Source organism: Agrobacterium sp. CCNWLW155, assembly GCF_036888815.1.
Lineage (GTDB): Bacteria > Pseudomonadota > Alphaproteobacteria > Rhizobiales > Rhizobiaceae > Agrobacterium > Agrobacterium radiobacter.
In genome coordinates this window covers 56,952-287,637 of record NZ_JBAKFW010000005.1, presented here as the reverse complement: position 1 = coordinate 287,637, position 230,686 = coordinate 56,952, and the positions used below count along the sequence as shown (strand labels likewise).

198 protein-coding genes and 12 pseudogenes (2 of these 210 only partly in view) are annotated in these 230,686 nt (G+C 58.6%); 105 read left to right on the top strand and 105 right to left on the bottom strand.

The genetic code is table 11. From position 1 onward, the window contains the following. The 6 genes from V6S97_RS16830 to V6S97_RS16855 form a co-directional block, all read left to right on the top strand. Positions 1-420: the final stretch of a 3'-5' exonuclease gene (locus V6S97_RS16830; protein ID WP_080864982.1), read on the top strand. The gene continues 561 nt to the left of window position 1, outside the view; only the last 420 of its 981 coding nucleotides appear in the window; its start codon lies off the left edge, out of view; its stop codon occupies positions 418-420. A 181-nt stretch (positions 421-601) separates the two neighbouring features. Beyond that, a complete protein-coding gene (locus V6S97_RS16835) occupies positions 602-1,687 on the top strand; it encodes an ABC transporter ATP-binding protein (protein ID WP_020812847.1) in 1,086 nt (361 codons plus the stop codon). Positions 1,688-1,717: 30 nt separating this feature from the next. Continuing rightward, positions 1,718-3,007, top strand: coding sequence for an ABC transporter substrate-binding protein (locus tag V6S97_RS16840; protein ID WP_111785151.1), 1,290 nt, complete (start codon positions 1,718-1,720; stop codon positions 3,005-3,007). Positions 3,008-3,244: 237 nt separating this feature from the next. Further along, complete coding sequence (locus V6S97_RS16845; RefSeq protein ID WP_020812849.1) at positions 3,245-4,156, top strand: ABC transporter permease; 912 nt, start codon at positions 3,245-3,247, stop codon at positions 4,154-4,156. Positions 4,157-4,160: 4 nt separating this feature from the next. Next, positions 4,161-4,979, top strand: coding sequence for an ABC transporter permease (locus V6S97_RS16850; protein WP_026372407.1), 819 nt, complete (start codon positions 4,161-4,163; stop codon positions 4,977-4,979). A gap of 11 nt (positions 4,980-4,990) precedes the next feature. Continuing rightward, positions 4,991-5,794 carry an aspartate/glutamate racemase family protein gene (locus tag V6S97_RS16855; RefSeq protein WP_026372406.1) on the top strand — a complete coding sequence of 268 codons (804 nt, stop codon included), beginning with the start codon at positions 4,991-4,993 and terminating at the stop codon, positions 5,792-5,794. On the opposite strand, the gene V6S97_RS16860 is transcribed toward V6S97_RS16855, so the two are convergent. Beyond that, positions 5,686-6,312, bottom strand: a complete 627-nt coding sequence (locus tag V6S97_RS16860; protein WP_112346094.1) for a hypothetical protein — start codon at positions 6,310-6,312, stop codon at positions 5,686-5,688. The two genes, V6S97_RS16855 and V6S97_RS16860, sit on opposite strands and share 109 nt — an antisense overlap. A gap of 78 nt (positions 6,313-6,390) precedes the next feature. Between V6S97_RS16860 and V6S97_RS29195 the strand changes: the two genes are divergently transcribed. The 6 genes from V6S97_RS29195 (at position 6,391) to chrA (V6S97_RS16885) (ending at position 12,752) form a co-directional block, all read left to right on the top strand. Further along, the gene (locus V6S97_RS29195) at positions 6,391-6,558 is read left to right on the top strand and encodes a hypothetical protein (RefSeq protein ID WP_162691919.1); all 168 of its coding nucleotides are present in this window, start codon (positions 6,391-6,393) and stop codon (positions 6,556-6,558) included. A gap of 594 nt (positions 6,559-7,152) precedes the next feature. Beyond that, positions 7,153-8,055 (top strand): hypothetical protein, encoded by a 903-nt coding sequence (locus V6S97_RS16865; protein WP_334427556.1) that lies wholly within the window; start codon positions 7,153-7,155, stop codon positions 8,053-8,055. Between the two features lie 50 nt (positions 8,056-8,105). Then, a complete protein-coding gene (locus tag V6S97_RS16870) occupies positions 8,106-9,974 on the top strand; it encodes a hypothetical protein (RefSeq protein ID WP_060723485.1) in 1,869 nt (622 codons plus the stop codon). Positions 9,975-10,191: 217 nt separating this feature from the next. Continuing rightward, positions 10,192-10,734, top strand: a complete 543-nt coding sequence (locus V6S97_RS16875; protein ID WP_060723484.1) for a hypothetical protein — start codon at positions 10,192-10,194, stop codon at positions 10,732-10,734. A 140-nt stretch (positions 10,735-10,874) separates the two neighbouring features. Further along, a complete protein-coding gene (locus V6S97_RS16880; protein WP_080864984.1) occupies positions 10,875-11,357 on the top strand; it encodes a hypothetical protein in 483 nt (160 codons plus the stop codon). A gap of 165 nt (positions 11,358-11,522) precedes the next feature. Then, positions 11,523-12,752: a chromate efflux transporter gene (gene chrA, locus V6S97_RS16885; RefSeq protein WP_112278175.1), complete on the top strand. Its 1,230-nt coding sequence runs from the start codon at positions 11,523-11,525 to the stop codon at positions 12,750-12,752. Positions 12,753-12,755: 3 nt separating this feature from the next. Here chrA (V6S97_RS16885) and V6S97_RS16890 read toward each other — a convergent pair whose 3' ends face one another. Continuing rightward, positions 12,756-13,637 (bottom strand): LysR substrate-binding domain-containing protein, encoded by an 882-nt coding sequence (locus V6S97_RS16890; RefSeq protein WP_080864986.1) that lies wholly within the window; start codon positions 13,635-13,637, stop codon positions 12,756-12,758. A gap of 133 nt (positions 13,638-13,770) precedes the next feature. Between V6S97_RS16890 and ampC (V6S97_RS16895) the strand changes: the two genes are divergently transcribed. From ampC (V6S97_RS16895) to V6S97_RS16905, 3 genes are all read left to right on the top strand, one after another. Further along, positions 13,771-14,928 carry a class C beta-lactamase gene (ampC, locus tag V6S97_RS16895; RefSeq protein ID WP_334427557.1) on the top strand — a complete coding sequence of 386 codons (1,158 nt, stop codon included), beginning with the start codon at positions 13,771-13,773 and terminating at the stop codon, positions 14,926-14,928. Between the two features lie 133 nt (positions 14,929-15,061). Continuing rightward, positions 15,062-16,225, top strand: a complete 1,164-nt coding sequence (locus V6S97_RS16900) for an MFS transporter (protein WP_111785144.1) — start codon at positions 15,062-15,064, stop codon at positions 16,223-16,225. A 346-nt stretch (positions 16,226-16,571) separates the two neighbouring features. Beyond that, on the top strand, positions 16,572-17,894 hold the full coding sequence (locus V6S97_RS16905; RefSeq protein WP_035213212.1) for a solute carrier family 23 protein: 1,323 nt from the start codon (positions 16,572-16,574) through the stop codon (positions 17,892-17,894). A gap of 81 nt (positions 17,895-17,975) precedes the next feature. Here the strand turns inward: V6S97_RS16905 and V6S97_RS16910 are convergent, their stop codons facing one another. The 4 genes from V6S97_RS16910 to V6S97_RS16925 form a co-directional block, all read right to left on the bottom strand. After that, entirely contained in the window at positions 17,976-18,548 is a 573-nt protein-coding gene (locus V6S97_RS16910; protein ID WP_080864989.1) for a cytochrome b, read from the bottom strand. A gap of 66 nt (positions 18,549-18,614) precedes the next feature. Continuing rightward, positions 18,615-20,153: an MFS transporter gene (locus V6S97_RS16915; RefSeq protein ID WP_080864990.1), complete on the bottom strand. Its 1,539-nt coding sequence runs from the start codon at positions 20,151-20,153 to the stop codon at positions 18,615-18,617. A gap of 164 nt (positions 20,154-20,317) precedes the next feature. Next, the gene (locus V6S97_RS16920) at positions 20,318-21,382 is read right to left on the bottom strand and encodes an ATP-binding protein (protein ID WP_080864991.1); all 1,065 of its coding nucleotides are present in this window, start codon (positions 21,380-21,382) and stop codon (positions 20,318-20,320) included. Then, a complete protein-coding gene (locus tag V6S97_RS16925; RefSeq protein WP_003508238.1) occupies positions 21,379-22,068 on the bottom strand; it encodes a response regulator in 690 nt (229 codons plus the stop codon). The genes V6S97_RS16920 and V6S97_RS16925 overlap by 4 nt, the downstream gene beginning before the upstream one ends. A 163-nt stretch (positions 22,069-22,231) precedes the next feature. Between V6S97_RS16925 and V6S97_RS16930 the strand changes: the two genes are divergently transcribed. Together V6S97_RS16930 and V6S97_RS16935 are read left to right on the top strand one after the other, a co-directional pair. Then, positions 22,232-23,398, top strand: coding sequence for an efflux RND transporter periplasmic adaptor subunit (locus V6S97_RS16930; protein WP_080864992.1), 1,167 nt, complete (start codon positions 22,232-22,234; stop codon positions 23,396-23,398). A gap of 14 nt (positions 23,399-23,412) precedes the next feature. Beyond that, entirely contained in the window at positions 23,413-26,493 is a 3,081-nt protein-coding gene (locus tag V6S97_RS16935; protein ID WP_112278176.1) for a multidrug efflux RND transporter permease subunit, read from the top strand. 43 nt (positions 26,494-26,536) lie between these two features. Here V6S97_RS16935 and V6S97_RS16940 read toward each other — a convergent pair whose 3' ends face one another. Continuing rightward, the gene (locus V6S97_RS16940; protein WP_080864994.1) at positions 26,537-27,421 is read right to left on the bottom strand and encodes an SDR family oxidoreductase; all 885 of its coding nucleotides are present in this window, start codon (positions 27,419-27,421) and stop codon (positions 26,537-26,539) included. A gap of 107 nt (positions 27,422-27,528) precedes the next feature. On the opposite strand from V6S97_RS16940, the gene V6S97_RS16945 reads away from it, so the two are divergent. Next, positions 27,529-28,347, top strand: a complete 819-nt coding sequence (locus V6S97_RS16945; protein ID WP_080864995.1) for a helix-turn-helix transcriptional regulator — start codon at positions 27,529-27,531, stop codon at positions 28,345-28,347. A gap of 15 nt (positions 28,348-28,362) precedes the next feature. On the opposite strand, the pseudogene V6S97_RS16950 reads toward V6S97_RS16945, so the two are convergent. Both V6S97_RS16950 and V6S97_RS16955 read right to left on the bottom strand, forming a co-directional pair. Next, a pseudogene (locus V6S97_RS16950) lies at positions 28,363-29,914 on the bottom strand (FAD-dependent monooxygenase). Positions 29,915-30,341: 427 nt separating this feature from the next. Then, positions 30,342-31,523 (bottom strand): citrate/2-methylcitrate synthase, encoded by a 1,182-nt coding sequence (locus tag V6S97_RS16955; protein ID WP_223565229.1) that lies wholly within the window; start codon positions 31,521-31,523, stop codon positions 30,342-30,344. Positions 31,524-31,567: 44 nt separating this feature from the next. Between V6S97_RS16955 and V6S97_RS16960 the strand changes: the two genes are divergently transcribed. Continuing rightward, on the top strand, positions 31,568-32,716 hold the full coding sequence (locus V6S97_RS16960; protein ID WP_309957621.1) for a citrate synthase/methylcitrate synthase: 1,149 nt from the start codon (positions 31,568-31,570) through the stop codon (positions 32,714-32,716). 29 nt (positions 32,717-32,745) lie between these two features. Beyond that, positions 32,746-33,319: pseudogene (locus V6S97_RS16965) on the top strand (L,D-transpeptidase); the annotation flags it as partial. 95 nt (positions 33,320-33,414) lie between these two features. Here the strand turns inward: V6S97_RS16965 and V6S97_RS16970 are convergent. Beyond that, entirely contained in the window at positions 33,415-33,933 is a 519-nt protein-coding gene (locus V6S97_RS16970; RefSeq protein WP_060726479.1) for an Lrp/AsnC family transcriptional regulator, read from the bottom strand. Positions 33,934-34,094: 161 nt separating this feature from the next. Between V6S97_RS16970 and V6S97_RS16975 the strand changes: the two genes are divergently transcribed. Further along, positions 34,095-34,661, top strand: coding sequence for a hypothetical protein (locus tag V6S97_RS16975; RefSeq protein WP_060726478.1), 567 nt, complete (start codon positions 34,095-34,097; stop codon positions 34,659-34,661). Continuing rightward, positions 34,648-35,055 (top strand): PPC domain-containing DNA-binding protein, encoded by a 408-nt coding sequence (locus tag V6S97_RS16980; RefSeq protein ID WP_060726477.1) that lies wholly within the window; start codon positions 34,648-34,650, stop codon positions 35,053-35,055. The genes V6S97_RS16975 and V6S97_RS16980 overlap by 14 nt, the downstream gene beginning before the upstream one ends. Before the next feature lie 38 nt (positions 35,056-35,093). Here the strand turns inward: V6S97_RS16980 and V6S97_RS16985 are convergent, their stop codons facing one another. The 16 genes from V6S97_RS16985 to V6S97_RS17060 all read right to left on the bottom strand — a co-directional run bounded on the left by V6S97_RS16985 (position 35,094) and on the right by V6S97_RS17060 (position 54,409). Next, entirely contained in the window at positions 35,094-35,987 is an 894-nt protein-coding gene (locus V6S97_RS16985) for a PCC domain-containing protein (RefSeq protein ID WP_080864998.1), read from the bottom strand. Next, positions 35,984-36,763: an SDR family NAD(P)-dependent oxidoreductase gene (locus V6S97_RS16990; protein ID WP_060726475.1), complete on the bottom strand. Its 780-nt coding sequence runs from the start codon at positions 36,761-36,763 to the stop codon at positions 35,984-35,986. Before V6S97_RS16990 ends, V6S97_RS16985 begins: the two co-directional genes overlap by 4 nt. Positions 36,764-36,794: 31 nt before the next feature. Beyond that, positions 36,795-38,435: an acyl-CoA synthetase gene (locus V6S97_RS16995; protein ID WP_112278177.1), complete on the bottom strand. Its 1,641-nt coding sequence runs from the start codon at positions 38,433-38,435 to the stop codon at positions 36,795-36,797. After that, positions 38,432-39,601, bottom strand: a complete 1,170-nt coding sequence (locus tag V6S97_RS17000) for an acetyl-CoA acetyltransferase (protein WP_060726473.1) — start codon at positions 39,599-39,601, stop codon at positions 38,432-38,434. The genes V6S97_RS16995 and V6S97_RS17000 overlap by 4 nt, the downstream gene beginning before the upstream one ends. Then, on the bottom strand, positions 39,598-40,461 hold the full coding sequence (locus V6S97_RS17005) for an IclR family transcriptional regulator (RefSeq protein WP_060726472.1): 864 nt from the start codon (positions 40,459-40,461) through the stop codon (positions 39,598-39,600). Before V6S97_RS17005 ends, V6S97_RS17000 begins: the two co-directional genes overlap by 4 nt. Position 40,462: 1 nt before the next feature. Continuing rightward, entirely contained in the window at positions 40,463-41,266 is an 804-nt protein-coding gene (locus V6S97_RS17010) for an SDR family NAD(P)-dependent oxidoreductase (protein WP_162266699.1), read from the bottom strand. 76 nt (positions 41,267-41,342) lie between these two features. Further along, positions 41,343-42,353 carry a TRAP transporter substrate-binding protein gene (locus V6S97_RS17015; protein WP_060726470.1) on the bottom strand — a complete coding sequence of 337 codons (1,011 nt, stop codon included), beginning with the start codon at positions 42,351-42,353 and terminating at the stop codon, positions 41,343-41,345. A gap of 65 nt (positions 42,354-42,418) precedes the next feature. Beyond that, on the bottom strand, positions 42,419-44,296 hold the full coding sequence (locus tag V6S97_RS17020) for a TRAP transporter large permease (protein ID WP_112278178.1): 1,878 nt from the start codon (positions 44,294-44,296) through the stop codon (positions 42,419-42,421). Positions 44,297-45,038: 742 nt separating this feature from the next. Continuing rightward, positions 45,039-45,848: a cyclase family protein gene (locus V6S97_RS17025; protein ID WP_003508279.1), complete on the bottom strand. Its 810-nt coding sequence runs from the start codon at positions 45,846-45,848 to the stop codon at positions 45,039-45,041. Positions 45,849-45,942: 94 nt separating this feature from the next. Beyond that, positions 45,943-47,055, bottom strand: a complete 1,113-nt coding sequence (locus V6S97_RS17030; RefSeq protein ID WP_087745440.1) for an FAD binding domain-containing protein — start codon at positions 47,053-47,055, stop codon at positions 45,943-45,945. A 110-nt stretch (positions 47,056-47,165) separates the two neighbouring features. Next, entirely contained in the window at positions 47,166-48,413 is a 1,248-nt protein-coding gene (locus tag V6S97_RS17035) for an oxalate decarboxylase family bicupin (RefSeq protein WP_112278181.1), read from the bottom strand. A gap of 1 nt (position 48,414) precedes the next feature. Then, on the bottom strand, positions 48,415-48,882 hold the full coding sequence (locus V6S97_RS17040; RefSeq protein ID WP_087745436.1) for a hypothetical protein: 468 nt from the start codon (positions 48,880-48,882) through the stop codon (positions 48,415-48,417). A gap of 311 nt (positions 48,883-49,193) precedes the next feature. Continuing rightward, complete coding sequence (locus V6S97_RS17045; RefSeq protein WP_003508307.1) at positions 49,194-49,568, bottom strand: response regulator transcription factor; 375 nt, start codon at positions 49,566-49,568, stop codon at positions 49,194-49,196. Between the two features lie 66 nt (positions 49,569-49,634). Continuing rightward, positions 49,635-50,291 (bottom strand): response regulator transcription factor, encoded by a 657-nt coding sequence (locus tag V6S97_RS17050; protein WP_003508308.1) that lies wholly within the window; start codon positions 50,289-50,291, stop codon positions 49,635-49,637. Then, entirely contained in the window at positions 50,284-51,864 is a 1,581-nt protein-coding gene (locus tag V6S97_RS17055) for a PAS domain-containing sensor histidine kinase (protein WP_111829472.1), read from the bottom strand. Before V6S97_RS17055 ends, V6S97_RS17050 begins: the two co-directional genes overlap by 8 nt. Before the next feature lie 250 nt (positions 51,865-52,114). Further along, a complete protein-coding gene (locus tag V6S97_RS17060) occupies positions 52,115-54,409 on the bottom strand; it encodes an FdhF/YdeP family oxidoreductase (protein ID WP_111829471.1) in 2,295 nt (764 codons plus the stop codon). Positions 54,410-54,824: 415 nt separating this feature from the next. Between V6S97_RS17060 and V6S97_RS17065 the strand changes: the two genes are divergently transcribed. The 4 genes from V6S97_RS17065 (at position 54,825) to V6S97_RS17080 (ending at position 56,936) form a co-directional block, all read left to right on the top strand. Then, positions 54,825-55,343: a Dps family protein gene (locus tag V6S97_RS17065; RefSeq protein ID WP_060723817.1), complete on the top strand. Its 519-nt coding sequence runs from the start codon at positions 54,825-54,827 to the stop codon at positions 55,341-55,343. A 19-nt stretch (positions 55,344-55,362) separates the two neighbouring features. Beyond that, positions 55,363-56,343 carry an alpha/beta fold hydrolase gene (locus V6S97_RS17070; RefSeq protein WP_060723818.1) on the top strand — a complete coding sequence of 327 codons (981 nt, stop codon included), beginning with the start codon at positions 55,363-55,365 and terminating at the stop codon, positions 56,341-56,343. A gap of 67 nt (positions 56,344-56,410) precedes the next feature. Beyond that, the gene (locus V6S97_RS17075; protein WP_003508313.1) at positions 56,411-56,581 is read left to right on the top strand and encodes a hypothetical protein; all 171 of its coding nucleotides are present in this window, start codon (positions 56,411-56,413) and stop codon (positions 56,579-56,581) included. A gap of 151 nt (positions 56,582-56,732) precedes the next feature. Next, a complete protein-coding gene (locus tag V6S97_RS17080) occupies positions 56,733-56,936 on the top strand; it encodes a hypothetical protein (RefSeq protein WP_003508314.1) in 204 nt (67 codons plus the stop codon). Positions 56,937-57,089: 153 nt separating this feature from the next. On the opposite strand, the gene V6S97_RS17085 is transcribed toward V6S97_RS17080, so the two are convergent. From V6S97_RS17085 to V6S97_RS17130, 10 genes are all read right to left on the bottom strand, one after another. Further along, a complete protein-coding gene (locus V6S97_RS17085) occupies positions 57,090-58,412 on the bottom strand; it encodes an epoxide hydrolase family protein (RefSeq protein WP_111829469.1) in 1,323 nt (440 codons plus the stop codon). A gap of 197 nt (positions 58,413-58,609) precedes the next feature. After that, on the bottom strand, positions 58,610-60,028 hold the full coding sequence (locus V6S97_RS17090; RefSeq protein WP_111829468.1) for an aldehyde dehydrogenase family protein: 1,419 nt from the start codon (positions 60,026-60,028) through the stop codon (positions 58,610-58,612). A 310-nt stretch (positions 60,029-60,338) separates the two neighbouring features. Next, complete coding sequence (locus tag V6S97_RS17095) at positions 60,339-60,755, bottom strand: organic hydroperoxide resistance protein (RefSeq protein WP_060726459.1); 417 nt, start codon at positions 60,753-60,755, stop codon at positions 60,339-60,341. A 149-nt stretch (positions 60,756-60,904) separates the two neighbouring features. After that, positions 60,905-62,221, bottom strand: coding sequence for an ATP-binding protein (locus tag V6S97_RS17100; RefSeq protein ID WP_080865009.1), 1,317 nt, complete (start codon positions 62,219-62,221; stop codon positions 60,905-60,907). After that, positions 62,218-62,958 carry a response regulator gene (locus tag V6S97_RS17105; RefSeq protein ID WP_080865010.1) on the bottom strand — a complete coding sequence of 247 codons (741 nt, stop codon included), beginning with the start codon at positions 62,956-62,958 and terminating at the stop codon, positions 62,218-62,220. The genes V6S97_RS17100 and V6S97_RS17105 overlap by 4 nt, the downstream gene beginning before the upstream one ends. 94 nt (positions 62,959-63,052) lie before the next feature. Then, positions 63,053-64,099, bottom strand: coding sequence for an alpha/beta fold hydrolase (locus V6S97_RS17110; protein ID WP_111834064.1), 1,047 nt, complete (start codon positions 64,097-64,099; stop codon positions 63,053-63,055). A 201-nt stretch (positions 64,100-64,300) separates the two neighbouring features. Next, positions 64,301-65,059, bottom strand: a complete 759-nt coding sequence (locus V6S97_RS17115) for an alpha/beta hydrolase (RefSeq protein ID WP_112278182.1) — start codon at positions 65,057-65,059, stop codon at positions 64,301-64,303. Between the two features lie 41 nt (positions 65,060-65,100). Then, positions 65,101-66,852: a cytochrome c biogenesis protein DipZ gene (locus V6S97_RS17120; protein WP_112354548.1), complete on the bottom strand. Its 1,752-nt coding sequence runs from the start codon at positions 66,850-66,852 to the stop codon at positions 65,101-65,103. A gap of 180 nt (positions 66,853-67,032) precedes the next feature. After that, on the bottom strand, positions 67,033-67,542 hold the full coding sequence (locus V6S97_RS17125) for a cytochrome P460 family protein (protein ID WP_334427558.1): 510 nt from the start codon (positions 67,540-67,542) through the stop codon (positions 67,033-67,035). A 129-nt stretch (positions 67,543-67,671) separates the two neighbouring features. Then, a complete protein-coding gene (locus V6S97_RS17130) occupies positions 67,672-68,109 on the bottom strand; it encodes a hypothetical protein (RefSeq protein WP_334427559.1) in 438 nt (145 codons plus the stop codon). A gap of 347 nt (positions 68,110-68,456) precedes the next feature. On the opposite strand from V6S97_RS17130, the gene V6S97_RS17135 reads away from it, so the two are divergent. Further along, positions 68,457-69,545 carry a hypothetical protein gene (locus V6S97_RS17135; RefSeq protein WP_035199154.1) on the top strand — a complete coding sequence of 363 codons (1,089 nt, stop codon included), beginning with the start codon at positions 68,457-68,459 and terminating at the stop codon, positions 69,543-69,545. A 100-nt stretch (positions 69,546-69,645) separates the two neighbouring features. Here the strand turns inward: V6S97_RS17135 and V6S97_RS17140 are convergent, their stop codons facing one another. The 11 genes and pseudogenes from V6S97_RS17140 to V6S97_RS17190 all read right to left on the bottom strand — a co-directional run bounded on the left by V6S97_RS17140 (position 69,646) and on the right by V6S97_RS17190 (position 79,364). Next, the gene (locus tag V6S97_RS17140) at positions 69,646-70,854 is read right to left on the bottom strand and encodes an MFS transporter (protein ID WP_111804160.1); all 1,209 of its coding nucleotides are present in this window, start codon (positions 70,852-70,854) and stop codon (positions 69,646-69,648) included. A gap of 372 nt (positions 70,855-71,226) precedes the next feature. Beyond that, positions 71,227-72,252, bottom strand: coding sequence for a ribosome small subunit-dependent GTPase A (rsgA, locus tag V6S97_RS17145; RefSeq protein WP_334427560.1), 1,026 nt, complete (start codon positions 72,250-72,252; stop codon positions 71,227-71,229). A 15-nt stretch (positions 72,253-72,267) separates the two neighbouring features. Further along, positions 72,268-72,441 (bottom strand): hypothetical protein, encoded by a 174-nt coding sequence (locus V6S97_RS17150; RefSeq protein ID WP_003519203.1) that lies wholly within the window; start codon positions 72,439-72,441, stop codon positions 72,268-72,270. A 432-nt stretch (positions 72,442-72,873) separates the two neighbouring features. Further along, positions 72,874-73,137 (bottom strand): annotated as a pseudogene (locus tag V6S97_RS17155) (site-specific integrase); the annotation flags it as partial. A gap of 308 nt (positions 73,138-73,445) precedes the next feature. Further along, positions 73,446-73,724: pseudogene (locus V6S97_RS17160) on the bottom strand (integrase core domain-containing protein); the annotation flags it as partial. 110 nt (positions 73,725-73,834) lie between these two features. Further along, a complete protein-coding gene (locus V6S97_RS17165; RefSeq protein WP_442886071.1) occupies positions 73,835-74,263 on the bottom strand; it encodes an IS110 family transposase in 429 nt (142 codons plus the stop codon). 103 nt (positions 74,264-74,366) lie between these two features. Further along, positions 74,367-75,116, bottom strand: coding sequence for a DUF6339 family protein (locus V6S97_RS17170; RefSeq protein ID WP_334427561.1), 750 nt, complete (start codon positions 75,114-75,116; stop codon positions 74,367-74,369). Beyond that, positions 75,116-75,949: a hypothetical protein gene (locus tag V6S97_RS17175; protein WP_334427562.1), complete on the bottom strand. Its 834-nt coding sequence runs from the start codon at positions 75,947-75,949 to the stop codon at positions 75,116-75,118. Before V6S97_RS17175 ends, V6S97_RS17170 begins: the two co-directional genes overlap by 1 nt. Continuing rightward, a complete protein-coding gene (locus tag V6S97_RS17180) occupies positions 75,946-77,871 on the bottom strand; it encodes a hypothetical protein (RefSeq protein WP_334427563.1) in 1,926 nt (641 codons plus the stop codon). Before V6S97_RS17180 ends, V6S97_RS17175 begins: the two co-directional genes overlap by 4 nt. Then, positions 77,868-78,089, bottom strand: coding sequence for a hypothetical protein (locus V6S97_RS17185; protein WP_275245390.1), 222 nt, complete (start codon positions 78,087-78,089; stop codon positions 77,868-77,870). Before V6S97_RS17185 ends, V6S97_RS17180 begins: the two co-directional genes overlap by 4 nt. Before the next feature lie 639 nt (positions 78,090-78,728). Next, positions 78,729-79,364: a hypothetical protein gene (locus V6S97_RS17190; protein WP_334427564.1), complete on the bottom strand. Its 636-nt coding sequence runs from the start codon at positions 79,362-79,364 to the stop codon at positions 78,729-78,731. An 847-nt stretch (positions 79,365-80,211) separates the two neighbouring features. Between V6S97_RS17190 and V6S97_RS17195 the strand changes: the two genes are divergently transcribed. The 4 genes from V6S97_RS17195 (at position 80,212) to V6S97_RS17210 (ending at position 82,296) form a co-directional block, all read left to right on the top strand. Then, the gene (locus V6S97_RS17195) at positions 80,212-80,604 is read left to right on the top strand and encodes a hypothetical protein (protein ID WP_334427565.1); all 393 of its coding nucleotides are present in this window, start codon (positions 80,212-80,214) and stop codon (positions 80,602-80,604) included. After that, positions 80,552-80,860 (top strand): hypothetical protein, encoded by a 309-nt coding sequence (locus V6S97_RS29190; RefSeq protein ID WP_334427579.1) that lies wholly within the window; start codon positions 80,552-80,554, stop codon positions 80,858-80,860. The genes V6S97_RS17195 and V6S97_RS29190 overlap by 53 nt, the downstream gene beginning before the upstream one ends. Positions 80,861-81,271: 411 nt before the next feature. Continuing rightward, on the top strand, positions 81,272-81,535 hold the full coding sequence (locus tag V6S97_RS17205; RefSeq protein WP_334427567.1) for a FitA-like ribbon-helix-helix domain-containing protein: 264 nt from the start codon (positions 81,272-81,274) through the stop codon (positions 81,533-81,535). Positions 81,536-81,759: 224 nt separating this feature from the next. Continuing rightward, positions 81,760-82,296: a hypothetical protein gene (locus tag V6S97_RS17210; protein ID WP_334427568.1), complete on the top strand. Its 537-nt coding sequence runs from the start codon at positions 81,760-81,762 to the stop codon at positions 82,294-82,296. Between the two features lie 537 nt (positions 82,297-82,833). Here the strand turns inward: V6S97_RS17210 and traA (V6S97_RS17215) are convergent. Further along, positions 82,834-86,625 carry a Ti-type conjugative transfer relaxase TraA gene (gene traA, locus V6S97_RS17215; RefSeq protein ID WP_334427569.1) on the bottom strand — a complete coding sequence of 1,264 codons (3,792 nt, stop codon included), beginning with the start codon at positions 86,623-86,625 and terminating at the stop codon, positions 82,834-82,836. Positions 86,626-87,003: 378 nt separating this feature from the next. Between traA (V6S97_RS17215) and V6S97_RS17220 the strand changes: the two genes are divergently transcribed. From V6S97_RS17220 to V6S97_RS17240, 5 genes are all read left to right on the top strand, one after another. Beyond that, positions 87,004-88,035, top strand: a complete 1,032-nt coding sequence (locus tag V6S97_RS17220; protein WP_334427570.1) for an IS110 family transposase — start codon at positions 87,004-87,006, stop codon at positions 88,033-88,035. Positions 88,036-88,714: 679 nt separating this feature from the next. Then, a complete protein-coding gene (locus V6S97_RS17225) occupies positions 88,715-89,641 on the top strand; it encodes a nucleotidyltransferase and HEPN domain-containing protein (RefSeq protein ID WP_112356949.1) in 927 nt (308 codons plus the stop codon). A 185-nt stretch (positions 89,642-89,826) separates the two neighbouring features. Next, entirely contained in the window at positions 89,827-90,135 is a 309-nt protein-coding gene (locus V6S97_RS17230) for a mobilization protein (protein WP_162697144.1), read from the top strand. Continuing rightward, the gene (locus V6S97_RS17235; RefSeq protein WP_334427571.1) at positions 90,132-91,796 is read left to right on the top strand and encodes a type IV secretory system conjugative DNA transfer family protein; all 1,665 of its coding nucleotides are present in this window, start codon (positions 90,132-90,134) and stop codon (positions 91,794-91,796) included. Before V6S97_RS17230 ends, V6S97_RS17235 begins: the two co-directional genes overlap by 4 nt. Before the next feature lie 416 nt (positions 91,797-92,212). Then, positions 92,213-92,581 carry a hypothetical protein gene (locus tag V6S97_RS17240; protein WP_334427572.1) on the top strand — a complete coding sequence of 123 codons (369 nt, stop codon included), beginning with the start codon at positions 92,213-92,215 and terminating at the stop codon, positions 92,579-92,581. Here V6S97_RS17240 and V6S97_RS17245 read toward each other — a convergent pair. Further along, positions 92,547-93,017 (bottom strand): annotated as a pseudogene (locus V6S97_RS17245) (GSU2403 family nucleotidyltransferase fold protein); the annotation flags it as partial. The gene V6S97_RS17240 and the pseudogene V6S97_RS17245 overlap by 35 nt on opposite strands. Before the next feature lie 312 nt (positions 93,018-93,329). Here V6S97_RS17245 and V6S97_RS17250 point away from each other — a divergent pair. The 4 genes from V6S97_RS17250 to V6S97_RS17265 all read left to right on the top strand — a co-directional run bounded on the left by V6S97_RS17250 (position 93,330) and on the right by V6S97_RS17265 (position 96,619). Next, positions 93,330-93,584: a hypothetical protein gene (locus tag V6S97_RS17250; protein ID WP_334427573.1), complete on the top strand. Its 255-nt coding sequence runs from the start codon at positions 93,330-93,332 to the stop codon at positions 93,582-93,584. Positions 93,585-93,697: 113 nt separating this feature from the next. Then, positions 93,698-94,939 carry a DNA (cytosine-5-)-methyltransferase gene (gene dcm, locus V6S97_RS17255; RefSeq protein ID WP_334427574.1) on the top strand — a complete coding sequence of 414 codons (1,242 nt, stop codon included), beginning with the start codon at positions 93,698-93,700 and terminating at the stop codon, positions 94,937-94,939. Next, the gene (locus tag V6S97_RS17260) at positions 94,939-95,415 is read left to right on the top strand and encodes a very short patch repair endonuclease (RefSeq protein ID WP_112593434.1); all 477 of its coding nucleotides are present in this window, start codon (positions 94,939-94,941) and stop codon (positions 95,413-95,415) included. Before dcm (V6S97_RS17255) ends, V6S97_RS17260 begins: the two co-directional genes overlap by 1 nt. Further along, a complete protein-coding gene (locus V6S97_RS17265) occupies positions 95,393-96,619 on the top strand; it encodes a type II restriction endonuclease (protein WP_334427575.1) in 1,227 nt (408 codons plus the stop codon). Before V6S97_RS17260 ends, V6S97_RS17265 begins: the two co-directional genes overlap by 23 nt. A 105-nt stretch (positions 96,620-96,724) precedes the next feature. Here V6S97_RS17265 and V6S97_RS17270 read toward each other — a convergent pair. After that, a pseudogene (locus V6S97_RS17270) lies at positions 96,725-97,069 on the bottom strand (transposase); the annotation flags it as partial. 403 nt (positions 97,070-97,472) lie between these two features. Next, positions 97,473-97,790 carry a hypothetical protein gene (locus V6S97_RS17275; RefSeq protein ID WP_334427576.1) on the bottom strand — a complete coding sequence of 106 codons (318 nt, stop codon included), beginning with the start codon at positions 97,788-97,790 and terminating at the stop codon, positions 97,473-97,475. Positions 97,791-98,688: 898 nt separating this feature from the next. Here V6S97_RS17275 and V6S97_RS17280 point away from each other — a divergent pair. The 4 genes from V6S97_RS17280 (at position 98,689) to V6S97_RS17295 (ending at position 102,896) form a co-directional block, all read left to right on the top strand. Next, positions 98,689-99,791, top strand: a protein-coding gene (locus V6S97_RS17280; protein WP_111797508.1) for an IS3 family transposase whose coding sequence is annotated in 2 segments (ribosomal slippage) — positions 98,689-98,950 and positions 98,950-99,791 — 1,104 coding nt in all. Because the reading frame shifts where the segments join, the coding sequence is not laid out codon by codon here. A gap of 262 nt (positions 99,792-100,053) precedes the next feature. Then, entirely contained in the window at positions 100,054-100,305 is a 252-nt protein-coding gene (locus tag V6S97_RS17285; protein WP_334427577.1) for a hypothetical protein, read from the top strand. Next, a complete protein-coding gene (locus tag V6S97_RS17290; protein WP_334427578.1) occupies positions 100,302-101,681 on the top strand; it encodes a hypothetical protein in 1,380 nt (459 codons plus the stop codon). The genes V6S97_RS17285 and V6S97_RS17290 overlap by 4 nt, the downstream gene beginning before the upstream one ends. 25 nt (positions 101,682-101,706) lie before the next feature. Next, positions 101,707-102,896, top strand: a protein-coding gene (locus V6S97_RS17295) for an IS3 family transposase (RefSeq protein ID WP_111817720.1) whose coding sequence is annotated in 2 segments (ribosomal slippage) — positions 101,707-101,968 and positions 101,968-102,896 — 1,191 coding nt in all. Because the reading frame shifts where the segments join, the coding sequence is not laid out codon by codon here. Between the two features lie 1,968 nt (positions 102,897-104,864). On the opposite strand, the gene V6S97_RS17300 is transcribed toward V6S97_RS17295, so the two are convergent. The 4 genes from V6S97_RS17300 to V6S97_RS17315 all read right to left on the bottom strand — a co-directional run bounded on the left by V6S97_RS17300 (position 104,865) and on the right by V6S97_RS17315 (position 109,072). Beyond that, positions 104,865-106,054, bottom strand: a protein-coding gene (locus V6S97_RS17300; RefSeq protein WP_111817720.1) for an IS3 family transposase whose coding sequence is annotated in 2 segments (ribosomal slippage) — positions 104,865-105,793 and positions 105,793-106,054 — 1,191 coding nt in all. Because the reading frame shifts where the segments join, the coding sequence is not laid out codon by codon here. A 25-nt stretch (positions 106,055-106,079) separates the two neighbouring features. Beyond that, the gene (locus V6S97_RS17305; RefSeq protein WP_334427578.1) at positions 106,080-107,459 is read right to left on the bottom strand and encodes a hypothetical protein; all 1,380 of its coding nucleotides are present in this window, start codon (positions 107,457-107,459) and stop codon (positions 106,080-106,082) included. Beyond that, on the bottom strand, positions 107,456-107,707 hold the full coding sequence (locus tag V6S97_RS17310; RefSeq protein ID WP_334427577.1) for a hypothetical protein: 252 nt from the start codon (positions 107,705-107,707) through the stop codon (positions 107,456-107,458). Before V6S97_RS17310 ends, V6S97_RS17305 begins: the two co-directional genes overlap by 4 nt. A gap of 262 nt (positions 107,708-107,969) precedes the next feature. Further along, a protein-coding gene (locus tag V6S97_RS17315) for an IS3 family transposase (protein ID WP_111797508.1) occupies positions 107,970-109,072 on the bottom strand; the annotation gives its coding sequence in 2 pieces (ribosomal slippage) (positions 107,970-108,811 and positions 108,811-109,072; 1,104 coding nt in all). Between the two features lie 898 nt (positions 109,073-109,970). Here V6S97_RS17315 and V6S97_RS17320 point away from each other — a divergent pair. After that, a complete protein-coding gene (locus V6S97_RS17320; protein ID WP_334427576.1) occupies positions 109,971-110,288 on the top strand; it encodes a hypothetical protein in 318 nt (105 codons plus the stop codon). A gap of 403 nt (positions 110,289-110,691) precedes the next feature. Then, positions 110,692-111,036, top strand: a pseudogene (locus V6S97_RS17325) (transposase); the annotation flags it as partial. A 105-nt stretch (positions 111,037-111,141) separates the two neighbouring features. Here the strand turns inward: V6S97_RS17325 and V6S97_RS17330 are convergent. The 4 genes from V6S97_RS17330 to V6S97_RS17345 form a co-directional block, all read right to left on the bottom strand. Beyond that, complete coding sequence (locus V6S97_RS17330; protein WP_334427575.1) at positions 111,142-112,368, bottom strand: type II restriction endonuclease; 1,227 nt, start codon at positions 112,366-112,368, stop codon at positions 111,142-111,144. Beyond that, a complete protein-coding gene (locus V6S97_RS17335; RefSeq protein WP_112593434.1) occupies positions 112,346-112,822 on the bottom strand; it encodes a very short patch repair endonuclease in 477 nt (158 codons plus the stop codon). The genes V6S97_RS17330 and V6S97_RS17335 overlap by 23 nt, the downstream gene beginning before the upstream one ends. Then, on the bottom strand, positions 112,822-114,063 hold the full coding sequence (gene dcm, locus V6S97_RS17340; RefSeq protein WP_334427574.1) for a DNA (cytosine-5-)-methyltransferase: 1,242 nt from the start codon (positions 114,061-114,063) through the stop codon (positions 112,822-112,824). Before dcm (V6S97_RS17340) ends, V6S97_RS17335 begins: the two co-directional genes overlap by 1 nt. A 113-nt stretch (positions 114,064-114,176) precedes the next feature. Then, positions 114,177-114,431, bottom strand: coding sequence for a hypothetical protein (locus tag V6S97_RS17345; RefSeq protein WP_334427573.1), 255 nt, complete (start codon positions 114,429-114,431; stop codon positions 114,177-114,179). 312 nt (positions 114,432-114,743) lie between these two features. Between V6S97_RS17345 and V6S97_RS17350 the strand changes: the two are divergent. Beyond that, positions 114,744-115,214 (top strand): annotated as a pseudogene (locus V6S97_RS17350) (GSU2403 family nucleotidyltransferase fold protein); the annotation flags it as partial. Here the strand turns inward: V6S97_RS17350 and V6S97_RS17355 are convergent. From V6S97_RS17355 to V6S97_RS17375, 5 genes are all read right to left on the bottom strand, one after another. Then, positions 115,180-115,548 carry a hypothetical protein gene (locus V6S97_RS17355; RefSeq protein ID WP_334427572.1) on the bottom strand — a complete coding sequence of 123 codons (369 nt, stop codon included), beginning with the start codon at positions 115,546-115,548 and terminating at the stop codon, positions 115,180-115,182. The pseudogene V6S97_RS17350 and the gene V6S97_RS17355 sit on opposite strands and share 35 nt — an antisense overlap. Before the next feature lie 416 nt (positions 115,549-115,964). After that, the gene (locus tag V6S97_RS17360; RefSeq protein ID WP_334427571.1) at positions 115,965-117,629 is read right to left on the bottom strand and encodes a type IV secretory system conjugative DNA transfer family protein; all 1,665 of its coding nucleotides are present in this window, start codon (positions 117,627-117,629) and stop codon (positions 115,965-115,967) included. After that, the gene (locus tag V6S97_RS17365) at positions 117,626-117,934 is read right to left on the bottom strand and encodes a mobilization protein (RefSeq protein WP_162697144.1); all 309 of its coding nucleotides are present in this window, start codon (positions 117,932-117,934) and stop codon (positions 117,626-117,628) included. The genes V6S97_RS17360 and V6S97_RS17365 overlap by 4 nt, the downstream gene beginning before the upstream one ends. A gap of 185 nt (positions 117,935-118,119) precedes the next feature. Then, the gene (locus V6S97_RS17370; protein ID WP_112356949.1) at positions 118,120-119,046 is read right to left on the bottom strand and encodes a nucleotidyltransferase and HEPN domain-containing protein; all 927 of its coding nucleotides are present in this window, start codon (positions 119,044-119,046) and stop codon (positions 118,120-118,122) included. 679 nt (positions 119,047-119,725) lie between these two features. Continuing rightward, on the bottom strand, positions 119,726-120,757 hold the full coding sequence (locus V6S97_RS17375) for an IS110 family transposase (RefSeq protein ID WP_334427570.1): 1,032 nt from the start codon (positions 120,755-120,757) through the stop codon (positions 119,726-119,728). A gap of 378 nt (positions 120,758-121,135) precedes the next feature. Between V6S97_RS17375 and traA (V6S97_RS17380) the strand changes: the two genes are divergently transcribed. Continuing rightward, positions 121,136-124,927, top strand: coding sequence for a Ti-type conjugative transfer relaxase TraA (gene traA, locus V6S97_RS17380; RefSeq protein ID WP_334427569.1), 3,792 nt, complete (start codon positions 121,136-121,138; stop codon positions 124,925-124,927). A gap of 537 nt (positions 124,928-125,464) precedes the next feature. Here the strand turns inward: traA (V6S97_RS17380) and V6S97_RS17385 are convergent. From V6S97_RS17385 to V6S97_RS17400, 4 genes are all read right to left on the bottom strand, one after another. Continuing rightward, on the bottom strand, positions 125,465-126,001 hold the full coding sequence (locus V6S97_RS17385) for a hypothetical protein (protein ID WP_334427568.1): 537 nt from the start codon (positions 125,999-126,001) through the stop codon (positions 125,465-125,467). 224 nt (positions 126,002-126,225) lie between these two features. Further along, positions 126,226-126,489: a FitA-like ribbon-helix-helix domain-containing protein gene (locus V6S97_RS17390; protein WP_334427567.1), complete on the bottom strand. Its 264-nt coding sequence runs from the start codon at positions 126,487-126,489 to the stop codon at positions 126,226-126,228. A gap of 411 nt (positions 126,490-126,900) precedes the next feature. Beyond that, positions 126,901-127,071 carry a hypothetical protein gene (locus V6S97_RS29185; RefSeq protein WP_334427566.1) on the bottom strand — a complete coding sequence of 57 codons (171 nt, stop codon included), beginning with the start codon at positions 127,069-127,071 and terminating at the stop codon, positions 126,901-126,903. A gap of 85 nt (positions 127,072-127,156) precedes the next feature. Then, complete coding sequence (locus tag V6S97_RS17400; protein WP_334427565.1) at positions 127,157-127,549, bottom strand: hypothetical protein; 393 nt, start codon at positions 127,547-127,549, stop codon at positions 127,157-127,159. A gap of 847 nt (positions 127,550-128,396) precedes the next feature. Between V6S97_RS17400 and V6S97_RS17405 the strand changes: the two genes are divergently transcribed. The 11 genes and pseudogenes from V6S97_RS17405 to V6S97_RS17455 all read left to right on the top strand — a co-directional run bounded on the left by V6S97_RS17405 (position 128,397) and on the right by V6S97_RS17455 (position 138,115). After that, the gene (locus tag V6S97_RS17405) at positions 128,397-129,032 is read left to right on the top strand and encodes a hypothetical protein (protein WP_334427564.1); all 636 of its coding nucleotides are present in this window, start codon (positions 128,397-128,399) and stop codon (positions 129,030-129,032) included. Between the two features lie 639 nt (positions 129,033-129,671). After that, entirely contained in the window at positions 129,672-129,893 is a 222-nt protein-coding gene (locus V6S97_RS17410) for a hypothetical protein (RefSeq protein ID WP_275245390.1), read from the top strand. After that, positions 129,890-131,815, top strand: a complete 1,926-nt coding sequence (locus V6S97_RS17415) for a hypothetical protein (RefSeq protein ID WP_334427563.1) — start codon at positions 129,890-129,892, stop codon at positions 131,813-131,815. The genes V6S97_RS17410 and V6S97_RS17415 overlap by 4 nt, the downstream gene beginning before the upstream one ends. Next, positions 131,812-132,645: a hypothetical protein gene (locus V6S97_RS17420; protein ID WP_334427562.1), complete on the top strand. Its 834-nt coding sequence runs from the start codon at positions 131,812-131,814 to the stop codon at positions 132,643-132,645. The genes V6S97_RS17415 and V6S97_RS17420 overlap by 4 nt, the downstream gene beginning before the upstream one ends. Continuing rightward, the gene (locus tag V6S97_RS17425) at positions 132,645-133,394 is read left to right on the top strand and encodes a DUF6339 family protein (protein ID WP_334427561.1); all 750 of its coding nucleotides are present in this window, start codon (positions 132,645-132,647) and stop codon (positions 133,392-133,394) included. The genes V6S97_RS17420 and V6S97_RS17425 overlap by 1 nt, the downstream gene beginning before the upstream one ends. A gap of 103 nt (positions 133,395-133,497) precedes the next feature. Then, positions 133,498-133,926: an IS110 family transposase gene (locus V6S97_RS17430; RefSeq protein ID WP_442886071.1), complete on the top strand. Its 429-nt coding sequence runs from the start codon at positions 133,498-133,500 to the stop codon at positions 133,924-133,926. 110 nt (positions 133,927-134,036) lie between these two features. Beyond that, positions 134,037-134,315, top strand: a pseudogene (locus tag V6S97_RS17435) (integrase core domain-containing protein); the annotation flags it as partial. A gap of 308 nt (positions 134,316-134,623) precedes the next feature. Continuing rightward, positions 134,624-134,887, top strand: a pseudogene (locus V6S97_RS17440) (site-specific integrase); the annotation flags it as partial. Positions 134,888-135,319: 432 nt separating this feature from the next. Further along, complete coding sequence (locus tag V6S97_RS17445; RefSeq protein ID WP_003519203.1) at positions 135,320-135,493, top strand: hypothetical protein; 174 nt, start codon at positions 135,320-135,322, stop codon at positions 135,491-135,493. Positions 135,494-135,508: 15 nt separating this feature from the next. Continuing rightward, positions 135,509-136,534 carry a ribosome small subunit-dependent GTPase A gene (gene rsgA / locus V6S97_RS17450; protein WP_334427560.1) on the top strand — a complete coding sequence of 342 codons (1,026 nt, stop codon included), beginning with the start codon at positions 135,509-135,511 and terminating at the stop codon, positions 136,532-136,534. A 372-nt stretch (positions 136,535-136,906) separates the two neighbouring features. Then, a complete protein-coding gene (locus tag V6S97_RS17455; RefSeq protein ID WP_111804160.1) occupies positions 136,907-138,115 on the top strand; it encodes an MFS transporter in 1,209 nt (402 codons plus the stop codon). 100 nt (positions 138,116-138,215) lie between these two features. Here the strand turns inward: V6S97_RS17455 and V6S97_RS17460 are convergent, their stop codons facing one another. After that, a complete protein-coding gene (locus V6S97_RS17460) occupies positions 138,216-139,304 on the bottom strand; it encodes a hypothetical protein (RefSeq protein ID WP_035199154.1) in 1,089 nt (362 codons plus the stop codon). Positions 139,305-139,651: 347 nt separating this feature from the next. On the opposite strand from V6S97_RS17460, the gene V6S97_RS17465 reads away from it, so the two are divergent. The 10 genes from V6S97_RS17465 to V6S97_RS17510 all read left to right on the top strand — a co-directional run bounded on the left by V6S97_RS17465 (position 139,652) and on the right by V6S97_RS17510 (position 150,671). Then, a complete protein-coding gene (locus tag V6S97_RS17465; RefSeq protein WP_334427559.1) occupies positions 139,652-140,089 on the top strand; it encodes a hypothetical protein in 438 nt (145 codons plus the stop codon). A gap of 129 nt (positions 140,090-140,218) precedes the next feature. Next, positions 140,219-140,728 (top strand): cytochrome P460 family protein, encoded by a 510-nt coding sequence (locus V6S97_RS17470; RefSeq protein ID WP_334427558.1) that lies wholly within the window; start codon positions 140,219-140,221, stop codon positions 140,726-140,728. Positions 140,729-140,908: 180 nt separating this feature from the next. Continuing rightward, positions 140,909-142,660, top strand: a complete 1,752-nt coding sequence (locus V6S97_RS17475; RefSeq protein WP_112354548.1) for a cytochrome c biogenesis protein DipZ — start codon at positions 140,909-140,911, stop codon at positions 142,658-142,660. Between the two features lie 41 nt (positions 142,661-142,701). Next, a complete protein-coding gene (locus V6S97_RS17480; RefSeq protein ID WP_112278182.1) occupies positions 142,702-143,460 on the top strand; it encodes an alpha/beta hydrolase in 759 nt (252 codons plus the stop codon). 201 nt (positions 143,461-143,661) lie between these two features. Continuing rightward, positions 143,662-144,708, top strand: coding sequence for an alpha/beta fold hydrolase (locus V6S97_RS17485; RefSeq protein ID WP_111834064.1), 1,047 nt, complete (start codon positions 143,662-143,664; stop codon positions 144,706-144,708). Between the two features lie 94 nt (positions 144,709-144,802). After that, the gene (locus tag V6S97_RS17490; protein ID WP_080865010.1) at positions 144,803-145,543 is read left to right on the top strand and encodes a response regulator; all 741 of its coding nucleotides are present in this window, start codon (positions 144,803-144,805) and stop codon (positions 145,541-145,543) included. Beyond that, complete coding sequence (locus tag V6S97_RS17495; protein WP_080865009.1) at positions 145,540-146,856, top strand: ATP-binding protein; 1,317 nt, start codon at positions 145,540-145,542, stop codon at positions 146,854-146,856. Before V6S97_RS17490 ends, V6S97_RS17495 begins: the two co-directional genes overlap by 4 nt. A 149-nt stretch (positions 146,857-147,005) precedes the next feature. Further along, positions 147,006-147,422 carry an organic hydroperoxide resistance protein gene (locus V6S97_RS17500; RefSeq protein ID WP_060726459.1) on the top strand — a complete coding sequence of 139 codons (417 nt, stop codon included), beginning with the start codon at positions 147,006-147,008 and terminating at the stop codon, positions 147,420-147,422. Between the two features lie 310 nt (positions 147,423-147,732). Continuing rightward, positions 147,733-149,151 carry an aldehyde dehydrogenase family protein gene (locus V6S97_RS17505; RefSeq protein ID WP_111829468.1) on the top strand — a complete coding sequence of 473 codons (1,419 nt, stop codon included), beginning with the start codon at positions 147,733-147,735 and terminating at the stop codon, positions 149,149-149,151. Positions 149,152-149,348: 197 nt separating this feature from the next. After that, a complete protein-coding gene (locus V6S97_RS17510) occupies positions 149,349-150,671 on the top strand; it encodes an epoxide hydrolase family protein (RefSeq protein ID WP_111829469.1) in 1,323 nt (440 codons plus the stop codon). A gap of 153 nt (positions 150,672-150,824) precedes the next feature. On the opposite strand, the gene V6S97_RS17515 is transcribed toward V6S97_RS17510, so the two are convergent. The 4 genes from V6S97_RS17515 to V6S97_RS17530 form a co-directional block, all read right to left on the bottom strand. Next, on the bottom strand, positions 150,825-151,028 hold the full coding sequence (locus V6S97_RS17515; RefSeq protein ID WP_003508314.1) for a hypothetical protein: 204 nt from the start codon (positions 151,026-151,028) through the stop codon (positions 150,825-150,827). A gap of 151 nt (positions 151,029-151,179) precedes the next feature. Further along, positions 151,180-151,350, bottom strand: a complete 171-nt coding sequence (locus tag V6S97_RS17520; protein ID WP_003508313.1) for a hypothetical protein — start codon at positions 151,348-151,350, stop codon at positions 151,180-151,182. A gap of 67 nt (positions 151,351-151,417) precedes the next feature. After that, positions 151,418-152,398 carry an alpha/beta fold hydrolase gene (locus V6S97_RS17525; RefSeq protein ID WP_060723818.1) on the bottom strand — a complete coding sequence of 327 codons (981 nt, stop codon included), beginning with the start codon at positions 152,396-152,398 and terminating at the stop codon, positions 151,418-151,420. Positions 152,399-152,417: 19 nt separating this feature from the next. After that, complete coding sequence (locus V6S97_RS17530) at positions 152,418-152,936, bottom strand: Dps family protein (RefSeq protein WP_060723817.1); 519 nt, start codon at positions 152,934-152,936, stop codon at positions 152,418-152,420. 415 nt (positions 152,937-153,351) lie between these two features. On the opposite strand from V6S97_RS17530, the gene V6S97_RS17535 reads away from it, so the two are divergent. From V6S97_RS17535 to V6S97_RS17610, 16 genes are all read left to right on the top strand, one after another. After that, positions 153,352-155,646, top strand: coding sequence for an FdhF/YdeP family oxidoreductase (locus tag V6S97_RS17535; RefSeq protein WP_111829471.1), 2,295 nt, complete (start codon positions 153,352-153,354; stop codon positions 155,644-155,646). A 250-nt stretch (positions 155,647-155,896) separates the two neighbouring features. After that, positions 155,897-157,477: a PAS domain-containing sensor histidine kinase gene (locus tag V6S97_RS17540; protein WP_111829472.1), complete on the top strand. Its 1,581-nt coding sequence runs from the start codon at positions 155,897-155,899 to the stop codon at positions 157,475-157,477. Continuing rightward, positions 157,470-158,126, top strand: coding sequence for a response regulator transcription factor (locus V6S97_RS17545; protein WP_003508308.1), 657 nt, complete (start codon positions 157,470-157,472; stop codon positions 158,124-158,126). Before V6S97_RS17540 ends, V6S97_RS17545 begins: the two co-directional genes overlap by 8 nt. Before the next feature lie 66 nt (positions 158,127-158,192). After that, complete coding sequence (locus V6S97_RS17550) at positions 158,193-158,567, top strand: response regulator transcription factor (RefSeq protein WP_003508307.1); 375 nt, start codon at positions 158,193-158,195, stop codon at positions 158,565-158,567. Between the two features lie 311 nt (positions 158,568-158,878). After that, on the top strand, positions 158,879-159,346 hold the full coding sequence (locus V6S97_RS17555) for a hypothetical protein (protein WP_087745436.1): 468 nt from the start codon (positions 158,879-158,881) through the stop codon (positions 159,344-159,346). Between the two features lies 1 nt (position 159,347). After that, complete coding sequence (locus V6S97_RS17560) at positions 159,348-160,595, top strand: oxalate decarboxylase family bicupin (protein ID WP_112278181.1); 1,248 nt, start codon at positions 159,348-159,350, stop codon at positions 160,593-160,595. A 110-nt stretch (positions 160,596-160,705) separates the two neighbouring features. Beyond that, a complete protein-coding gene (locus V6S97_RS17565) occupies positions 160,706-161,818 on the top strand; it encodes an FAD binding domain-containing protein (protein ID WP_087745440.1) in 1,113 nt (370 codons plus the stop codon). 94 nt (positions 161,819-161,912) lie between these two features. After that, positions 161,913-162,722: a cyclase family protein gene (locus tag V6S97_RS17570; protein ID WP_003508279.1), complete on the top strand. Its 810-nt coding sequence runs from the start codon at positions 161,913-161,915 to the stop codon at positions 162,720-162,722. A 742-nt stretch (positions 162,723-163,464) separates the two neighbouring features. Continuing rightward, positions 163,465-165,342, top strand: coding sequence for a TRAP transporter large permease (locus tag V6S97_RS17575; protein ID WP_112278178.1), 1,878 nt, complete (start codon positions 163,465-163,467; stop codon positions 165,340-165,342). Positions 165,343-165,407: 65 nt separating this feature from the next. Then, entirely contained in the window at positions 165,408-166,418 is a 1,011-nt protein-coding gene (locus tag V6S97_RS17580) for a TRAP transporter substrate-binding protein (protein ID WP_060726470.1), read from the top strand. A gap of 76 nt (positions 166,419-166,494) precedes the next feature. Continuing rightward, positions 166,495-167,298: an SDR family NAD(P)-dependent oxidoreductase gene (locus V6S97_RS17585; RefSeq protein WP_162266699.1), complete on the top strand. Its 804-nt coding sequence runs from the start codon at positions 166,495-166,497 to the stop codon at positions 167,296-167,298. A 1-nt stretch (position 167,299) separates the two neighbouring features. Then, a complete protein-coding gene (locus tag V6S97_RS17590) occupies positions 167,300-168,163 on the top strand; it encodes an IclR family transcriptional regulator (protein WP_060726472.1) in 864 nt (287 codons plus the stop codon). Continuing rightward, on the top strand, positions 168,160-169,329 hold the full coding sequence (locus V6S97_RS17595) for an acetyl-CoA acetyltransferase (RefSeq protein ID WP_060726473.1): 1,170 nt from the start codon (positions 168,160-168,162) through the stop codon (positions 169,327-169,329). Before V6S97_RS17590 ends, V6S97_RS17595 begins: the two co-directional genes overlap by 4 nt. Next, positions 169,326-170,966, top strand: coding sequence for an acyl-CoA synthetase (locus tag V6S97_RS17600; protein ID WP_112278177.1), 1,641 nt, complete (start codon positions 169,326-169,328; stop codon positions 170,964-170,966). The genes V6S97_RS17595 and V6S97_RS17600 overlap by 4 nt, the downstream gene beginning before the upstream one ends. A gap of 31 nt (positions 170,967-170,997) precedes the next feature. Continuing rightward, positions 170,998-171,777, top strand: a complete 780-nt coding sequence (locus tag V6S97_RS17605) for an SDR family NAD(P)-dependent oxidoreductase (RefSeq protein ID WP_060726475.1) — start codon at positions 170,998-171,000, stop codon at positions 171,775-171,777. Beyond that, positions 171,774-172,667 (top strand): PCC domain-containing protein, encoded by an 894-nt coding sequence (locus tag V6S97_RS17610; protein WP_080864998.1) that lies wholly within the window; start codon positions 171,774-171,776, stop codon positions 172,665-172,667. The genes V6S97_RS17605 and V6S97_RS17610 overlap by 4 nt, the downstream gene beginning before the upstream one ends. A 38-nt stretch (positions 172,668-172,705) precedes the next feature. Here V6S97_RS17610 and V6S97_RS17615 read toward each other — a convergent pair whose 3' ends face one another. Both V6S97_RS17615 and V6S97_RS17620 read right to left on the bottom strand, forming a co-directional pair. Then, positions 172,706-173,113 (bottom strand): PPC domain-containing DNA-binding protein, encoded by a 408-nt coding sequence (locus V6S97_RS17615; RefSeq protein WP_060726477.1) that lies wholly within the window; start codon positions 173,111-173,113, stop codon positions 172,706-172,708. Beyond that, complete coding sequence (locus V6S97_RS17620; protein WP_060726478.1) at positions 173,100-173,666, bottom strand: hypothetical protein; 567 nt, start codon at positions 173,664-173,666, stop codon at positions 173,100-173,102. The genes V6S97_RS17615 and V6S97_RS17620 overlap by 14 nt, the downstream gene beginning before the upstream one ends. Before the next feature lie 161 nt (positions 173,667-173,827). Between V6S97_RS17620 and V6S97_RS17625 the strand changes: the two genes are divergently transcribed. Then, the gene (locus tag V6S97_RS17625) at positions 173,828-174,346 is read left to right on the top strand and encodes an Lrp/AsnC family transcriptional regulator (protein WP_060726479.1); all 519 of its coding nucleotides are present in this window, start codon (positions 173,828-173,830) and stop codon (positions 174,344-174,346) included. Between the two features lie 95 nt (positions 174,347-174,441). Here V6S97_RS17625 and V6S97_RS17630 read toward each other — a convergent pair. Continuing rightward, a pseudogene (locus tag V6S97_RS17630) lies at positions 174,442-175,015 on the bottom strand (L,D-transpeptidase); the annotation flags it as partial. A 29-nt stretch (positions 175,016-175,044) separates the two neighbouring features. Further along, a complete protein-coding gene (locus V6S97_RS17635; RefSeq protein ID WP_309957621.1) occupies positions 175,045-176,193 on the bottom strand; it encodes a citrate synthase/methylcitrate synthase in 1,149 nt (382 codons plus the stop codon). 44 nt (positions 176,194-176,237) lie between these two features. Between V6S97_RS17635 and V6S97_RS17640 the strand changes: the two genes are divergently transcribed. Then, positions 176,238-177,419: a citrate/2-methylcitrate synthase gene (locus V6S97_RS17640; RefSeq protein WP_223565229.1), complete on the top strand. Its 1,182-nt coding sequence runs from the start codon at positions 176,238-176,240 to the stop codon at positions 177,417-177,419. Positions 177,420-177,846: 427 nt separating this feature from the next. Further along, a pseudogene (locus tag V6S97_RS17645) lies at positions 177,847-179,398 on the top strand (FAD-dependent monooxygenase). Positions 179,399-179,413: 15 nt separating this feature from the next. Here V6S97_RS17645 and V6S97_RS17650 read toward each other — a convergent pair. Beyond that, complete coding sequence (locus V6S97_RS17650; RefSeq protein ID WP_080864995.1) at positions 179,414-180,232, bottom strand: helix-turn-helix transcriptional regulator; 819 nt, start codon at positions 180,230-180,232, stop codon at positions 179,414-179,416. Positions 180,233-180,339: 107 nt separating this feature from the next. Here V6S97_RS17650 and V6S97_RS17655 point away from each other — a divergent pair, with 107 nt between their 5' ends. Further along, positions 180,340-181,224, top strand: a complete 885-nt coding sequence (locus V6S97_RS17655) for an SDR family oxidoreductase (protein WP_080864994.1) — start codon at positions 180,340-180,342, stop codon at positions 181,222-181,224. A 43-nt stretch (positions 181,225-181,267) separates the two neighbouring features. On the opposite strand, the gene V6S97_RS17660 is transcribed toward V6S97_RS17655, so the two are convergent. Further along, on the bottom strand, positions 181,268-184,348 hold the full coding sequence (locus V6S97_RS17660; RefSeq protein WP_112278176.1) for a multidrug efflux RND transporter permease subunit: 3,081 nt from the start codon (positions 184,346-184,348) through the stop codon (positions 181,268-181,270). A gap of 14 nt (positions 184,349-184,362) precedes the next feature. Continuing rightward, complete coding sequence (locus V6S97_RS17665) at positions 184,363-185,529, bottom strand: efflux RND transporter periplasmic adaptor subunit (RefSeq protein WP_080864992.1); 1,167 nt, start codon at positions 185,527-185,529, stop codon at positions 184,363-184,365. A gap of 163 nt (positions 185,530-185,692) precedes the next feature. On the opposite strand from V6S97_RS17665, the gene V6S97_RS17670 reads away from it, so the two are divergent. The 4 genes from V6S97_RS17670 to V6S97_RS17685 all read left to right on the top strand — a co-directional run bounded on the left by V6S97_RS17670 (position 185,693) and on the right by V6S97_RS17685 (position 189,785). After that, entirely contained in the window at positions 185,693-186,382 is a 690-nt protein-coding gene (locus tag V6S97_RS17670) for a response regulator (RefSeq protein WP_003508238.1), read from the top strand. Next, complete coding sequence (locus tag V6S97_RS17675; protein WP_080864991.1) at positions 186,379-187,443, top strand: ATP-binding protein; 1,065 nt, start codon at positions 186,379-186,381, stop codon at positions 187,441-187,443. Before V6S97_RS17670 ends, V6S97_RS17675 begins: the two co-directional genes overlap by 4 nt. Before the next feature lie 164 nt (positions 187,444-187,607). Continuing rightward, the gene (locus tag V6S97_RS17680; protein WP_080864990.1) at positions 187,608-189,146 is read left to right on the top strand and encodes an MFS transporter; all 1,539 of its coding nucleotides are present in this window, start codon (positions 187,608-187,610) and stop codon (positions 189,144-189,146) included. A 66-nt stretch (positions 189,147-189,212) separates the two neighbouring features. Next, positions 189,213-189,785: a cytochrome b gene (locus V6S97_RS17685; protein ID WP_080864989.1), complete on the top strand. Its 573-nt coding sequence runs from the start codon at positions 189,213-189,215 to the stop codon at positions 189,783-189,785. 81 nt (positions 189,786-189,866) lie between these two features. On the opposite strand, the gene V6S97_RS17690 is transcribed toward V6S97_RS17685, so the two are convergent. The 3 genes from V6S97_RS17690 to ampC (V6S97_RS17700) form a co-directional block, all read right to left on the bottom strand. Then, the gene (locus V6S97_RS17690; RefSeq protein ID WP_035213212.1) at positions 189,867-191,189 is read right to left on the bottom strand and encodes a solute carrier family 23 protein; all 1,323 of its coding nucleotides are present in this window, start codon (positions 191,187-191,189) and stop codon (positions 189,867-189,869) included. 346 nt (positions 191,190-191,535) lie between these two features. Beyond that, positions 191,536-192,699 (bottom strand): MFS transporter, encoded by a 1,164-nt coding sequence (locus tag V6S97_RS17695; RefSeq protein ID WP_111785144.1) that lies wholly within the window; start codon positions 192,697-192,699, stop codon positions 191,536-191,538. A 133-nt stretch (positions 192,700-192,832) separates the two neighbouring features. Next, positions 192,833-193,990, bottom strand: coding sequence for a class C beta-lactamase (gene ampC, locus V6S97_RS17700; RefSeq protein WP_334427557.1), 1,158 nt, complete (start codon positions 193,988-193,990; stop codon positions 192,833-192,835). A 133-nt stretch (positions 193,991-194,123) separates the two neighbouring features. Between ampC (V6S97_RS17700) and V6S97_RS17705 the strand changes: the two genes are divergently transcribed. Continuing rightward, positions 194,124-195,005 carry a LysR substrate-binding domain-containing protein gene (locus V6S97_RS17705; RefSeq protein WP_080864986.1) on the top strand — a complete coding sequence of 294 codons (882 nt, stop codon included), beginning with the start codon at positions 194,124-194,126 and terminating at the stop codon, positions 195,003-195,005. 3 nt (positions 195,006-195,008) lie between these two features. Here the strand turns inward: V6S97_RS17705 and chrA (V6S97_RS17710) are convergent, their stop codons facing one another. From chrA (V6S97_RS17710) to V6S97_RS17730, 5 genes are all read right to left on the bottom strand, one after another. After that, positions 195,009-196,238 carry a chromate efflux transporter gene (chrA, locus tag V6S97_RS17710; RefSeq protein ID WP_112278175.1) on the bottom strand — a complete coding sequence of 410 codons (1,230 nt, stop codon included), beginning with the start codon at positions 196,236-196,238 and terminating at the stop codon, positions 195,009-195,011. 165 nt (positions 196,239-196,403) lie between these two features. Beyond that, on the bottom strand, positions 196,404-196,886 hold the full coding sequence (locus V6S97_RS17715; protein WP_080864984.1) for a hypothetical protein: 483 nt from the start codon (positions 196,884-196,886) through the stop codon (positions 196,404-196,406). Between the two features lie 140 nt (positions 196,887-197,026). Then, a complete protein-coding gene (locus tag V6S97_RS17720; RefSeq protein WP_060723484.1) occupies positions 197,027-197,569 on the bottom strand; it encodes a hypothetical protein in 543 nt (180 codons plus the stop codon). Positions 197,570-197,786: 217 nt separating this feature from the next. Further along, complete coding sequence (locus tag V6S97_RS17725) at positions 197,787-199,655, bottom strand: hypothetical protein (protein WP_060723485.1); 1,869 nt, start codon at positions 199,653-199,655, stop codon at positions 197,787-197,789. Between the two features lie 50 nt (positions 199,656-199,705). Continuing rightward, complete coding sequence (locus V6S97_RS17730) at positions 199,706-200,608, bottom strand: hypothetical protein (RefSeq protein WP_334427556.1); 903 nt, start codon at positions 200,606-200,608, stop codon at positions 199,706-199,708. A gap of 573 nt (positions 200,609-201,181) precedes the next feature. Here V6S97_RS17730 and V6S97_RS17740 point away from each other — a divergent pair. Then, positions 201,182-202,075: a hypothetical protein gene (locus V6S97_RS17740; RefSeq protein ID WP_139786288.1), complete on the top strand. Its 894-nt coding sequence runs from the start codon at positions 201,182-201,184 to the stop codon at positions 202,073-202,075. Here the strand turns inward: V6S97_RS17740 and V6S97_RS17745 are convergent. The 6 genes from V6S97_RS17745 to V6S97_RS17770 all read right to left on the bottom strand — a co-directional run bounded on the left by V6S97_RS17745 (position 201,967) and on the right by V6S97_RS17770 (position 208,321). Beyond that, positions 201,967-202,770 carry an aspartate/glutamate racemase family protein gene (locus V6S97_RS17745; protein ID WP_026372406.1) on the bottom strand — a complete coding sequence of 268 codons (804 nt, stop codon included), beginning with the start codon at positions 202,768-202,770 and terminating at the stop codon, positions 201,967-201,969. The genes V6S97_RS17740 and V6S97_RS17745 overlap by 109 nt on opposite strands. An 11-nt stretch (positions 202,771-202,781) precedes the next feature. Next, positions 202,782-203,600 (bottom strand): ABC transporter permease, encoded by an 819-nt coding sequence (locus tag V6S97_RS17750; RefSeq protein ID WP_026372407.1) that lies wholly within the window; start codon positions 203,598-203,600, stop codon positions 202,782-202,784. A 4-nt stretch (positions 203,601-203,604) separates the two neighbouring features. Next, entirely contained in the window at positions 203,605-204,516 is a 912-nt protein-coding gene (locus tag V6S97_RS17755; RefSeq protein ID WP_020812849.1) for an ABC transporter permease, read from the bottom strand. Positions 204,517-204,753: 237 nt separating this feature from the next. Then, positions 204,754-206,043: an ABC transporter substrate-binding protein gene (locus V6S97_RS17760; protein ID WP_111785151.1), complete on the bottom strand. Its 1,290-nt coding sequence runs from the start codon at positions 206,041-206,043 to the stop codon at positions 204,754-204,756. A 30-nt stretch (positions 206,044-206,073) separates the two neighbouring features. Then, positions 206,074-207,159 (bottom strand): ABC transporter ATP-binding protein, encoded by a 1,086-nt coding sequence (locus tag V6S97_RS17765; protein ID WP_020812847.1) that lies wholly within the window; start codon positions 207,157-207,159, stop codon positions 206,074-206,076. Positions 207,160-207,340: 181 nt separating this feature from the next. Beyond that, entirely contained in the window at positions 207,341-208,321 is a 981-nt protein-coding gene (locus V6S97_RS17770; protein ID WP_080864982.1) for a 3'-5' exonuclease, read from the bottom strand. A gap of 190 nt (positions 208,322-208,511) precedes the next feature. Here V6S97_RS17770 and V6S97_RS17775 point away from each other — a divergent pair, with 190 nt between their 5' ends. Beyond that, the gene (locus tag V6S97_RS17775; RefSeq protein ID WP_080864981.1) at positions 208,512-209,414 is read left to right on the top strand and encodes a hypothetical protein; all 903 of its coding nucleotides are present in this window, start codon (positions 208,512-208,514) and stop codon (positions 209,412-209,414) included. A 36-nt stretch (positions 209,415-209,450) separates the two neighbouring features. On the opposite strand, the gene V6S97_RS17780 is transcribed toward V6S97_RS17775, so the two are convergent. From V6S97_RS17780 to V6S97_RS17790, 3 genes are all read right to left on the bottom strand, one after another. Further along, entirely contained in the window at positions 209,451-209,864 is a 414-nt protein-coding gene (locus tag V6S97_RS17780) for a hypothetical protein (protein WP_162691920.1), read from the bottom strand. A 168-nt stretch (positions 209,865-210,032) separates the two neighbouring features. Continuing rightward, on the bottom strand, positions 210,033-210,926 hold the full coding sequence (locus V6S97_RS17785; protein WP_112278173.1) for a lytic transglycosylase domain-containing protein: 894 nt from the start codon (positions 210,924-210,926) through the stop codon (positions 210,033-210,035). A 283-nt stretch (positions 210,927-211,209) separates the two neighbouring features. Then, positions 211,210-212,994: a methyl-accepting chemotaxis protein gene (locus tag V6S97_RS17790; RefSeq protein WP_080864977.1), complete on the bottom strand. Its 1,785-nt coding sequence runs from the start codon at positions 212,992-212,994 to the stop codon at positions 211,210-211,212. 490 nt (positions 212,995-213,484) lie between these two features. Here V6S97_RS17790 and V6S97_RS17795 point away from each other — a divergent pair, with 490 nt between their 5' ends. The 5 genes from V6S97_RS17795 to V6S97_RS17815 all read left to right on the top strand — a co-directional run bounded on the left by V6S97_RS17795 (position 213,485) and on the right by V6S97_RS17815 (position 218,568). Continuing rightward, positions 213,485-213,958, top strand: a complete 474-nt coding sequence (locus V6S97_RS17795; RefSeq protein ID WP_031234446.1) for a VOC family protein — start codon at positions 213,485-213,487, stop codon at positions 213,956-213,958. 248 nt (positions 213,959-214,206) lie between these two features. Next, positions 214,207-215,550: an extracellular solute-binding protein gene (locus V6S97_RS17800; protein WP_334427555.1), complete on the top strand. Its 1,344-nt coding sequence runs from the start codon at positions 214,207-214,209 to the stop codon at positions 215,548-215,550. Between the two features lie 81 nt (positions 215,551-215,631). Continuing rightward, the gene (locus tag V6S97_RS17805; protein ID WP_003508200.1) at positions 215,632-216,522 is read left to right on the top strand and encodes a carbohydrate ABC transporter permease; all 891 of its coding nucleotides are present in this window, start codon (positions 215,632-215,634) and stop codon (positions 216,520-216,522) included. A 7-nt stretch (positions 216,523-216,529) separates the two neighbouring features. Beyond that, positions 216,530-217,414: an ABC transporter permease subunit gene (locus V6S97_RS17810; protein WP_003508199.1), complete on the top strand. Its 885-nt coding sequence runs from the start codon at positions 216,530-216,532 to the stop codon at positions 217,412-217,414. Positions 217,415-217,446: 32 nt separating this feature from the next. Continuing rightward, entirely contained in the window at positions 217,447-218,568 is a 1,122-nt protein-coding gene (locus V6S97_RS17815; protein ID WP_020812839.1) for a sn-glycerol-3-phosphate import ATP-binding protein UgpC, read from the top strand. A 248-nt stretch (positions 218,569-218,816) separates the two neighbouring features. Here V6S97_RS17815 and V6S97_RS17820 read toward each other — a convergent pair whose 3' ends face one another. After that, positions 218,817-219,017: a hypothetical protein gene (locus V6S97_RS17820; protein ID WP_060726495.1), complete on the bottom strand. Its 201-nt coding sequence runs from the start codon at positions 219,015-219,017 to the stop codon at positions 218,817-218,819. Between V6S97_RS17820 and V6S97_RS17825 the strand changes: the two genes are divergently transcribed. The 4 genes from V6S97_RS17825 to V6S97_RS17840 all read left to right on the top strand — a co-directional run bounded on the left by V6S97_RS17825 (position 218,994) and on the right by V6S97_RS17840 (position 223,061). Then, positions 218,994-220,322, top strand: coding sequence for an LLM class flavin-dependent oxidoreductase (locus V6S97_RS17825; RefSeq protein ID WP_020812837.1), 1,329 nt, complete (start codon positions 218,994-218,996; stop codon positions 220,320-220,322). The genes V6S97_RS17820 and V6S97_RS17825 overlap by 24 nt on opposite strands. A 149-nt stretch (positions 220,323-220,471) precedes the next feature. Next, positions 220,472-221,467 carry an aliphatic sulfonate ABC transporter substrate-binding protein gene (locus V6S97_RS17830; RefSeq protein WP_112278171.1) on the top strand — a complete coding sequence of 332 codons (996 nt, stop codon included), beginning with the start codon at positions 220,472-220,474 and terminating at the stop codon, positions 221,465-221,467. Next, on the top strand, positions 221,464-222,333 hold the full coding sequence (locus V6S97_RS17835) for an ABC transporter permease (protein WP_112294025.1): 870 nt from the start codon (positions 221,464-221,466) through the stop codon (positions 222,331-222,333). The genes V6S97_RS17830 and V6S97_RS17835 overlap by 4 nt, the downstream gene beginning before the upstream one ends. Beyond that, positions 222,330-223,061 (top strand): ABC transporter ATP-binding protein, encoded by a 732-nt coding sequence (locus tag V6S97_RS17840; RefSeq protein ID WP_112278169.1) that lies wholly within the window; start codon positions 222,330-222,332, stop codon positions 223,059-223,061. The genes V6S97_RS17835 and V6S97_RS17840 overlap by 4 nt, the downstream gene beginning before the upstream one ends. A 12-nt stretch (positions 223,062-223,073) precedes the next feature. Here the strand turns inward: V6S97_RS17840 and V6S97_RS17845 are convergent, their stop codons facing one another. The 7 genes from V6S97_RS17845 to V6S97_RS17875 all read right to left on the bottom strand — a co-directional run. Beyond that, positions 223,074-223,901, bottom strand: coding sequence for a carbohydrate ABC transporter permease (locus V6S97_RS17845; protein WP_003508186.1), 828 nt, complete (start codon positions 223,899-223,901; stop codon positions 223,074-223,076). Then, a complete protein-coding gene (locus V6S97_RS17850; RefSeq protein WP_162687303.1) occupies positions 223,898-224,782 on the bottom strand; it encodes a carbohydrate ABC transporter permease in 885 nt (294 codons plus the stop codon). Before V6S97_RS17850 ends, V6S97_RS17845 begins: the two co-directional genes overlap by 4 nt. Before the next feature lie 66 nt (positions 224,783-224,848). Continuing rightward, complete coding sequence (locus tag V6S97_RS17855; RefSeq protein WP_080864974.1) at positions 224,849-226,123, bottom strand: extracellular solute-binding protein; 1,275 nt, start codon at positions 226,121-226,123, stop codon at positions 224,849-224,851. Positions 226,124-226,198: 75 nt separating this feature from the next. After that, positions 226,199-227,272 (bottom strand): ABC transporter ATP-binding protein, encoded by a 1,074-nt coding sequence (locus V6S97_RS17860; RefSeq protein WP_334427554.1) that lies wholly within the window; start codon positions 227,270-227,272, stop codon positions 226,199-226,201. Between the two features lie 7 nt (positions 227,273-227,279). Next, positions 227,280-228,791 (bottom strand): arabinosylfuranosidase ArfA, encoded by a 1,512-nt coding sequence (arfA, locus tag V6S97_RS17865; protein ID WP_112294024.1) that lies wholly within the window; start codon positions 228,789-228,791, stop codon positions 227,280-227,282. Positions 228,792-228,912: 121 nt separating this feature from the next. Then, positions 228,913-229,842 carry an ArsR/SmtB family transcription factor gene (locus V6S97_RS17870; protein ID WP_020812829.1) on the bottom strand — a complete coding sequence of 310 codons (930 nt, stop codon included), beginning with the start codon at positions 229,840-229,842 and terminating at the stop codon, positions 228,913-228,915. A gap of 180 nt (positions 229,843-230,022) precedes the next feature. Beyond that, on the bottom strand, positions 230,023-230,686 hold the 3' portion of the coding sequence (locus tag V6S97_RS17875) for an ABC transporter substrate-binding protein (protein ID WP_026372429.1). 629 nt of this gene lie beyond the right edge of the window; the window shows 664 of its 1,293 coding nt (coding positions 630-1,293); its start codon lies off the right edge, out of view — the gene reads right to left on this strand; its stop codon occupies positions 230,023-230,025.

Genomic DNA, 230,686 nt, shown 5'->3' with positions numbered 1-230,686 from the left:
GAAATAGACTGGCGGGTGCGTGGTTTCGAGGGCAACAAGCTTGGCTATCTGATCGGACAGTCAGGCTATTTCCACGACGGCCATCGCGCGGTGGACGATTGTTTCGCCCTGCTGGAAGTGCTGGAGCAGACACGCCCCGGCCAAAGCAGCACGCCCTTTGCCGAGCTCCGTGAGGCGAGCCAGCGGTCAAGGGTGCGCCTCTACGCGGAAAACAGCCCCTTCGACATGAAGGATCATCTGAAAAAGCGGGGTTATCGCTGGTCCGACGGTTCCGATGGCCGGCCGAAATCCTGGTGGGTGGAACTGCCTGAAGAAAAGCTCGATGAGGAGCTGCATTTCCTGCGGACCGAAATCTACCGCTGGGATGCCGACCCGACAGTCAAATATCTCACCGCTTTCGACAGGTTCAAGGCCGGCTGAAACGCGAGATATTTCGGGCTTCAGATTGCATACAATTTCTGCAATGAATCGAAAACAATCGATGTAAAATTGAGCAGGTCCGCACACGGGTTTCGGGTGCGCAGAAAAATATCATTTTACATCAATGGCTAAGCCGATTGGCACGCCTCCTGCATGACAAAGACGTCGCAGGAGAGTGTTTATGAGCAAAGCCGCAGCAATCGACATCGCTTCCGTATCCAAGATTTACGGCAACACCACCGCCGTGCATGCGATAAGCCTCAAGATACCGGCCGGGAGCTATTGCTGCCTGCTCGGCCCGTCGGGCTGCGGCAAGACCTCGACGCTCAGGATGATCGCCGGCCACGAGAGCATCTCCAGCGGTGATATCAGGCTCGGCAATACGGTCGTCACTGATCTGCCGCCGGCCAGACGCGGCACGGCGATGATGTTCCAGTCCTACGCGCTGTTTCCACATCTCGATCTCGTCGACAATGTCGCCTTCAGCCTCAAGATGAAGGGTGTGGACAAGGAAGCTCGCCGGGCGAAGGCGCTTGAGATGCTGCAGCTGATGCAGCTTGAGCCCTATGCCAACAGGCGTCCGGCCCAGCTTTCCGGTGGGCAGCAGCAGCGCGTGGCGCTGGCGCGTGCGCTCATCACCGATCCCGAGGCGCTGCTGCTGGACGAGCCGCTTTCGGCGCTCGATCCGTTCCTCAAAATCCGCATGCGCGCCGAATTGAAGAAGCTGCAGACCTCGCTCGGTATCACCTTCGTCCACGTCACTCACAGCCAGGAAGAGGCCATGGCGCTGGCCGATATCATCGTCGTCATGAATGACGGCCGTATCGAACAGTCAGCCACCCCGCGCGAGGTGTTCGAGCGTCCCGCCACCGCCTTCGTTGCCCGTTTCATGGGCGACCACAACGTTATTTCCGGGCGTTATCGGGAAAAATCGGATGATCTCGTCACGCTCGAAGTGGTGGGCGGCGGCACTTTCACAGCAAGCGGCGTCGCCCCCGATGACGGCGCAGTCGACATCGCCGTGCGCACCGACCGCGTCCGCGTCGGTGAAGCAGACCAGCCGGGGCTCGGTTTCACCGGCATCGTCTCGAATGTCGAATATCGCGGCGCGAGCGTGAAGATCGCCGTGACCGGCGCGGGCATCGAGGATTTCAACGTCATCCTGAGCGATGCCGCCTTCTTCGAAAATCCGGTCAGGACCGGTGACGCCATACCGCTTTCATGGAATGCGGCCGATGCCATCGTGCTCGGCCGGGTAGAGAAGTGACCCCAAAAATAACCAGAGGAGAACTTTGAAATGACAGATACTACCAACAGCAAAATGGGCCTGTCCCGCCGCGGCCTCCTGAAGGCGGGCGCTGCCGCCACGGGCGCCGCGATCGGCTCCGGCCTCATCACCGGCTTCCCGACCATCTGGGCGCAGAACCCCATCACCATCCGCCAGTTCGGCACGGGTGTGTCGAACCTCAACGCCATTGCCGAAAAGTGCAAGGCCGATCTCGGCATCACGCTCGAGATGACGGCGACGGATTCGGATGCGGCCGCCCAGCGCGCCGTCACCCAGCCGAACTCCTACGATATCGCCGATATCGAATACTGGATCCTGAAGAAGGTCTATCCCGCCGGCGTCATCCAGCCGATGGAAATCAAGAAGCTCAAATATTACGACAAGATCGTGCCGCTGTTCAAAAACGGCAAGCTGAAGCCGGACAGCGTCGTGGCGCAGGGCACGGCCCCGCACACGGTTGGTTTCGTCGAAAAGCCCGGCGACAAGAAGTTCGCCAAGGGTGAGACCGATTATTTCACCATGGTCCCGACCATCTACAATGCCGATACGCTCGGCATCCGCCCCGATCTCGTCGGCCGCGATATCACCAGCTGGGCCGATATCATGGACCCCAAGTTCAAGGGCAAGGCCTCGATCCTCAACATCCCCTCCATCGGCATCATGGATGCGGCCATGATCATGGAAGCCATGGGCAACATCAAATATGCCGACAAGGGCAACATGACCAAGGAGGAGATCGACAAGACCATCGACTTCCTCATCAAGGCGAAGAAGGACGGCCAGTTCCGCGCCTTCTGGAAGAGCTTCGATGAAAGCGTCAACCTCATGTCATCAGGCGAAGTCATCATCCAGTCCATGTGGTCGCCTGCGGTTGCTGCGGTCCGCTCCAAGGGCATCGCCTGCAAATACCAGCCGCTGAAGGAGGGTTATCGCTCCTGGGGTGGCGGCCTCGGCCTCGCCAAGCATCTATCCGGCGCGAAACTCGATGCGGCCTATGAATATATCAACTGGTACACCTCGGGCTGGGTCGGCGCTTACCTCAACCGCCAGGGCTATTATTCCGCCGCCATGGAAACGGCTAAGGAGCACATGTCCGCCGACGAGTGGGGTTACTGGGTCGAAGGCAAGCCAGCGCAGGGCGACATCATCGCGCCCGACGGCAAGGTCATGGAAAAGGCCGGCGCGGTGCGCGATGGCGGCTCTTTCGAGGAGCGCATGGGCAAGGTTGCGTGCTGGAACTCCGTCATGGACGAAGACCGCTACATGGTCCGCCGCTGGAACGAATTCATCGCGGCCTGATGTATGCAGACGGAACTGGCGGCGGCTTATCGTCGCCGGTCCTGAAATCGGCAGGCGCACAAACCTCTCGTCCGTCATCCTCGGGCTTGACCCGAGGATCTAACGATCCACCACCTCAGACGTGGTTGGATCCTCGGGTCAAGCCCGAGGATGACGTCGAGAGTGTGGAGGGCTTGTCACGTGCTGGCTGGCGGCATTGCCGCCGGTGCTTCCGCAAATTCAGGGAAAGGCTTCATGATGGTGACGGTCAGGCTCATCGGCGTCAGCGACAAAAAGGACAGGCCGCCCCGTAGCTTCGCGCTGCCGCAAAAGCTTGTGTCCTATGTGCAGGCCGCCCCGCTTCTGCTGATCCTCGGCTTTTTCTTGGCTTTGCCGATCCTCATGATCGCCGTCGTCAGTTTCTGGGATTACGATTTTGCCCAGATGTATCCCGACTTCGTGACCTTCAATTATCTGGAAACGCTCGGCTCGTGGGTCACCTGGCAGACCTATCTCAACACCCTGAAATATGCCGCCGTGGTCTGGGCCATCACGCTGTTCTGCGGTTTCTGGGTGGCCTATTTCCTCGCTTTCCATATCCGCACCACCACGATGCAGATGGTGCTGTTTCTCGTCTGCACCGTGCCCTTCCTGACGTCGAACATCATTCGCATGATTTCCTGGATCCCGGTTCTGGGACGAAACGGTCTCGTCAACAGTGCGCTGGTCGGCACCGGCGTCATTCCCGAGCCGATCGAATGGCTGCTTTATTCGGACTTCGCCGTGGTGCTGGCCATGGTGCATCTCTATACGCTGTTCATGGTCACGCCGATCTTCAACACGCTGATGCGCATCGACAAATCGCTGATCGAAGCGGCGCGTGATGCCGGTGCGACGGGCTGGCAGACGCTCAGCAACGTCATCATTCCCCTTGCCAAGCCCGGCATGGCCATCGGCAGCATCTTTGTCGTCACACTGGTCATGGCCGATTTCTCCACGGTTCAGGTCATGTCCGGCGGCCAGAGCGCGTCGGTGGCGCTGATGATGAAGAACCAGATGTCGCTGCTGCAATATCCTGCCGCCGCCGCCAATGCCGTCATCCTGCTCATCCTCGTTCTTCTGATGGTCGCGGGCATCCTGCGCATCGTCGATATCCGCAAGGAGCTATAGTCCCATGCATCAGGAAAAACGCGGCCGCGAATTCTATATCCTCGCCTTCTTTTTCGCCCTCTTCGTGCTGTTTCTTTACGGCCCGTTGTCGGCCATCCTCATCCTCGCCTTTCAGGGGCCGAATGGCGGCCTGACTTTCCCATTGAACGGCGTTTCGCTGCACTGGTTCGGCAATCTCTTCGAACAGCAGGCGGTCGGCGATTTCGGCGGCTCCTTCCGCCGCTCCTTCGGCCTCGGGCTGATGGTCATGGCCGTCACGGTGCTCGTGTCGCTGCTGGCGGGCCTTGCCTTCCGGCGCAGGTTCATCGGCGCGACGCCGCTATTCTACCTGTCGGTCGCAAGCCTCGTCGTGCCATCGATCATCATTTCGCTCGGAATTGGTGTTCTTTTCCAGCAGCTTGGACTGGAACCCTCATGGTATACATCAGCTTTCGGGGCGCATCTCACCTGGACGCTGCCCTTCGGCGTACTCATCATGCTCGCCGTCTTCAACCGCTTTTCGCCGTCCTATGAAGAAGCCGCCCGCGATCTCGGCGCGTCTTCCTGGCAGACCTTCGCCCATGTGGTGCTGCCGATGATCGCGCCGAGCCTGATCGGCGTCGGCCTGTTCGGCTTCACGCTTTCTTATGACGAATTCGCCCGTACATTGATGACATCAGGCACCTACAACACGCTGCCGCTGGAAATCTACGGCATGACCACCAATGTCACGACGCCGGTGCTTTATGCGCTCGGTGCTGTTACAACCCTGTTTTCCTTCCTGGTGATTGCGGCCACGCTTGGCCTGATCGTTACGCTCAATCGCCGCCATTCACGCGGATAAAGAAACGTAAAATGCGCATTCTCGTCATCAATCCCAATACCACGCAATCCATGACCGCGACCATTGCCGACGCCGCGAGGCGGATAGCCGGCCGCGATACGGAAATACTGGCCGTCACCTCGTCCATGGGCCCCGTCTCCATCGAAGGTTATTACGACGAGGTTTTCGCCGTGCCCGGCCTCCTGCTGGAGCTTGCAAAGGCCCCGGCGCTGGGAGCCGACGCGGCGGTCATCGCCTGTTTCGACGATACCGGGCTCGATGCGGCCCGCGCGCTCGCCGATATTCCCGTTATCGGCATCTGCGAGGCGGCGGTCTCCGCCACCGCCTTCATCGCGCAGAAATTCACCATCGTCACAACGATGGAACGCTCACGGCTGCCTCTGGAACATCTCGTCCACCGTTACGGCATGTCCGCCCGCTGCAACGTGCGCGCTGCCGATATTCCTGTCCTGTCGCTGGAAGATCCCGGCTCGAACGCCCGCGAAAGGCTGCGGGAGGAAATCTCGCTGGCGCTGAAAGAGGACAGGGCGGAGGCGATCGTGCTCGGTTGCGCCGGCATGGCCGACCTTGCCGCCGAACTGCGCGATGAATTCGGTGTACCGGTTGTCGATGGCGTCGCGGCGGCCGTCAAACAGGCGGAATCGCTGGTGTCGATGGGGTTATCAACCGCCAAGCGCGGCGCTTATGCCACGCCGCTCACCAAGCCCTATCGCGGATTGCTGGAGGCATTTCGGCCGGACAGGCTCTCCGGGCCATCGGCAGACGGCGGAGACGTTTTCGCCGCCTCCGTCCATAAAACGACGAAGGCGAGCTGATAGGCCAGATCGCGCTGGACGTTCTGCAATGCCGGATCGCTCAGAACTATTCTTGATCCGTTTCTCATCAGCATGTTGAACCGCTCGGCCCTGGCAAGCATGGCCGTAACGTGAGCGCGGCTGATCCCGTACGCACGGGCGGCCGCCTTGCGGGAGAACACGCAACCCGTCGCATCGCACGCCTCTGTTTTCGCGGCCGACAGTAAGTCCAACAGGATGGGGAAACCGGGCGCATGCCCAAGGAACATCCGCATCTCCTCCGAAACAAAAGACAAATCCTGCGCGTGCCGCAGTGACCAGCTCACACCGTCGATAACGGCGTCTGTTCCGACAGCCTTTTCGCCTGATGCCTCCATTGCCGGGGAGATTTCCCATGGCGAAGCCGCGGTGAGATAGGCCGTGGCGAGCGTCTCGATTGCCGTAATGAGCCAGCCGCTCAGGCGCCATGGCCGCTCGCGGTTATCCCCGCTTGGCGGGTGCCGCTGCGCGGTATTTTCCAGTTCCAGCCAGTCGATCAATGCGCGTGTCCTGCGGCTGGATGCCCAGCCAGGTGGAACGACAACTGCCTGAACCGCCGCCAGCGTAAATTGCCCGCCATGAACAGATCCGAGGCCGACGGCGCACATGACGGTGGCGAAAGCGCCGAAGTCTCCAAACGCGCGGACGAGGCGCTGCTCCTGTTTGAAGACGGCCGATATGTGGGTGCAAAGATAGGTGACAGCATCATCAAAGGCGGCATCGTTCAGGATGCGGTTCGCAAGTAAGTCCAGCCTCTCTCGAAGCACGTCCGGCTGAGGCCGGACGAAGTCCCTTTTGGGGTGGGTCTTTGAAGCTGGAGCGCCTGCTTTTCCGGATACCTTTCTCCCGTGGTTTTTTGCTCTTCGCTACTTTATGGCGAATTCGAAAACGTGAGTTCTGCTCGCTGACGACGGCTGCTTGGGGCAGACGTAACAGCCGAAAGGTTCCGCTCCGGAAGATGCGTGCATTTTGTTGCACTCCCCCGAGGCTCTGTTGCGCGGTATTAAAAAATACTCTCATAAATTGAATGTTAAGGGGCGCGTTAAAATGTGTTCCCTTTTGAGACGGTTTGCGAGGGTGACGCTGACAATAAAGTTATCTACTGTTTTTATTGCATAATTTAATGAAGCCATGGATGCGAAATCTTTCGTCCATTTGCCATGAATACAATCTTTGATGGTTGCTTTTTAGGCATTGACGACATCGCGAAAGATGCATCCGAAACCACATGACACCCGAATGTTACTGCCATGTCTCGGGCGCGGTCGGCAGCGATGCCGGGCGGCGCGTAGAGCCCGTCATGCCTTTTATTCATCCCCGATTCTTCAGAGGAGGTTGAAATGATTCAACTTAAAAATGTTGTTTTTGTTGGCCTTGCGGCCATCGCGATGCAATTCGATATCCCGTCCGTGGGCCAGCCGGCCCTTGCGAACGCGGCAACCCTCACCGCCGAGCAGACGGCGGCTTTCCAGTCAAAACTGGAACAGGCGGAAGCGAGCCGCGAACTGCTCGGCCGCCGATCCGTGTGCCTGATGGAACATCTGGCGGCGCAACAGCAGCTCAGCGCCGACCGCGAGAAGGCGCTGGGGCAGGCCATGTACCTGCAGATCGAGCTGGAGCGGCAGGTGGTGCAGTCCGAAACCAGCGTGAAGGGCTATGAGGAGCTGGTTCAGTCCGAGAGCGAGAACGTCAGGGCGCGTCAGGCCACCTTCGAAAAAGCCCGGAAGGAAATGGACGAGCAGGCCAAGCGAGTAAAAATATGCAGCGGCGTACTCTTCTTCCTGCCGGGAATTTGCCAGGCGGGTGACGCGGCGGTCAAGGCGCTGGGCTGGATGAATGATGCGGAGAGGGAATACCGCACCGCGCAGCCACGGCTGGACAATGCCCGGGCGGCTCTTGAAGGCGTTCGCAACCAGCTCGAAAACAATCGCCGCCAGCTTGCGGCGGCACAGCAGAGCCACGCGGAGAACGAGAAAGCGGTGAAAACTCTGGAGGAGCAGATCACCAGGCTCAAAGCGACGATCTCCACCATCAACGTCAAGGTTCAGGACTTCAACATTCAGGTCGGCAACTTCACCAGCGCTCTGAAGGAAGCGAGCGAGGTCAATCCTGACGACGCGAAGATACGTCAGGTTACGCGGCTCTCCACCGAGATCGACAGCCTGACCAAAGACGTGCCGCAGTTCATTTCCTCCACCGAGGCCGGACTGCCGGACGACGCGAAGAAGCAGTGCGGATCGTGAACGATCAATCCCATGACTCTCCGTAACCACCCATCAACAGGAGCATGAAAATGAACAATGTCGTGACTTTCGAAAGCCGGACCGCCCAGATCAACAGCGCAATCGACGCCGGCGTCGATGCGATCGTTTCGCAACCGAATTTCAGCCTTCCCAAGTCGGATACGGCGCTTGTCCGGTCCTATGTCGATAAGATCCAGGGAACCTATGATGTCGAGCGCGCCAAGCGCGACACCGACAATGCGATTGATCTGCTTTACATCGCCTACAACACAACACCGCAGGAAAACGGCGATATTCGCGTCCGCATCAGCGCTATCATGAACAGGCTGATCACGTCGCAGCAGAAAAGCGAAATAGTCATGAAGAACGCGATGGAGGCGGCCACCCGCATCGGCCTGTCCATCGCCGATCTTTTCCCGGACTGGCTCGATGTCAGGGAAGAAAACGATCAGGCCGAAATAAAGGCATTCGTCTCCAACGATCTGATAAAGCTCGCAACGGGCATCCGGGACAGGGCGCTCAGCGTTCGAGACGAGCTTCTTGCCCTTGCTGCGACCTATGACGCCATCATCAGGGACACGGCCCAAACCACGGATATGAGCGAAACAGCCTTGAGCAAACGCCTCGCTGATAAAGCGGTGATGGAACGGGAAATCCGGGAGGCGGACGCACGACGGGAACAGCTTGAATCGCTTGTCAACGATCTCAAGGAACAGGTTGCGGCATTCGAAAAGAAGGCTCGGGAATATGAGCAGCGGGCCAATACGGCCGAGCAGCGTGCTTTTGTCATGTCGATCGTCCGGGTCGGCGCGCAGATGATTTCAAGCGCGATTCCCGCCATTGCCATGGTGGCAGGCGGTCCCGCCTCCATGCTGGCCTCGTCGGTTGGCGGCGCGCTTTCAGGACAATCCAAGGCCGGACAGGATACGGACGGGCAGGGGCAGGGCGGCGGCTCCCGCACCCCGTCAGGCGGCGGAAGCAAGGCCGATGCGGCCGCCAAGCAGAGCGAGCTTTCCGAAAAGAAAGCCGAGCTTCGCAAGAGCGAGGAAAAACGCGACGCTCTGAAGGGAGATGTCAAGTCGCTCGAGGACGCCAAGGCAAAGCTTGCGGACGACGCGGAAAGCGCCGACCCCAAATCGAGCAAGGCCATCGAGCTTGCCGAACTCGATAAACGTCTGGCTGCACGCGCCGCGGAACTCAAGGCGCAGGAAGAAAAGATCGCCGCTCAGCAAACGGTTATTTCCAGCCTGCAGGCCTCGCTCGATGCTTTGGACAAGGGGCTGGGCAAGCTTTCCGAAGAGCAGCAGCAGCAGGCGGCCAGCCTGCGCGAAATCCAGATGCAGATGATCGACAAGGCGGAGGCCTATGAGAAGGAGCGCCGTACCCAGGCGGCCGAGCTCATCAGGATCAACGCCCTCCTGAAGGGAAAGCAGGCAGAGGATGACAAGATCAAGCTTGCGGTGCAATCGCTCAATGTCAGCATTTCGGCGCTGAAACGCATGAAGGAAATCGTTGAAGAAATAGCCTTCTTCTTCAAGGGCTTCGCCGATTTCATGCAAGCGGTTGCAGATGATGCCCAGCATCAGATCACCGGCATTGAAAATGTCGCCGGGCAGGAGACGCTGCGAAAGAACCGCTTCGCGCAGCTCATCCGTTCTGTCGACGAGTTCTTCGTCAGGCAAACCGCCCAGTGGCACGCGGTGGTGATCGTCTCCGACCGCTTCAACCGCAGCTTTGCCGAAGGATGGTCGAAGCTGAACAAGTTGCAGGGCGGATATATCGACAGTGCCAATCTGCCGGCCTATCTGGCAGGTGTCGCGGAGAAGCTCTCGGCCATCGTCGCCGAACGCGAGGCCGCTGCGGACGCAAAAATCGCGTCGCTGCAGGCCTATCGTCAGGATCTGAGCAAGACCGCCTGATCCCCTGAGACCCTGCCGTTCCCTTTCCGGCCCGGCAGGAAGCGCATCCATGGTCTCAGCCGGAATCGTCCCCCTTGGCATGGATCATGGGCATGTCCTGCCGGCGCATATGCCGGCAGGACGGCCGCCGGAACTTCGACATTCACCAAATCAACGACGGGCACCGGGCCGCCATCGAAGCGCCCCATGCCGCGTCATTTTCAGAAAGGAGAAGACCATGCCGACAGTCAATAACCCTCCCGTTTTGGTGCCTCAGGACACCGCCGCCTGGTGCTTTGCCGCCGTCGAGCAGATGGTGCGGGCCTATCGCGGGCTTCCTGCGGCCACGCAATACGACATTGCGAGACGCAATACCGCAGCGCTCGCGACCGTCGATCCGCAGGTTCAGGAACGCTGGGAGCTGGCGCAAGTTCTGGATCAATCCGCCGGCATCCTTGAACTGGGTGGGGCAAATCCGAACAGCAATATCGTCAAGCTGGTGTCCAGCCAGTGGAACGCCTTCGATCACACCACGACCGGCGGCCATTTCGTCAACGGTCTGACGGCCGATATCGTCAGGAGCGAGATCGATAACAACCGCGTCTTCGTGATCGGAACCGAATACCATTATTACCTCGTCTACGGCTACACTGTGAACGGCAAGGATCTCGAACTGCATATTCTCGACCCATGGCCGGCCGGGCGGGGCGGGGCCAGAACGCGCCTCGGCCTGCAGGAATTTTTGGGCATGCCGGCCCGCGTCGCCATCACCTTCGGTTAGGCCGGCAAGCCGAACACTGACCACATTCCCATCGATTGCCGGAGATATCCCGGCACCCAATCAACACAGAATCCCACCATGCGATCCCGCACGTCAACGTCCGGAAACAGGTGGCTCATGTCCAAAAAAAGGAGACAAACATGCCAATTCTCAGCAATTTCGTGGTCAAGCATATCCGGCCCTTTGGTGAAGCGGGCTATGATGCTTTCGGCAATGCGCAGACCATCGAATTCCTGTCGAGCCTCGGGCTCAGCACGGGGGATATCACCAATATCTTCGCGGCATGGCGTCTGGCGGCCCTCGCCGATCCCGTCGGCGAGAGCAATCTTCTCGTTGCAGCGGCAAATGCGCTGGCGCAGGCGCGATGGGAAAACCTCTATGAGACCCAGATGAGCACGGTGCTGTTCCTCGATGATGTCCAGCTTGAATCCCTCAGCCATATCGAGCCCGGTCCGAACCGCAACTTTTCGTGGCGGTCGCCGACCCCCATCGCCGCCGCGGTGACCATTCACAACGGCAGCAACAGGCATCACATCATCTGGGAGGCAACAGGTTTTTCCGGCGGCACGGATGAAAATGGCTGGATTTCGCACTTCACCGATTTATTGCCGACCGAGCGATAGGCCCTTCGTCGGATAATCGCCAAACGACGCCGGAAAGTTCTCGCAACTTTCCGGCGTCCCTGCCGCCAGCCCCTTCATATCCCTGTCATAATGGTGTCTGATACCGAAACCGTCTTGAGGCCGATATGTGTTGACGAATAGCCGTTGCACGCAGGGAGTTCTTTCGTGAAATCGTCAACACGAACCATAGAGACCGAAGTGCGCAGCCAGAGACACGGCACGCCCGGCGAGGTTTTTGCGGCCTTCCTGAAGCTCGGCGTCACCTCTTTCGGCGGCCCCATCGCCCATCTCGGTTATTTTCGCGATGAGCTGGTCGTGCGGCGCAAATGGATCGATGAGGCCGGTTACGCCGATCTTGTGGCGCTGTGCCAGTTTCTGCCCGGCCCGGCCTCCAGCCAGGTGGGGTTTGCGCTCGGGCTGCTGCGCGCAGGCCCGGTCGGTGCGCTCGCGGCCTGGACGGCATTCACATTGCCATCCGCCATTCTCCTCCTTCTCTTCGCCATGGTCGCCGCCTCCATCGATGGGCCGGTCGGCACCGGCCTCCTGCATGGGCTGAAAATCGTCGCCGTCGCCGTCGTCGCGCAGGCGGTCTGGGGCATGGCGAAAAGCCTCGCGCCGGATCGTGAACGCGCCAGCATCGCGCTGGCCGGCATCGTCTGCGTGGTGTTTGTCGCCGGCGCCTTCGGGCAGGTTCTGGCGCTTGCCATTGGCGCCGTTGCCGGGCTTGTCTTCTGTCGTTCGGATGCCGCGGGGCAGGCCACCCATCTCGCCTTCCGGGTGCCCAAAAGCGTCGGATACGTAGCGCTTGCCGCCTTCGCCCTGCTTCTCGCCCTCCTGCCGCTGCTTGCGGCGGCGGCAGCTTCACAGGGCCTCTCCTTGTTCGACGCCTTTTATCGCGCAGGCGCGCTCGTCTTCGGCGGCGGCCATGTGGTGCTCCCGCTGCTGCAATCCGAAGTCGTCGCCACAGGCTGGGTTACGGAAGATGCCTTTATCGCGGGTTATGGCGCAACCCAGGCCGTGCCCGGCCCGCTCTTCACCTTCGCCGCCTATCTCGGTGCGGTGGTGGGGCCGCAGCCCAACGGTGTTGCGGGCGCGGCGATCGCCCTTGTTGCGATCTTCCTTCCCGGCATGCTGCTGCTCGTCGGCGCGCTGCCCTTCTGGGAAGGGTTCCGCAAGCACCTTCTGGCGCAGGCTGCCATGCGTGGCGCAAATGCCGCCGTCGTCGGCATTCTCGGCGCAGCGCTTTATGATCCGGTCTGGACAAGCGCCATCTTCACCCCGAAGGATTTCGCCCTGGCGCTGACAGGCTTCATCCTGTTGACGATCTGGAAAACGCCGCCATGGGCCGTGGTGGTCCTCTGCGCGGTCGGCGGCGTTCTACTTGCCTTGATATAGTCGTCATACTGCGGTGCCCATGGTCTCGAACATCCAGTCGGAGAAGGCCTGCATGGCGGGTGTGGGCGGTTTCGATTGCAGCCGGGTCAGCCAATAGCTTCCGAGCGAAATGGTAACCGGAAAAGGCTGGATGATTGCACCGGAGGCGAGATGCCGCGAAAACATCGATGGCGGCGCCAGCGCCACGCCGAGCCCCTGCAGGGCGGCTTCCATCATGCCCAGAGACGTGTCGAAAACAATGCCTGCATTCACCTGTGCTGCAGGCGTTACGCCGGCGGCCGCAAACCAGTTGCTCCATTCATCGGCCCTGTAGCTGCGCAGCAGCGTCGCTTCCATCAGATCGGCGGGCGTTTTCAGCGTCTCCGCCAGTTTCGGGGTGCAGAGTGGGGAAAGAGGCGCCTCGAATAGTCGAAAGGCATCCGTGCCGTGCCAGGAGCCCTGGCCGAAACGGATGGCGAAATCCAGCCCTTCCGCCGCCATATCGACGCGGTTGTTATTGGTGGAAACCCGCACATCGATGAAGGGATGCTGCTTTTGAAACGCCTGCAGCCGTGGCAGCAGCCAGCCCACGGCAAAGGTTCCCACGACACCCAGAAACAGCAGCTCGCGCACCTGTCCGGCCTCGATCCGGTCGAGCGTCGTCGCCATCTGGTCGAAGGAGCTGGTCACCGTCGGCAGCAGGGCCTCACCTTCGGCGGTAATTTTCAGCCCGCGTGGAAGCCGCTGAAACAGCGCAACCCCCAGCCGCTTTTCCAGCCCCTTCACCTGCTGGCTCACGGCCGCCTGCGTCACGCACAGTTCGATGGCCGCGCGGGTGAAGCTCAGGTGCCGGGCGGATGCTTCAAAGGCCCGCAAGCCGTTCAGGGGAAGAAATTGCCGAACCATTCAAGACCTAGATTTTCTTGTGTCTCTTCCGAGATATCATGATTTGTTCGTGCAATGTAGGGCGGTTAAACGTTTTTCGCTGGGGATGGCGAACAAGCCGAAAATCCACTCAAGGTTTTGGAGAATGCGAAAGATGAAACTTAATCGCAGACATATCGCACTGGCTGCGTTGCTCTCGACGAGCCTGTTCACGCAGGCCTTTGCCGCCGATGAAACGAGGCTGAAAGCGATAGCGGATGCCGCGATCAAGCCGGTCATGGAGAAGAACGGCATCCCCGGTCTTGCCGTTGGTATCAGCGTTGATGGTCAGAGCCACATCTTCACCTATGGCGTCATGTCCGAAAGCACGAATGAGCCCGTGACCCCGCAGACGCTGTTCGAACTCGGCTCCATCTCCAAGACATTCACCGTCACGCTCAGCACCTATGCCGAGATAAACGGCCAGCTCTCGCTTTCCGGCAAGGTTGAAGATTATCTTCCCTCCATGAAGGGCAAGCCTTTCGGCAATGTCGGGCTGATGCATCTCGGCACCCACACCGCCGGCGGCTTTCCGATTCAGGTGCCCGACAACATCAAGACGGAACAGCAGTTGCTGGCCTATCTGAAGGCCTGGAAACCCTCCTACAAGCCTGGAACGCACCGAACCTACGCCAATCCCAGCATCGGAATGCTGGGATACATTACCGCAAAAGCCATGGGCCAGAGCTTTGATGTCGTCATGCAGGACACGTTGTTCCCCGCGCTCGGTCTGAAGAACACCTTCACCGTAGTGCCCAAGGCAAAGATGGTCGACTACGCACAAGGTTATAAGCGAACCGGCGAACCGGCCCGCATGACGCCCGCCATTCTTTCATCCGAGGCCTACGGCGTCAGATCGACAGCGCAGGACATGATCCGCTTCGTCAACGCCAATATGGGTCTGGAAAAGCTGGATGGAAAAATCCAGCAGGCGCTCACCAACACCCATACGGGATATTTCAGCGTCGACGCCATGACGCAGGATATGGTCTGGGAGCAATATGCCCATCCAACGCCGCTGAAGACGCTGCGAGAGCTGAACTCCGGCGCCTTGCTCAAGACCGTTCCGGTCTCCGAAATCTCGCCGCCCATGAAGCCGCGTCAGGATGTCTTCATCAACAAGACCGGCTCCACCAATGGTTTCGGCGCCTATGTGGCGTTCATCCCCAGCCAGAAATTGGGCATCGTCATTCTGGCCAATAAAAACTATCCCAACGAGGAACGTGTCTCCACGGCCTATGAGATCCTGACGGCGCTTGAAAAGGCGGAATAGGAAGCGGCATTTCGGTGCTCCTCATTGCGGCGCGGGAACTCGTTACCCTCGCGCCATTCGCACCGGTCACCCCGGAGGCGGGTGGTGCCCGCGCCGTCATCAGGCCATCACGCTTCGGTTCTAAGGGTGGACGATGCACTCTCGTTACGTCCTCCTTCTCATTGCTCTTACCCAGATAACCGGCTGGGGTGCGGTTGGCATCCTGCCCGTCCTGGCCGGCCCGGTCGCGGCAGAATTTGCGACCTCCCTGCCATCGGTTTTTGTGGGAACCTCTGTCATGTTCGCGGCAATGGGGCTTGCCGCGCCTTGGGTGGGTCGCGCGTTCCGGCGGTTCGGTACGCGGCGTGTCATGGCGACCGGTGCCGGCATCATGGGATTGGGCCTGTTCCTGCTCGCCCTGTCTGTGAACCTCACCATGTTCTGGATGAGCTGGGCGTTGACGGGACTTGCCGGCGCGATGTTCCTCACAACGTCTGCTTATGCCTATATTGCCGAATATGCAGCGGACAGGGCGCGCAGCCTGATTGGAACGCTGATGCTGGTGACCGGACTGGCCGGCAGTATCTTCTGGCCGATCACCACGTTCCTCGATCACGGGCTGGGATGGCGCGGCGCTGTCTCCATTTACGCCGGTATCATGCTCATGGTTGTCTGCCCGCTGGTGTTTTTTGGCCTGCCGGTCACCGATGGAGCGGCTCAGCCCACGGCGAGACCGGGCAGCGAGAGAAGAGGGCGGGTTTTTATCTTTCTGGTCACCGCCATCGCCTTGAACAGCTTTGTCACCTTCGGCATCGATGCTCTTGGCATACAGCTTTTGCAGGCGATGGGAATGGAGCTTGCCGGCGCCGTTGCGGTCGCCTCCCTGCTCGGTGTTTTCAAGGTTGGAGGGCGCGTCATTGATCTCGCGGGTGGACAAAAATGGGATGGGCTGTCCACGGCGGTCATATCGGGGGTGATGATCCCCATGGGCCTCACCGCAATCTGGCTCGGAGGGGCGGGATTTCTGTCTGTGGGCGGTTATCTTGTGTTGTTCGGTATCGGCAGTGGCGCCTTTGCCGTCGCGCGGGCGACCATGCCGCTGGTGTTTTTCGAAAAGTCTGATTACGCGGCTGCAATGGCCACCATCGCCCTGCCGATGAACCTGATCAACGCCCTGGCTCCGCCGGTGCTGGCGGCGTTGATGGGCAGTATCGGCCCACACGCGGTGTTTGCCGTGCTCGGTATCATGAGCACAGCGGCATTGGCGGTCCTGCTGCGGTTGAACGGTATGAGGGCGAAGCCAGCCCCGGCTGAATAATCATTTGGGACGGTGTCGCGAATGTCGCGTCGCGGTCCCCAAAAGGAGACCTCGGGTCAAAACGACGGGATGCTACGGCACGAGGAAAGCCAGGGCAGGCAAGGTGGTGCGGCTTCAACCTTCACGATTACACTTCGCCGCCAATCTGCCTCAAAAATGCATCCCGGTGGAAACAATCCATTCCCGATGACAGCGACATCTAATCGCGCTAACGGAGAAAAGATGCGCCGGCTGCCGATTCGATCTCGGTTACACGCGCAAATCATAAAAGCAAATCTCTGCGCGGCTACGAACTGAAACGGGAAAGCCCGGGAAGCGCGTGCCGGCTGTTTCCTGGGGGGACGACATGAGCGATACCGGTGGTTATTTTCCGCGCTGGCGATTGAAAACCGAAGGGCGCATCCTGCCCGATGAGCGGCTGCCTGCGGGACAGACAGCGGTGCTCGGTCTTCAGCATGTCGTGGCGATGTTCGGTTCCACGGTTCTTGCGCCGCTGATCATGGGGTTCGATCCGAATGTCTCGATCCTGTTTTCGGGTATCTCGACGCTCATTTTCTTCATTGCCGTCGGCGGTCGTGTGCCGAGCTATCTCGGCTCCTCCTTTGCCTTCATCGGGCCCGTGCTTGTGGCAACGGGTGCAGCCGCGGGTGCGGCAAGTCCTGATATCGCGCTGGCACTCGGCGGCATCATCGCCGCCGGTGTGCTCTATGCGCTGATCGGCGTCATCGTCATGATCGCTGGCCATAACTGGATCGAAAAGTTGATGCCGCCGGTTCTGACCGGCGCGATCGTTGCAGCAATCGGTCTCGTTCTCGCCCCCATTGCGATCGCAAGCGCTTCCGGCTCCGGCCCCGGCAATCCCGATGGCGACCAGCTGTCGCGCTGGATTGCGATCCTGACTGTCACATCGGTCGGTGCGATTGCTGTCTATGCCCCCGGCATGGCGCGCCGTTTGCCCATTCTTCTCGGCGGCGCGATTGCCTATCTCGCTTATCTCGTGCTCGCCAACGGCTTCGGCTTTGGCAAGTCTGTCGACTTCTCGGGCGTGGCGGCTGCACCGTGGTTCGGATTGCCGACATTCACCGCACCGGTGTTTTCAGGATCCGCGATTGCCCTGATCGCGCCGGTCGTCGTCATTCTGGTGGCAGAAAATCTCGGACATATCAAGGCGATAGGCGCGATGACCGGGCAGAACCTTGATCGTTATCTCGGCCGCGCCTTTATCGGCGACGGCATTGCGACGATGTTTTCAGGCGCCTTCGGCGGAACCGGCATGACGACCTATGCCGAAAACATGGGCGTCATGGCGATAACCCGCATTTTCTCGACGCTCGTCTTCATCGTGGCTGCACTGGTCGCCATCATTCTCGGCTTCTCGCCGAAATTCGGTGCGCTCATTCAGACTATACCGGGGCCGGTCATCGGCGGCCTTTCCGTCGTGGTCTTCGGCCTCATCGCGGCGACCGCCGGGCGTATCTGGGTTGAAAACAAGGTCGATTTTTCCGAACCGCGCAACCTCATCACCGTGGGTATCGCGCTGGTATTGGGCGCGGGCAACTTCAAGCTTAATGTCGCCGGCTTCACGCTTGATGGTATCGGCACGGCAACAATCGGGGCGATTGCCTTTTACCACCTGCTGGGCCTTGGCAGGCCGGCGTCGGGCAAGTGATTGCCTGCCGCCTGAACATCCACCATCTAAAGAGGCAGCATCGGTTTTCCGATGCTGCCGGAATTTATCGGTCAAGCCCCGTCACAACATGCGCGGAAGCACATCGGTCGGGCCGCGCCTGTCCATGAGCCTGTGTTTGAGAGCACCCAGCACATGAAGGCCGATCAGGATCAGAATTGCGTAAGCGCCGTATCGATGCAGCGTTTGGAAAATCACGAAGGCGCTGTCGTTTTTGGGAAGCAGCTCCGGCAGATGTGAAATTACGAAAAACGGTACCCCGTCGCTCTCAGAAAAACTGCTGGACAGCGAATATCCGAGCAGCGGCACAAGGAAAGTCAACAGGATCAGGAGCTTGTGTACCGCATGGGAGAGAATTCTCTCCCATGGCGCCAGAGCCGCTGGCGCTGAAGGCATGATCTGCCTGTAGCGCCAGCGAAGCGCCAGATGAACGAGGGCAAGCAGCCAGACCAGAACACCGAACTGTTTATGGTTGGGATAAAAGATCGAGGCGGTGGCCATGTCGCTTTCCGGCAATCGCGTCATGTACCAGCCGGATGCGATAAGCCCGATGATGAGCGCCGCCCTTACCCAATGCAGACAGCGTATCGGCAGGGGATATTTTACGGCTCGGCTCTCATTGATGATGTGTGACATCGCAATATCTCCGTGATCGAGGTCCATTCGGCCCGATTGATTTTGGCGAATGATGAAAAGACGGGCTCAGTGGCCCGCCTTCACATTTTTCAGGGCAAAGAAGACCGCTGCCGAAAGCAGTCCGATCAAGGTTCCCGCTGCGGTCAGCAGAACCGCATGCGCCTGTGAAAAGGCGCTCTTGCCGGCGGTTACCAGCGCTGCCGCGAGGTCTTGCGGCAATTTTCCAGCCAACACGTAGGTATCGCCGATCGAGTGGCTTGCCGCGTCGGCCAGTTGTGGCGGAATGCCGGCCGGCAGCACCAGCGCCCCCATGTAGATCGCCGATAGCGCCACGCCAAAGAAAGTGATGCCGAGGCCCGCGCCGAGTTCGTAACCCGTTGCCTCCAGGGAGCCGGCAGCGCCCGCCTTTTCAGCCTCAACTGCGCCCATGATGGCAATCGACGAGGCGGTCAGGCCGATGCTGAGGGATAGGCCGAGCAACGTCAGGCATGCCGGCACGGCGAGGCCAGGATCATGGAAATCGGACTGCGCCAGCGTCACAAGGCAGGCGGCGGCAACAAGAAGCGAGGCGCTCGCAACCGCCCGAAGGCCGAGACGGTTCGACAGGAAGCCGGCAACCGGGCCGCCAACGGCCGCCGCGACCATGATGGGCAGCATGAAGAGGCCGGCCTGCAGCGGCGACTTGCCGAGAACGAACTGCAGCTCCTGCGCAAGCGTAAGCTCGACGCCCGCAAGCGCTCCGGCGGTGACGACGGCCATGCCGACACCCGTGACGATGGCCGGGCGGGAAAAGAGCGTCACGTCAAGCATCGGCTCTGCGACGGAGAGCTGGTTACGAACGAAGATTGCAAGGGCAGTCGCGCCGATCAGAAGGGCCAGTCCGACGATTGCGAGCGGCTCTTTACCGCTGAAACCGGTTTTGGCGGCAAAGACCAGTCCGATGATCCCCACGATCAAAAGCAGGGCCTGGCTTATCTGCCATTTGCCCGGAGAGAGGATTTCCTTTTCCGGGAGGATGAAGGCGATGATCGGCATGATCACAAGCACCACGGGAACATTGATGAGGAAGACCGATCCCCACCAGAAATGCTCGAGAAGGGCGCCGCCCACCAGCGGGCCGACCGCCGCACCCGCTGCGCCGACCGTTCCCCAAAGGCCGAGCGCCATGGCGCGCTCGCCCGGATCTTCGAATGTGCGCCTGATGATGCCAAGCACGCAGGGCATGATCATCGACGCGCCAAATGCAAGCAGGATGCGTCCGGCGATCAACATCGACGGCGTGAGCGAAAACGCCGCCACGACGGAGGCGAGGCCAAAAACGAACAGGCCCGTCAGCAGCATTTTCCTGTGGCCGATTCTGTCGGCGAGGGTGCCCATCGGCACCAGCAAACCGGCCATGAGCAGCGAATAGATATCGATGATCCACAGGACCTGTGTGGTCGATGCCTGCAGCGCAAGCGTCAGCGACGGCACGGCGATATGCAGGATCGTCATGTCGAGAACGACAGGCAGAAATGCCAGCATGACCGCAATGAGAATGATCCACCGGTGCGCATGAAGCGGCGAGGGCGGGGGGACGTGGTTCGGGTCGAAAGACACCGTCATTGTTTTCACCATCAAAATGCCAGATCGCGGCAGTGAGACGCCGCTGTTGCGGCGGCGACTACTTCCGCAGCCTGAACGCTACCGGCTGCGCTTTGTGGTTTCATGGAGGAAGTGTGGAGAATATGTGGAGATGGGCGGCAGCCGGCAGCGGGCGCTGGTTGCGGTCAGGACACCGGCTGACCGAGTGAAATTTCGAACATGGCGCCGCCTTTTTCAGATGGCGCATAACGTATCTTGCCGCCGTGAGCCTCCACGATTGCGCGAACGACGGAAAGGCCGAGCCCGTTGCCGCTCTCTTCCGTCAAGCCGGTCTGGCTACCCCTTCGAAACGGTTCGAAGGCGCAAGGAGCGATATCACCGTCAAGCCCGGGCCCTTCGTCCGTGACCCGCAAGACCGTTACACGGTTTTCAACGCCAAGGCTTATGTCGATCGCGCCGCCCAGGGCGTAACGGCGCGCATTGGTGATGAGCGCAAGGAGGGCCTGTCGAATGCGCATGGTATCGGCCCGCACCACCATATCGGAGAGGTGAAGCCGAAGCTCGAAACCTTCCTGCCTCAATTCCTGTTCCAGCACGGCGGCAAGCTGCTCTATTTCTTCCTTCAGCCGCACGGGTTCGATACGCAGCTCTAGATAGCCGCTATCGGCAAGTGTGACGGTGCGCAGATCCTCGACAAGCCGGGCAAGGGAATCCACCTGCAGCACGAGACCCTGAAGTGACGTCTCATCCGGTTCGAACACACCGTCGATCATGCCGCGCAGTTGACCTTTGAGGATAGTGAGCGGCGTGCGCAACTCGTGGGCAATGGTTGCATTCCAGAGCTTCATATCCGCTGCCATATCCTCCAGACGCTGGGCCATGGCGTTGAAGTCCTCGACGAGATGGGCTGTCTCTCCCAAAGAATGATCACCCGGCAAGGCGCGCGCCGAAAGATCGCCGTCCTTGATGCGTCTCGCGCTGTGGGCGAGGGATTCGAGCGGCTGCAGAATGCGCCGGGTCAAGCGGACGGAGGCGATGGCGGCAACGATGAGGGCGATGAAGATCAGGACGGAGAGGATGATGAAATCAACGCCCGTCAGCCAGTTGTCCTCGCTTTCAGACCAGGGATAAAAATAGAAGATGATGCTGAAGGCGATGTAAGTGCCGAAAAAGACCACCAGACCGGCAATTACCGTCATTGATGACATGGCCAGCAATATTTGGCGGCTGAGGCCTTTTTTCAGCATCATGGCTCGACCGCCAGACGATAACCGACACCTCGAATGCTGGCCAGCATGCCTTCGCCACCGGCCTGCTCGAGTTTCTTGCGCAGTTTGCTCAAGTGGCTGTCTATCGTGCGGTCCAGCGCATCCGAACCGGGCAGGCAGGCATCGACCAGCTCGCCGCGTGTAAAGGCCTTGGTCGGCGTGCGCGCAAGATGCGCCAGCAGCCTGAATTCGGTCAATGTCAGCGACAGGCGAATGGTGGCATCGTCTTTTTCGATCTTTGCCTCGTAGCTGTCGAGATCGATGGTCAGGTTGCCGACCCGAACGACGGCGCCCGCCTGCCTGAGCCCCGCGCGCCGCAGCACCGCCTTTGCCCGTGCGACAACTTCGATGGGATTGAACGGCTTGACGATGTAGTCATCCGCCCCGATGCGCAGCCCCTGAAGACGATCGACATCCTTGTCCAGTGCTGTGACCATGATGACGGGCGTATGGCCGCGCCTTTGTATCTCCGCCAGAACCTCCCAGCCATCCAGCCGCGGCATGGAGACATCCGCCAGCACGATATCTGGTTTCAGGGCGCGATGAAGTTCCAGCGCCACCTTGCCGTCACGGGCATGCACGGTGCGGAAACCTTCGCGGGTAAAATAGGCTTCGAGAATGCCGGCGATCTTCATGTCGTCTTCAGCGATCAAAACTAGTTCTGCCATCGTCTTCAAACTCCTTGATACATCCATGCCACCGAACGGCCACGCCGTCGAGTATTGGGTGCCGGCCTCCACAAAGCCGCAACAAAACCTCCACAAAGCGCAAATGCACAGAGCCTAGATAGCCGCCATCGAGCTCGTTGTTTAAAATGGATGGTGGATACTCATGCGACGCGGATCATACTTCTGGAAACTTGGCGCGCTGTGCCTGCCGATCTTTCTTCTCTGTGCCTGCAGTGATAACGGAACGGGTGACGGCGGTGCCGCCGAAACGCCGCCGCCCGCACGCGTCAGCGTCATGACCGTTCAGCCGGAACCCGTGACGGTCTACGACGAACTGCCCGGCAGGGTGTCGGCCTACCGCACGGCGGAGATCCGGGCGCAGGTGAGTGGCATCATCCAGAAGAAGCTCTTCACGGAAGGTGCCTTCGTGGAAGCCGGCACACCGCTTTTCCAGATCGATCCCGCACCTTTTTCAGCCGATGTAGACGCTGCAACCGCCGTGCTGGCGCGGGCGGAGGCGGAACTTCTGAACGCACAGGTTAAATACGAGCGCGCCAGATCGCTGTCTTCGCGCGAGATCACCAGTGCGGAATCCTTCAATAACGCCACCGCCGCCCTTGCGCAGGCGAAGGCGAATGTCGCGGAAGCGGGCGCCATTCTCGCCCGGCGAAAGCTGGAGCTTTCCTATGCGACGCTGCGCAGCCCGATCAGTGGGGTCATTGGCCAGTCCTTCATGAGCGAAGGCGGACTTGCCTCATCCTCGGCAACTGCACCATTGGCGGTCATTCAGCAGATCGATCTGGTCTATGTGGATGTTCGCCAGTCCGCGATGAGCCTGGAGGCCCTGCGTGACACGGCTTCCGGGGCAGGGACCGAAAATCCGGACGAGCTTCCGGTGAAGATCATCACCATCGCCGGCAAGCCGTTCGGCCACGATGGAAAGGTCCTGTTCTCCGACATCTCCGTCGACAGCGCCACGGGCAGCCTCGGCATTCGCATCCTCGTTCCAAACCCGGAGGAACAGCTGCTTCCGGGCATGTATATCCGGGCGATGGTTCCGCGCGCCATATACGGCGCTGCGATCCGCGTGCCGCAGGAAGCAATCATCCGCGATCCGGCCGGACGGCCGCAGATCGTTGTTGTCGGCGCAGACAAGACCGGTGCGCGCCGCGCGGTGGAACTGGGGCCGCTGGCCGACGGTCGATACATCGTCACGGGAGGCCTTGCCGCCGGAGAAACCATCGTCGTTCTGGGGCAGGATCGCGTCCAGGGTGGACAGCCGCTTGAAAGGTCGCCCTTTTCCCCTGCCGCCCCAGAGACCCGAACCTAAGGAGCGGACAGATCATGCCGCAGTTTTTCATCAACAGGCCTGTTTTCGCCTGGGTCATTGCCATTCTGATCGTGATCGCGGGGGTGATGTCCATCCCGCAACTGCCCGTCTCACGGTTTCCCGTCATCGCTCCGCCCAGCGTTTCGATCTACGCCACCTATACCGGCGCCACGCCGCAGACGATCAATGACAGCGTGACGAGCCTGATCGAACGCGAACTTTCGAGCGCGAAAAACATCCTCTATTTCGATTCATCGGCCGATTCCTCGGGTTCGGCCACCATTACCGTCACCTTCAAACCGGGCACCAATCCCGAGCTTGCGCAGGTGGATGTTCAAAACCGGCTGAAGGCCGTGGAACCGCGCCTGCCGGAACAGGTCCGCCGCGCCGGACTGACTGTGGAATCGGCATCGTCAGGATTTCTGATGATCGTTTCGCTGAAATCGAAGGACGGCTCGCTCGACGCTCTCGCTCTCGACGATTATCTCGTCCGCAACATTGCGCCGGAACTGAAACGTGTCGGCGGTGTCGGTCGCGTGCAATCCTTCGGGTCCGAAGCGGCGATGCGCATCTGGCTCGACCCCGTCCGCCTTGTGGCCCATTCCATCTCGATGGCCGAGGCGACACAGGCCATACAGTCGCAGAATATTCAGGTCGCCCCCGGCCGTCTGGGTGAAACGCCAACCGTGCCGGGCCAGAAGGTCAGCGTGCCGCTCAGCGTAAGCGGTCAATTGCAGACGCCCGATGAATTCGCGCAGATCATTCTGCGTTCTAACCCAGATGGCTCCAGGCTGACACTGGGAGACGTAGCGACAATCGAAGTCGGATCACAGACATCGAGCTTCTCCATCCTCGATGGCGGCAAACCTGCGACGGCCGCTGCCATTCAGATGACGCCCGGCGCCAATGCGGTGAGCACCTCGACCGGTGTGAGGGAGCGTCTGGCGGAGCTTTCCACGACCATGCCGGAGGGAATGGAATTCGCCATCTCCTATGATACGGCACCCTTCGTGAAGGTTTCGATAGAGAAGGTAGTCCAGACGCTCGCCGAGGCCATGGTCCTGGTTTTCCTGATCATGCTGCTGTTTCTCCAGAACCTGCGTTACACGCTTATTCCCGCCATCGTTGCGCCGATCGCGCTTCTCGGCACATTCGCGGTCATGCTGGCGATCGGCTATTCGATCAATGCCCTGACCATGTTCGGCATGGTTCTGGCAATCGGCATCATTGTCGATGACGCCATCGTGGTCGTTGAAAATGTCGAGCGCCTGATGGCTCAGGAGGGCCTGTCGCCGCTTGAAGCGACGCGCAAGGCGATGACGGAAATATCCGGCGCGGTCATCGGCATCACGCTGGTCCTGACCGCCGTCTTCCTGCCGATGGGCATGGCCTCCGGTTCGGTTGGAGCGATCTACCGGCAATTTACCGTCTCGATGGCCGTATCGATCCTGTTCTCGGCATTTCTGGCCCTCAGCCTCACGCCCGCTCTGTGCGCGACCCTGCTGAAGCCGGTCGGTCACGATCACCATCAGAAGAAAGGTTTCTTCGGCTGGTTCAACCGCGCCTTTGAGCGCCTGACCGCGCGTTATGCCGGCTGGGTCGCCATCCTTGTGCGCAAGATCGGGCGTACCATGGTGGTTTACCTCGCTATCATCGGCGCGGTTGCCTATGGATATGGCACGCTCTCGACGGCCTTTGTGCCGGATGAGGACCAGGGTTCCTTCATGACATCCTTCACCCTGCCGGCGGAGGCCACGGCCGAGCGCACCCGCGTCGTCGTCGACCTCTTCGAAAATCACGTCAAGACCCGGCCTGACATCGCCAATAATCTGACGGTGATGGGTTTTGGTTTCTCGGGCTCAGGCCCGAACACGGCGATGTCCTTCACCACGCTCAAGGAATGGGGCGAGCGCAAGACAGGCGTGGACGACGAAGTCGGCGCTGCGACGAGCGCGATGACGGCCGCCGACGAGGGGCAGATATTCAGCCTCAAGCCGCCCGCAATCGATGAGCTCGGCACGACATCGGGCTTTGCGTTGCGGCTGCAGGACCGCGCCAACCACGGGGCGAATGCGCTCGGCGAGGCTGCGGCCCAACTGACCCGGCTTGCGGCGGAGAGCAAGCTCGTGACCGATGTCCGCATCGATGGTCTTCCCAGCGGCCCGAGCGTCACCGTGAACGTGGACCGGCAGAAAGCGAGCGCGCTCGGCGTGTCCTACTCGACCATCGCCGATACGCTCGGCGGGGCCATTGGTTCGACCTATGTCAATGATTTCCCGCGCGATGGACGCCTGCAGCAGGTGATCGTGCAGGCCAGGGCCGCAAGCCGCATGCAGGTGGATGACGTGCTCAACCTCCACGTCCGCAACGATGCCGGCAAGATGGTTCGCCTTTCGGAAATCGTCACGCCGCAATGGTCGACAATGCCGCTGCAGTTCACCCGCTATAACGGCTATCCCTCGACCAGCATTTCCGGCTCCGCCGCATTGGGCGTATCCAGCGGTAAGGCGATGGAAGAAATGGAACGGCTCGCAGCCAAATTGCCCAAGGGCTTTGCGGTTGAGTGGACCGGTCAATCGTTGCAGGAACGCCAGTCCGGTGCGCAGGCGCCCATGCTGATGGCGTTTTCGTTCCTCATCGTTTTCCTTGTTCTTGCAGCACTTTACGAAAGCTGGACGGTGCCGCTTTCCGTCATGCTCGTCGTGCCGCTCGGCATTATCGGCGCTGTCATTGCGGTGCATCTGCGCGGGCTGGAGAACGACGTGTTCTTCAAGGTCGGCCTGATCACGCTCATCGGGCTTTCGGCAAAAAATGCCGTGCTGATCGTGGAATTTGCCCGAAAACGCCAGCAGGAGGGGCAGACGCTTACTGATGCCGTCATTGCGGCATCACGCCTGCGTCTGCGGCCGATCGTGATGACATCGCTCGCCTTCACGCTCGGCATCGTGCCGCTTGTCATCGCCAAGGGCGCGAGTTCGGAGACGCAGAACGCCATCGGCACCGGCCTTTTCGGCGGCATGATTTCGGCGACCGTGCTGGCGGTGCTCTTCGTTCCCGTCTTTTACGTCGTCGTGGCCCGTCTGCGCCGCAACTGATGCTGGAGGCAGGCGTCCGCCTCAGCGGACGCCTGCCTCCAGATTAGTAGTCCATGGCTCTGAGATCATCGAGCAGGTTCGGCCCTTTCGGCTCCCAGCCGAGCTTCTTCCGTGTCAGGGCGCTGGAGGCCCTGAGATCCATCGAAGCGAACAGGGCAAACCAGCCGAAATGGCCGGCGGCCTCATCTTTGCCTATGGAAACGAGTGGCAGCCCCAGCCCCTCGGCAACGATCCCGGCAATATCGCGCACGACAACGCCTTCTTCCGCCACGGCATTATATCGAGCACCCCGTTCACCCCGAACGAGCGCCATCACGTATAGCTTTGCCACATCGTCCACATGACCGGCGGACCAGCGATTGCCACCGTCTTCGACATAAGCGACGACGCCTTTGTCGCGCGACATCTCGATATAGGGCGAGATGAGACCCTGCTTCACCGTGTCATGCACCTGCGGAAGCCTGATGACGCCGAGATTGACGCCCGCCTGCAATAGCTCCTGGCCCGCCAGTTCGGAGGCGATGCGCGGGTTGAAATGATGCGTGTCGAACACATTCTCCCGTGCAGGTTCGCCATTGCCGGGATCACCCATGCCGACCCCTGAGGTGATGAGCATCGGCCGTTCGGAGCCAGCCAATACAGAGCCCAGCGCCGCGATCACCCGGCGATCCTTTTCGCAATTGGCGGCAAAATTCGCAAAATCATGATCGAAAGCCGTATGGATGACGGCATCGGCAGTTTCCGCACCCGCGGCAAGCCCTGCCGCATCTTCCAGCGTGGCAATATGGGCGGAAGCGCCTGCGGCCTGCAACGCTCTTGCGCCGGCCTCCGAGCGGGTGAGACCGGTCACCTCATGGCCACTCGCCAGCAGTTCGCGAAGAATCCGGGAGCCGATGAACCCGGTGGCACCTGTCAGAAAAACACGCATATAAATCTCCCGCGTTGACGGGAGAGGTGATCTCATGAAGAATTGTCCTGTTAAAGTAGTGACCTTATCATGGTATAACTCTCAACAGGCTGCGGCGGGGAAATGCAATGACGGACAATGCACTCAGCACCTTCCTGCGCGATCGTCGCCTGCGGCTTGATCCTGCAACGTTCGGTTTTGCCGTCGGCCGCCGCCGCACACCGGGTCTGCGCCGGGAAGAGGTCGCCCAGCGCGCCAACATAAGTCCGACCTGGTATACCTGGCTGGAACAGGGTCGTGGCGGTTCGCCCTCGGCGGATGTGCTGGATCGCATCGCCAAGGGATTGATGCTGACCGATCCCGAGCGCGATCACCTGCATATACTGGCCTTCGGACATCCGCCCGAGCAGCGTTACCGTCAACCCGAGACCATAACGCCCCGGCTACAGGGCGTGCTAGACGCCATGCCCTTCAGCCCCGCCATCATCAGGACGGCGACATGGGATGTTCTGGCATGGAACCGGGCCGCCGCCCTCATCCTGACGGATTACAGCAAACTGGCGAGGGAGAACCGCAACATTCTGCGTCTGATCTTCTCCGATGAACGGGTGCGCACCGCCCAGGAGGACTGGCGCAATGTCGCCCGTTATGTCGTCGGCGCGTTCCGGGCGGATGCTGCGCGCGCCGGTGCTGGGGCCGGCATCCAGCAACTGGTCGATGAGCTCTCTGCTGCCAGCCCCGAATTCAAGGCCATGTGGGATGACAATGAGGTCACAAGCATGCATGAGGGCCTCAAGCGCCTCCACCACCCGGTTCTCGGAACGATCGAACTGGAGTTTTCAAGCTTTGCGGTGGAGGGACGCTCGGATCTCAACATGATGGTCTATAATCCCGCCAATCCCGAAATGACCGAACGGTTTCGCTCGCTGATCTCAAAATCCGCTTGATCCCATCACGCCGTCCTATCCACAATCGGGGCGCTCCAGTTCCAGAACCGAGACGCCCAGCCAGCGAACGATACTCTCTTCAAGTTCCGCCTCGTCGGGGGTGGCGTCACAGGCCCATGCGACAATGCCATCGGGGCGTACCAGCAAGGCACTCAGTCCCATTCGATCTTCGGCATCCACCGCAACGTAGTCTAGCCGATCAGACCAGCGTTCCGCGACATTGCCGAGCATTGGGCGCGCATCGAAATCGAGTAGCACCGCATGGCAGCTCCGCAGGTGCTCATTCAGTCTTGTGCCGTCAAGGAGCGCGAAATCCGGCGCGCTGCGGCCGACAAGGGCTTGGGGAGAGCCAAGATCGTAGCGGATACCGATGCCCCAGACGCGCTCGGCGAAATAGGTTGCGCCATCGCGCGTGGCGGCGAGATCGCGGATGATGCCTTCCAGCGCCCGCGAGCTTCGGCTGGGCCGCATCAGCGCCACCTGCGCACGCGACCAGTCCAGAACCTGCGAGGCTATGGGTTGCCGCTCGCTGGCATAGCTGTCGAGCAGGTCCGGCGATGCGTCGCCGCGAATGACCGCAGCGAGTTTCCAGCCAAGGTTCATCGCGTCACCAAGGCCGAGATTGAGCCCCTGGCCGCCCAGTGGCGAGTGAATGTGGGCGGCATCGCCCGCCAGCAGCACGTGTTTCCGGCGATATTCCACCGCCATGAAGGCACGGTCGGTCCATGTGGTGGCCAGATCAAGCCTTGTTACCGAAACATCCGTGCCCGAGACCCTGCGCAGCACCGCTTCGACATGTTCACGCGTGATCGGTGCGGAACGATGAAAGGCGCCACCGTCGAAATCGGCCATGGCGATCGTACCTGTTGGCGTGAACATGTACATGCCAGCAGCGGTATAGTGGCGGCCGGGCTTCAGCGCCCCGGCATCGGCCAGTTCGACCTGCGCGGAATAGCCGGTGAATTCGGGTTCAGTGCCGGCAAAAACGATCCCTGCCACCTTACGCACTATGCTGCGAGCGCCATCGGCGCCGACAAGCCAGCGGCCCCGAAACACCGCGCCGCCCGCGTGAACGGCGATCCTCCTCGGATTGCTTGAAGCCTTCCACGGCAAACCCACGCCGTATCTCGACGCCCAGAGCCTCGGCCCGCGCCGCCAGAACGGTCTCTATACTCGCCATATCGGTGGCAAGGTTGCTGGCCGAACCGGCAAGGCGATAAGGCCAGCGTTGCGCGTCGATCTGGTCGTGAAAAAACTGGATGCCCGCGAAATGCCCGGCGGGCCGCCGCTGCCCTTTCATCCAGTGCGCCGTCCCAGGCGTATCACGGCCGGCCTCCCGCTCTTTGATCGCCTCGAGCAGACCGCGTCGATCAAGGCTTTCGATCGTCGGCACCGTCAGGCCGCGCAGGCCGAAGGGAGGCCGTTTCAGGGGTGAATCCGGATATGGCGATGCTTCGAGAACCAGCACCGAGCAACCGGCCCGCCTTAACTCGCAGGCGAGAAACAGGCCGACCGGGCCAGCGCCGACGATCAGGACGTCATGAAAACAAATAGAGGGTATATGCACGGTCGGACTCCTTCAGTCGATGTTCGACCGGAGCGTTTCTCCAATCCGAGACCCACACGGACGAACAGATGGATGCACGATGCATCCTTCGTTCGTCGCGGGGATCTCCGACCAGAGGCCAAAGACCAGAGCTTCCGTTACCAGAAGGACTTGGGCTTACCAAACCAAGTCTGCCTTTTCCGACGTGGCCAAAATAGCGCAAGGACTGGCGGTATGCAACGGATGCCGTTTTCGAGGCCAGTGAGGGCCATGCCAACGCTCTGGGGGCACTGCGACCTTGCCTAGTTTCAGGAGACCCTCCCGGTCTGGAAACGACCGTTTTAGCCTCGAGGCCAATCGGTTCATGCCTGTGGGCGGGCCAGAGCTCAAAATCATTATTCGCTTAAGCTTGACGTGAATGCTGCGGATGCTCCAACACCTCAATTGCCTATTGCCCCACATAGCGGGCGCGGGGTCGGATGAGTTTGTCATCCGATTTCTGTTCCAGGGCATGAGCTATCCAGCCGGCAGTCCGTGCGACGGCGAAAAGCACCAGGGCCGAGCCGCGCGGCAGCCCTAGACTGCGTCGCAGGCTCACCAGTGCTACATCGCAGTTCGGCAACTGACCGGTAGTATCGTTCATCACCTGCAGAAGCTCATCTCGCTGCGCGTCCGGCGGGAGATGGGGCAGGAGGCCGGCTGCTCGCGGATCGCCGTCCGGGTAAAGTGGATGGTGAAAGCCCGGAATAGCTTCACCGCGTCGAAGCCGTTCATCAATCACCCGTTCTACATCGCTACACCGCTCCAGTTCATCGAACAGAAGTTCGACAAGACTAGTCATGCCGCCATGCATAGGTCCGCTCAACGCCGAAAGCCCCGCATTCAGACACGCGCCGAGCGAAGCGCCTGTAGAGGCGACGACGCGCGCAGCGAATGCGGAAGCATTCAACTCATGATCGGCCTGAAGCACCAGGGCGCGACGGATGATATCCGCGCCTGCCGCATCCTTCTTCCAGGCATCCGCGAGAAGCAGGTGAACCGGCTGCGTACCGGGCTGGCTGAGGCTGCAGGCGCTGGCGACAGCCCGCAGCAGAGCGGCGGCGCCGGACCAGAGACGATTGTTTTCGCGCCTCCAAGTGGTAAGGCGGCCTGCTTCAACAAGAGGGAGAAGCGTTTGGCACCGCTCCGTCAAGGGCAGGGTGCTGACGTAGTTAAAGATTGGCTGTGGCCATGGAGCCGGGGCGGCCTTCACGTCATCGAAAGGGTTACCCTCACCGCAGTCCCATAGCAGACAAGCCACTTCCTCCAGGGTCGCCGTTTGTGAAAGCACAAGCGCGTCCTGGCCGCGATAGCGCAGGTGTCCTTCTGTTATCTCCGTAATCGAGGATTCGAGAACAGGCAGCCCCCAGTCAAGCGCGGTAGCGGCAACCTGTCCGGGACGTCGCCCGACGGTTTTCCTCTTCTTCAGCGTCTCAATGTCATGGGTGCTGTAGAGCTTGCGACGCGGGTCATCCTCAGCAGCGTTCGTCTGGATCAAACCCCGGCTGACATAGGCGTAGAGCGTTGCGCGGCTGATACCGAGCTCGGAAGCCGCGCGATCGGCGCTCATGTATTTGTCGTAAGGCTGCATTCCATATCTCATATTGATTAAAACAATCAATATTGACCATATATATGCAATTCAACATCCTCAAGCGCATTCGTATTCAGATTGAGGAAAATTCAATGTCAGCGATAGCAGCTTTGAGTAACGACAAGACCGTGATCGGCCTTGATGACGTCGTCGCAGCCGAAACTGTACTCAGCCATGTGGATGGGACGGCTGGTGAACTGATTATCCGCGGCCACCACCTTGCAAGCTTGGCAGACTGGTCTTTTGAGCAGGTTCTGGAGCTTCTATGGGCCGAGCAAATCCCCCAGCCGGCGACGGCGCAGGATATTCGTTCTCAGCTTGGTTCGGCCAGGCAGCGGGCACTTGAACTGATTCATCCCCTTCCTGACCTGTCGCGCCTTTCTTCCGTAGAGGCCTTGCGTCTTTTGCTTTCCGCGTTGCCGGATGATGAAACAACCGCACACCATATCATGGCCGTTGCGGCGGTACCGGTCTTTGCCGCGGCAATCATCCGAGACAGGCAAGGGCTAACGCCGATCGCGCCCGATACCACACTCAGCCATTCGGCGGATTTTCTTCGAATGATTTCCGGTGATCACCCTTCGCCAGAGAAGGTACGCGCGCTCGATACTTATCTAACGACGGTTTCCGATCATGGGTTGAACGCCTCGACCTTTACGGCTCGCATCATTGCGTCGACAGAGGCCGGAATGTTCTCATCAGTGGTTGGTGCGCTATGTGCCTTAAAGGGGCCTCTTCATGGCGGGGCGCCGGGTCCGGTGCTTGACATGTTGGATGCGATTGGCGCGGAGGCTGACATTCAACTGTGGCTGGAGGATGCGCTTGCGCGCGGGGAGCGCCTTATGGGCTTTGGCCATCGGATCTATCGTGTCCGTGACCCTCGCGCCGACGTTCTGAAAGGCGCGGTGTCGGTTCTCAAGGACGGATCCAGCCGCATTGCCTTCGCCGGCAAAGTGGAGGCGGCGGCGCTAGCGCTCCTCCAGGAAAAAAAACCTCTTCGGCCGTTACAGACAAACGTCGAATTCTACACGGCGCTGGTACTGGAGGTGTTGGGTTTTCCACGCGACAGCTTTACCAATGTCTTTGCTGCCGGTCGCATGGCAGGATGGACGGCGCATGTGCTGGAGCAGGAACGGACTGGGCGCCTCATTCGTCCGCAGTCCCGCTATATAGGTCCTTCGCCTGAATAGGGTTTCTTTGCCAACGCTTCGTGGGGCACTCGTCGTTGGACGCCCGTTACGCGGCATTTGAGGGTGATGGACATGCCGTCGCCGGCATTCCCTATCGGCATATTTATCCAAAATTTTGTCGCCAGCGCGTCGCCAATCCGACGGGTGAAGCAGCCGGAACGGTCGCCATCGATACCCCAAACCGCTTCCTTTATCTGGTCGAGCCCGATGGCGCAGCCACGCGTTATGGTGTCGGCATTGGCCGGGATGGATTTGCGTGGCAACGGCGGGGGTATCATCCATTGGCGCCAGCCATGGCCGAGATGGAAGCCGCCAGCCAAAATGAAAGCCCGCCAGCCGGAGCTTGAAAAATACTCGATTGCCAATGGAGGCATGGACCCCGGCGTGCAAAACCCGCTCGGCGCAAGAGCCTTGGATATCTTCCAGAATGGGAAGGATACGCTTTACCGCATGCACGGCAATCCGGAATGGAAGTCCATCGATAAAGCGGTTTCTTCGGGCTGCGTGCGTCTCTTGAATCACGACATTGTCGATCTTTATGACCGCGTCCCTTACCACGCGCCGATTGTCGTGCATCACACGCCACTCGTCGGCACGGCGTGATAAGACTTATGAGGCCAGATGGCTCGGCAGTGCGCCTTTACGAACTCAAGGCACAGGCACCCGCAGACCCGGCAAAAGAATGGGAATGCATTCCGCTATCTTGCCGGCACGCGGCCAATGCCCGCCGCTTCGATTAAAGGAGGTTCGGGATCGGGTACGACCGATAATGTGTGTTTGAGACATTTGAGTGCGAAACAGGATCGGGAGTGGCGCACGCCCTCAATCTTATAGAGTTTCCGCCGCAGAAACTGTTCGTAGCCTGCAGTTCCCGCCACCGCCACCTTGATGAGATAATCATATTCACCTGTTGTCAGATAGGCTTCCAACACCTCCGGAAGAGCGGCCATCGCATCCCCGAAACGTTCCAGAACCTCGTCGTCGTGGCGCTCCAGCATCACCTCGATGATGACGGTTTCGGTCAGTCCGAGTTTGGCTTGATCGAGAATGGCGGTGTAGCCGCGAATGACCCCTTCGTCCTCCAGCCGCTTGACGCGCTGCCAGCAGGGGCTGGGCGAGAGCCCTACCTTTTCCGAAAGCTCCGAATTGCTCAACCTGCCGTTCTCCAGGAGGGTACGCAATATTTTGCGGTCAATTCTGTCTAGCGGCTTCGTCATGCCGGCCTCCCCCAACTACGTTGCAAAAAAATCTGCCGTCGATGCGACAGCCTGCGAAAGAAGTGTTTTCCGACGCGCCGTTTGGTGGTGTCATTCGGAAGCACCTTCGGCTGATATTTGAGTACCGTACTGCAAGGTACAGGCAGCAGGGAGGAGCAGGCGTGGCATCGATAGAGCAGCAACATTTTCCAAGGCCGAGAACGCTCATCCATCCCGGCATTTCCGCGCCGGTGCGCATCAACAGCCTTCGCTCGCCATCTGCGCGCCATGTGCGGCTGTTCCTCGCGCCGGGGCGTAGCCTTTACGATGGCATCGTGCGGCCGCTTTTCGAAAATGGCATTGAGAATGCCTCGCTCACCATTCTCGGCGGCTATTTTGACATATTGTCCTATTGCGTAGCCCCGCCCGACCCTTCCGGCAGGGCGGTCATTGCCTATACGAAGCCCATCAACGCCGGTGCTGCCTGGCTTGTCTTCGGCAATGCCACGCTGGGGCGCAGCATGAAGGGAGAGCCGATCGTCCATTGCCATGCCGCTATGCGCACCGCGGCGGGTGTGGTCAAAGGCGGCCATTTGCTGACTGAATCCTGTATTGTCGGCGAAAGCGGCGTTGCCGCCCTGGTGACCTCACTCGACAGTTTCGTGCTGCAGCAGTCCTTCGACCCTGAAACCAATATTCCCCTTCTTCAACCAAAGAACCGTACGGAGCGCGCCGATGAACACGCCTAACACTGTCGAATCTGGCTCCATGGGCCGTGTGGCCTATGCCCGCATCGCGCCCAATGAAGACCTTGTGCTCGGCGTCGAGAAACTGTGTCTTGCCGAAGGTTTTCGAAATGCCTTCGTGCGCGGTGCGCTGGGTAGTCTGGTCGATGCGTGCCTCGGCACGCGCAGCGGCGCGTTCTTGCAGATACGCGGTCCCGCCGTTGAAATCGTCTCCATCGCCGGTGAAGTGCGCGCCCAGCCCGATGGCTCTTTGCGTGCCGCGTTGACCGGCGTCGTCGCCGATACCGAAGGTTCGGTTTATGGCGGTCCCTTCATCGCCGGAGCCAACCCGGTTTGCATGACGTTTGAAGTGACTCTGGAAGAATGGTTGCCTGCGGAAAAACCGCAGGCGGCGTGATTTGCGGTGATGCTGGCCGTTGAGTTGCGCAGCGCAACTCATGCGGCGTGCCCCTGTCTTTCGGTCAGAAGTAGCTCGAAAGTGACGCAGACCGGGTTCTTGCCGCGCACCAGCCGCCCGCCGCTGATATGTGTGGTGAGGTCCACCATCGCAATATCCAGCTTTGCTTGTCGGTCTCCCGACGCGGCCGGGCCGATACGGCCCTTGTTTATGAGGATTTCGCTCGCGTAGGCGTTGAGGCTTGTTCCGTCTTCATAATCCGCACCGACCAGGCTGCCAATTCCATTGACTTCGGCTTCTCGCAGGCCAAACTGGGTAGAGACCTCTTCAAGTGCCGTGCATATATCGGTATTGGGGCGCACTGTGCATAAAAGCGCCCGAAGACCCGAACCCTTTTGGTGGCGCTGTTGCGCGATGGGTGTAAAAAGGGGGAAGTTGGTTTCCTCATCCTTTTGCACATCGAGGATCGCTCCATCTAGCGCCAGAGCTTCAAGCGTTGTTTCTACAGCAAATTCGGTCTCGAAAGGCAGCAGATGCCCCATGGAGACAACGCCGTCGGCACTCTTCCATGAACCATGGCAATGCAGAAACGGCGCACTATCGCGCCGGCCCATATGAAGGCCGGCATTGATGATTGTGCCACCCGGCATGGAAAAGGTTTCGCTATACCATGCGGCATGTGCGTCATCCGGTGCGGCTGCCGGCATGACATATTGCAACCGTTTCATCGGTACGTTCTTCAGTCTGACGTAACCACCTTCGAACCCCAACTCCGCAAAGGCATCGGCAATCGCTTCGTTGGCGCTTACGCCGGACCGGACCGTCAGAGTAACAGGATAGGCGTGGCAGCCGACGGCGCGAAAACGTTCGGGCGTTACCGGTCCGGGATGGACGATGCGACGGGGGAGCTCTTGCGTGCCTGTCTCCGTCATACCGCGAGCCCGGCGGTAATGAAGCCGCCATCCACGGCAAGCACCTGTCCGTTGATGTAGCTTGCGTCATCTGACACGAGGAAAGCCACGGCAGAGGCGATCTCGTCCGTCCTGCCATAGCGATGCATGGGAACGCGGCTATGCCATTGGTTGCGGACATTTTCCGTATGAACCGCCTGGGTCAGCGGGGTATCGACCGGACCGGGAGCAATCGCATTGACGCGAATGCCCGATTGTCCCAGCTCGTTTGCCATCACCATCGTCAGAAGATTGACGCCGCCTTTCGAAGCGCCATAGGCGCTACGGCCACGATTTCCGCACATGCCGGAAACAGAGCTGATATTGACGATCGAGCCGGCAATATCGCGGTCCAGCCAATAACGTGCGGCAGTGCGCGCTACCGCGAAGCTGCCGACGAGATTGACGTCAACGATACGGCGAAATTCTTCGACGCTGGTGTCGACGGACAGTTTGTCGATACCGATGCCGGCGCTGTTGACGACGGCCACCAGATCAACCGCATGATCGGCGCCGCCTGCCGTCAGGGCGGCGAAAGCCTTCTCTATCGATGCCTCGTTCGCAACGTTGCAGACGATGCCGCGCGAGAGATCGATACCGAGCTTTTCGCAGGCTATATCCAGCGCCTCGCGCTTGAGATCCAGCAACCATGGCTGCCAGCCGCGCGCCATCAGGAGCTGCGCGGTGGAAAAGCCGATGCCGGATGCACCGCCGGTGATCGCGACGGCCCCTTTTGTCCCTGTTTTCTCTTGTGTCATACCGTCTCCTCCCGATTGAATGTCACGCCTGTCAGGCTGTCCGCTTTTCTTCGAAAGCCGGCATCTGACCGCGTTTCTCCAGTTCCTCGCGGATCATTTTCTTGGTGATCTTGCCGTAGGCGGATTTCGGCATGGCATCCCAGAACACCACTGATTTCGGCAGCTTGTAGCGGGCCATCTTGCCTTCCAGATAGGCCTTCAGATCGATGGCGGCGATATCCGCGCCCTCGCGGGCCACGCACACGGCCACACCGACCTCGCCCCACACCGCGTCCGGCACACCCAGAACCGCAGTCTCGCTGATGTCAGGATGCATGAGGATTTTTTCCTCGATTTCACGCGGATAGATGTTCGAGCCGCCGGAAATATACATGTCGGAGGCGCGCCCGGTGATGTAGAGGAAGCCGTTCTCATCGCGATGACCAAGGTCGCCCGTGCGGAACCAGCCATTGCGGAAGGCTTTGGCATTTGCCTCGGGATTATCGTAGTAGCCGGCGAAAACGGCGGGACCGATTACACAAATTTCGCCGGTTTCGCCTGCGTCAACTTCCTCGCCCGCATCGTTCTGGATCTGCACTTCCATGCCGGTGCGGTCGAAGCCGCAGGTGCCGATGCGCGTTTCCGGACCGTCCTCGGCGTTATGAAAAGAAGGCGGCAGCACGGTGATGTTACCGGTGACTTCACCCAGGCCGAAATATTGCACCAGCACCGGGCCGAGCTTTGCAAGCGCGCGCTTCTGGTCCGCGCGATACATCGGCGCGCCGGCATAGATGACATAGCGCAGTGAGGAGTGATCGAAACGATCCACAGAGGGGTCTTCGACGAGCATTTTAAGGATGGTCGGTACAGTGAAGGCGTTGGTGATACGCCATTTTTCGATCAGCGCCCAGACGGCGGGCACATCGAGCTTTTCCGCCGCCGGAAGCACGGTTTTCGCGCCATGCGCCACCTGCACCAGCTGGTGAATGCCCGCACCGTGTGAAAGCGGGGCAACGACGATGGAGGCGTCGTCGGATCCGGTGCCGGGCATCAGATCGCAGAGATGGTTGGTGATGACGAACGCCATCTGGCCATGGGTAAGCACTGCAGCCTTGGGCCGGCCGGTGGTGCCTGAGGTGAAGAAGAACCAACACGGGTCATCCCGATCCACTGCCTGGCTTTTGACTTTGTGCCCCATATGACGGGCCACGATGGCATCGTAATCCTCACCGAACTCAGCCGTGCCGATGGCAATGCTGAAATCGATCGTGCTTGCCTCGTGGCTGGCTTTTGCATGATCGGGAAAAGGGCTGGCGCAAATCATGCCGCGCGCCCCGCTGGCCTTCGCCAGATAGGCAACTTCATCGGGCGATTGACGGTAATTGGTCGGCACCCACACCGCACCCACGCGGAAGCATGCGAACATAGATTCGAACATCTGGTTGTTGTTGGAGGACTGCACCAGAATGCGGTCCCCCTTTCTGACGCCGAATTCAGTCTCCAGCGCATGGGCCATTGCGTCGACGCGGGCTTCCATTTGAGCCCAGCTCCAAGTCTTTTCACCCCAGACGAAACCGATATGGTCCGGGTTGCGGCGTGCCGCCTGCGTCAGGAAATGCGAGAGGTTCATCACCCGCGTGGTGGACGGCGCAACCCCGCCCGCGGGATGCTGTACGGCACTTTGCATCGTCATTTCACACGCTCCATGATCGAGACGTAATTGGCAACCGCCGTGCCACCCATGTTGAACACGCCAGCCAGCGAGGCATTGGGAATTTGCATGTCGCCTGCCTCGCCCATCAATTGCATCGCCGCCATGACATGCATGGAAACGCCGGTCGCCCCGACGGGATGACCTTTCGATTTCAATCCACCCGATGGGTTGATTGGCAGGCGTCCGGTCTTCAGGGCCGTTCCATCCTGGACAACGCGATATCCTTCACCGGGCTTCGCAAGCCCCATGGCCTCATATTCGATAAGTTCAGCGATGGTGAAGCAGTCGTGCGTTTCAACGAAAGAGAGGTCGTCGAGCGTTGCTCCGGCAAGTTCCAGCGAGCCGGCCCAGGCGCGGCGCGCGCCTTCGAAGGCCAACGGATCGCGACGGCTCAATGCCATGATGTCGTTGACATGCTTGCGGCCCCGGAAACCGATGGCTCGGTTGAGTGTGGCTGCCGTTTCCTCGTCGGCCAAAATGATCGCGGCAGCGCCATCAGAAATCAGCGAGCAGTCGGTGCGGCGCAGCGGGCCTGCGACGTAGGGGTTCTTGTCCGAAACCGTATTGCAGAAATCGAAGCCGAAATCCTTGCGCATATGGGCATAGGGATTGACCGCGCCATTGGCGTGGTTCTTTGCGGCAATCATCGCCAGCTCTTCCGAGCGGTCGCCATAACGTTGAAAATATGCCTGTGCGATGCGGCCGAACTGGCCGGCAAACCCGCCGGGAATATTGGCCTCCTCCGCACGGTAACAGGCGGAAAGCAGGATTTCGCCCACCTCTGCGGTCGGCAGCGCCGTCATTTTTTCGGCGCCGACAACGAGTGCGATGCGGCCGCGCCCGGCTTCGATGAAGTCCATGGCGCTGTAGAGGGCGGCCGATCCTGTTGAGCAGGCATTCTCGAAACGCACTGCCGGCGTATAGGCGAGGCGCTCATCGCCCATCGCTACCAGGGCGCCCTGAAAATCCTGTTTCGAGAAGCCATTGTTCATCACGCCGACGAAAATGCCGTCGATATCGCTGACATCGACGCCAGCATGGTCTATGGTCGGCGCCACGACCGAAGCCATCAGTTGCTCGGTATTTTCAAGGGCCGACTTGCCGAAAGGCGAATGCGCCCAGCCGACGATCTGCGCTTTGCTCATTTGCTCGTTCTCCTCGTTTGCCGTTTCGTGTCGCCTTCACCGCGCGTGCGGGCGCGGCTGGCCATCATTTCTGCAATGCGTGTCTCGATGCGGGTTACTTCCTCGCGCAGCAGCGCTGCCAGTTCCGGCTGGCGCTCCGGCCGCATGCGGCTGTCCACAGCGGCAATGCTCAGCGCTCCCGCCACAGCGCCATCAGGCGCGCGGATGGCAACGCCAATACCCCAGGAATTAGAAAGGATCAGGCCGGGGTTGAGCGAATAGCCATTGGCTCTCGTCAACTCGACATCACGGCGCAGGCCCTCAAGCGTTATGCCGGGATAATTAGCGGCAATCAGCCCGCTATTGGCCGCAATGATACTTTCCACCTCGGCGTCTGGCAGCGCCGCCAGCATGGCGAGCGAACCCGCACCAATACCCAAGGGGTGTTCGAAACCGGCCTGAAGTGCATGGGTGCGCACCGGCCAGGTGCCTTCTTCGCGGTAAAGGCACAGGGCAAATGTATCTCGGCGCACGGAAAGGAAGCTCGAATCCTCCGAGCGGCGGGAAATGCGCGTCAGGCCGTCCTGCGCCATTTGAAGAAGGCCAAACCGGCGCGATGACAGGCTGCCCAGCACATAGGTTTCTTCGCCGAGGTAATAACGCCGCGTTTCCTCATCCTGCTCCACAAGCCCGGCGCGGATCAGAGCCAGCAGCAGGCGGCGGGCCGTGGGTTTGTTCAGTCCGCTTTCTGTCACGATGACCGAAAGCGCCACGCCGCGTTCCGCGTGCCTCCCGACCATGGAGAGCAGCGCCAGAGCCCGGTCCACCGCACGCGCGCCCGTCAGATCTTTTTCAACCGGGATCGTTGTTGTTGCTGCCATCTCAGGAAAACGCCCCCACCGCACAGCTTTGCCCGCCATCGACCGGCAAACAGACGCCAGTGATGAACTTAGCCTCATCAGATGCGAGAAAAACGGCGGCGCGGGCAATATCGAAGGCATCGCCCATGCGACCCACCGGGACAGCCGCATTGCGCGCCGCCACCATCTCCTCGACAGACGCATATTGATTGCTGATCTGCTTGTAGATCAGTGGGGTGTCGATCATTCCCGGAAGAATGCAATTGGCGCGAATGCCCTGCCGAGCATATTGCATGGCCAGCGCCACAGTCGCCTGATTTACAGCTGCCTTCATGGCGTAATAGGCAAAATAGGGATAGCCGGTCCAGCGAATGGAGGCGAGCGACGAGATATTGATAATGGCCCCGCCGCCCTGCGCCAACATCACCGGCAACACAGCCTTGGAGGTGCGATAAACGGAGCCGATATTGAGATCGACCGAGGCGCGAAAGCTTTCCTCATCCAGCTCAACCGGCCCGCCCATATGGGTCACGCCGACATTATTGTGCAGAATATCGATGCCACCAAAGGCCTCGCAGGTGCGGTCAACGGTGGCCGATACGGACTGTAGTTCCGTGACATCGGCGGCAACCGCAATAGCCTCCAAGCCTTCGCCGCGAATGATCTCAGCCGTCTCTTCGGCTGCGTCAGCGGAGAGGTCGACACAGGCTACGCGCGCGCCTTCGCGGGCAAATTGCACGGCCGCAGCCTTGCCGTTGCCAAAACCCGGCCCCGATGATCCTGCGCCAAACACAAGCGCGCGTTTTCCCGTCAGGCGACCTGTCAAAGCAGTCTCCATTCCAATCGTCAGACATAGTCGGGTTGGCCCCGCTACGGGCGGGGCCAGTTACTCAACGGACCGGTCAGGTCAGGCTTGCACCAACGGCCTTTTCAAGAATGGCCCAGGCTTCATCGCCGTATTTGCCTTTCCACTCGGAATAGAAGCCTGCCTCTTTCAGCGCGGCGCGGAAAAGTGTCGCATCCGTGTCGTTGAAGGTCATGCCCTTGGAAATCAGATCTTCCTTGACCGAGGCATTGAGCTTCGCCACATCGGCGCGTTCATCCTTGCCCGACTGGTTGAGGTTTTTGGCGACGATGGCGCGCAGGTCATCCGGCAAACGCTCCCAGGCGCGCTTGTTGGCCAGGAACCAGAACCCGTCCCACATGTGATTGGTGACCGAGCAGAATTTCTGCACTTCGAACAGCTTTGCGGTGGAAATGATCGCCAGCGGATTTTCCTGGCCATCGACCACGCCGGTCTGCAGTGCAGTATAGACCTCGGCGAAATTGATCGAGGCAGGGGCAGACTTGAACGCCTTGAACATAGAGGTCCAGAGCGGGCTCACTGGCACGCGGATCTTGAAGCTTTCGAGATCGGCCGGCGTGGCGATGGGCTTGGAAGCGCTGGTGATCTGGCGGAAGCCGTTATCCCAGATGGTGTCCATGGCAACGAGGTTCTGCTTGGCAATTTCGCCGCGTACATATTTGCCGAGGTCGCCATCCATGGCCGCCCATACGGAATCATAGTTCGGGAACGCGAAACCGATGCCGCTGATGGAGGCGTTCGGCACCAGCGTGGACAGGATCAGCGGCGACAGCGTGAAGAATTCAACGCCTCCCGAGCGCACCTGGCTCAGCACGTCCGTATCCGCGCCCAACTGGCTGCTGGGGAAGATATTGATCATCACCTGACCGTCGGTTTCCTTGGCGATCCGGTCAGCGGCCTCCTTGGCGCGAATGTTCATCGGGTGCGCGGCAGGCAGATTGTTGGCATATTTATAATTGTACTGGGCAGCGCGGGCGCGCGACACGAAGGCTGTGGCCAGAACGGCGGAACCGGCGCCGGCGAGTATGGTACGTCTGTTGATATTCATTGCTTTCTCCTCCCAAAATAAAGCATGCATCATTCATCGGCGTGGCGGGTGGACCCGCCACGGTCTTAGAGCAGAATGGTCGAAAAGCCGGGGATTGCGGCAATCAGCAGCAGGCCGATGACCATGGCCGCAAGATAGGGCCAGATGGCGCCCATGGCTTCATCCGGCGAGACGTTGCCGATCTTGCAGGCGATATAGAAGCCGATGCCGATGGGCGGCGCCATAAGGCCGATATTCATGGCAACCACCACGACCATGGAATAATGGATGTCATTGATGCCAAGCGTGCGGGCGATCGGGAACATGATCGGCGCGAGCAGAACGATCGCCGGCAGTCCTTCCAGGACGCAGCCAAGGATCATGAAGATCAGGATCGACACGACCATATAGGTCATCCAGCCGCCCGGAAGATCGGTAATCATCGCGGTCAGCTGGAAAGCAAAGCCGCTCTGTGTCAGCCCCCAGGCCATGGCCGATGCACAGCCGAGGATCAGCAGGATCGCCCCGGAAAGGGCCGCCGTCTCCACCAGCATGGAATAGAGCTTCTTGAGGCTGATGCCGCCATAAAGCACCGCGCCGATGATCATGGCGTAGAGCACGGCGATAGTGGACACTTCGGTTGCCGTGGCGACACCGCCGCCCACCAGGCTGCGGATGAGGAAGGGCAGAACGAGCGCCGGGGCGGCAATCAGGGCTGCCTTGCCCACCAGCGGCCAGGGGGTGCGCTTTGCACCTTCCATGTTTTCATGCCGCGCCTTCCAGCGGGCCAGAACGGCCAGCACCAGAAGCAGCACCATGGCAATCATGAAACCGGAGGTGAAGAGACCGGCAATCGACACACCGGCCGCCGACCCCAGGACGATCAGCACGATGGAGGGCGGAACCGTATCGGCCATGGCGGCACCGGTGGCCAGAAGCGCGATCATTTCCTTGGGCTTGTGGCCACGGCGCTTCATTTCCGGAAAAAGCGCCGGTGCAACGGTTGCCATATCGGAAACCTTGGAGCCGGAAATGCCGGAGACGAGAAACAGCGAACCGAGCAGCACATAGGACATGCCCGCCCTGATATGGCCGAACATCGAGGACAGAAGCTCGACAATCGCCCTGCCCATGCCGGTGGCATCGAGCACGCAGCCCAGCAGCACGAAGACCGGCACTGACAGCAGAATGATGCCGGACATGCCCTCGTCCATGCGCCCGATCATCACAATGGTCGGGACCCAGGTGGTGAAGGTCAGATAGGCGAGGGTTCCAAGGCCGAAGCAGAAGGCAATCGGCACGCCCAGCACCAGAAATACCGCAACGAACAGGCCGAGGAAGATCGCCAGATTAAAATTGCCGAGGGATTCCAGCATCGGCGATGCCAGATAGAGCAGGCCGGAGGCAACCGCGACGGTTACAAGGGCCGTGATGATATCGCGCAGCTTTTCCCGCCGGAAAAGATTGTTGAGTACCAGAAGCAGCATGAGACAGGCGCCGACCGGCAGCGCCGCAGCGCGAAACGACATCGGAATATTCAGCGCCGCTGACGTGACCACCCATTCCTCGATGGCGTATTCCATGGCGGGCTTGATGATTGCTGCAAGAAATGTCGCCACCAGCACCAGCGCCAGCGAATTGATATAGCCCAGAACACGTTGCGGGAACATGTTGAGAAACAGCGTCAGGCGCAGATGTTCACTGCGATCGATGGAAATCGCCGCGCCCAGCATGGCAAACCACAGGAAGCACAAGGACGCCGTTTCATCGATCCAGACAATCGGCAGATGCAGGGCATAACGTGACGTCACGCCCAGCAGAAGCAGGCCGATCATCACCGCCAGCAGCACGGCCGCCACGGCCTCGATGGGGCGCATGAACCACGAGCCCGTTACCGGTCCGGTGTGCAACAGTTCGCCATCGAGTACAAATACGTCGTCATTCGCGTCTGCGGTCATGGTCATCGGGGCCTCCTCTCCCACAGAACAACCTTCGCAATAAGATGTCAGCAAAACAGGATGTCCATGCCACGACCGCGACATCAGGATAGCTGTTGTTGCCAGACTGGCCAGACCCCTCCAAAAGTCTGAATGTATCGGTATATTGCCTCCACAATATGGACCACTACAAAACCATGTATCCGGGATACACAGGAATATTTGTGAAATCAACAGTAAATAGACGGATTTGTGCAGTTTATTTGCGCATCTACAAGGTCCATATAGTGGATCATACTTTGTGTTGACCTTCATTCGCTGGTAATGACCATGCAGCACGGCACCTCATGCAAAGGCCAGCCAATGCAGATCGTGTCAGCCCGACCGGGGCAGGCCGCCATACATGCGGGGTGCCTGCGTCGCGCCACGGAGAGCCGGAAGACATTTCTGCTTAGCCTTGAACTGGCTGGGATGGGGAAGGGCCTTGACGTGACGACCACTGGTCGAACTGGGAAAAATGACGGTGGTGCGGCTGAGCACTCTCTAACCGGCAATCCGGGCGTTGATTATCTCTTGAAACTCTCCCGTGCGGAGGTTTTGCGGCAAGGGGATATGTTCTCAGCGATGCCGCCGCCCGGCATTCTTCCTGTCAGGCGCGGGGCGATGTTTCGCCCCGCCTTTTCCCGAACAACCGCGGCGGATTCGGAGCGGCTTTATCTGATGCAGCAGGTGAGCCGCTGGTGCATCCGGGCCGCCCGCCATGCTGCTTTCAGACCAGGGCCAGAATCCGGGCCGGACCGCCGGTTCCACCACGATGTGCCGGCGCGCCGACGACGACGGTTGCGCCCTTGACCGGCAAAGCCTCTAGGTTGTTGAGGCCTTCGATACCGTAGCGCCCGGCCGGAAGCCAGGAATTGTGAACGGCGAAATCGGCAGAGTTGCCCGGATCCAGCGAAAGCGTGTCGACGCCGATCGCGACCGTGTCGCGCTTGAGCAGAAGGTCGGTTGCCGACTTGCCGAAACCGGGAAAGGCGAATTTTCCGGCGTCGTCGGTGCGGAATGAAGGGCTCTTCACTCTGGTTGCCCAGCCGGAGCGCAGGGCGACGATCGCGCCTGCCGGGATATCGCCATTTGCAGATATCCAGCGCTCGATGTCTTCAGCCTCGATGGTGGAATTGGCATCCTCTTTTGCGCGGTCGGTGATGTCGATGATGACCAGCGGCGCGACAAGTTTCTGCGGCTCCAGCTGATCGACGCTCGCGCCGTCGGCGCTGAAGTGGAACGGTGCATCGATATGTGTGCCAGTATGTTCGTAGATGGTGAGCTTGTGGAGCTGATAACCGTCCTTGGTGATATCAGCTGCCCATTCGTATTCTATGCCCGGTTTGCCGTCGAAGGTGGGAAATGCGGAATCATAGGTGTGGGTGAGATCGATGACCCGTCCGGGTGTTTGCGCAAGCACCGGAGCCGCGAGGCTGCCTGCCGCCACCGCCGTTACACCGGCCACGGCGCCCTTGAACAGCAGGCGTCGTGACAGCATGTTCTTTTTCACGTTCTCGATCACGCAATGGTTGCACATTCCTCAGTCCCTCCATTGAGAAATCCCTGATCGCAAGCGTAGCGCAAAGATGGGGTGAAGCAAGACAGGACCGTCCCTGATTTTTGACCCGTGTTCAGATGGCGGTTTCGGCAAGCCGCCGCCCATAGGCTGCAATTGCCTTGCCCACCGGCAGGCGGCTTCTCTGATATCGTGAAAGGGCGGTGGGCAGATCGTCCGTTTGCCGCAGGGCGTCGCGCAGCGCCATTGCGTCACCCGCGGCCTTGGAAACGCCCATCGCGGTGTGAGGGCGAACCACAAAGGCGGCATCTCCGACCAGCGCCATGCGCGGCGACACCATCTGTTCAGCCTTATAGTCGAAAATGCCCTGGATCGATGGGTTTTCCTCCGCTTCCACCGCAAGCGCCAATTGTGGCGGCAGAAGGGAGGACGCGTCCCTGCGCAGTTGCTCGCGGCGCTGCTCAGTCAGTTCGCCACGGGGTAGCGAATATTCGAAATGCCTGCCGTCGCGGCCGGTGAAGGTTCGGCCAAGCTCATCAGCTGGTGTAGGACGATACCACACCCAGTTGTAACGGCGCTGTCCCTGTTGTGTCTCACCAAGTGGCCCCGGCACGAGGTAACCCAGAACATGAATTCCGGGTGTGATGTAAAAAGCGAAGCGGTCGAGCAGCAGGGACGCATCGGCCGGTAATCTGGTTTCGGGTATCAGCCCGCGCCAGGCGACATAACCCGCAAAGGCGTTTTCCGAATGGCGATTGACCGCCTTGCGGATTGCCGAACCCAAGCCATCCGCGCCGATCACCAGATCAGCGCGCTCTTCCGTGCCGTCGGCGAAGGACAGCATCACTCCATCAGGGCCTTCCCTAACCGCGTCGACATGGTGTCCCAGACGATAGGTATCGGCGAGGAGGCGGGAGGACACGCGCTCAAAGAGATAGTCCCATGAAATCTGCATCTGCGGCGTCTTCTGGCGCTGGGCCACGCGGCCGCCAGCATCGAGGTAGATGCGCTCCTTCGCAACCACACCGACATGGGTGACGTCTTCGCAGCCGATCTGGTCCAGAACCTCGAACAGGTCCTGCTGCGGCACCAGTCCTGCACCACGCCCGCCGAGGCCGGACGAGGAGCGCTCGTAGACTTTCACATCGTGCCCGTCCTGCTGCAGCAATATCGCCGTGAAAAGACCGGCAAGCGAGCCGCCGGCGATGCAGATTGTCAATGGTTTCATGGCCGTTCCTGTCTTTCGATATTGGTTTTGCGGCGTCGCGCCTTGTCTCAGTGAGAAAAGACCGGCGGATCGGACATGCCGAAACGCCGGTCAATGGGCGGACAGGATGTTCAGCCCGGCATGATCGCCGGCTGGTTTGCGGGAAATTTTGCCACATCCTCGATGCTGAAGTTGAGGTGCTGGGCCACCAGCGCCGGTGGGGTATGCGTCAGCCAGGAGGACAGGCTGACCTCCTGGTATTCGGCGGTCTTGAAGACCGCGACGAATTGCAGGTCGGTCTTCCCGGTATTTTCGATGATGTGGCCCTGGCTTCTTTTCACGTAACCGATATCGCCGGCGCGGAAATCGGCGGTCTGGCTGCGCGGCCCCGCGTCGAACACGGTCATTCGGCCTTCACCCTTGATCCAGTATTGCCATTCGTCCGCATTGGGATGCCAGTGCATTTCGCGCACACCGCCGGGCTTGATCGTTTCGATGGCGGCGGCGATAGTTTTGGACACGGTAAAGGCGCTGCTATCCGCAAGGCGAATGACCCCGGCAGCATTTTCCTTCAGTGGTTTTGATGCAGCGAGTTTGTAGGTGAACGGGAATGGGGGAAGTCCCGCGCTGGCAACGGCTTCCTGATCCCTGGAGAGCGGTCCCGGCTCCTTGCCCTGGAAAATCCAGAGGTTCTGCAGCGGAATGTTCCGGAACACGTCCTGCGCGACGCCGAAATTCTTGGCCAGCAGTTCGGGTGAGGTATGCGCCAGCCAGTCCGTCAGAAGCAGGGTGCCATATTCGGACTGGTCGCCTTCGTCGAACACGATGACGAATTCGCACCCTTCAGGGCCAAGTCCCTGCAGCGAATGGGGGTAGCCGGCCGGAAAATACCAGAGATCACCGGCCTCGACATCCTGCACATAGGCGCGGCCCTGCGTATCGAGCACCGTGATGCGGCAACGGCCATTGGTCATGATCGCCCATTCTGCGGCACGGTGCCAGTGCATCTCACGAACGCCGCCCGGTCCGAGCCGCATGTTGACGCCGGACACGGCATCCGAAATCGCGAAGTCCGATTTGGTCACCTGACGTGCCCATCCGCCGTTCTGGATACGCTTGGCGGCGTTGTTGAACGAGCCCCAGAAGAGCTGCATGTCGCCCACATCGGTCGCCGGCGGGCTCTGGAAGGATGGAAACTGATCGTTGATCGCAGGGTTCTTCGGGCCGGGATCGCTGAGACCCGCGGCATTGGCGTTGATTGCTCCCTCGGCGGGCTGGTCGGGATTGCCGAAAGAGGCTGCCCCGGCCGTGCTGGCGGCAAGGGCGGTGCCGCCGACGGCGCCGATTGCGAGGACTGCGCGTCTGGTCAATGTTTCCATTTCAGAACTCCTTGTTCATGGCGAGTTGGGACGAGGTGTCGATGGAGCGGGTCTGTGATGCGAGCTGGAGCACGGCGATGCGGTCGATCAGCTCGGCATTGAAGAGGCGGTGCTGCAGCTGGCAGAAGGCCTTGGGATCGAGCGCGTCGTGCCGGTCCGTTTTCTGGGCGGCGCGGGTGGCGACGCAGGATGTCTTGTCCAGTGCCGGAACAGCCTGTGCGCCTTTGGACGTTTCACTGAGCGTCGGCGCGGGAGCGGAAAGTCCGCCCAGCCTGTCGATCGCCTGTGGTGTGAGGGTGCGGAAGGCGCTGGCTGATGCGACGTCTTCGGAGGCCGCAAGCGCCGGTTCGCCATTCCTGATCAGGAAAGCATTGCCACCGAGCACGGCAACCGTACCCAGTGCCAACACCGCTGCGACTTTGAGACGACGGGGTCTCTGCTCGTCCGCATTCTTGCTGATGGAGGTCATGCCCTGCTCCTAAAAAGGGTGATGGTGTCGTCAGGAACGTTCGGAGGGGAAGCGCTTGACTGGAGCAAAGGCTACGGCGGAGAAGCGGAGCCGGCATCTATACAGAGGTCTAGTTCGTATAGCGGAAGGTGTTGGCGGCGGGATAAGCGCCCAGAGGCATCCGCTCAATGGCAATGCCTGCCCGGACGCCAGGCGTCGGAGCATGAAATAGCGACGGATTTCACTTGGAAGAGATGCAAGCAGAGCGATGGAAGGCTTGTCTGCGAGCGGATATAGGCTGGCTCGCCCGCTCGGTGGCGAAGCGTCAACCGTCAGGACGGCCGGGCGAGAACGGATTCCAGGCATCCGATCAGACTGACGATATTGACCGGCTTGCCGAGAAAGGCCAAAGCGCCGCCGTTCAAGGCCGCATTCCGGGTGCGCTCATCCTGATAGGAGGTGACGAAGATCATCGGCGGGTGGTTGCCGCGCCTGTTCAGCTCGCTCTGCAACTCGATGCCGGAAAGACCGGGCATTTTGACATCCACGACGATGCAGTCGATGTCCGCCTGCTGCTTCGATTCCAGGAATTGTTCGGCAGAAACAAACAGGCGGCATTCGTAACCGAAGGACATGATGAGATCATCCATGGCTTCGCGAATGGCGGGATCGTCGTCGACGACGGCAATGACGGGAACGGGGGGCAATGAAAGCGACCTTTTCTGTTTTTCTTTCTTTCTCTATGCGCCCATGCCGCTCTCAAAGATACCATACTAAGATACAGGTGGCCTGAGCTTCTCGCCGATCAGCTCCGCTTTCCGCACGAGGTCGGCAACCGATCTCGCTTCCATTTTGCGCATGACATTGCCCCGGTGCAGTTTCACGGTGACTTCGCTGATGCCGAGCTCGTAGGCGATCTGCTTGTTCATCAGGCCGCGGACAACGGCGCCCATGACCTCGCGTTCCCTTGGCGTCAGCTGTTCGGCAAGTGAGGTGACGGCCTCGTTCTGGGCGCTTTCGCGTCGTCTCGACGCATCCCGCTCCATCGCGGCCGCGACGGCGTCCAGAATGTCCTGTTCCTTGAAGGGCTTGGTCAGAAAATCGACAGCGCCGGCCTTCATCGCCCGCACGCTCATCGGGATATCGCCGAAGCCGGTCATGAAAATGATCGGCATCCGGTTGCCGACGCGTTCCAGCTGCATCTGGAAATCAAGACCGCTTATGCCCGGAAGCCGCACATCAAGCAGCAGGCAGCCGGGCCGGTTCAGATTGGCTTTTTCAAGAAAGGCGGCGGCGCTGTCGAAAGCTTCGGCATCGAACTTCATGGAGCGGAAAAGATCGGTGAGCGCCTCGCGCATCGACACATCGTCGTCGACGATGAACACGATGGGTGACGGCGGCTCCTTTGTCGTCTTGCGTGGCTCAGGCATGTTCCATCTCCTGGCTGATCGGCATGGAAATGGTAAAGACCGCCCCGCCGAGAGGATGATTGTCGCCGGTAAGCCTGCCGCCCCGTGCTTCCAGTGTCGTGCGGCAGATGGAAAGCCCCATGCCCATTCCCGTCTCCTTGGTCGTGAAAAACGGCGAAAACAGCTTTTCCTTCATCTGCACCGGGAAACCCGGCCCATTGTCGTGAACCGCAATATGAATATTGTCCCCGTCTTCGCGTTCCTTCCGCACCGTGATGGTGCGATTGCCGGTGCCCGCCTCGTCCATGGCCTGAATGGCATTGGTGAGAAGGTTGATCAGGACCTGCTGCAATTCGATCCTGACGGCTGTTATCGGTGGTGTGGCCGTTTTTTCCACGTGCACCGTGGTTCCGCTGCGTTCCAGCTCATGTTCGAGAAGACTTAGCGTTTCATCGATGAACTCATCGAGGTCGAAGGTTTCCATCTTGCCGCTCGTATGGGCGAGCAGGCTGCGCGTGTTCTGGATGATTTCACTGGCGCGCTGCCCGTCGCGGATCATGCGTTCGGCCGAGCGGCGGGCGGCGGCAATATCCGGCGGATCGCGATCGAGCCACCGCAGCAATGTCTGCGCATTGACGATGATGGCGCCAAGCGGCTGGTTCAGTTCGTGGGAGAGCGATGCGGACATGGCTCCGACGGCTGCCGCCTTCGAGGCTTTTGTCAGCTCCGCCTGTGCCTCGGCCAGCGCCTTCAGCGCCATTTCGCGCTGGGTGATATCCACCATGCTGACCACCACACGGTTGAAGGAGGCCGCCTCCGCGGGGAAACTGATTGAAAGAAGCACCAGCTTGTCTTCGCCGGTGTCGGTGCGCACCACCACCTTGTCTTCGAAGACACGCCGATTGTCGATGATCGCCTGCAGGACATCGACGAACTTGCCGGACGAAGAAACGACCGACTGCTGGAGGGTGCCGCGGATAGAGGAATCGTAACCCAGCATTTCCTTTCCGGCTTCATTTGACGCAACAACCGTGATGAGATCGATGCATTGCTGCGTAAAACCCGGGTTAGCGCGCGCATGGGCCCGTATGTCGGTGATACCCCGCTGCTTGAGGCCCATCAGCAGGGCGTGAAGCTTCGAATAGTCGCGTTCCCAGAGTGCGACGCGCGTGCGGTCGAAAATGGAGCGATAACGCTCCTCGCTTTCCTTCAGCGCCGCATTGACGGATAGCATTGCCAGCCGGGCGGTCTCCGTTTTCAAAAGCAGCATGGTCGTGACGGCAAGTGCCGCAAGGGCGACGACCAACCGAAGGGCCGACTGGAAATCCGCATCCTGCGCGTGGGTCGTTGCATAGGACAGGAGGGAAAGAATTGCACAGGCACAGGAGATCGCGATCAGTCCCGACCAGCTTACAGTCTGCGCGGCCAAAAGGACCGTGATGACATAGAGCACCGCGATCGCGCCTTCTATGTCGGTATAGGTATCGACGTAAAATACCGCGGCCGCCAGTGCCAGCGCCCCAAGGCCAAAGGCCAGATGGTGGGCTCGGCCTTCCGGCTCGCGCGCGCGAAACATCCTTGACGCAATCGACATTGTTCCCCCGATGCGATTTTTGCCGACAATACGGTTTTTTCAGCACAACCTGACCTATACATAGGTCTTGGTTGCCACCGTCGTCGAAACATCAGGATAGCGGTAAAACGGCACGGCGCTATATCGAAAAATCCGCATATATGGCCGGTCATCCACAGGCCATGCCTGATGGCCCGAGGTGAGGTCCAACCCAAACGGTGGGGAGAAGAGCGCGCAACGACCGCTGCGTTGCGCGCCGGGCCTTCGGTCGTCAGGCGGCTGCCGGGCTCACCGTGATCGGGACACCCTTGTAGGAAGGCGTTCCGGAAAGGCGGTCATAATGGCCGAGCGCCACCACCGCATTCATTTCCGGATAATAGCCTGCGGCCGACCCCTTCGGGATATTGTATTCGACGGCGGTGAAACCCTGAACGAGGTGTCGGTCTTTATTTTCTGGGCCGATGCCGTGAATATCGATGCGATCACCATCCTTCAGGCCGCGCTCCGCAAGGTCGTGCCGGTTCATGAAGATGATGTCCCTTCGGCCGAAGACGCCGCGATAACGGTCATCCATGCCATAGATCGTCGTATTGTACTGATCGTGGCTGCGGATCGTGGTCAGCACGAGGGCTTCCGGATTGGAGATGAGCGGATCTTCTTCAAGCCCCGTGGCGACAAGGAAATTGGCCTTGCCACTTTGCGTGTTCCAGCGGCGGAACGAGGCCGCGACATCAAGGCGAAAGCCGCCTTTTATCCGAACCCGGCTGTTGAAATCCCTGAAATCGGGAAAGACCTCTTCGATCTTGTCGCGGACGCGGTCGTAATCGGCAATCAGCCAATCCCAGTCTATTCCATGGCGGCTGCCGATTGTCGCCCTGGCGATGCCCGCGATGATGGCCGGCTCCGACCTGACCAGCTCCCCGGGCGGGTTCAGGAAACCGCGAGAGGCATGCACCATCGACATCGAATCCTCGACTGTCACGGCCTGCGGGCCCGAGGACTGGGTATCCAGATCGGTGCGTCCAAGGCAGGGCAGGATCAGCGATATCTTCGCTGTCAGAAGGTGCGAGCGGTTGAGTTTTGTTGCGATGTGAACGGCAAGATCGAGGTTGCGCATGCCCTTGAAGGTCGCGCCGGTATCCGACATGGCGACGGCGAGGTTTCCGCCAAGACAGATCAGTGCCCGGGACTCGCCGGCGATGATCGCCTCGACGGCCTCTATGGCATTGTGGCCTTTTTCCGCAGGGGGACGAAAACCGAATGCGCGCTCCATGCCGTCCAGCAGCGCCTTGTTCGGGATTTCGGTGATGCCGACGGTGCGGTCGCCCTGTACGTTGGAGTGGCCGCGAATGGGCGCTATTCCCGCACCTGGGCGGCCCATATTACCGCGCAGCAGCAGGAGATTTGCGATCTGCTGCACGTTGCCCGTGCCCTTGGCGTGCTGCGTGATGCCCATGCCGTAACAGATGATGACATTGGAGGCGTTCACATAAATCCGGGCAGCGCTTTCAAGCGCCTCCTTCGTCAGCCCGCTGACGGAGCAGATGGTGTCCCAGGAGGTAGCGTCGATGTCGGCGCGCAGTGCGTCGAGACCGTCGGTGTGTTCTTCGATGAAGGTTCGGTCGAGCACACCGGCACCACCCGCCTTCTGGTTTTCCGCATCCAGTTCGAACACCGCTTTCATGATGCCCTTGAGGGCTGCGAGATCGCCGCCGGTGCGCAGTTGATGGTAGGCGGAGGCGATGGGCGTCGAAGAGAGCGTCGCCATTTCTATCGGGTCCTGTGGCGCGGCGAAGCGTTCCAGCGCCCGTTCCTTCAGCGGATTGAAGACCACGATCGGCACGCCGCGTTTTGCGGCATTATGCAGCGTCGTCATCATGCGCGGATGGTTGGTGCCGGGATTGTGGCCGAAGCTGAAGATCGCATCGGCATGATCGAAATCCTCCAGCGTCACCGTGCCTTTGCCGACGCCGATGGATTTCGGAAGGCCGACGCTGGTGGCCTCGTGGCACATGTTGGAACAATCAGGGAAATTGTTCGTCCCATAGGCGCGCACGAAAAGCTGATAGAGAAAGGCGGCCTCGTTGGACGCCCGGCCGGATGTATAAAATTCCGCCTTGTCGGGGTCGTCGAGCTTGTTGAGTTCCTGCGCGATCAGATTGAAGGCGTCGTCCCATGCGATTGGCTCATAGCGATCGCTTTCGGCATTGTAATGCAGGGGAAGGGTCAGCCGGCCGGCATCCTCCAGCTTGTGATCCGTCCATTGCCACAGTTCGGAAACCGTATGCTGGGCGAAAAATTCGGGTCCGGATCGTTTCGCCGTCGATTCCCAGGTGATGGCCTTGGCGCCGTTTTCGCAGAACTCAAAGGATGAGGTGTGTTTGGGGTCGGGCCAGGCGCAGCCGGGACAGTCGAAACCTTCGGGCTGATTGGCCTTGAGCAGCGTCATCGTGCCCTGCGCGACGATCTGCTGGTGCGCGAGCGTTTTCGCAACGGCTTTCAATGCATCCCAGCCGCCGGCTGGGTGATCGTATTTTTCAATACCTTCGGGCCGTTCTTCCGCCATGTTGGAATTCCTTCGATTTTGCAGATTGACGATTGTCGTGCCCGCTGAGGCTAACGCAACGGCGAAAGAGTAAACATAATACTCAGGCATAGGTTGCCTGCAGGTCCGAGGCCGAAACGAAAAAAAGGCCGCCTCCTGCGGCGGGGGCGGCCTTGGCGGATCGGGAGGAGATCCGCAGCTCCGGGGGAGGGGGACACCGGAGACGATGGCTTCTGCGAGCCAATCGCCCTGGGGCGGGGCGACAGGTGAAAACTATCCCGGGTTCGAAATTGCCGAAACTACACTTAGGTATCGGGTGGACTGGACCAGCAGCCGATTTCTCCCGAGCCATCCTTCTTTCTATCCTCGGTGCCGATCAGACAGCCGCAACAGGGGCGCTCAACAACGGGCGGTCGATTGCAAAAGGAGAACGATCATGGACACGACCACAGCCGCCAAAAACCGCAAGCTTCCACTCGCAACGCCGACCGACCTTGGCGCTGAAGCGAGCCGCGACATCGCCGCTGCGCTGACCGCGCTGCTGGCGGATGTCTTCACGCTCTACATCAAGACCAAGAATTTCCACTGGCATGTTTCCGGTCCGCATTTCCGTGATTATCACACGCTGCTGGACGAACAGGGCGCCCAGATCTTTGCGATGACCGACGACATTGCCGAAAGGGCGCGCAAGATCGGCGGCACGACCATCCGCTCCATCGGCCATATCGGCCGCCTCCAGCGTCTCCTTGATAATGACGCCGACTTCGTCACGCCGGAGGATATGCTTGCCGAACTGCGTGAGGACAACAAGCAGCTTACCGCCATCCTGCGGCAAACGCACAGCCTCACCTCCGACCTCAACGACCACGCCACCACCAGCCTGATCGAAAACTGGATCGACGAGACCGAGCGCCGCACCTGGTTCCTGTTTGAAACCACCCGCCGCGCCCGCTGAAACCAGGCAGGAAACCGAAATGACCGACAATCCTATCGAGCTCGCAATTTCCAGACGGCATGTTCTGCTGGCCGGCGCCGCTCTTTCCACCGCGATGGCCATGCCATCAACAGCCTTTTCAAAATCCATCCCATCCCGCAACGAAGGAGCATTTCCAATGACCGGATCATTCGTAAAGACCAAGGACGGCGTCGATATCTATTTCAAGGACTGGGGTCCGAAGGATGCCCAGCCGATCGTCTTCCATCACGGCTGGCCTTTGTCCTCCGACGACTGGGACGCGCAGATGCTGTTCTTCGCCCAGAACGGTTACCGCGTCGTGGCCCATGACCGTCGCGGCCACGGCCGTTCCCAGCAGGTGAGCGACGGCCACGACATGGATCATTATGCCGCCGATGCATCCGCCGTTGCCGAACATCTCGATCTCAGGAATGCGGTTCACATTGGCCACTCGACCGGCGGCGGAGAGGTCGCGCGTTACGTCGCCAAATTCGGCGAACCGCAGGGCCGCGTTGCCAAGGCCGTGCTCGTCTCCGCCGTTCCGCCGCTGATGCTGAAGACGCCTTCCAATCCCGGCGGCCTGCCGATCGAAGTCTTCGACAGCTTCCGCAAGGGCGTGGCCGAAAACCGCGCGCAGTTCTTCCTCGACGTGCCGACCGGTCCGTTCTACGGCTTCAACCGTCCGGATGCCAAAGTCTATCCCGGTGTCATCCAGAACTGGTGGCGTCAGGGCATGATGGGTAGCGCCAAGGCCCATTATGACGGCGTCAAGGCCTTCTCGGAAACCGATCAGACGGAAGACCTGAAGGCGATCACGGTGCCGACGCTCGTTCTCCACGGCGATGACGACCAGGTCGTGCCGATCGCAGATTCTGCCGAATTGTCGGTCAAACTGCTGAAGAATGGTACGCTGAAGGTGTATAAGGGGTATCCGCACGGCATGCTGACCACCCATGCCGATGTCATCAATCCGGATCTGCTGGCCTTTGTGAAGAGCTGATCACCGGAAACGGCCGCCGCCGGAAAAAGCGGATGGCGGCCAATTTCTCGCGCGGAAGGAGATTCCGATGCCGTTCAAACCATCTTATGAAGACCTTGCCCTTCGTGACGGCATCGCAAGCCTGCCCGAGATGGAGGATATTCAGCTGGAGCTTCCTCTGTCCCCGCAGGCCGAGGCGGAAAACCGGATCGACGCGAACCCGGAGCCGTCGAGCGACGAAACGAAATTTCAGGACTGATCGATGCGATCGCCGTCCTCGACGGTAGCTTATTGTATCAGCAACCAGTCTGACTACATCGAGGTACCGTTTTCGGTTTCGGTGGAAAACTCTCGACACAACGCTTCTCCATCAAGTGACGCAATATCGTTATTCATGATGGAGATCCGAGATGACCAACGCAGTGTCGCTTCTGTCGATCCGCAGGGTTTTGAATGAGTTCTGCGCAGAGAACCGCCTGCCGATCGGCTGCTCGATAGCCGTTGACGCCGCAAAATACCTGATCAGGATCGCCTCCACGGACGCCGTGTCCGGATCAATGCTGCGATCTGCGCTGGATCAGTGGATGGCGGAACGTGTCGCGGTTGCGGCCTGAAATCTTCTGGCCTCAGATAAGGAAAAAGCCGTTCCTCGATTGGTGTCGAGCGACGGCTTTTTTGGTGCAGAAACGCCCAAGCGTTAAATCGGACAGCAACACGAGGATGTGGTGAAGCGCGGTCCGGGAACCGCGCTTCCAGAATGACGTCTCTCAGCGCAGCTTTCTGAAAGCGTCACGAAGCTCTCTTGAGAAAATCCCGGGCTGCTCCCAGGCGGCGAAATGTCCGCCATGATCGACCTGATGATAATAGGTCAGCGATGGATAGGCCTGCCTGCTCCAGCTCTCCGGAGCCTGATAGATTTCCTTTGGGAAAACGGTGATGCCGACGGGGATCTTGATGTCCCTGGTCTTCTGGGCGTCCGCGCTGAAGTTGTTGTTGTTGTTTTCCCAATAGAAACGCGCGCCGGACGCGCCGCTGTTGGTCAACCAGTAGAGCGTGATGTCGTTGAGCATTTCATCCCTGGAAAGCACGCTTTCGGGCTCGCCATTGCTGTCGCTCCATTGCGCGAATTTCTCGTAGATGAAGGATGCAAGACCGACAGGTGAATCCGACAAGGAATAGCCGATCGTCTGCGGTCTTGTGACCATCATTGCGCCATAGGCAGCGTTCCTGCCGAAAAACTCTTTGAGCGAGTCATAGGCATTTCGTTCCTGCGCAGACAGGTCCGCAGGGGCCGGATCACCGCTGTTGATGGCTTTCATGAGCGTAGCGGGAACGGTGGCCGGCATATTGAGATGGATGCCGAGCAGACCCTTTGGCGCCTGCCGGGCAAGCGCATCGGAAATGACCGAACCATGATCGCCGCCTTGGGAAACATAGCGCGCGTAGCCGAGGCGCTTCACAAGGGTGTCCCAGGCGCGCGCAACACGGTCCGGTCCCCAGCCCAGATCGGTCGGATGGCCTGAAAAACCATAGCCGGGGATGGAGGGAATGATCACGTCGAACGCGTCTTCGGCTTTGCCGCCATAAGCGGTCGGGTCCGTCAACGGGCCGATGACTTTTGTGAACTCGAAGATTGAACCCGGCCAGCCGTGGGTGAGGATGACAGGCAAGGCGTTGGGATGGCGTGAGCGGACATGAATGAAGTGGATGTCGACGCCGTCGATCGTGGTGATGAACTGCGGCAAGGCGTTGAGTTCTTTCTCGGCATTTCGCCAGTCATAGTCGCTGCCCCAATATCGGACGAGATCCTGAACCCGCGCCAGCTGGATGCCCTGGGAAATATCGCCAACGGTTTCCTTATCCGGCCAGCGCGCATTCCTGATCCTCGCCTTGAGGTCGTCAATCTGCGACTGATCGACATGAACCTGGAACGGCCGAATGCTGTCGTCGGCAGAGGTGGTTTCGGATTGGGGTGGTTTGACAGTCTCAACTGCCAAGGCAGGGGTGAAGGCCATCAACACGGCCATTGCAGACCCAAGGACAATCGCCGTGTTGTGTCCGTCTTTTGCAGGGTGAAGGACGTCGGTCATATTTCTCTCCATATCGGTTTGTTCCGCGACCATTTCGCGTCCGAAACAGGTAGATGTTGATCGTATCCCGGCTGTTTTTTTCGACCTGCTGTTGCGTCACCAAACGTCGGTTTTCGCACGGCTGACACTTCTGGATACAAAGTCGGCCTGAAGCAGAACGGAGAGTGCGCCGGGACCGGCGCTGCAGACTTCTCGCGTTACGGGGTTAGAACGGCTCGCGGTTCGAGCATGCCGTCGAGACCGAAGGCACCAATCTCCCTGCCGATACCGGATTGCTTGAAACCGCCGAAGGGCGCGCGAGGATCATGCGGGGCGCCGTTGATGACGACGCGGCCGGCCATTAGCCTTGCGGCGATGTGTTCGGCACGTCTGAGATCGGATCCAAGCACATAGGCCTGCAATCCGTAGTCGCTATCATTGGCGATTTCGACGGCCTCATCTTCGTCCTCATAGGCGAGAAGACACAGGACGGGACCAAAGATTTCTTCGCGGGCGATGCGCATTTCGTTCGTGACATCTGCGAAGATTGTCGGGCGGGCGAACCATCCTTTTTCAATCCCGGCCGGTCGTCCGGTTCCGCCTGTCAGCAGGGTTGCTCCTTCTTCGACACCAAGCCGGATGTAAGTCTGAGTCCTCTCCCACTGGGCAAGGCTGGCGAGAGGGCCTACCCGAACCTCCGGATCACGGGGATCGCCAACTTTGAATTTTTCAGCCGCCATCCTCAACCGCTCGGCAATCTCGGGGAGACGGGACCGCGGAGCCAGGATGCGGGTACCCGCGACGCAGGCCTGGCCGCTGTTTGCAAAGCCCGACATCAGGGCGACAGGTATGGCCTTGTCGAGGTCGGCATCCGGCAGGATAATGGTGGGTGCTTTTCCTCCCAGCTCCAGAACCACTCTTTTCATGCCGTCGATAGCCGCGCGTTGAATGATCTTTGCAGCTTGGGTGGAACCGGTGAAACTGATGGTCGCAACGTCGGGATCCTGCGTCAGCGCCGCACCGACCACCGGACCCGTGCCGTTGACAATGTTGAAAACCCCTGCCGGCAGGCCGGCCTGATGCAGCCTTCTCACCAGAATATCCGTCTGAAACGCACTCTGTTCGGCCGGCTTGATGACAAGGGACGAGCCGGAACCGATTGCATGCGCAAGCTTGGTGGCGATAAAACCGAAATTGCTGTTCCAGGGCGTGATGGCGGCGAGAACGCCGCGCGGCTGCATCGTGACCGTGCTTTTGCCCACGACCCGGTCAAAGTCGTAGTTCGCCACGGTCTCAGCCATAACATCAAAAATCGACGCTGCGTTTTGAACGGAGAAAGCCGTGAAATAAGCGGGCGCGCCGTATTCTTCGGTCATGATCTGCGTGAGCTCATCCGGTCGCTCTGCGATCGTATCGCGCAGGCTGCGCAGCATATCGATACGCTGCGCCTTGGTGGATGTTGCCATGGCGGGAAAAGCGCGTTTCGCGGCTGCCACTGCGGCCCTTGCATCATCGGCGTTGCCAAGCCGGACATCGCCGATTTTTTCTTCCGTTGCCGGATTGAAAAGGTCCAGCCGTTCATTGCCGTCTGGCACCATAAATTTACCGTCGACATAGATGTGTTCAATTGATCGCATTGATCTGGCCTCGTTTAAGATGGTTGGAAATCCGGCTCGTCTGGCCGCCGCGGAACGCGCTGGAGGCGCGCCGCATGGGTCGCAAGCAGGCTTCCTTGAGTTGATCAGAGGGATGGCAGGAAGAAGTTGAAACGCGAAAACGGCTGCGGCGGGCGCCGAGCCGTTCCCTTGTGGTCACATCGATGAAACTGCGCCCAGAAGTCCTGCAAGCGGCGAGGGCTCGTCGGATGTAGCATCATATACGCACGGTGCTGCGAATATCGCCGCAAACACGATGGCGACGACAAACGCACGGGCGGAAACAATCGGCTTAAGCGAGCTTGAGCGTAACATCGATGTTCCCCCTGGTTGCCTTCGAATAGGGGCAGATCTGGTGGGCATCCTCGATGATGGCCTGTGCTACGGGACGATCGATCCCGGGTAGGCTTACCGACAGGCGAGCCTGCAGGAAGAACTCGCCGCCCGTCGTGCCGAGGTCGACTTCCGCATCGACGGCGGTGTCGGCGGGAAGCCGGAGCTGGCGTTTCGCCGCCGCCTTTGTCATGGCGCCGATAAAACATGCCGACCAGCCGGCTGCAAAAAGCTGTTCGGGATTTGTGCCCGGCTTTCCGCTGCCCGGAGGCGAGAGCTTGATGCCCAGCGCGCCATCATCGCTTTGCGCCGATCCGTCACGCCCGCCGGTCGTGTGGGTCTTGCCGGTATAAAGAACAGTCTCGATCTTGGTCATGGGAGGCTCCTTTCATTTGCCGCTGCTGCGGCGTTTCGTGATAGGAGCTTTGTGATGGATCAGCGTATCCGGCATGTTTCCGGAAACTGCGAAACTGTATCGAAAAGTATCGGCGCTTTGTCACCGGTTATCGTCGACCCGCATCCCTGTCAGGGAAAGGCCACCTCGGCCGCAAGCCCGCCGCCCTGCCTGTTATAGAGGCGAACCGAGCCGCCGATCGTTCCGGCGAGCTGCTGCGCGATCGCCAGTCCGAGACCTGTTCCGCCTGTGTCGCGGTTTCTCGATGTTTCAATCCGGAAGAAGGGCTGCATGGCATTTTGCAGCATCTCGTCGGGGATGCCCGGCCCCCGATCGAGCACCGTGATGACCACGGTGCCTTCACCACGCCGGTCCACTTTAATTTCGGCGCTGCCGGCGAATTTGAGGGCGTTATCTATGAAGTTCGTCAGGATTCTTCGCAATGCATGTGGCTTTGTCGACGCGGTGCCGCGCACCATGCCGGCAACTGTTACGGCTTTTCCGGTATCCTGATAGTCGTAGGCGATGCTGTCGATGAAAGAAGCCAGATCGATACGGGAGGATTTCTCGCCATTGCCGTGAGCGCTGCGTGCGTAAGCGATCCCATCCTGCACCAGGCGTTCGATTTCACGCAGGTCACTGACCAGCTTTTCCTTTTCCGGCGTATCGTCTGCCATGTCGGCGCGCAACCGCATCCGGGTGATGGGCGTCTGCAGGTCGTGTGAGATCGCCGCAAGAATCTGGACGCGCTCCTCGAGATATTGCGCGACGCGATCGCGCATGGCGTTGAACGCGCGGGCGGCGTGGGCAACTTCGCTTGGGCCGCTCTCACTCATCGGCAACCCCTTTTCCCCCGGATCCAGCGCTTCGGCTGCCGCAGCAAGCGCGCTGAGCGGTCTGGTAGTCTGTCGCACTGCAAACCAGGTGCAGAGGAGGAGAAGCGCCATTTGCGCGGCGAAGACATATGGCAGCCACTCCGCCAGGGGCATCACGCCGCGCGGTGTCACGTCGATTGTCAACGGCGAGCCGTCCGATAACGTCAGATGCGCCTGAAGCCGCTTGCCGTCGCCGGGAATGGATTCGACCCTGACGGGAAAACGGTGTCCCGCGGCCTCCTCGATCCTCTGCGCAATTTCAGCGCCGCGGCCGGTCATGTCGGAAACGCCGGGAAGACCGGGGCCGAGGACGAGTTGATAATTGCTGCGGCTCAGGCGATGGACCCATTGCGCCCGCTCTTCCGCAGGCAGGCGGTCGATGATGGCGATCGATACCGCCAGATCCTGCTCCAGAGTGCCGAGCATGACCGCCTTTGCCGACATGTATCGCTCGGCAAAGAGGATGCTGAACGACAGGCTGTAGGCGATGGCGAGACCGGCAAACAGGATGAGGAAAAGTCTGGACCGCAGTGAGCGCGGCCACCAGCCGGTGAGCAGGCGCGAGCCGTTCATATTCTCGGCTCCGAAATCTCCACGGGCACCGCAAAGACATAGCCTTCCGCCCGCACGGTCTTGATGTAGACGGGTTCGCGCGCGTCATCCCCAAGCCTTTGGCGCACGCGGCTCACGAGAAGATCGATCGACCGGTCGAAAAGTTCGGCATCGCGTCCCTGGGTGAGATTTAACAGCTGGTCCCGGTTGAGGACGCGCTGGGGATGATCGATGAAGACCCTGAGAAGCCGGTATTCAGCCCCGCTCAAGGCAACGGTCGTGCCCTCCCTGTCGAGCAGGTGACGGCCCACCGTGTCGAGGCGCCAGTCACCAAAGGTCAGGAGCTGCCCGGCCTCGCTGATCTGCAGATTGGGAGGCAGCATCCGCGTGCGGCGCAGGATGGCTTTGATCCGCGCCAGAAGCTCGCGGGCAGCGAAGGGCTTCGACAGATAGTCGTCGGCGCCCATTTCGAGCCCGATAATGCGATCCATCTCGTCATCGCGGGCGGTCAGCATCAAGACCGGCGTGGCTTTGTGTTTCCCCGCCCGCAACTCACGGCATAGGACCAGCCCGTCATCGCCTGGCATCATCACGTCGAGCACGATGAGATCGACGGTATTGCCGTCGAGAAAACTTCTCATCTGCCGTCCATCGGCCGCCACGCTCGTGCGCAGGCCGTTCTTCTTCAGGTAGCTGGAGACCAGCTCCCGGATTTCCCTGTCGTCGTCCACGACGAGAATATGGTCGATATGTTCCATTGGATGCCTTCGTCGTCCGGACGGTTCGAGTGGCCCGCTACCGCGTCCCCTGCGTCACATGCAGTAAGACAACGGTTCGCGGGCTTCGGCAAGTTTAAAGCTTTGCGACGTCCAGAACAGCCCTGGCAAAAGCCTCGGGCGCTTCCTGCGGCAGGTTATGGCCGATGCCGCCGCTGATGTTGCGATGCTGGTACTTGCCGGAAAACTTCGATGCGTAGGCGGAAGGATCCGGATGCGGCGCGCCGTTGGCGTCGCCTTCCAGCGTTATCGTCGGCACGGTGATGACGGGAAGTTTCGCAAGCTGGCGCTCGTAATTATCGTACTTGGCTTCCCCGTCTGCCAGTGCAAGCCGCCAGCGGTAGTTATGGATGGTGATGGCCACATGGTCGGGATTGTCGAATGCGGGGGCCGAACGATTGAAGGTCTCGTCGCTGAATTTCCAAGTCGGAGATGCCGTCTGCCAGATCAGGCGCACGAAGTCGCGGGTGTTGGCGGCATAGCCCGCACGGCCGCGTTCCGTCGCGAAATAGAACTGATACCACCAGGAGAGTTCCGCCTTGGGCGGAAGCGGCTTCCTGTTGATCTCCTGGCTGCCGATAAGATAGCCGCTGACCGATACGAGCCCGGTGCAACGTTCGGGCCAGAGTGCGGCCATGATGTCGGCGGTGCGAGCGCCCCAGTCATAACCGGCCACGACGGCCTGCTTGACGCCGAGAGCGTCGAGAAAGGCGATCATGTCGACCGCAAGCGCCGCCTGCTGTCCGTTGCGTGCGGTGTCGTCCGAGAGAAAACGGGTCGTGCCATATCCGCGCAGATAGGGGATGAGTACCCGATATCCAGCCGATGCAAGGATGGGTGCGACATCGACATAGCTGTAGATGTCATAAGGCCATCCGTGCAGCAGCAGCACGACCGGGCCGTCTGCGGGGCCGGCTTCTGCATAACCGACGCTGAGTACACCCGCTTCAACCTGCTTCAGGGCGCCAAAGGAGGTGGCTCCCTCGTGTCCGGTTGACGGCTGAGGCGAAGGCGCTTCGCCCTTGGCATGAGCAAGGCCTGCGGCCCCGAATTCGACGGCGGCAACCGTCATTGCGGCAATGCCGAAGAAGCGGCGGCGCTGGAAATTGATCTCGGAATTCATTGCTGTCTCTCCTGTCCATGTTGGATGCGGGCAGGTAACGCGGTGCGTGTATCCTCGATGTGTCCCAAGGGGGACGAATGTGAATGGTTTTGTAGCAGGGGGCATTCCCGATACAGACTGATACATTCGGTCAGCCCTCTGGACGCAATCAGCCGCCCCGGCGTCTGGGGCGGCTGTGTTGGACTTCGAGGCGGGCGCGGTTTATTTCGCGGATTGTCGGGCGGCCTGTTCGATGACGTCTGCGACCTTTTCGGGCTGGGAGGCGAAGACCGCATGGCTTGCCGCAATCTCGGTCACCGCACTGCCGGCGCGCTTGGCCATGTCGCGCTCGAGATCGGGGTTGATCGAGCGGTCCTGCGTTGCGACAATCGACCAGCTTTTCTTGGTTTTCCAGGCGGGCTCGCCGCCTTTGGCGGCAAAGGCGGCCTTGGCGGCGAAGACCTGACTTCTTGCCATGAAGGCCGCGTCCTCACGCGGCAGATCGCCGGCGAAATCTTGTCCAAAGACGGCGGGATCGAGATAAAGGAACGCGCCATCCTTCGTCGGCTTGATGCCGTTGCCGGCCGGCGGTTTCGAGCCGGCGAGGTCGAGAAGGCTCTCTCCCTTCTCCGGCTGGAAGGCGGCGACATAGACCAGCCCGGCCACATCTGGCCGGTTACCCGCTTCCGAGATCACCATCCCGCTGTAGCTGTGCCCGACAAGCAGGCTCGGCCCCTGCTGGAGATCGAGAACACGGTTGGTGGCCGCCACGTCATCGGCAAGAGAGGTGATGGGCTCCTGCACGATCGTGACGTTGAAACCACGGCTTTCAAGGATGTCTGTCGCCCTGCGCCAGGCCGAACCATCGGCCAGCGCGCCATGGACGATGACGATATTCTTCACCTCTGCCGCCTGTGCGGCAAAAGCGATCAGTGCGGTTGCGACGGCAAACGCGAATTTTGGCATGAGACGATGGCGCATCATATTTCTCCTTTGGTTTTGATGGGGGGCGAAAATCTAGGTCAGCCGAAAGTGAAGGCATAGGCCTGCGCGCCGGGGTCGAGGAAGCGGATGGCAAAGGTTCTCGCTTCGACGGCGCCGGACTGGCGGACGAGCTGGTAAAGACGGGTTGAGGTGACGACGCCATTGCCCTCGGCATCCGTGTCGGCGCCATGATCCGCACCCGGCGGATGCCCGTCGATGGTGACCTGGAAACGAACCGGTTTTCCGGCTGCATCCGGCCCAAGGACCAGGTGCAGGTCACGGGCGCTGAAGCGATAGGTGATGCCACCATCAGCCGCATCAAGTGTGGCCGCCTCCGCGCCAACCGTCCAGGTGCCGGAAAGTCCCCATTCGTTGAGGGAAGGCGTCTTGACGGAATAGTCGCGCGGCATGTCTGCACGCATCGCCTCGTTGGATGCGAAGCTTCGAGCCTGCCGGTAGCCTATATAGGTTTCGCCCGAGCGCATGTGCCCGATATCCGCACCGGCTTCGGCTCCTGTCGCCTCCGGGCTCACCGGTGCGCTGGCGGAGGCGCTGCTGCCGGCCTCGCGCAGCAGGTCCTGGATCGCCTCTTCGGTCTGCCGGTAATTGCCCTCGCCGAAATGGTGGTAGCGAATCTGGCCCTTGGCATCGATCAGGTAATGCGCCGGCCAATAGCTGTTATCAAAGGCGCGCCAGATCCTGTAGTCATTGTCGATTGCCACCGGGTAATCGATCTTGAAGCCGGCGACGGCCTGTCTGACATTGTCGATCTTCTTTTCAAAGGCGAATTCGGGGGCGTGGACACCGATGACGACGAGGCCCTGGTCCCGGTATTTGTCCGCCCAGGCCCGCACATAGGGAATGGTGCGGATGCAGTTGATGCAGGAATAGGTCCAGAAGTCGATGAGGACGACCTTGCCACGCAATTGTTCACGCGTGAGGGGTGGAGAATTGAGCCACTCGACGGCGCCGTCGAGGGATGGAGCCTTGCCCTCAACCGGCAGCTCCGACCGGGCCGTAGCAGCGCTGGCACCCGCCGCCGTTGCCGCTTCAGGCGCTTTGGTGGTGCGGAGCCGATCGAGCACCTGCTGTTCGAAGGATGCCGTACTCGCATAGGAAATCTGCGACAGGAAACCCGTATCCAGACCGAGCGCGATGACCGTGACGCCGGCAAGCACCGCCGCGCCAAGCACTTGGCGGATCCGCTCGCTGAAACCCAGAGACCGCTTCATACCCGCAAATACCCTGCCGCCGACGAGAATGGCGACGGCAAGGGAGGTCGCAGCCCCGGCGGCATAGGCGGCAAGCAGCAGGCTCGTTTCCAGATTGGCCCCCTTCAGGGCTGCCCCGGTCAGGACAAGCCCGAGGATTGGTCCCGCGCAGGGTGCCCATAAAAGACCGGTGGCAATGCCGAGTATCAGGGAGCCCGCAATCGTCGGTACTGACCCGGGCTTGCCGGCGGCATTGGCGAGCCGGTTACCGAGTTCAACGACCGGGCGGGTGATGATGCTGGCCGCGCGGGGCGAAATCAGGCCGACACCAAAGATCGCAAGCAGCGCAAGCGCCACGAGCCGGCCATATTCATTGGCGCTGATTGCCCAGCTCCCGCCAACAGCGGCAAGCGTCGCGACGGCGCAAAAGGTTGCCGCCATTCCCGTAAGCAGGGGCAACGTGCTGCGCAGGAACGGTTGCCCCGCCCGCGCAAAAACGAAGGGAAGGATGGGCAGGATACAGGGGCTGAGAATTGTCAGCGCCCCTCCGAGATAGGCAATGACCAGAAACGTCATCATCGTGTCCTTTCAGGCAGGAGTTCGCGGCTCCGGGCGGCGAAGGCGACCCGGCGATGGCGCCAATTTCCCGGCCTCACGTATCCCTGATGTGTCGGGGCTTCGGTGAAATTGTAATCGAGTGTAGAGGCCGCCTTTCCGCGAACAGTCGCGAAGGCGAAGTCGCCCGAGCCCCGGCATCGGTTACGGTGCATATCGCGTGAAGACGAAATCATGGTCCTTGACGTTGCCCTCGTGGCAGGAGAGGCACGTCTCATGCTGGGCGGCATCCACCGGCTTGCCGTTGACAAACCGCCCGAAGCCCCAGCCGTGGCTGGCGGCATATTTCCCGGAGTCTTTCACCATCACCTGCACTGTGGTCGCCGCGCCCGAAACCGTGGCCGGCGGAAACTCCGTGGATTGCTGCCGCTTATAGGCGAGCTTCACCAGTATCGAGCCGTCGGGAAAGGGCAGGGTTCCGCTCTTGTAGGCGTCGACGGCGATATCGTTTGCCAGAACAGCGCGAAGCTCGTCCAGCGGCGGCGCTTCCTGCGCGGGCGCGATGAACTTCCAGTCACGATATCCTTCAGGAAGCGTGACACCATAGATGGGAGAAGCGAGCTCCGGCGGCGTGTCCGCTGAGCTCGAATAAACGGTTCCAAAACCTGCTGCCGCACCCGATAGGGCGACGGCGAAGAAAATCTGCCTCTTCATGGGAAATCCTGCCTGATCCGAAATAGATCAGGCAATGATCTGCCCTGCAGGTATCCGGCATGTTTCCTGAAACCCGCATTTATGTATCAGATCGTAGCGCTGCGCAGTGCCCCCGAAGGCATGTCACGCTCAAAGGCCGGCGAGCACGCTCACGTCATCGTCTTTCGGAGCCTCCATCGCGACCCTTATTGCCTTCTGGATCTCGTCCTCTATTGCCTTCCTTTCGTCGGGCGGCATGGCGGCAAGGTCGCCTTCGGACAATCCCCGCGCCTCCAGATATTGGGCCCGGATTTTCTCGCCAAGGCTCATATTTGCCCAGCGGCTAAGCTCGTCCTCATCGGAGCCTGTTCCGCCGCCTTCAAGCGGCGTCTCTTCTATTCCGCCCTCTTGCCCCCGGAGCGACCAGAGTGCGTTGGCAAGATTGGAGGAGAGCGAAGACGCGGCACCCCCTCCGATCAACGATGCCGACCGCTCGGGTGTGGGATCGGGCACGGCCTGGGAAACGTCCTGTGGCCGTGGGCGTATGTAAAGCGAGGCGGTGGAGCCAATTCGATCGATTGCAGACATGGTATATCTCCTTCCGCCGCAATCTGGTTCGGGTGGCTTGTGTCTGGCTGGTCATGCTGCTTGCCTGCGTTCAGCGACCTCTTTTTGGCGACCAAGAGCACATTTCTTTCGTCACCTCGCCGGCGGAATTGCGCAAAATCATTCCGAAGCAACGACAAGTCGTGAAACTTTTTGGAGCGCGGCGAGTTTGGTGAGGGAGCAATCAGCTCGCATGTCTCACTGCATATAATCGCCGCTACGCGGAGGATTGATCGTCCATTCGGAGGAGATCGCATGAATTCCATCATCTATCTAGTCGGCCTCGTCGTCGTCGTCCTGTTCATCCTCTCATTGTTGGGGCTACGCTGATGGTTGATCCAACGGGTATCGAAACGAATCCAAACCGCAGCTATGTGGATTGGCCAGCGATTTTCGCCGGTGCAGTCATTTCCTCGGGCGCCATGGCCATTCTCACCGCATTTGCGGGCGGCCTGGGCCTGAGTTCAATCTCGGCGGACAATGGTGGCGAGGTCAGCACAGTCTGGCTCATCATAACCGCGCTCTTCGTCATCATTTCCATGGTCGGCTCCTACATGCTGGGTGGCTATATTGCCGGCCGCATGCGCAGGCCTGCCGGCGCTGCCGACAGGAACGAACTGACCGTCCGCGATGGTGTAAATGGCCTGGTCGTATGGGGTCTCGGCACGGTCGTCTCGGCGTTTCTAGCGCTCGGCGTGCTGTCCGGTGGTGCCAAGGCTGTCGGCAGCGTGGCGCAGACCGCGGTTGAGGCAACGGGTTCCGCAGTCGGTGGCGCCGTTCAGGGTGCTGGCCAACTGGCGGGTGGCATCATTTCCGGCGCTGGCAGCGCAGCAGGTGGTCTGGCGCAAGGCGCCGGTCAGGCTGCAGCACCCAGCATCGAACAAATGCTTCCGCAGGGCCTGAAAGCCAATCCAATCGACTATTTCACGGATAGTCTTTTGAGGACCGATGCGCCCGCTGCCCCTCTGACGGGTGACCAGAGCGCCGGCGACTATCAGCGTCAGATCAGCGGCATCCTCGGCAATCTGCTTGCAACCGGTGAGATATCTGATGCCGATAAGACATGGCTTGCCAACCAGGTCGCTGCCCGCACAAACATCAGCCAGACGGATGCGCAAACGCGCGTAAACCAGACGGTTGAACGCGTGCAGGCCGTCAGGGCGGAAGCGCAGAAGAAGGTCGATGAAGCACAGAAGCAGGTCGAAACCCTGAAGGCTGAGGCGCAGAAGGCGTTGGACGATGCCAAGGCCAAAGCTGCGGATGCTGCAGAAAAAGCGCGCGTCGCAGGCATTCTGACCGCGTTCCTGCTGGCCGCTTCCGCACTCGTTTCTGCTGCCGCTGCTTATATCGGTGCAGTACATGGTGGCCGACACAGAGACGAAGGCCGTATCTGGGGTGGTCTTTCCTACCGCAAGTAACCAGAGCGACGGCAAGAAAAATCGTCTTTTCACAAATGTCCCGCCCGGACCAAATTCCGGGCGGGACTTTCGTTTTAGGTATCCGCCGTTACGGACAGGGTCAATCGCGACGCTGCAGCAAGGCAAGTGCGACCGTGGATGCCGCCAGGATCGCGGTCAGCGCCAGCGGCGCAGTGGCACCGTAGGAATCCACGATATAGCCGCCGACAACAGCCCCGATACTGATAGCCACCTGGAAAGAAACAACCATCAGGCTGCCTGCCGCTTCCAGAGCATCGGGTGCGCCGCGGGAAAGGTTGGTCGGCAGCACCACGGGCGCCATGCCAAAGGCAAGACCCCAAAGCGCGACGAGCGCGAATGCGGCGCTGCTATGAACACCCCATAGGACGAGGGCGATTGTTGCAAATGCCATCAGGGCGGCGGTAACGATGAGCGCGAGGCGGATACTGTTGTCCGCCATGCGGCCACCCAGCACATTGCCGATCACGGAAGCAACGCCAAAGCCGAGCAGGGCAAGAGCAATCGGCGTGGTCTCAAGCAGCGTCACTTGTTCGAGGAAGGGACGTACATAAACCGAACCGGCAAAATGCCCCGTCATCAGCAACAGGATGGCAAGCATCCCCAGTTGAACGCTACGCCGCCGCGTCAGGCGGAAAACATCTGAAAGACTGTTGCTTGTACTTGCCGGCAGCGAGGGCAGGCTGAATATTTGTAGCAGCATTGCAATGACGGCAAGCCCTGCCGTCATCGACATGGCAATGCGCCATCCCACCCAGTCGCTGATCAAGGCGCCCATGGAGGGAGCCGCAATGGTGGCGAGTGAAACGCCGAGTGTGACGATAGCCATGCCGCGCCCGGTCGAATTCGCGCCAACGAGCCGCGCCACGACAGCAACCGAAAGTGCCCAGAAACCGCTGAGCGCGATACCCAGTCCGGCCCGGCCGACCAGCAATAGCCAGAAATCGGCAGCAACTGATGCCAGAATGTTGGAGCCGATCGCCAGCGCACTAAGCCCAACAAGCACGGTCTTGCGATTCAGTTTGCCGATGAGAACATTGCTCAGCAACGCGGTCACAGCACCTACTGAGGCCGTCGCGGTGACAACCTGTCCCGCCGTACCCTCGGTAATACCGAGATCGCGCGCCATGGGCGTCAACAATCCCGCTGGCAGAAACTCGGCCGATACCAGCGCAAAGCTGGTGGCCGCCATCGAAAGAACCGCAAACCAGGTTGCGGCGGTCCATGCGGGTTCCTCTGCGGCCTCCAGGCCAATTGTTGACCCATCAAATTCTGATGTCGTGTCCGTCATGGTGTCTCTCCTTGCGTTGGGAGAGTTTTAGACGATTTTTTTCGGATGATATGTATCTAAAAATCCGAAATTCATACCAATTCCTCCGAAAATTGTGCGTTGCACAAAGTTGGGTGTGCTCGCGCGCAGTCGAGTGCTTCAGATAGCAACCGTTCATGCGAACGGTCGCGACAGCATCCAAGATATTGTCAACAAGACCGGAAAAGCGATCGTGTCGCTGGGTTTTCACGAAATCCCGCATCCCCAGTTTTTAAAATGGCATCGCGAAAATTCGTTTAAGCACTAGAGCGAGTGGTAGATCGTAAAGGGGAATGCCTATGTCACACTCGCAGGCTCAAGATCTGATCAGACTTACGCCGCTGGATTGAACGTCTACGGTCGAAGCAGATAATGCTTCTTCTTGTTTTGCTTGTTGCCGCGCGGTCCGCTCACCACTGGAGTCCGGTCGGCATTTTCAGCGTGCAAACCTCGCCACCTTTCTAGCCGATCGGCACCAAGCTCGCCGCGTGCGACAGCGCCTTGAACGGCGCATCCTGGTTCATGAGCATGGGTACAGTCGCGAAACCGGCACAACGGCGCCAGCTCGGTAATCTCGGCAAACAGCGTATCTATTCCGTTGGTAACGTCGCTGACATAGAGCTTCCTTATACCCGGCGTGTCTATGACCCATCCGCCGCCTGAAACCGCATGCAGGGATCGCGCCGTCGTGGTGTGCCGACCCTGCGCATCATATTCACGAATAGTGCCGGTTTTCTGCTTCGTGTCAGATCCGGTCAGCGTATTTACAAGCGTTGACTTTCCAACGCCGGAGGACCCTACCAGCGCGATGGTCTGACCTTTACCCAACCATGGCCTCAACAAGGCGACAGCATCGGCCGAGCGTCCATTAAGCGCTATGACTGGCAGGTTGCGTTGCAGTGCCTCCGCCTGTGATTGAAACCGGCCGACGTCTTCCGCAGTATCAGCTTTGGTCAGCACGATGACCGGTTCGCTTCCGGCTTGATCCGCCATTATCAGATAACGTTCGAGACGTGCGGAATCGAAATCTGCATTGCACGATGTAACTACCAGTAGGGTGTCAACATTGGCGGCAATAAGTTGCATGCCACGTCCGCCTTCCGGCCTTCGCTGGAACAGGCTTTTTCGGTCGAGACGTTTGGCAAACATGCCCGTCAGCGGGTCGGCAAGTATCCAGTCTCCGACTGCGAAGTCGGCCGTATTGCTATTGCCCGGGAGCTCCAGGCGAACGGGCCCCGTCATATCGATTGCCTCGATGCGCGAGCGGTGGACAGACGATATACGCCTGGACGCGAGGCCAGCGTCGCCGTCTTTGAGTTGATCCGCAAAAAATGCAGACCAGCCGAGCTGCTCCAGTGTCGAAGGAAGCGGGACAGTCATCAGCCGTGTTCTCGCCTACTGGTGCGGCTCGCGTTTCGGCAAGAACTTAGCGTGAGCAATAGCCTCGCCGGAATAGGGAAAATCGTCTCCGAGTTGACGATTGCCGTCGAATACCTTGAAGATCGGACCGTCGACTTCAACGATTTTGTAGCCATTTACGTACTCGAATTTCGGCGTCTTCCAGCCCATCAGAAGTCCTTTAGTTGATTATCATCTCTGGTCTCGAGATGGCGTCGGGCAACGTTACCGGTTTTCACTGGCATTTGCGCTAATTTTCTATTTGGCTGCGTATCACTCAATCGGAAGCGCTGGCTGACGGTTGGCTTGCCAAAGTGTGCAGCGATGCGCAGTCGTCGAAATTTCTCACCGGACTTGCCTTCGGTGCACTCGCGGGAAAGAATCGATGATCCGACACTGCTGCCGGTGACCCGCGTTCGCAAGTCGCTCGCGGCATCTTGTCTCCCAATCACCCACTACGGCGATCGCTCAATCTGCAACATTCGCGCACTCTGGAAGCCGGTGTTGATAACCCTTGCCGCGCGTCTGTCCGGTTGAAAAGAAGGAGATGCCTTAATCGAAGGCGAGGGCGGGATAACCCACGATGCCCTTGCGAGTAAGCCGCATTTCGAGTGCGGTGCATTCGACCACGGAGCCGCGCTTCAAAGGCGAAACTTCGCGCTGGTATCGTTCGAGAAGCTGTCCGAGCGTAGTGCTTTAAAGGATTTTCGTGTCAGCGGCTGCACCGAACCTGTCGACCTGTGCTTCGAGGTCGCGCGCCCACTTTTCAGCTTCGAGCTCCGTGTCGAAAGATTTGCACCGGGGCTTCAAGCCGCGACGGCGCACCTGCGCTCGCCAACGTCCTCTGAGTTTTTTGATTGTCGCCATGGTGATCTCCAACATTCATTGTCGATCATGCGTAGGATGCCCCGGAGAGGGGGCCAAGGATTATCCCGGCGCAGCAATCACACGCATTAACTGCAATCAAAAATCATAGGCGATTTATAATTGAGCGCCTTGCACGCGCGGCGTCAGTATAGTTTGATATGCATGGGTAAAGGGTATTGCGTATGCGTGGATTACTTCGCTTTGTTAGCGCCAGCGTTATTTTGGTGGCAACTTTTTCCGGAGCATTTAGAGGTGGCTCGGTTTATCTGAACAGTTTCGGGCGTTTCGCTAAGTGGATTCCGCCTCGATTATGCCGCCACCATCATTGGTGCCAGCGCGTTGAAGTAGGCATGATCCGACGTCTGCCGGTCAAGGGATGAATGTGGGCGTCGGCTATTGTAAAAGGTCAGATAGCGGCCGATGCCAGCGCGGGCCTCGGACACTGTTTTATAGGCGTGGAGGTAGACTTCCTCGTATTTGATCGAACGCCAGAGCCGCTCGACGAAGACGTTGTCCCGCCACGCACCTTTGCCATCCATCGAGATGGCGATTTCCGCCTTCTTCAGAACCGCCGTGAAGTCCATCGCCCAGACCTGATTGGGTCTGGTAACCGAAAGCTTGCGCAGGAGGGCGCGATCGTCTCGTCATGGTAACTCCCGTTCCTGGCATCTAAGCCGAAGTCAGGCAGGAATTCCACTTATCCCCGCTGTGCAGATTTCCCGAGCCAGCTCTGGCGCACGAAGCACTGGTGCGTTCGAAACGCCACCGCTCGGGCTTGATGTTCAGCGCTTTTGACCTCGACATAATGCATGTTCGGTCGTTGTGCAGCCTCCGCGATCGCCGCTGCATCGGCCGCATCGTTCTTTTGTCGTTTGACGAACGGCTTCACATAGATCGGCGGAATTAGCCGCACATTATGGCCACGGCCTTTAGCAACGCGGCCCCAAAAATGGCTGGTGGCACAAGCCTCCATCGCGACAACGCATGGCAACTGCTCGTTCAAAAGCTGCAATAGTCGAGCTCGCGAGAGAACCCGGTTCAATAGAATCGCCCCGCCGCGATCCGTTCCACAGACTTGGGAGCTCCGCTTCGCGAGGTCGATCGCAAGGATACGCACCTGTGTCATCTGCTTTCCCTCCGTGAGCGCCACCATGGCGCTAGGCAGGCATCATACGCCTATGCCGGCCAGAGGGGGCATCCACCCCATCAGTTCAGACCGCCGTGTTCGATTAAGACGATGCTTCCCGACGTGCGAACTTGACGCATTCTGCAACGAACACATCGATTTCCGAGGTTGTCAAGGCTTCGAACACGATCCCTCCACCGAGACGGTTAATGGCCTTCATGAAATGTCTGAAGTTCCGTTCCGCTTCGGTGACCCAAGCCTCTGATAGCATTGCACGCAAAACACCGCCTGCGATATTCTGGCGACTGGTCATCCAAATTCGCTCGACGAAGTTGCTCCGAATGTCGGCCGACTTCATTATGAGCGACAACGCCTTGGAAATGTCATTCGGCATGCAAGTCTTTGCGATTTGGTAGTTCCACCAAAGTCTGGAGAGAGCATGATCATCGCGAATGCCTGTTTGTGTGGGAGCGAAGAAGTGATCGCGAATTCGAGATACGAACTTGTCGTCCTCGTTCCCTGTAAGCCAGCGTGCTCGGCAGTATTCAATAGCTTCGATGTGGGAGAGGCGTGCCCACACACGCTCCTCGTTCGCCATTGCGGGGCTTAGTCCAGCAATTGCTTCGCCGACGACGACGGAGTTGGGAAGATCAACACTTACGATGTTCATAGGGGTGGCTAAGTTGAGGCCTGCCAGCTTGTCGGCGTCGAACTCAACTCCCAATGGAATATCCCAACCCGGATCTCCTGCGAGGTCTTCAAAACCCAAAGAGCGATAGCGTTCAAGGTTTTGCTCGATCTCGCCTCGAAGACTTCCCAATAATTTATCTGAGAGATACCTAAGCGGGGCCATTATTGAACGCTTTCCATGAGCGAGATCGTTTTTCTCAAGGGGCCGCGTAGCAGTTGCTGTGCCAGCTCGAGTGGTGAGATGCTGGGGTCGGAAGGGTCCTTGCCCAAGTCAACGCACCTGGCTTTGAAGATACGATACCATTTACGGCCCTCTACATCTGTCTCTCCGGCCTGGAGGCGAAAGATCACCTCCATGATTGCAGGTAGGTATATCGTATTCAGGATCATATCCTTGCCGCGGTTGATATCGCGGATCGCCGCAATTTCCTTGTAAGTCTTATCTCGCGCGAGGATGGTGATGCGGTCTTGGTCGTGATCTACGGACACGGTGTTCTCTGCCACGTCTTCATTGCGAGCGAGTTCGAAGATGCTGTCGAACGGCTTGTACTTTTTCTGATCCATCGAGAAACGAAACTCGGGCCCGAGTGCAATGACTGCTCCCTTCGCTACGGGTACACTCTCACCGAACTCGGGATGAATGAGTGGACTTGCTAAGCCTGCGATCTCCCGAATGGTCCACACCACGGGTCGAATGATTACGCTTCCGAACAGCCGCGCCGCATCGAAATATTTCTCACTTTCGCCGAGCGGGGCTACCTGTAAATGGTTGAAGTAGGTTCGTCTGCAAACCAAAAAGTAACCCGCAGAGGCTGCCTGTGTTTTGATGAGGTCCGTCAGGAGATCGTTGGCTATTTGGAGACTGGAGACAAGTCGAAGTTCTCCGCTGGCGGTGATGTTCTGCTCAAATTTGCAGGAAAACTCTCCGCTCACGTAGTCTTCTGAATAGTCACTGAGGACCGGGTGGGGATAACGCATGTAGTGGTTGAGCTTCATATCTCACCGACCTCCTCATCACTGTGAATGCGGAAAGCATTAAATTCAATGGGGCCAGCGTAAGCGGTCTCAAGTTCCACTTCGATCGTTACCCGCTCGCCTTTTTTGCATGGCAGGATGATATCTCCGCCATCAACGGTGCCAGATTTTGCACTCTGAATCGCAAGCCGCTCAGGATTGCTAAGGCCGGATGCTTCAATGCTGATGCTAATATCTCCTTCGACAGGAGACGTGAAAATCAGCGTCCTGCGTTTTGGGTTTGCACGATCACTAAGCAGGTTTCTCTCCCGTTGGAGATCGATTGGCTCTGCTACCTTTGCCTTTCGTTTCACTGGCCCGGGATCAGGAGTGGGGTTCGGATTGGGTTCGGGGTCAGGGTCAGGGTCCCTATCCGGCGCAGGTCCGGGGCCATCGTCATCTTCCCCACGAGGCTGTTTGACCCTCTTCTTGGGCTTGGGCTGGGCTACTTTGACCGGCGTCGGCTTGAGCGCGCGTGGATCAGTTTCAGTCCCTAGTTCATCCTCGACATGGGACTCTTCTGAGGCGAAAAACTCGTTGAGTTCTTCGAGTTCCATCGAAGAGGTGGGTTGTGTTTTGGCCAGCTCCTTCAGCGTCTCGCGGACTTGGCTAGCGAGCTGTTCAAATGCCTTCTGTCCTTGCTGACGCATCGACGGGTCTGTAATGCGTTCGGCCGACAAGTCATTGTGGCTAGGATTTTCAAGCCTTTTAAACCACTGTCCTTCTTCGGAGCCGTCCGGTTCTATCACCAATGCGAACTCCCGATAGAGCGGGAAGCGCTTGAATGGTTCTCCGAAGTTAGCGAAGTTATCAGTGATGAACATTCCATTTCGGATAATGCCAATCGTGTATCCGAGCTTCTCTCTCAGAAGAATGCGGAGATTGACCTTCCCAAGGCCTTTCACGTCGAGAGTTCGAAGGATCGTTTTCTCGTCGACAAGGCAGCCGTAAAGCGTTCGAGCGGTCTCAAAGGCTGCTCTAGCCTTCAATTGATCCACCGCCTCAACGACCTTGTTGTCGCCAAAAAGTGCTTCGATGGTGTTTCGATTGATCTTCAGGAAGCCGTCATCAATCTCAAATTCCATCTCTTGCCGCTGAATAGCCGCGAAGAAGTTGATGAGGAGAGCTGCGACCATCTCGTACCGCCAGTCAATCCGGTTCTCGCGGACGCACAGCGAATAGATCGAGGTTCCTTGTTCTTTTCGGAGTAGCCAATCAGGAATGTCGGAGGGATTGTCGAGGGGCATAAAGCCCTTCTTCTTACCCCAATATCCCTTTCGGCGACGTTCCTCACCATCCGCACCAGTATGCGAAATGAAGAGGGTTTTCCCCATGCAGAGCACGTGGCTGCCTTGGTCGTCGGAGTACCGTGTCGAATAGAATGCAGTCTGAATATCGGATAGAGCAGAGATCGCGCTCTTGCCGATACCGAACGAGCCGCCGGAATTGACGCCGTCCTTTACACTCATTCCGTCGGCTTTCGCGAGCGTATGGAAGGGCTTCCCTTCTTCACACGGCCCGCGGACCCCTTTTGTGTTGAAATCAGCGACCCGCATCACGCGGACTTCTGGAGCGTCTAGCGCTTTAACCGCCTGCTTGAAGAACCCGGTATCTTTCTCGCTGCTCACCTTTGAGGCCTTATCCAAGCAAAGCTTGGCCGCACTCCGATAGCTCGCGATCGAAGGTATGTCTTCTGACTTTAGCAGAAGCTCGTCGAAGGTAAGTTTGACCGGCGCAGTGGCGACATCGCGGGCATCTCGGCTGTTCTGTCCCGTCTCGCGAGCTACTGCAGCAAACGGTTTGTCCCTAAAGGTTTCGATCCCTGCATCGCCCAGCCCCTCAGCCTCCCCGGCACTATTTGGAAGAAACTCAAGTCCGATCGTATCGTCATCATTGAAACTCATAGGCGAAATTCTCCCCCACCACTCTCGCCATCCTTTGTAAATCGGCTTTTTGCAGAATCCAGTGCTTTTTGAAGCGCATTGAAAATCTTTCGAACGTCCGCTTCCGAAAATTCATAGGCAGAACGGTTCGAAAGATTGCCTAGAAGCTGAATATCCTTGAGCGCTTTGTTCACCCGAGCTTCGGCAAGTTCTACAAATTTTTCTCTTTTATTACGCATAAAGTGCCTCCTGTCTTCGAAAAAGATGGGTGCATGTCGTCAATATGTCAAGCTTGGTGATAACATTTCAAAAATATTTGTAAAATGTTTGCTGTCAGCGAGGTGATGGACCGTCGTAAACGCTCGAAAATGTCAGCGTCGGACGCTGGATCACAGGTGCGAACGGTAGCGCAGATGCGCTTTCCACGACAGGCTATGAGACGATAATGGGTAAGATTGGAAGGCTCATTCGTGTAGTCGTGAGCTTGCTGGTGCTGGGAGAACGCGCGCGCACCATGATGGTGACTGACGAAATGACTGCTCGTCCAGCTAGTGTCTGTGGCGCGAGAGGATGCAGTAGCTGCACCGGTGGAAGAGGACTAGGTCCTTCCTTTTTGCAATTGTCGCGTGGCGAGCATATGCATGGTGTGTCCGTGGGGCCAGAAGATAAGGAAACTAGCGTCCCTACTTGTGATATGCAGCGCAGCTCAACAGGCGGGTCTCTGCGGATGCTGCCTTCGCCGTTTTTCTCCGCTTGTTCGACGAGAAGCCGCATAGTGTGAGGCGGCATTCCCTGTTACTTGCGGTGACCTTACGTCCATGCCAGAGCTCCCGAATATTTCGTTTTGCTAATCACTATCCAGTTTCGAACTGGGTCACTCAATTCAAATAGTAGACCTGCGTGCGCTCGGGTTCGCTCGCCTTTAGGCCGTCGAGCTGGCAGCTAAAGACGGCTGCATACTGGCGGACCGAGAACCCATCTTCCGCCCCTTCGACGACTAACGAAATGGTGGAGACCGGATATTCCTTGTTTGAAATACGATCGAGGTTCCACGCAGTTGCATCGAAATCGTATTTGTCGAGAACGGCGCTCGGGAAACCACCAACGGGCATTCCGATACCTGCGAAGCGATCAAGATCGGAGGGAGAGTAATACGGATAATTGGTTGCGAACACGCTCTTCGAGCGCATGGTCATCAGCTGATCTTTGCAGGATTCGATAACCTTCCGAAGGGTTTCCTTGTCCGCCGTCCTGATCTCCTCGCGCTTAGCATCTGCAATCCGCTGTTGCTCGGCTTCCAGCGCCGCCCATCGAGCAGCCTGTTCGTCCATCTGCTTTTTCTCGGCCGTGATCTGACGGTCTTGGATCGCGCCGTATAGCTTTATCCCGCCGTAACCGAGGCCACAAATGATGATAAGGCTGATGATCAAGCCCAGCGCGCCCGGTCCCTTCTCCGGCTCCTTCGATTGCTTTTCCTTGTACGCCACGAATTGATCAACGCTATCGTCATGCACGGGTATGTTCTCGCTCTGGTAGTGTTCCTTTCTCTCTATTGGTGTTCGAAGTTTCCAGCAAGAGATCGCGCTCGAAGTTGCTGACGTCCGAGCATTATTTACGGTTGTTTCACTTAATGAGCTACTTCACAAGTAACCCGATGGGTCCTTATGTTGGCGGGGTAATATCTTATCAGAGGGATAGCGAACCATGACCACAAGCCTTGTTCTGCCTCCCGATCAAGCCCGCCTTCTGAAGCAAGTCGCAGCCGCCCGCATGGTGCGGGGTACGATGCCAACGGCGTCGGTATCGGAAGTCAGCTGTCGATCCGCGCCCGCGGCATGATCGCAGCGGCGCTACGACTGCACTTGGTGGGTCTCGTGAACACCGTCAGATCACCAAGCAGCGCCTGACCATTTGCCGTCGTGACATCGCGAAGCTGATCGCTGCTGCGATCGACGAGGGTGTTAGGGGCGAACGGGAGCGGATTTCGCTGATGTTCCGATAGATGTCCGCCCGACTTCCCCGCACACCTAACTAAGGACAACGGAACGATTATAAGGATATCAGGGGCGGTTAAATACCGTCCCTTTTTTGTTTGGATGCCCGAGCATGACGCTGACTATGGACATCGAGTATTTTGTCGCGGGGAGAAAGAGGCAGGGGCTCACGCAGGAGCAGCTTGCCGAGAAAATATGGGTCGGCCTGCCACAGTGAGCAAATGGGAGCGGAAGGCGCGTAAATTACCGCCCTACATCGCCTTCCTGATGGCCTGCCCCTTGAAGGGCATCGAGCCCGTCAGCAAGGAAGCCATGATCAAGGTGGACGACTGACCTTTCCGAAAACAGCTTACCAATGGGATTCCTTGTGGCTCTCGCACTCATAGACCCATTCGCTCAACCGTATAAAGGCGGATCGACCCAGATCAACACCGCGCTCGAAGCCGCAAAGCACATAACCGCAAACGGAACGGATAACGGGCTGGGCGATTATATCTACAACTGCCTCGACGCCAACGCCATCTACAGGGCGTGGGTCAACGCCATGCCAGATAAGAAGCCCGCGGCCATCGCCACCTATCAGAAAAACTATGACAAAAGAGACGACGCCGCCGTAAGCAGTGACATCATCTCATCTGGCGACACCCTTGATGCTGGCCAGATACTTTTCCATGGCGGCCTTTGGACCGGGAGGAACCGGGAAGACCGTGATATCTCGACCGCTCTCCACTACCTTCAATCCGAACGTCGCGTTCGCTAACGCACTTTGGAAGGCCAAGGCATACGACGCCGGACGGCTCGATCTCATCGTGCTGACGACGAAGACCGCAACCACGAAAGCGTTTGTGTTCAATCTACGAGGCGAATTCAGCCATGAGCGCGAGGTGCTACTGCCCGCCGCCACTTACCTGACCTTCGTTCGCGAGACATGCCTGCGGACGGCCTTCAACGCTACAAAGGTTCGTTCTCCAGACAAGACGATCCCTGTCTGCGTCGCTGAAGTCGAAGTGTCCTGACCTAGAAGGGGAGGGGCAGCTGATTTCAATCATGGAAGAGCAGAAACCCACCGCTGTCCTGAAATGACGTACCCAAGATCGCGAGTGGAGCCCGCCGTTTCAGAAATCAAACAGATGTTGCAGCAGAATACTGCGATTTCTCGGCAACTTGGCGACTTTAGTTATACCGTCGTTCAGTCGATTTTCTTTCGGTGCGCATCATTCCGATTAGCCAGCAAAACCAAGTTACGGCGGCGTCTGCGACTGTGCATGAATTGTGTTGCAAATGTTTATCTAATTCCAGGGGCGGGGTCGACGGTTCGACTTCATTCAAAGCGTAAGAACGCGCACGACAATCTTCGTAGTACGACTTGAAAATGCTATCATTTCTGTGGTGGATATCATAGTGGAAATGTTGATAGGATCGGATAAATGGCGGCGTTGACCATACGAAACCTCTCTGATGAAACTCATCGGACGTTACGCGCAAGAGCAGCTTATCACGGTCGTAGTACCGAGGCCGAAATTCGTGACATCCTCGAAGCCGCTGTTCGTCCATCTGGACGCGTGAAACTCGGCTCGCTTCTCGCGGCCATTGGACGTGAAGCCGGAATGTCAAACAGTGACGTCGAAGCGCTGCAACAACAGCCCGACAAGACTCCGGCAGTACCGATGACTTTCGAATGGTCTTGCTAGACACTGATGTAATATCTGAGCCTTGGAAGACAGCTCCTGACGCTGCTGTGCTCACTTGTCTAGAGGCTGCCTAAGCCTTTAAAATTACAGGTCGCGGATTCGCCCCTTGGGATCTCGAAATTTGGCTCTGCGGCTCGCATTACATAAAAATATCCATTTATTTCCAATGATAAAGCAACGTCTCAATGGCATACCGCCCAGCGTATTTGGCTCGGGGGCAAAAAATGAATTTCGTTTCATGGTTCTATCGCAAGCGGCGTGTAACGCTCGATATTTGGCAAAGGTTTGCATCTGGTTGCGGAACGTTCGTGCTTTTGCTCTTCGCGGCCTCGGCCGCTGATTATGCATTTTCGCAACAGGGATATTGGTACGGTCTGTTTCTCTCTCATGTGGGGATCAGTTTCGTTCTACTGACACTCGCATACAATAGCTTTCAGTCATCGATCGGTGTTCTCGATTCTCGATTCGATGAACGACGTCCGGAGGGCTATGCTAGTGACATCCTGCCTGCGGTGGCGCCGTATGGAAAGCTCGTCGCGGTTGGTGTGATTGCCTGGCTGTTGGAGGATAACCGTGTGGCAATCGTTTTGATGTCTTACGCTGGAGCAGTCATCCTGCTGGGCTTCGTCTTGCTCTCAGTATTTCGATACTGCGGACATAAAGCTCCTGATTTTGTACGGTTCATGTGCTTTTTATCTCTTAGCTTTCTCGGGTATGGTGCAGTTATTTCCGCTCTGAAAATTGCTGCAGGGCCGAGTTAGCAGACGCAAAGTCAGAGAGCGAAGAAGTTCTGAAGGATCTGCGAAATTCGTCGGGACTTTTGGTCCAATCATTCCCTCGGTTTAGGAACATTTGCTTTGGGCCTGCATCTGGGGCCCTTTTGGCGGAGCGACAAGTATCACTGGCAGTCAAATCGGTTTGATCAGAAAAAGTATCCATCCGGTCCGGAGGGTTTCTCAAAATATTGAATATTTACGTCGCGTTGCTGGAGCGCGTTTTGCCGGACCACGGTAATTTTCCCAGGGCGCGCCAGCGGCGTGATGTCGAGGCTTTTGCCGCTAATTCAAGGCTATTGAGGGTAAGCGTTCATTTTCTTGGGCATTGAGGCGGGCGGGTTTGGTGCAGCGGATTCGAATTGGATGCCGATCAGGCCGCTACGGATTCGTGAAAGCTGAAGGGCAGCAGATCCGAGATGTCGGCGTTGTTTGCCCGCTGTTGCGTTTCTGTCGGAACAAGGCGCAGGAAGGCCAAAGGTGCGATACCGTAAGGCCGACAAGTCAGCGATCGTGCGTACCCTACTATCTGCTCAATCCAAGCCCCTGAGACCGGTTCAGCTGCCGTCTGAGTGCGTGGTCATGGCTAAGCTCGGCCATGCGCGTTCGGTTCACGATACGGGCTGTCATCTGAATGTGCTCGGCCTGCTTTGCGAGCTCCGGGCGTGCCGCAAGCTCCTCGGCGAACCTGCGAGGATCGGAACTGCCAAACCGCCGCGTGAGTGCTTCGGCCACCAGCTTTGCCTCATCGAGCGCGGCCTGGCCCTCAGCTGACGATCGCAGCTCCGCGATAAACTGGCTCCGCTTCGCGACCGGCATCTTCTCCACCTCAACAATGATTTCGGCGCTGCGCGGCGTGAGGGCAGGGACCTCGATGACATCACGCTGTTCGCGCTGCCATTGTTCGCTCGCGCGTTCTTCGCCAAGCCGGCGCTCCCATGCCTCGGAGACATAGCCGATATGGGCAGAGAGAGATCTGGCGTATTGTAGTGCCTCTTTCCGCTCCTTGTTGTTTCCGAACAGACCCGACTTGCCGCGCAGCTCCCCGAACCGCTCGGGTTGCTCGGCCATGGCCTTTGCCATGATTTTTCCGTTGCCTTCCTTCTCGGTCATCGCAGTGCGCAGTCTTGCGGCGACCTCGGCCGGATCACGGAACACGTGCCGCGCGACGGACTCCACCGTATCGAATCTCTGGTCGATGACAGACATCGCTTTTTCTCGGGCCACCTCTTCGATGCTGCGGTGGTGACGCTTGATCGCTGGCACAAGTGGAGTGGGCTTACCGGGTTCCAGCGGCGAGAGCTGGCTGACATTTTCTGTGGGGGCAGGGACGGTGCCGTCTTGCGACATGAGCTCGGACCACCGAATGCGGCGATATCCTTTATTCTCATCTCCCCGATCGTCGCGCCGACCGTCATCGATTGTTCGGGCGAACTGATTGCAAGGATCTTCGCGGTGAACAGGGCCGGCCCGATCGCCGGCACGTTCCTCGTAAACCTGCTCACGCTCTGATGGCCGGTCCTGTTGCTCCCGTTGCAGATGGGCCGCACGGGACAAGACCTCTTGACGCTCATCTTTGGCGGAAGCAAGTTCAATCTCGCTTCTGACCTCAAACTCTTGTCCGATCCATTGGTCGCTGGTGATCCATGGGTCGCTTGCGATCCCGCGCCGCTCGGCAAAGTCGCTGATATAATCCAGCGTGGCTTCCTTCGCGCCGGAACGCGACAGGCGGCTTGTCAGCTGCTGGTACGCCAACGCGTCACCCTTGACGACACGCCAGGCATTGCGCTCGGCCTGCGTGCCATCCGGAAGCGTGACAGGCGTGGCGCCTTCATGCCGGAGGCCAATCCTGTCCCCGATCTCTGGCGATGCATCTCGCATGGCCCGCTTGAGATCGACGCCCCACACCGTGCGCTGATCGCCCTTGTCGTTCTCCAGCGTCACAAAATAGTTTTCTCGCGCCTGGCGATGATGCTCGTAGGGTGCAACGCCGTGATCAACCAGCCGGCCCGCCTTGGCGAACTCCTTGATGTCGGCATAGAGCTGCACGCTGTCGCGATGCCTGGTCATGGCAACATAGGTCAGATGCCGGTCCATGGTGCTCGACGCCAGCACAAAAGCGCGATCGACCGTCGCCCCCTGATTTTTATGGATCGTTGTCGCATAGCCGTGGTCGATCGCCTGATAGCTGTCCGTGGGAACGCTGACACTGTCGCCACCTCGACCATCGAGCCGGGCGATGATCTTGCCCGGCTCCACATGCTCGACCGTGCCAAGCATGCCGTTTTTGACGCGGAGGTCGCGGTTGTTTTCGAGGAAGATGATCCGGTCACCGGGGCCGAAGGCGCGTTTGCCGTTATTGGTCTGGAACACGCGTTCTCCAACATCCCCACCACCTACACGGTCCTCACCATTCCCACGCCCCGCACTGGTGCCCAGCCCGGGGCTGCGCTCCAGCTTTTGTCTGTTCTGAAACTCGGAGCGGATGGCGGCATTGAGGGCGCGCACATCGGCGCGGCGATGCGCCATGGCAACCCGGGTGCCATCGGCACGCCGCTCACTGTCGGCGACATAATCACGCACGATCTGCGCCGTCGCCGCGTCGCGGCTTTCCGCAAAGTGGATGGCGCCGTGATCGCGATAGGCGGCCAGCCCCTCGGCTGTCTTGTGGGTCGCAAAGGCAACCGATGCCTGTCTCTGCCAATCATGGCGCTGGCGGCGAATATTTGAAAGTTCGACATGGCCAATCTGCTCGGCAATCGCCCTGAAGGGTGCACCAGCCCCGATGGCCTGGAGCTGCTCATGGTCGCCGACAAGAACGATCTTTGCGCCGCGCTCTTCCGCTTCTCCGATGAACCGGGCAAGCTGCCGGCTCCCGACCATGCCGGCCTCGTCAATGACAAACACGTCACTGCGACCGATCAGATCCCGGCCATGGTCCCAGCTGTAAGACCATGACGCCAGAGTGCGGCTCTCTATGCCGGAACTTTCCTCAAGGCCTTCGGCTGCCTTTCCGCTAAGCGCTGCACCATGGACCTGATAGCCTTGAGCCTCCCAGGCCTTACGAGCGGCTGCCAGCATGGTGGACTTTCCAGCGCCGGCAAACCCGACCACAGCGGCGATGCGTTCTGGACCTGTAATATGCGCAATCGCGTGACGCTGTTCGCCCGACAATCCCGCTGAGGGATCCCTCGCAGCCGACGGTCCGCTGGAGCTTTTGCGAATGGCGTTATCCTGCCTCTCCATGGCTCGATCGACATGGCGACGATCGACGCCATGGGAATGCGCCTGATGCAACCGTTCCGCCGATCGCGCCATGCGCAGTTCCAGATCGATCATGTCCCGCGTCGAATAGCGCGCTTTGGACACTTCGCCTGTCTCGGCATCGATGCGCTCAGCCTGAAGCTCCACGAGCGCTGGTGATGCCATGACAGCCGCAAAGGCGTTCTGGAATGTCTGGGCGTCATCATTGATGTAGCGATGCAAGGTTTTGGCAATGTCGTGGCGATCGAACACGCTCTTCTCATGGCTGATCAGCGTCAGAACCTGTTCCGGTTTTTGGCGGATCAGCGCGGCATTTTGCCGTGCTGCCTCGTCATCCAGCCGCCCGCGCTCGACGGCCATTCCTTGCTGGCGCATCTGCGACGCATGCACGCCCATATGCTCGGTCGGCGACAACTCAAGGCCGCGCTGCGCATGCGAGCGATGATCGATGCGAACATCCAGGCCTTCGCGTTGAAGCTGACGGTTGGCAATGCCTTCCCATGCCTGCCGGATATCGCGAAGCTGCATGTCGGTCGTCGCCATGCCATTTGCCAACAGCCGTGCGTTCTTGTGCTCAAGACAGGTCTTCTCGCCAAGGCCGGCTATGCCAACCTGTCGCGTCGTCATCAGAACATGCGCATGGTGGTTCCTGATATCACCATGCTCGCTTGGCGAATGGATTGCAAAATCCACGGCCGCGCCATAGCGGTTTGCCAGATCCTGGGCAAAGGCGCGTGCAGCCTTCAGTCGCCCCTCTGGTGAAAGCTCATGCGGAAGCGCGATTTCGAATTCGCGGGCGACGCGGGCGTCCTTTCGCTTTTCTGCAAACTCGGCAGCATTCCACAACGCCGAACGATCCAAAGCCCAATTGGCAGAAAGACCGTCCGGCAGCACGATCTCACTATGCTCGACACCCTCTTTCCGGGTGAAGTCATGCACAAGGCCATCGCGTTGATTGACGAGAAGAACAGCACAACGGTAGGCGGCAGATGCCACAGCGCTGCGACCGGATGAGCGCGAGACAGGTTTGGTGCTGAGATGATAAATCGCCAAACGAAATCTCCGATACGCAAACGGGGAGACCAAACGCCCAAACGCGCCGCAAGTCGTAAGTGCGCCCTTGTCTGTTTACCGGTGGCGACGCTAGCAACATCGAACAGCGATTTCGACTACTAAAAGTAGTGGTCGAATGGAGGCAATTTCTTGTTTTTGAGCAGGGAAGCGAACGCATCAATCAGGGGAGGTGATTTTCTCCCACCGAAAAATGGGACATTCGGTCAGGTCGATGTCAGGGGGACATCGAGACTTTGATCAGCGGGCTCTCCGAGGCCTGAACGAACACCGAAGACGGCGTCATGTGCTCACATCATCAATTTGAAATCGAGCGATGATATCGTGGCATCGATCCCCAAGGTTTCAAGGGAGCGGCCGATGCAGGACGTGGCGACGGTAGGGCTTGATATAGCCAAGCAGGTTTTCCAGGCGCATGGAGCAGATGCGAGCGGAGAAACCCTTTTCAACACGAAGATCAAACGTGAGAACGTTCTGGAGTTTTTCAGCAAGCTCAAACCATGCCTGATCGGAATGGAGTCCTGCGCTACAAGTTATTACTGGGCGCGCCAGTTACTAGAATTTGGGCATGACGTTCGGTTGATACATACCAGTTACGTGAAGCCCTTCGTGAAACGGGGCAAAACCGACGCCAATGATGCGGAGGCGATCAATGTTGCGCTTACGCAAAAGACAATGCGCTTCGTTCCAGTCAAAACCCTGAACCAACAAGCGGCAATTACGATTTTTCGAACTCGCAGCCTTTTTGTTTCACAACGGACTCAACTCGTAAACGCGCTGCGGGGGCACCTAGCGGAGGCCGGCCTGATAGCGGCGAAGGGCATTCAAAATTATTCCAAATTAGTCAAACTTATGGAAAGTGCAGCAGATACCGTCCTGCCGACAGTTATGAAAAAGGCTCTCACCGACATTTGCGACCAGATACATCGATTGAATGATTTGGTCACGAAACTAGACAAAGAGATTGAGCGACGTGTCCAACACGATGAGAACGCGTGTAGGCTTCTGACGATACCTGGTGTTGGCCCGAAAACTGCAATGTGCGTTATTGCGACAATTCCTGATATCCATCGGTTTCCATCTGGCCGCCATTTCTCTTCATGGCTGGGTCTTACTCCTCGCACGCATTCAAGCGGAGGTCGTTCGGTTCTGAGCCGCATTACGAAAATGGGGAATAGCGAACTCCGAACGATGCTTTATCTCGGGGGCACAGTGATCATGATGCGAGACAAGAAAACTCCAATCGGTCGTTGGGCCAGTCGATTGCGCGCGAGACGACCGTACAAAGTTGCCGTTATCGCTGTGGCAAATCGTATAGCGCGCATCATTTGGGCTCTTTTGACAAATGGGGGAGTTTACGATCCGACATACGGCCGAGAAGCCTCAGCGTGACGCAGCGATAATCTTGGGCGTTTGAATAGGTGGTGGTCGGCGGTAAGCTAACGGGTAGCGCACTAGAGAGCGAATTGTCCGAATGACTAGATGTACCTGGAGTACGGGACCGCTATAGGCATTTGCTCTGCGTTTCGCAAAATGGCGACCTTGAGAGGTTATGCCGTCAAGACTCATGCAGCGCTTCCAATTGCCTTGCCCTCGATCATCCATCTAGCGGGTCGCTTCCAATTAGGGGGCGGCCCGCACTCCTGTCTGGATGGTGATGGCCGCCTCCATGACCGTGCCTCTCTTGACGTGACTGTGTTACCAAAATTGCGTCGAAGTGAGCGGCAGTGCAGGCGGGCATCTGGCTGCAGCGATTGGACAGGGTGCGTCGTTAACGGTCCTTCGTAACCTCTACGCTCCACTCAGTCGGCCACGGTATAGCGCCCGTAGCGCCTGCGATTGGGAAAAAACCGGGAAGCCGATATACAACCTAGGATAAAGTACCATTGAATGTTCGCTATTGAGGAATGAAGGTATTGCAATACCATCTGCATAAATCAGAGCCGGTTGCCTAAAGATCGAATGTGCATCGTCCGAGAAGACAGGCATTCGTTTGGTGGCTACCAAAAATCGGAGTTTCAAAGGCCGCTGGAATGGCCCATACAGGACACCGTCGATAAGCGGAGCAGACATGAAGACCAGCCTTGAACATTTGCCGGAACGAAAGCAACGCGAGCTCGCGCGCGTCGTCGGAATTATTCAGGAAGAGTTTGCTGATCTGGTGGAGCGCTCGAAGTCTGACGCCAAGAGGGATGGGCGGATTTTCAAAATCATTCTGTTCGGTTCTTACGCGCGTGGCACCTGGGTGGATGAACCGCATACGTCGAAAGGCTATCGCTCGGATTTCGACATCCTTGTCATCGTCAGCAACAAGGAACTTGCCGACCCCAAATACTGGGACAAGGCGACAGACCGCCTGATGTGGGACAAGGAAATCGAGACGCCCGTGGGGCTTATCGTGCATGGCGCTCGCGAAATCAGCAATTTTTTGCAGGACGGCCAGTACTTCTTCGTCGACCTCGCCCGCGAAGGTATTGTTCTTTACGAATTCGACGACCGGCCGCTGGCTGAAGCGAAACCGCTCAGCCCTTCCGATGCACTTAGGGTTGCCGAGGAGCATTTCAGCAGACATTTTCCTGATGCACAAACTTTCATTAAGTTGGCTGGCTATGCCCTGAAGGATAACAATGCCAACATTGCCGCCTTCCAACTGCATCAGGCAGTCGAGACGGCTTACAACTGCTATCTCCTGACGCTGACAAATTATTCGCCTGCGTCGCACAACCTCAAATTCCTGCGTGGACTTTCCGAAGGTCGCGATCACCGTTTGATCGACATCTGGCCGCGCGACCGTCAGCGATTTACCACATGGTACAACATCCTGAATGAGGCCTACGTCAAGGCACGCTATTCGAAGCGTTTCGAGGTTTCCGAAGAGGCGCTCACCTGGCTTCAGGAGCGGACGGCGGAACTTCATAAGATGGTGGAGAGGCTTTGCCGCGAGCACATCGAAAAGCTCGAACAGGCCGCGGGACAAGCCGCAAATTCCAGCGACTGAGCTTCACCGGTGGCAGACCAATCCTGAGCTCAGGCACCAGCCACCGCAGCGTCATGAACCACAGGGTCCAACCTCCTCTTACAATCGCTATGTCGATCTCCTCATAGACACTGGTCTGTCTTTCAGGAACGAAGCCGTGCTCAACAGCGGCAGTTCCGGTGCGACCGCAATCGAAAGGAACAATCGTGGCAAGGAAAACCATCGAACAGCGTCTGGCTGAACTGGATGCGCAACGGTCCGCGCTCAAGGCGCGTCTCTCGAAAACCGAGCGCAACAACGATACGCGCCGCAAGGTCCTGATCGGGTCGCTCGTTCTGCATCACCTGCAGACCTCGGATGATCAGGAGTTCAGCAAACAACTCGGTACATGGCTGCGTCGCGAACTACCAGGCTTTTTGACACGCGACAATGACAAGGCGCTGTTTGACGATCTGATCGAACCAGGACTGCCGGACAAGGGAGAGGGTGGCGACAGCGCGGAAGGGTATCCATGAACCGGTTGCGACTTTCTCGGGACGCATTCAAGAACATGATGCGAGCCGCCGCGCGTGATCCGCTTTGGGCGCTTCTGGCTTTGATCGCCATGCCCTTCCGGATCTGGAAACGGCTTCTTGGATTTTTGTTCATCCTGTTCAACGTCACGTTCGTGATCGGCATGGGTGGCGGTCATTTCCTCGAGCAAATGGGTTTCGAGCGGGGCTCGCCTGTCTACATCATCCCAGGTCTCTTAACCCTGCTGGCGCTGGCCGTTATCACCTTCTGGTTCATTACCACTCCACTGATTTTGCATTTCGGGGAGAATGACGATGATACCCATGGCTCCGCCCGCTTTGCGACAGACAAGGAAATAGCCGCTCTCACCTCATCCGGCTCCGGCCTCCTGATCGGTCGTGATACGAAAACGGCCAAGCCTCTGCGCTATGATGGCCCGGCCCATCTCCTGACGATGGCGCCGACCCGTACCGGCAAGGGCGTGGGCACTATCATCCCGAACCTGCTGACCGCCGACCGTTCCGTGATCTGCGTCGATCCGAAAGGTGAGAATGCAAGAATCACCGGTCGTGCGCGCCAGAAATTCGGGCCGGTTCATGTGCTCGATCCTTTCGGGGTCACTGGCAGACCCACGGCAGCCTTCAATCCCCTGGCCATGCTTGATCCCCAAAACCTCGATGTCGCGGAAGATGCCAGTGCCCTTGCCGACGCTCTCGTGTTCGACGAACCGGGAATGGCGGGAGAGGCGCATTGGAACGAGGAGGCAAAAGCACTGATTGCCGGATTACTGCTCCAGATCGTTGCAGCGGAGCCTTTGAGTGGAAGGCACCTCGCGACACTTCGAGAGTATCTTACCCTTGCTCCAGACCAGTTTGCAGCACTGCTCAAGCGGATGCAGGACAGCGATGCGGCGGGAGGTCTTGTCGCGCGCGCCGCAAACCGACACCTCGGAAAACCCGATCGCGAAGCTGCAGGCGTTCTGTCGGCAGCCCAGCGCCATACGCATTTTCTTGATTCACCGCGCATGACGGCCGTCCTCAGTCGCTCGGATTTCCGGTTTGCCGATCTCAAGCGCAGCAATGTGACGGTGTTCCTCGTCCTTCCCCCTGATCGCCTCTCGACCTATTCGCGCTGGCTGCGACTGCTTGTCTCACAAAGCCTGCTCGAAATGGCCCGCGATCCGACAAAGCCGGCGACACCGGTTCTCTATCTGCTCGATGAGTTCGCATCCCTTGGGCATTTGGCACCAGTCGAGCGCGCGATGGGTCTGATGGCGGGTTATGGTGTCCAGCTTTGGCCCATCCTCCAGGACATCCATCAGCTGCGTGCCACATACGGTCATCGCGCCGGAACTTTCCTGTCAAATGCCGGCGTGCTGCAGGTCTTCGGCGTCAACGATCATGACAGCGCCCGCCTCATCTCTGATCTGCACGGACAGGAGACGGTCGTGTTCCAGACCATGGCGAGAGCGCTCGATTCCGATAAGACCGGGATCTCCTACAGCCAACAGCGTACCGGCCGGCCGCTGCTCACCCCTGATGAGGTGCGCAATCTGCCGGCGCACGGACAATTGCTGTTTCTGGCCGGACAACGACCAATATTTGCTGAAAAGCTTGCCTATTTTGCCGATCCGGAATTCAGGGATATGTTCGACCCAGTTTAACGGGAATGGTGGTAAATGGCAGTTCGGCAACCCATCAAATCCTTGTATGCGCGGCCCTCCGGCTATCTTGATTGTGAACGCAATTTGCGCGCAATTCACTGGCCACGCAGTTCGCGAACGCAAGTTAGGCGGCCATATCAAAGTCCGACCGCTTAATGCTGTTCGGCAGAAAATCGAGAGCGTCGAGGCTGATGGAGAGAGTTTCACTTTTGCCAAGCCTGTCTTCGTAGTGACACGAGACGTGCACCGTATTCGGTGCGCGCCTTACAGCTCGACGCAGTCTTTGTGAGCATTTTCGACCAAAGACGTTCGAGACAGTTTTCCTAATGCGCTCACCGAATGGTTTAGAAATACGCGGTAAAGTTTGGCCGTGTTGGCATTGAAAATTTGTATGTGAGATTGCTTTGGGAGCGAATATGCGGAGCGTCGTTTTATCGTCTATTGCTCTGGGCGTGGCCATTAGCGGATCGCCGGTCCAAGCGCAGACGCGAATTCCATATGAGAAAGCACCTTACAACGACACTGTAATCCAATGCGGCGCGTTGTTCGCCCTCCTTGCCGACGGCTACGAAGAGGCAGGCGAAAAAGGTAAATCCGTCGATTACCAACAGAAATTCGCTAAGCAGTTGAAGGTTTCTGAGGAAGAATTTGAAAGCGTAGGGCGACCTAAACTAGAAGCAAAACAAATTTACCAAGAACGTCGCGGCATTCTCGCTACCATGATGGAAAAGGATACCCAAATGATGGCGGGTCCTGCGAGAAGTCCGCATCGCCTGTTTGCATAGAGGTACCAGGGAGACGAACGCCAAGGAGGCCTGAGTAACAGCTGAAAGCCACAGAACCGACGAGGAGTGCACTCAGACGGAATAGGCCCGCGTCAGCGAGTACTTTGGTCACTTCACCAGCGAAGCGATCCGGCGCGGACATGCCACCGCTTCGCAGCAACATGCCGATGAGCTTGCGCCGCTCCCGGATGTCGTCTTTAACTTGCCTATGGGCTTTCACCCGAGCCGTAATGTCGACGTCAGCCTGCGGGCCGACATAGCGTCTCTTGTCCTTACCCTTGGGAGTAGGGAGATCAAAATACCAGTAATTGCGGCCCTTGACCGGAACGGAAACAAACCGACCTTCGAGGGGAAAGTCTGCCTGAAACTGAGCATCGAACATCCGCTGCGCGAGTTCAGCGAACGCCGTTCTGTAAACGAGGTCAATCTGTTTCATCGCCCGATCCCGTTATAATTAATTTGCAAAAACAATATAACTATGCTGCCAGATTTCGATGGAGCGAGGCTAGGTCGGTTCGGTTTCAATCGAAAGAGTGGACAATGGTGCGCGTCGGCTCCATCGTATTTAGGCCGTCGAGGCGGCAACTTTGGACGGCCGCAAATTGACGAACTGAAAAGCCGTCGTCCTCTGCTTCTACCACAAACCAAACATTAGAAAGGTCAATCGATAGATCTGGCGCCGACGCATGTTTTCTCTCGAAAGAGGAGCGCACCGCGCATCTGCTCGAGCTGGTAAAGGTCGTTTGCGATGAACATATCGAAAAGCTGGAATGTAACGTTCGAATGGGCGGGAGTGAAAGCAGCCAATGACAGCCAGGTGTCGAAGCCGGTTCTGATCGTGCCCTTGCGGCGCGCCGCCTTGGCACTTTACGAGTCAAATCAGAAAGAGGCCGCGCGGGATCTGGCTGCGTTTCTCGCCTCACAGGAAGTCCTCGATCAAGCCCTCGAAGAGCTGGTCAACCAACATTTCGATCTGACCGATTGGACGATCGACGCCGCCTGATCAACGGGCCTCCCATTAAGGCGGAACAAACTTGTTAATGTTCTCTTTATGTTCTATTGGTAGAATCGTGCCGAAATGTCAGAAAGACTCCCAGCGAATGCGAGGTGATACCAATGACAAGTTTTTCCGTTCTGCGTCAAAAAGCCGGTCTGAGCGTGCCCGAAGCAGCCGAACTTTTGGGCTACAACGAACGCCAGGTTTACCGCTGGGATTCCGGTGAGAACGTACCGCGGAAGGTCATCACCGATAAGCTCGAGTCCGTGCGGCAGGAGCGCTGCCTTGCGCCGTCGGAACACTCGTTCACATTCATCGACCTGTTTGCGGGTATCGGCGGCCTGCGCCGCGGATTCGACGCTATCGGCGGCAAGTGCGTATTCACGTGCGAATGGGACAAGCACTCCCAAGCGACATACCGTGCAAATTACCCTGACGACGAGCATGAGATCTGGGACGACATCCGCGACCTGAAAGCGGAAGATGTCCCTGACCACGACGTCCTCCTCGCTGGTTTCCCGTGTCAGCCGTTTTCGTTGGCAGGCGTGTCGAAGAAGAATGCTCTTGGCCGTGCGCACGGGTTCGCCTGCGAGACGCAGGGTACGCTGTTCTTCGACATCCAGCGCATACTCGAGGTCAAGCAACCGAAGGCGTTCCTGCTAGAGAACGTGAAGAATCTGGTCAATCATGACAAGGGGCGAACCTTCGCGATTATCAGGGACGTCCTCGAAAACCAGCTCGGTTACACCATCAAGTGCAAGATCCTAGATGCGAAGTCGTGGCTTCCGCAACACCGCGAACGCATATTCATTGTCGGCTTCCGGCAGGATCAGGGCTTCAACTTCGAGGACCTGCAGATCCCTGACGTCCTGAAGGGGCCGACCCTCAAGACGATCCTCCATCCGGAAAACGGCGAGGAAGCTCCTGAGAAGCCGTTCACGGACGGCAACATCGGTCGCGTATCCGATAAATACACGCTGACCGACAAGCTTTGGGCATACCTTCAAGCCTATGCCGCCAAGCACAAAGCAGCCGGCAATGGCTTCGGCTTCGGTCTGTTCACTCCGGACGGCATCGCCCGTACACTGTCCGCTCGTTATCATAAGGACGGCTCCGAGATCCTGATTAGCCGTGGCGATGGCCGGAACCCGCGCCGCCTTACACCGCGCGAGTGCGCACGCCTCATGGGCTTTGATGCTCCCGGCGAAAGCGACTTCCGGATCCCCGTCTCCGATACGCAGGCCTACCGTCAGTTTGGTAATTCGGTTGCCGTGCCGGCCGTTAAGGCCGTGGCCGAGCTCATGAAGCCGTACATCCTGGATTATCAAGAGGTCGAGGAAGTCATTCTCAAGCGCGCCTGATGACGGACGTGGTTTCGCCCGAGAAGCGCAGCGAGATGATGGCTGGCATCAAGGGCAAGAACACGAGGCCGGAAATCGCCATCCGGAAAGCCTTGTTCGCGCTCGGCCTGCGGTATCGCATCCACGACAAACGGCTGCCCGGAAAGCCCGACCTTGTTTTTCCCGGGCGAAAGGCTGTCATCTTCATCGAGGGGTGCTTCTGGCACCAGCACGACTGCCACCTCTTCAAGATGCCATCGTCCAGGCAGGACTTCTGGCAAGCAAAGATCGAGGGCAACAGGCAGCGTGACGTCCGCGTCCGCAGCGAACTGCAAGGTCTGGGGTGGCGACATCTAACTGTGTGGGAATGCGCCTTAAAAGGGAAAACGAGATTGCCATTTCCCGCGGTCGTGGACAGGATCCGAGCGTGGCTCGAATCAACCGAGTCGACGGGGGAAATCGAGGGGATACGGGATGGCGATAGCCGACCTGAGTGATTGGATGGCGGAGTTCGGAAAGCCGGGCTACCTATGGTACGCGAAGCGTCTTTCTGGCAATGACACGTTGGCGAATAAGAGTCACCAGGCCGGGCCGTACATTCCGAAGCCCGTGCTCTTTGAGGTGCTTCCAAGCATCAATCGCCCCGAAGTCGAGAGGCCTGACGCCTTCTTCGAGTTGTACCTCGACTCTCACCCGGAGGTCAGGACCATCAGAGCGATCTGGTATAACGGCAAGTTTCACGGCGGCACGAGAAACGAAACCAGACTGACAGGCTTCGGGGGCGCCCAGTCCGCGCTTCTCGACCCAGACAGCACCGGAGCGCTTGCGGTGTTCGCTTTCAAAGTGGAGAGTGAGACGTCGCCGGCGGAATGCCATGTCTGGGTTTGCGGTGGCGAAGGAACGGAAGCTGACTTCGTCGAAGAGCGTTTGGGTCCGGTGGAACCTAAGATTCCAGTGATCTGGCGGCCGGGCATTTCGGATCCGCAAGCAGATCTATTTACGGCAATCCCGAGCCGAGCGACGTGCTGGTTGCAGCCGGACGAGATACCGGAAGGGTGGCTAACTGCGTTTCCGACCGGTCGAGAAATTATCGAGAAAACTATCGGCCTACGGCCGGCGAGCGGCATGCCAGTGGATGTCAGACTGATGCTGCGCCGCGCCTGCGAGTTCGAGATATTCAAGTCGATCGAGGAGGCATCCTGGTTGCCGAAGATCAAGGAGGGCTTCCACTCGATCGATGGGTTCCTGGGCATGGCGAACACGATCTTGCAAAGCCGCAAGTCCCGGGCAGGGAAGTCCCTGGAATATCACACGGTGGCTCTCTTCGAGGAGGAAGGTCTCGCCCCTGGGACCGCGTTCGTCCACAACCCTCTGATCGAGGTCAACAAACGCCCGGATTTCCTGTTTCCTAGCGTAGCGGCGTACCAGGACAACTCCTTTCCCGCGAACCGACTGCGGATGTTGGCGGCGAAGACGACTTGCAAGGATCGTTGGAGACAGATCATCAATGAGGCCGATCGCATACAGACCAAGCATCTACTGACGCTGCAGGAGGGGGTTTCCGAAGCCCAGTTCACCGAGATGGTCGAGGCTGGTGTTCGTCTTGTGGTGCCCTCTGGTATCCATGCGTCATACCCGGAAGCCGTCCGGCCTCATCTAATCACACTTGAAGAGTTCATCGGCGACGTCCGGACAGCATGAGGAACAACCGTGGCGAGAATATCTGAAGCCGTCCTTTCTGACGCCGATTGTTGGTTTCCATGCGGAACTGAGCCTAACGGCGGTGCGGATAAAAATTGGACTGCTTTATAAGTTCAGGCCGAGGCTATAACGATACTCGACCGGGCTGAGTGATCCGAGCGATATTTTGATACGCTTCTCATTGTACCGACGGATGTAGGCATCCACTTCGGCGACGAACTGTTCGATCGTGATGGCTTTCCAGTCACGTGGATAGAAGAACTCGGTTATAAGCCGGCCGAAGAACCCTTCGCAAGCGGCGTTGTCTTGCGAGCAGCCTTTTCGGGGCATCGAACGAACCAGCTGCGCATTGCTGATCCTGTTGAGCCAGCCGGGCCAGCGATAATGCGCTCCCCGATCAGAATGGATGATCGGCCGTTGTTCGCCGTCGCTCACGGTCCCAATGGCTGCCTGGCGCTTGTGACACCCCGGGCAGGATACTTTTGAGGCCTCTGATCTGTCTGGGTATACCTGCGGCGTGTGTCGGAAAAAGGTGTTTTGACGCTAAAAATCTGGATCGATCTCCGCTCTACGAGGCGATAGCGACCTGGGACCCGATCGGAAAGGCGCAACGAACGGTTGGCGCACTGTCGTTAAAGCCATGGGCGGAGGCTTACAGAATAAGCATATCCTTGCGAGCTAATTGACAAAGTGAGTGGAAATCTCGATTGATCTCCACGTTTCATGGGAACGAGCAACATTTTTCTAGGTCAAATACTTTCCCGAATATTGGCTACTCGTATTCTATTTATTTCATCAAGCATGCCGCTTCCAGCTATCTGGAGCGGCTTTTGATAGAGGCAAGCCAACGTTCTCATTGAGAAAAATCTAATGTAGAACAATTGGCGGGGATGTTCTCACATAGTTCGCCCGTTGTTCCGCGACAGTTGCGAAGGACATCCTCCGAGCCCTTCAGCGTCTTCGCGAACCCGATATACGCAGATAGCTCGCTCGTAGGCAGATTACAGCGGGCCTTGAGAAAGGCCTTCCCTTCCGCGGCAGGTACGCATGCTGTCAGCTTCTCGAGCTCCGCGGCCATCGCCAGAACGCGGTCGGTCAACTGCTGCTGTAGCTTCGGCATCCGCTTGAGTGCCGCGGAAAGCGCCTGTGCCTTGCGATCTATGTCTGCCACTAAAGTGTCCCCGTTTGGGACATCCATGCGACATCGCGTCTTTCAAAGACGGTGATTGGATCAATAAAATGCGAGTAATCTCAAAGGATTCGGGCACCTTTGTAAGTTTACGCGATCCTAACTTGTTGGAAGTTATCAGCGTCGCCGGATACAGGCTGAAACGCGATTCTCAACATCGGACTTGCGGTCCAATCGTCTTACGATTCATCACTTTGCACCACTCCCGTCTGACTTGATTGAGGGCTAGTCTTCGGGGCAGGCCAAAATATTCTTCCTTTGTTGGAAACTACAGCGGCTAGGCACGTTAGAAACCTTGCGGAGTTGTACTTTCATGCTTATGAAAGCGGAGGATGCGCAGGGGGAAGGATTCTGGAGCCGTGGCGGAAGTTGTTTGCTTATGCAAGTCGGTGGTTCCATCAAATCGGAAGGATTGTCCTGCCTGCGGACGTGATTGCGGCTTTCCAAATGTGAGACTTGCTTCAAGCGTCGAGGAGGCTGCGGCCTTATCAAAACGGGTTCACGATGCAGAGACTTCTGCGTCCGCCAGGCAGTGCTTGGATCAGCTCACGGAGTTTGGACAAAGTGTGGACTCCTCTCGTGCAGTAATTGCTCGCAATCTCCACGTCGTAGACGACTTGGTAAAGAGCGACAGAAATCATTACACTAGCTATTTGTCGCAAATTCATGCTGGGTCGAGAGACCCGGAAGAGAATGAGTGGGACAAGGTTCGCACACAATATGAGAGTGCGCTTTACCCAAATTTCCAAAACGACATAATCTTTGCTTGCTTGACGCTTTCGCAATCGGGCATGTCTGGATGCTCTGATCCCCAAAAACTGGACCGTTTATAACTGGAGTTTTCCGCGTTAATTTCCCGGCTGGGAAAAGGAGCGGAAGCATGAAGGCATCGAAGTTCTCGGACGCCCAGAAGGCGTTCATTTTGAAGCAGGGCGATGATGGCGTGCCGGTAGCAGAGATCTGCCGGAAGGCGGGGATCAGCCAGGCGACCTATTTCAATTGGCGCAAGAAGTATGCGGGCCTGCTGCCCGACGAGATGCGCCGACTGAAAGCTCTGGAAGATGAGAATTCCAGGCTCAAGAAGATCGTCGCTGATCTGACACTGGACCGCGAGATGTTGCAGGATGTCATCCGCCGAAAGCTCTGAGGCCTGTCCGGCAGCGCAAGCTGATCGACGGGATGCTGGTGGATTGGGACATCTCAATCCGACGGGCCTGCAAGGTCCTGAGGTTCGACACGTCGACCTACCATTACAAATCCCGCCGCACCGGACAGGCCCCACTCGAACGACGCATCAAGGAGATTTGCGAGACGCGAGTGCGGTATGGCTATCGGCGTGTCCATGTCCACCTGCTGCGCGATGGATGGAAGATCAACATGAAGAAGACACGCAGGATTTACAGCGAGTTAGGTCTTCAGCTGCGCAACAAGCATCCCAAGCGCCGGGTGAAGGCCAAGCTTCGGGACGATCGCCAGGAAGCTGTCGGTCCGAACGATGTCTGGGCGATGGACTTCGTTCACGACCAGCTCGCGACTGGCAAGAAGCTGCGTATCCTAACCGTGGTCGATACGCACTCGCGTTACTGCCCAGCCGCCGACGCCCGCTTCACCTATCGAGGCGAAGACGTGGTCCAGACCTTGGAAGGCATCTGCAGGAAGACCGGCTATCCGAAGACGATAAGGGTGGATAACGGCAGTGAGTTCATCTCTCGTGATCTCGACCTGTGGGCCTATGCCAACAACGTCACGCTGGACTTCTCACGGCCTGGCAAACCGACCGACAACGGCTTCATCGAGGCGTTCAACAGCAAGCTCAGAGCGGAATGCCTGAACGCTCATTGGTTCCTGACCCTTGCGGATTCGCGCGAAAAGTTGGAGACTTGGCGTCGATACTATAACGAGGAACGTCCTCACTCGGCGATCGGATATAACGTCCCGATTGACCTGCATAATCCCGGTGGCACAACCAGCCAGCCATCGTGATCAAAGCCGGAAAACTCTAACTCCCGGCGATCCAAAGTTTGGTCCCAGAGCAAAAGCCGGAAAACTCTAACTCCCGGCGATCCAAAGTTTGGTCCCAGAGCATGGATACGGTGGTTTCTCAATCATACTTCGTGACGATATGGTCGCCCACCGAGCCTCGCTGTTCGAAGAGAACCCTCACAATTTTATCGAACGCCACAAGATTTTGATGAATAGGCCATTTCCTGCGGGTTACAGAGCATCTTGGAATTCTAGGTCAGACTTGGCAAAAGCCAAGCTCCACTCTGACATCGACCAGAATACAACTGTATCCGACCATCCTTCGATTCTTCAGAAGGACCAAGGCGGCACGGGCGACGGAGACTTTATCGAGGTTCACATCTATGGTACGCTGAACCGTCGCGCGATAGAGAAGGTTGTTGGTCTGAAACCCAAGACCTTAGAAGATCGGGCAATTTGGCGACGAGTTAAGCGAGAGCTAGAATCTCTCGGCGCGGAGGCGGTAGAGCTATGATCAATGCGCTTGTGTCTGGTAGCGCAGCTCGTGCGGTATTCATCCAGGGTCCGAAAGTCCAATATATCGACGCCGAGAACCCTGCTGTCTTCAAGCAAACTACCCTTTCAGCTATTCCCCGGCTTTTTGAGGGTGCGCACGACATCGTGCGGATGAAAATCCGCAAGTACACCGAATGCTTCGACGTGCTTTTGGACGCCTATAGAAAAGATCGTGCGTTGAGAATGCTTCAGATCGTCTTAGAAGATGACGACCTAGAGGACTTTGAGGAGGCGACCGGGCTTCTTGAAAAAATGCTCGCGGATGGCAAGGTGGCGGACCATGTTCGGAACGTTGCGCACGCTGTTCCATACCCGAATTTCCCGCGCATTGGTCCGTCTAAATTCGAGCAGGCTCCTCTCACACAGAAGCTATATGCAGATCTTCAGGGACATCAGTCGGCGATACTTTCTGTCAGGGAAGCCTTCGACGGTATGAAGTTTTCATCAGAAGATTTGAAGTGCGCTTATGAGAAAAACGCGATTGCGGCGGGAATTTTCGCGCGGATGGTAGATCTTGCTACCGGGCAAGCAACGACTAGCGATGTGACTTTTGAGTGTATTCGTGCTTTTGGAAGCCTGCCAGACGTCAGGGAGATCAGCACGCGCTGGGTCACTCGTGTGGGCGGGAAAGCCGATCGGAAGTTGCCAAAGCTCAAACTGTCGGAACCGGAAGCCGAGGACGATGGCTTCCTTCTTGACGATGATACGCGTTTCATCGCCGACCGTAGAGCCCAGTTTGAGGCGGTTAGTGCCCAGATAAAATCAATTGTCGAGCGCCTCGATAGTCGCGACGTTGATGTAGCCAGGCGGTATGCAGATCAGCTTGTCGATTGGCAGCTTCAAAACAGTTCAAGCGAGTACGCTGTAAAATCTCTGTCGAACCTAGCCACCGAAGCTCGTCACAGGAAATTACATGACATCGAGTTGGAATGGGGAGAGAGAGCACGGGACGTCCGTCCTGGCGACGCCTGGGCTAGAGCACTACTTGGCGACACCTATCTTTCGATGTACCGCTTGAACGACGCGGAGGAAGAGTTCAAAGCGGCTTCGAGCTTTGGGGAAGAGGCATACGGAAGAATAGGTCTTGCTCGCGTTGCGAAACAGAGCGGAGATCTTGACAGGGCACTGACATTATTCACCGAAGCGAAACGGCACTCCAATCATTCGGATTATACGATCGCCGCCTGGTTTGGGTATTGCACGACACTTCGCGAAATGTGGAAACCAGAAGAGACCCTTCAGGCCTTTGAACGCGCAAAACTGGAGTTTCCAGAAGAGATAACTTTCCATGTTGGGTATGACCTGCCACTGAGAATTTCCTCCAGATTGGATTAGAGTCCGGCCCATCGAGGACGGACTTATGAAGAAGCAGAGATTTACGGAAGAGCAGATTATTGGGGTGCTGAAGGAGCAAGAGGCTGGCGTTAAGGCGGCTGATCTTTGCCGCAAGCACGGGATTTCCGAGGCGACCTTTTATAATTGGAAGGCCAAATATGGCGGCATGGAAGTGTCAGAGGCCAAACGTTTGAAGGCGCTTGAGGACGAGAATGCCAAGTTGAAGAAGCTGCTCGCCGAGCAGATGCTGGATACAGCCGCACTCCGCGAGCTTCTCTCAAAAAAGTGGTAGGGCCTGCCGCCAAGCGTGAAGCTGTCACGCATCTGAAGGCCGTCATGGGTCTTTCGGAACGGCGGGCCTGCCAGATCATATCTGCGGACCGAAAGACGATCCGTTATCGATCCTCTCGACCGCCGGAGGTCGAGTTGCGAGCGAAGCTGCGCGATCTGGCCAATGAGCGCCGCCGGTTCGGCTATCGTCGATTGTTCATCTTGCTTCGACGAGACGGAGAGCCGTCCGGTGTCAATCGCATCTACCGGCTCTATCGCGAGGAAGGTCTTTCCGTGCGCAAGCGGAAAGCCAGGCGGCGTGCCGTCGGCACGCGTGCCCCGATCCTCGTCGAAGCAAAGGCGAATGCTCGCTGGTCACTGGATTTCGTCCACGATCAATTCGCCTGCGGCAGGCGCTTCCGCATCCTCAATGTAGTCGACGATGTCACACGCGAATGCCTGGCGACGATCCCGGACACATCGATATCAGGTCGCCGTGTCGCGCGGGAGTTGACGACGCTCATCGAGCGACGAGGCAAGCCTGGCATGATTGTCTCAGACAACGGGACCGAACTGACCTCGAATGCCATCCTTGCCTGGTCGAAGGATCACAAGGTCGAGTGGCATTACATCGCGCCGGGTAGGCCAATGCAAAACGGTTATGTTGAGAGTTTCAACGGCCGGATGCGCGACGAGTTGCTCAACGAGAGCCTGTTCTTTGGTCTCGACCATGCCCGCAGCGCCATTGCGGAATGGGCTAACGATTACAACAATTTCCGGCCGCACTCATCACTCGGATACCAAACCCCGGCGGACTATGCCGGGATCATCGCCGCAACCGGCTCCAACGCTACGCAATATGAAAGCTTCGCGTTTCCGCCGGTTGCTCCCACCACGCCATTTGGCTTATCAAAAACAGCCGAGGCTCTAATCGCAGCCGGATGAAACTTCAGTGGCAGGTCACCCCCCGTTTTTCCAATGATGTGACGCCTTTTCTCCTTGCCTCCCTTGTCTTTAAGGGGTTGGAAGAGGTTTTTGCTTTCCTGTTGATCCCCGCTCGTTTTTCTTAACCTATACTGCCCTTGTTCTGTGACGAACCGGGCGACATTCCGGCTTTGATACGGAGACAGCGCCGGTTGTGAGAGAAAGACGTCACTCTCATTTTTCAGGGTCTGACAGGGAAAGTCCTCTGGCAATGACCGGAGGAGAGATGGAATCGGGTTTGTGGTGGACCTTTCTATTTCTCCGAAACGCATTCCCTGAAGGACACGCTCTGACAGGCATAAACCGCTGATGGGGGCACTGATAAGTGTCTTTATTTTCCACAGGCGGCAATTTTCAGTGCCCCGTTGCAATGCCCATCGAGCTGAAAGGCTGATGGTAAAATAGATGAAGCTCACAACACGGTCGCAACTGCGTCGCGTGATAGGAAAGGTGTGTCCAATGGGTCTTTATGAGATGTACGTCCTTGCTGCTCGTCCAGATACCGCCCTGGGGAGGAGGAGGTGGGCACGATCTCTTTATGCCAGGGCAAAGATTCGAAATCGGCAGCTCAAGAAGCAATATTTACACAACCAGAAGGAGAATTCCGATTCGTCGGCAGATGTGAAGAGGGTAGACCATCCTCGATCTGGGCGGCCTCTGTAAACATATATTTATATAATAGCCAACGCAAAGTATATAAAATATATGTTGCGATAAATTATATATGTGCGACTGAAAGCGGATGAGAATCCGGGAGCAAAATTGGCTTTTACGGACCTGCAATTTGCGGATTGCGGGCCGACTACGTGTAAATATATGAATTTTATGTTGAATTTGCTGTCTTGACTGGAGAATTGTTATGCGTGGAAACTATATGAGTGAGACGGAATTGATTGGAATGAAGAGTCCAGATTTGAACGGCGATCGATCACAATAACAATATCATGATATTGTTATTGTGATCGATCGCCGTTCAAATCTGGACTCTTCATTCCAATCAATTCCGTCTCACTCATATAGTTTCCACGCATAACAATTCTCCAGTCAAGACAGCAAATTCAACATAAAATTCATATATTTACACGTAGTCGGCCCGCAATCCGCAAATTGCAGGTCCGTAAAAGCCAATTTTGCTCCCGGATTCTCATCCGCTTTCAGTCGCACATATATAATTTATCGCAACATATATTTTATATACTTTGCGTTGGCTATTATATAAATATATGTTTACAGAGGCCGCCCAGATCGAGGATGGTCTACCCTCTTCACATCTGCCGACGAATCGGAATTCTCCTTCTGGTTGTGTAAATATTGCTTCTTGAGCTGCCGATTTCGAATCTTTGCCCTGGCATAAAGAGATCGTGCCCACCTCCTCCTCCCCAGGGCGGTATCTGGACGAGCAGCAAGGACGTACATCTCATAAAGACCCATTGGACACACCTTTCCTATCACGCGACGCAGTTGCGACCGTGTTGTGAGCTTCATCTATTTTACCATCAGCCTTTCAGCTCGATGGGCATTGCAACGGGGCACTGAAAATTGCCGCCTGTGGAAAATAAAGACACTTATCAGTGCCCCCATCAGCGGTTTATGCCTGTCAGAGCGTGTCCTTCAGGGAATGCGTTTCGGAGAAATAGAAAGGTCCACCACAAACCCGATTCCATCTCTCCTCCGGTCATTGCCAGAGGACTTTCCCTGTCAGACCCTGAAAAATGAGAGTGACGTCTTTCTCTCACAACCGGCGCTGTCTCCGTATCAAAGCCGGAATGTCGCCCGGTTCGTCACAGAACAAGGGCAGTATAGGTTAAGAAAAACGAGCGGGGATCAACAGGAAAGCAAAAACCTCTTCCAACCCCTTAAAGACAAGGGAGGCAAGGAGAAAAGGCGTCACATCATTGGAAAAACGGGGGGTGACCTGCCACTGAAGTTTCATCCGGCTGCGATTAGAGCCTCGGCTGTTTTTGATAAGCCAAATGGCGTGGTGGGAGCAACCGGCGGAAACGCGAAGCTTTCATATTGCGTAGCGTTGGAGCCGGTTGCGGCGATGATCCCGGCATAGTCCGCCGGGGTTTGGTATCCGAGTGATGAGTGCGGCCGGAAATTGTTGTAATCGTTAGCCCATTCCGCAATGGCGCTGCGGGCATGGTCGAGACCAAAGAACAGGCTCTCGTTGAGCAACTCGTCGCGCATCCGGCCGTTGAAACTCTCAACATAACCGTTTTGCATTGGCCTACCCGGCGCGATGTAATGCCACTCGACCTTGTGATCCTTCGACCAGGCAAGGATGGCATTCGAGGTCAGTTCGGTCCCGTTGTCTGAGACAATCATGCCAGGCTTGCCTCGTCGCTCGATGAGCGTCGTCAACTCCCGCGCGACACGGCGACCTGATATCGATGTGTCCGGGATCGTCGCCAGGCATTCGCGTGTGACATCGTCGACTACATTGAGGATGCGGAAGCGCCTGCCGCAGGCGAATTGATCGTGGACGAAATCCAGTGACCAGCGAGCATTCGCCTTTGCTTCGACGAGGATCGGGGCACGCGTGCCGACGGCACGCCGCCTGGCTTTCCGCTTGCGCACGGAAAGACCTTCCTCGCGATAGAGCCGGTAGATGCGATTGACACCGGACGGCTCTCCGTCTCGTCGAAGCAAGATGAACAATCGACGATAGCCGAACCGGCGGCGCTCATTGGCCAGATCGCGCAGCTTCGCTCGCAACTCGACCTCCGGCGGTCGAGAGGATCGATAACGGATCGTCTTTCGGTCCGCAGATATGATCTGGCAGGCCCGCCGTTCCGAAAGACCCATGACGGCCTTCAGATGCGTGACAGCTTCACGCTTGGCGGCAGGCCCTACCACTTTTTTGAGAGAAGCTCGCGGAGTGCGGCTGTATCCAGCATCTGCTCGGCGAGCAGCTTCTTCAACTTGGCATTCTCGTCCTCAAGCGCCTTCAAACGTTTGGCCTCTGACACTTCCATGCCGCCATATTTGGCCTTCCAATTATAAAAGGTCGCCTCGGAAATCCCGTGCTTGCGGCAAAGATCAGCCGCCTTAACGCCAGCCTCTTGCTCCTTCAGCACCCCAATAATCTGCTCTTCCGTAAATCTCTGCTTCTTCATAAGTCCGTCCTCGATGGGCCGGACTCTAATCCAATCTGGAGGAAATTCTCAGTGGCAGGTCATACCCAACATGGAAAGTTATCTCTTCTGGAAACTCCAGTTTTGCGCGTTCAAAGGCCTGAAGGGTCTCTTCTGGTTTCCACATTTCGCGAAGTGTCGTGCAATACCCAAACCAGGCGGCGATCGTATAATCCGAATGATTGGAGTGCCGTTTCGCTTCGGTGAATAATGTCAGTGCCCTGTCAAGATCTCCGCTCTGTTTCGCAACGCGAGCAAGACCTATTCTTCCGTATGCCTCTTCCCCAAAGCTCGAAGCCGCTTTGAACTCTTCCTCCGCGTCGTTCAAGCGGTACATCGAAAGATAGGTGTCGCCAAGTAGTGCTCTAGCCCAGGCGTCGCCAGGACGGACGTCCCGTGCTCTCTCTCCCCATTCCAACTCGATGTCATGTAATTTCCTGTGACGAGCTTCGGTGGCTAGGTTCGACAGAGATTTTACAGCGTACTCGCTTGAACTGTTTTGAAGCTGCCAATCGACAAGCTGATCTGCATACCGCCTGGCTACATCAACGTCGCGACTATCGAGGCGCTCGACAATTGATTTTATCTGGGCACTAACCGCCTCAAACTGGGCTCTACGGTCGGCGATGAAACGCGTATCATCGTCAAGAAGGAAGCCATCGTCCTCGGCTTCCGGTTCCGACAGTTTGAGCTTTGGCAACTTCCGATCGGCTTTCCCGCCCACACGAGTGACCCAGCGCGTGCTGATCTCCCTGACGTCTGGCAGGCTTCCAAAAGCACGAATACACTCAAAAGTCACATCGCTAGTCGTTGCTTGCCCGGTAGCAAGATCTACCATCCGCGCGAAAATTCCCGCCGCAATCGCGTTTTTCTCATAAGCGCACTTCAAATCTTCTGATGAAAACTTCATACCGTCGAAGGCTTCCCTGACAGAAAGTATCGCCGACTGATGTCCCTGAAGATCTGCATATAGCTTCTGTGTGAGAGGAGCCTGCTCGAATTTAGACGGACCAATGCGCGGGAAATTCGGGTATGGAACAGCGTGCGCAACGTTCCGAACATGGTCCGCCACCTTGCCATCCGCGAGCATTTTTTCAAGAAGCCCGGTCGCCTCCTCAAAGTCCTCTAGGTCGTCATCTTCTAAGACGATCTGAAGCATTCTCAACGCACGATCTTTTCTATAGGCGTCCAAAAGCACGTCGAAGCATTCGGTGTACTTGCGGATTTTCATCCGCACGATGTCGTGCGCACCCTCAAAAAGCCGGGGAATAGCTGAAAGGGTAGTTTGCTTGAAGACAGCAGGGTTCTCGGCGTCGATATATTGGACTTTCGGACCCTGGATGAATACCGCACGAGCTGCGCTACCAGACACAAGCGCATTGATCATAGCTCTACCGCCTCCGCGCCGAGAGATTCTAGCTCTCGCTTAACTCGTCGCCAAATTGCCCGATCTTCTAAGGTCTTGGGTTTCAGACCAACAACCTTCTCTATCGCGCGACGGTTCAGCGTACCATAGATGTGAACCTCGATAAAGTCTCCGTCGCCCGTGCCGCCTTGGTCCTTCTGAAGAATCGAAGGATGGTCGGATACAGTTGTATTCTGGTCGATGTCAGAGTGGAGCTTGGCTTTTGCCAAGTCTGACCTAGAATTCCAAGATGCTCTGTAACCCGCAGGAAATGGCCTATTCATCAAAATCTTGTGGCGTTCGATAAAATTGTGAGGGTTCTCTTCGAACAGCGAGGCTCGGTGGGCGACCATATCGTCACGAAGTATGATTGAGAAACCACCGTATCCATGCTCTGGGACCAAACTTTGGATCGCCGGGAGTTAGAGTTTTCCGGCTTTTGCTCTGGGACCAAACTTTGGATCGCCGGGAGTTAGAGTTTTCCGGCTTTGATCACGATGGCTGGCTGGTTGTGCCACCGGGATTATGCAGGTCAATCGGGACGTTATATCCGATCGCCGAGTGAGGACGTTCCTCGTTATAGTATCGACGCCAAGTCTCCAACTTTTCGCGCGAATCCGCAAGGGTCAGGAACCAATGAGCGTTCAGGCATTCCGCTCTGAGCTTGCTGTTGAACGCCTCGATGAAGCCGTTGTCGGTCGGTTTGCCAGGCCGTGAGAAGTCCAGCGTGACGTTGTTGGCATAGGCCCACAGGTCGAGATCACGAGAGATGAACTCACTGCCGTTATCCACCCTTATCGTCTTCGGATAGCCGGTCTTCCTGCAGATGCCTTCCAAGGTCTGGACCACGTCTTCGCCTCGATAGGTGAAGCGGGCGTCGGCGGCTGGGCAGTAACGCGAGTGCGTATCGACCACGGTTAGGATACGCAGCTTCTTGCCAGTCGCGAGCTGGTCGTGAACGAAGTCCATCGCCCAGACATCGTTCGGACCGACAGCTTCCTGGCGATCGTCCCGAAGCTTGGCCTTCACCCGGCGCTTGGGATGCTTGTTGCGCAGCTGAAGACCTAACTCGCTGTAAATCCTGCGTGTCTTCTTCATGTTGATCTTCCATCCATCGCGCAGCAGGTGGACATGGACACGCCGATAGCCATACCGCACTCGCGTCTCGCAAATCTCCTTGATGCGTCGTTCGAGTGGGGCCTGTCCGGTGCGGCGGGATTTGTAATGGTAGGTCGACGTGTCGAACCTCAGGACCTTGCAGGCCCGTCGGATTGAGATGTCCCAATCCACCAGCATCCCGTCGATCAGCTTGCGCTGCCGGACAGGCCTCAGAGCTTTCGGCGGATGACATCCTGCAACATCTCGCGGTCCAGTGTCAGATCAGCGACGATCTTCTTGAGCCTGGAATTCTCATCTTCCAGAGCTTTCAGTCGGCGCATCTCGTCGGGCAGCAGGCCCGCATACTTCTTGCGCCAATTGAAATAGGTCGCCTGGCTGATCCCCGCCTTCCGGCAGATCTCTGCTACCGGCACGCCATCATCGCCCTGCTTCAAAATGAACGCCTTCTGGGCGTCCGAGAACTTCGATGCCTTCATGCTTCCGCTCCTTTTCCCAGCCGGGAAATTAACGCGGAAAACTCCAGTTATAAACGGTCCAGTTTTTGGGGATCAGAGCATCCAGACATGCCCGATTGCGAAAGCGTCAAGCAAGCAAAGATTATGTCGTTTTGGAAATTTGGGTAAAGCGCACTCTCATATTGTGTGCGAACCTTGTCCCACTCATTCTCTTCCGGGTCTCTCGACCCAGCATGAATTTGCGACAAATAGCTAGTGTAATGATTTCTGTCGCTCTTTACCAAGTCGTCTACGACGTGGAGATTGCGAGCAATTACTGCACGAGAGGAGTCCACACTTTGTCCAAACTCCGTGAGCTGATCCAAGCACTGCCTGGCGGACGCAGAAGTCTCTGCATCGTGAACCCGTTTTGATAAGGCCGCAGCCTCCTCGACGCTTGAAGCAAGTCTCACATTTGGAAAGCCGCAATCACGTCCGCAGGCAGGACAATCCTTCCGATTTGATGGAACCACCGACTTGCATAAGCAAACAACTTCCGCCACGGCTCCAGAATCCTTCCCCCTGCGCATCCTCCGCTTTCATAAGCATGAAAGTACAACTCCGCAAGGTTTCTAACGTGCCTAGCCGCTGTAGTTTCCAACAAAGGAAGAATATTTTGGCCTGCCCCGAAGACTAGCCCTCAATCAAGTCAGACGGGAGTGGTGCAAAGTGATGAATCGTAAGACGATTGGACCGCAAGTCCGATGTTGAGAATCGCGTTTCAGCCTGTATCCGGCGACGCTGATAACTTCCAACAAGTTAGGATCGCGTAAACTTACAAAGGTGCCCGAATCCTTTGAGATTACTCGCATTTTATTGATCCAATCACCGTCTTTGAAAGACGCGATGTCGCATGGATGTCCCAAACGGGGACACTTTAGTGGCAGACATAGATCGCAAGGCACAGGCGCTTTCCGCGGCACTCAAGCGGATGCCGAAGCTACAGCAGCAGTTGACCGACCGCGTTCTGGCGATGGCCGCGGAGCTCGAGAAGCTGACAGCATGCGTACCTGCCGCGGAAGGGAAGGCCTTTCTCAAGGCCCGCTGTAATCTGCCTACGAGCGAGCTATCTGCGTATATCGGGTTCGCGAAGACGCTGAAGGGCTCGGAGGATGTCCTTCGCAACTGTCGCGGAACAACGGGCGAACTATGTGAGAACATCCCCGCCAATTGTTCTACATTAGATTTTTCTCAATGAGAACGTTGGCTTGCCTCTATCAAAAGCCGCTCCAGATAGCTGGAAGCGGCATGCTTGATGAAATAAATAGAATACGAGTAGCCAATATTCGGGAAAGTATTTGACCTAGAAAAATGTTGCTCGTTCCCATGAAACGTGGAGATCAATCGAGATTTCCACTCACTTTGTCAATTAGCTCGCAAGGATATGCTTATTCTGTAAGCCTCCGCCCATGGCTTTAACGACAGTGCGCCAACCGTTCGTTGCGCCTTTCCGATCGGGTCCCAGGTCGCTATCGCCTCGTAGAGCGGAGATCGATCCAGATTTTTAGCGTCAAAACACCTTTTTCCGACACACGCCGCAGGTATACCCAGACAGATCAGAGGCCTCAAAAGTATCCTGCCCGGGGTGTCACAAGCGCCAGGCAGCCATTGGGACCGTGAGCGACGGCGAACAACGGCCGATCATCCATTCTGATCGGGGAGCGCATTATCGCTGGCCCGGCTGGCTCAACAGGATCAGCAATGCGCAGCTGGTTCGTTCGATGCCCCGAAAAGGCTGCTCGCAAGACAACGCCGCTTGCGAAGGGTTCTTCGGCCGGCTTATAACCGAGTTCTTCTATCCACGTGACTGGAAAGCCATCACGATCGAACAGTTCGTCGCCGAAGTGGATGCCTACATCCGTCGGTACAATGAGAAGCGTATCAAAATATCGCTCGGATCACTCAGCCCGGTCGAGTATCGTTATAGCCTCGGCCTGAACTTATAAAGCAGTCCAATTTTTATCCGCACCGCCGTTAGGCTCAGTTCCGCATGGAAACCAACAATCGGCGTCAGAAAGGACGGCTTCAGATATTCTCGCCACGGTTGTTCCTCATGCTGTCCGGACGTCGCCGATGAACTCTTCAAGTGTGATTAGATGAGGCCGGACGGCTTCCGGGTATGACGCATGGATACCAGAGGGCACCACAAGACGAACACCAGCCTCGACCATCTCGGTGAACTGGGCTTCGGAAACCCCCTCCTGCAGCGTCAGTAGATGCTTGGTCTGTATGCGATCGGCCTCATTGATGATCTGTCTCCAACGATCCTTGCAAGTCGTCTTCGCCGCCAACATCCGCAGTCGGTTCGCGGGAAAGGAGTTGTCCTGGTACGCCGCTACGCTAGGAAACAGGAAATCCGGGCGTTTGTTGACCTCGATCAGAGGGTTGTGGACGAACGCGGTCCCAGGGGCGAGACCTTCCTCCTCGAAGAGAGCCACCGTGTGATATTCCAGGGACTTCCCTGCCCGGGACTTGCGGCTTTGCAAGATCGTGTTCGCCATGCCCAGGAACCCATCGATCGAGTGGAAGCCCTCCTTGATCTTCGGCAACCAGGATGCCTCCTCGATCGACTTGAATATCTCGAACTCGCAGGCGCGGCGCAGCATCAGTCTGACATCCACTGGCATGCCGCTCGCCGGCCGTAGGCCGATAGTTTTCTCGATAATTTCTCGACCGGTCGGAAACGCAGTTAGCCACCCTTCCGGTATCTCGTCCGGCTGCAACCAGCACGTCGCTCGGCTCGGGATTGCCGTAAATAGATCTGCTTGCGGATCCGAAATGCCCGGCCGCCAGATCACTGGAATCTTAGGTTCCACCGGACCCAAACGCTCTTCGACGAAGTCAGCTTCCGTTCCTTCGCCACCGCAAACCCAGACATGGCATTCCGCCGGCGACGTCTCACTCTCCACTTTGAAAGCGAACACCGCAAGCGCTCCGGTGCTGTCTGGGTCGAGAAGCGCGGACTGGGCGCCCCCGAAGCCTGTCAGTCTGGTTTCGTTTCTCGTGCCGCCGTGAAACTTGCCGTTATACCAGATCGCTCTGATGGTCCTGACCTCCGGGTGAGAGTCGAGGTACAACTCGAAGAAGGCGTCAGGCCTCTCGACTTCGGGGCGATTGATGCTTGGAAGCACCTCAAAGAGCACGGGCTTCGGAATGTACGGCCCGGCCTGGTGACTCTTATTCGCCAACGTGTCATTGCCAGAAAGACGCTTCGCGTACCATAGGTAGCCCGGCTTTCCGAACTCCGCCATCCAATCACTCAGGTCGGCTATCGCCATCCCGTATCCCCTCGATTTCCCCCGTCGACTCGGTTGATTCGAGCCACGCTCGGATCCTGTCCACGACCGCGGGAAATGGCAATCTCGTTTTCCCTTTTAAGGCGCATTCCCACACAGTTAGATGTCGCCACCCCAGACCTTGCAGTTCGCTGCGGACGCGGACGTCACGCTGCCTGTTGCCCTCGATCTTTGCTTGCCAGAAGTCCTGCCTGGACGATGGCATCTTGAAGAGGTGGCAGTCGTGCTGGTGCCAGAAGCACCCCTCGATGAAGATGACAGCCTTTCGCCCGGGAAAAACAAGGTCGGGCTTTCCGGGCAGCCGTTTGTCGTGGATGCGATACCGCAGGCCGAGCGCGAACAAGGCTTTCCGGATGGCGATTTCCGGCCTCGTGTTCTTGCCCTTGATGCCAGCCATCATCTCGCTGCGCTTCTCGGGCGAAACCACGTCCGTCATCAGGCGCGCTTGAGAATGACTTCCTCGACCTCTTGATAATCCAGGATGTACGGCTTCATGAGCTCGGCCACGGCCTTAACGGCCGGCACGGCAACCGAATTACCAAACTGACGGTAGGCCTGCGTATCGGAGACGGGGATCCGGAAGTCGCTTTCGCCGGGAGCATCAAAGCCCATGAGGCGTGCGCACTCGCGCGGTGTAAGGCGGCGCGGGTTCCGGCCATCGCCACGGCTAATCAGGATCTCGGAGCCGTCCTTATGATAACGAGCGGACAGTGTACGGGCGATGCCGTCCGGAGTGAACAGACCGAAGCCGAAGCCATTGCCGGCTGCTTTGTGCTTGGCGGCATAGGCTTGAAGGTATGCCCAAAGCTTGTCGGTCAGCGTGTATTTATCGGATACGCGACCGATGTTGCCGTCCGTGAACGGCTTCTCAGGAGCTTCCTCGCCGTTTTCCGGATGGAGGATCGTCTTGAGGGTCGGCCCCTTCAGGACGTCAGGGATCTGCAGGTCCTCGAAGTTGAAGCCCTGATCCTGCCGGAAGCCGACAATGAATATGCGTTCGCGGTGTTGCGGAAGCCACGACTTCGCATCTAGGATCTTGCACTTGATGGTGTAACCGAGCTGGTTTTCGAGGACGTCCCTGATAATCGCGAAGGTTCGCCCCTTGTCATGATTGACCAGATTCTTCACGTTCTCTAGCAGGAACGCCTTCGGTTGCTTGACCTCGAGTATGCGCTGGATGTCGAAGAACAGCGTACCCTGCGTCTCGCAGGCGAACCCGTGCGCACGGCCAAGAGCATTCTTCTTCGACACGCCTGCCAACGAAAACGGCTGACACGGGAAACCAGCGAGGAGGACGTCGTGGTCAGGGACATCTTCCGCTTTCAGGTCGCGGATGTCGTCCCAGATCTCATGCTCGTCGTCAGGGTAATTTGCACGGTATGTCGCTTGGGAGTGCTTGTCCCATTCGCACGTGAATACGCACTTGCCGCCGATAGCGTCGAATCCGCGGCGCAGGCCGCCGATACCCGCAAACAGGTCGATGAATGTGAACGAGTGTTCCGACGGCGCAAGGCAGCGCTCCTGCCGCACGGACTCGAGCTTATCGGTGATGACCTTCCGCGGTACGTTCTCACCGGAATCCCAGCGGTAAACCTGGCGTTCGTTGTAGCCCAAAAGTTCGGCTGCTTCGGGCACGCTCAGACCGGCTTTTTGACGCAGAACGGAAAAACTTGTCATTGGTATCACCTCGCATTCGCTGGGAGTCTTTCTGACATTTCGGCACGATTCTACCAATAGAACATAAAGAGAACATTAACAAGTTTGTTCCGCCTTAATGGGAGGCCCGTTGATCAGGCGGCGTCGATCGTCCAATCGGTCAGATCGAAATGTTGGTTGACCAGCTCTTCGAGGGCTTGATCGAGGACTTCCTGTGAGGCGAGAAACGCAGCCAGATCCCGCGCGGCCTCTTTCTGATTTGACTCGTAAAGTGCCAAGGCGGCGCGCCGCAAGGGCACGATCAGAACCGGCTTCGACACCTGGCTGTCATTGGCTGCTTTCACTCCCGCCCATTCGAACGTTACATTCCAGCTTTTCGATATGTTCATCGCAAACGACCTTTACCAGCTCGAGCAGATGCGCGGTGCGCTCCTCTTTCGAGAGAAAACATGCGTCGGCGCCAGATCTATCGATTGACCTTTCTAATGTTTGGTTTGTGGTAGAAGCAGAGGACGACGGCTTTTCAGTTCGTCAATTTGCGGCCGTCCAAAGTTGCCGCCTCGACGGCCTAAATACGATGGAGCCGACGCGCACCATTGTCCACTCTTTCGATTGAAACCGAACCGACCTAGCCTCGCTCCATCGAAATCTGGCAGCATAGTTATATTGTTTTTGCAAATTAATTATAACGGGATCGGGCGATGAAACAGATTGACCTCGTTTACAGAACGGCGTTCGCTGAACTCGCGCAGCGGATGTTCGATGCTCAGTTTCAGGCAGACTTTCCCCTCGAAGGTCGGTTTGTTTCCGTTCCGGTCAAGGGCCGCAATTACTGGTATTTTGATCTCCCTACTCCCAAGGGTAAGGACAAGAGACGCTATGTCGGCCCGCAGGCTGACGTCGACATTACGGCTCGGGTGAAAGCCCATAGGCAAGTTAAAGACGACATCCGGGAGCGGCGCAAGCTCATCGGCATGTTGCTGCGAAGCGGTGGCATGTCCGCGCCGGATCGCTTCGCTGGTGAAGTGACCAAAGTACTCGCTGACGCGGGCCTATTCCGTCTGAGTGCACTCCTCGTCGGTTCTGTGGCTTTCAGCTGTTACTCAGGCCTCCTTGGCGTTCGTCTCCCTGGTACCTCTATGCAAACAGGCGATGCGGACTTCTCGCAGGACCCGCCATCATTTGGGTATCCTTTTCCATCATGGTAGCGAGAATGCCGCGACGTTCTTGGTAAATTTGTTTTGCTTCTAGTTTAGGTCGCCCTACGCTTTCAAATTCTTCCTCAGAAACCTTCAACTGCTTAGCGAATTTCTGTTGGTAATCGACGGATTTACCTTTTTCGCCTGCCTCTTCGTAGCCGTCGGCAAGGAGGGCGAACAACGCGCCGCATTGGATTACAGTGTCGTTGTAAGGTGCTTTCTCATATGGAATTCGCGTCTGCGCTTGGACCGGCGATCCGCTAATGGCCACGCCCAGAGCAATAGACGATAAAACGACGCTCCGCATATTCGCTCCCAAAGCAATCTCACATACAAATTTTCAATGCCAACACGGCCAAACTTTACCGCGTATTTCTAAACCATTCGGTGAGCGCATTAGGAAAACTGTCTCGAACGTCTTTGGTCGAAAATGCTCACAAAGACTGCGTCGAGCTGTAAGGCGCGCACCGAATACGGTGCACGTCTCGTGTCACTACGAAGACAGGCTTGGCAAAAGTGAAACTCTCTCCATCAGCCTCGACGCTCTCGATTTTCTGCCGAACAGCATTAAGCGGTCGGACTTTGATATGGCCGCCTAACTTGCGTTCGCGAACTGCGTGGCCAGTGAATTGCGCGCAAATTGCGTTCACAATCAAGATAGCCGGAGGGCCGCGCATACAAGGATTTGATGGGTTGCCGAACTGCCATTTACCACCATTCCCGTTAAACTGGGTCGAACATATCCCTGAATTCCGGATCGGCAAAATAGGCAAGCTTTTCAGCAAATATTGGTCGTTGTCCGGCCAGAAACAGCAATTGTCCGTGCGCCGGCAGATTGCGCACCTCATCAGGGGTGAGCAGCGGCCGGCCGGTACGCTGTTGGCTGTAGGAGATCCCGGTCTTATCGGAATCGAGCGCTCTCGCCATGGTCTGGAACACGACCGTCTCCTGTCCGTGCAGATCAGAGATGAGGCGGGCGCTGTCATGATCGTTGACGCCGAAGACCTGCAGCACGCCGGCATTTGACAGGAAAGTTCCGGCGCGATGACCGTATGTGGCACGCAGCTGATGGATGTCCTGGAGGATGGGCCAAAGCTGGACACCATAACCCGCCATCAGACCCATCGCGCGCTCGACTGGTGCCAAATGCCCAAGGGATGCGAACTCATCGAGCAGATAGAGAACCGGTGTCGCCGGCTTTGTCGGATCGCGGGCCATTTCGAGCAGGCTTTGTGAGACAAGCAGTCGCAGCCAGCGCGAATAGGTCGAGAGGCGATCAGGGGGAAGGACGAGGAACACCGTCACATTGCTGCGCTTGAGATCGGCAAACCGGAAATCCGAGCGACTGAGGACGGCCGTCATGCGCGGTGAATCAAGAAAATGCGTATGGCGCTGGGCTGCCGACAGAACGCCTGCAGCTTCGCGATCGGGTTTTCCGAGGTGTCGGTTTGCGGCGCGCGCGACAAGACCTCCCGCCGCATCGCTGTCCTGCATCCGCTTGAGCAGTGCTGCAAACTGGTCTGGAGCAAGGGTAAGATACTCTCGAAGTGTCGCGAGGTGCCTTCCACTCAAAGGCTCCGCTGCAACGATCTGGAGCAGTAATCCGGCAATCAGTGCTTTTGCCTCCTCGTTCCAATGCGCCTCTCCCGCCATTCCCGGTTCGTCGAACACGAGAGCGTCGGCAAGGGCACTGGCATCTTCCGCGACATCGAGGTTTTGGGGATCAAGCATGGCCAGGGGATTGAAGGCTGCCGTGGGTCTGCCAGTGACCCCGAAAGGATCGAGCACATGAACCGGCCCGAATTTCTGGCGCGCACGACCGGTGATTCTTGCATTCTCACCTTTCGGATCGACGCAGATCACGGAACGGTCGGCGGTCAGCAGGTTCGGGATGATAGTGCCCACGCCCTTGCCGGTACGGGTCGGCGCCATCGTCAGGAGATGGGCCGGGCCATCATAGCGCAGAGGCTTGGCCGTTTTCGTATCACGACCGATCAGGAGGCCGGAGCCGGATGAGGTGAGAGCGGCTATTTCCTTGTCTGTCGCAAAGCGGGCGGAGCCATGGGTATCATCGTCATTCTCCCCGAAATGCAAAATCAGTGGAGTGGTAATGAACCAGAAGGTGATAACGGCCAGCGCCAGCAGGGTTAAGAGACCTGGGATGATGTAGACAGGCGAGCCCCGCTCGAAACCCATTTGCTCGAGGAAATGACCGCCACCCATGCCGATCACGAACGTGACGTTGAACAGGATGAACAAAAATCCAAGAAGCCGTTTCCAGATCCGGAAGGGCATGGCGATCAAAGCCAGAAGCGCCCAAAGCGGATCACGCGCGGCGGCTCGCATCATGTTCTTGAATGCGTCCCGAGAAAGTCGCAACCGGTTCATGGATACCCTTCCGCGCTGTCGCCACCCTCTCCCTTGTCCGGCAGTCCTGGTTCGATCAGATCGTCAAACAGCGCCTTGTCATTGTCGCGTGTCAAAAAGCCTGGTAGTTCGCGACGCAGCCATGTACCGAGTTGTTTGCTGAACTCCTGATCATCCGAGGTCTGCAGGTGATGCAGAACGAGCGACCCGATCAGGACCTTGCGGCGCGTATCGTTGTTGCGCTCGGTTTTCGAGAGACGCGCCTTGAGCGCGGACCGTTGCGCATCCAGTTCAGCCAGACGCTGTTCGATGGTTTTCCTTGCCACGATTGTTCCTTTCGATTGCGGTCGCACCGGAACTGCCGCTGTTGAGCACGGCTTCGTTCCTGAAAGACAGACCAGTGTCTATGAGGAGATCGACATAGCGATTGTAAGAGGAGGTTGGACCCTGTGGTTCATGACGCTGCGGTGGCTGGTGCCTGAGCTCAGGATTGGTCTGCCACCGGTGAAGCTCAGTCGCTGGAATTTGCGGCTTGTCCCGCGGCCTGTTCGAGCTTTTCGATGTGCTCGCGGCAAAGCCTCTCCACCATCTTATGAAGTTCCGCCGTCCGCTCCTGAAGCCAGGTGAGCGCCTCTTCGGAAACCTCGAAACGCTTCGAATAGCGTGCCTTGACGTAGGCCTCATTCAGGATGTTGTACCATGTGGTAAATCGCTGACGGTCGCGCGGCCAGATGTCGATCAAACGGTGATCGCGACCTTCGGAAAGTCCACGCAGGAATTTGAGGTTGTGCGACGCAGGCGAATAATTTGTCAGCGTCAGGAGATAGCAGTTGTAAGCCGTCTCGACTGCCTGATGCAGTTGGAAGGCGGCAATGTTGGCATTGTTATCCTTCAGGGCATAGCCAGCCAACTTAATGAAAGTTTGTGCATCAGGAAAATGTCTGCTGAAATGCTCCTCGGCAACCCTAAGTGCATCGGAAGGGCTGAGCGGTTTCGCTTCAGCCAGCGGCCGGTCGTCGAATTCGTAAAGAACAATACCTTCGCGGGCGAGGTCGACGAAGAAGTACTGGCCGTCCTGCAAAAAATTGCTGATTTCGCGAGCGCCATGCACGATAAGCCCCACGGGCGTCTCGATTTCCTTGTCCCACATCAGGCGGTCTGTCGCCTTGTCCCAGTATTTGGGGTCGGCAAGTTCCTTGTTGCTGACGATGACAAGGATGTCGAAATCCGAGCGATAGCCTTTCGACGTATGCGGTTCATCCACCCAGGTGCCACGCGCGTAAGAACCGAACAGAATGATTTTGAAAATCCGCCCATCCCTCTTGGCGTCAGACTTCGAGCGCTCCACCAGATCAGCAAACTCTTCCTGAATAATTCCGACGACGCGCGCGAGCTCGCGTTGCTTTCGTTCCGGCAAATGTTCAAGGCTGGTCTTCATGTCTGCTCCGCTTATCGACGGTGTCCTGTATGGGCCATTCCAGCGGCCTTTGAAACTCCGATTTTTGGTAGCCACCAAACGAATGCCTGTCTTCTCGGACGATGCACATTCGATCTTTAGGCAACCGGCTCTGATTTATGCAGATGGTATTGCAATACCTTCATTCCTCAATAGCGAACATTCAATGGTACTTTATCCTAGGTTGTATATCGGCTTCCCGGTTTTTTCCCAATCGCAGGCGCTACGGGCGCTATACCGTGGCCGACTGAGTGGAGCGTAGAGGTTACGAAGGACCGTTAACGACGCACCCTGTCCAATCGCTGCAGCCAGATGCCCGCCTGCACTGCCGCTCACTTCGACGCAATTTTGGTAACACAGTCACGTCAAGAGAGGCACGGTCATGGAGGCGGCCATCACCATCCAGACAGGAGTGCGGGCCGCCCCCTAATTGGAAGCGACCCGCTAGATGGATGATCGAGGGCAAGGCAATTGGAAGCGCTGCATGAGTCTTGACGGCATAACCTCTCAAGGTCGCCATTTTGCGAAACGCAGAGCAAATGCCTATAGCGGTCCCGTACTCCAGGTACATCTAGTCATTCGGACAATTCGCTCTCTAGTGCGCTACCCGTTAGCTTACCGCCGACCACCACCTATTCAAACGCCCAAGATTATCGCTGCGTCACGCTGAGGCTTCTCGGCCGTATGTCGGATCGTAAACTCCCCCATTTGTCAAAAGAGCCCAAATGATGCGCGCTATACGATTTGCCACAGCGATAACGGCAACTTTGTACGGTCGTCTCGCGCGCAATCGACTGGCCCAACGACCGATTGGAGTTTTCTTGTCTCGCATCATGATCACTGTGCCCCCGAGATAAAGCATCGTTCGGAGTTCGCTATTCCCCATTTTCGTAATGCGGCTCAGAACCGAACGACCTCCGCTTGAATGCGTGCGAGGAGTAAGACCCAGCCATGAAGAGAAATGGCGGCCAGATGGAAACCGATGGATATCAGGAATTGTCGCAATAACGCACATTGCAGTTTTCGGGCCAACACCAGGTATCGTCAGAAGCCTACACGCGTTCTCATCGTGTTGGACACGTCGCTCAATCTCTTTGTCTAGTTTCGTGACCAAATCATTCAATCGATGTATCTGGTCGCAAATGTCGGTGAGAGCCTTTTTCATAACTGTCGGCAGGACGGTATCTGCTGCACTTTCCATAAGTTTGACTAATTTGGAATAATTTTGAATGCCCTTCGCCGCTATCAGGCCGGCCTCCGCTAGGTGCCCCCGCAGCGCGTTTACGAGTTGAGTCCGTTGTGAAACAAAAAGGCTGCGAGTTCGAAAAATCGTAATTGCCGCTTGTTGGTTCAGGGTTTTGACTGGAACGAAGCGCATTGTCTTTTGCGTAAGCGCAACATTGATCGCCTCCGCATCATTGGCGTCGGTTTTGCCCCGTTTCACGAAGGGCTTCACGTAACTGGTATGTATCAACCGAACGTCATGCCCAAATTCTAGTAACTGGCGCGCCCAGTAATAACTTGTAGCGCAGGACTCCATTCCGATCAGGCATGGTTTGAGCTTGCTGAAAAACTCCAGAACGTTCTCACGTTTGATCTTCGTGTTGAAAAGGGTTTCTCCGCTCGCATCTGCTCCATGCGCCTGGAAAACCTGCTTGGCTATATCAAGCCCTACCGTCGCCACGTCCTGCATCGGCCGCTCCCTTGAAACCTTGGGGATCGATGCCACGATATCATCGCTCGATTTCAAATTGATGATGTGAGCACATGACGCCGTCTTCGGTGTTCGTTCAGGCCTCGGAGAGCCCGCTGATCAAAGTCTCGATGTCCCCCTGACATCGACCTGACCGAATGTCCCATTTTTCGGTGGGAGAAAATCACCTCCCCTGATTGATGCGTTCGCTTCCCTGCTCAAAAACAAGAAATTGCCTCCATTCGACCACTACTTTTAGTAGTCGAAATCGCTGTTCGATGTTGCTAGCGTCGCCACCGGTAAACAGACAAGGGCGCACTTACGACTTGCGGCGCGTTTGGGCGTTTGGTCTCCCCGTTTGCGTATCGGAGATTTCGTTTGGCGATTTATCATCTCAGCACCAAACCTGTCTCGCGCTCATCCGGTCGCAGCGCTGTGGCATCTGCCGCCTACCGTTGTGCTGTTCTTCTCGTCAATCAACGCGATGGCCTTGTGCATGACTTCACCCGGAAAGAGGGTGTCGAGCATAGTGAGATCGTGCTGCCGGACGGTCTTTCTGCCAATTGGGCTTTGGATCGTTCGGCGTTGTGGAATGCTGCCGAGTTTGCAGAAAAGCGAAAGGACGCCCGCGTCGCCCGCGAATTCGAAATCGCGCTTCCGCATGAGCTTTCACCAGAGGGGCGACTGAAGGCTGCACGCGCCTTTGCCCAGGATCTGGCAAACCGCTATGGCGCGGCCGTGGATTTTGCAATCCATTCGCCAAGCGAGCATGGTGATATCAGGAACCACCATGCGCATGTTCTGATGACGACGCGACAGGTTGGCATAGCCGGCCTTGGCGAGAAGACCTGTCTTGAGCACAAGAACGCACGGCTGTTGGCAAATGGCATGGCGACGACCGACATGCAGCTTCGCGATATCCGGCAGGCATGGGAAGGCATTGCCAACCGTCAGCTTCAACGCGAAGGCCTGGATGTTCGCATCGATCATCGCTCGCATGCGCAGCGCGGCCTTGAGTTGTCGCCGACCGAGCATATGGGCGTGCATGCGTCGCAGATGCGCCAGCAAGGAATGGCCGTCGAGCGCGGGCGGCTGGATGACGAGGCAGCACGGCAAAATGCCGCGCTGATCCGCCAAAAACCGGAACAGGTTCTGACGCTGATCAGCCATGAGAAGAGCGTGTTCGATCGCCACGACATTGCCAAAACCTTGCATCGCTACATCAATGATGACGCCCAGACATTCCAGAACGCCTTTGCGGCTGTCATGGCATCACCAGCGCTCGTGGAGCTTCAGGCTGAGCGCATCGATGCCGAGACAGGCGAAGTGTCCAAAGCGCGCTATTCGACGCGGGACATGATCGATCTGGAACTGCGCATGGCGCGATCGGCGGAACGGTTGCATCAGGCGCATTCCCATGGCGTCGATCGTCGCCATGTCGATCGAGCCATGGAGAGGCAGGATAACGCCATTCGCAAAAGCTCCAGCGGACCGTCGGCTGCGAGGGATCCCTCAGCGGGATTGTCGGGCGAACAGCGTCACGCGATTGCGCATATTACAGGTCCAGAACGCATCGCCGCTGTGGTCGGGTTTGCCGGCGCTGGAAAGTCCACCATGCTGGCAGCCGCTCGTAAGGCCTGGGAGGCTCAAGGCTATCAGGTCCATGGTGCAGCGCTTAGCGGAAAGGCAGCCGAAGGCCTTGAGGAAAGTTCCGGCATAGAGAGCCGCACTCTGGCGTCATGGTCTTACAGCTGGGACCATGGCCGGGATCTGATCGGTCGCAGTGACGTGTTTGTCATTGACGAGGCCGGCATGGTCGGGAGCCGGCAGCTTGCCCGGTTCATCGGAGAAGCGGAAGAGCGCGGCGCAAAGATCGTTCTTGTCGGCGACCATGAGCAGCTCCAGGCCATCGGGGCTGGTGCACCCTTCAGGGCGATTGCCGAGCAGATTGGCCATGTCGAACTTTCAAATATTCGCCGCCAGCGCCATGATTGGCAGAGACAGGCATCGGTTGCCTTTGCGACCCACAAGACAGCCGAGGGGCTGGCCGCCTATCGCGATCACGGCGCCATCCACTTTGCGGAAAGCCGCGACGCGGCGACGGCGCAGATCGTGCGTGATTATGTCGCCGACAGTGAGCGGCGTGCCGATGGCACCCGGGTTGCCATGGCGCATCGCCGCGCCGATGTGCGCGCCCTCAATGCCGCCATCCGCTCCGAGTTTCAGAACAGACAAAAGCTGGAGCGCAGCCCCGGGCTGGGCACCAGTGCGGGGCGTGGGAATGGTGAGGACCGTGTAGGTGGTGGGGATGTTGGAGAACGCGTGTTCCAGACCAATAACGGCAAACGCGCCTTCGGCCCCGGTGACCGGATCATCTTCCTCGAAAACAACCGCGACCTCCGCGTCAAAAACGGCATGCTTGGCACGGTCGAGCATGTGGAGCCGGGCAAGATCATCGCCCGGCTCGATGGTCGAGGTGGCGACAGTGTCAGCGTTCCCACGGACAGCTATCAGGCGATCGACCACGGCTATGCGACAACGATCCATAAAAATCAGGGGGCGACGGTCGATCGCGCTTTTGTGCTGGCGTCGAGCACCATGGACCGGCATCTGACCTATGTTGCCATGACCAGGCATCGCGACAGCGTGCAGCTCTATGCCGACATCAAGGAGTTCGCCAAGGCGGGCCGGCTGGTTGATCACGGCGTTGCACCCTACGAGCATCATCGCCAGGCGCGAGAAAACTATTTTGTGACGCTGGAGAACGACAAGGGCGATCAGCGCACGGTGTGGGGCGTCGATCTCAAGCGGGCCATGCGAGATGCATCGCCAGAGATCGGGGACAGGATTGGCCTCCGGCATGAAGGCGCCACGCCTGTCACGCTTCCGGATGGCACGCAGGCCGAGCGCAATGCCTGGCGTGTCGTCAAGGGTGACGCGTTGGCGTACCAGCAGCTGACAAGCCGCCTGTCGCGTTCCGGCGCGAAGGAAGCCACGCTGGATTATATCAGCGACTTTGCCGAGCGGCGCGGGATCGCAAGCGACCCATGGATCACCAGCGACCAATGGATCGGACAAGAGTTTGAGGTCAGAAGCGAGATTGAACTTGCTTCCGCCAAAGATGAGCGTCAAGAGGTCTTGTCCCGTGCGGCCCATCTGCAACGGGAGCAACAGGACCGGCCATCAGAGCGTGAGCAGGTTTACGAGGAACGTGCCGGCGATCGGGCCGGCCCTGTTCACCGCGAAGATCCTTGCAATCAGTTCGCCCGAACAATCGATGACGGTCGGCGCGACGATCGGGGAGATGAGAATAAAGGATATCGCCGCATTCGGTGGTCCGAGCTCATGTCGCAAGACGGCACCGTCCCTGCCCCCACAGAAAATGTCAGCCAGCTCTCGCCGCTGGAACCCGGTAAGCCCACTCCACTTGTGCCAGCGATCAAGCGTCACCACCGCAGCATCGAAGAGGTGGCCCGAGAAAAAGCGATGTCTGTCATCGACCAGAGATTCGATACGGTGGAGTCCGTCGCGCGGCACGTGTTCCGTGATCCGGCCGAGGTCGCCGCAAGACTGCGCACTGCGATGACCGAGAAGGAAGGCAACGGAAAAATCATGGCAAAGGCCATGGCCGAGCAACCCGAGCGGTTCGGGGAGCTGCGCGGCAAGTCGGGTCTGTTCGGAAACAACAAGGAGCGGAAAGAGGCACTACAATACGCCAGATCTCTCTCTGCCCATATCGGCTATGTCTCCGAGGCATGGGAGCGCCGGCTTGGCGAAGAACGCGCGAGCGAACAATGGCAGCGCGAACAGCGTGATGTCATCGAGGTCCCTGCCCTCACGCCGCGCAGCGCCGAAATCATTGTTGAGGTGGAGAAGATGCCGGTCGCGAAGCGGAGCCAGTTTATCGCGGAGCTGCGATCGTCAGCTGAGGGCCAGGCCGCGCTCGATGAGGCAAAGCTGGTGGCCGAAGCACTCACGCGGCGGTTTGGCAGTTCCGATCCTCGCAGGTTCGCCGAGGAGCTTGCGGCACGCCCGGAGCTCGCAAAGCAGGCCGAGCACATTCAGATGACAGCCCGTATCGTGAACCGAACGCGCATGGCCGAGCTTAGCCATGACCACGCACTCAGACGGCAGCTGAACCGGTCTCAGGGGCTTGGATTGAGCAGATAGTAGGGTACGCACGATCGCTGACTTGTCGGCCTTACGGTATCGCACCTTTGGCCTTCCTGCGCCTTGTTCCGACAGAAACGCAACAGCGGGCAAACAACGCCGACATCTCGGATCTGCTGCCCTTCAGCTTTCACGAATCCGTAGCGGCCTGATCGGCATCCAATTCGAATCCGCTGCACCAAACCCGCCCGCCTCAATGCCCAAGAAAATGAACGCTTACCCTCAATAGCCTTGAATTAGCGGCAAAAGCCTCGACATCACGCCGCTGGCGCGCCCTGGGAAAATTACCGTGGTCCGGCAAAACGCGCTCCAGCAACGCGACGTAAATATTCAATATTTTGAGAAACCCTCCGGACCGGATGGATACTTTTTCTGATCAAACCGATTTGACTGCCAGTGATACTTGTCGCTCCGCCAAAAGGGCCCCAGATGCAGGCCCAAAGCAAATGTTCCTAAACCGAGGGAATGATTGGACCAAAAGTCCCGACGAATTTCGCAGATCCTTCAGAACTTCTTCGCTCTCTGACTTTGCGTCTGCTAACTCGGCCCTGCAGCAATTTTCAGAGCGGAAATAACTGCACCATACCCGAGAAAGCTAAGAGATAAAAAGCACATGAACCGTACAAAATCAGGAGCTTTATGTCCGCAGTATCGAAATACTGAGAGCAAGACGAAGCCCAGCAGGATGACTGCTCCAGCGTAAGACATCAAAACGATTGCCACACGGTTATCCTCCAACAGCCAGGCAATCACACCAACCGCGACGAGCTTTCCATACGGCGCCACCGCAGGCAGGATGTCACTAGCATAGCCCTCCGGACGTCGTTCATCGAATCGAGAATCGAGAACACCGATCGATGACTGAAAGCTATTGTATGCGAGTGTCAGTAGAACGAAACTGATCCCCACATGAGAGAGAAACAGACCGTACCAATATCCCTGTTGCGAAAATGCATAATCAGCGGCCGAGGCCGCGAAGAGCAAAAGCACGAACGTTCCGCAACCAGATGCAAACCTTTGCCAAATATCGAGCGTTACACGCCGCTTGCGATAGAACCATGAAACGAAATTCATTTTTTGCCCCCGAGCCAAATACGCTGGGCGGTATGCCATTGAGACGTTGCTTTATCATTGGAAATAAATGGATATTTTTATGTAATGCGAGCCGCAGAGCCAAATTTCGAGATCCCAAGGGGCGAATCCGCGACCTGTAATTTTAAAGGCTTAGGCAGCCTCTAGACAAGTGAGCACAGCAGCGTCAGGAGCTGTCTTCCAAGGCTCAGATATTACATCAGTGTCTAGCAAGACCATTCGAAAGTCATCGGTACTGCCGGAGTCTTGTCGGGCTGTTGTTGCAGCGCTTCGACGTCACTGTTTGACATTCCGGCTTCACGTCCAATGGCCGCGAGAAGCGAGCCGAGTTTCACGCGTCCAGATGGACGAACAGCGGCTTCGAGGATGTCACGAATTTCGGCCTCGGTACTACGACCGTGATAAGCTGCTCTTGCGCGTAACGTCCGATGAGTTTCATCAGAGAGGTTTCGTATGGTCAACGCCGCCATTTATCCGATCCTATCAACATTTCCACTATGATATCCACCACAGAAATGATAGCATTTTCAAGTCGTACTACGAAGATTGTCGTGCGCGTTCTTACGCTTTGAATGAAGTCGAACCGTCGACCCCGCCCCTGGAATTAGATAAACATTTGCAACACAATTCATGCACAGTCGCAGACGCCGCCGTAACTTGGTTTTGCTGGCTAATCGGAATGATGCGCACCGAAAGAAAATCGACTGAACGACGGTATAACTAAAGTCGCCAAGTTGCCGAGAAATCGCAGTATTCTGCTGCAACATCTGTTTGATTTCTGAAACGGCGGGCTCCACTCGCGATCTTGGGTACGTCATTTCAGGACAGCGGTGGGTTTCTGCTCTTCCATGATTGAAATCAGCTGCCCCTCCCCTTCTAGGTCAGGACACTTCGACTTCAGCGACGCAGACAGGGATCGTCTTGTCTGGAGAACGAACCTTTGTAGCGTTGAAGGCCGTCCGCAGGCATGTCTCGCGAACGAAGGTCAGGTAAGTGGCGGCGGGCAGTAGCACCTCGCGCTCATGGCTGAATTCGCCTCGTAGATTGAACACAAACGCTTTCGTGGTTGCGGTCTTCGTCGTCAGCACGATGAGATCGAGCCGTCCGGCGTCGTATGCCTTGGCCTTCCAAAGTGCGTTAGCGAACGCGACGTTCGGATTGAAGGTAGTGGAGAGCGGTCGAGATATCACGGTCTTCCCGGTTCCTCCCGGTCCAAAGGCCGCCATGGAAAAGTATCTGGCCAGCATCAAGGGTGTCGCCAGATGAGATGATGTCACTGCTTACGGCGGCGTCGTCTCTTTTGTCATAGTTTTTCTGATAGGTGGCGATGGCCGCGGGCTTCTTATCTGGCATGGCGTTGACCCACGCCCTGTAGATGGCGTTGGCGTCGAGGCAGTTGTAGATATAATCGCCCAGCCCGTTATCCGTTCCGTTTGCGGTTATGTGCTTTGCGGCTTCGAGCGCGGTGTTGATCTGGGTCGATCCGCCTTTATACGGTTGAGCGAATGGGTCTATGAGTGCGAGAGCCACAAGGAATCCCATTGGTAAGCTGTTTTCGGAAAGGTCAGTCGTCCACCTTGATCATGGCTTCCTTGCTGACGGGCTCGATGCCCTTCAAGGGGCAGGCCATCAGGAAGGCGATGTAGGGCGGTAATTTACGCGCCTTCCGCTCCCATTTGCTCACTGTGGCAGGCCGACCCATATTTTCTCGGCAAGCTGCTCCTGCGTGAGCCCCTGCCTCTTTCTCCCCGCGACAAAATACTCGATGTCCATAGTCAGCGTCATGCTCGGGCATCCAAACAAAAAAGGGACGGTATTTAACCGCCCCTGATATCCTTATAATCGTTCCGTTGTCCTTAGTTAGGTGTGCGGGGAAGTCGGGCGGACATCTATCGGAACATCAGCGAAATCCGCTCCCGTTCGCCCCTAACACCCTCGTCGATCGCAGCAGCGATCAGCTTCGCGATGTCACGACGGCAAATGGTCAGGCGCTGCTTGGTGATCTGACGGTGTTCACGAGACCCACCAAGTGCAGTCGTAGCGCCGCTGCGATCATGCCGCGGGCGCGGATCGACAGCTGACTTCCGATACCGACGCCGTTGGCATCGTACCCCGCACCATGCGGGCGGCTGCGACTTGCTTCAGAAGGCGGGCTTGATCGGGAGGCAGAACAAGGCTTGTGGTCATGGTTCGCTATCCCTCTGATAAGATATTACCCCGCCAACATAAGGACCCATCGGGTTACTTGTGAAGTAGCTCATTAAGTGAAACAACCGTAAATAATGCTCGGACGTCAGCAACTTCGAGCGCGATCTCTTGCTGGAAACTTCGAACACCAATAGAGAGAAAGGAACACTACCAGAGCGAGAACATACCCGTGCATGACGATAGCGTTGATCAATTCGTGGCGTACAAGGAAAAGCAATCGAAGGAGCCGGAGAAGGGACCGGGCGCGCTGGGCTTGATCATCAGCCTTATCATCATTTGTGGCCTCGGTTACGGCGGGATAAAGCTATACGGCGCGATCCAAGACCGTCAGATCACGGCCGAGAAAAAGCAGATGGACGAACAGGCTGCTCGATGGGCGGCGCTGGAAGCCGAGCAACAGCGGATTGCAGATGCTAAGCGCGAGGAGATCAGGACGGCGGACAAGGAAACCCTTCGGAAGGTTATCGAATCCTGCAAAGATCAGCTGATGACCATGCGCTCGAAGAGCGTGTTCGCAACCAATTATCCGTATTACTCTCCCTCCGATCTTGATCGCTTCGCAGGTATCGGAATGCCCGTTGGTGGTTTCCCGAGCGCCGTTCTCGACAAATACGATTTCGATGCAACTGCGTGGAACCTCGATCGTATTTCAAACAAGGAATATCCGGTCTCCACCATTTCGTTAGTCGTCGAAGGGGCGGAAGATGGGTTCTCGGTCCGCCAGTATGCAGCCGTCTTTAGCTGCCAGCTCGACGGCCTAAAGGCGAGCGAACCCGAGCGCACGCAGGTCTACTATTTGAATTGAGTGACCCAGTTCGAAACTGGATAGTGATTAGCAAAACGAAATATTCGGGAGCTCTGGCATGGACGTAAGGTCACCGCAAGTAACAGGGAATGCCGCCTCACACTATGCGGCTTCTCGTCGAACAAGCGGAGAAAAACGGCGAAGGCAGCATCCGCAGAGACCCGCCTGTTGAGCTGCGCTGCATATCACAAGTAGGGACGCTAGTTTCCTTATCTTCTGGCCCCACGGACACACCATGCATATGCTCGCCACGCGACAATTGCAAAAAGGAAGGACCTAGTCCTCTTCCACCGGTGCAGCTACTGCATCCTCTCGCGCCACAGACACTAGCTGGACGAGCAGTCATTTCGTCAGTCACCATCATGGTGCGCGCGCGTTCTCCCAGCACCAGCAAGCTCACGACTACACGAATGAGCCTTCCAATCTTACCCATTATCGTCTCATAGCCTGTCGTGGAAAGCGCATCTGCGCTACCGTTCGCACCTGTGATCCAGCGTCCGACGCTGACATTTTCGAGCGTTTACGACGGTCCATCACCTCGCTGACAGCAAACATTTTACAAATATTTTTGAAATGTTATCACCAAGCTTGACATATTGACGACATGCACCCATCTTTTTCGAAGACAGGAGGCACTTTATGCGTAATAAAAGAGAAAAATTTGTAGAACTTGCCGAAGCTCGGGTGAACAAAGCGCTCAAGGATATTCAGCTTCTAGGCAATCTTTCGAACCGTTCTGCCTATGAATTTTCGGAAGCGGACGTTCGAAAGATTTTCAATGCGCTTCAAAAAGCACTGGATTCTGCAAAAAGCCGATTTACAAAGGATGGCGAGAGTGGTGGGGGAGAATTTCGCCTATGAGTTTCAATGATGACGATACGATCGGACTTGAGTTTCTTCCAAATAGTGCCGGGGAGGCTGAGGGGCTGGGCGATGCAGGGATCGAAACCTTTAGGGACAAACCGTTTGCTGCAGTAGCTCGCGAGACGGGACAGAACAGCCGAGATGCCCGCGATGTCGCCACTGCGCCGGTCAAACTTACCTTCGACGAGCTTCTGCTAAAGTCAGAAGACATACCTTCGATCGCGAGCTATCGGAGTGCGGCCAAGCTTTGCTTGGATAAGGCCTCAAAGGTGAGCAGCGAGAAAGATACCGGGTTCTTCAAGCAGGCGGTTAAAGCGCTAGACGCTCCAGAAGTCCGCGTGATGCGGGTCGCTGATTTCAACACAAAAGGGGTCCGCGGGCCGTGTGAAGAAGGGAAGCCCTTCCATACGCTCGCGAAAGCCGACGGAATGAGTGTAAAGGACGGCGTCAATTCCGGCGGCTCGTTCGGTATCGGCAAGAGCGCGATCTCTGCTCTATCCGATATTCAGACTGCATTCTATTCGACACGGTACTCCGACGACCAAGGCAGCCACGTGCTCTGCATGGGGAAAACCCTCTTCATTTCGCATACTGGTGCGGATGGTGAGGAACGTCGCCGAAAGGGATATTGGGGTAAGAAGAAGGGCTTTATGCCCCTCGACAATCCCTCCGACATTCCTGATTGGCTACTCCGAAAAGAACAAGGAACCTCGATCTATTCGCTGTGCGTCCGCGAGAACCGGATTGACTGGCGGTACGAGATGGTCGCAGCTCTCCTCATCAACTTCTTCGCGGCTATTCAGCGGCAAGAGATGGAATTTGAGATTGATGACGGCTTCCTGAAGATCAATCGAAACACCATCGAAGCACTTTTTGGCGACAACAAGGTCGTTGAGGCGGTGGATCAATTGAAGGCTAGAGCAGCCTTTGAGACCGCTCGAACGCTTTACGGCTGCCTTGTCGACGAGAAAACGATCCTTCGAACTCTCGACGTGAAAGGCCTTGGGAAGGTCAATCTCCGCATTCTTCTGAGAGAGAAGCTCGGATACACGATTGGCATTATCCGAAATGGAATGTTCATCACTGATAACTTCGCTAACTTCGGAGAACCATTCAAGCGCTTCCCGCTCTATCGGGAGTTCGCATTGGTGATAGAACCGGACGGCTCCGAAGAAGGACAGTGGTTTAAAAGGCTTGAAAATCCTAGCCACAATGACTTGTCGGCCGAACGCATTACAGACCCGTCGATGCGTCAGCAAGGACAGAAGGCATTTGAACAGCTCGCTAGCCAAGTCCGCGAGACGCTGAAGGAGCTGGCCAAAACACAACCCACCTCTTCGATGGAACTCGAAGAACTCAACGAGTTTTTCGCCTCAGAAGAGTCCCATGTCGAGGATGAACTAGGGACTGAAACTGATCCACGCGCGCTCAAGCCGACGCCGGTCAAAGTAGCCCAGCCCAAGCCCAAGAAGAGGGTCAAACAGCCTCGTGGGGAAGATGACGATGGCCCCGGACCTGCGCCGGATAGGGACCCTGACCCTGACCCCGAACCCAATCCGAACCCCACTCCTGATCCCGGGCCAGTGAAACGAAAGGCAAAGGTAGCAGAGCCAATCGATCTCCAACGGGAGAGAAACCTGCTTAGTGATCGTGCAAACCCAAAACGCAGGACGCTGATTTTCACGTCTCCTGTCGAAGGAGATATTAGCATCAGCATTGAAGCATCCGGCCTTAGCAATCCTGAGCGGCTTGCGATTCAGAGTGCAAAATCTGGCACCGTTGATGGCGGAGATATCATCCTGCCATGCAAAAAAGGCGAGCGGGTAACGATCGAAGTGGAACTTGAGACCGCTTACGCTGGCCCCATTGAATTTAATGCTTTCCGCATTCACAGTGATGAGGAGGTCGGTGAGATATGAAGCTCAACCACTACATGCGTTATCCCCACCCGGTCCTCAGTGACTATTCAGAAGACTACGTGAGCGGAGAGTTTTCCTGCAAATTTGAGCAGAACATCACCGCCAGCGGAGAACTTCGACTTGTCTCCAGTCTCCAAATAGCCAACGATCTCCTGACGGACCTCATCAAAACACAGGCAGCCTCTGCGGGTTACTTTTTGGTTTGCAGACGAACCTACTTCAACCATTTACAGGTAGCCCCGCTCGGCGAAAGTGAGAAATATTTCGATGCGGCGCGGCTGTTCGGAAGCGTAATCATTCGACCCGTGGTGTGGACCATTCGGGAGATCGCAGGCTTAGCAAGTCCACTCATTCATCCCGAGTTCGGTGAGAGTGTACCCGTAGCGAAGGGAGCAGTCATTGCACTCGGGCCCGAGTTTCGTTTCTCGATGGATCAGAAAAAGTACAAGCCGTTCGACAGCATCTTCGAACTCGCTCGCAATGAAGACGTGGCAGAGAACACCGTGTCCGTAGATCACGACCAAGACCGCATCACCATCCTCGCGCGAGATAAGACTTACAAGGAAATTGCGGCGATCCGCGATATCAACCGCGGCAAGGATATGATCCTGAATACGATATACCTACCTGCAATCATGGAGGTGATCTTTCGCCTCCAGGCCGGAGAGACAGATGTAGAGGGCCGTAAATGGTATCGTATCTTCAAAGCCAGGTGCGTTGACTTGGGCAAGGACCCTTCCGACCCCAGCATCTCACCACTCGAGCTGGCACAGCAACTGCTACGCGGCCCCTTGAGAAAAACGATCTCGCTCATGGAAAGCGTTCAATAATGGCCCCGCTTAGGTATCTCTCAGATAAATTATTGGGAAGTCTTCGAGGCGAGATCGAGCAAAACCTTGAACGCTATCGCTCTTTGGGTTTTGAAGACCTCGCAGGAGATCCGGGTTGGGATATTCCATTGGGAGTTGAGTTCGACGCCGACAAGCTGGCAGGCCTCAACTTAGCCACCCCTATGAACATCGTAAGTGTTGATCTTCCCAACTCCGTCGTCGTCGGCGAAGCAATTGCTGGACTAAGCCCCGCAATGGCGAACGAGGAGCGTGTGTGGGCACGCCTCTCCCACATCGAAGCTATTGAATACTGCCGAGCACGCTGGCTTACAGGGAACGAGGACGACAAGTTCGTATCTCGAATTCGCGATCACTTCTTCGCTCCCACACAAACAGGCATTCGCGATGATCATGCTCTCTCCAGACTTTGGTGGAACTACCAAATCGCAAAGACTTGCATGCCGAATGACATTTCCAAGGCGTTGTCGCTCATAATGAAGTCGGCCGACATTCGGAGCAACTTCGTCGAGCGAATTTGGATGACCAGTCGCCAGAATATCGCAGGCGGTGTTTTGCGTGCAATGCTATCAGAGGCTTGGGTCACCGAAGCGGAACGGAACTTCAGACATTTCATGAAGGCCATTAACCGTCTCGGTGGAGGGATCGTGTTCGAAGCCTTGACAACCTCGGAAATCGATGTGTTCGTTGCAGAATGCGTCAAGTTCGCACGTCGGGAAGCATCGTCTTAATCGAACACGGCGGTCTGAACTGATGGGGTGGATGCCCCCTCTGGCCGGCATAGGCGTATGATGCCTGCCTAGCGCCATGGTGGCGCTCACGGAGGGAAAGCAGATGACACAGGTGCGTATCCTTGCGATCGACCTCGCGAAGCGGAGCTCCCAAGTCTGTGGAACGGATCGCGGCGGGGCGATTCTATTGAACCGGGTTCTCTCGCGAGCTCGACTATTGCAGCTTTTGAACGAGCAGTTGCCATGCGTTGTCGCGATGGAGGCTTGTGCCACCAGCCATTTTTGGGGCCGCGTTGCTAAAGGCCGTGGCCATAATGTGCGGCTAATTCCGCCGATCTATGTGAAGCCGTTCGTCAAACGACAAAAGAACGATGCGGCCGATGCAGCGGCGATCGCGGAGGCTGCACAACGACCGAACATGCATTATGTCGAGGTCAAAAGCGCTGAACATCAAGCCCGAGCGGTGGCGTTTCGAACGCACCAGTGCTTCGTGCGCCAGAGCTGGCTCGGGAAATCTGCACAGCGGGGATAAGTGGAATTCCTGCCTGACTTCGGCTTAGATGCCAGGAACGGGAGTTACCATGACGAGACGATCGCGCCCTCCTGCGCAAGCTTTCGGTTACCAGACCCAATCAGGTCTGGGCGATGGACTTCACGGCGGTTCTGAAGAAGGCGGAAATCGCCATCTCGATGGATGGCAAAGGTGCGTGGCGGGACAACGTCTTCGTCGAGCGGCTCTGGCGTTCGATCAAATACGAGGAAGTCTACCTCCACGCCTATAAAACAGTGTCCGAGGCCCGCGCTGGCATCGGCCGCTATCTGACCTTTTACAATAGCCGACGCCCACATTCATCCCTTGACCGGCAGACGTCGGATCATGCCTACTTCAACGCGCTGGCACCAATGATGGTGGCGGCATAATCGAGGCGGAATCCACTTAGCGAAACGCCCGAAACTGTTCAGATAAACCGAGCCACCTCTAAATGCTCCGGAAAAAGTTGCCACCAAAATAACGCTGGCGCTAACAAAGCGAAGTAATCCACGCATACGCAATACCCTTTACCCATGCATATCAAACTATACTGACGCCGCGCGTGCAAGGCGCTCAATTATAAATCGCCTATGATTTTTGATTGCAGTTAATGCGTGTGATTGCTGCGCCGGGATAATCCTTGGCCCCCTCTCCGGGGCATCCTACGCATGATCGACAATGAATGTTGGAGATCACCATGGCGACAATCAAAAAACTCAGAGGACGTTGGCGAGCGCAGGTGCGCCGTCGCGGCTTGAAGCCCCGGTGCAAATCTTTCGACACGGAGCTCGAAGCTGAAAAGTGGGCGCGCGACCTCGAAGCACAGGTCGACAGGTTCGGTGCAGCCGCTGACACGAAAATCCTTTAAAGCACTACGCTCGGACAGCTTCTCGAACGATACCAGCGCGAAGTTTCGCCTTTGAAGCGCGGCTCCGTGGTCGAATGCACCGCACTCGAAATGCGGCTTACTCGCAAGGGCATCGTGGGTTATCCCGCCCTCGCCTTCGATTAAGGCATCTCCTTCTTTTCAACCGGACAGACGCGCGGCAAGGGTTATCAACACCGGCTTCCAGAGTGCGCGAATGTTGCAGATTGAGCGATCGCCGTAGTGGGTGATTGGGAGACAAGATGCCGCGAGCGACTTGCGAACGCGGGTCACCGGCAGCAGTGTCGGATCATCGATTCTTTCCCGCGAGTGCACCGAAGGCAAGTCCGGTGAGAAATTTCGACGACTGCGCATCGCTGCACACTTTGGCAAGCCAACCGTCAGCCAGCGCTTCCGATTGAGTGATACGCAGCCAAATAGAAAATTAGCGCAAATGCCAGTGAAAACCGGTAACGTTGCCCGACGCCATCTCGAGACCAGAGATGATAATCAACTAAAGGACTTCTGATGGGCTGGAAGACGCCGAAATTCGAGTACGTAAATGGCTACAAAATCGTTGAAGTCGACGGTCCGATCTTCAAGGTATTCGACGGCAATCGTCAACTCGGAGACGATTTTCCCTATTCCGGCGAGGCTATTGCTCACGCTAAGTTCTTGCCGAAACGCGAGCCGCACCAGTAGGCGAGAACACGGCTGATGACTGTCCCGCTTCCTTCGACACTGGAGCAGCTCGGCTGGTCTGCATTTTTTGCGGATCAACTCAAAGACGGCGACGCTGGCCTCGCGTCCAGGCGTATATCGTCTGTCCACCGCTCGCGCATCGAGGCAATCGATATGACGGGGCCCGTTCGCCTGGAGCTCCCGGGCAATAGCAATACGGCCGACTTCGCAGTCGGAGACTGGATACTTGCCGACCCGCTGACGGGCATGTTTGCCAAACGTCTCGACCGAAAAAGCCTGTTCCAGCGAAGGCCGGAAGGCGGACGTGGCATGCAACTTATTGCCGCCAATGTTGACACCCTACTGGTAGTTACATCGTGCAATGCAGATTTCGATTCCGCACGTCTCGAACGTTATCTGATAATGGCGGATCAAGCCGGAAGCGAACCGGTCATCGTGCTGACCAAAGCTGATACTGCGGAAGACGTCGGCCGGTTTCAATCACAGGCGGAGGCACTGCAACGCAACCTGCCAGTCATAGCGCTTAATGGACGCTCGGCCGATGCTGTCGCCTTGTTGAGGCCATGGTTGGGTAAAGGTCAGACCATCGCGCTGGTAGGGTCCTCCGGCGTTGGAAAGTCAACGCTTGTAAATACGCTGACCGGATCTGACACGAAGCAGAAAACCGGCACTATTCGTGAATATGATGCGCAGGGTCGGCACACCACGACGGCGCGATCCCTGCATGCGGTTTCAGGCGGCGGATGGGTCATAGACACGCCGGGTATAAGGAAGCTCTATGTCAGCGACGTTACCAACGGAATAGATACGCTGTTTGCCGAGATTACCGAGCTGGCGCCGTTGTGCCGGTTTCGCGACTGTACCCATGCTCATGAACCAGGATGCGCCGTTCAAGGCGCTGTCGCACGCGGCGAGCTTGGTGCCGATCGGCTAGAAAGGTGGCGAGGTTTGCACGCTGAAAATGCCGACCGGACTCCAGTGGTGAGCGGACCGCGCGGCAACAAGCAAAACAAGAAGAAGCATTATCTGCTTCGACCGTAGACGTTCAATCCAGCGGCGTAAGTCTGATCAGATCTTGAGCCTGCGAGTGTGACATAGGCATTCCCCTTTACGATCTACCACTCGCTCTAGTGCTTAAACGAATTTTCGCGATGCCATTTTAAAAACTGGGGATGCGGGATTTCGTGAAAACCCAGCGACACGATCGCTTTTCCGGTCTTGTTGACAATATCTTGGATGCTGTCGCGACCGTTCGCATGAACGGTTGCTATCTGAAGCACTCGACTGCGCGCGAGCACACCCAACTTTGTGCAACGCACAATTTTCGGAGGAATTGGTATGAATTTCGGATTTTTAGATACATATCATCCGAAAAAAATCGTCTAAAACTCTCCCAACGCAAGGAGAGACACCATGACGGACACGACATCAGAATTTGATGGGTCAACAATTGGCCTGGAGGCCGCAGAGGAACCCGCATGGACCGCCGCAACCTGGTTTGCGGTTCTTTCGATGGCGGCCACCAGCTTTGCGCTGGTATCGGCCGAGTTTCTGCCAGCGGGATTGTTGACGCCCATGGCGCGCGATCTCGGTATTACCGAGGGTACGGCGGGACAGGTTGTCACCGCGACGGCCTCAGTAGGTGCTGTGACCGCGTTGCTGAGCAATGTTCTCATCGGCAAACTGAATCGCAAGACCGTGCTTGTTGGGCTTAGTGCGCTGGCGATCGGCTCCAACATTCTGGCATCAGTTGCTGCCGATTTCTGGCTATTGCTGGTCGGCCGGGCCGGACTGGGTATCGCGCTCAGCGGTTTCTGGGCACTTTCGGTTGCTGTCGTGGCGCGGCTCGTTGGCGCGAATTCGACCGGGCGCGGCATGGCTATCGTCACACTCGGCGTTTCACTCGCCACCATTGCGGCTCCCTCCATGGGCGCCTTGATCAGCGACTGGGTGGGATGGCGCATTGCCATGTCGATGACGGCAGGGCTTGCCGTCATTGCAATGCTGCTACAAATATTCAGCCTGCCCTCGCTGCCGGCAAGTACAAGCAACAGTCTTTCAGATGTTTTCCGCCTGACGCGGCGGCGTAGCGTTCAACTGGGGATGCTTGCCATCCTGTTGCTGATGACGGGGCATTTTGCCGGTTCGGTTTATGTACGTCCCTTCCTCGAACAAGTGACGCTGCTTGAGACCACGCCGATTGCTCTTGCCCTGCTCGGCTTTGGCGTTGCTTCCGTGATCGGCAATGTGCTGGGTGGCCGCATGGCGGACAACAGTATCCGCCTCGCGCTCATCGTTACCGCCGCCCTGATGGCATTTGCAACAATCGCCCTCGTCCTATGGGGTGTTCATAGCAGCGCCGCATTCGCGCTCGTCGCGCTTTGGGGTCTTGCCTTTGGCATGGCGCCCGTGGTGCTGCCGACCAACCTTTCCCGCGGCGCACCCGATGCTCTGGAAGCGGCAGGCAGCCTGATGGTTGTTTCTTTCCAGGTGGCTATCAGTATCGGGGCTGTTGTCGGCGGCTATATCGTGGATTCCTACGGTGCCACTGCGCCGCTGGCGCTGACCGCGATCCTGGCGGCATCCACGGTCGCACTTGCCTTGCTGCAGCGTCGCGATTGACCCTGTCCGTAACGGCGGATACCTAAAACGAAAGTCCCGCCCGGAATTTGGTCCGGGCGGGACATTTGTGAAAAGACGATTTTTCTTGCCGTCGCTCTGGTTACTTGCGGTAGGAAAGACCACCCCAGATACGGCCTTCGTCTCTGTGTCGGCCACCATGTACTGCACCGATATAAGCAGCGGCAGCAGAAACGAGTGCGGAAGCGGCCAGCAGGAACGCGGTCAGAATGCCTGCGACGCGCGCTTTTTCTGCAGCATCCGCAGCTTTGGCCTTGGCATCGTCCAACGCCTTCTGCGCCTCAGCCTTCAGGGTTTCGACCTGCTTCTGTGCTTCATCGACCTTCTTCTGCGCTTCCGCCCTGACGGCCTGCACGCGTTCAACCGTCTGGTTTACGCGCGTTTGCGCATCCGTCTGGCTGATGTTTGTGCGGGCAGCGACCTGGTTGGCAAGCCATGTCTTATCGGCATCAGATATCTCACCGGTTGCAAGCAGATTGCCGAGGATGCCGCTGATCTGACGCTGATAGTCGCCGGCGCTCTGGTCACCCGTCAGAGGGGCAGCGGGCGCATCGGTCCTCAAAAGACTATCCGTGAAATAGTCGATTGGATTGGCTTTCAGGCCCTGCGGAAGCATTTGTTCGATGCTGGGTGCTGCAGCCTGACCGGCGCCTTGCGCCAGACCACCTGCTGCGCTGCCAGCGCCGGAAATGATGCCACCCGCCAGTTGGCCAGCACCCTGAACGGCGCCACCGACTGCGGAACCCGTTGCCTCAACCGCGGTCTGCGCCACGCTGCCGACAGCCTTGGCACCACCGGACAGCACGCCGAGCGCTAGAAACGCCGAGACGACCGTGCCGAGACCCCATACGACCAGGCCATTTACACCATCGCGGACGGTCAGTTCGTTCCTGTCGGCAGCGCCGGCAGGCCTGCGCATGCGGCCGGCAATATAGCCACCCAGCATGTAGGAGCCGACCATGGAAATGATGACGAAGAGCGCGGTTATGATGAGCCAGACTGTGCTGACCTCGCCACCATTGTCCGCCGAGATTGAACTCAGGCCCAGGCCGCCCGCAAATGCGGTGAGAATGGCCATGGCGCCCGAGGAAATGACTGCACCGGCGAAAATCGCTGGCCAATCCACATAGCTGCGGTTTGGATTCGTTTCGATACCCGTTGGATCAACCATCAGCGTAGCCCCAACAATGAGAGGATGAACAGGACGACGACGACGAGGCCGACTAGATAGATGATGGAATTCATGCGATCTCCTCCGAATGGACGATCAATCCTCCGCGTAGCGGCGATTATATGCAGTGAGACATGCGAGCTGATTGCTCCCTCACCAAACTCGCCGCGCTCCAAAAAGTTTCACGACTTGTCGTTGCTTCGGAATGATTTTGCGCAATTCCGCCGGCGAGGTGACGAAAGAAATGTGCTCTTGGTCGCCAAAAAGAGGTCGCTGAACGCAGGCAAGCAGCATGACCAGCCAGACACAAGCCACCCGAACCAGATTGCGGCGGAAGGAGATATACCATGTCTGCAATCGATCGAATTGGCTCCACCGCCTCGCTTTACATACGCCCACGGCCACAGGACGTTTCCCAGGCCGTGCCCGATCCCACACCCGAGCGGTCGGCATCGTTGATCGGAGGGGGTGCCGCGTCTTCGCTCTCCTCCAATCTTGCCAACGCACTCTGGTCGCTCCGGGGGCAAGAGGGCGGAATAGAAGAGACGCCGCTTGAAGGCGGCGGAACAGGCTCCGATGAGGACGAGCTTAGCCGCTGGGCAAATATGAGCCTTGGCGAGAAAATCCGGGCCCAATATCTGGAGGCGCGGGGATTGTCCGAAGGCGACCTTGCCGCCATGCCGCCCGACGAAAGGAAGGCAATAGAGGACGAGATCCAGAAGGCAATAAGGGTCGCGATGGAGGCTCCGAAAGACGATGACGTGAGCGTGCTCGCCGGCCTTTGAGCGTGACATGCCTTCGGGGGCACTGCGCAGCGCTACGATCTGATACATAAATGCGGGTTTCAGGAAACATGCCGGATACCTGCAGGGCAGATCATTGCCTGATCTATTTCGGATCAGGCAGGATTTCCCATGAAGAGGCAGATTTTCTTCGCCGTCGCCCTATCGGGTGCGGCAGCAGGTTTTGGAACCGTTTATTCGAGCTCAGCGGACACGCCGCCGGAGCTCGCTTCTCCCATCTATGGTGTCACGCTTCCTGAAGGATATCGTGACTGGAAGTTCATCGCGCCCGCGCAGGAAGCGCCGCCGCTGGACGAGCTTCGCGCTGTTCTGGCAAACGATATCGCCGTCGACGCCTACAAGAGCGGAACCCTGCCCTTTCCCGACGGCTCGATACTGGTGAAGCTCGCCTATAAGCGGCAGCAATCCACGGAGTTTCCGCCGGCCACGGTTTCGGGCGCGGCGACCACAGTGCAGGTGATGGTGAAAGACTCCGGGAAATATGCCGCCAGCCACGGCTGGGGCTTCGGGCGGTTTGTCAACGGCAAGCCGGTGGATGCCGCCCAGCATGAGACGTGCCTCTCCTGCCACGAGGGCAACGTCAAGGACCATGATTTCGTCTTCACGCGATATGCACCGTAACCGATGCCGGGGCTCGGGCGACTTCGCCTTCGCGACTGTTCGCGGAAAGGCGGCCTCTACACTCGATTACAATTTCACCGAAGCCCCGACACATCAGGGATACGTGAGGCCGGGAAATTGGCGCCATCGCCGGGTCGCCTTCGCCGCCCGGAGCCGCGAACTCCTGCCTGAAAGGACACGATGATGACGTTTCTGGTCATTGCCTATCTCGGAGGGGCGCTGACAATTCTCAGCCCCTGTATCCTGCCCATCCTTCCCTTCGTTTTTGCGCGGGCGGGGCAACCGTTCCTGCGCAGCACGTTGCCCCTGCTTACGGGAATGGCGGCAACCTTTTGCGCCGTCGCGACGCTTGCCGCTGTTGGCGGGAGCTGGGCAATCAGCGCCAATGAATATGGCCGGCTCGTGGCGCTTGCGCTGCTTGCGATCTTTGGTGTCGGCCTGATTTCGCCCCGCGCGGCCAGCATCATCACCCGCCCGGTCGTTGAACTCGGTAACCGGCTCGCCAATGCCGCCGGCAAGCCCGGGTCAGTACCGACGATTGCGGGCTCCCTGATACTCGGCATTGCCACCGGTCTTTTATGGGCACCCTGCGCGGGACCAATCCTCGGGCTTGTCCTGACCGGGGCAGCCCTGAAGGGGGCCAATCTGGAAACGAGCCTGCTGCTTGCCGCCTATGCCGCCGGGGCTGCGACCTCCCTTGCCGTCGCCATTCTCGTCGGCGGCAGGGTATTTGCGGGTATGAAGCGGTCTCTGGGTTTCAGCGAGCGGATCCGCCAAGTGCTTGGCGCGGCGGTGCTTGCCGGCGTCACGGTCATCGCGCTCGGTCTGGATACGGGTTTCCTGTCGCAGATTTCCTATGCGAGTACGGCATCCTTCGAACAGCAGGTGCTCGATCGGCTCCGCACCACCAAAGCGCCTGAAGCGGCAACGGCGGCGGGTGCCAGCGCTGCTACGGCCCGGTCGGAGCTGCCGGTTGAGGGCAAGGCTCCATCCCTCGACGGCGCCGTCGAGTGGCTCAATTCTCCACCCCTCACGCGTGAACAATTGCGTGGCAAGGTCGTCCTCATCGACTTCTGGACCTATTCCTGCATCAACTGCATCCGCACCATTCCCTATGTGCGGGCCTGGGCGGACAAATACCGGGACCAGGGCCTCGTCGTCATCGGTGTCCACGCCCCCGAATTCGCCTTTGAAAAGAAGATCGACAATGTCAGACAGGCCGTCGCCGGCTTCAAGATCGATTACCCGGTGGCAATCGACAATGACTACAGGATCTGGCGCGCCTTTGATAACAGCTATTGGCCGGCGCATTACCTGATCGATGCCAAGGGCCAGATTCGCTACCACCATTTCGGCGAGGGCAATTACCGGCAGACCGAAGAGGCGATCCAGGACCTGCTGCGCGAGGCCGGCAGCAGCGCCTCCGCCAGCGCACCGGTGAGCCCGGAGGCGACAGGAGCCGAAGCCGGTGCGGATATCGGGCACATGCGCTCGGGCGAAACCTATATAGGCTACCGGCAGGCTCGAAGCTTCGCATCCAACGAGGCGATGCGTGCAGACATGCCGCGCGACTATTCCGTCAAGACGCCTTCCCTCAACGAATGGGGACTTTCCGGCACCTGGACGGTTGGCGCGGAGGCGGCCACACTTGATGCGGCTGATGGTGGCATCACCTATCGCTTCAGCGCCCGTGACCTGCACCTGGTCCTTGGGCCGGATGCAGCCGGAAAACCGGTTCGTTTCCAGGTCACCATCGACGGGCATCCGCCGGGTGCGGATCATGGCGCCGACACGGATGCCGAGGGCAATGGCGTCGTCACCTCAACCCGTCTTTACCAGCTCGTCCGCCAGTCCGGCGCCGTCGAAGCGAGAACCTTTGCCATCCGCTTCCTCGACCCCGGCGCGCAGGCCTATGCCTTCACTTTCGGCTGACCTAGATTTTCGCCCCCCATCAAAACCAAAGGAGAAATATGATGCGCCATCGTCTCATGCCAAAATTCGCGTTTGCCGTCGCAACCGCACTGATCGCTTTTGCCGCACAGGCGGCAGAGGTGAAGAATATCGTCATCGTCCATGGCGCGCTGGCCGATGGTTCGGCCTGGCGCAGGGCGACAGACATCCTTGAAAGCCGTGGTTTCAACGTCACGATCGTGCAGGAGCCCATCACCTCTCTTGCCGATGACGTGGCGGCCACCAACCGTGTTCTCGATCTCCAGCAGGGGCCGAGCCTGCTTGTCGGGCACAGCTACAGCGGGATGGTGATCTCGGAAGCGGGTAACCGGCCAGATGTGGCCGGGCTGGTCTATGTCGCCGCCTTCCAGCCGGAGAAGGGAGAGAGCCTTCTCGACCTCGCCGGCTCGAAACCGCCGGCCGGCAACGGCATCAAGCCGACGAAGGATGGCGCGTTCCTTTATCTCGATCCCGCCGTCTTTGGACAAGATTTCGCCGGCGATCTGCCGCGTGAGGACGCGGCCTTCATGGCAAGAAGTCAGGTCTTCGCCGCCAAGGCCGCCTTTGCCGCCAAAGGCGGCGAGCCCGCCTGGAAAACCAAGAAAAGCTGGTCGATTGTCGCAACGCAGGACCGCTCGATCAACCCCGATCTCGAGCGCGACATGGCCAAGCGCGCCGGCAGTGCGGTGACCGAGATTGCGGCAAGCCATGCGGTCTTCGCCTCCCAGCCCGAAAAGGTCGCAGACGTCATCGAACAGGCCGCCCGACAATCCGCGAAATAAACCGCGCCCGCCTCGAAGTCCAACACAGCCGCCCCAGACGCCGGGGCGGCTGATTGCGTCCAGAGGGCTGACCGAATGTATCAGTCTGTATCGGGAATGCCCCCTGCTACAAAACCATTCACATTCGTCCCCCTTGGGACACATCGAGGATACACGCACCGCGTTACCTGCCCGCATCCAACATGGACAGGAGAGACAGCAATGAATTCCGAGATCAATTTCCAGCGCCGCCGCTTCTTCGGCATTGCCGCAATGACGGTTGCCGCCGTCGAATTCGGGGCCGCAGGCCTTGCTCATGCCAAGGGCGAAGCGCCTTCGCCTCAGCCGTCAACCGGACACGAGGGAGCCACCTCCTTTGGCGCCCTGAAGCAGGTTGAAGCGGGTGTACTCAGCGTCGGTTATGCAGAAGCCGGCCCCGCAGACGGCCCGGTCGTGCTGCTGCTGCACGGATGGCCTTATGACATCTACAGCTATGTCGATGTCGCACCCATCCTTGCATCGGCTGGATATCGGGTACTCATCCCCTATCTGCGCGGATATGGCACGACCCGTTTTCTCTCGGACGACACCGCACGCAACGGACAGCAGGCGGCGCTTGCGGTCGACATGATCGCCTTTCTCGACGCTCTCGGCGTCAAGCAGGCCGTCGTGGCCGGTTATGACTGGGGCGCTCGCACCGCCGACATCATGGCCGCACTCTGGCCCGAACGTTGCACCGGGCTCGTATCGGTCAGCGGCTATCTTATCGGCAGCCAGGAGATCAACAGGAAGCCGCTTCCGCCCAAGGCGGAACTCTCCTGGTGGTATCAGTTCTATTTCGCGACGGAACGCGGCCGTGCGGGCTATGCCGCCAACACCCGCGACTTCGTGCGCCTGATCTGGCAGACGGCATCTCCGACTTGGAAATTCAGCGACGAGACCTTCAATCGTTCGGCCCCCGCATTCGACAATCCCGACCATGTGGCCATCACCATCCATAACTACCGCTGGCGGCTTGCACTGGCAGACGGGGAAGCCAAGTACGATAATTACGAGCGCCAGCTTGCGAAACTTCCCGTCATCACCGTGCCGACGATAACGCTGGAAGGCGACGCCAACGGCGCGCCGCATCCGGATCCTTCCGCCTACGCATCGAAGTTTTCCGGCAAGTACCAGCATCGCAACATCAGCGGCGGCATCGGCCATAACCTGCCGCAGGAAGCGCCCGAGGCTTTTGCCAGGGCTGTTCTGGACGTCGCAAAGCTTTAAACTTGCCGAAGCCCGCGAACCGTTGTCTTACTGCATGTGACGCAGGGGACGCGGTAGCGGGCCACTCGAACCGTCCGGACGACGAAGGCATCCAATGGAACATATCGACCATATTCTCGTCGTGGACGACGACAGGGAAATCCGGGAGCTGGTCTCCAGCTACCTGAAGAAGAACGGCCTGCGCACGAGCGTGGCGGCCGATGGACGGCAGATGAGAAGTTTTCTCGACGGCAATACCGTCGATCTCATCGTGCTCGACGTGATGATGCCAGGCGATGACGGGCTGGTCCTATGCCGTGAGTTGCGGGCGGGGAAACACAAAGCCACGCCGGTCTTGATGCTGACCGCCCGCGATGACGAGATGGATCGCATTATCGGGCTCGAAATGGGCGCCGACGACTATCTGTCGAAGCCCTTCGCTGCCCGCGAGCTTCTGGCGCGGATCAAAGCCATCCTGCGCCGCACGCGGATGCTGCCTCCCAATCTGCAGATCAGCGAGGCCGGGCAGCTCCTGACCTTTGGTGACTGGCGCCTCGACACGGTGGGCCGTCACCTGCTCGACAGGGAGGGCACGACCGTTGCCTTGAGCGGGGCTGAATACCGGCTTCTCAGGGTCTTCATCGATCATCCCCAGCGCGTCCTCAACCGGGACCAGCTGTTAAATCTCACCCAGGGACGCGATGCCGAACTTTTCGACCGGTCGATCGATCTTCTCGTGAGCCGCGTGCGCCAAAGGCTTGGGGATGACGCGCGCGAACCCGTCTACATCAAGACCGTGCGGGCGGAAGGCTATGTCTTTGCGGTGCCCGTGGAGATTTCGGAGCCGAGAATATGAACGGCTCGCGCCTGCTCACCGGCTGGTGGCCGCGCTCACTGCGGTCCAGACTTTTCCTCATCCTGTTTGCCGGTCTCGCCATCGCCTACAGCCTGTCGTTCAGCATCCTCTTTGCCGAGCGATACATGTCGGCAAAGGCGGTCATGCTCGGCACTCTGGAGCAGGATCTGGCGGTATCGATCGCCATCATCGACCGCCTGCCTGCGGAAGAGCGGGCGCAATGGGTCCATCGCCTGAGCCGCAGCAATTATCAACTCGTCCTCGGCCCCGGTCTTCCCGGCGTTTCCGACATGACCGGCCGCGGCGCTGAAATTGCGCAGAGGATCGAGGAGGCCGCGGGACACCGTTTTCCCGTCAGGGTCGAATCCATTCCCGGCGACGGCAAGCGGCTTCAGGCGCATCTGACGTTATCGGACGGCTCGCCGTTGACAATCGACGTGACACCGCGCGGCGTGATGCCCCTGGCGGAGTGGCTGCCATATGTCTTCGCCGCGCAAATGGCGCTTCTCCTCCTCTGCACCTGGTTTGCAGTGCGACAGACTACCAGACCGCTCAGCGCGCTTGCTGCGGCAGCCGAAGCGCTGGATCCGGGGGAAAAGGGGTTGCCGATGAGTGAGAGCGGCCCAAGCGAAGTTGCCCACGCCGCCCGCGCGTTCAACGCCATGCGCGATCGCGTCGCGCAATATCTCGAGGAGCGCGTCCAGATTCTTGCGGCGATCTCACACGACCTGCAGACGCCCATCACCCGGATGCGGTTGCGCGCCGACATGGCAGACGATACGCCGGAAAAGGAAAAGCTGGTCAGTGACCTGCGTGAAATCGAACGCCTGGTGCAGGATGGGATCGCTTACGCACGCAGCGCTCACGGCAATGGCGAGAAATCCTCCCGTATCGATCTGGCTTCTTTCATCGACAGCATCGCCTACGACTATCAGGATACCGGAAAAGCCGTAACAGTTGCCGGCATGGTGCGCGGCACCGCGTCGACAAAGCCACATGCATTGCGAAGAATCCTGACGAACTTCATAGATAACGCCCTCAAATTCGCCGGCAGCGCCGAAATTAAAGTGGACCGGCGTGGTGAAGGCACCGTGGTCATCACGGTGCTCGATCGGGGGCCGGGCATCCCCGACGAGATGCTGCAAAATGCCATGCAGCCCTTCTTCCGGATTGAAACATCGAGAAACCGCGACACAGGCGGAACAGGTCTCGGACTGGCGATCGCGCAGCAGCTCGCCGGAACGATCGGCGGCTCGGTTCGCCTCTATAACAGGCAGGGCGGCGGGCTTGCGGCCGAGGTGGCCTTTCCCTGACAGGGATGCGGGTCGACGATAACCGGTGACAAAGCGCCGATACTTTTCGATACAGTTTCGCAGTTTCCGGAAACATGCCGGATACGCTGATCCATCACAAAGCTCCTATCACGAAACGCCGCAGCAGCGGCAAATGAAAGGAGCCTCCCATGACCAAGATCGAGACTGTTCTTTATACCGGCAAGACCCACACGACCGGCGGGCGTGACGGATCGGCGCAAAGCGATGATGGCGCGCTGGGCATCAAGCTCTCGCCTCCGGGCAGCGGAAAGCCGGGCACAAATCCCGAACAGCTTTTTGCAGCCGGCTGGTCGGCATGTTTTATCGGCGCCATGACAAAGGCGGCGGCGAAACGCCAGCTCCGGCTTCCCGCCGACACCGCCGTCGATGCGGAAGTCGACCTCGGCACGACGGGCGGCGAGTTCTTCCTGCAGGCTCGCCTGTCGGTAAGCCTACCCGGGATCGATCGTCCCGTAGCACAGGCCATCATCGAGGATGCCCACCAGATCTGCCCCTATTCGAAGGCAACCAGGGGGAACATCGATGTTACGCTCAAGCTCGCTTAAGCCGATTGTTTCCGCCCGTGCGTTTGTCGTCGCCATCGTGTTTGCGGCGATATTCGCAGCACCGTGCGTATATGATGCTACATCCGACGAGCCCTCGCCGCTTGCAGGACTTCTGGGCGCAGTTTCATCGATGTGACCACAAGGGAACGGCTCGGCGCCCGCCGCAGCCGTTTTCGCGTTTCAACTTCTTCCTGCCATCCCTCTGATCAACTCAAGGAAGCCTGCTTGCGACCCATGCGGCGCGCCTCCAGCGCGTTCCGCGGCGGCCAGACGAGCCGGATTTCCAACCATCTTAAACGAGGCCAGATCAATGCGATCAATTGAACACATCTATGTCGACGGTAAATTTATGGTGCCAGACGGCAATGAACGGCTGGACCTTTTCAATCCGGCAACGGAAGAAAAAATCGGCGATGTCCGGCTTGGCAACGCCGATGATGCAAGGGCCGCAGTGGCAGCCGCGAAACGCGCTTTTCCCGCCATGGCAACATCCACCAAGGCGCAGCGTATCGATATGCTGCGCAGCCTGCGCGATACGATCGCAGAGCGACCGGATGAGCTCACGCAGATCATGACCGAAGAATACGGCGCGCCCGCTTATTTCACGGCTTTCTCCGTTCAAAACGCAGCGTCGATTTTTGATGTTATGGCTGAGACCGTGGCGAACTACGACTTTGACCGGGTCGTGGGCAAAAGCACGGTCACGATGCAGCCGCGCGGCGTTCTCGCCGCCATCACGCCCTGGAACAGCAATTTCGGTTTTATCGCCACCAAGCTTGCGCATGCAATCGGTTCCGGCTCGTCCCTTGTCATCAAGCCGGCCGAACAGAGTGCGTTTCAGACGGATATTCTGGTGAGAAGGCTGCATCAGGCCGGCCTGCCGGCAGGGGTTTTCAACATTGTCAACGGCACGGGTCCGGTGGTCGGTGCGGCGCTGACGCAGGATCCCGACGTTGCGACCATCAGTTTCACCGGTTCCACCCAAGCTGCAAAGATCATTCAACGCGCGGCTATCGACGGCATGAAAAGAGTGGTTCTGGAGCTGGGAGGAAAAGCACCCACCATTATCCTGCCGGATGCCGACCTCGACAAGGCCATACCTGTCGCCCTGATGTCGGGCTTTGCAAACAGCGGCCAGGCCTGCGTCGCGGGTACCCGCATCCTGGCTCCGCGGTCCCGTCTCCCCGAGATTGCCGAGCGGTTGAGGATGGCGGCTGAAAAATTCAAAGTTGGCGATCCCCGTGATCCGGAGGTTCGGGTAGGCCCTCTCGCCAGCCTTGCCCAGTGGGAGAGGACTCAGACTTACATCCGGCTTGGTGTCGAAGAAGGAGCAACCCTGCTGACAGGCGGAACCGGACGACCGGCCGGGATTGAAAAAGGATGGTTCGCCCGCCCGACAATCTTCGCAGATGTCACGAACGAAATGCGCATCGCCCGCGAAGAAATCTTTGGTCCCGTCCTGTGTCTTCTCGCCTATGAGGACGAAGATGAGGCCGTCGAAATCGCCAATGATAGCGACTACGGATTGCAGGCCTATGTGCTTGGATCCGATCTCAGACGTGCCGAACACATCGCCGCAAGGCTAATGGCCGGCCGCGTCGTCATCAACGGCGCCCCGCATGATCCTCGCGCGCCCTTCGGCGGTTTCAAGCAATCCGGTATCGGCAGGGAGATTGGTGCCTTCGGTCTCGACGGCATGCTCGAACCGCGAGCCGTTCTAACCCCGTAACGCGAGAAGTCTGCAGCGCCGGTCCCGGCGCACTCTCCGTTCTGCTTCAGGCCGACTTTGTATCCAGAAGTGTCAGCCGTGCGAAAACCGACGTTTGGTGACGCAACAGCAGGTCGAAAAAAACAGCCGGGATACGATCAACATCTACCTGTTTCGGACGCGAAATGGTCGCGGAACAAACCGATATGGAGAGAAATATGACCGACGTCCTTCACCCTGCAAAAGACGGACACAACACGGCGATTGTCCTTGGGTCTGCAATGGCCGTGTTGATGGCCTTCACCCCTGCCTTGGCAGTTGAGACTGTCAAACCACCCCAATCCGAAACCACCTCTGCCGACGACAGCATTCGGCCGTTCCAGGTTCATGTCGATCAGTCGCAGATTGACGACCTCAAGGCGAGGATCAGGAATGCGCGCTGGCCGGATAAGGAAACCGTTGGCGATATTTCCCAGGGCATCCAGCTGGCGCGGGTTCAGGATCTCGTCCGATATTGGGGCAGCGACTATGACTGGCGAAATGCCGAGAAAGAACTCAACGCCTTGCCGCAGTTCATCACCACGATCGACGGCGTCGACATCCACTTCATTCATGTCCGCTCACGCCATCCCAACGCCTTGCCTGTCATCCTCACCCACGGCTGGCCGGGTTCAATCTTCGAGTTCACAAAAGTCATCGGCCCGTTGACGGACCCGACCGCTTATGGCGGCAAAGCCGAAGACGCGTTCGACGTGATCATTCCCTCCATCCCCGGCTATGGTTTTTCAGGCCATCCGACCGATCTGGGCTGGGGACCGGACCGTGTTGCGCGCGCCTGGGACACCCTTGTGAAGCGCCTCGGCTACGCGCGCTATGTTTCCCAAGGCGGCGATCATGGTTCGGTCATTTCCGATGCGCTTGCCCGGCAGGCGCCAAAGGGTCTGCTCGGCATCCATCTCAATATGCCGGCCACCGTTCCCGCTACGCTCATGAAAGCCATCAACAGCGGTGATCCGGCCCCTGCGGACCTGTCTGCGCAGGAACGAAATGCCTATGACTCGCTCAAAGAGTTTTTCGGCAGGAACGCTGCCTATGGCGCAATGATGGTCACAAGACCGCAGACGATCGGCTATTCCTTGTCGGATTCACCTGTCGGTCTTGCATCCTTCATCTACGAGAAATTCGCGCAATGGAGCGACAGCAATGGCGAGCCCGAAAGCGTGCTTTCCAGGGATGAAATGCTCAACGACATCACGCTCTACTGGTTGACCAACAGCGGCGCGTCCGGCGCGCGTTTCTATTGGGAAAACAACAACAACAACTTCAGCGCGGACGCCCAGAAGACCAGGGACATCAAGATCCCCGTCGGCATCACCGTTTTCCCAAAGGAAATCTATCAGGCTCCGGAGAGCTGGAGCAGGCAGGCCTATCCATCGCTGACCTATTATCATCAGGTCGATCATGGCGGACATTTCGCCGCCTGGGAGCAGCCCGGGATTTTCTCAAGAGAGCTTCGTGACGCTTTCAGAAAGCTGCGCTGAGAGACGTCATTCTGGAAGCGCGGTTCCCGGACCGCGCTTCACCACATCCTCGTGTTGCTGTCCGATTTAACGCTTGGGCGTTTCTGCACCAAAAAAGCCGTCGCTCGACACCAATCGAGGAACGGCTTTTTCCTTATCTGAGGCCAGAAGATTTCAGGCCGCAACCGCGACACGTTCCGCCATCCACTGATCCAGCGCAGATCGCAGCATTGATCCGGACACGGCGTCCGTGGAGGCGATCCTGATCAGGTATTTTGCGGCGTCAACGGCTATCGAGCAGCCGATCGGCAGGCGGTTCTCTGCGCAGAACTCATTCAAAACCCTGCGGATCGACAGAAGCGACACTGCGTTGGTCATCTCGGATCTCCATCATGAATAACGATATTGCGTCACTTGATGGAGAAGCGTTGTGTCGAGAGTTTTCCACCGAAACCGAAAACGGTACCTCGATGTAGTCAGACTGGTTGCTGATACAATAAGCTACCGTCGAGGACGGCGATCGCATCGATCAGTCCTGAAATTTCGTTTCGTCGCTCGACGGCTCCGGGTTCGCGTCGATCCGGTTTTCCGCCTCGGCCTGCGGGGACAGAGGAAGCTCCAGCTGAATATCCTCCATCTCGGGCAGGCTTGCGATGCCGTCACGAAGGGCAAGGTCTTCATAAGATGGTTTGAACGGCATCGGAATCTCCTTCCGCGCGAGAAATTGGCCGCCATCCGCTTTTTCCGGCGGCGGCCGTTTCCGGTGATCAGCTCTTCACAAAGGCCAGCAGATCCGGATTGATGACATCGGCATGGGTGGTCAGCATGCCGTGCGGATACCCCTTATACACCTTCAGCGTACCATTCTTCAGCAGTTTGACCGACAATTCGGCAGAATCTGCGATCGGCACGACCTGGTCGTCATCGCCGTGGAGAACGAGCGTCGGCACCGTGATCGCCTTCAGGTCTTCCGTCTGATCGGTTTCCGAGAAGGCCTTGACGCCGTCATAATGGGCCTTGGCGCTACCCATCATGCCCTGACGCCACCAGTTCTGGATGACACCGGGATAGACTTTGGCATCCGGACGGTTGAAGCCGTAGAACGGACCGGTCGGCACGTCGAGGAAGAACTGCGCGCGGTTTTCGGCCACGCCCTTGCGGAAGCTGTCGAAGACTTCGATCGGCAGGCCGCCGGGATTGGAAGGCGTCTTCAGCATCAGCGGCGGAACGGCGGAGACGAGCACGGCCTTGGCAACGCGGCCCTGCGGTTCGCCGAATTTGGCGACGTAACGCGCGACCTCTCCGCCGCCGGTCGAGTGGCCAATGTGAACCGCATTCCTGAGATCGAGATGTTCGGCAACGGCGGATGCATCGGCGGCATAATGATCCATGTCGTGGCCGTCGCTCACCTGCTGGGAACGGCCGTGGCCGCGACGGTCATGGGCCACGACGCGGTAACCGTTCTGGGCGAAGAACAGCATCTGCGCGTCCCAGTCGTCGGAGGACAAAGGCCAGCCGTGATGGAAGACGATCGGCTGGGCATCCTTCGGACCCCAGTCCTTGAAATAGATATCGACGCCGTCCTTGGTCTTTACGAATGATCCGGTCATTGGAAATGCTCCTTCGTTGCGGGATGGGATGGATTTTGAAAAGGCTGTTGATGGCATGGCCATCGCGGTGGAAAGAGCGGCGCCGGCCAGCAGAACATGCCGTCTGGAAATTGCGAGCTCGATAGGATTGTCGGTCATTTCGGTTTCCTGCCTGGTTTCAGCGGGCGCGGCGGGTGGTTTCAAACAGGAACCAGGTGCGGCGCTCGGTCTCGTCGATCCAGTTTTCGATCAGGCTGGTGGTGGCGTGGTCGTTGAGGTCGGAGGTGAGGCTGTGCGTTTGCCGCAGGATGGCGGTAAGCTGCTTGTTGTCCTCACGCAGTTCGGCAAGCATATCCTCCGGCGTGACGAAGTCGGCGTCATTATCAAGGAGACGCTGGAGGCGGCCGATATGGCCGATGGAGCGGATGGTCGTGCCGCCGATCTTGCGCGCCCTTTCGGCAATGTCGTCGGTCATCGCAAAGATCTGGGCGCCCTGTTCGTCCAGCAGCGTGTGATAATCACGGAAATGCGGACCGGAAACATGCCAGTGGAAATTCTTGGTCTTGATGTAGAGCGTGAAGACATCCGCCAGCAGCGCGGTCAGCGCAGCGGCGATGTCGCGGCTCGCTTCAGCGCCAAGGTCGGTCGGCGTTGCGAGTGGAAGCTTGCGGTTTTTGGCGGCTGTGGTCGTGTCCATGATCGTTCTCCTTTTGCAATCGACCGCCCGTTGTTGAGCGCCCCTGTTGCGGCTGTCTGATCGGCACCGAGGATAGAAAGAAGGATGGCTCGGGAGAAATCGGCTGCTGGTCCAGTCCACCCGATACCTAAGTGTAGTTTCGGCAATTTCGAACCCGGGATAGTTTTCACCTGTCGCCCCGCCCCAGGGCGATTGGCTCGCAGAAGCCATCGTCTCCGGTGTCCCCCTCCCCCGGAGCTGCGGATCTCCTCCCGATCCGCCAAGGCCGCCCCCGCCGCAGGAGGCGGCCTTTTTTTCGTTTCGGCCTCGGACCTGCAGGCAACCTATGCCTGAGTATTATGTTTACTCTTTCGCCGTTGCGTTAGCCTCAGCGGGCACGACAATCGTCAATCTGCAAAATCGAAGGAATTCCAACATGGCGGAAGAACGGCCCGAAGGTATTGAAAAATACGATCACCCAGCCGGCGGCTGGGATGCATTGAAAGCCGTTGCGAAAACGCTCGCGCACCAGCAGATCGTCGCGCAGGGCACGATGACGCTGCTCAAGGCCAATCAGCCCGAAGGTTTCGACTGTCCCGGCTGCGCCTGGCCCGACCCCAAACACACCTCATCCTTTGAGTTCTGCGAAAACGGCGCCAAGGCCATCACCTGGGAATCGACGGCGAAACGATCCGGACCCGAATTTTTCGCCCAGCATACGGTTTCCGAACTGTGGCAATGGACGGATCACAAGCTGGAGGATGCCGGCCGGCTGACCCTTCCCCTGCATTACAATGCCGAAAGCGATCGCTATGAGCCAATCGCATGGGACGACGCCTTCAATCTGATCGCGCAGGAACTCAACAAGCTCGACGACCCCGACAAGGCGGAATTTTATACATCCGGCCGGGCGTCCAACGAGGCCGCCTTTCTCTATCAGCTTTTCGTGCGCGCCTATGGGACGAACAATTTCCCTGATTGTTCCAACATGTGCCACGAGGCCACCAGCGTCGGCCTTCCGAAATCCATCGGCGTCGGCAAAGGCACGGTGACGCTGGAGGATTTCGATCATGCCGATGCGATCTTCAGCTTCGGCCACAATCCCGGCACCAACCATCCGCGCATGATGACGACGCTGCATAATGCCGCAAAACGCGGCGTGCCGATCGTGGTCTTCAATCCGCTGAAGGAACGGGCGCTGGAACGCTTCGCCGCGCCACAGGACCCGATAGAAATGGCGACGCTCTCTTCGACGCCCATCGCCTCCGCCTACCATCAACTGCGCACCGGCGGCGATCTCGCAGCCCTCAAGGGCATCATGAAAGCGGTGTTCGAACTGGATGCGGAAAACCAGAAGGCGGGTGGTGCCGGTGTGCTCGACCGAACCTTCATCGAAGAACACACCGACGGTCTCGACGCACTGCGCGCCGACATCGACGCTACCTCCTGGGACACCATCTGCTCCGTCAGCGGGCTGACGAAGGAGGCGCTTGAAAGCGCTGCCCGGATTTATGTGAACGCCTCCAATGTCATCATCTGTTACGGCATGGGCATCACGCAGCACGCCAAGGGCACGGGCAACGTGCAGCAGATCGCAAATCTCCTGCTGCTGCGCGGTAATATGGGCCGCCCAGGTGCGGGAATAGCGCCCATTCGCGGCCACTCCAACGTACAGGGCGACCGCACCGTCGGCATCACCGAAATCCCGAACAAGGCGCTGCTGGACGGCATGGAGCGCGCATTCGGTTTTCGTCCCCCTGCGGAAAAAGGCCACAATGCCATAGAGGCCGTCGAGGCGATCATCGCCGGCGAGTCCCGGGCACTGATCTGTCTTGGCGGAAACCTCGCCGTCGCCATGTCGGATACCGGCGCGACCTTCAAGGGCATGCGCAACCTCGATCTTGCCGTTCACATCGCAACAAAACTCAACCGCTCGCACCTTCTGACAGCGAAGATATCGCTGATCCTGCCCTGCCTTGGACGCACCGATCTGGATACCCAGTCCTCGGGCCCGCAGGCCGTGACAGTCGAGGATTCGATGTCGATGGTGCATGCCTCTCGCGGTTTCCTGAACCCGCCCGGGGAGCTGGTCAGGTCGGAGCCGGCCATCATCGCGGGCATCGCCAGGGCGACAATCGGCAGCCGCCATGGAATAGACTGGGATTGGCTGATTGCCGATTACGACCGCGTCCGCGACAAGATCGAAGAGGTCTTTCCCGATTTCAGGGATTTCAACAGCCGGGTTCGGATAAAAGGCGGCTTTCGCCTTGATGTCGCGGCCTCGTTCCGCCGCTGGAACACGCAAAGTGGCAAGGCCAATTTCCTTGTCGCCACGGGGCTTGAAGAAGATCCGCTCATCTCCAATCCGGAAGCCCTCGTGCTGACCACGATCCGCAGCCACGATCAGTACAATACGACGATCTATGGCATGGATGACCGTTATCGCGGCGTCTTCGGCCGAAGGGACATCATCTTCATGAACCGGCACGACCTTGCGGAGCGCGGCCTGAAGGATGGTGATCGCATCGATATTCACGGCATCGGCCCAGAAAATAAAGACCGACACCTCGTTCAGGGTTTCACCGCCGTCGAATACAATATCCCGAAGGGGTCGGCCGCAGGCTATTATCCGGAAATGAATGCGGTGGTGGCGCTCGGCCATTATGACCGCCTTTCCGGAACGCCTTCCTACAAGGGTGTCCCGATCACGGTGAGCCCGGCAGCCGCCTGACGACCGAAGGCCCGGCGCGCAACGCAGCGGTCGTTGCGCGCTCTTCTCCCCACCGTTTGGGTTGGACCTCACCTCGGGCCATCAGGCATGGCCTGTGGATGACCGGCCATATATGCGGATTTTTCGATATAGCGCCGTGCCGTTTTACCGCTATCCTGATGTTTCGACGACGGTGGCAACCAAGACCTATGTATAGGTCAGGTTGTGCTGAAAAAACCGTATTGTCGGCAAAAATCGCATCGGGGGAACAATGTCGATTGCGTCAAGGATGTTTCGCGCGCGCGAGCCGGAAGGCCGAGCCCACCATCTGGCCTTTGGCCTTGGGGCGCTGGCACTGGCGGCCGCGGTATTTTACGTCGATACCTATACCGACATAGAAGGCGCGATCGCGGTGCTCTATGTCATCACGGTCCTTTTGGCCGCGCAGACTGTAAGCTGGTCGGGACTGATCGCGATCTCCTGTGCCTGTGCAATTCTTTCCCTCCTGTCCTATGCAACGACCCACGCGCAGGATGCGGATTTCCAGTCGGCCCTTCGGTTGGTCGTCGCCCTTGCGGCACTTGCCGTCACGACCATGCTGCTTTTGAAAACGGAGACCGCCCGGCTGGCAATGCTATCCGTCAATGCGGCGCTGAAGGAAAGCGAGGAGCGTTATCGCTCCATTTTCGACCGCACGCGCGTCGCACTCTGGGAACGCGACTATTCGAAGCTTCACGCCCTGCTGATGGGCCTCAAGCAGCGGGGTATCACCGACATACGGGCCCATGCGCGCGCTAACCCGGGTTTTACGCAGCAATGCATCGATCTCATCACGGTTGTTGCGTCAAATGAAGCCGGAAAGGAAATGCTGGGTTACGATTCCTCTATCCGCGGCACCCTCCAGCAGTCGGTCGTTTCTTCGTCCGGCAAGTTCGTCGATGTCCTGCAGGCGATCATCGACAATCGGCGTGTCTTCGAAGACAAGGTGGTGGTGCGCACCGACACCGGCGAAGACAAGCTGGTGCTTCTTTCAATCAGTTTCCCCGCGGAGGCGGCCTCCTTCAACCGTGTGGTGGTCAGCATGGTGGATATCACCCAGCGCGAAATGGCGCTGAAGGCGCTGGCCGAGGCACAGGCGGAGCTGACAAAAGCCTCGAAGGCGGCAGCCGTCGGAGCCATGTCCGCATCGCTCTCCCACGAACTGAACCAGCCGCTTGGCGCCATCATCGTCAATGCGCAGACATTGCTGCGGTGGCTCGATCGCGATCCGCCGGATATTGCCGCCGCCCGCCGCTCGGCCGAACGCATGATCCGCGACGGGCAGCGCGCCAGTGAAATCATCCAGAACACGCGCAGCCTGCTCGCCCATACGAGCGGCAAGATGGAAACCTTCGACCTCGATGAGTTCATCGATGAAACGCTAAGTCTTCTCGAACATGAGCTGGAACGCAGCGGAACCACGGTGCACGTGGAAAAAACGGCCACACCACCGATAACAGCCGTCAGGATCGAATTGCAGCAGGTCCTGATCAACCTTCTCACCAATGCCATTCAGGCCATGGACGAGGCGGGCACCGGCAATCGCACCATCACGGTGCGGAAGGAACGCGAAGACGGGGACAATATTCATATTGCGGTTCACGACAATGGGCCGGGTTTCCCGGTGCAGATGAAGGAAAAGCTGTTTTCGCCGTTTTTCACGACCAAGGAGACGGGAATGGGCATGGGGCTTTCCATCTGCCGCACGACACTGGAAGCACGGGGCGGCAGGCTTACCGGCGACAATCATCCTCTCGGCGGGGCGGTCTTTACCATTTCCATGCCGATCAGCCAGGAGATGGAACATGCCTGAGCCACGCAAGACGACAAAGGAGCCGCCGTCACCCATCGTGTTCATCGTCGACGACGATGTGTCGATGCGCGAGGCGCTCACCGATCTTTTCCGCTCCATGAAGTTCGATGCCGAAGCTTTCGACAGCGCCGCCGCCTTTCTTGAAAAAGCCAATCTGAACCGGCCCGGCTGCCTGCTGCTTGATGTGCGGCTTCCGGGCATAAGCGGTCTTGATTTCCAGATGCAGCTGGAACGCGTCGGCAACCGGATGCCGATCATTTTCATGACCGGCTTCGGCGATATCCCGATGAGCGTGCGGGCGATGAAGGCCGGCGCTGTCGATTTTCTGACCAAGCCCTTCAAGGAACAGGACATTCTGGACGCCGTCGCGGCCGCGATGGAGCGGGATGCGTCGAGACGACGCGAAAGCGCCCAGAACGAGGCCGTCACCTCACTTGCCGAACAGCTGACGCCAAGGGAACGCGAGGTCATGGGCGCCGTTGTCCGCGGCCTGATGAACAAGCAGATCGCCTACGAGCTCGGCATCAGCGAAGTCACCGTGAAACTGCACCGGGGCAATGTCATGCGCAAAATGGAAGCGAGATCGGTTGCCGACCTCGTGCGGAAAGCGGAGCTGATCGGCGAGAAGCTCAGGCCACCTGTATCTTAGTATGGTATCTTTGAGAGCGGCATGGGCGCATAGAGAAAGAAAGAAAAACAGAAAAGGTCGCTTTCATTGCCCCCCGTTCCCGTCATTGCCGTCGTCGACGACGATCCCGCCATTCGCGAAGCCATGGATGATCTCATCATGTCCTTCGGTTACGAATGCCGCCTGTTTGTTTCTGCCGAACAATTCCTGGAATCGAAGCAGCAGGCGGACATCGACTGCATCGTCGTGGATGTCAAAATGCCCGGTCTTTCCGGCATCGAGTTGCAGAGCGAGCTGAACAGGCGCGGCAACCACCCGCCGATGATCTTCGTCACCTCCTATCAGGATGAGCGCACCCGGAATGCGGCCTTGAACGGCGGCGCTTTGGCCTTTCTCGGCAAGCCGGTCAATATCGTCAGTCTGATCGGATGCCTGGAATCCGTTCTCGCCCGGCCGTCCTGACGGTTGACGCTTCGCCACCGAGCGGGCGAGCCAGCCTATATCCGCTCGCAGACAAGCCTTCCATCGCTCTGCTTGCATCTCTTCCAAGTGAAATCCGTCGCTATTTCATGCTCCGACGCCTGGCGTCCGGGCAGGCATTGCCATTGAGCGGATGCCTCTGGGCGCTTATCCCGCCGCCAACACCTTCCGCTATACGAACTAGACCTCTGTATAGATGCCGGCTCCGCTTCTCCGCCGTAGCCTTTGCTCCAGTCAAGCGCTTCCCCTCCGAACGTTCCTGACGACACCATCACCCTTTTTAGGAGCAGGGCATGACCTCCATCAGCAAGAATGCGGACGAGCAGAGACCCCGTCGTCTCAAAGTCGCAGCGGTGTTGGCACTGGGTACGGTTGCCGTGCTCGGTGGCAATGCTTTCCTGATCAGGAATGGCGAACCGGCGCTTGCGGCCTCCGAAGACGTCGCATCAGCCAGCGCCTTCCGCACCCTCACACCACAGGCGATCGACAGGCTGGGCGGACTTTCCGCTCCCGCGCCGACGCTCAGTGAAACGTCCAAAGGCGCACAGGCTGTTCCGGCACTGGACAAGACATCCTGCGTCGCCACCCGCGCCGCCCAGAAAACGGACCGGCACGACGCGCTCGATCCCAAGGCCTTCTGCCAGCTGCAGCACCGCCTCTTCAATGCCGAGCTGATCGACCGCATCGCCGTGCTCCAGCTCGCATCACAGACCCGCTCCATCGACACCTCGTCCCAACTCGCCATGAACAAGGAGTTCTGAAATGGAAACATTGACCAGACGCGCAGTCCTCGCAATCGGCGCCGTCGGCGGCACCGCCCTTGCCGCCAGCACGGCCGGGGCAGCCTCTTTCGGCAATCCCGACCAGCCCGCCGAGGGAGCAATCAACGCCAATGCCGCGGGTCTCAGCGATCCCGGCCCGAAGAACCCTGCGATCAACGATCAGTTTCCATCCTTCCAGAGCCCGCCGGCGACCGATGTGGGCGACATGCAGCTCTTCTGGGGCTCGTTCAACAACGCCGCCAAGCGTATCCAGAACGGCGGATGGGCACGTCAGGTGACCAAATCGGACTTCGCGATTTCGGATGCCGTGTCCGGCGTCAACATGCGGCTCGGACCGGGCGGCGTTCGTGAGATGCACTGGCACCGTGCCGCAGAATGGGCGATCATGACCAATGGCCGTTGCCGCATCACGGTGCTCGATACGCAGGGCCGCGCCTATGTGCAGGATGTCGAGGCCGGTGATCTCTGGTATTTTCCGGCCGGCTACCCCCATTCGCTGCAGGGACTTGGCCCTGAAGGGTGCGAATTCGTCATCGTGTTCGACGAAGGCGACCAGTCCGAATATGGCACCCTGCTTCTGACGGACTGGCTGGCGCATACCTCACCCGAACTGCTGGCCAAGAATTTCGGCGTCGCGCAGGACGTGTTCCGGAACATTCCGCTGCAGAACCTCTGGATTTTCCAGGGCAAGGAGCCGGGACCGCTCTCCAGGGATCAGGAAGCCGTTGCCAGCGCGGGACTTCCCCCATTCCCGTTCACCTACAAACTCGCTGCATCAAAACCACTGAAGGAAAATGCTGCCGGGGTCATTCGCCTTGCGGATAGCAGCGCCTTTACCGTGTCCAAAACTATCGCCGCCGCCATCGAAACGATCAAGCCCGGCGGTGTGCGCGAAATGCACTGGCATCCCAATGCGGACGAATGGCAATACTGGATCAAGGGTGAAGGCCGAATGACCGTGTTCGACGCGGGGCCGCGCAGCCAGACCGCCGATTTCCGCGCCGGCGATATCGGTTACGTGAAAAGAAGCCAGGGCCACATCATCGAAAATACCGGGAAGACCGACCTGCAATTCGTCGCGGTCTTCAAGACCGCCGAATACCAGGAGGTCAGCCTGTCCTCCTGGCTGACGCATACCCCACCGGCGCTGGTGGCCCAGCACCTCAACTTCAGCATCGAGGATGTGGCAAAATTTCCCGCAAACCAGCCGGCGATCATGCCGGGCTGAACATCCTGTCCGCCCATTGACCGGCGTTTCGGCATGTCCGATCCGCCGGTCTTTTCTCACTGAGACAAGGCGCGACGCCGCAAAACCAATATCGAAAGACAGGAACGGCCATGAAACCATTGACAATCTGCATCGCCGGCGGCTCGCTTGCCGGTCTTTTCACGGCGATATTGCTGCAGCAGGACGGGCACGATGTGAAAGTCTACGAGCGCTCCTCGTCCGGCCTCGGCGGGCGTGGTGCAGGACTGGTGCCGCAGCAGGACCTGTTCGAGGTTCTGGACCAGATCGGCTGCGAAGACGTCACCCATGTCGGTGTGGTTGCGAAGGAGCGCATCTACCTCGATGCTGGCGGCCGCGTGGCCCAGCGCCAGAAGACGCCGCAGATGCAGATTTCATGGGACTATCTCTTTGAGCGCGTGTCCTCCCGCCTCCTCGCCGATACCTATCGTCTGGGACACCATGTCGACGCGGTTAGGGAAGGCCCTGATGGAGTGATGCTGTCCTTCGCCGACGGCACGGAAGAGCGCGCTGATCTGGTGATCGGCGCGGATGGCTTGGGTTCGGCAATCCGCAAGGCGGTCAATCGCCATTCGGAAAACGCCTTTGCGGGTTATGTCGCCTGGCGCGGGCTGATACCCGAAACCAGATTACCGGCCGATGCGTCCCTGCTGCTCGACCGCTTCGCTTTTTACATCACACCCGGAATTCATGTTCTGGGTTACCTCGTGCCGGGGCCACTTGGTGAGACACAACAGGGACAGCGCCGTTACAACTGGGTGTGGTATCGTCCTACACCAGCTGATGAGCTTGGCCGAACCTTCACCGGCCGCGACGGCAGGCATTTCGAATATTCGCTACCCCGTGGCGAACTGACTGAGCAGCGCCGCGAGCAACTGCGCAGGGACGCGTCCTCCCTTCTGCCGCCACAATTGGCGCTTGCGGTGGAAGCGGAGGAAAACCCATCGATCCAGGGCATTTTCGACTATAAGGCTGAACAGATGGTGTCGCCGCGCATGGCGCTGGTCGGAGATGCCGCCTTTGTGGTTCGCCCTCACACCGCGATGGGCGTTTCCAAGGCCGCGGGTGACGCAATGGCGCTGCGCGACGCCCTGCGGCAAACGGACGATCTGCCCACCGCCCTTTCACGATATCAGAGAAGCCGCCTGCCGGTGGGCAAGGCAATTGCAGCCTATGGGCGGCGGCTTGCCGAAACCGCCATCTGAACACGGGTCAAAAATCAGGGACGGTCCTGTCTTGCTTCACCCCATCTTTGCGCTACGCTTGCGATCAGGGATTTCTCAATGGAGGGACTGAGGAATGTGCAACCATTGCGTGATCGAGAACGTGAAAAAGAACATGCTGTCACGACGCCTGCTGTTCAAGGGCGCCGTGGCCGGTGTAACGGCGGTGGCGGCAGGCAGCCTCGCGGCTCCGGTGCTTGCGCAAACACCCGGACGGGTCATCGATCTCACCCACACCTATGATTCCGCATTTCCCACCTTCGACGGCAAACCGGGCATAGAATACGAATGGGCAGCTGATATCACCAAGGACGGTTATCAGCTCCACAAGCTCACCATCTACGAACATACTGGCACACATATCGATGCACCGTTCCACTTCAGCGCCGACGGCGCGAGCGTCGATCAGCTGGAGCCGCAGAAACTTGTCGCGCCGCTGGTCATCATCGACATCACCGACCGCGCAAAAGAGGATGCCAATTCCACCATCGAGGCTGAAGACATCGAGCGCTGGATATCTGCAAATGGCGATATCCCGGCAGGCGCGATCGTCGCCCTGCGCTCCGGCTGGGCAACCAGAGTGAAGAGCCCTTCATTCCGCACCGACGACGCCGGAAAATTCGCCTTTCCCGGTTTCGGCAAGTCGGCAACCGACCTTCTGCTCAAGCGCGACACGGTCGCGATCGGCGTCGACACGCTTTCGCTGGATCCGGGCAACTCTGCCGATTTCGCCGTTCACAATTCCTGGCTTCCGGCCGGGCGCTACGGTATCGAAGGCCTCAACAACCTAGAGGCTTTGCCGGTCAAGGGCGCAACCGTCGTCGTCGGCGCGCCGGCACATCGTGGTGGAACCGGCGGTCCGGCCCGGATTCTGGCCCTGGTCTGAAAGCAGCATGGCGGGCGGCCCGGATGCACCAGCGGCTCACCTGCTGCATCAGATAAAGCCGCTCCGAATCCGCCGCGGTTGTTCGGGAAAAGGCGGGGCGAAACATCGCCCCGCGCCTGACAGGAAGAATGCCGGGCGGCGGCATCGCTGAGAACATATCCCCTTGCCGCAAAACCTCCGCACGGGAGAGTTTCAAGAGATAATCAACGCCCGGATTGCCGGTTAGAGAGTGCTCAGCCGCACCACCGTCATTTTTCCCAGTTCGACCAGTGGTCGTCACGTCAAGGCCCTTCCCCATCCCAGCCAGTTCAAGGCTAAGCAGAAATGTCTTCCGGCTCTCCGTGGCGCGACGCAGGCACCCCGCATGTATGGCGGCCTGCCCCGGTCGGGCTGACACGATCTGCATTGGCTGGCCTTTGCATGAGGTGCCGTGCTGCATGGTCATTACCAGCGAATGAAGGTCAACACAAAGTATGATCCACTATATGGACCTTGTAGATGCGCAAATAAACTGCACAAATCCGTCTATTTACTGTTGATTTCACAAATATTCCTGTGTATCCCGGATACATGGTTTTGTAGTGGTCCATATTGTGGAGGCAATATACCGATACATTCAGACTTTTGGAGGGGTCTGGCCAGTCTGGCAACAACAGCTATCCTGATGTCGCGGTCGTGGCATGGACATCCTGTTTTGCTGACATCTTATTGCGAAGGTTGTTCTGTGGGAGAGGAGGCCCCGATGACCATGACCGCAGACGCGAATGACGACGTATTTGTACTCGATGGCGAACTGTTGCACACCGGACCGGTAACGGGCTCGTGGTTCATGCGCCCCATCGAGGCCGTGGCGGCCGTGCTGCTGGCGGTGATGATCGGCCTGCTTCTGCTGGGCGTGACGTCACGTTATGCCCTGCATCTGCCGATTGTCTGGATCGATGAAACGGCGTCCTTGTGCTTCCTGTGGTTTGCCATGCTGGGCGCGGCGATTTCCATCGATCGCAGTGAACATCTGCGCCTGACGCTGTTTCTCAACATGTTCCCGCAACGTGTTCTGGGCTATATCAATTCGCTGGCGCTGGTGCTGGTGGCGACATTTCTTGCAGCAATCATCAAGCCCGCCATGGAATACGCCATCGAGGAATGGGTGGTCACGTCAGCGGCGCTGAATATTCCGATGTCGTTTCGCGCTGCGGCGCTGCCGGTCGGCGCCTGTCTCATGCTGCTTCTGGTACTCAACAATCTTTTCCGGCGGGAAAAGCTGCGCGATATCATCACGGCCCTTGTAACCGTCGCGGTTGCCTCCGGCCTGCTCTATCTGGCATCGCCGATGCTGGAATCCCTCGGCAATTTTAATCTGGCGATCTTCCTCGGCCTGTTCGTTGCGGTATTTCTGGTGCTGGGCGTGCCGATTGCCTTCTGCTTCGGCCTTGGAACCCTCGCCTATCTGACCTTCACCACCTGGGTCCCGACCATTGTGATGATCGGGCGCATGGACGAGGGCATGTCCGGCATCATTCTGCTGTCAGTGCCGGTCTTCGTGCTGCTGGGCTGCGTGCTCGATGCCACCGGCATGGGCAGGGCGATTGTCGAGCTTCTGTCCTCGATGTTCGGCCATATCAGGGCGGGCATGTCCTATGTGCTGCTCGGTTCGCTGTTTCTCGTCTCCGGCATTTCCGGCTCCAAGGTTTCCGATATGGCAACCGTTGCACCGGCGCTTTTTCCGGAAATGAAGCGCCGTGGCCACAAGCCCAAGGAAATGATCGCGCTTCTGGCCACCGGTGCCGCCATGGCCGATACGGTTCCGCCCTCCATCGTGCTGATCGTCCTGGGGTCGGCGGCCGGTGTGTCGATTGCCGGTCTCTTCACCTCCGGTTTCATGATTGCCATGGTGCTGCTTCTGGTGCTGGCCGTTCTGGCCCGCTGGAAGGCGCGGCATGAAAACATGGAAGGTGCAAAGCGCACCCCCTGGCCGCTGGTGGGCAAGGCAGCCCTGATTGCCGCCCCGGCGCTCGTTCTGCCCTTCCTCATCCGCAGCCTGGTGGGCGGCGGTGTCGCCACGGCAACCGAAGTGTCCACTATCGCCGTGCTCTACGCCATGATCATCGGCGCGGTGCTTTATGGCGGCATCAGCCTCAAGAAGCTCTATTCCATGCTGGTGGAGACGGCGGCCCTTTCCGGGGCGATCCTGCTGATCCTCGGCTGTGCATCGGCCATGGCCTGGGGGCTGACACAGAGCGGCTTTGCTTTCCAGCTGACCGCGATGATTACCGATCTTCCGGGCGGCTGGATGACCTATATGGTCGTGTCGATCCTGATCTTCATGATCCTTGGCTGCGTCCTGGAAGGACTGCCGGCGATCGTTCTGCTCGCGCCGATCATGTTCCCGATCGCCCGCACGCTTGGCATCAATGACATCCATTATTCCATGGTCGTGGTGGTTGCCATGAATATCGGCCTTATGGCGCCGCCCATCGGCATCGGCTTCTATATCGCCTGCAAGATCGGCAACGTCTCGCCGGATGAAGCCATGGGCGCCATCTGGCCCTATCTTGCGGCCATGGTCATCGGCCTGCTGCTGATTGCCGCAATCCCCGGCTTTTCGACCATTCTGCTCTAAGACCGTGGCGGGTCCACCCGCCACGCCGATGAATGATGCATGCTTTATTTTGGGAGGAGAAAGCAATGAATATCAACAGACGTACCATACTCGCCGGCGCCGGTTCCGCCGTTCTGGCCACAGCCTTCGTGTCGCGCGCCCGCGCTGCCCAGTACAATTATAAATATGCCAACAATCTGCCTGCCGCGCACCCGATGAACATTCGCGCCAAGGAGGCCGCTGACCGGATCGCCAAGGAAACCGACGGTCAGGTGATGATCAATATCTTCCCCAGCAGCCAGTTGGGCGCGGATACGGACGTGCTGAGCCAGGTGCGCTCGGGAGGCGTTGAATTCTTCACGCTGTCGCCGCTGATCCTGTCCACGCTGGTGCCGAACGCCTCCATCAGCGGCATCGGTTTCGCGTTCCCGAACTATGATTCCGTATGGGCGGCCATGGATGGCGACCTCGGCAAATATGTACGCGGCGAAATTGCCAAGCAGAACCTCGTTGCCATGGACACCATCTGGGATAACGGCTTCCGCCAGATCACCAGCGCTTCCAAGCCCATCGCCACGCCGGCCGATCTCGAAAGCTTCAAGATCCGCGTGCCAGTGAGCCCGCTCTGGACCTCTATGTTCAAGGCGTTCAAGTCTGCCCCTGCCTCGATCAATTTCGCCGAGGTCTATACTGCACTGCAGACCGGCGTGGTCGATGGCCAGGAAAATCCGCTGGCGATCATTTCCACCGCAAAGCTGTTCGAAGTGCAGAAATTCTGCTCGGTCACCAATCACATGTGGGACGGGTTCTGGTTCCTGGCCAACAAGCGCGCCTGGGAGCGTTTGCCGGATGACCTGCGCGCCATCGTCGCCAAAAACCTCAACCAGTCGGGCAAGGATGAACGCGCCGATGTGGCGAAGCTCAATGCCTCGGTCAAGGAAGATCTGATTTCCAAGGGCATGACCTTCAACGACACGGATGCGACACTTTTCCGCGCCGCGCTGAAAGAGGCAGGCTTCTATTCCGAGTGGAAAGGCAAATACGGCGATGAAGCCTGGGCCATTCTTGAAAAGGCCGTTGGTGCAAGCCTGACCTGACCGGTCCGTTGAGTAACTGGCCCCGCCCGTAGCGGGGCCAACCCGACTATGTCTGACGATTGGAATGGAGACTGCTTTGACAGGTCGCCTGACGGGAAAACGCGCGCTTGTGTTTGGCGCAGGATCATCGGGGCCGGGTTTTGGCAACGGCAAGGCTGCGGCCGTGCAATTTGCCCGCGAAGGCGCGCGCGTAGCCTGTGTCGACCTCTCCGCTGACGCAGCCGAAGAGACGGCTGAGATCATTCGCGGCGAAGGCTTGGAGGCTATTGCGGTTGCCGCCGATGTCACGGAACTACAGTCCGTATCGGCCACCGTTGACCGCACCTGCGAGGCCTTTGGTGGCATCGATATTCTGCACAATAATGTCGGCGTGACCCATATGGGCGGGCCGGTTGAGCTGGATGAGGAAAGCTTTCGCGCCTCGGTCGATCTCAATATCGGCTCCGTTTATCGCACCTCCAAGGCTGTGTTGCCGGTGATGTTGGCGCAGGGCGGCGGGGCCATTATCAATATCTCGTCGCTCGCCTCCATTCGCTGGACCGGCTATCCCTATTTTGCCTATTACGCCATGAAGGCAGCTGTAAATCAGGCGACTGTGGCGCTGGCCATGCAATATGCTCGGCAGGGCATTCGCGCCAATTGCATTCTTCCGGGAATGATCGACACCCCACTGATCTACAAGCAGATCAGCAATCAATATGCGTCTGTCGAGGAGATGGTGGCGGCGCGCAATGCGGCTGTCCCGGTGGGTCGCATGGGCGATGCCTTCGATATTGCCCGCGCCGCCGTTTTTCTCGCATCTGATGAGGCTAAGTTCATCACTGGCGTCTGTTTGCCGGTCGATGGCGGGCAAAGCTGTGCGGTGGGGGCGTTTTCCTGAGATGGCAGCAACAACAACGATCCCGGTTGAAAAAGATCTGACGGGCGCGCGTGCGGTGGACCGGGCTCTGGCGCTGCTCTCCATGGTCGGGAGGCACGCGGAACGCGGCGTGGCGCTTTCGGTCATCGTGACAGAAAGCGGACTGAACAAACCCACGGCCCGCCGCCTGCTGCTGGCTCTGATCCGCGCCGGGCTTGTGGAGCAGGATGAGGAAACGCGGCGTTATTACCTCGGCGAAGAAACCTATGTGCTGGGCAGCCTGTCATCGCGCCGGTTTGGCCTTCTTCAAATGGCGCAGGACGGCCTGACGCGCATTTCCCGCCGCTCGGAGGATTCGAGCTTCCTTTCCGTGCGCCGAGATACATTTGCCCTGTGCCTTTACCGCGAAGAAGGCACCTGGCCGGTGCGCACCCATGCACTTCAGGCCGGTTTCGAACACCCCTTGGGTATTGGTGCGGGTTCGCTCGCCATGCTGGCGGCGCTGCCAGACGCCGAGGTGGAAAGTATCATTGCGGCCAATAGCGGGCTGATTGCCGCTAATTATCCCGGCATAACGCTTGAGGGCCTGCGCCGTGATGTCGAGTTGACGAGAGCCAATGGCTATTCGCTCAACCCCGGCCTGATCCTTTCTAATTCCTGGGGTATTGGCGTTGCCATCCGCGCGCCTGATGGCGCTGTGGCGGGAGCGCTGAGCATTGCCGCTGTGGACAGCCGCATGCGGCCGGAGCGCCAGCCGGAACTGGCAGCGCTGCTGCGCGAGGAAGTAACCCGCATCGAGACACGCATTGCAGAAATGATGGCCAGCCGCGCCCGCACGCGCGGTGAAGGCGACACGAAACGGCAAACGAGGAGAACGAGCAAATGAGCAAAGCGCAGATCGTCGGCTGGGCGCATTCGCCTTTCGGCAAGTCGGCCCTTGAAAATACCGAGCAACTGATGGCTTCGGTCGTGGCGCCGACCATAGACCATGCTGGCGTCGATGTCAGCGATATCGACGGCATTTTCGTCGGCGTGATGAACAATGGCTTCTCGAAACAGGATTTTCAGGGCGCCCTGGTAGCGATGGGCGATGAGCGCCTCGCCTATACGCCGGCAGTGCGTTTCGAGAATGCCTGCTCAACAGGATCGGCCGCCCTCTACAGCGCCATGGACTTCATCGAAGCCGGGCGCGGCCGCATCGCACTCGTTGTCGGCGCCGAAAAAATGACGGCGCTGCCGACCGCAGAGGTGGGCGAAATCCTGCTTTCCGCCTGTTACCGTGCGGAGGAGGCCAATATTCCCGGCGGGTTTGCCGGCCAGTTCGGCCGCATCGCACAGGCATATTTTCAACGTTATGGCGACCGCTCGGAAGAGCTGGCGATGATTGCCGCAAAGAACCACGCCAATGGCGCGGTCAATCCCTATGCCCATATGCGCAAGGATTTCGGCTTCGATTTCTGCAATACGGTTTCGGACAAGAACCCCTACGTCGCAGGCCCGCTGCGCCGCACCGACTGCTCGCTGATTTCTGATGGCGCTGCCGCGATCATTTTGGCCGACGAGGAAACGGCAGCCACACTCAACCGAGCCATCGGTTTCCGGGGCCGCAAGCATGTCAACGACATCATGGCATTGAGCCGTCGCGATCCGTTGGCCTTCGAAGGCGCGCGCCGCGCCTGGGCCGGCTCGCTGGAACTTGCCGGAGCAACGCTCGACGACCTCTCTTTCGTTGAAACGCACGACTGCTTCACCATCGCTGAACTTATCGAATATGAGGCCATGGGGCTTGCGAAGCCCGGTGAAGGATATCGCGTTGTCCAGGATGGAACGGCCCTGAAGACCGGACGCCTGCCAATCAACCCATCGGGTGGATTGAAATCGAAAGGTCATCCCGTCGGGGCGACCGGCGTTTCCATGCATGTCATGGCGGCGATGCAATTGATGGGCGAGGCAGGCGACATGCAAATTCCCAATGCCTCGCTGGCTGGCGTGTTCAACATGGGTGGCACGGCGGTTGCCAATTACGTCTCGATCATGGAGCGTGTGAAATGACGATGCAAAGTGCCGTACAGCATCCCGCGGGCGGGGTTGCGCCGTCCACCACGCGGGTGATGAACCTCTCGCATTTCCTGACGCAGGCGGCACGCCGCAACCCGGACCATATCGGTTTCGTCTGGGGTGAAAAGACTTGGAGCTGGGCTCAAATGGAAGCCCGCGTCGACGCAATGGCCCATGCGCTGGAGACTGAATTCGGCGTCAGAAAGGGGGACCGCATTCTGGTGCAGTCCTCCAACAACAACCAGATGTTCGAATCTATGTTCGCATGCTTCCGCGTGGGTGCGGTGTGGGTGCCGACCAATTACCGTCAATCGCCCGATGAAGTTGCCTATCTGGCGAAGGCCAGCGGGGCGCGCGGCATGATTTGCGCCAGCCCTTTTCCCGATCATGCAAAAGCCAGCCACGAGGCAAGCACGATCGATTTCAGCATTGCCATCGGCACGGCTGAGTTCGGTGAGGATTACGATGCCATCGTGGCCCGTCATATGGGGCACAAAGTCAAAAGCCAGGCAGTGGATCGGGATGACCCGTGTTGGTTCTTCTTCACCTCAGGCACCACCGGCCGGCCCAAGGCTGCAGTGCTTACCCATGGCCAGATGGCGTTCGTCATCACCAACCATCTCTGCGATCTGATGCCCGGCACCGGATCCGACGACGCCTCCATCGTCGTTGCCCCGCTTTCACACGGTGCGGGCATTCACCAGCTGGTGCAGGTGGCGCATGGCGCGAAAACCGTGCTTCCGGCGGCGGAAAAGCTCGATGTGCCCGCCGTCTGGGCGCTGATCGAAAAATGGCGTATCACCAACGCCTTCACTGTACCGACCATCCTTAAAATGCTCGTCGAAGACCCCTCTGTGGATCGTTTCGATCACTCCTCACTGCGCTATGTCATCTATGCCGGCGCGCCGATGTATCGCGCGGACCAGAAGCGCGCGCTTGCAAAGCTCGGCCCGGTGCTGGTGCAATATTTCGGCCTGGGTGAAGTCACCGGTAACATCACCGTGCTGCCGCCTTCTTTTCATAACGCCGAGGACGGTCCGGAAACGCGCATCGGCACCTGCGGCTTCGACCGCACCGGCATGGAAGTGCAGATCCAGAACGATGCGGGCGAGGAAGTTGACGCAGGCGAAACCGGCGAAATTTGTGTAATCGGTCCCGCCGTTTTCGCCGGCTACTACGATAATCCCGAGGCAAATGCCAAAGCCTTCCGCAATGGCTGGTTCCGCACGGGCGACCTTGGTCATCGCGATGAGAACGGCTTCCTCTACATCACCGGGCGCGCCTCCGACATGTATATTTCCGGCGGCTCGAACATCTATCCGCGTGAAATCGAGGAAAAAATCCTCATGCATCCTGACATCAGCGAGACTGCGGTTCTGGGTGTGCCGGACGCGGTGTGGGGCGAGGTCGGTGTGGCCGTGTGCGTGGCCCGCGAGGGCGCGGATATCGCCGCCATCGATCTGAAGGCCTATCTGGAAGGCAAGATGGCCCGCTACAAGCTGCCGAAATCAGTGGTGTTCTGGGATGCCATGCCGAAATCCGCCTACGGCAAGATCACCAAGAAAATGATCCGCGAGGAACTGGAGAAACGCGGTCAGATGCCGGCTTTCGAAGAAAAGCGGACAGCCTGACAGGCGTGACATTCAATCGGGAGGAGACGGTATGACACAAGAGAAAACAGGGACAAAAGGGGCCGTCGCGATCACCGGCGGTGCATCCGGCATCGGCTTTTCCACCGCGCAGCTCCTGATGGCGCGCGGCTGGCAGCCATGGTTGCTGGATCTCAAGCGCGAGGCGCTGGATATAGCCTGCGAAAAGCTCGGTATCGATCTCTCGCGCGGCATCGTCTGCAACGTTGCGAACGAGGCATCGATAGAGAAGGCTTTCGCCGCCCTGACGGCAGGCGGCGCCGATCATGCGGTTGATCTGGTGGCCGTCGTCAACAGCGCCGGCATCGGTATCGACAAACTGTCCGTCGACACCAGCGTCGAAGAATTTCGCCGTATCGTTGACGTCAATCTCGTCGGCAGCTTCGCGGTAGCGCGCACTGCCGCACGTTATTGGCTGGACCGCGATATTGCCGGCTCGATCGTCAATATCAGCTCTGTTTCCGGCATGTGCGGAAATCGTGGCCGTAGCGCCTATGGCGCTTCGAAAGGCGGCGTCAATCTTCTGACGATGGTGATGGCAAACGAGCTGGGACAATCGGGCATTCGCGTCAATGCGATTGCTCCCGGTCCGGTCGATACCCCGCTGACCCAGGCGGTTCATACGGAAAATGTCCGCAACCAATGGCATAGCCGCGTTCCCATGCATCGCTATGGCAGGACGGACGAGATCGCCTCTGCCGTGGCTTTCCTCGTGTCAGATGACGCAAGCTACATCAACGGACAGGTGCTTGCCGTGGATGGCGGCTTCATTACCGCCGGGCTCGCGGTATGACGGAGACAGGCACGCAAGAGCTCCCCCGTCGCATCGTCCATCCCGGACCGGTAACGCCCGAACGTTTTCGCGCCGTCGGCTGCCACGCCTATCCTGTTACTCTGACGGTCCGGTCCGGCGTAAGCGCCAACGAAGCGATTGCCGATGCCTTTGCGGAGTTGGGGTTCGAAGGTGGTTACGTCAGACTGAAGAACGTACCGATGAAACGGTTGCAATATGTCATGCCGGCAGCCGCACCGGATGACGCACATGCCGCATGGTATAGCGAAACCTTTTCCATGCCGGGTGGCACAATCATCAATGCCGGCCTTCATATGGGCCGGCGCGATAGTGCGCCGTTTCTGCATTGCCATGGTTCATGGAAGAGTGCCGACGGCGTTGTCTCCATGGGGCATCTGCTGCCTTTCGAGACCGAATTTGCTGTAGAAACAACGCTTGAAGCTCTGGCGCTAGATGGAGCGATCCTCGATGTGCAAAAGGATGAGGAAACCAACTTCCCCCTTTTTACACCCATCGCGCAACAGCGCCACCAAAAGGGTTCGGGTCTTCGGGCGCTTTTATGCACAGTGCGCCCCAATACCGATATATGCACGGCACTTGAAGAGGTCTCTACCCAGTTTGGCCTGCGAGAAGCCGAAGTCAATGGAATTGGCAGCCTGGTCGGTGCGGATTATGAAGACGGAACAAGCCTCAACGCCTACGCGAGCGAAATCCTCATAAACAAGGGCCGTATCGGCCCGGCCGCGTCGGGAGACCGACAAGCAAAGCTGGATATTGCGATGGTGGACCTCACCACACATATCAGCGGCGGGCGGCTGGTGCGCGGCAAGAACCCGGTCTGCGTCACTTTCGAGCTACTTCTGACCGAAAGACAGGGGCACGCCGCATGAGTTGCGCTGCGCAACTCAACGGCCAGCATCACCGCAAATCACGCCGCCTGCGGTTTTTCCGCAGGCAACCATTCTTCCAGAGTCACTTCAAACGTCATGCAAACCGGGTTGGCTCCGGCGATGAAGGGACCGCCATAAACCGAACCTTCGGTATCGGCGACGACGCCGGTCAACGCGGCACGCAAAGAGCCATCGGGCTGGGCGCGCACTTCACCGGCGATGGAGACGATTTCAACGGCGGGACCGCGTATCTGCAAGAACGCGCCGCTGCGCGTGCCGAGGCACGCATCGACCAGACTACCCAGCGCACCGCGCACGAAGGCATTTCGAAAACCTTCGGCAAGACACAGTTTCTCGACGCCGAGCACAAGGTCTTCATTGGGCGCGATGCGGGCATAGGCCACACGGCCCATGGAGCCAGATTCGACAGTGTTAGGCGTGTTCATCGGCGCGCTCCGTACGGTTCTTTGGTTGAAGAAGGGGAATATTGGTTTCAGGGTCGAAGGACTGCTGCAGCACGAAACTGTCGAGTGAGGTCACCAGGGCGGCAACGCCGCTTTCGCCGACAATACAGGATTCAGTCAGCAAATGGCCGCCTTTGACCACACCCGCCGCGGTGCGCATAGCGGCATGGCAATGGACGATCGGCTCTCCCTTCATGCTGCGCCCCAGCGTGGCATTGCCGAAGACAAGCCAGGCAGCACCGGCGTTGATGGGCTTCGTATAGGCAATGACCGCCCTGCCGGAAGGGTCGGGCGGGGCTACGCAATAGGACAATATGTCAAAATAGCCGCCGAGAATGGTGAGCGAGGCATTCTCAATGCCATTTTCGAAAAGCGGCCGCACGATGCCATCGTAAAGGCTACGCCCCGGCGCGAGGAACAGCCGCACATGGCGCGCAGATGGCGAGCGAAGGCTGTTGATGCGCACCGGCGCGGAAATGCCGGGATGGATGAGCGTTCTCGGCCTTGGAAAATGTTGCTGCTCTATCGATGCCACGCCTGCTCCTCCCTGCTGCCTGTACCTTGCAGTACGGTACTCAAATATCAGCCGAAGGTGCTTCCGAATGACACCACCAAACGGCGCGTCGGAAAACACTTCTTTCGCAGGCTGTCGCATCGACGGCAGATTTTTTTGCAACGTAGTTGGGGGAGGCCGGCATGACGAAGCCGCTAGACAGAATTGACCGCAAAATATTGCGTACCCTCCTGGAGAACGGCAGGTTGAGCAATTCGGAGCTTTCGGAAAAGGTAGGGCTCTCGCCCAGCCCCTGCTGGCAGCGCGTCAAGCGGCTGGAGGACGAAGGGGTCATTCGCGGCTACACCGCCATTCTCGATCAAGCCAAACTCGGACTGACCGAAACCGTCATCATCGAGGTGATGCTGGAGCGCCACGACGACGAGGTTCTGGAACGTTTCGGGGATGCGATGGCCGCTCTTCCGGAGGTGTTGGAAGCCTATCTGACAACAGGTGAATATGATTATCTCATCAAGGTGGCGGTGGCGGGAACTGCAGGCTACGAACAGTTTCTGCGGCGGAAACTCTATAAGATTGAGGGCGTGCGCCACTCCCGATCCTGTTTCGCACTCAAATGTCTCAAACACACATTATCGGTCGTACCCGATCCCGAACCTCCTTTAATCGAAGCGGCGGGCATTGGCCGCGTGCCGGCAAGATAGCGGAATGCATTCCCATTCTTTTGCCGGGTCTGCGGGTGCCTGTGCCTTGAGTTCGTAAAGGCGCACTGCCGAGCCATCTGGCCTCATAAGTCTTATCACGCCGTGCCGACGAGTGGCGTGTGATGCACGACAATCGGCGCGTGGTAAGGGACGCGGTCATAAAGATCGACAATGTCGTGATTCAAGAGACGCACGCAGCCCGAAGAAACCGCTTTATCGATGGACTTCCATTCCGGATTGCCGTGCATGCGGTAAAGCGTATCCTTCCCATTCTGGAAGATATCCAAGGCTCTTGCGCCGAGCGGGTTTTGCACGCCGGGGTCCATGCCTCCATTGGCAATCGAGTATTTTTCAAGCTCCGGCTGGCGGGCTTTCATTTTGGCTGGCGGCTTCCATCTCGGCCATGGCTGGCGCCAATGGATGATACCCCCGCCGTTGCCACGCAAATCCATCCCGGCCAATGCCGACACCATAACGCGTGGCTGCGCCATCGGGCTCGACCAGATAAAGGAAGCGGTTTGGGGTATCGATGGCGACCGTTCCGGCTGCTTCACCCGTCGGATTGGCGACGCGCTGGCGACAAAATTTTGGATAAATATGCCGATAGGGAATGCCGGCGACGGCATGTCCATCACCCTCAAATGCCGCGTAACGGGCGTCCAACGACGAGTGCCCCACGAAGCGTTGGCAAAGAAACCCTATTCAGGCGAAGGACCTATATAGCGGGACTGCGGACGAATGAGGCGCCCAGTCCGTTCCTGCTCCAGCACATGCGCCGTCCATCCTGCCATGCGACCGGCAGCAAAGACATTGGTAAAGCTGTCGCGTGGAAAACCCAACACCTCCAGTACCAGCGCCGTGTAGAATTCGACGTTTGTCTGTAACGGCCGAAGAGGTTTTTTTTCCTGGAGGAGCGCTAGCGCCGCCGCCTCCACTTTGCCGGCGAAGGCAATGCGGCTGGATCCGTCCTTGAGAACCGACACCGCGCCTTTCAGAACGTCGGCGCGAGGGTCACGGACACGATAGATCCGATGGCCAAAGCCCATAAGGCGCTCCCCGCGCGCAAGCGCATCCTCCAGCCACAGTTGAATGTCAGCCTCCGCGCCAATCGCATCCAACATGTCAAGCACCGGACCCGGCGCCCCGCCATGAAGAGGCCCCTTTAAGGCACATAGCGCACCAACCACTGATGAGAACATTCCGGCCTCTGTCGACGCAATGATGCGAGCCGTAAAGGTCGAGGCGTTCAACCCATGATCGGAAACCGTCGTTAGATAAGTATCGAGCGCGCGTACCTTCTCTGGCGAAGGGTGATCACCGGAAATCATTCGAAGAAAATCCGCCGAATGGCTGAGTGTGGTATCGGGCGCGATCGGCGTTAGCCCTTGCCTGTCTCGGATGATTGCCGCGGCAAAGACCGGTACCGCCGCAACGGCCATGATATGGTGTGCGGTTGTTTCATCATCCGGCAACGCGGAAAGCAAAAGACGCAAGGCCTCTACGGAAGAAAGGCGCGACAGGTCAGGAAGGGGATGAATCAGTTCAAGTGCCCGCTGCCTGGCCGAACCAAGCTGAGAACGAATATCCTGCGCCGTCGCCGGCTGGGGGATTTGCTCGGCCCATAGAAGCTCCAGAACCTGCTCAAAAGACCAGTCTGCCAAGCTTGCAAGGTGGTGGCCGCGGATAATCAGTTCACCAGCCGTCCCATCCACATGGCTGAGTACAGTTTCGGCTGCGACGACGTCATCAAGGCCGATCACGGTCTTGTCGTTACTCAAAGCTGCTATCGCTGACATTGAATTTTCCTCAATCTGAATACGAATGCGCTTGAGGATGTTGAATTGCATATATATGGTCAATATTGATTGTTTTAATCAATATGAGATATGGAATGCAGCCTTACGACAAATACATGAGCGCCGATCGCGCGGCTTCCGAGCTCGGTATCAGCCGCGCAACGCTCTACGCCTATGTCAGCCGGGGTTTGATCCAGACGAACGCTGCTGAGGATGACCCGCGTCGCAAGCTCTACAGCACCCATGACATTGAGACGCTGAAGAAGAGGAAAACCGTCGGGCGACGTCCCGGACAGGTTGCCGCTACCGCGCTTGACTGGGGGCTGCCTGTTCTCGAATCCTCGATTACGGAGATAACAGAAGGACACCTGCGCTATCGCGGCCAGGACGCGCTTGTGCTTTCACAAACGGCGACCCTGGAGGAAGTGGCTTGTCTGCTATGGGACTGCGGTGAGGGTAACCCTTTCGATGACGTGAAGGCCGCCCCGGCTCCATGGCCACAGCCAATCTTTAACTACGTCAGCACCCTGCCCTTGACGGAGCGGTGCCAAACGCTTCTCCCTCTTGTTGAAGCAGGCCGCCTTACCACTTGGAGGCGCGAAAACAATCGTCTCTGGTCCGGCGCCGCCGCTCTGCTGCGGGCTGTCGCCAGCGCCTGCAGCCTCAGCCAGCCCGGTACGCAGCCGGTTCACCTGCTTCTCGCGGATGCCTGGAAGAAGGATGCGGCAGGCGCGGATATCATCCGTCGCGCCCTGGTGCTTCAGGCCGATCATGAGTTGAATGCTTCCGCATTCGCTGCGCGCGTCGTCGCCTCTACAGGCGCTTCGCTCGGCGCGTGTCTGAATGCGGGGCTTTCGGCGTTGAGCGGACCTATGCATGGCGGCATGACTAGTCTTGTCGAACTTCTGTTCGATGAACTGGAGCGGTGTAGCGATGTAGAACGGGTGATTGATGAACGGCTTCGACGCGGTGAAGCTATTCCGGGCTTTCACCATCCACTTTACCCGGACGGCGATCCGCGAGCAGCCGGCCTCCTGCCCCATCTCCCGCCGGACGCGCAGCGAGATGAGCTTCTGCAGGTGATGAACGATACTACCGGTCAGTTGCCGAACTGCGATGTAGCACTGGTGAGCCTGCGACGCAGTCTAGGGCTGCCGCGCGGCTCGGCCCTGGTGCTTTTCGCCGTCGCACGGACTGCCGGCTGGATAGCTCATGCCCTGGAACAGAAATCGGATGACAAACTCATCCGACCCCGCGCCCGCTATGTGGGGCAATAGGCAATTGAGGTGTTGGAGCATCCGCAGCATTCACGTCAAGCTTAAGCGAATAATGATTTTGAGCTCTGGCCCGCCCACAGGCATGAACCGATTGGCCTCGAGGCTAAAACGGTCGTTTCCAGACCGGGAGGGTCTCCTGAAACTAGGCAAGGTCGCAGTGCCCCCAGAGCGTTGGCATGGCCCTCACTGGCCTCGAAAACGGCATCCGTTGCATACCGCCAGTCCTTGCGCTATTTTGGCCACGTCGGAAAAGGCAGACTTGGTTTGGTAAGCCCAAGTCCTTCTGGTAACGGAAGCTCTGGTCTTTGGCCTCTGGTCGGAGATCCCCGCGACGAACGAAGGATGCATCGTGCATCCATCTGTTCGTCCGTGTGGGTCTCGGATTGGAGAAACGCTCCGGTCGAACATCGACTGAAGGAGTCCGACCGTGCATATACCCTCTATTTGTTTTCATGACGTCCTGATCGTCGGCGCTGGCCCGGTCGGCCTGTTTCTCGCCTGCGAGTTAAGGCGGGCCGGTTGCTCGGTGCTGGTTCTCGAAGCATCGCCATATCCGGATTCACCCCTGAAACGGCCTCCCTTCGGCCTGCGCGGCCTGACGGTGCCGACGATCGAAAGCCTTGATCGACGCGGTCTGCTCGAGGCGATCAAAGAGCGGGAGGCCGGCCGTGATACGCCTGGGACGGCGCACTGGATGAAAGGGCAGCGGCGGCCCGCCGGGCATTTCGCGGGCATCCAGTTTTTTCACGACCAGATCGACGCGCAACGCTGGCCTTATCGCCTTGCCGGTTCGGCCAGCAACCTTGCCACCGATATGGCGAGTATAGAGACCGTTCTGGCGGCGCGGGCCGAGGCTCTGGGCGTCGAGATACGGCGTGGGTTTGCCGTGGAAGGCTTCAAGCAATCCGAGGAGGATCGCCGTTCACGCGGGCGGCGCGGTGTTTCGGGGCCGCTGGCTTGTCGGCGCCGATGGCGCTCGCAGCATAGTGCGTAAGGTGGCAGGGATCGTTTTTGCCGGCACTGAACCCGAATTCACCGGCTATTCCGCGCAGGTCGAACTGGCCGATGCCGGGGCGCTGAAGCCCGGCCGCCACTATACCGCTGCTGGCATGTACATGTTCACGCCAACAGGTACGATCGCCATGGCCGATTTCGACGGTGGCGCCTTTCATCGTTCCGCACCGATCACGCGTGAACATGTCGAAGCGGTGCTGCGCAGGGTCTCGGGCACGGATGTTTCGGTAACAAGGCTTGATCTGGCCACCACATGGACCGACCGTGCCTTCATGGCGGTGGAATATCGCCGGAAACACGTGCTGCTGGCGGGCGATGCCGCCCACATTCACTCGCCACTGGGCGGCCAGGGGCTCAATCTCGGCCTTGGTGACGCGATGAACCTTGGCTGGAAACTCGCTGCGGTCATTCGCGGCGACGCATCGCCGGACCTGCTCGACAGCTATGCCAGCGAGCGGCAACCCATAGCCTCGCAGGTTCTGGACTGGTCGCGTGCGCAGGTGGCGCTGATGCGGCCCAGCCGAAGCTCGCGGGCGCTGGAAGGCATCATCCGCGATCTCGCCGCCACGCGCGATGGCGCAACCTATTTCGCCGAGCGCGTCTGGGGCATCGGTATCCGCTACGATCTTGGCTCTCCCCAAGCCCTTGTCGGCCGCAGCGCGCCGGATTTCGCGCTCCTTGACGGCACAAGACTGAATGAGCACCTGCGGAGCTGCCATGCGGTGCTACTCGATTTCGATGCGCGCCCAATGCTCGGCAATGTCGCGGAACGCTGGTCTGATCGGCTAGACTACGTTGCGGTGGATGCCGAAGATCGAATGGGACTGAGTGCCTTGCTGGTACGCCCCGATGGCATTGTCGCATGGGCCTGTGACGCCACCCCCGACGAGGCGGAACTTGAAGAGAGTATCGTTCGCTGGCTGGGCGTCTCGGTTCTGGAACTGGAGCGCCCCGATTGTGGATAGGACGGCGTGATGGGATCAAGCGGATTTTGAGATCAGCGAGCGAAACCGTTCGGTCATTTCGGGATTGGCGGGATTATAGACCATCATGTTGAGATCCGAGCGTCCCTCCACCGCAAAGCTTGAAAACTCCAGTTCGATCGTTCCGAGAACCGGGTGGTGGAGGCGCTTGAGGCCCTCATGCATGCTTGTGACCTCATTGTCATCCCACATGGCCTTGAATTCGGGGCTGGCAGCAGAGAGCTCATCGACCAGTTGCTGGATGCCGGCCCCAGCACCGGCGCGCGCAGCATCCGCCCGGAACGCGCCGACGACATAACGGGCGACATTGCGCCAGTCCTCCTGGGCGGTGCGCACCCGTTCATCGGAGAAGATCAGACGCAGAATGTTGCGGTTCTCCCTCGCCAGTTTGCTGTAATCCGTCAGGATGAGGGCGGCGGCCCGGTTCCATGCCAGAACATCCCATGTCGCCGTCCTGATGATGGCGGGGCTGAAGGGCATGGCGTCTAGCACGCCCTGTAGCCGGGGCGTTATGGTCTCGGGTTGACGGTAACGCTGCTCGGGCGGATGTCCGAAGGCCAGTATATGCAGGTGATCGCGCTCGGGATCGGTCAGCATCAATCCCTTGGCGATGCGATCCAGCACATCCGCCGAGGGCGAACCGCCACGACCCTGTTCCAGCCAGGTATACCAGGTCGGACTTATGTTGGCGCGCTGGGCGACCTCTTCCCGGCGCAGACCCGGTGTGCGGCGGCGGCCGACGGCAAAACCGAACGTTGCAGGATCAAGCCGCAGGCGACGATCGCGCAGGAAGGTGCTGAGTGCATTGTCCGTCATTGCATTTCCCCGCCGCAGCCTGTTGAGAGTTATACCATGATAAGGTCACTACTTTAACAGGACAATTCTTCATGAGATCACCTCTCCCGTCAACGCGGGAGATTTATATGCGTGTTTTTCTGACAGGTGCCACCGGGTTCATCGGCTCCCGGATTCTTCGCGAACTGCTGGCGAGTGGCCATGAGGTGACCGGTCTCACCCGCTCGGAGGCCGGCGCAAGAGCGTTGCAGGCCGCAGGCGCTTCCGCCCATATTGCCACGCTGGAAGATGCGGCAGGGCTTGCCGCGGGTGCGGAAACTGCCGATGCCGTCATCCATACGGCTTTCGATCATGATTTTGCGAATTTTGCCGCCAATTGCGAAAAGGATCGCCGGGTGATCGCGGCGCTGGGCTCTGTATTGGCTGGCTCCGAACGGCCGATGCTCATCACCTCAGGGGTCGGCATGGGTGATCCCGGCAATGGCGAACCTGCACGGGAGAATGTGTTCGACACGCATCATTTCAACCCGCGCATCGCCTCCGAACTGGCGGGCCAGGAGCTATTGCAGGCGGGCGTCAATCTCGGCGTCATCAGGCTTCCGCAGGTGCATGACACGGTGAAGCAGGGTCTCATCTCGCCCTATATCGAGATGTCGCGCGACAAAGGCGTCGTCGCTTATGTCGAAGACGGTGGCAATCGCTGGTCCGCCGGTCATGTGGACGATGTGGCAAAGCTATACGTGATGGCGCTCGTTCGGGGTGAACGGGGTGCTCGATATAATGCCGTGGCGGAAGAAGGCGTTGTCGTGCGCGATATTGCCGGGATCGTTGCCGAGGGGCTGGGGCTGCCACTCGTTTCCATAGGCAAAGATGAGGCCGCCGGCCATTTCGGCTGGTTTGCCCTGTTCGCTTCGATGGATCTCAGGGCCTCCAGCGCCCTGACACGGAAGAAGCTCGGCTGGGAGCCGAAAGGGCCGAACCTGCTCGATGATCTCAGAGCCATGGACTACTAATCTGGAGGCAGGCGTCCGCTGAGGCGGACGCCTGCCTCCAGCATCAGTTGCGGCGCAGACGGGCCACGACGACGTAAAAGACGGGAACGAAGAGCACCGCCAGCACGGTCGCCGAAATCATGCCGCCGAAAAGGCCGGTGCCGATGGCGTTCTGCGTCTCCGAACTCGCGCCCTTGGCGATGACAAGCGGCACGATGCCGAGCGTGAAGGCGAGCGATGTCATCACGATCGGCCGCAGACGCAGGCGTGATGCCGCAATGACGGCATCAGTAAGCGTCTGCCCCTCCTGCTGGCGTTTTCGGGCAAATTCCACGATCAGCACGGCATTTTTTGCCGAAAGCCCGATGAGCGTGATCAGGCCGACCTTGAAGAACACGTCGTTCTCCAGCCCGCGCAGATGCACCGCAATGACAGCGCCGATAATGCCGAGCGGCACGACGAGCATGACGGAAAGCGGCACCGTCCAGCTTTCGTAAAGTGCTGCAAGAACAAGGAAAACGATGAGGAACGAAAACGCCATCAGCATGGGCGCCTGCGCACCGGACTGGCGTTCCTGCAACGATTGACCGGTCCACTCAACCGCAAAGCCCTTGGGCAATTTGGCTGCGAGCCGTTCCATTTCTTCCATCGCCTTACCGCTGGATACGCCCAATGCGGCGGAGCCGGAAATGCTGGTCGAGGGATAGCCGTTATAGCGGGTGAACTGCAGCGGCATTGTCGACCATTGCGGCGTGACGATTTCCGAAAGGCGAACCATCTTGCCGGCATCGTTGCGGACGTGGAGGTTGAGCACGTCATCCACCTGCATGCGGCTTGCGGCCCTGGCCTGCACGATCACCTGCTGCAGGCGTCCATCGCGCGGGAAATCATTGACATAGGTCGAACCAATGGCCCCGCCGAGCGTATCGGCGATGGTCGAGTAGGACACGCCGAGCGCGCTCGCTTTCTGCCGGTCCACGTTCACGGTGACGCTCGGGCCGCTGGGAAGACCATCGATGCGGACATCGGTCACGAGCTTGCTCTCCGCCGCAAGCCGGGTCAGTTGGGCCGCAGCCTCGCCGAGCGCATTCGCCCCGTGGTTGGCGCGGTCCTGCAGCCGCAACGCAAAGCCCGATGTCGTGCCGAGCTCATCGATTGCGGGCGGCTTGAGGCTGAATATCTGCCCCTCGTCGGCGGCCGTCATCGCGCTCGTCGCAGCGCCGACTTCGTCGTCCACGCCTGTCTTGCGCTCGCCCCATTCCTTGAGCGTGGTGAAGGACATCGCCGTGTTCGGGCCTGAGCCCGAGAAACCAAAACCCATCACCGTCAGATTATTGGCGATGTCAGGCCGGGTCTTGACGTGATTTTCGAAGAGGTCGACGACGACGCGGGTGCGCTCGGCCGTGGCCTCCGCCGGCAGGGTGAAGGATGTCATGAAGGAACCCTGGTCCTCATCCGGCACAAAGGCCGTCGAGAGCGTGCCATATCCATAGGCAACCGCGCCGATGATAGCGAGGTAAACCACCATGGTACGCCCGATCTTGCGCACAAGGATGGCGACCCAGCCGGCATAACGCGCGGTCAGGCGCTCAAAGGCGCGGTTGAACCAGCCGAAGAAACCTTTCTTCTGATGGTGATCGTGACCGACCGGCTTCAGCAGGGTCGCGCACAGAGCGGGCGTGAGGCTGAGGGCCAGAAATGCCGAGAACAGGATCGATACGGCCATCGAGACGGTAAATTGCCGGTAGATCGCTCCAACCGAACCGGAGGCCATGCCCATCGGCAGGAAGACGGCGGTCAGGACCAGCGTGATGCCGATGACCGCGCCGGATATTTCCGTCATCGCCTTGCGCGTCGCTTCAAGCGGCGACAGGCCCTCCTGAGCCATCAGGCGCTCGACATTTTCAACGACCACGATGGCGTCATCGACAATGATGCCGATTGCCAGAACCATGCCGAACATGGTCAGGGCATTGATCGAATAGCCGATCGCCAGCATGACCGCGAATGTGCCGAGAAGCGCGATCGGCGCAACGATGGCGGGAATAAGCGTGTAACGCAGGTTCTGGAGAAACAGCAGCATGATCAGGAAAACCAGGACCATGGCCTCGGCGAGCGTCTGGACTACCTTCTCTATCGAAACCTTCACGAAGGGTGCCGTATCATAGGAGATGGCGAATTCCATTCCCTCCGGCATGGTCGTGGAAAGCTCCGCCAGACGCTCCCTCACACCGGTCGAGGTGCTCACCGCATTGGCGCCGGGCGTCATCTGAATGGCAGCGGCCGTCGCAGGTTTGCCGCCATCGAGGATGGAGAAGCTCGATGTCTGTGATCCGACTTCGATTGTCGCTACGTCTCCCAGTGTCAGCCTGGAGCCATCTGGGTTAGAACGCAGAATGATCTGCGCGAATTCATCGGGCGTCTGCAATTGACCGCTTACGCTGAGCGGCACGCTGACCTTCTGGCCCGGCACGGTTGGCGTTTCACCCAGACGGCCGGGGGCGACCTGAATATTCTGCGACTGTATGGCCTGTGTCGCCTCGGCCATCGAGATGGAATGGGCCACAAGGCGGACGGGGTCGAGCCAGATGCGCATCGCCGCTTCGGACCCGAAGGATTGCACGCGACCGACACCGCCGACACGTTTCAGTTCCGGCGCAATGTTGCGGACGAGATAATCGTCGAGAGCGAGAGCGTCGAGCGAGCCGTCCTTCGATTTCAGCGAAACGATCATCAGAAATCCTGACGATGCCGATTCCACAGTCAGTCCGGCGCGGCGGACCTGTTCCGGCAGGCGCGGTTCCACGGCCTTCAGCCGGTTTTGAACATCCACCTGCGCAAGCTCGGGATTGGTGCCCGGTTTGAAGGTGACGGTAATGGTGGCCGAACCCGAGGAATCGGCCGATGAATCGAAATAGAGGATGTTTTTCGCGCTCGAAAGTTCGCGTTCGATCAGGCTCGTCACGCTGTCATTGATCGTCTGCGGCGTGGCGCCGGTATAGGTGGCGTAGATCGAAACGCTGGGCGGAGCGATGACGGGAAACCGTGAGACGGGCAGTTGCGGGATGGACATCACCCCCGCGATCACGATCAGAATGGCAATGACCCAGGCGAAAACAGGCCTGTTGATGAAAAACTGCGGCATGATCTGTCCGCTCCTTAGGTTCGGGTCTCTGGGGCGGCAGGGGAAAAGGGCGACCTTTCAAGCGGCTGTCCACCCTGGACGCGATCCTGCCCCAGAACGACGATGGTTTCTCCGGCGGCAAGGCCTCCCGTGACGATGTATCGACCGTCGGCCAGCGGCCCCAGTTCCACCGCGCGGCGCGCACCGGTCTTGTCTGCGCCGACAACAACGATCTGCGGCCGTCCGGCCGGATCGCGGATGATTGCTTCCTGCGGCACGCGGATCGCAGCGCCGTATATGGCGCGCGGAACCATCGCCCGGATATACATGCCCGGAAGCAGCTGTTCCTCCGGGTTTGGAACGAGGATGCGAATGCCGAGGCTGCCCGTGGCGCTGTCGACGGAGATGTCGGAGAACAGGACCTTTCCATCGTGGCCGAACGGCTTGCCGGCGATGGTGATGATCTTCACCGGAAGCTCGTCCGGATTTTCGGTCCCTGCCCCGGAAGCCGTGTCACGCAGGGCCTCCAGGCTCATCGCGGACTGGCGAACATCCACATAGACCAGATCGATCTGCTGAATGACCGCCAATGGTGCAGTTGCCGAGGATGAGGCAAGTCCGCCTTCGCTCATGAAGGACTGGCCAATGACCCCACTGATCGGGCTGCGCAGCGTCGCATAGGAAAGCTCCAGCTTTCGCCGGGCGAGAATGGCGCCCGCTTCCGCGACATTCGCCTTCGCCTGCGCAAGGGCGGCGGTGGCGTTATTGAAGGATTCCGCACTGGTGATCTCGCGCGAAGACAGCGATCTGGCGCGCTCGTATTTAACCTGTGCGTTCAGAAGTTCCGCCTCCGCCCGCGCCAGCACGGCGGTTGCAGCGTCTACATCGGCTGAAAAAGGTGCGGGATCGATCTGGAAAAGCGGTGTGCCGGCTTCCACGAAGGCACCTTCCGTGAAGAGCTTCTTCTGGATGATGCCACTCACCTGCGCCCGGATCTCCGCCGTGCGGTAGGCCGACACCCTGCCGGGCAGTTCGTCGTAGACCGTCACGGGTTCCGGCTGAACGGTCATGACGCTGACGCGTGCGGGCGGCGGCGTTTCGGCGGCACCGCCGTCACCCGTTCCGTTATCACTGCAGGCACAGAGAAGAAAGATCGGCAGGCACAGCGCGCCAAGTTTCCAGAAGTATGATCCGCGTCGCATGAGTATCCACCATCCATTTTAAACAACGAGCTCGATGGCGGCTATCTAGGCTCTGTGCATTTGCGCTTTGTGGAGGTTTTGTTGCGGCTTTGTGGAGGCCGGCACCCAATACTCGACGGCGTGGCCGTTCGGTGGCATGGATGTATCAAGGAGTTTGAAGACGATGGCAGAACTAGTTTTGATCGCTGAAGACGACATGAAGATCGCCGGCATTCTCGAAGCCTATTTTACCCGCGAAGGTTTCCGCACCGTGCATGCCCGTGACGGCAAGGTGGCGCTGGAACTTCATCGCGCCCTGAAACCAGATATCGTGCTGGCGGATGTCTCCATGCCGCGGCTGGATGGCTGGGAGGTTCTGGCGGAGATACAAAGGCGCGGCCATACGCCCGTCATCATGGTCACAGCACTGGACAAGGATGTCGATCGTCTTCAGGGGCTGCGCATCGGGGCGGATGACTACATCGTCAAGCCGTTCAATCCCATCGAAGTTGTCGCACGGGCAAAGGCGGTGCTGCGGCGCGCGGGGCTCAGGCAGGCGGGCGCCGTCGTTCGGGTCGGCAACCTGACCATCGATCTCGACAGCTACGAGGCAAAGATCGAAAAAGACGATGCCACCATTCGCCTGTCGCTGACATTGACCGAATTCAGGCTGCTGGCGCATCTTGCGCGCACGCCGACCAAGGCCTTTACACGCGGCGAGCTGGTCGATGCCTGCCTGCCCGGTTCGGATGCGCTGGACCGCACGATAGACAGCCACTTGAGCAAACTGCGCAAGAAACTCGAGCAGGCCGGTGGCGAAGGCATGCTGGCCAGCATTCGAGGTGTCGGTTATCGTCTGGCGGTCGAGCCATGATGCTGAAAAAAGGCCTCAGCCGCCAAATATTGCTGGCCATGTCATCAATGACGGTAATTGCCGGTCTGGTGGTCTTTTTCGGCACTTACATCGCCTTCAGCATCATCTTCTATTTTTATCCCTGGTCTGAAAGCGAGGACAACTGGCTGACGGGCGTTGATTTCATCATCCTCTCCGTCCTGATCTTCATCGCCCTCATCGTTGCCGCCATCGCCTCCGTCCGCTTGACCCGGCGCATTCTGCAGCCGCTCGAATCCCTCGCCCACAGCGCGAGACGCATCAAGGACGGCGATCTTTCGGCGCGCGCCTTGCCGGGTGATCATTCTTTGGGAGAGACAGCCCATCTCGTCGAGGACTTCAACGCCATGGCCCAGCGTCTGGAGGATATGGCAGCGGATATGAAGCTCTGGAATGCAACCATTGCCCACGAGTTGCGCACGCCGCTCACTATCCTCAAAGGTCAACTGCGCGGCATGATCGACGGTGTGTTCGAACCGGATGAGACGTCACTTCAGGGTCTCGTGCTGCAGGTGGATTCCCTTGCCCGGCTTGTCGAGGATCTGCGCACCGTCACACTTGCCGATAGCGGCTATCTAGAGCTGCGTATCGAACCCGTGCGGCTGAAGGAAGAAATAGAGCAGCTTGCCGCCGTGCTGGAACAGGAATTGAGGCAGGAAGGTTTCGAGCTTCGGCTTCACCTCTCCGATATGGTGGTGCGGGCCGATACCATGCGCATTCGACAGGCCCTCCTTGCGCTCATCACCAATGCGCGCCGTTACGCCCTGGGCGGCGCGATCGACATAAGCCTTGGCGTTGAAAACCGTGTAACGGTCTTGCGGGTCACGGACGAAGGGCCCGGGCTTGACGGTGATATCGCTCCTTGCGCCTTCGAACCGTTTCGAAGGGGTAGCCAGACCGGCTTGACGGAAGAGAGCGGCAACGGGCTCGGCCTTTCCGTCGTTCGCGCAATCGTGGAGGCTCACGGCGGCAAGATACGTTATGCGCCATCTGAAAAAGGCGGCGCCATGTTCGAAATTTCACTCGGTCAGCCGGTGTCCTGACCGCAACCAGCGCCCGCTGCCGGCTGCCGCCCATCTCCACATATTCTCCACACTTCCTCCATGAAACCACAAAGCGCAGCCGGTAGCGTTCAGGCTGCGGAAGTAGTCGCCGCCGCAACAGCGGCGTCTCACTGCCGCGATCTGGCATTTTGATGGTGAAAACAATGACGGTGTCTTTCGACCCGAACCACGTCCCCCCGCCCTCGCCGCTTCATGCGCACCGGTGGATCATTCTCATTGCGGTCATGCTGGCATTTCTGCCTGTCGTTCTCGACATGACGATCCTGCATATCGCCGTGCCGTCGCTGACGCTTGCGCTGCAGGCATCGACCACACAGGTCCTGTGGATCATCGATATCTATTCGCTGCTCATGGCCGGTTTGCTGGTGCCGATGGGCACCCTCGCCGACAGAATCGGCCACAGGAAAATGCTGCTGACGGGCCTGTTCGTTTTTGGCCTCGCCTCCGTCGTGGCGGCGTTTTCGCTCACGCCGTCGATGTTGATCGCCGGACGCATCCTGCTTGCATTTGGCGCGTCGATGATCATGCCCTGCGTGCTTGGCATCATCAGGCGCACATTCGAAGATCCGGGCGAGCGCGCCATGGCGCTCGGCCTTTGGGGAACGGTCGGCGCAGCGGGTGCGGCGGTCGGCCCGCTGGTGGGCGGCGCCCTTCTCGAGCATTTCTGGTGGGGATCGGTCTTCCTCATCAATGTTCCCGTGGTGCTTGTGATCATGCCGATCATCGCCTTCATCCTCCCGGAAAAGGAAATCCTCTCTCCGGGCAAATGGCAGATAAGCCAGGCCCTGCTTTTGATCGTGGGGATCATCGGACTGGTCTTTGCCGCCAAAACCGGTTTCAGCGGTAAAGAGCCGCTCGCAATCGTCGGACTGGCCCTTCTGATCGGCGCGACTGCCCTTGCAATCTTCGTTCGTAACCAGCTCTCCGTCGCAGAGCCGATGCTTGACGTGACGCTCTTTTCCCGCCCGGCCATCGTCACGGGTGTCGGCATGGCCGTCGTCACCGCCGGAGCGCTTGCGGGCGTCGAGCTTACGCTTGCGCAGGAGCTGCAGTTCGTTCTCGGCAAGTCGCCGCTGCAGGCCGGCCTCTTCATGCTGCCCATCATGGTCGCGGCGGCCGTTGGCGGCCCGGTTGCCGGCTTCCTGTCGAACCGTCTCGGCCTTCGGGCGGTTGCGAGCGCCTCGCTTCTTGTTGCCGCCGCCTGCCTTGTGACGCTGGCGCAGTCCGATTTCCATGATCCTGGCCTCGCCGTGCCGGCATGCCTGACGTTGCTCGGCCTATCCCTCAGCATCGGCCTGACCGCCTCGTCGATTGCCATCATGGGCGCAGTTGAGGCTGAAAAGGCGGGCGCTGCCGGCTCCCTGGAGGCAACGGGTTACGAACTCGGCGCGGGCCTCGGCATCACTTTCTTTGGCGTGGCGCTATCGGCGATCTACATGGGGGCGCTGGTGCTGCCGGCCGGCATTCCGCCACAACTGGCCGACGCGGCAAGCCACTCGATCGGCGATACCTACGTGTTGGCTGGAAAATTGCCGCAAGACCTCGCGGCAGCGCTGGTAACCGCCGGCAAGAGCGCCTTTTCACAGGCGCATGCGGTTCTGCTGACCGCAGCGGGAACCTTGATCGGACTGCTTTCGGCAGCGGTCTTCTTTGCCCTGAAAAATGTGAAGGCGGGCCACTGAGCCCGTCTTTTCATCATTCGCCAAAATCAATCGGGCCGAATGGACCTCGATCACGGAGATATTGCGATGTCACACATCATCAATGAGAGCCGAGCCGTAAAATATCCCCTGCCGATACGCTGTCTGCATTGGGTAAGGGCGGCGCTCATCATCGGGCTTATCGCATCCGGCTGGTACATGACGCGATTGCCGGAAAGCGACATGGCCACCGCCTCGATCTTTTATCCCAACCATAAACAGTTCGGTGTTCTGGTCTGGCTGCTTGCCCTCGTTCATCTGGCGCTTCGCTGGCGCTACAGGCAGATCATGCCTTCAGCGCCAGCGGCTCTGGCGCCATGGGAGAGAATTCTCTCCCATGCGGTACACAAGCTCCTGATCCTGTTGACTTTCCTTGTGCCGCTGCTCGGATATTCGCTGTCCAGCAGTTTTTCTGAGAGCGACGGGGTACCGTTTTTCGTAATTTCACATCTGCCGGAGCTGCTTCCCAAAAACGACAGCGCCTTCGTGATTTTCCAAACGCTGCATCGATACGGCGCTTACGCAATTCTGATCCTGATCGGCCTTCATGTGCTGGGTGCTCTCAAACACAGGCTCATGGACAGGCGCGGCCCGACCGATGTGCTTCCGCGCATGTTGTGACGGGGCTTGACCGATAAATTCCGGCAGCATCGGAAAACCGATGCTGCCTCTTTAGATGGTGGATGTTCAGGCGGCAGGCAATCACTTGCCCGACGCCGGCCTGCCAAGGCCCAGCAGGTGGTAAAAGGCAATCGCCCCGATTGTTGCCGTGCCGATACCATCAAGCGTGAAGCCGGCGACATTAAGCTTGAAGTTGCCCGCGCCCAATACCAGCGCGATACCCACGGTGATGAGGTTGCGCGGTTCGGAAAAATCGACCTTGTTTTCAACCCAGATACGCCCGGCGGTCGCCGCGATGAGGCCGAAGACCACGACGGAAAGGCCGCCGATGACCGGCCCCGGTATAGTCTGAATGAGCGCACCGAATTTCGGCGAGAAGCCGAGAATGATGGCGACCAGTGCAGCCACGATGAAGACGAGCGTCGAGAAAATGCGGGTTATCGCCATGACGCCCATGTTTTCGGCATAGGTCGTCATGCCGGTTCCGCCGAAGGCGCCTGAAAACATCGTCGCAATGCCGTCGCCGATAAAGGCGCGGCCGAGATAACGATCAAGGTTCTGCCCGGTCATCGCGCCTATCGCCTTGATATGTCCGAGATTTTCTGCCACCAGAATGACGACGACCGGCGCGATCAGGGCAATCGCGGATCCTGAAAACACCGGTGCGGTGAATGTCGGCAATCCGAACCACGGTGCAGCCGCCACGCCCGAGAAGTCGACAGACTTGCCAAAGCCGAAGCCGTTGGCGAGCACGAGATAAGCGAGATAGGCAATCGCGCCGCCGAGAAGAATGGGCAAACGGCGCGCCATGCCGGGGGCATAGACAGCAATCGCACCGACCGATGTGACAGTCAGGATCGCAATCCAGCGCGACAGCTGGTCGCCATCGGGATTGCCGGGGCCGGAGCCGGAAGCGCTTGCGATCGCAATGGGGGCGAGAACGAGACCGATTGCTGCAACGATCGCGCCGGTCAGAACCGGCGGCATCAACTTTTCGATCCAGTTATGGCCAGCGATCATGACGATGACGCCGATCAGCGCATAGAGCACACCGGCGGCGATGATGCCGCCGAGTGCCAGCGCGATATCAGGACTTGCCGCACCCGCGGCTGCACCCGTTGCCACAAGCACGGGCCCGATGAAGGCAAAGGAGGAGCCGAGATAGCTCGGCACACGACCGCCGACGGCAATGAAGAAAATGAGCGTCGAGATACCCGAAAACAGGATCGAGACATTCGGATCGAACCCCATGATCAGCGGCGCAAGAACCGTGGAACCGAACATCGCCACGACATGCTGAAGACCGAGCACCGCTGTCTGTCCCGCAGGCAGCCGCTCATCGGGCAGGATGCGCCCTTCGGTTTTCAATCGCCAGCGCGGAAAATAACCACCGGTATCGCTCATGTCGTCCCCCCAGGAAACAGCCGGCACGCGCTTCCCGGGCTTTCCCGTTTCAGTTCGTAGCCGCGCAGAGATTTGCTTTTATGATTTGCGCGTGTAACCGAGATCGAATCGGCAGCCGGCGCATCTTTTCTCCGTTAGCGCGATTAGATGTCGCTGTCATCGGGAATGGATTGTTTCCACCGGGATGCATTTTTGAGGCAGATTGGCGGCGAAGTGTAATCGTGAAGGTTGAAGCCGCACCACCTTGCCTGCCCTGGCTTTCCTCGTGCCGTAGCATCCCGTCGTTTTGACCCGAGGTCTCCTTTTGGGGACCGCGACGCGACATTCGCGACACCGTCCCAAATGATTATTCAGCCGGGGCTGGCTTCGCCCTCATACCGTTCAACCGCAGCAGGACCGCCAATGCCGCTGTGCTCATGATACCGAGCACGGCAAACACCGCGTGTGGGCCGATACTGCCCATCAACGCCGCCAGCACCGGCGGAGCCAGGGCGTTGATCAGGTTCATCGGCAGGGCGATGGTGGCCATTGCAGCCGCGTAATCAGACTTTTCGAAAAACACCAGCGGCATGGTCGCCCGCGCGACGGCAAAGGCGCCACTGCCGATACCGAACAACACAAGATAACCGCCCACAGACAGAAATCCCGCCCCTCCGAGCCAGATTGCGGTGAGGCCCATGGGGATCATCACCCCCGATATGACCGCCGTGGACAGCCCATCCCATTTTTGTCCACCCGCGAGATCAATGACGCGCCCTCCAACCTTGAAAACACCGAGCAGGGAGGCGACCGCAACGGCGCCGGCAAGCTCCATTCCCATCGCCTGCAAAAGCTGTATGCCAAGAGCATCGATGCCGAAGGTGACAAAGCTGTTCAAGGCGATGGCGGTGACCAGAAAGATAAAAACCCGCCCTCTTCTCTCGCTGCCCGGTCTCGCCGTGGGCTGAGCCGCTCCATCGGTGACCGGCAGGCCAAAAAACACCAGCGGGCAGACAACCATGAGCATGATACCGGCGTAAATGGAGACAGCGCCGCGCCATCCCAGCCCGTGATCGAGGAACGTGGTGATCGGCCAGAAGATACTGCCGGCCAGTCCGGTCACCAGCATCAGCGTTCCAATCAGGCTGCGCGCCCTGTCCGCTGCATATTCGGCAATATAGGCATAAGCAGACGTTGTGAGGAACATCGCGCCGGCAAGTCCCGTCAACGCCCAGCTCATCCAGAACATGGTGAGGTTCACAGACAGGGCGAGCAGGAACAGGCCCAATCCCATGATGCCGGCACCGGTCGCCATGACACGCCGCGTACCGAACCGCCGGAACGCGCGACCCACCCAAGGCGCGGCAAGCCCCATTGCCGCGAACATGACAGAGGTTCCCACAAAAACCGATGGCAGGGAGGTCGCAAATTCTGCCGCGACCGGGCCGGCCAGGACGGGCAGGATGCCAACCGCACCCCAGCCGGTTATCTGGGTAAGAGCAATGAGAAGGAGGACGTAACGAGAGTGCATCGTCCACCCTTAGAACCGAAGCGTGATGGCCTGATGACGGCGCGGGCACCACCCGCCTCCGGGGTGACCGGTGCGAATGGCGCGAGGGTAACGAGTTCCCGCGCCGCAATGAGGAGCACCGAAATGCCGCTTCCTATTCCGCCTTTTCAAGCGCCGTCAGGATCTCATAGGCCGTGGAGACACGTTCCTCGTTGGGATAGTTTTTATTGGCCAGAATGACGATGCCCAATTTCTGGCTGGGGATGAACGCCACATAGGCGCCGAAACCATTGGTGGAGCCGGTCTTGTTGATGAAGACATCCTGACGCGGCTTCATGGGCGGCGAGATTTCGGAGACCGGAACGGTCTTGAGCAAGGCGCCGGAGTTCAGCTCTCGCAGCGTCTTCAGCGGCGTTGGATGGGCATATTGCTCCCAGACCATATCCTGCGTCATGGCGTCGACGCTGAAATATCCCGTATGGGTGTTGGTGAGCGCCTGCTGGATTTTTCCATCCAGCTTTTCCAGACCCATATTGGCGTTGACGAAGCGGATCATGTCCTGCGCTGTCGATCTGACGCCGTAGGCCTCGGATGAAAGAATGGCGGGCGTCATGCGGGCCGGTTCGCCGGTTCGCTTATAACCTTGTGCGTAGTCGACCATCTTTGCCTTGGGCACTACGGTGAAGGTGTTCTTCAGACCGAGCGCGGGGAACAACGTGTCCTGCATGACGACATCAAAGCTCTGGCCCATGGCTTTTGCGGTAATGTATCCCAGCATTCCGATGCTGGGATTGGCGTAGGTTCGGTGCGTTCCAGGCTTGTAGGAGGGTTTCCAGGCCTTCAGATAGGCCAGCAACTGCTGTTCCGTCTTGATGTTGTCGGGCACCTGAATCGGAAAGCCGCCGGCGGTGTGGGTGCCGAGATGCATCAGCCCGACATTGCCGAAAGGCTTGCCCTTCATGGAGGGAAGATAATCTTCAACCTTGCCGGAAAGCGAGAGCTGGCCGTTTATCTCGGCATAGGTGCTGAGCGTGACGGTGAATGTCTTGGAGATGGAGCCGAGTTCGAACAGCGTCTGCGGGGTCACGGGCTCATTCGTGCTTTCGGACATGACGCCATAGGTGAAGATGTGGCTCTGACCATCAACGCTGATACCAACGGCAAGACCGGGGATGCCGTTCTTCTCCATGACCGGCTTGATCGCGGCATCCGCTATCGCTTTCAGCCTCGTTTCATCGGCGGCAAAGGCCTGCGTGAACAGGCTCGTCGAGAGCAACGCAGCCAGTGCGATATGTCTGCGATTAAGTTTCATCTTTCGCATTCTCCAAAACCTTGAGTGGATTTTCGGCTTGTTCGCCATCCCCAGCGAAAAACGTTTAACCGCCCTACATTGCACGAACAAATCATGATATCTCGGAAGAGACACAAGAAAATCTAGGTCTTGAATGGTTCGGCAATTTCTTCCCCTGAACGGCTTGCGGGCCTTTGAAGCATCCGCCCGGCACCTGAGCTTCACCCGCGCGGCCATCGAACTGTGCGTGACGCAGGCGGCCGTGAGCCAGCAGGTGAAGGGGCTGGAAAAGCGGCTGGGGGTTGCGCTGTTTCAGCGGCTTCCACGCGGGCTGAAAATTACCGCCGAAGGTGAGGCCCTGCTGCCGACGGTGACCAGCTCCTTCGACCAGATGGCGACGACGCTCGACCGGATCGAGGCCGGACAGGTGCGCGAGCTGCTGTTTCTGGGTGTCGTGGGAACCTTTGCCGTGGGCTGGCTGCTGCCACGGCTGCAGGCGTTTCAAAAGCAGCATCCCTTCATCGATGTGCGGGTTTCCACCAATAACAACCGCGTCGATATGGCGGCGGAAGGGCTGGATTTCGCCATCCGTTTCGGCCAGGGCTCCTGGCACGGCACGGATGCCTTTCGACTATTCGAGGCGCCTCTTTCCCCACTCTGCACCCCGAAACTGGCGGAGACGCTGAAAACGCCCGCCGATCTGATGGAAGCGACGCTGCTGCGCAGCTACAGGGCCGATGAATGGAGCAACTGGTTTGCGGCCGCCGGCGTAACGCCTGCAGCACAGGTGAATGCAGGCATTGTTTTCGACACGTCTCTGGGCATGATGGAAGCCGCCCTGCAGGGGCTCGGCGTGGCGCTGGCGCCGCCATCGATGTTTTCGCGGCATCTCGCCTCCGGTGCAATCATCCAGCCTTTTCCGGTTACCATTTCGCTCGGAAGCTATTGGCTGACCCGGCTGCAATCGAAACCGCCCACACCCGCCATGCAGGCCTTCTCCGACTGGATGTTCGAGACCATGGGCACCGCAGTATGACGACTATATCAAGGCAAGTAGAACGCCGCCGACCGCGCAGAGGACCACCACGGCCCATGGCGGCGTTTTCCAGATCGTCAACAGGATGAAGCCTGTCAGCGCCAGGGCGAAATCCTTCGGGGTGAAGATGGCGCTTGTCCAGACCGGATCATAAAGCGCTGCGCCGAGAATGCCGACGACGGCGGCATTTGCGCCACGCATGGCAGCCTGCGCCAGAAGGTGCTTGCGGAACCCTTCCCAGAAGGGCAGCGCGCCGACGAGCAGCAGCATGCCGGGAAGGAAGATCGCAACAAGGGCGATCGCCGCGCCCGCAACACCGTTGGGCTGCGGCCCCACCACCGCACCGAGATAGGCGGCGAAGGTGAAGAGCGGGCCGGGCACGGCCTGGGTTGCGCCATAACCCGCGATAAAGGCATCTTCCGTAACCCAGCCTGTGGCGACGACTTCGGATTGCAGCAGCGGGAGCACCACATGGCCGCCGCCGAAGACGAGCGCGCCTGCGCGATAAAAGGCGTCGAACAAGGAGAGGCCCTGTGAAGCTGCCGCCGCCGCAAGCAGCGGCAGGAGGGCGAGAAGCAGGGCGAAGGCGGCAAGCGCTACGTATCCGACGCTTTTGGGCACCCGGAAGGCGAGATGGGTGGCCTGCCCCGCGGCATCCGAACGACAGAAGACAAGCCCGGCAACGGCGCCAATGGCAAGCGCCAGAACCTGCCCGAAGGCGCCGGCGACAAACACCACGCAGACGATGCCGGCCAGCGCGATGCTGGCGCGTTCACGATCCGGCGCGAGGCTTTTCGCCATGCCCCAGACCGCCTGCGCGACGACGGCGACGGCGACGATTTTCAGCCCATGCAGGAGGCCGGTGCCGACCGGCCCATCGATGGAGGCGGCGACCATGGCGAAGAGAAGGAGGAGAATGGCGGATGGCAATGTGAATGCCGTCCAGGCCGCGAGCGCACCGACCGGGCCTGCGCGCAGCAGCCCGAGCGCAAACCCCACCTGGCTGGAGGCCGGGCCGGGCAGAAACTGGCACAGCGCCACAAGATCGGCGTAACCGGCCTCATCGATCCATTTGCGCCGCACGACCAGCTCATCGCGAAAATAACCGAGATGGGCGATGGGGCCGCCGAAAGAGGTGACGCCGAGCTTCAGGAAGGCCGCAAAAACCTCGCCGGGCGTGCCGTGTCTCTGGCTGCGCACTTCGGTCTCTATGGTTCGTGTTGACGATTTCACGAAAGAACTCCCTGCGTGCAACGGCTATTCGTCAACACATATCGGCCTCAAGACGGTTTCGGTATCAGACACCATTATGACAGGGATATGAAGGGGCTGGCGGCAGGGACGCCGGAAAGTTGCGAGAACTTTCCGGCGTCGTTTGGCGATTATCCGACGAAGGGCCTATCGCTCGGTCGGCAATAAATCGGTGAAGTGCGAAATCCAGCCATTTTCATCCGTGCCGCCGGAAAAACCTGTTGCCTCCCAGATGATGTGATGCCTGTTGCTGCCGTTGTGAATGGTCACCGCGGCGGCGATGGGGGTCGGCGACCGCCACGAAAAGTTGCGGTTCGGACCGGGCTCGATATGGCTGAGGGATTCAAGCTGGACATCATCGAGGAACAGCACCGTGCTCATCTGGGTCTCATAGAGGTTTTCCCATCGCGCCTGCGCCAGCGCATTTGCCGCTGCAACGAGAAGATTGCTCTCGCCGACGGGATCGGCGAGGGCCGCCAGACGCCATGCCGCGAAGATATTGGTGATATCCCCCGTGCTGAGCCCGAGGCTCGACAGGAATTCGATGGTCTGCGCATTGCCGAAAGCATCATAGCCCGCTTCACCAAAGGGCCGGATATGCTTGACCACGAAATTGCTGAGAATTGGCATGTTTGTCTCCTTTTTTTGGACATGAGCCACCTGTTTCCGGACGTTGACGTGCGGGATCGCATGGTGGGATTCTGTGTTGATTGGGTGCCGGGATATCTCCGGCAATCGATGGGAATGTGGTCAGTGTTCGGCTTGCCGGCCTAACCGAAGGTGATGGCGACGCGGGCCGGCATGCCCAAAAATTCCTGCAGGCCGAGGCGCGTTCTGGCCCCGCCCCGCCCGGCCGGCCATGGGTCGAGAATATGCAGTTCGAGATCCTTGCCGTTCACAGTGTAGCCGTAGACGAGGTAATAATGGTATTCGGTTCCGATCACGAAGACGCGGTTGTTATCGATCTCGCTCCTGACGATATCGGCCGTCAGACCGTTGACGAAATGGCCGCCGGTCGTGGTGTGATCGAAGGCGTTCCACTGGCTGGACACCAGCTTGACGATATTGCTGTTCGGATTTGCCCCACCCAGTTCAAGGATGCCGGCGGATTGATCCAGAACTTGCGCCAGCTCCCAGCGTTCCTGAACCTGCGGATCGACGGTCGCGAGCGCTGCGGTATTGCGTCTCGCAATGTCGTATTGCGTGGCCGCAGGAAGCCCGCGATAGGCCCGCACCATCTGCTCGACGGCGGCAAAGCACCAGGCGGCGGTGTCCTGAGGCACCAAAACGGGAGGGTTATTGACTGTCGGCATGGTCTTCTCCTTTCTGAAAATGACGCGGCATGGGGCGCTTCGATGGCGGCCCGGTGCCCGTCGTTGATTTGGTGAATGTCGAAGTTCCGGCGGCCGTCCTGCCGGCATATGCGCCGGCAGGACATGCCCATGATCCATGCCAAGGGGGACGATTCCGGCTGAGACCATGGATGCGCTTCCTGCCGGGCCGGAAAGGGAACGGCAGGGTCTCAGGGGATCAGGCGGTCTTGCTCAGATCCTGACGATAGGCCTGCAGCGACGCGATTTTTGCGTCCGCAGCGGCCTCGCGTTCGGCGACGATGGCCGAGAGCTTCTCCGCGACACCTGCCAGATAGGCCGGCAGATTGGCACTGTCGATATATCCGCCCTGCAACTTGTTCAGCTTCGACCATCCTTCGGCAAAGCTGCGGTTGAAGCGGTCGGAGACGATCACCACCGCGTGCCACTGGGCGGTTTGCCTGACGAAGAACTCGTCGACAGAACGGATGAGCTGCGCGAAGCGGTTCTTTCGCAGCGTCTCCTGCCCGGCGACATTTTCAATGCCGGTGATCTGATGCTGGGCATCATCTGCAACCGCTTGCATGAAATCGGCGAAGCCCTTGAAGAAGAAGGCTATTTCTTCAACGATTTCCTTCATGCGTTTCAGCGCCGAAATGCTGACATTGAGCGATTGCACCGCAAGCTTGATCTTGTCATCCTCTGCCTGCTTTCCCTTCAGGAGGGCGTTGATCCTGATGAGCTCGGCCGCCTGGGTACGGCGCTCCTTCTCATAGGCCTCCGCCTTGTCGATCATCTGCATCTGGATTTCGCGCAGGCTGGCCGCCTGCTGCTGCTGCTCTTCGGAAAGCTTGCCCAGCCCCTTGTCCAAAGCATCGAGCGAGGCCTGCAGGCTGGAAATAACCGTTTGCTGAGCGGCGATCTTTTCTTCCTGCGCCTTGAGTTCCGCGGCGCGTGCAGCCAGACGTTTATCGAGTTCGGCAAGCTCGATGGCCTTGCTCGATTTGGGGTCGGCGCTTTCCGCGTCGTCCGCAAGCTTTGCCTTGGCGTCCTCGAGCGACTTGACATCTCCCTTCAGAGCGTCGCGTTTTTCCTCGCTCTTGCGAAGCTCGGCTTTCTTTTCGGAAAGCTCGCTCTGCTTGGCGGCCGCATCGGCCTTGCTTCCGCCGCCTGACGGGGTGCGGGAGCCGCCGCCCTGCCCCTGCCCGTCCGTATCCTGTCCGGCCTTGGATTGTCCTGAAAGCGCGCCGCCAACCGACGAGGCCAGCATGGAGGCGGGACCGCCTGCCACCATGGCAATGGCGGGAATCGCGCTTGAAATCATCTGCGCGCCGACCCGGACGATCGACATGACAAAAGCACGCTGCTCGGCCGTATTGGCCCGCTGCTCATATTCCCGAGCCTTCTTTTCGAATGCCGCAACCTGTTCCTTGAGATCGTTGACAAGCGATTCAAGCTGTTCCCGTCGTGCGTCCGCCTCCCGGATTTCCCGTTCCATCACCGCTTTATCAGCGAGGCGTTTGCTCAAGGCTGTTTCGCTCATATCCGTGGTTTGGGCCGTGTCCCTGATGATGGCGTCATAGGTCGCAGCAAGGGCAAGAAGCTCGTCTCGAACGCTGAGCGCCCTGTCCCGGATGCCCGTTGCGAGCTTTATCAGATCGTTGGAGACGAATGCCTTTATTTCGGCCTGATCGTTTTCTTCCCTGACATCGAGCCAGTCCGGGAAAAGATCGGCGATGGACAGGCCGATGCGGGTGGCCGCCTCCATCGCGTTCTTCATGACTATTTCGCTTTTCTGCTGCGACGTGATCAGCCTGTTCATGATAGCGCTGATGCGGACGCGAATATCGCCGTTTTCCTGCGGTGTTGTGTTGTAGGCGATGTAAAGCAGATCAATCGCATTGTCGGTGTCGCGCTTGGCGCGCTCGACATCATAGGTTCCCTGGATCTTATCGACATAGGACCGGACAAGCGCCGTATCCGACTTGGGAAGGCTGAAATTCGGTTGCGAAACGATCGCATCGACGCCGGCGTCGATTGCGCTGTTGATCTGGGCGGTCCGGCTTTCGAAAGTCACGACATTGTTCATTTTCATGCTCCTGTTGATGGGTGGTTACGGAGAGTCATGGGATTGATCGTTCACGATCCGCACTGCTTCTTCGCGTCGTCCGGCAGTCCGGCCTCGGTGGAGGAAATGAACTGCGGCACGTCTTTGGTCAGGCTGTCGATCTCGGTGGAGAGCCGCGTAACCTGACGTATCTTCGCGTCGTCAGGATTGACCTCGCTCGCTTCCTTCAGAGCGCTGGTGAAGTTGCCGACCTGAATGTTGAAGTCCTGAACCTTGACGTTGATGGTGGAGATCGTCGCTTTGAGCCTGGTGATCTGCTCCTCCAGAGTTTTCACCGCTTTCTCGTTCTCCGCGTGGCTCTGCTGTGCCGCCGCAAGCTGGCGGCGATTGTTTTCGAGCTGGTTGCGAACGCCTTCAAGAGCCGCCCGGGCATTGTCCAGCCGTGGCTGCGCGGTGCGGTATTCCCTCTCCGCATCATTCATCCAGCCCAGCGCCTTGACCGCCGCGTCACCCGCCTGGCAAATTCCCGGCAGGAAGAAGAGTACGCCGCTGCATATTTTTACTCGCTTGGCCTGCTCGTCCATTTCCTTCCGGGCTTTTTCGAAGGTGGCCTGACGCGCCCTGACGTTCTCGCTCTCGGACTGAACCAGCTCCTCATAGCCCTTCACGCTGGTTTCGGACTGCACCACCTGCCGCTCCAGCTCGATCTGCAGGTACATGGCCTGCCCCAGCGCCTTCTCGCGGTCGGCGCTGAGCTGCTGTTGCGCCGCCAGATGTTCCATCAGGCACACGGATCGGCGGCCGAGCAGTTCGCGGCTCGCTTCCGCCTGTTCCAGTTTTGACTGGAAAGCCGCCGTCTGCTCGGCGGTGAGGGTTGCCGCGTTCGCAAGGGCCGGCTGGCCCACGGACGGGATATCGAATTGCATCGCGATGGCCGCAAGGCCAACAAAAACAACATTTTTAAGTTGAATCATTTCAACCTCCTCTGAAGAATCGGGGATGAATAAAAGGCATGACGGGCTCTACGCGCCGCCCGGCATCGCTGCCGACCGCGCCCGAGACATGGCAGTAACATTCGGGTGTCATGTGGTTTCGGATGCATCTTTCGCGATGTCGTCAATGCCTAAAAAGCAACCATCAAAGATTGTATTCATGGCAAATGGACGAAAGATTTCGCATCCATGGCTTCATTAAATTATGCAATAAAAACAGTAGATAACTTTATTGTCAGCGTCACCCTCGCAAACCGTCTCAAAAGGGAACACATTTTAACGCGCCCCTTAACATTCAATTTATGAGAGTATTTTTTAATACCGCGCAACAGAGCCTCGGGGGAGTGCAACAAAATGCACGCATCTTCCGGAGCGGAACCTTTCGGCTGTTACGTCTGCCCCAAGCAGCCGTCGTCAGCGAGCAGAACTCACGTTTTCGAATTCGCCATAAAGTAGCGAAGAGCAAAAAACCACGGGAGAAAGGTATCCGGAAAAGCAGGCGCTCCAGCTTCAAAGACCCACCCCAAAAGGGACTTCGTCCGGCCTCAGCCGGACGTGCTTCGAGAGAGGCTGGACTTACTTGCGAACCGCATCCTGAACGATGCCGCCTTTGATGATGCTGTCACCTATCTTTGCACCCACATATCGGCCGTCTTCAAACAGGAGCAGCGCCTCGTCCGCGCGTTTGGAGACTTCGGCGCTTTCGCCACCGTCATGTGCGCCGTCGGCCTCGGATCTGTTCATGGCGGGCAATTTACGCTGGCGGCGGTTCAGGCAGTTGTCGTTCCACCTGGCTGGGCATCCAGCCGCAGGACACGCGCATTGATCGACTGGCTGGAACTGGAAAATACCGCGCAGCGGCACCCGCCAAGCGGGGATAACCGCGAGCGGCCATGGCGCCTGAGCGGCTGGCTCATTACGGCAATCGAGACGCTCGCCACGGCCTATCTCACCGCGGCTTCGCCATGGGAAATCTCCCCGGCAATGGAGGCATCAGGCGAAAAGGCTGTCGGAACAGACGCCGTTATCGACGGTGTGAGCTGGTCACTGCGGCACGCGCAGGATTTGTCTTTTGTTTCGGAGGAGATGCGGATGTTCCTTGGGCATGCGCCCGGTTTCCCCATCCTGTTGGACTTACTGTCGGCCGCGAAAACAGAGGCGTGCGATGCGACGGGTTGCGTGTTCTCCCGCAAGGCGGCCGCCCGTGCGTACGGGATCAGCCGCGCTCACGTTACGGCCATGCTTGCCAGGGCCGAGCGGTTCAACATGCTGATGAGAAACGGATCAAGAATAGTTCTGAGCGATCCGGCATTGCAGAACGTCCAGCGCGATCTGGCCTATCAGCTCGCCTTCGTCGTTTTATGGACGGAGGCGGCGAAAACGTCTCCGCCGTCTGCCGATGGCCCGGAGAGCCTGTCCGGCCGAAATGCCTCCAGCAATCCGCGATAGGGCTTGGTGAGCGGCGTGGCATAAGCGCCGCGCTTGGCGGTTGATAACCCCATCGACACCAGCGATTCCGCCTGTTTGACGGCCGCCGCGACGCCATCGACAACCGGTACACCGAATTCATCGCGCAGTTCGGCGGCAAGGTCGGCCATGCCGGCGCAACCGAGCACGATCGCCTCCGCCCTGTCCTCTTTCAGCGCCAGCGAGATTTCCTCCCGCAGCCTTTCGCGGGCGTTCGAGCCGGGATCTTCCAGCGACAGGACAGGAATATCGGCAGCGCGCACGTTGCAGCGGGCGGACATGCCGTAACGGTGGACGAGATGTTCCAGAGGCAGCCGTGAGCGTTCCATCGTTGTGACGATGGTGAATTTCTGCGCGATGAAGGCGGTGGCGGAGACCGCCGCCTCGCAGATGCCGATAACGGGAATATCGGCGAGCGCGCGGGCCGCATCGAGCCCGGTATCGTCGAAACAGGCGATGACCGCCGCGTCGGCTCCCAGCGCCGGGGCCTTTGCAAGCTCCAGCAGGAGGCCGGGCACGGCGAAAACCTCGTCGTAATAACCTTCGATGGAGACGGGGCCCATGGACGAGGTGACGGCCAGTATTTCCGTATCGCGGCCGGCTATCCGCCTCGCGGCGTCGGCAATGGTCGCGGTCATGGATTGCGTGGTATTGGGATTGATGACGAGAATGCGCATTTTACGTTTCTTTATCCGCGTGAATGGCGGCGATTGAGCGTAACGATCAGGCCAAGCGTGGCCGCAATCACCAGGAAGGAAAACAGGGTTGTAACAGCACCGAGCGCATAAAGCACCGGCGTCGTGACATTGGTGGTCATGCCGTAGATTTCCAGCGGCAGCGTGTTGTAGGTGCCTGATGTCATCAATGTACGGGCGAATTCGTCATAAGAAAGCGTGAAGCCGAACAGGCCGACGCCGATCAGGCTCGGCGCGATCATCGGCAGCACCACATGGGCGAAGGTCTGCCAGGAAGACGCGCCGAGATCGCGGGCGGCTTCTTCATAGGACGGCGAAAAGCGGTTGAAGACGGCGAGCATGATGAGTACGCCGAAGGGCAGCGTCCAGGTGAGATGCGCCCCGAAAGCTGATGTATACCATGAGGGTTCCAGTCCAAGCTGCTGGAAAAGAACACCAATTCCGAGCGAAATGATGATCGATGGCACGACGAGGCTTGCGACCGACAGGTAGAATAGCGGCGTCGCGCCGATGAACCTGCGCCGGAAGGCAAGGCCCGCCAGCAGCGACACGAGCACCGTGACGGCCATGACCATCAGCCCGAGGCCGAAGGAGCGGCGGAAGGAGCCGCCGAAATCGCCGACCGCCTGCTGTTCGAAGAGATTGCCGAACCAGTGCAGCGAAACGCCGTTCAATGGGAAAGTCAGGCCGCCATTCGGCCCCTGAAAGGCGAGGATGAGGATGGCCGACAACGGGCCGTAAAGAAACAGCACGAAGAGGGCGAAAAAGAAGGCGAGGATATAGAATTCGCGGCCGCGTTTTTCCTGATGCATGGGACTATAGCTCCTTGCGGATATCGACGATGCGCAGGATGCCCGCGACCATCAGAAGAACGAGGATGAGCAGGATGACGGCATTGGCGGCGGCGGCAGGATATTGCAGCAGCGACATCTGGTTCTTCATCATCAGCGCCACCGACGCGCTCTGGCCGCCGGACATGACCTGAACCGTGGAGAAATCGGCCATGACCAGTGTGACGACAAAGATGCTGCCGATGGCCATGCCGGGCTTGGCAAGGGGAATGATGACGTTGCTGAGCGTCTGCCAGCCCGTCGCACCGGCATCACGCGCCGCTTCGATCAGCGATTTGTCGATGCGCATCAGCGTGTTGAAGATCGGCGTGACCATGAACAGCGTATAGAGATGCACCATGGCCAGCACCACGGCGAAGTCCGAATAAAGCAGCCATTCGATCGGCTCGGGAATGACGCCGGTGCCGACCAGCGCACTGTTGACGAGACCGTTTCGTCCCAGAACCGGGATCCAGGAAATCATGCGAATGATGTTCGACGTCAGGAAGGGCACGGTGCAGACGAGAAACAGCACCATCTGCATCGTGGTGGTGCGGATATGGAAAGCGAGGAAATAGGCCACCCAGAAACCGCAGAACAGCGTGATGGCCCAGACCACGGCGGCATATTTCAGGGTGTTGAGATAGGTCTGCCAGGTGACCCACGAGCCGAGCGTTTCCAGATAATTGAAGGTCACGAAGTCGGGATACATCTGGGCAAAATCGTAATCCCAGAAACTGACGACGGCGATCATGAGGATCGGCAAAGCCAAGAAAAAGCCGAGGATCAGCAGAAGCGGGGCGGCCTGCACATAGGACACAAGCTTTTGCGGCAGCGCGAAGCTACGGGGCGGCCTGTCCTTTTTGTCGCTGACGCCGATGAGCCTGACCGTCACCATCATGAAGCCTTTCCCTGAATTTGCGGAAGCACCGGCGGCAATGCCGCCAGCCAGCACGTGACAAGCCCTCCACACTCTCGACGTCATCCTCGGGCTTGACCCGAGGATCCAACCACGTCTGAGGTGGTGGATCGTTAGATCCTCGGGTCAAGCCCGAGGATGACGGACGAGAGGTTTGTGCGCCTGCCGATTTCAGGACCGGCGACGATAAGCCGCCGCCAGTTCCGTCTGCATACATCAGGCCGCGATGAATTCGTTCCAGCGGCGGACCATGTAGCGGTCTTCGTCCATGACGGAGTTCCAGCACGCAACCTTGCCCATGCGCTCCTCGAAAGAGCCGCCATCGCGCACCGCGCCGGCCTTTTCCATGACCTTGCCGTCGGGCGCGATGATGTCGCCCTGCGCTGGCTTGCCTTCGACCCAGTAACCCCACTCGTCGGCGGACATGTGCTCCTTAGCCGTTTCCATGGCGGCGGAATAATAGCCCTGGCGGTTGAGGTAAGCGCCGACCCAGCCCGAGGTGTACCAGTTGATATATTCATAGGCCGCATCGAGTTTCGCGCCGGATAGATGCTTGGCGAGGCCGAGGCCGCCACCCCAGGAGCGATAACCCTCCTTCAGCGGCTGGTATTTGCAGGCGATGCCCTTGGAGCGGACCGCAGCAACCGCAGGCGACCACATGGACTGGATGATGACTTCGCCTGATGACATGAGGTTGACGCTTTCATCGAAGCTCTTCCAGAAGGCGCGGAACTGGCCGTCCTTCTTCGCCTTGATGAGGAAGTCGATGGTCTTGTCGATCTCCTCCTTGGTCATGTTGCCCTTGTCGGCATATTTGATGTTGCCCATGGCTTCCATGATCATGGCCGCATCCATGATGCCGATGGAGGGGATGTTGAGGATCGAGGCCTTGCCCTTGAACTTGGGGTCCATGATATCGGCCCAGCTGGTGATATCGCGGCCGACGAGATCGGGGCGGATGCCGAGCGTATCGGCATTGTAGATGGTCGGGACCATGGTGAAATAATCGGTCTCACCCTTGGCGAACTTCTTGTCGCCGGGCTTTTCGACGAAACCAACCGTGTGCGGGGCCGTGCCCTGCGCCACGACGCTGTCCGGCTTCAGCTTGCCGTTTTTGAACAGCGGCACGATCTTGTCGTAATATTTGAGCTTCTTGATTTCCATCGGCTGGATGACGCCGGCGGGATAGACCTTCTTCAGGATCCAGTATTCGATATCGGCGATATCGTAGGAGTTCGGCTGGGTGACGGCGCGCTGGGCGGCCGCATCCGAATCCGTCGCCGTCATCTCGAGCGTGATGCCGAGATCGGCCTTGCACTTTTCGGCAATGGCGTTGAGGTTCGACACACCCGTGCCGAACTGGCGGATGGTGATGGGGTTCTGCGCCCAGATGGTCGGGAAGCCGGTGATGAGGCCGGAGCCGATCGCGGCGCCCGTGGCGGCAGCGCCCGCCTTCAGGAGGCCGCGGCGGGACAGGCCCATTTTGCTGTTGGTAGTATCTGTCATTTCAAAGTTCTCCTCTGGTTATTTTTGGGGTCACTTCTCTACCCGGCCGAGCACGATGGCATCGGCCGCATTCCATGAAAGCGGTATGGCGTCACCGGTCCTGACCGGATTTTCGAAGAAGGCGGCATCGCTCAGGATGACGTTGAAATCCTCGATGCCCGCGCCGGTCACGGCGATCTTCACGCTCGCGCCGCGATATTCGACATTCGAGACGATGCCGGTGAAACCGAGCCCCGGCTGGTCTGCTTCACCGACGCGGACGCGGTCGGTGCGCACGGCGATGTCGACTGCGCCGTCATCGGGGGCGACGCCGCTTGCTGTGAAAGTGCCGCCGCCCACCACTTCGAGCGTGACGAGATCATCCGATTTTTCCCGATAACGCCCGGAAATAACGTTGTGGTCGCCCATGAAACGGGCAACGAAGGCGGTGGCGGGACGCTCGAACACCTCGCGCGGGGTGGCTGACTGTTCGATACGGCCGTCATTCATGACGACGATGATATCGGCCAGCGCCATGGCCTCTTCCTGGCTGTGAGTGACGTGGACGAAGGTGATACCGAGCGAGGTCTGCAGCTTCTTCAATTCGGCGCGCATGCGGATTTTGAGGAACGGATCGAGCGCCGAAAGCGGCTCGTCCAGCAGCAGCGCCTCGGGATCGGTGATGAGCGCACGCGCCAGCGCCACGCGCTGCTGCTGCCCACCGGAAAGCTGGGCCGGACGCCTGTTGGCATAGGGCTCAAGCTGCATCAGCTGCAGCATCTCAAGCGCCTTCGCCCGGCGAGCTTCCTTGTCCACACCCTTCATCTTGAGGCTGAAGGCGACATTGTCGACGAGATCGAGATGTGGAAACAGCGCGTAGGACTGGAACATCATCGCCGTGCCGCGTCTGGCCGGCGGCAGATCAGTGACGACCGTATTGCCGAGCCTGATATCACCGCTGGAGATGCTCTCGTGGCCGGCGATCATCCTGAGCGTCGAGGTCTTGCCGCAGCCCGACGGGCCGAGCAGGCAGCAATAGCTCCCGGCCGGTATCTTGAGGCTTATCGCATGCACGGCGGTGGTGTTGCCGTAAATCTTGGATACGGAAGCGATGTCGATTGCTGCGGCTTTGCTCATAAACACTCTCCTGCGACGTCTTTGTCATGCAGGAGGCGTGCCAATCGGCTTAGCCATTGATGTAAAATGATATTTTTCTGCGCACCCGAAACCCGTGTGCGGACCTGCTCAATTTTACATCGATTGTTTTCGATTCATTGCAGAAATTGTATGCAATCTGAAGCCCGAAATATCTCGCGTTTCAGCCGGCCTTGAACCTGTCGAAAGCGGTGAGATATTTGACTGTCGGGTCGGCATCCCAGCGGTAGATTTCGGTCCGCAGGAAATGCAGCTCCTCATCGAGCTTTTCTTCAGGCAGTTCCACCCACCAGGATTTCGGCCGGCCATCGGAACCGTCGGACCAGCGATAACCCCGCTTTTTCAGATGATCCTTCATGTCGAAGGGGCTGTTTTCCGCGTAGAGGCGCACCCTTGACCGCTGGCTCGCCTCACGGAGCTCGGCAAAGGGCGTGCTGCTTTGGCCGGGGCGTGTCTGCTCCAGCACTTCCAGCAGGGCGAAACAATCGTCCACCGCGCGATGGCCGTCGTGGAAATAGCCTGACTGTCCGATCAGATAGCCAAGCTTGTTGCCCTCGAAACCACGCACCCGCCAGTCTATTTCCGAAACGGAACAGGCCCAGGCCTTGTCACGGAAGATCGGTGAGAAGGCCTCGCAAAATGGGCGGTCGAAACCCGCATTGTGCGCGACGATCAAATCAGCATCGGCAATGAGGGAAGTCAGCCGCGCCATGTCGATCGACTGTCCCGCAACCATCTCGTCGGTAATCCCGGTCAGGCGGGTGATTTCTTCGGGAATGGCAATAGCAGGCTGCCGCAACCCGCCATAGATGCCGGTGACATCGCCGATCGCACCGTTATCGTCGAATGTGAAGGTGATGACGCCGATTTCGATGATCTCGTCCGTGCGATGGTCGAGGCCCGTCGTTTCCGTATCGAGGATGACGCCTTGGCGGGGAAATTCCGGCCTTGGCCGATCAACGATCGTGCGCGGCTGCAGCCGGCGCAGGACACGATAATTGCCGGTGGATTCAAGGTATCCGGCAAGGGTCTCATCGTCCGTAGCGGTCTTTTGGGTCGTTTCGCGACCACCCGCTTTTCGCCCTCTTTCAGCCTGAGGAAGCCGCGCTGACGCGGGAGCGAAAAAATCCAACTGGGAGGTCATTATGCGCCTGTCCGCCTTGCCCGCAAATCAAGATTAAGTACTCCAACATATGCGCACAGGCTCACAGTAACAACAGCGGTCACTCTCATCCACAGGAACGGGATATATCACGGGGTACAGTTAAGGGTTGCGGCTTCAATTTACGATGGTAAAAAAACACACCGTTCCCGTGTTTCAGGAGAGAAGAAGAATGCCGCTTCCATCACCTTCCAACCCGAAAACGCTTGCCGACCAGGGCCAGTTGAAGCTCTTTCCGCTACAAAGCGGCCCGCACTTTGCCAATGTCGGCCTGACCAACGGGGCGAGCGGCATTGTTTTTACGGGCTATACGCGCGATGCGAGTCTGGACAATGAAGCCTTCTCCTGCTGCGGCAGCTACACCCTGCGCAATTCCGTCCACGCCGCGATTGCCGGCACGACCAGCGACAATTGCACGGTCTTTGCCCTGAAGAGCATCATCAACCAGCGCCCCTGCCTGGCGGTTGGGAAATTCGACCCCGATGGCAAGCCGCTGGAATTGTCGAAGTCGGAGTTCGATCAGGTCACCAAACCACTGTTCCAGTTCGCGGACAAGGTTTCGCCGATCCTCGGCAGCGAGCCGGCGCCCGGCATCCAGATCCGCAGCGGCGACGCCTCCTATAATTATCAGGTGGATGCGCGCAGCGGCCGCTTCCGCTTCACCTATAAGGACGCCATGAACGGCGGGCGTTTCGGACCTTCGGCCGACGGCAATCTCTCTCTCGAGCACGACGGTCATCGCCTCGCCAGAATAAGTGCTGGCGGCAGCTATAGCAGTTCGGACAATTCGATTGCCGCCTCGGCCTATCGGGATATCGATTCCCGCGGCTTCGAGACGACGGTGCGCAGCGGCCAGGCTTCCGCCATGTTCGGAAGAACCTACACGGAAAACGCCATTACCCGCAAAATGGGCGTCGGTTACGGCAACACCTCGTTCCGGCGCGAAGATACGCCGGGCGGAACGATCAAGGAAAGCCTTGGGCACAAGCTGGACAAGGTCACACTTGAAGTATCCCGCACGCGCGACCGGGCAAAGGGCACCGAATATATGCTGACCATCAAGATGGAGCTCTGAGGCACTCGGGAACCGGAGCGGCTGCGACGGACCTTCTCAGGAGGCTGGACGATTGAGAAGCGTCTCGCAGTTGGCGGGATTGCCGATGATCTCACTCGTCTTGATAGTTGAGGCGGCATTCGCGGTGATCTTGATGATGCAGTCGCGGCGATGTTCCTTGATCTTCATGCCTTCGGTTTCCGAGACCCTCGCCTGCCCGTCCACGGTCTTGACTTCGCGCCTATTGCTGAGGCCGGCATAGGTCTCCACATCGACCTTCAGCCAATAGGACTCGGTTTCGCCGTTTTCGATGATAACCTTGTTCGGGCGGCCAAGCCGGGCGATTGCGGCGTCACGCGGTTGCCCCACGAAACTTGCGACCGTGCGGGAGACCTGCGTCTCCCCGGTGCTGGTGCACCCCGAAACGACGACCAGAACGGCCGCCAGACATCCGGTTTCAAACCATTTCATTTCCAGATCATTCCCCACACATGCAGCCGACCCCTGTCGGCCAGCATTCGCGGCAAATCTATGCACGATCATTCCCCCCCTGAAAGATGGGACGGCCTTCAAGCCGATCAACTTGTTATGATCAGCCTTGTCGCGGGAGGAAGACTTATCGGTCCGACGCGGCCGTTTTTACCGGTTGCGAAACACGGTGCAGGGAACACCCGCCCGCCGGATATCGCCACAAAGGGTGTTGGCTTCGGCTCTGGTTTCGCGGCCGATGCGGGCGGCATAACGCGGCCGCGACCCGAAGTTTCCACCCCTCTGCCGCACGATCAGAGCCCGTTCGGCATTCAGCGGTTCCGAAAGCTGCAGGATCGCCCGGGTGAACAGCCGGTTCGCTACAGCAGGGTTATAATGCGCCGCAAGCTGCACGCCCCAGGGCGCCCAGTCGGCTGATGCAATGAGGACGGGATCGTTCATGGTGCGGGTGTCGGCGAGGCGCACGCATGCATCAAGGAAAGGGCGGCTGTCATCCAGTGCCGGCGCCGCCTTTTCCGGCGGGTTGTCCTTCCAGCTCTCCACCGGATAACCGGTGATCGCAAACACATAATCCCGGGTCTCGGTCGGCAGGCGGCCGTTGGCGATGAAGTTCCGCAAGCCCGCCTCGCCCGCATTATAAGCTGCGGCGGCAAGGCCGAAATTGCCGAACTGCACATTCAATTCGGAGAGATAACGGGAAGATGCCTCAAGGGCGGCGATGATGTTGAAACTGTCGTCAAGACCGCGAAGCCGCGCCGTTCCCGGCATGAACTGGGCGATGCCTTCCGCCCCCTTCGGGCTGACCGCACTCGCCCGGAACAGGCTTTCCCGCCAGATCAGCCGTGCGAAATAATCAGGCGGAACGGCATGGCGGGCGGCCAGAACCTCCATGGCGTGGCAGAGATCATTATTGTAACTGCCGGCATTGATGCACAATTCCGGCGCGACATCATGGGTGTAGGCGCAGGAGGTCTTTCCCTTGGCGGGCTCTTCCGCTTGCGCCGCGCCGGAGGCTGCGGCCAGCAGACAGATGACAAGAGCCAAGCGGCTTATCGATATCCCTGCCAAGCGCGCGTCCCCGAAAACTCCAAACACAATATGCCTGTTATCGGCCAGTCAGGAAGATATGCCCAGCTTGCGGGCTTGTCATCCCGTATCGTCAGATGGGACGATGAGCCAAGCCAATCACGCCGACATCATCCTCGGGCTTGTCCCGAGGATCTGCAACCTCCTGATTTTATTAAACGTCATCCTCGGCACGAGGCCGGGGATGACTTCGAGAGGATGCGCACTTTACCACCGGGCTCAGGGCGACTGCAGCCCGACTCTAAAAGTCCTGCCATTCCTCATGATTGACAGCAACCGCTGCTGAACCGCGCGCCGCAAGCGGGCGAGATGCGCCACGACGCGGGCTCGCCGGCACGGGTTGCTGCTCGAAGCCCCCCCGCGGCGAGGCTGTGTATCGTGTCGCGTCATCGAACCGGAATTGCCCGAGAAGCTCGAACAGCGCGGTCGCTTCCCGCGCAAGGCTGTGGCTTGCGGCGGTCTGCTCCTCCACCATGGCGGCATTCTGCTGGGTGCCCTGATCGACGGTATTGACCGCCTGATTGATTTCCGCAAGCGCCGTGGACTGTTCGCGCGCTGCATCGACAATCGCCACGACATTGGTGTTGATGTCCCGCACCTGCTCGGCGATTTCCTGCAGCGCCGAGCCAGCCCTGGTGACAAGACCGACGCCGTTTTCCACCTGCGCGCCGGAGGCATTGATCAGGCTCTTGATTTCCTTGGCCGCCGTTGCGGAGCGTTGCGCGAGTTCGCGAACCTCCTGCGCAACCACGGCAAAACCCTTGCCCGCCTCACCCGCACGGGCGGCTTCCACGCCGGCATTCAGCGCCAGAAGATTGGTCTGGAACGCGATCTCATCGATCACGCCAATAATGTTGGAGATTTCGCGCGATGATTTTTCAATCTGGTCCATGGCGCCGATCGCATCACGCACCACCTGGCCCGAATGTTCCGCATGATCACGGGCGCGGGCGACAATCTTGCCCGCCTCTTCCGCGCGGCGGCTTGAATCGTTGACGGCAGTGGTAATTTCTTCCAGCGCGGCTGCCGTTTCCTCGATGGAAGCGGCCTGCTGCTCCGTACGGCGAGCGAGATCATCGGCAGCGGACCTGATCTCGTTGGAGCCGGAAGAAATCGCGCCGGCATTTTCAGACACCAGCGTCATTGCCCTCTTGAGCTTTTCCGAAGCAGCGTTGAAATCCGTGCGCAATCTTTCAAGCGAAGGGATGAAAGGCTTGTCGATGCTCTGGGCAAGATCGCCCTCGGCCAGATCGGTGAGGCATTGCGCAAGTTTTTCGACATTTTCGACGCGGCCGGTCACATCGGTCGCGAATTTGACGACCTTGAACACCTTGCCGTTGAGATCGAAGATCGGGTTATAGGACGCCTGAATGAAGACCTTGCGGCCGCCCTTGCCAAGCCGCATGAACTCGTCCGCAACGAGATCGCCGCCGGCCAGCCTTTCCCAGAACTGCTTATATTGCGGCGACTGCGTATAGGCCGGTTCGCAGAACATGGAATGATGCCTGCCCTGCACTTCCGCCAGCGAATACCCCAGCGCCGCCAGAAAATTCTCGTTGGCGGTCAGCACCTCTCCATCAGGGGAGAATTCGATGATGGCCTGCGCCCGTGACAGGGCGTCGATCTTGCCCGCATCTTCCGCCGCCTTCAGCTTGCGATCGGTGATATCGGTGGCGATCTTGACCACTTTCACCGGCTTGCCGCGACGAAACACCGGATTGTAGGATGCCTCGATCCAGACTTCGCGGCCGCCCTTGCCGATGCGCTTATATTGCCGCTGATCGAACTGGCCGGCCGAAAGCTTGGACCAGAAGGCCTTGTAATCCTGCGAAGACACGATGGAGGGCTCCACGAACATGCTGTGGTGCCTGCCGACGATTTCCGAAAGCTCATAACCGAGCGCCCGACAAAAATTCTCATTGGCGGTAAGAATCTTTCCCGAAAGGTCGAATTCTATAATGGCCTGGGATTTGGAAAGCGCGGCGAGAACCGCAAAAGCATTGGCACCACGATCAAGAATACTCACGCACAATCCTCCGATTAAAATAGAATGTTTACATCCAAAATTATTCACTAATATTACGATTACATTATTAAATTACATTTAAGGACAATATTGATTTTTGTCATATGTATTTAAATGGCCCATAAAAATGTCCATTCTCCGGTTTTCCTTTAAAAATTTCAGGCGCGTTCCCGTGGTTGAAGTCACGACGGTGTAACAGTTCTATCGTTACTTTGGCTCCGGGTCCGTAGCTTGCTTTCCGTCTAGATCGCAAGGCTCGGCAATGCATTGGGAAAACATGGCTGATTTGATGGTCGTGTTTGCGGTGTGGGCCTATGTCGGCGGATTTTATTGGCTGACCGCCCTATTGGCGCTGGCTTAACGGTGGTCGACGCAGCGTTTTCGGAACGTTTGCGCCGCGGCTGCATTTTATGCCTGATGGGGAGCCGGCAATAGGCAAGCAAGTTGACCGGCGACAGGGGGACGATTTCAACTAGGGAGGATTATGCACGTGGAAAAGAACACGATCTGTATCTGGTACGACAAGGATGCGGAGGCAGCCGCCAGATTTTATGCCGAGACCTTTCCAGACAGCGCGGTAACCGCCGTCCACCGTGCGCCGAGCGATTATCCGTCCGGCAAGAAGGGAGACGTGCTGACGGTGCAGTTCACCGTTGCAGGCGTATCCTGCATCGGCCTCAATGGCGGACCGGCCTTCAAACAGAGCGAAGCTTTTTCGTTCCAGATATCGACCGAAGACCAGGAAGAGACGGACCGCTACTGGAACGCCATCGTCGGCAATGGCGGTGAAGAAAGCGCCTGCGGCTGGTGCAAGGACAGATGGGGCGTCTCCTGGCAGATCACGCCGCGTGTGCTGATGGACGCCATGGCCGCCGGCGGCGCGGAAGCCAAGCGCGCCTTCGACGCGATGATGGATATGAAGAAAATCGACGTTGCTACCATCGAAGCCGCACGCCGAGGTTGACTTGCGAGAGATGTTCAGCAGCAAGTAGTGAAACGGGCCAAAAACGTAAACCGCTTGATAAATAAGGATAAATAAAGGTTTTCCGGCTTTTCCGCCGCGCAGATTTGGCTGCGCGGCCAGTCATCATAAAATGTTCAACAAAATGTAAGCGATCCGTCAAAGACGGCTGTTAGCAGAGCCCGTGGCTACGTGCCGGGGACATGAGGTCCTTGCCGAGCAGGCCATCATTCCATCAACGGGGCTAACTCATGAAATCTTCCGCTCTGACTTCCTTCGTGGCCGGCGTCGCCATCGCCGCCGCCTTCGGCGCCACGGCCGCCCAGGCAGAAAAGACCAAGTTCGAATTCTGGTACGGCCTTTCCGGCGATCTTGGTGACCGCGTGCAGGAGACCTGCAAGAAGTTCAACGATTCCCAGGCCCAGTTCGAGATCGTCTGCACCTCGCAGAACGATTACGAATCCACCCTGCAGAACACGATTGCGGCCTACCGCGCCAAGAAGCAGCCCGCCATCACCCAGATTTATGACGCCGGTACGCTGGACATGATGCTGTCCAAGGCTTTCGTCCCCGCCAAGAAGCTGATGGCCGACAATGGCTACAAGATCGACTGGAACAATTATTTCCCCGGCATCGCCAATTATTACACCACGGCCGCCGGTGAGTTGAACTCGTTCCCTTACAATTCCTCCACGGCTGTCTTCTATTACAATGTCGACGCTTTCGAAAAAGCCGGCATCACCTTCAAGCCCGACACCTGGGAGCAGGTTGAAGAAGCTTCCAAGAAGCTGAAGTCCGCCGGTTTCGAATGCCCGCTCGCCTTCAACTTCGACACCTGGATGCTGATGGAGCAGTTCTCCGCCATCCACAACCAGCCGATCGCCACCAAGGGCAATGGCTATCAGGGTCTCGACGCCGAACTGACGATCAACAAGACCAAGTTCGTCGATCAGGTCAAATTCTTCAAGAAGATGCAGGACGAGAAGCTGTTCGTCGTCAAGACCAAGCAGCTCGGCATGGACATCCTGCCCGCCTTCACCTCGCAGACCTGCCAGATGTTCATGTCCTCAATCGCCAGCCACGGCACCGTCGGCAAGGCCATGCCTGAAGGCGTGAAGTGGGACGTCGCCATGCTGCCGATCTGGAAGGGCGCGGAGCGTCACAACTCGCTGGTCGGCGGCGCTTCGCTGTGGGTGATGGCCGGTCGTCCGGACGCCGAATACAAGGGTGCAGCCGCATTCCTCAACTTCATCGCCCAGCCTGATATGGTTGAGTGGTGGTCGACCGTTACCGGCTACATCCCGGTTACCAAGACCGGCTTCGACGCCATGAAGGCCAATGGTTTCTACGACAAGGCTCCCTACAAGGGCCGCGAAAAGGCGATCGAGAGCCTGACCTTCACCCCGCCTTCCGAATATACCCGCGGTATCCGCCTCGGCGGTTTCACGCAGATCCGCAAGGAAGTCGCCACTTCGCTCGAAGCCATCTTCATGCAGAACGCCGATATCCAGGCTGAACTCGACAAGGCCGTCGAGCGCTCCAACACCGGTCTGCGCCGCTTCGAAAAGACCTATGAAGGCGCCAAGCTGAACTAAGCGCTCTTTCATCGCTGCCAGAAGCCTGTCCGGACAATCTCCGGGCAGGCCCGCCGAAATCTCGAACATTGCCGGACTCCAATGGAAAAGCGTACCGTCTTCAAAAGCACGTGGCTGCCTGTGCTCTTCGCCCTGCCGCAGTTCCTGCTCATCCTTCTGTTCTTCTATTGGCCGGTTGCGGCGGTGCTGAACTGGGCATTCACCCTGGAACCGCCCTTCGGCGGCCAGGCGGAATTTGTCGGCCTGGCCAATTTCGTGGAAACCTTCGGTGATCCGCTTTATTGGCAATCGATCCTAACGAGCCTGATCTTCGCGATCGCCGGTCCGTTTTTCGCGATCCTCATCGGCCTCGTGCTCGCCCTTGCGGTCGACCGCCAGCTTCCTGGCTCCGGCTTTTTCCGGGTGCTTTATATCCTGCCCTATGCGATTGCCGGTCCCGCCGCCGGCATGGCCTTCCGCTTCATCCTGTCGCCGGAACGCGGTCTCGCCGCATCGCTGAATTCCTGGTGGCCGGATATCTGGAACCCGGCCAAATACGGCGAACACGCGCTCATCCTCGTCATCGTCATCTTCATCTGGAAATGGGCGGGTTACACCTTCATCTTCCTGTTCGCCGGCCTGCAATCCGTGCCGCGTTCGCTGACGGAGGCCGCCGCCATGGACGGCTCCGGGCCCATTCGCCGCGCCATCGACATTCAGGTGCCGCTGCTCGCGCCAACCCTGTTCTTCCTGACCGTCATCATGATGACCGAGGGTTTCGTCGGCGCCGATACGTTCGGCATCGTTGCCTCCACCACCGAGGGCGGCCCCAACCATGCTACCGAAGTGATGGTCTACCGCATCGTCAGCGAAGCCTTCGAGGGGCTGAATTATTCCGGCGCCTCGGCGCAGAGCCTCGTCCTCATCGGCCTCATCATGGTCTTCACCTTCATCCAGTTCCGCTTTGTCGAGCGGCAAGTCCATTACAAGTGAGACGGCCATGATCCAGCGCACCCCTTACGCCGACGCCCTGACCTATGCGATCATGGCGGCCGGCCTCCTCCTGCTTATCGGCCCCTTCATCGTCGTTATTTCCGGCGCCAGCCAGACGGTCCAGCAGGTCAACAGCGTCCCCTTCAGCTTCATGCCGCAGGGCGAATTCTTCACCAATGCGCAGGCTGCCTGGCAACGCGCCAATCTCGGCAACGCCCTCTTCAACAGCATCATCATGGCGACGCTGGTCACCATCGGAAAGGTCGCCCTTTCGGCCTTCACCGCCTTTGCCATCGTGTTCTTCCGCTCGCCGCTCAAACACCTGTTCTTCTGGACGGTGTTTATCACCCTGATGCTGCCGCTCGAAGTGCGCGTGGTGCCGACCTATTCGGTCGCCGCCGATCTTTTCCAGCCGTTCCGCTCGATTCTCGGTCTGTTCGGCATCGAGGTCACGCTGGAATGGAACCTCCTCAACTCCTATGCCGGCCTCACTTTGCCACTGATCGCCACCGCCACCGGCACCTTTCTCTATCGGCAGTTCTTCATGACGATACCGGACGAGCTGGCGGAGGCCGCGCGCATGGACGGTTCGGGTGCCGCGCGTTTCTTCGTGGACATGCTGCTGCCGCTGTCGCGCACCAACATGCTTGCGCTCACCACCATCATGTTCGTTTATGCCTGGAACCAGTATCTCTGGCCGCTCCTGATGGTCACGGACCCTTCCTACAAGACGGTGATGATGTCGCTCCGCGCGCTTTTGCCCGCCGATGACGGCACGCCGGACTGGAACGTCACGCTGGCTGGCTCCCTCATCATCATTCTGCCGCCGCTTCTCGTCGTGGCCTTCCTGCAACGCTGGTTCGTCCGCGGTCTAGTCTCGTCCGACAAGTAACAGCGCGGCTCTCAACAACAAGGTTTTCTATCATGGCTCAGATCGATATTCGTCAGGTCCGCAAATCCTACGGCAAGACGCCCACCCTGCACGGGGTGGACCTCTCTTTCGACTCCGGCGAATTCGTCGTCATCCTCGGCCCCTCCGGCTGCGGCAAATCCACGCTGCTGCGCATGATCGCCGGTCTGGAGGACATCACCTCGGGCGAAATCGCCATTGGCGGGCGCGTGGTCAACACGCTGGAGCCGCGTGAACGCGGCTGCGCCATGGTGTTCCAGAATTACGCGCTTTATCCGCATATGTCGGTGGCCGGCAATATCGGCTATGCGCTGAAGGTCGCCGGTGTTCCCAAGGCCGAACGCCAGCGCCGCATCGAGGAAACCGCAAAGATCGTCGGCCTCTCCGATTATCTGGAGCGCAAACCGGCCGCCCTTTCCGGCGGCCAGCGCCAGCGCGTCGCCATGGCCCGCGCCATCATCCGCGAACCTGCGGTGTTTCTTTTCGATGAGCCGCTCTCCAACCTCGACGCCAAGCTACGTGTGACCATGCGCGCGGAAATCCGCAAGCTGCACCAGCGTCTCTCCGCCACATCGATCTTCGTCACCCATGATCAGGTGGAAGCCATGACGCTGGCCGACCGGCTGGTGGTGATGAACAAGGGCAATGTCGAGCAGGTCGGCCATCCGCTGGATATCTATCATCGCCCGGCCAGCACCTTCGTGGCGTCCTTCATCGGCTCGCCTGCCATGAACCTGTTCGCCACGAGGGTGGAGGTGGAATCCCCTGCCGTGATGCTGGATGGCACACCGGTGAAACTCTTCCCCGAAACCGCACTGGAATTGCGCGGCCGCGACGTGACAGTGGGCATCCGCCCGGAACAATGCGTCGTGAGCACGGACGGCGCGGGCGTACCGGCTATCGTGGATTTCGTCGAAGAACTGGGCTCGGGCCGCATCGTCCATGCCAATATCGCCGGCGAGACCTTCTCCGCCGCCATCGGTGAAGACCTCTCGGTAAAACCCGGCCAGCGCGTCCACCTCGATCTCCCCACCGCCCACCTCCACTTCTTCGATCCCGCCACGGGCAAGCGTATCGAAACGGAGGGCGCCATCGAAACCACCCGTATCGGCAACGAGAAACTGCTGGCGGTTTAAGCGCCGCGCAAGATGCCTCCGGTGCGGCTTCGGATATGGTCCGTCCGCACCGGCTCCTGCAGAGATGCAATCTTGGTGCCTTGCGACTGATTACACCAGATATATTACATCAGGAAATTCAATCAATATTTTGATTTCTATATATTAATTAGAATCTGCATGCCAGAGAAATGCTTGCCGCCACCCATCTTAGTGCGGCCACTCCGCTGTTACACTTCGAAGATGACCGAGCGGCTGCCGCCACGGGATCACCGCCAAATGCAGAATTTCAGCAAAAATCTTTCGGTTCGGAAATCATAATCGGAATAGTCTTCGCCGCGTCGATCGTCCGGCAGGGATATCGTCGCGACAAGCAAAGGCCTGCCTGCAGTTAAAGCCATCAGCAACGCGCCGCGCGAGCCGAAAACATCAACGAAAGCGAAGCCATGGCAAATGATCGCAAACTGCATCTCGGCGCCTTCATGCGGCCCGTCAGTCTCCACACGGGTGCATGGCGTTATCCGGGCGCCTTCCCGGATGCGAATTTCAGTTTCGCCCATCTCGCGCGCTTCGCACAGCAGCTCGAGGCCGCGAAATTCGATGCATTCTTTATGGCCGATCATCTGGCGGTGCTGAACATGCCCACGGAGGCGTTGCGCCGCAGCCATACCGTCACCTCCTTTGAGCCCTTCACCCTGCTTTCGGCGCTCGCCGCCGTCACCTCCCGCATCGGGCTGGTCGCCACCGCCTCCACCACATTCGATGAGCCCTATCACGTCGCCAGGCGTTTCGCCTCGCTCGATCACCTCAGCAATGGCCGCGCCGGCTGGAACATCGTCACCACGTCAAATCCCGACGCAGCCCGGAATTTCGGCCGCGAGGAACAGCCTGACCATGCAGAGCGCTATGGCCGTGCGCGGGAATTTTACGATGTCGTCACCGGCCTCTGGGATTCCTTCTCGGACGACGCCTTTATCCGGGATGTCGATAGCGGGCTGTTCTTCGATCCCGATAAGATGCATGTGCTGGACCACAAGGGCCCCGAATTTTCCGTGCGCGGACCGCTCAACATCGCGCGCCCGGTGCAGGGTTGGCCCGTTATCGTTCAGGCAGGGGCTTCCGAGCCGGGACGCCAGCTTGCCGCCGAAACCGCGGAGGTCGTTTTTGCCGCAACACCCACGCTTGCGGCAGGAAAGGCCTTCTATAAGGACGTCAAGGACAGGACCGTCGCGGTGGGTCGCTCCCGCGACGGAATTGTCATCCTGCCCGGCGCTTTCGTTCTCGTGGGTGACAGTGTGGAAGAGGCAAAGGCCAAACGCGCCAGGCTCGACAGCCTTGTCCATTATGACAGCGCAATCGCCTCGCTTTCCATTGCGCTCGGCCACGATGTTTCGGGTTTCGATCCCGATAGCCCCCTGCCTGATATTCCCGAGACCAATGCCAGCAAATCCAGCCGCGAAAGGGTCATCGAGCTTGCCCGAAGCGAAGCCCTGACGGTGCGCCAGCTCGCCCAACGGCTGGGCGGCTATGCGGGTCTTGCCTTTGTCGGCACGCCAAAGACCATCGCCGACGAAATGGAGCAATGGCTCCACGAAGAGGGCTCGGACGGTTTCAATGTCACCTTCCCCTTCCTGCCAGCCGGCCTTGACGACTTCACGACGCAGGTGGTGCCGGAGTTGCAAAGGCGCGGGCTGTTCCGCAAGGACTATGAGGGGCCGACATTGCGCGACCATCTTGGCCTGCAACGGCCGGCCAATCGTTTTTTTCCTGAATAACGCGCCATCGCGCCAATCGCACTCGCGGTAGGGAGATTTTCCACGCCGCTCGCAAAGTTTGGCATGGGGTTCCAGAACGGCGGATTGACCTTAAAAACACCCGCCCATACCCTTTAAGTACACAAATTACATAAACTAGGTAGATTAATATGAAAGCCGAACATTCCCGCCGCCAGATCCTCAAATTCGGTATTGCAGGCGCGCTCGCAGCACCACTTGTCACGGGCAATGCCCTGGCCCAGAGTTCGCCGGAATTTCCTGCGGAGCTGAAGCTGGACTGGGGGTTTTACTCCTCCCACACGCTGCTGATAAAGAACAAGGGCTGGCTTGAGGAGGCTTTCAAGGATGTCGGCACCAAGATCACCTGGGTGCAATCCCGCGGCAGCAACAATTCGCTCGAATTCCTGAAAGTCGGCTCGACGGATTTTGCCGGCTCGGCCGCACTATCAGCCTTTCTCGCCCGCGCCAACGGCGTGCCGCTGAAGGTGATCTATGTGGCGAGCTGGGGCGGTTCCTCCATCATTCAGGTGCGCCCGGACTCGCCGGTCAAGACCGTCGCCGATCTCAAGGGCAAGACCATTGCGGTGACCAAGGGCACCGCGCCCTATTTCACCCTCGTCCGCGCGCTTGACCAGAACAAGCTGTCCATCGACGACCTCAAGGTCGTGAACCTGCAGCATCCGGAAGGTTTCAACGCGCTTCAGCAGGGTCAGGTGGATGCCTGGGTCGGCATCGATCCGCATACCTCCCAGGCCGAGCTTGCGGGCGACCGGGCGATTTTCGATGAGCGCAGCTGGCGCGACGGCAGCGTCTTCAGCGTTTCCGAGGAGTTTCTGGCGAAGCACCCGAAAGCGGTCGACAGGCTTCTTGGCGTCTGGGTGCAGACGCAGAAATGGATCCGTGAAAACAAGGGCGAATTCATCGATTTTGTCACGCAGGTCACCGGCAACGATCCCAAGATCACCAAGCTGACGATCGAGAAGCGCGACTGGAAGGATCCCGTTCCCGGTGAGGAATTGCTGAGCTCGATCCGCATCGTCACGCCGCTCTTGGGCGACGACGTCCTGCGCCCGGGCGTCAATGTCGACACTGTCCTGTCATCGCTGATCGATCCGGCACCGGCGAAAAAGGCACTTGGCGCATGAATTCCCATCCGCGCGAATTCCAGCGCGTGAAACAGACTGCGAAACAATTCCCTTCCCGGTTGCCACTTGCGCAAAGGGTGGGGAATTTCCTTGGCCGCTTTGATCTGCGCGGCGCAATCGTGCCGGTCGGGTCACTGCTGCTGCTCGAGCTTTTTGTCCGCCTCGGCTGGGTCAGCCCCTTTGTGCTGCCGCCGCCCTCCGAACTTTACGACACCTTCCTGCGGCTTGCGGAAGGTCCCCTGTGGACGAATGTTGCGGCCAGTACCGCGCGCGTCTTCGTCGGCTTCGTCATCGGCTCCCTGCTCGCCATCGTGGTCGGTTCGCTGGTGGGGCTGGTGATCGCCGCCGAGCGTTATCTCGAGCCGACATTTCAGGCGCTGCGGGCGGTCCCAAGCCTTGCATGGGTGCCGCTGCTGATGATCTGGTTCGGCATCGGCGAGACCTCGAAAATCGTGCTGATCGCCAAAAGCGCGTTTTTCCCCGTCTACCTCAATCTTTTTTCCGGCATCCGAAATGTTGACCGCAAGCTGGTGGAGGTTGGCGAGATGTATCGTCAGCCGCTGCCCGTGCTGGTTTGGCGGATTTTCATTCCCGCCTCCCTGCCGCATCTCTTCACGGGCCTGCGTTACGGGCTGTCGCTTGCCTGGCTGAGCGTCGTCGCGGCCGAGCTTCTGGCCGCGTCCGAAGGTATCGGCTACATGCTGTCCGACGGGCGGGAGCTTTCCCGGCCTGATCTCGTCATGATCGCCATCATCTGCCTTGCGGTGCTGGGCAAGATTTCCGACAGCCTCTTCAAGATTGTCGAAGACCGCTGCCTGCGCTGGCGCGACAGCTATCCCCTTCAGCAGGAAGGACGCCTGCGATGAGTTTGCTCAATGTCGATGTGCGCGAAAAGGCTTTCGGCGACACGGTGATCCTTCAGGATATCCAGCTCACGCTGGGTGATGGCGAAGCGGCGGTTCTCCTTGGCCCCAGCGGTTGCGGAAAGAGCACGCTGCTGCGCATCGCCGCCGGCCTCGACCGGCGTTTTTCAGGCGCTGTCAGAGTTCAGCAAGACGAGGAGAAGGCATCGGACTCACCGCCCATCGCCTTTGTCTTTCAGGAACCCCGCCTGATGCCGTGGCTGACGGTTGCCGAAAACATCGGTTATGCGGCCGGCAGGAAATATGATGTCGAGCGCGTGAAGGGGCTGATTGACGATGTCGGTTTGAGCGGCCATGGCGGCGCGCTGCCGAAGGCTCTTTCGGGCGGCATGGCGCAACGTGTGGCGATCGCAAGAGCGCTCTATACAGAACCGCGCATCCTGCTGCTCGATGAACCCTTCAGTGCGGTCGATGCTTTCACCCGGATGAAGTTGCAGGACCTTGTGCTGAAACTCGTTGAACAGCGCGGCATTTCCTTCCTGCTCGTCACCCACGATATCGACGAGGCGCTCTATCTCGGTGACCGGATCTACATGATGGGCGCCCATGACGGCCGTATCCAGCAGCGGATAGAGGTGGACGTGCCGCGCCCGCGCGACCGGCGGTCTCCTGAGCTCGCAGACCTCAAGAACGAGGTGCTGACCGCCCTGCACAATGCCCACGTCATCTGAACAGCGCCGCCCTCACCCTTTCACGCCGGACGAGATCATGATCGCTTCCGTCACACGCCGCTGGAAGATGACATAGGCGATGATGACCGGCAGCGCCGCCAGCATGGCGATGGCCATCAGGCGCGCATAAACAATGCCGAAAGTGTCGTTGACCTGGGTGATGCCGACGGGGATCGTCATCATGTTTTCAGAGGTGACGACCAGGAAGGGCCAGAAGAAGGCGTTCCACACCGTAATGAAGGTCACGATCGCCATGGCGGTGGTGATCCCCCAGTTCAGCGGCAGATAGACCTTGAACAGGATGGTATATTCGCCGCCGCCATCCAGAACCACCGCTTCGCGCATCTCCTTCGGCACGCTGTCGAAGAACTGCTTGTAAACGATGATGACGATGGGCGTGATGAGCTGCGGCAGGATGATGCCCGCCCAGGTGTTGATGAGGTTGAGGTTCTTCATCAGGATGAACTGAGTGACGACGAGCGTCTGCGCCGGCACCATGAAACTCGCAAGCACGATGCCATAAAGCAGACGCCGTCCCGGAAAGCGGATCTGCGACAGGGCATAGGCGCACAGCATCGAAATCAGCAGCACGGAGACAGTGACGATTGCGGCGGTGCCGATGGAATTTACGTACCAGGTCAACAGCCGCGTGTTGAAGAGGGCGTTCACATAAGCCCCCAGCTGAAACTCATCTGGCAGCAGCGACATGTTGCCGGCAACATTATTGTCCGAACGTAACGACGTCACGAAACCCCAATAGAGCGGAAAGATCCACACGAGCGCCGCTGAGAACGTCAGCAGGGTCAGAACGACGTTTTCTAGTCTTTTCGTGAAGCTCATGAGTTCCTCCGGATGCGCAGCAACTGGAACTGGAGAATGGAAACGGTGACGATCAGCAGGAAGAGCACGGTGGCGACGGCGGAAGCGTAACCGCCATTGTTCAGCTGGAACGCCTCGCGATAGACCTTGAGCAGAAGCACGAAGCTGGAATTGAAGGGCCCGCCGCCGCTCAGGAGATAGATCTGGTCGAATATCTTCAGCTGCAGGATCAGTTGCAGTGTGAGAATGAGCGCGGTGACGGGCCAGAGAAGCGGCCATGTCACCCGCCAGAAGCGCTGCCACGTCGTTGCGCCGTCAAGTGAGGCCGCCTCATAAAGCTCCGTCGGAATATTGCGCAAACCGGCGATGAACAGCAGCACGTTGAAACCGTTCGTCCACCAGATGGTGACGACGGCAACCATCGGCATGACCCAGTAGGGGTTCTTGAAAACCGCGACCGGCTTGCCGGCAATCAGCGAAATCACCGGCTGGAGAATGCCGAACTGCAGATCGAGCATCCACGCCCAGATTTCCGTGACGACCGAAACCGGCAGCACATAGGGAAGGAAAAACAGGCTCATGGCGATCGTCTGCTTCACGCCCGAAAGGCGGCTGACGGCGAGAGCGATCATCAGGGCGATGACGGTCGTCGGCACGACGGTCAGAAGCACGAAATAGCCGTTGTTCTTCAGCGACGTGACGAAGAGACGGTCGCTCAGCAGCTTTGCGTAGTTCGCGAACCCCACCCAGTCACCATCGCCGATCAGCGGCGCATCGGTGAAACTGATGCGGACCATCTCGATCAGCGGGTAAAGGAAGAAGGTGACGAAGACCACGATGAACGGCGTCACCATCGACAGCGCGATCAGCGATTTCTTGCGCCGGTTTTCAATCATAGCCATGGAATGTCTCCGGAACCTTGCATTGCGTGCTGCCCTCCGGCCAGAAACCGGAGGGCAGGTTTCCTGTTACTTCAGCTTGCTTTGCAGCTCTTCCCTGATCTGCTCCACCGCATCCGTGCCGCTCATGAAGCCCTGAATGGCCGGGGCGATGACGTTGAGAGCCGCATCATAGGCGGGCGAAGCGACACCGGTGATCGTCGTCTTCGGATCGAACACCGCCGCTTCCGCCAGCGATGCATAGGTGGCGTTCGGCTGCATCGCCTTGTATTCGCTGCTTTCGGTGATCGATTTATAGGCCGGAATATGGCCGGCATCGGCCCAGCTGATGGCGTGTTTTTCCATCCAGCCGATCACCTTCATCACGGCGGCGCGCTTTTCGCCGGAAACGGTCTTGTCGCCCTGATTGGGGATGGCGAAAGCGTGCGAATCCGCCCAGGTGGCGCGTTTGCCCATGAAGGGCGGAACCTCGACCGCGCTCCACTTGAAGCCCAGCTTGCCGTTTTTCTCCAGGTCCTTGTAGGTCGGCACTTCCCAGACACCGTTCAGCTGGAAGGCAGATTTTCCGGCGGAAAAGAGCGCAACGGAGGCTGGATACTCAGCCTGTTCCGGCGCCCAGCCGTTTTCGCGCCATTTCGACATGGTGTCGATTGCCTTGGCGGCCTTTTCGGCATTGTCGCCGGCCAGCACCTCGCCATTGGTGACGAGTTCGCCGCCCTGCTGCGAGAACAGGGTGTAAAAGACGCGCCAGACACCGGCTTCGCCGCCGGACTGATAGGTGACCGGCGTTTGGACACCCTTTTCCTTCGCCCAGGCCAGCGCCTTTTCAAAATCATCCATCGTCTGGATGCCGGTCAACTTGCCTTCGGCATCGAGGTAGGGCGAGCCTTTCAGGAGATCGGCATTGTAATAAAGAACAAGCGCGTGAATATCGAAGGGCACGGCATAAAGCTTGCCGTCATGGGTCGCCGCTTCAAGCGGCGCGCCGAAGAAATCGTCTTTCTTCAGGCCGGCCTCCTCGAGATCCTTGTCGGTAATCTCGCTCAGCACCTTTTCCTGCAGGGCGAGCGGCGCACGCGACAGGTGGTAGGTCATGACATCAGGCCCCTCCCCGACGGCAGAGGCGGTCCGCACCTTGGTATAGAAGGGAACGCCCCATTCCAGCGTCGTCCCCTTGACCTGGATATCCGGGTGCTCCTTGTTGAAGGCATCGATCAGCGCCTTCATGCGCACGCCGTCACCGCCGGACAGAAAGTCCCACCAGACGATATCCTGTTTGGCCAGCGCCGGCAGGGCGGTCAAACCCAGAACCGTGCCAACAAGCAATGTCTTGATCAATCGCATCGTTCACTCCTCCCGTTTATGTGGAAACACCCCTTGAAGAGGCGGTCTGCTGCATCGAAAGACGCCTCCTCGCGCCTATCGCAACCTTTTGCCATCCGTGTCGAAAACCAGAATATGGTCGGGCGAGGCGCTCAGCGACACGGACCGGCCGTCCAGACTTTCGCGCGAACCCTGCCGCTGCACGATGATTTCCTTGCCTGACGACGCGCGGGTATAGAGGTAGGAGACATCACCCAGCTCCTCCGTCACCTCGACATTGACAGGCAGGGCGCCGTCCTGCGAAATCATCAGATGTTCGGGCCGAACGCCTATTTCGACCCGCTGGCCGGCGGAAACAGGCTGCGAAAGCCGCGCTTCGAGATGTCTCTGGCCGCCATCGAGCGAAAGCGTCACCACGCCGTTTGCCTGCTCGACAATTTCCGCCTGCAGGAAGTTCATCGCCGGCGAGCCGATGAAACCCGCCACGAAACGGTTATCCGGATCGTCATAAAGGGTAAGCGGTGCACCGGCCTGCTGCACCACACCGCCCTTCAGCACGAAGATCTTGTCCGCAAGCGTCATGGCTTCCACCTGGTCATGCGTGACATAGATCATCGTGGCGCCGAGCTTGCGATGAAGCCGGGTCAGCTCCAGACGCATCTGGACACGCAGTTCCGCATCGAGGTTCGACAGCGGCTCATCGAAGAGGAAGACCTTCGGCTGCCGCACGATCGCGCGGCCTATCGCCACACGCTGCCGCTGGCCGCCGGAAAGCTGCGAAGGCTTTTTATGCAGATGGTCTTCGAGCTGCAGGATGCGGGCAGCCTCGCCCACCCTCTCATTCACCTCCGCTTTCGGGCGGCGCGCGAGACGCAGGCTGAAGGCCATGTTCTCGAACACGCTGAGATGCGGATAAAGCGCATAGTTCTGGAACACCATCGCGACACCGCGATCGGCCGGTTCGACGGCCGTGACATCGCGGTCGTCGATGGCGATATGCCCGCCGCTGGTCTCCTCAAGACCAGCGATCATGCGCAGCAGCGTGGATTTTCCGCAGCCGGAAGGCCCGACGAAAACCGCAAAGCTACCGGTCGGGATTTCCATCGAGACATCCCGGATCGCGGCGAAGGATCCGAAGGACTTGGCGATATTGTTGAGACGGACACCCATGGCCGCCTCACTGAACCTTCAGCCGCAGCACATGGTATGACAGCGCCGGCACGGAACCCTTCAGCGCCCCGTCCTCGACGCCGACGCCGCTGCCGGGCACCGGCACGACACGATCCGGCTGATCCGGACCATTACCGACGCGCAGGTCATATCCCGCCATGGCCAGATGCAGGTCGAGCGTGGCCGAGGAGAAGCCAGTGAGGCTGACATTGATCTCTGCCGCCTCGGTCAGATAACGATTGAGCACGAACAGCGTCACCATGCCTTCCGCCTCGTCATAGACACCGGCGACATCCAGATATTTGACGTCATCGGCCGCGTTGCAATCATAAGTCGGGCAATCGACCGCAACATTCAGCGCAACGCCACGGCCATAAAGCGAGGCGAACTGATAGGGATAATAGATCGTCTGACGCCAGGCCGGCCCGTTCTTTTCCGCCCGGATGGGGGCGATGACGTTGACGAGCTGGGCGATGCAGGCGATGCGCACGCGGTCCGAACGGCGGATGAACTCGTTGAGCAGGCCGGCGACAAAAAGCGCATCTTCGAAGTTGTATGTCTCTTCCAGAAGTGCCGGCGCTTCCGGCCAGTCCCAGCTCTTGATGCGTTTGCCGTCCTCGTCGCGGATGTGATACCAGACGTTCCATTCGTCGAAGCAGATGGAAACATCGTTCTTGGCGCGCTTCTTCGCCTTCACATAATCGATGACGCCGGCGATGGTCTGGATGTAACGCCCGGTCTCCTCGATCTTGCCGAAATAATTCAGCGTGTCGCGGCTGTTATTGCCGAAATATTTGTGCAGCGAGATGTGATCGACATTCTCGTAGCATTCCTCCAGCACCTCGCGTTCCCATTCGGGATAGGTCGGCATACCGTCATTGGAACTACCGCAGACGATGGCTTCAATCGTCGGATCGAAGCCCTTGAAGGCCTTGGCGGTTTCGTTCGCCAGGCGGCCATATTCCACCGCGGTCTTGTGGCCGATCTGCCAGGGGCCGTCCATCTCGTTGCCGAGGCACCACATTTTCACGTCGTGGGGTTTTTCCGTGCCGTGGCTGCGGCGCAGATCGCTAAGCGCGGTGCCGCCCGGAAAATTCACATATTCAAGGAAATTACGGGCGTCATCCAGACCACGAGAACCAAGATTGACGGCGAGCATCATCTCGATACCAGCCATCTGCGCCCAGTCGGCGAACTCGTTGATGCCGATCTGGTTGGTTTCCTTGGAGCGCCATGCGAGGTCGAGGCGGATGGGGCGCTGGTCGCGCGGCCCGATGCCGTCTTCCCAGCGATAGGCCGAAACGAAGTTGCCGCCGGGATAACGGATGGCCGGAATTTTCAGGTCCTGAACAAATTTCAGGACGTCCTTGCGGAAGCCGTTCGCGTCCGCCTGCGGATGGCCGGGCTCATAAATCCCGCCATAGATCGCACGCCCCATATGCTCGATGAAGGCGGAATACAGACGATCGTCGATACGCCCAATCCGGAAGTCCCGGTGGACTGAAACCCGCGCTTTCATAGGCTCTCCTCCCTGCGCATTTATATCTTAAAATATGATATGAACCATATTTGATAATATAGTTGCCGAGGGAATCCGCGCCTGTCAACCGCGAAAATCATACTTTTGAAAATTGGCTGGATCAGTCAGCGGTGCGCAGGCGCAGGACGATGTCCTGATCGTAATTTCCGAAGCCGCGGCCAAAGATATTCAGCCCGCCTGGATGTTTTGCATCAGCCTTGACCTCGATGCGCAACCGGATGGAGCGGTGGCTGGCCAGATCGATATCTGCCAGCGTCACATCCGAAATCCGGGTTCCGTCAACATAGGTTCCCTGCGCGGTGATGCGCCAGGTCTTGAGCATGCCGTATTGGGAACCGGAGAGTTTCCACCAGTCTGGCGTAAATACGCCCCGCTTGTCGCCGAAGTCGCCGGGCGAGGTCCACACACCGATTTCCCTGCCGTTGACGGACAGCGTGATGTCGGACGGCCAGTCACTGTGCGTTCCCGGCACCTCGGAACTGACCTCCATCGAAAACTCTATTTCCTCGACGCTACGCCCTTGAATCTTGGCATTATTGGGGAATTGATACTCCACAAAACCCGATGTCAACCACAGCAGCGCCGTCTTCATCCGGTCTGGATCCATGAAAGTATCGGGCACATCAAGAAGGCCGATAATGCCCTCCGGCGAGCAGATACCGCAGGGCGCGGTGACCGAACTCTGGGTATAAAGGCCGAGCGGCATGGCGACCGCGATGTAATTTGATGCCGCCGGCGCCTCGGGTTTCCGGAAGGAAACGATGAGTTCATCACAGGTGGCAAAGCAGATTTTCTGGTTGCCCTTGCGCGCCTTGCGCGTCTCGGTTCGCAGCAGCCCCGCCTCCTCGAGAACGGCCACGCCGGCGGAAACGGTGGACTGCGGCAAATCCAGCCTCTGCGCAATTTCGTTGACATTCAGGCCGCTCGCCTCGTGCAGCAGCTTCAATATCTGCACGCGGATCAGCGACGCCGCCGCTTTCAGGACATCAAACTCTTTTTCAGCATCAACGAGAAGGAAATTGGGCGCCATATTCTAATCTTCAGATTTATCGATCCAGATCAGAATTTCTGGCTTAAATGCCATATACTTGTCCAGTACTGTTTGTTGTACAGACCATTTTGAACGGCGTGAAGCGCCATTTATCTCAGGCACTTCATAAAAAGCACCGCCACACGGCTTCGATTCCGTGTGGCGGCGCCCGTTTCGTCGTCAGCCGCGCTTGCGCAGGGTCCGCGTGCCGGTGTCGACGAGGTTTTGCGCCGCTTCATCCACGCTGGCGCGGCCGAAGGCGAGCGAATCGGCGATGGGACGCATCACGCCACGGTCAAACTCGTTGGCGCCGATCGGGGCGGGTTCCGGATAGGAATCGAGCTTGCCCGACAGGCTTTCGATATAATCCACCGTCTTGCGCTCGGTCTCGTTGAGGCTCGGCAACAATGCTTCCCGCACGACCTTGGCCGGCGGCACGCCACGCTCGACGCCGAGCACCTTGCCCGCCTCGAGATCATTGACGAAGAAGTTGATGAATTTCGCCGCCGCCTCCGCATTGGTCGAGGTGGACGAAATGGACCAGATAAGGCCCGGCCGGTAATAGTGCCCGGTCGGCTTGCCCGCCCCCTCACCCGGCAGCATACCGATGGACAGCGTCTGTTTATTGAGCTTCTGATAACCGACCAGCTGGTTGGAATAGGCAAAACCAATGGCCGAATTGCCAAGCGTCAGGGCGTTGGATTCGATGGTATTGTCGTCACGCGTCTGGATATCGGCGGAAACGCAGAGCTTGTTCTCGCGCAGGTCCTCCCAATAGGCGAACCATTCCTTCGCATCTTCCTTGTTGAAGCCGATGGTGCCGTCCTGAAACAGAAGCTTGCCG

What these genes read in the sequence shown, in the direction of transcription:
- V6S97_RS16835 (WP_020812847.1), top strand. Translation starts at nt 602, where the DNA reads ATGAGCAAAGCCGCAGCAATCGACATCGCTTCCGTATCCAAGATTTAC.
- V6S97_RS16840 (WP_111785151.1), top strand. Translation starts at nt 1,718, where the DNA reads ATGACAGATACTACCAACAGCAAAATGGGCCTGTCCCGCCGCGGCCTC.
- V6S97_RS16845 (WP_020812849.1), top strand. Translation starts at nt 3,245, where the DNA reads ATGGTGACGGTCAGGCTCATCGGCGTCAGCGACAAAAAGGACAGGCCG.
- V6S97_RS16850 (WP_026372407.1), top strand. Translation starts at nt 4,161, where the DNA reads ATGCATCAGGAAAAACGCGGCCGCGAATTCTATATCCTCGCCTTCTTT.
- V6S97_RS16855 (WP_026372406.1), top strand. Translation starts at nt 4,991, where the DNA reads ATGCGCATTCTCGTCATCAATCCCAATACCACGCAATCCATGACCGCG.
- V6S97_RS29195 (WP_162691919.1), top strand. Translation starts at nt 6,391, where the DNA reads ATGAACAGATCCGAGGCCGACGGCGCACATGACGGTGGCGAAAGCGCC.
- V6S97_RS16865 (WP_334427556.1), top strand. Translation starts at nt 7,153, where the DNA reads ATGATTCAACTTAAAAATGTTGTTTTTGTTGGCCTTGCGGCCATCGCG.
- V6S97_RS16870 (WP_060723485.1), top strand. Translation starts at nt 8,106, where the DNA reads ATGAACAATGTCGTGACTTTCGAAAGCCGGACCGCCCAGATCAACAGC.
- V6S97_RS16875 (WP_060723484.1), top strand. Translation starts at nt 10,192, where the DNA reads ATGCCGACAGTCAATAACCCTCCCGTTTTGGTGCCTCAGGACACCGCC.
- V6S97_RS16880 (WP_080864984.1), top strand. Translation starts at nt 10,875, where the DNA reads ATGCCAATTCTCAGCAATTTCGTGGTCAAGCATATCCGGCCCTTTGGT.
- V6S97_RS16890 (WP_080864986.1), bottom strand. Translation starts at nt 13,637, where the DNA reads ATGGTTCGGCAATTTCTTCCCCTGAACGGCTTGCGGGCCTTTGAAGCA.
- ampC (WP_334427557.1), top strand. Translation starts at nt 13,771, where the DNA reads ATGAAACTTAATCGCAGACATATCGCACTGGCTGCGTTGCTCTCGACG.
- V6S97_RS16900 (WP_111785144.1), top strand. Translation starts at nt 15,062, where the DNA reads ATGCACTCTCGTTACGTCCTCCTTCTCATTGCTCTTACCCAGATAACC.
- V6S97_RS16905 (WP_035213212.1), top strand. Translation starts at nt 16,572, where the DNA reads ATGAGCGATACCGGTGGTTATTTTCCGCGCTGGCGATTGAAAACCGAA.
- V6S97_RS16910 (WP_080864989.1), bottom strand. Translation starts at nt 18,548, where the DNA reads ATGTCACACATCATCAATGAGAGCCGAGCCGTAAAATATCCCCTGCCG.
- V6S97_RS16915 (WP_080864990.1), bottom strand. Translation starts at nt 20,153, where the DNA reads ATGACGGTGTCTTTCGACCCGAACCACGTCCCCCCGCCCTCGCCGCTT.
- V6S97_RS16920 (WP_080864991.1), bottom strand. Translation starts at nt 21,382, where the DNA reads ATGATGCTGAAAAAAGGCCTCAGCCGCCAAATATTGCTGGCCATGTCA.
- V6S97_RS16925 (WP_003508238.1), bottom strand. Translation starts at nt 22,068, where the DNA reads ATGGCAGAACTAGTTTTGATCGCTGAAGACGACATGAAGATCGCCGGC.
- V6S97_RS16930 (WP_080864992.1), top strand. Translation starts at nt 22,232, where the DNA reads ATGCGACGCGGATCATACTTCTGGAAACTTGGCGCGCTGTGCCTGCCG.
- V6S97_RS16935 (WP_112278176.1), top strand. Translation starts at nt 23,413, where the DNA reads ATGCCGCAGTTTTTCATCAACAGGCCTGTTTTCGCCTGGGTCATTGCC.
- V6S97_RS16940 (WP_080864994.1), bottom strand. Translation starts at nt 27,421, where the DNA reads ATGCGTGTTTTTCTGACAGGTGCCACCGGGTTCATCGGCTCCCGGATT.
- V6S97_RS16945 (WP_080864995.1), top strand. Translation starts at nt 27,529, where the DNA reads ATGACGGACAATGCACTCAGCACCTTCCTGCGCGATCGTCGCCTGCGG.
- V6S97_RS16955 (WP_223565229.1), bottom strand. Translation starts at nt 31,523, where the DNA reads ATGCAGCCTTACGACAAATACATGAGCGCCGATCGCGCGGCTTCCGAG.
- V6S97_RS16960 (WP_309957621.1), top strand. Translation starts at nt 31,568, where the DNA reads ATGCAATTCAACATCCTCAAGCGCATTCGTATTCAGATTGAGGAAAAT.
- V6S97_RS16970 (WP_060726479.1), bottom strand. Translation starts at nt 33,933, where the DNA reads ATGACGAAGCCGCTAGACAGAATTGACCGCAAAATATTGCGTACCCTC.
- V6S97_RS16980 (WP_060726477.1), top strand. Translation starts at nt 34,648, where the DNA reads ATGAACACGCCTAACACTGTCGAATCTGGCTCCATGGGCCGTGTGGCC.
- V6S97_RS16985 (WP_080864998.1), bottom strand. Translation starts at nt 35,987, where the DNA reads ATGACGGAGACAGGCACGCAAGAGCTCCCCCGTCGCATCGTCCATCCC.
- V6S97_RS16990 (WP_060726475.1), bottom strand. Translation starts at nt 36,763, where the DNA reads ATGACACAAGAGAAAACAGGGACAAAAGGGGCCGTCGCGATCACCGGC.
- V6S97_RS16995 (WP_112278177.1), bottom strand. Translation starts at nt 38,435, where the DNA reads ATGACGATGCAAAGTGCCGTACAGCATCCCGCGGGCGGGGTTGCGCCG.
- V6S97_RS17000 (WP_060726473.1), bottom strand. Translation starts at nt 39,601, where the DNA reads ATGAGCAAAGCGCAGATCGTCGGCTGGGCGCATTCGCCTTTCGGCAAG.
- V6S97_RS17005 (WP_060726472.1), bottom strand. Translation starts at nt 40,461, where the DNA reads ATGGCAGCAACAACAACGATCCCGGTTGAAAAAGATCTGACGGGCGCG.
- V6S97_RS17015 (WP_060726470.1), bottom strand. Translation starts at nt 42,353, where the DNA reads ATGAATATCAACAGACGTACCATACTCGCCGGCGCCGGTTCCGCCGTT.
- V6S97_RS17020 (WP_112278178.1), bottom strand. Translation starts at nt 44,296, where the DNA reads ATGACCATGACCGCAGACGCGAATGACGACGTATTTGTACTCGATGGC.
- V6S97_RS17025 (WP_003508279.1), bottom strand. Translation starts at nt 45,848, where the DNA reads ATGTGCAACCATTGCGTGATCGAGAACGTGAAAAAGAACATGCTGTCA.
- V6S97_RS17030 (WP_087745440.1), bottom strand. Translation starts at nt 47,055, where the DNA reads ATGAAACCATTGACAATCTGCATCGCCGGCGGCTCGCTTGCCGGTCTT.
- V6S97_RS17035 (WP_112278181.1), bottom strand. Translation starts at nt 48,413, where the DNA reads ATGGAAACATTGACCAGACGCGCAGTCCTCGCAATCGGCGCCGTCGGC.
- V6S97_RS17040 (WP_087745436.1), bottom strand. Translation starts at nt 48,882, where the DNA reads ATGACCTCCATCAGCAAGAATGCGGACGAGCAGAGACCCCGTCGTCTC.
- V6S97_RS17050 (WP_003508308.1), bottom strand. Translation starts at nt 50,291, where the DNA reads ATGCCTGAGCCACGCAAGACGACAAAGGAGCCGCCGTCACCCATCGTG.
- V6S97_RS17055 (WP_111829472.1), bottom strand. Translation starts at nt 51,864, where the DNA reads ATGTCGATTGCGTCAAGGATGTTTCGCGCGCGCGAGCCGGAAGGCCGA.
- V6S97_RS17060 (WP_111829471.1), bottom strand. Translation starts at nt 54,409, where the DNA reads ATGGCGGAAGAACGGCCCGAAGGTATTGAAAAATACGATCACCCAGCC.
- V6S97_RS17065 (WP_060723817.1), top strand. Translation starts at nt 54,825, where the DNA reads ATGGACACGACCACAGCCGCCAAAAACCGCAAGCTTCCACTCGCAACG.
- V6S97_RS17070 (WP_060723818.1), top strand. Translation starts at nt 55,363, where the DNA reads ATGACCGACAATCCTATCGAGCTCGCAATTTCCAGACGGCATGTTCTG.
- V6S97_RS17075 (WP_003508313.1), top strand. Translation starts at nt 56,411, where the DNA reads ATGCCGTTCAAACCATCTTATGAAGACCTTGCCCTTCGTGACGGCATC.
- V6S97_RS17080 (WP_003508314.1), top strand. Translation starts at nt 56,733, where the DNA reads ATGACCAACGCAGTGTCGCTTCTGTCGATCCGCAGGGTTTTGAATGAG.
- V6S97_RS17085 (WP_111829469.1), bottom strand. Translation starts at nt 58,412, where the DNA reads ATGACCGACGTCCTTCACCCTGCAAAAGACGGACACAACACGGCGATT.
- V6S97_RS17090 (WP_111829468.1), bottom strand. Translation starts at nt 60,028, where the DNA reads ATGCGATCAATTGAACACATCTATGTCGACGGTAAATTTATGGTGCCA.
- V6S97_RS17095 (WP_060726459.1), bottom strand. Translation starts at nt 60,755, where the DNA reads ATGACCAAGATCGAGACTGTTCTTTATACCGGCAAGACCCACACGACC.
- V6S97_RS17100 (WP_080865009.1), bottom strand. Translation starts at nt 62,221, where the DNA reads ATGAACGGCTCGCGCCTGCTCACCGGCTGGTGGCCGCGCTCACTGCGG.
- V6S97_RS17105 (WP_080865010.1), bottom strand. Translation starts at nt 62,958, where the DNA reads ATGGAACATATCGACCATATTCTCGTCGTGGACGACGACAGGGAAATC.
- V6S97_RS17110 (WP_111834064.1), bottom strand. Translation starts at nt 64,099, where the DNA reads ATGAATTCCGAGATCAATTTCCAGCGCCGCCGCTTCTTCGGCATTGCC.
- V6S97_RS17115 (WP_112278182.1), bottom strand. Translation starts at nt 65,059, where the DNA reads ATGCGCCATCGTCTCATGCCAAAATTCGCGTTTGCCGTCGCAACCGCA.
- V6S97_RS17120 (WP_112354548.1), bottom strand. Translation starts at nt 66,852, where the DNA reads ATGATGACGTTTCTGGTCATTGCCTATCTCGGAGGGGCGCTGACAATT.
- V6S97_RS17125 (WP_334427558.1), bottom strand. Translation starts at nt 67,542, where the DNA reads ATGAAGAGGCAGATTTTCTTCGCCGTCGCCCTATCGGGTGCGGCAGCA.
- V6S97_RS17130 (WP_334427559.1), bottom strand. Translation starts at nt 68,109, where the DNA reads ATGTCTGCAATCGATCGAATTGGCTCCACCGCCTCGCTTTACATACGC.
- V6S97_RS17135 (WP_035199154.1), top strand. Translation starts at nt 68,457, where the DNA reads ATGGTTGATCCAACGGGTATCGAAACGAATCCAAACCGCAGCTATGTG.
- V6S97_RS17140 (WP_111804160.1), bottom strand. Translation starts at nt 70,854, where the DNA reads ATGACGGACACGACATCAGAATTTGATGGGTCAACAATTGGCCTGGAG.
- rsgA (WP_334427560.1), bottom strand. Translation starts at nt 72,252, where the DNA reads ATGACTGTCCCGCTTCCTTCGACACTGGAGCAGCTCGGCTGGTCTGCA.
- V6S97_RS17150 (WP_003519203.1), bottom strand. Translation starts at nt 72,441, where the DNA reads ATGGGCTGGAAGACGCCGAAATTCGAGTACGTAAATGGCTACAAAATC.
- V6S97_RS17165 (WP_442886071.1), bottom strand. Translation starts at nt 74,263, where the DNA reads ATGACACAGGTGCGTATCCTTGCGATCGACCTCGCGAAGCGGAGCTCC.
- V6S97_RS17170 (WP_334427561.1), bottom strand. Translation starts at nt 75,116, where the DNA reads ATGGCCCCGCTTAGGTATCTCTCAGATAAATTATTGGGAAGTCTTCGA.
- V6S97_RS17175 (WP_334427562.1), bottom strand. Translation starts at nt 75,949, where the DNA reads ATGAAGCTCAACCACTACATGCGTTATCCCCACCCGGTCCTCAGTGAC.
- V6S97_RS17180 (WP_334427563.1), bottom strand. Translation starts at nt 77,871, where the DNA reads ATGAGTTTCAATGATGACGATACGATCGGACTTGAGTTTCTTCCAAAT.
- V6S97_RS17185 (WP_275245390.1), bottom strand. Translation starts at nt 78,089, where the DNA reads ATGCGTAATAAAAGAGAAAAATTTGTAGAACTTGCCGAAGCTCGGGTG.
- V6S97_RS17205 (WP_334427567.1), top strand. Translation starts at nt 81,272, where the DNA reads ATGGCGGCGTTGACCATACGAAACCTCTCTGATGAAACTCATCGGACG.
- V6S97_RS17210 (WP_334427568.1), top strand. Translation starts at nt 81,760, where the DNA reads ATGAATTTCGTTTCATGGTTCTATCGCAAGCGGCGTGTAACGCTCGAT.
- V6S97_RS17220 (WP_334427570.1), top strand. Translation starts at nt 87,004, where the DNA reads ATGCAGGACGTGGCGACGGTAGGGCTTGATATAGCCAAGCAGGTTTTC.
- V6S97_RS17225 (WP_112356949.1), top strand. Translation starts at nt 88,715, where the DNA reads ATGAAGACCAGCCTTGAACATTTGCCGGAACGAAAGCAACGCGAGCTC.
- V6S97_RS17235 (WP_334427571.1), top strand. Translation starts at nt 90,132, where the DNA reads ATGAACCGGTTGCGACTTTCTCGGGACGCATTCAAGAACATGATGCGA.
- V6S97_RS17240 (WP_334427572.1), top strand. Translation starts at nt 92,213, where the DNA reads ATGCGGAGCGTCGTTTTATCGTCTATTGCTCTGGGCGTGGCCATTAGC.
- V6S97_RS17250 (WP_334427573.1), top strand. Translation starts at nt 93,330, where the DNA reads ATGAACATATCGAAAAGCTGGAATGTAACGTTCGAATGGGCGGGAGTG.
- dcm (WP_334427574.1), top strand. Translation starts at nt 93,698, where the DNA reads ATGACAAGTTTTTCCGTTCTGCGTCAAAAAGCCGGTCTGAGCGTGCCC.
- V6S97_RS17260 (WP_112593434.1), top strand. Translation starts at nt 94,939, where the DNA reads ATGACGGACGTGGTTTCGCCCGAGAAGCGCAGCGAGATGATGGCTGGC.
- V6S97_RS17265 (WP_334427575.1), top strand. Translation starts at nt 95,393, where the DNA reads ATGGCGATAGCCGACCTGAGTGATTGGATGGCGGAGTTCGGAAAGCCG.
- V6S97_RS17290 (WP_334427578.1), top strand. Translation starts at nt 100,302, where the DNA reads ATGATCAATGCGCTTGTGTCTGGTAGCGCAGCTCGTGCGGTATTCATC.
- V6S97_RS17305 (WP_334427578.1), bottom strand. Translation starts at nt 107,459, where the DNA reads ATGATCAATGCGCTTGTGTCTGGTAGCGCAGCTCGTGCGGTATTCATC.
- V6S97_RS17330 (WP_334427575.1), bottom strand. Translation starts at nt 112,368, where the DNA reads ATGGCGATAGCCGACCTGAGTGATTGGATGGCGGAGTTCGGAAAGCCG.
- V6S97_RS17335 (WP_112593434.1), bottom strand. Translation starts at nt 112,822, where the DNA reads ATGACGGACGTGGTTTCGCCCGAGAAGCGCAGCGAGATGATGGCTGGC.
- dcm (WP_334427574.1), bottom strand. Translation starts at nt 114,063, where the DNA reads ATGACAAGTTTTTCCGTTCTGCGTCAAAAAGCCGGTCTGAGCGTGCCC.
- V6S97_RS17345 (WP_334427573.1), bottom strand. Translation starts at nt 114,431, where the DNA reads ATGAACATATCGAAAAGCTGGAATGTAACGTTCGAATGGGCGGGAGTG.
- V6S97_RS17355 (WP_334427572.1), bottom strand. Translation starts at nt 115,548, where the DNA reads ATGCGGAGCGTCGTTTTATCGTCTATTGCTCTGGGCGTGGCCATTAGC.
- V6S97_RS17360 (WP_334427571.1), bottom strand. Translation starts at nt 117,629, where the DNA reads ATGAACCGGTTGCGACTTTCTCGGGACGCATTCAAGAACATGATGCGA.
- V6S97_RS17370 (WP_112356949.1), bottom strand. Translation starts at nt 119,046, where the DNA reads ATGAAGACCAGCCTTGAACATTTGCCGGAACGAAAGCAACGCGAGCTC.
- V6S97_RS17375 (WP_334427570.1), bottom strand. Translation starts at nt 120,757, where the DNA reads ATGCAGGACGTGGCGACGGTAGGGCTTGATATAGCCAAGCAGGTTTTC.
- V6S97_RS17385 (WP_334427568.1), bottom strand. Translation starts at nt 126,001, where the DNA reads ATGAATTTCGTTTCATGGTTCTATCGCAAGCGGCGTGTAACGCTCGAT.
- V6S97_RS17390 (WP_334427567.1), bottom strand. Translation starts at nt 126,489, where the DNA reads ATGGCGGCGTTGACCATACGAAACCTCTCTGATGAAACTCATCGGACG.
- V6S97_RS17410 (WP_275245390.1), top strand. Translation starts at nt 129,672, where the DNA reads ATGCGTAATAAAAGAGAAAAATTTGTAGAACTTGCCGAAGCTCGGGTG.
- V6S97_RS17415 (WP_334427563.1), top strand. Translation starts at nt 129,890, where the DNA reads ATGAGTTTCAATGATGACGATACGATCGGACTTGAGTTTCTTCCAAAT.
- V6S97_RS17420 (WP_334427562.1), top strand. Translation starts at nt 131,812, where the DNA reads ATGAAGCTCAACCACTACATGCGTTATCCCCACCCGGTCCTCAGTGAC.
- V6S97_RS17425 (WP_334427561.1), top strand. Translation starts at nt 132,645, where the DNA reads ATGGCCCCGCTTAGGTATCTCTCAGATAAATTATTGGGAAGTCTTCGA.
- V6S97_RS17430 (WP_442886071.1), top strand. Translation starts at nt 133,498, where the DNA reads ATGACACAGGTGCGTATCCTTGCGATCGACCTCGCGAAGCGGAGCTCC.
- V6S97_RS17445 (WP_003519203.1), top strand. Translation starts at nt 135,320, where the DNA reads ATGGGCTGGAAGACGCCGAAATTCGAGTACGTAAATGGCTACAAAATC.
- rsgA (WP_334427560.1), top strand. Translation starts at nt 135,509, where the DNA reads ATGACTGTCCCGCTTCCTTCGACACTGGAGCAGCTCGGCTGGTCTGCA.
- V6S97_RS17455 (WP_111804160.1), top strand. Translation starts at nt 136,907, where the DNA reads ATGACGGACACGACATCAGAATTTGATGGGTCAACAATTGGCCTGGAG.
- V6S97_RS17460 (WP_035199154.1), bottom strand. Translation starts at nt 139,304, where the DNA reads ATGGTTGATCCAACGGGTATCGAAACGAATCCAAACCGCAGCTATGTG.
- V6S97_RS17465 (WP_334427559.1), top strand. Translation starts at nt 139,652, where the DNA reads ATGTCTGCAATCGATCGAATTGGCTCCACCGCCTCGCTTTACATACGC.
- V6S97_RS17470 (WP_334427558.1), top strand. Translation starts at nt 140,219, where the DNA reads ATGAAGAGGCAGATTTTCTTCGCCGTCGCCCTATCGGGTGCGGCAGCA.
- V6S97_RS17475 (WP_112354548.1), top strand. Translation starts at nt 140,909, where the DNA reads ATGATGACGTTTCTGGTCATTGCCTATCTCGGAGGGGCGCTGACAATT.
- V6S97_RS17480 (WP_112278182.1), top strand. Translation starts at nt 142,702, where the DNA reads ATGCGCCATCGTCTCATGCCAAAATTCGCGTTTGCCGTCGCAACCGCA.
- V6S97_RS17485 (WP_111834064.1), top strand. Translation starts at nt 143,662, where the DNA reads ATGAATTCCGAGATCAATTTCCAGCGCCGCCGCTTCTTCGGCATTGCC.
- V6S97_RS17490 (WP_080865010.1), top strand. Translation starts at nt 144,803, where the DNA reads ATGGAACATATCGACCATATTCTCGTCGTGGACGACGACAGGGAAATC.
- V6S97_RS17495 (WP_080865009.1), top strand. Translation starts at nt 145,540, where the DNA reads ATGAACGGCTCGCGCCTGCTCACCGGCTGGTGGCCGCGCTCACTGCGG.
- V6S97_RS17500 (WP_060726459.1), top strand. Translation starts at nt 147,006, where the DNA reads ATGACCAAGATCGAGACTGTTCTTTATACCGGCAAGACCCACACGACC.
- V6S97_RS17505 (WP_111829468.1), top strand. Translation starts at nt 147,733, where the DNA reads ATGCGATCAATTGAACACATCTATGTCGACGGTAAATTTATGGTGCCA.
- V6S97_RS17510 (WP_111829469.1), top strand. Translation starts at nt 149,349, where the DNA reads ATGACCGACGTCCTTCACCCTGCAAAAGACGGACACAACACGGCGATT.
- V6S97_RS17515 (WP_003508314.1), bottom strand. Translation starts at nt 151,028, where the DNA reads ATGACCAACGCAGTGTCGCTTCTGTCGATCCGCAGGGTTTTGAATGAG.
- V6S97_RS17520 (WP_003508313.1), bottom strand. Translation starts at nt 151,350, where the DNA reads ATGCCGTTCAAACCATCTTATGAAGACCTTGCCCTTCGTGACGGCATC.
- V6S97_RS17525 (WP_060723818.1), bottom strand. Translation starts at nt 152,398, where the DNA reads ATGACCGACAATCCTATCGAGCTCGCAATTTCCAGACGGCATGTTCTG.
- V6S97_RS17530 (WP_060723817.1), bottom strand. Translation starts at nt 152,936, where the DNA reads ATGGACACGACCACAGCCGCCAAAAACCGCAAGCTTCCACTCGCAACG.
- V6S97_RS17535 (WP_111829471.1), top strand. Translation starts at nt 153,352, where the DNA reads ATGGCGGAAGAACGGCCCGAAGGTATTGAAAAATACGATCACCCAGCC.
- V6S97_RS17540 (WP_111829472.1), top strand. Translation starts at nt 155,897, where the DNA reads ATGTCGATTGCGTCAAGGATGTTTCGCGCGCGCGAGCCGGAAGGCCGA.
- V6S97_RS17545 (WP_003508308.1), top strand. Translation starts at nt 157,470, where the DNA reads ATGCCTGAGCCACGCAAGACGACAAAGGAGCCGCCGTCACCCATCGTG.
- V6S97_RS17555 (WP_087745436.1), top strand. Translation starts at nt 158,879, where the DNA reads ATGACCTCCATCAGCAAGAATGCGGACGAGCAGAGACCCCGTCGTCTC.
- V6S97_RS17560 (WP_112278181.1), top strand. Translation starts at nt 159,348, where the DNA reads ATGGAAACATTGACCAGACGCGCAGTCCTCGCAATCGGCGCCGTCGGC.
- V6S97_RS17565 (WP_087745440.1), top strand. Translation starts at nt 160,706, where the DNA reads ATGAAACCATTGACAATCTGCATCGCCGGCGGCTCGCTTGCCGGTCTT.
- V6S97_RS17570 (WP_003508279.1), top strand. Translation starts at nt 161,913, where the DNA reads ATGTGCAACCATTGCGTGATCGAGAACGTGAAAAAGAACATGCTGTCA.
- V6S97_RS17575 (WP_112278178.1), top strand. Translation starts at nt 163,465, where the DNA reads ATGACCATGACCGCAGACGCGAATGACGACGTATTTGTACTCGATGGC.
- V6S97_RS17580 (WP_060726470.1), top strand. Translation starts at nt 165,408, where the DNA reads ATGAATATCAACAGACGTACCATACTCGCCGGCGCCGGTTCCGCCGTT.
- V6S97_RS17590 (WP_060726472.1), top strand. Translation starts at nt 167,300, where the DNA reads ATGGCAGCAACAACAACGATCCCGGTTGAAAAAGATCTGACGGGCGCG.
- V6S97_RS17595 (WP_060726473.1), top strand. Translation starts at nt 168,160, where the DNA reads ATGAGCAAAGCGCAGATCGTCGGCTGGGCGCATTCGCCTTTCGGCAAG.
- V6S97_RS17600 (WP_112278177.1), top strand. Translation starts at nt 169,326, where the DNA reads ATGACGATGCAAAGTGCCGTACAGCATCCCGCGGGCGGGGTTGCGCCG.
- V6S97_RS17605 (WP_060726475.1), top strand. Translation starts at nt 170,998, where the DNA reads ATGACACAAGAGAAAACAGGGACAAAAGGGGCCGTCGCGATCACCGGC.
- V6S97_RS17610 (WP_080864998.1), top strand. Translation starts at nt 171,774, where the DNA reads ATGACGGAGACAGGCACGCAAGAGCTCCCCCGTCGCATCGTCCATCCC.
- V6S97_RS17615 (WP_060726477.1), bottom strand. Translation starts at nt 173,113, where the DNA reads ATGAACACGCCTAACACTGTCGAATCTGGCTCCATGGGCCGTGTGGCC.
- V6S97_RS17625 (WP_060726479.1), top strand. Translation starts at nt 173,828, where the DNA reads ATGACGAAGCCGCTAGACAGAATTGACCGCAAAATATTGCGTACCCTC.
- V6S97_RS17635 (WP_309957621.1), bottom strand. Translation starts at nt 176,193, where the DNA reads ATGCAATTCAACATCCTCAAGCGCATTCGTATTCAGATTGAGGAAAAT.
- V6S97_RS17640 (WP_223565229.1), top strand. Translation starts at nt 176,238, where the DNA reads ATGCAGCCTTACGACAAATACATGAGCGCCGATCGCGCGGCTTCCGAG.
- V6S97_RS17650 (WP_080864995.1), bottom strand. Translation starts at nt 180,232, where the DNA reads ATGACGGACAATGCACTCAGCACCTTCCTGCGCGATCGTCGCCTGCGG.
- V6S97_RS17655 (WP_080864994.1), top strand. Translation starts at nt 180,340, where the DNA reads ATGCGTGTTTTTCTGACAGGTGCCACCGGGTTCATCGGCTCCCGGATT.
- V6S97_RS17660 (WP_112278176.1), bottom strand. Translation starts at nt 184,348, where the DNA reads ATGCCGCAGTTTTTCATCAACAGGCCTGTTTTCGCCTGGGTCATTGCC.
- V6S97_RS17665 (WP_080864992.1), bottom strand. Translation starts at nt 185,529, where the DNA reads ATGCGACGCGGATCATACTTCTGGAAACTTGGCGCGCTGTGCCTGCCG.
- V6S97_RS17670 (WP_003508238.1), top strand. Translation starts at nt 185,693, where the DNA reads ATGGCAGAACTAGTTTTGATCGCTGAAGACGACATGAAGATCGCCGGC.
- V6S97_RS17675 (WP_080864991.1), top strand. Translation starts at nt 186,379, where the DNA reads ATGATGCTGAAAAAAGGCCTCAGCCGCCAAATATTGCTGGCCATGTCA.
- V6S97_RS17680 (WP_080864990.1), top strand. Translation starts at nt 187,608, where the DNA reads ATGACGGTGTCTTTCGACCCGAACCACGTCCCCCCGCCCTCGCCGCTT.
- V6S97_RS17685 (WP_080864989.1), top strand. Translation starts at nt 189,213, where the DNA reads ATGTCACACATCATCAATGAGAGCCGAGCCGTAAAATATCCCCTGCCG.
- V6S97_RS17690 (WP_035213212.1), bottom strand. Translation starts at nt 191,189, where the DNA reads ATGAGCGATACCGGTGGTTATTTTCCGCGCTGGCGATTGAAAACCGAA.
- V6S97_RS17695 (WP_111785144.1), bottom strand. Translation starts at nt 192,699, where the DNA reads ATGCACTCTCGTTACGTCCTCCTTCTCATTGCTCTTACCCAGATAACC.
- ampC (WP_334427557.1), bottom strand. Translation starts at nt 193,990, where the DNA reads ATGAAACTTAATCGCAGACATATCGCACTGGCTGCGTTGCTCTCGACG.
- V6S97_RS17705 (WP_080864986.1), top strand. Translation starts at nt 194,124, where the DNA reads ATGGTTCGGCAATTTCTTCCCCTGAACGGCTTGCGGGCCTTTGAAGCA.
- V6S97_RS17715 (WP_080864984.1), bottom strand. Translation starts at nt 196,886, where the DNA reads ATGCCAATTCTCAGCAATTTCGTGGTCAAGCATATCCGGCCCTTTGGT.
- V6S97_RS17720 (WP_060723484.1), bottom strand. Translation starts at nt 197,569, where the DNA reads ATGCCGACAGTCAATAACCCTCCCGTTTTGGTGCCTCAGGACACCGCC.
- V6S97_RS17725 (WP_060723485.1), bottom strand. Translation starts at nt 199,655, where the DNA reads ATGAACAATGTCGTGACTTTCGAAAGCCGGACCGCCCAGATCAACAGC.
- V6S97_RS17730 (WP_334427556.1), bottom strand. Translation starts at nt 200,608, where the DNA reads ATGATTCAACTTAAAAATGTTGTTTTTGTTGGCCTTGCGGCCATCGCG.
- V6S97_RS17745 (WP_026372406.1), bottom strand. Translation starts at nt 202,770, where the DNA reads ATGCGCATTCTCGTCATCAATCCCAATACCACGCAATCCATGACCGCG.
- V6S97_RS17750 (WP_026372407.1), bottom strand. Translation starts at nt 203,600, where the DNA reads ATGCATCAGGAAAAACGCGGCCGCGAATTCTATATCCTCGCCTTCTTT.
- V6S97_RS17755 (WP_020812849.1), bottom strand. Translation starts at nt 204,516, where the DNA reads ATGGTGACGGTCAGGCTCATCGGCGTCAGCGACAAAAAGGACAGGCCG.
- V6S97_RS17760 (WP_111785151.1), bottom strand. Translation starts at nt 206,043, where the DNA reads ATGACAGATACTACCAACAGCAAAATGGGCCTGTCCCGCCGCGGCCTC.
- V6S97_RS17765 (WP_020812847.1), bottom strand. Translation starts at nt 207,159, where the DNA reads ATGAGCAAAGCCGCAGCAATCGACATCGCTTCCGTATCCAAGATTTAC.
- V6S97_RS17770 (WP_080864982.1), bottom strand. Translation starts at nt 208,321, where the DNA reads ATGACCTCCCAGTTGGATTTTTTCGCTCCCGCGTCAGCGCGGCTTCCT.
- V6S97_RS17775 (WP_080864981.1), top strand. Translation starts at nt 208,512, where the DNA reads ATGCCGCTTCCATCACCTTCCAACCCGAAAACGCTTGCCGACCAGGGC.
- V6S97_RS17780 (WP_162691920.1), bottom strand. Translation starts at nt 209,864, where the DNA reads ATGAAATGGTTTGAAACCGGATGTCTGGCGGCCGTTCTGGTCGTCGTT.
- V6S97_RS17800 (WP_334427555.1), top strand. Translation starts at nt 214,207, where the DNA reads ATGAAATCTTCCGCTCTGACTTCCTTCGTGGCCGGCGTCGCCATCGCC.
- V6S97_RS17805 (WP_003508200.1), top strand. Translation starts at nt 215,632, where the DNA reads ATGGAAAAGCGTACCGTCTTCAAAAGCACGTGGCTGCCTGTGCTCTTC.
- V6S97_RS17810 (WP_003508199.1), top strand. Translation starts at nt 216,530, where the DNA reads ATGATCCAGCGCACCCCTTACGCCGACGCCCTGACCTATGCGATCATG.
- V6S97_RS17815 (WP_020812839.1), top strand. Translation starts at nt 217,447, where the DNA reads ATGGCTCAGATCGATATTCGTCAGGTCCGCAAATCCTACGGCAAGACG.
- V6S97_RS17825 (WP_020812837.1), top strand. Translation starts at nt 218,994, where the DNA reads ATGGCAAATGATCGCAAACTGCATCTCGGCGCCTTCATGCGGCCCGTC.
- V6S97_RS17820 (WP_060726495.1), bottom strand. Translation starts at nt 219,017, where the DNA reads ATGCAGTTTGCGATCATTTGCCATGGCTTCGCTTTCGTTGATGTTTTC.
- V6S97_RS17830 (WP_112278171.1), top strand. Translation starts at nt 220,472, where the DNA reads ATGAAAGCCGAACATTCCCGCCGCCAGATCCTCAAATTCGGTATTGCA.
- V6S97_RS17835 (WP_112294025.1), top strand. Translation starts at nt 221,464, where the DNA reads ATGAATTCCCATCCGCGCGAATTCCAGCGCGTGAAACAGACTGCGAAA.
- V6S97_RS17840 (WP_112278169.1), top strand. Translation starts at nt 222,330, where the DNA reads ATGAGTTTGCTCAATGTCGATGTGCGCGAAAAGGCTTTCGGCGACACG.
- V6S97_RS17845 (WP_003508186.1), bottom strand. Translation starts at nt 223,901, where the DNA reads ATGAGCTTCACGAAAAGACTAGAAAACGTCGTTCTGACCCTGCTGACG.
- V6S97_RS17850 (WP_162687303.1), bottom strand. Translation starts at nt 224,782, where the DNA reads ATGGCTATGATTGAAAACCGGCGCAAGAAATCGCTGATCGCGCTGTCG.
- V6S97_RS17855 (WP_080864974.1), bottom strand. Translation starts at nt 226,123, where the DNA reads ATGCGATTGATCAAGACATTGCTTGTTGGCACGGTTCTGGGTTTGACC.
- V6S97_RS17860 (WP_334427554.1), bottom strand. Translation starts at nt 227,272, where the DNA reads ATGGGTGTCCGTCTCAACAATATCGCCAAGTCCTTCGGATCCTTCGCC.
- arfA (WP_112294024.1), bottom strand. Translation starts at nt 228,791, where the DNA reads ATGAAAGCGCGGGTTTCAGTCCACCGGGACTTCCGGATTGGGCGTATC.
- V6S97_RS17870 (WP_020812829.1), bottom strand. Translation starts at nt 229,842, where the DNA reads ATGGCGCCCAATTTCCTTCTCGTTGATGCTGAAAAAGAGTTTGATGTC.